Consider the following 228,734-nt stretch of genomic DNA (forward strand, 5'->3'; position numbering starts at 1 on the left):
TCGTCACGCGCTCGGCCGGTTGCTCCTCCGCGACGGATCGCCCTTCTTCCCTCGCCTTGTCCAGGATGTCGAGAGCCTCTTTCGCAGCCCGATAGAGAACAAGCCCGGCATCGGTGGGGCGCACGCCGCTCGGGCCTCGCTCAAGGATGCGGTAGCCGAGCTCAGCTTCGAGCGAGTTGATCCTTTGGGCGAACGAGGGCACGGAAAGGAACTGGCCTTTCGCCGCTTTGTTGAAGCTCCCCAGCTCCACTGCGGCTGTGAATGACCTCAGCTGGACATCGTTCATGGCGCCTCCCCGTTTCTTCCCCCTGTATAAGGCATTGCCTTATACCCAGATTACCATACTTGAAATATGCAGGGTATTGCACGGCCTGTATGATTGGTGATGCTCCGATTGAATCGGAGCCGTTCGAAGACGCGTCGGATGGGGAGCTTCCTGCAATGGTTTCACCGTTGATTGCATGTCGGGTTTCGACTCGACGGTTCAAATTATTGAAAGGAACAAAGGGATGGAGCGTATAGAAGGGGATCTCTCTCGCCGGGGGTTCGTCGGTGCCGCTTTCGCCGGCGCGATGGGCATTGCTGCCGCATCGGTGCTTTCGGGATGCAGTGCGGGCGGTTCGTCGGCTGCTGACGGCGATTGGACGGAAACGTTCGACGTGGTGGTGGTCGGCTCGGGCGCAGGCGGGCATGCGGCAGCCATCGAAGCTGCCAAGGCAGGCGCGAAGGTCGTCCTTCTGGAGAAGGAGAACGGTCTCGGCGGCGATTCCGCGGTATGCGACGGCATCGTTTCCGGATGGGGCACCCGTTTGGCGAAGGCCCAGGGCATCGATGTTTCACCGGACGAGATCTACGACTGGTTCATGGCGCATTCCGAGTGGTTCGGTGCGATCGATCCTGAGGTGGCCCGTTTGAACGCCGACAAGTGCGGCGAGACCATCGACTGGCTCGAAGAGCTGGGCGTTCCGTTCGAGGAAGAGGTCGGCCCCCGCATGAGCTACACCGATCTGCCTGTTGTTCACCAGGTGGTGGGCAAGGGCGGCGCGATGGTGAGTGCCATGACCGCGGCTGCCGAAAGCGCCGGCGTCTCCATCGAGACGAAAACCGCCGTCACCAAGCTCGTGAAGGACGCTGACGGCCGCGTTGTGGGCGTCGAGGCTATGAAGGGCCGCGAGCGTGTTCGCATCAAGGCCGAGAAGGGCGTGGTGCTGGCTACGGGCGGCTATTCGGGCAGCACCGACATGCTGGTTGCCCTGTGCCCTGCGAACAAGAACCTGAAGGCTTCGGGTGCCGCGGGACTGACCGGCGATGGCTTGACGATGGCGTCTGACGCCGGCGTGTTCACCACACGCACCTCATGGCAACCGCTGATGAGCCCGGTGGCCGGCGCGGCCACGAAGTCGCCCGTGCTCATCGACTACTCCGAGCGCCTGAACGGGCTTCTGCTCGACGAGAACGGCGAGCGCTTCTGCAACGAGGGCCGTCAGTATTTCGGCAGGGCTCTTGCGATCGACGTGCTGGCGAAGCAGAACGAGCAGGATGGCAAGGAAGTTGTTCTCATGATTCCCACGACGCCCGAGCTGGAGAAGCTGCTGAGCGTGCGCGAAATCGTGTGGCCTTGCGGCGACACCGTCGAGGAGGTCGCCGAGCAGGTGGGCCTCGATCCGGCGAAGGTGAAGGCGACGGTGGAGCGCTACAACGGGTTCGTCGAGGCGGGTCTCGACGAGGATTTCGGTCGAAGCGGCGAGCACCTCGTTCCCATGACCGGCCCGTTCTATGCGGCTCCGGTGACCGTGAGCACGTCGATGACCATCGGCGGCGTCAAGATCAACACGAACGGCGAGGCCCTCAAGCTGGCAAGCTCCGGCAAGGGAGACGTGACCTTGGAGCCGGTACCCGGTCTGTACGCCACGGGCGAAGTGTGCGAATGGAACTGCGCGAGCGGTTGGACTGTGCTTAGCGCCGTGACCATCGGCAGGATCGCCGGGCAGAACGCTGCGGCGGAAGGTTCTGCTTCGTAAAACGATCCGTTTCGCAAGAGCGCCGGTCGGCACTCGACCGTGCGGGTTTCGAGAAAAGGGCGCCCACCCCCCTCCGGGCGCCCTTTTCGCGCCATCGTCGGGACGCTACCGCGAAAAGCACCATGTCCCCGACTTATGTGCGCTTTCGGAACCGCTCGTGGTCGCGAAGTGAACTTCGGTGAACTTCTGACCTGGGATTATGTTGCGCGACATGTCCCGAACGCGTCCGCGAAGGCCGAATCGGCGTGGCGGAGGTGCGCATAAGTCGGGAACATGGTCGTTTTCTTCCGATTTCGCTGACGGAGTGCGATTCGCGAGCCCCCGCTCCAGCCGCCACTCCACTTGCAGCCGCCAGGGCGGCTTGCGACGCCCTCGGCAAGAGGACCCTTCCTCGAAATATCTTACTGAAAAGATCATGTTCGTGCTTCCGGTTTGCTAGAATGAAGCGTCGGATAAGGCGGGTGACGCGCGTTTTCGCAGGACAATGCCGTCATTCGAGGGAGGCGCGACCCTTTTGCGGTGCCGCTTGGGGGAAACGCGCCCGTTGGAGGGAAGGATGGGAACCATGGGGGATGAGCCGATCGAGCGTCCTGAGCGCGAAGAAGCGCGTTCGGGTGAGGCGGAGCGTGCCGTCAAGGAGGTGGGATCCGCGAAGTCGGCCCGCGATGCGGATGCCGCCGGCAAAGAAGGCGCGGAGCCGTACAAGCCCGGCTCGTTCGAAGGGGGCATCGTCGAGTTTCCCTCCGGGGACGAGCCCGCCGTACCGCCGCGCAAGCGCTTGCCGCTTGTGCTGGCGATCATCGGCCTGGTCCTGTGCTTCACGGGATCGCTCGCGCTCGTGGGCGCGGCGTGCGGCGCCGTGTCGCTCGGGCTGTTCGTGCGCGACAGGAAGGCTACGGAGGGCTCGCCGGCCCTCGCCGCCCCGAAGGCGACGCTCGGGTTGGCGGCGTGCTCGTTGCTGCTGGGTATCACGATCATGGCGGGCATGGCCTCCGGCGACGATGCGCAGGTGCAGCAGCCCGACCAGCCGGCTTCGCAGCAACAAGAGGCGCTTCTGGAAGCGGCCGAGGAGCACGAGCTGAGCTTCGTCGTCGAGGCCGCCGGCGAGGAGGACGTCCCCGCTTCCGTGACGGTGCTGGTGACCGGCACGCAGGCCGACGGCACAAAAGTGAGCGATTCGCACAGGGCAGCCCTCGGAAAGACGTACGTGCTGGCGTATCCGGCGGGCTCGTACACGTTCGAGGTGTCCGCGTCCTCGCTCGAGGCGGGCGACGTGCTGTTCAAAGCCGAGCGCGTCGAATGCGCGTTCGACGGATCCGCGGACCGCACGGTGCGCATCAAGGTGTCGCAAGACGCCGCCGCCATGCAGAAGGCGCAGGAGGAGAAGGCTGCTCAGGAGAAAGCCGCGCAGGAGGAGGCCGAGCGCCAGAGGGCCGAGGAAGCGGCGGCTGCCGAAGCTGCTGCGGCAGCGGCAGCCGAGCAAGAAGCAGCAGCGGCCGCCGCTGCCGAACAAGAAGCAGCGGCCGCAGCAGCCGCGGCTGCTGCGGCGAGCGGCGGAGGCGGAGATACCGTGTACATCACGAACACGGGCGAGAAATACCACCGTGACGGATGCCGGTACCTGAAGAAGAGCCAGATCGCGATATCGCGTTCCGATGCCATCGCTCAAGGCTACGGCGCCTGTTCCGTGTGCAATCCGTAGGGCTCGCCCAGGGACGGGGCGTGCGTCAAGGGGACGGGTGATTTGACACACCCTTGGCGCCCTTTCCCCATGAGGCCCTGAGAAAAGCGAACGCCCGGCAGGCACGGGGCTTGCCGGGCGTTCGCGAGCAAACGGTCGCCGACCTCTTACGCCGGCCTGATCACCAGCTCCCTGATCAGGCTGTCGTCGAGGCTGCACGAGCCGTCGGTGCAGTTCTCGATCTGGGCGAGGGCGTGGATGATGGTGCCGTTGTAATCGGCGTAGAAGTTCACCGTGCGCTCGTTCACCACGCGCGGGTCCAGCATGCCGAAGCCTCCGAACATGAACTTGTTGTGGTAGTACATCTCGATGGCGTTGCGGCCGAACAGAAACGAGTTCTGGCGCTTCACCACGGAGGGGCAGTAGTCGAACAGACGGCACTCCTCGGCGAAGCAGGCGGCCAGCGCCTCGTGATCTTTGCTCTGCATCGCGGAAACGAAATCGTTGATGACCATGGTCGCCTCCTAGTAGACTTTCTCGGAATTGAGCAGGGCGTCGGTGCCGCCGTCCACGAACAGGACCACGCCGTTGATACCGCTGGCTTCGGGGCTGGCGATGAACGCCATGGCGTTCGCGATCTCGACGGGATCCATGAGCGGTTCCTCGCCGAAATGGGTGGGCACGGGGATGGCCTCCATGGCCGCGCGCTGCTCGGGCAGCATGTTGGCCGTCATGGCCGTGCGCACGTTGCCGGGAGCGATGGCGTTCAGGCGCACGCCGCGCGAACCCCAGTCGGGGCTCATGCGGCGAACCCAACGCGCCAGGGCGTACTTGGTGGATGCGTAGTATACGTGACCGATGGCCGGGTCGACGTCCTTCACCAGCTCGAGGATGCGATCCTCGTCGGCGTGGTTGTTCAGCATGCCGGCCACGTCCATGCGCGCCGCGCCCTGGGCGATGGAGTTGGACGACGTTACCACGCAGCTGCCGCCCTTCTTCTCCAAAAGGTCGAACACGCCGCGCGCCATCTCGGTGGCGCCGAAGTAGTTGAGCGAGATGATCAGCGAGATGGGCACCTTGCCGCCCGACACGCCCGCGTTGCAGATCATGGCGTCGATGCCTTCGGGGAAGCGCTCGTGCAGCTCGGCGATAGCCCCCGCGCGCCCTTCCTTCGTGGCCAGGTTGGCGTTGATGTCGCCGCCGTTGAGGTCGATGTTCACCACTTCATGGCCGCGTTCGCGCAGGATTTCGGCCGTCTTGGCGCCGATGCCGCTGGTGGCGCCGGTGATGACGTAGATGCCCATGAGCCGTCCTTTCATGCAGATCTTACCGATGCTCATTCATTAGTACAGCGGCAATCATAGCATCCGGTGCGCGGTGCTCGGCGATTTCGAGGTTAGCGGTAGACGAGCCGTCATGCATGGCGCGGTCCTTCGGTGGGCGGTGCACAAGGGGCCGAAGCGGTCAGGCGCGAACGCGCTTTCCGCGGTCGGCCGTCGCATGCGCGTGCGGAATCCGGTCGAGCACCGCTTGCGCGGCGGTGCCGGTGGCGAACCCCGCCGCGATGCCCGCCACCAGCAGAACGGGGAGGTAGAACGCGATCTCGGGCGTGCCGGTGACCGCGACGGCCACGGCGATCTGCCCGATGTTGTGCGCGACCGCCGCCGCCATGGCGGCGAGGCGCACGCGATTCGGCGACGAGAAGCGGACGAACGCCAACGTCACCGCCAGCGCGCAGGCGCCGCCCACGATGCTGAACGGCAGCGTCGCCAGCTGGCCTGTCAAGAAGGCCGCCAGCACGATGCGCACGCCCAGAACCACGGCCGCATCGACGGGGCCCAGCCAGAACGCGGCCGCCACGGTCACGACGTTCGCGATGCCCAGCTTCATGCCCGGCACGGGCATCGGGACGGGGATGAGCGATTCGAGCGCAGTCAGTGCCAAAGCGAGCGCCGCCATCAGGGCGCAGCGGCAGACGCGCAGGGTGGAAGGGGCGGCGATGCTAGCGCGCCACGGCGTCGAGGCCATCGCCATCGCCTCCTTCCCGCGCGACGGTGACGGTCAGCCCGTGGGGCACGCAGGCTATGGGCGTGGCAGGACCGTCGATCCAACCCGTGTGCACGCACACCTCGTCGGGGCAGTCGGCTTCGGCCACGCGGATGCGGCCCGGCTCCACGGCCACCACGTTCACGCCGCGCTCGTCTTCGAGGCGCAGCGTGTAAGGGTTCTTCACGGCATCGAGGTCGATGGTCTCGATCGCGACGCCGTCGCGGGCGATGGTAGCGACGGCATGGCCGCTCGGGTTGGCGGCACCCGCGGCGTGCGCGACGGCGAACCCGCCCACGGCCACGGCCACGACGACGGCTGCGAACAGCAGCTCCGCTTTGCTCGCGCGGCGTTTCATGAGCGCACCACCTGGGCGTTGGTTCCGGCGGCCGGAGTGTACGCATCGGCGATGCTGTCGGTGACGAACGTGCGACCGTCGGAGGCGATCAGCACGAGGTCGAACGCCGCATCGCCGTCCGCCGCGGCCGCGCGCCACAGGTCGAGGGCGCCGTCGAGCCCCAGCACGAAGCAGGCGGTGGACAGCGCGTCGCATTGCGCGCCGTCCGCGCCGACGACGCTTGCGGAGGCCAGGTCGGACGCGGCAGGATAGCCGGTGGAGGGGTCGAGCAAGTGGTGGTAGCGCGTTCCGTCTTTGCCTTCGAAGTATCGCTGGTAGGCGCCCGAGGTAGACACCGTGGCGTCGCGCACCTCGAGCAGGCCTGCCAGCTTCCCGGGGTCGTCCGGGTCGGCGACGCCCACCTTCCAGGGCGAGCCGTCGGGCTTGGAGCCGAGGGCCGTCACGTTGCCGCCGAGGTCGAACAGCGCCGAGGTTATGTCGCGCTCGCGCAGCAGGGCGCGCAGCTCGTCGGCTGCGAAGCCCTTCGCCACGCCGCCCACGTCGATCTGCGCGCCGCCTTCCAGCGTGACGGTGCCGGCGGTTTCGTCCACCTGCACGGCGGCGTATCCCACCCGCGGCAGCAGCGCGGCCAGCTCGTCGGTGGAGGGTACCCGATGGTCGCCGGTCGTGAAGCCCCAGGCGCTCGTCAGCGGGTACACCGTGGGGTCGAAGGCGCCGCCCGTCTGGCTCGCCGCGTCGAGCGACGCGGCGACGAGCGCGGCCGTCGCCGGCGAGACGGCCGTCGGCGCGCCGCCTGCGGCATTCGCCCGGGCTATCTCGCTGGCCGCGTTCTCGGGGGCCAGCAGCTCGTCCAGCTCGAGGACGCGCTGTCGGCAGGCGTTTGCCGCGTCGTCAGCGACGGCTTGGCTGGCGGCGTGCACGGTGAGGGTCATGCCGGTGTCCATAGCCGTGAAGGAGCTGGTGGCCGTTGTGGTCGGGACGTCCGCCCCGTCGGGCTCGCCGCCCGCGCATCCGACGGGGCCGACGGCCAGCGCAGCGCCCAGCGCGCATGCGAGCAGCGCAGCAAACGCTCGTCCGGTCCAAGAACGACGGGACGAGCGGGTGGTTCGGTTCTGTCGCGCGAAACGCTTCACCATGGCATCACTGGAACACCAGTTTGCTGATGGCATGGGTCGGGCACACTTCGATGCACGTTCCGCAGCCGATGCACGTGTCCGTGTCGATGCGCGCGAGGTTGTTCTCCACGGTGATCGACTGGGTGGGGCAGGTTTTCGCGCACTTCTGGCAGCCGATGCAGCCCACGCTGCACACCTTGCGCGTTTTGGCGCCCGCCATGGTGTTCTTGCACGTCACCACGGAGGCGGTTGGCGACGAGGCCTGGTCGACCATCGAGATGATGCCGCGCGGGCATATCTTCGCGCACGTGCCGCAGCCGGTGCAGGCTGCCGTGTCGATGCGCGCCACGCCGTTCTCCACGACTATGGCGTCGAACGGGCACGCTTCGGCGCAGTCGCCGTAGCCGAGGCAGCCGAACGGGCACGACAAGCTGCTGTACGACAGCGTGCTGAACACGCGGCAGCTGGGAACGCCCTTGAACACGAGCTGCGGGTCGATATGGTCGAGCGAGCCTTGGCAGGCCACGAACGCTTCGCGCTGCACCACGCCCGTGGACTCCACGCCCAGGTACGCGGCCAGCGCCTGCGCGACGCGGTCGCCGCCGGTGGTACAGGCGTTGGGCGGCGCGCCGTTCATCATGGCCTTCGCGTACTGCTCGCAACCGGGGTGGCCGCAGGCGCCGCAGTTGACGCCCGGCAGGATGCTCATGAGGTAGGTGAGGCGCTCGTCCTCGCCGATGGCCAGCTTGCGCGAGACGATCAGCAGCAGCACCGACCCTACGAGGCCGACGGCGGCCATGAGCGCAACGGTCCAAACGACAGTGTCCATTCGTCCCCCTTCCTACAGCACGCCGAACAGGTTGTCCGCCACGCCCGCGAAGCACATGAAGCTCAAGGACACCAGCGCCGCGGAGATCAGCGTGATGGGCATGCCCTTGAACGCCTTGGGCGGCTCGGCCTCGTCCACGCGCCGGCGCACGCCGCTGAACAGCACCATCGCCAGCAGGAAGCCCAGGCCTGCGCCCAGCGCGGCCACGAGCGCTTCCGGATAGTTGTAGCCTTCGTCCACGGCGAGGATGGTCACGCCCAGCACCGCGCAGTTCGTGGTGATCAGCGGCAGGTACACGCCCAGCGCTTCGTGCAGCGCGGGAAGAAAGTAGCGGATGACGATTTCCAGCATCTGCACGAGCACGGCGATGACCAGGATGAACGCGATAGTTTGAAGGTAGCCCAGCCCCAGCGCGTTCAGCAGCTGCTGCAAGGGCCACGTGACGGCGGTGGCAAGCACCATGACCACGGTCACCGCGCAGCCCATGCCCGCGGCCGAGTCAAGCTTTTTCGACACGCCGAGAAACGGGCAAATGCCCAGGAACTTCACCAGCACGTAGTTGTTGACCAGGATCATGCTGAAGAGGATTGCTGCGTACTCGGCCATTATGCCTCACGCTCCTTCAGGTCGCACATCTGACACGACGCGCACACGTCTTCCTGCGATGCGATGGCCTCGTCTTCCGGCTCTCCCGCGCGCCGCTTGCGGCGCATCTCGAAGACCACCGAGATGGCGATCAGCACGCCCAGCACGGCGAAGCCGCCCGGGGGCATGATGAACACGGTCATGGGCTCGACGATGCCGAGGAGGATAGGGAAGCCCAGCAGGGTGCCCGCGCCCAAGAGCTCGCGGATGGCCGACATGAGGACGAGCGTGAGGGTGAAGCCTGCGCCCATGCCGAGGCCGTCGAGCGCCGCGTCCTTCACCGGGTGCTTCGAGGCGAACACCTCGGCGCGGCCCAGCACGATGCAGTTCACCACGATAAGCGGCAGGTAGATGCCCAGCGCCTGATTGAGGTCGGGCAGGTACGCCTCGACGACCATCATGACGATGGTCACGAACCCGGCGATGACCGTGATGAAGGCGGGCAGGCGCATGGTGGTGGGAATGATGTTGCGCAGAAGCGACACCACGATGCCGGAGCAGACGAGCACGAACGTGGTGGCCACGCCCATGCCGATGCCGTTCGTGACGGCCGTGGTCACGGCGAGAGTGGGGCACAGGCCCAGCATCTGGCGCAGCGTGGGGTTCTCGATGAGCAGGCCCTTGCTGAACACGGAAAGCGCCGAGGGCTTTTGGTCGATGGCTGCCATTATGCTGCTCCCTTCTCCGTCGAGGTTGCGGCGGCGGCAGGCGCCTCGCCGGCAGCGGATCGATAGGCTTCGATGGCCTCGTTCACGGCGGCCAAGGCTGCTTTGGACGAGATGGTGGCGCCCGTGACGGCATCGATGTCGTCGATGGTCAGGGGCTCGGCGGCGCGGCCGAGGAACTGGTCGGTGAAATCGGGCAGCTGCACCTTCGTGCCCAGCCCGGGCGTCTCGGTGTTGTCCATGCCGATGACGTTCGCGATGGTGCCCTCGTCGTCGAAGGCCACGGCCATGGGAACCTGGCTGGAGTATCCCTTCGACTGCGCGATGACGGCGTAGCCCAAATCGTCGTCGGCTTCCATGAGCGCGGTCACGCCGGGCACGTCGCAGGACAGCGCCTCGAAGTCGGTCGCCTCGGGGATGAGCGCGTTGTAGGTCGCCCAGGCGCGCGCCTCGCGGTTCGCCGTGATGGTGGGCAACGTGAGGTTGTCGACCGAGCCCAGCAGGAATCCTACGATGGCGCAGATCAGCACGAGGACGACGGCTGGCTTCACCAGGCTGTTCCAGAGGGTTGGAGCGGGCGCGGCGGGAGTGTCGGGTGCGTTCGCCATCATTCGCCTCCTTCTTTCTTCGCGCGGGCAAAGCGGCGCTTCTTCTCGCCGCCCAACGGCGTGGTTGCCGTGAGCGAGTCGATGTACGGCACCACGAGGTTCATGAGCAGGATGGAGTACGCCGCGCCCTCGTTCATGTTCCCCCAGAAGCGGATGAGGCACGTGATAAGCCCAAGGCCCACGGCGAAGATCACCTGGCCTTTGAACGTGGTGGGCGAGGTCGTGTAGTCGGTCGCCATGAATACGGCGCACAGCAGCAGTCCGCCTGAGAACACCTGGGTGGCCACGTCGTGGCCGGTGAGCAGGCTGCACACGATGACGGTGCCCACGTACACGCCCGGGATGGTGAACGTGACGGTGCGCGTGACCAGAAGCCAGGCGAAGCCCAGCAGGATGGCGATGCCGCACGTCTCGCCCAGCACGCCGGGGTGCACGCCGAACAGGAGGTCCATGAACGGCAGCTGCGCGGCGCCCGGGGCCAGCGGCGTGGCGGAGCTCACGGCATCGACGCCGGTTGCGCCGGGGAGGAAACCCTGGGGCGCGGCGTAGTTCGTCATGGCCGCGGTGAACGACACCGACAGCACGATGCGGGCCACGATGGCCGGGTTCGCGAAGTTGCGCCCGATGCCGCCGAACAGTTCCTTCACCACGACGATGGCCACGAACGAGCCGATCACCGCCATGTACAGCGGGATGGTGGAGGGTAGGTTGAAGGCCAGCAGCAAGCCCGTGACCACGGCGGACAGGTCGCCTGCCGTCTGGGGGGTCTTGCGCAGCAGGCACCATAGGTACTCGAACAGCACGCAGGCCGCCGTGGTCACGGCGGTAACCAGCAGCGCCCGCCAGCCGAATATCACGAACGAGGCGATCAGCGTGGGCACGAGCGCTATCACCACGTTCAGCATGACCTTCTGCGTGGTGATGCCGTCGAACACGTGCGGCGGCGTCGAGAGGACAAGCGGTCGTTTCGTCGTATGTTCCATCTAGCCCCTCCTTGCCATCTCGGCGCGCATGAAGTCGCGCGCAAGTTTGCTTGTCTGGGCGAGCGGCTGTTTGGCTGGACAGACGAACGAGCAGGTGCCGCAGCCCATGCACAGATCCGCCATGAGGTCGTCGAGCTTCTTCGCGTCCTGGACCGTGTACGCCTTCTTGATAGCGATGGGCGACAGCTGCATGGGACACGAGTTCGTGCAGCGACCGCAGCGGATGCATGCGGTGGTGGCGGGCTGTTCCATGGCGTCTTTGCTGAACACGAGCACGCCGTTGTTCTGGCGGATGACCGGGTAGTCCATATCGATCTGGGCGTTGCCCATCATGGGTCCTCCCAGCACCACCTTGTGCGGCTCCTTCGTCAGCCCGGCGAATTCCATGACGTCGCGCAGGCGCGTGCCGATGATGATGTTCGCGTTGCAAGGGCGAGCGATGGCGTCGCCTGAAACGGTGAAGCGTCTTTTGACGAGGGGCATCCCTGTTTTCAGGAAGCGTCCGATGGAGGCCATGGTGGTCACGTTGTTCAACATGACGCCCACGTCGGTCTGGCGCTTTCCGCGCGGGACGACGCGTCCCGTGGCATTGTGCACGAGCACGTTCTCGGCTCCCTGCGGGTAGCGGCTGGGCAGCGCCTTCACCTGGATGGACGAATCGTCCTTCGTGAGCTCGCGCATGAGCTCGATGGCCTTGGGCTTGTTGCTCTCGATGCAGATCATCGCGTTCGGAATGCCGAGGTGCCTGCATGTCTCGCGAATGCCGAACAGCACGTCGTCGGGGCTCTCCATCATCTCGCGGTAGTCGGTGGACAGGTACGGCTCGCATTCCGTGGCGTTCACCACGTAGAGGTCGATCTCCTCGAGGTTGGGCGGCGCCAGCTTGATATCGGTGGGGAAGCCCGCGCCGCCCAGGCCCACCAGACCGCTTTTCTTTATTGCCGCGAGGAACGACGCCTGGTCGGTCACCTCGGGGGGTGCCACCGTGTCCGCGACGGTCTGGGCTCCGTCGGATTCGATGATCACCGTCGTGTCGGTTTTGCCGGTCGAATAGAAGACGGGCTGTATGGCCTTCACGGTGCCCGACACGCCGCTGAAGATGTCGGCGGACAGACCCCGCGGCGCGTGCCCGACGAGGCTGCCCACGTCCACGTGGTCCCCTTTCTTCACGACGGGTTCGCACAGCGCTCCGATATGCTGCTGCATGGGCAGCACGATTTCGCTTGGGACGGGCATATCGATGGTTTCCAGTTCCGCCGTGTCCTTGCGATGGGGCACGACGGCGCCTCGCGTGCGTCGGAATCGCGACAATAGGGCGGTGGCGTTCATGGGCGTTCACTCCCCTCGAAGGGCGTTGGCTGGCGCGGTTGGCCGGTGCGCGGATAGGACTGAGCCTCACCTGGCCGTTTGCGGGCAAGGCGAAGCGCTCAACTCGTTGCGTTATGAGATGCTGGTCATCCTACGTGAGCCGCACGTCCGATTCCAGGAATCGTCGGTGAAGGGAAACCACGTCGCTCGCCAAAGGCGCGTGCGCCGATTCTCGCGTGCGCAATTCGCCGGTGGACGGTGCCGCTCACGATGGCGCGGCATGCGTCCGGGGACCGATGCCTTCCATGCTGCGCCGGTCGCCCGCCCCTCTTTGGCCGCTCTCTCTAAAAATAGAGAACATAAGTTCTTAAATTCCCGATCAAAGCATTCTGCAGTGTGATATACTGCGTCTATTCGCCCCTGAAGCTAGGAGGATGCCCATGGCGGCTTGGCACGAGCTGTTTCCCCTCGATCGCGAGCCGACGATGGAAGACATCGCCGGCTATATCGACCATCCCCTGTGGGACGCGTTCACCGCGTTCGTCGACGAAAGCTACGGCGCGAAACCGCGCATCGAGTACAGCCGATGCGGCGGCGCTCCGGGTTGGAACGTGAAGTACAAGGCGCGCGGCCGCGCGCTGTGCACGGTATATCCGCGCGACGGCTTCTTCATCTGCATGGTGTCGGTGGGCTCGAAGGAGAAGGATGAGGCCGAGGCGCTGCTCGCGACGGCCGACCCGTACGTGCGCGCCCTGTACGAGCGCTCGGCCGACAGCAGCATGGGCCGCTGGCTCATGATCGAAATAACCAGCGAGGGCATATTGCGCGACGCCGAGGCGCTCATGCTCTTGCGCGCCGCGCCAAAAGGAGCGCGCTCATGATGCGAGACCCCGAACAGACCATCGGCAACCTCATCGACCGCCAGAACACCTCGTTCGTCGGCTCGGTGGACGAGGACGGCTACCCCGAGGTCAAGGCCATGCTGCCGCCGCGCAAGCGCGAGGGCATCCGCACGTTCTACTTCACGTCGAACACCTCGTCCATGCGGGCCGCGCATTACCGCGCTCATCCGCAGGCGTGCATCTACTTCGTCGACCGGCGGTTCTTCCGCGGCGTCATGCTCAAGGGCACGATGGAAGTGCTCGAAGACGCGTGGGCCAAGGAGCTGATATGGCTCGACGGCGACGAAACGTACTATCCGCTGGGGGTGACCGATCCCGACTACTGCGTGCTGCGCTTCACGGCCGAGCGAGGCCGCTACTACCAGAACTTCAGCTCCGAGGATTTCGCCGTGCCGGCCGTTTGACCCACCAGGCGGCCGCGATGCTGAACAGCAGCGTCTGCGCGAGTATCTCCAACATGCCGCCGACGCTCGTGTTCAGCGGCTCGCCTGCGCGGTATCAGCGGCGGTTCTGCTCGCGGTAGCGCGCGAGCGCCTCGTCGTAGCCGCCGGCGGTCTTCTTGTAGTACACGGTGTAGCCTGCGGTCATGCCCGCGAGGATGAACAGGTAGATCACGACGAAGCTCGCCCACGCCCCGGGATCCTCTGCTGGGAGCCACTGGCCCAACCACGCGCACAGCGCGAGCACCGGCAGCAGGCACGCGCCGAAGCCCGCGATGCGCGCCGGGTAGGGAAGCTTCTTGATCAGCGCGCCCGTGAACCAGATCGCTTGGAGTGCCGCCATGCCGAAGGCGGCGCCGTACAGGCTTGCCGTGAGGTTGAGGCCGTAGCTGGGCCCGGCGAACAGGTAGCCCATGGCGAGGAACCAGGCCATCATCACGGTGAAGACGATGCAGACGGCGGTTGCGGTTTGTGCGATGATCTTTTTCATGAGGTGCTCCTTTGCATGGAGAATTGAGTTGCGGAAGGGTTGCGATGCGGCAGCGGGGCGGATCGGCTCACAGCCCCAGCTTGCGCTTGATGGCGGGCGCGTACTGGCGCGAGACCATCACCGATTCTCCGTTGTCCAGCAGCAGCTGCAGTCGCGCGTTGATGGCCGGGCGGATGGCAACCACGTGGTCGAAGTTCGCCAGCAGCTGCTTGGATGCGCGTACGAATTCGGTGCCGGCCAGCTTGTCCTCCAGCTCATACAGCCGAAGCGGCGTGCGGTACACCGCGTCCTCGGTGTAGAGGAACGTGCGTCCGTCGACCGTCTCGACATAGCATATCCCGTCGATGTCGAGGCGGTACGTGGCTCCGTCGCGCTCGCCGGTCAGCTTGCGCTCGAAAGCGTTCAGCCCGGCGACGATGCGTTGCACGCGCTCGTCGATGCGCGGGCACGATACGGCCACTTCGATATCGGCGAGCCGAGGGTCCTCGGTGATGGTGACGTTCATGGGCGTGCCTTCCCTTGGTGAGCGGGTGGTTGGCCAACGTCGTCAGTATGCCGAATGCGTTCGGTGCGCACAAGGCGACAGCGACCGAGTTGCATTCCGACGCGCTCCAGTTGCACCGGCGCGCGCTCTCTTGGTATGATGCCCGTGCGAAGGTGAAAACACGGTCCGGTCGGTAGTCCGGACGCGAACCCTATGCCGCGCTCGACGCGTCAACGGCTTCGTCAGTAACCTGCCTCCTTGGTTGTCCGTCCTTCGCGCAGCAACCACATACAAGGAGGAGCAACCATGCAGGTCACCACTTCGATCACGCTGACCGTGCTTCATGACGGTCAATTCTGGATCGGCATATTCGAGCATGCGGACGAAGGCCGCTACGGCGCATGCCGCGTCGTGTTCGGCGCCGCCGAACCCACCGATGTAGAGCTGGTAGCGTTTATCGTGCGGCGATGGACGACGCTTGCATTCGATATGGCGGCCGATCCGTCTGCGACAGCGGATGCCATGCTGTCCCACGCGAACCCGAAGCGTCGTCAGCGCGAGGCGCGCAAGCTCGTGGAGCGAGCCGGCGTCGGCACAAAAGCCCAGCAGGCCATGAGCGTCAGTTACGAGGCGCGCAAAATCGAATCCAGAGCCTTGGCCCGCGAGGCTCGCCAAGCGCAAGCCGAGCGTCGATTCGCTCTCAGGCGGCAGAAACGAAAGCAGAAGCATCGCGGAAGGTAGAGGCCCGGAATCCTCATTCTCCCTTGATGCTCTGCGTGGCGTGCCGCTTCCCGCGCTGCGACGCGAGAGGTCATGCGAAGGGACGCGCGCTGGCGGTCGTTTTGCGTCCTTACCCGTATATATCAGGGGAAATATCTTTCATGCACGGTATACTCAAAGCAAACGCCCCAAGAGGGCGCGGCAAAAAGGAGGATGACATGCAGCCACCCTCGACACTGCTTCTCTCCACCGGGGAGTTTGCTCGGATGTGCAACGTCAGCAAGGAACTGCTCATCCATTACGACAAGGTCGGTTTGTTGAAGCCGAAGGTAATCGGCAAGAACGGTTACCGCTACTATTCGCTCAAGCAGCTGTACCTTATGGACGCCATTCGGTTCTTCCTCGATACGGGCATGTCCATGAAAGAGGTGAAGACCTATCTCGACAACCGTACCACCGACCTCTTCCTCGAGGCCACGCAGGCGGGCATCGAGAAGATGAAGAAGCAGCGCGATGTGTTGGACGCGCGCATCGGGATGATCGAGAAGATGCGCTACATCACCCAGCGCGCTTTGCTGTTCCCGAAGGATAAGCCGAGACTGTCGTTCTGGGATGAAACGTGGCTCATCACGACCGACGTAAAGCCTGAGCGCACGCAGCAGGCGTTCGCCCAGGCCGTGAGCGAGCATGCCGAGTTTTGCAAATCGTCTGCCGGCGTGACGAAGTTTCCCCTGGGTCGTATCGTGCACTTTCCTTGTTCCGATCACCCTGAAGACTTCGTCTACACGAAGCTCATCACCTGGATCTCGCCCCCTTCCCACCCCGCGCTTCTGGAGGGTCGTCTGGCGTGCAAACCGCGGGGCAATTACGCGGTCATTCTTCATAGGGGCGGCACGAGCACGGTTGCGCGATCCTATGCCAAGCTGCTGGACTACGTCAAAGAAGAGGGTCTCGATCTCGTGGGGCCGGTGTACGAGTTAGATATGAACTCGTATCTCATGTCCGACTCTGCGGACGACTACCTGTTGCATATCTCGGTGCTTGTCGATATGTAAGCCGCCCGACGCGAAACCGCCCGCGATCCGTTCGACGGATCGCGGGCGGTCCTTCGTGCGCGAGCGGGCCTTCTAGGCGCTCATGCGCTTCGTCTCTTGGATGAGTTCGTGCACCACGGAAGGCTCGGACAGCGTGGAGATGTCGCACAGATCCTCCGTCTCCTGCGCGGCGATTTTCCGCAGGATGCGTCTCATGATTTTACCGCTGCGCGTTTTCGGCAGCGCGTTGGCGAAATGGATGACATCGGGCGTGGCGATGGGCCCGATGATCTCCCGTACGTGCACGAACAGGCGGTCGCGCAGGTCGGCGTCGATGACCGTTCCCTCTTTGACGGTGATGTAGGCATAGATGCCCTCGCCCTTCACCGGATGCGGGTACCCTACGACGGCTGCTTCTGCGACCTGCGAGTACGAGACGAGCGCGCTTTCGACTTCGGCCGTGCCGATGCGGTGGCCCGACACGTTCATCACGTCGTCGATGCGACCCGTGATCCAGAAGTAGCCATCCTCGTCTCGATAGGCGCCATCGCCCGTGAGGTAGTAGCCGGGGGTGGGGAAGTACACGTCTTTGTGAGCCTTCGCGTTGCCGTACACGCCCAGCATCATGCCCGGCCATGGCCTCGTCAGCACGAGGCTCCCGCGCTCGCCGGCATCGGCCTCGGCTCCGTCCGCTCCGATGACCCTCGGTTCTATGCCGAAGAACGGTAGCGCCGCCGATCCTGGCTTCATGTCCACTGCGCCGGGTATCGAGGTGATCATGATGCCGCCCGTCTCGGTTTGCCACCACGTGTCGACGATGGGGCACATGCTGTGACCGACGGTGGAGTAGTACCACATCCAAGCCTTCGAGGTGATGGGCTCGCCTACCGAGCCGAGCAGCCGCAAGGTCGAGATGTCGTGCTCGTTCACCCAGCGGTCGCCGTCTTTCATCATGGAGCGCACTGCGGTCGGGGCCGTGTACAGGATGTTGACGCCGAACTTCTCAACGATCTCCCAGAAACGGTCGGGCTTGGGGAAGTTGGGCACGCCTTCGAACATGAGCGACGTCGTTCCGTTCGACAACGGCCCGTACACGAGGTAGGAATGACCGGTGATCCAGCCGGCGTCGGCCGTGCACCAGAAAATGTCATGCTCTTTGAGGTCGAACACGTACTTCGAGGTGAGGGTGGCGTAAAGCAGATAGCCGCCGGTGCCATGCAGGATGCCCTTCGGTTTCGCCGTGCTGCCGCTCGTGTAGAGGATGAACAGGGGATCGTTCGCTTCCATCCGCTCCGGCTCGCATTGGGGCGCCTCGGGAGCAAGCACGTCGTCCCACCAGAAATCGCGCCCCGCCTTCATGGCTGTGCGTTTCTCGATGCGGCGTACGACGACGCAGCTCTCGACCTGGGGGCACATGTCAAGGGCTTTATCGCAGATTTCCTTGAGTCTCAGGATCTTGCCCGAACGGTATCCGTAGTTTGACGTGATGACCACCGTGGCACCCGAGTCGACGATGCGATCCTTCAGCGATTCGGCGCTCAGGCCGCTGAACACCACGCAGTGGATAGCGCCGATGCGAGCGCACGCCAGCATGCTGATCGCGAGTTGGGGGACCATGGGCATGTACAGCACCACGCGATCGCCCTTTCGCACGCCGAGGCGGCGGAGCATGTTCGCCGCCTTGCACACCTCGCGATGCAGACGCTGGTAAGTGTAGACGTCCACTTCTTCGGTGGGCTCGCCCTGCCAGATGAGCGCGGCTTTGTTCCTGCGCGGCCCGTTCAGGTGGCGATCGATGCAGTTGCAAGATGCGTTAAGCTCCCCGCCGCGGAAGTAGCGCACGAACGGCTCATCCGAATCGAAATCGTATTCCTCGACGGCGTCCCACGGTTTGAACCAGTCAAGGTGCTCGGTGGCCATATCGGCCCAAAAAGCCTCAGGATCGGCGATGGAACGGCTGTACATGGCGTCGTAGTCCTGCCGGCTTTTGATGAGGGCGTTGTAGCTGAATTCGGGCGAGGGCTCGATGGACGTTTCGTTTTGGAGCATTTGTCTGACGAAGGCGTTGCGGGTGTTGCGGTTCATTGAGGACTCCCTTCTGCGCGGACGCGAGAAATCGAAAAGGATCAGGCCACCATCGGGTAGTGGTCGGGGGCGCAGGCGCCGATGCTCGACAGCAGGTCGGGACGGCGATGCGCGAGGTGGGCGCAAGCGTCTTCGAGCAATACGGTCTCGTGGATGCTCGTGCAGGAGTACAGAGCCTCGCACAGCGCGCCTACCGAGGTGACGTCGCAGTGGGAAGGCCAATCGTAATCGCTCATGTCCATGAGCGCGACTGCGAAGGCGATGAGGCTCTTCTCGCTCAAACAGGCGACGAGGCGCTGCGCGTCGCGAACGTCGAGGGGCGTGCGATCGCATAGCTCGTCGATGCGGTGCAGCGCGTTTCTCCTGACGAAGCTGGGACCATTGCCGGCGGCGATGGCAAGCAGGAGGTCGATGTCGTCGATGGAAGATACGGCTACGATCTTGGCTACGCGGCTCACGTCGACGTTCGAGAGAAAGGCCATAAGCTCGGGGTCGCGCATCTCGCTCAGCGCCGCGCGCAGAGCCTCGCCGCGGAGTTTCCCGATGGAAACGGCCTTCCGGGCGCTGACTGCGTCGAGCAGTTCGTTCGAGGTCCAGAGTTTCCGTACGCTCATCTCTTTGTTCGCTACCTTCATTGTCGTCCTCCTCTTCGTTCGATGGGAATGGGGATCGGATTCGCGCGGTGACGTACAGCCATCATGGGGGCTGTAACGATTACAGGGTCAACGAGCGCGCGGCGACTATGCCCGCGATTGGCGGGTTCTCGGCTGCGAACGGCGATTTACATGCTTAGAACAGGCTCGTCTGCGCTCCCATAGGTTGGGAGGGCTTGTAGGTGGCGACGATGTCGGACATGCGCCAAAGCAGGCCGTGCTGCTTGCACAGCGAGCGGAAGAGGGCGCGGTTCTCGGTTGCGCGGGGGCTGTTGCAGAAGTATCGGTCGCCGAATGCCGCGCGATAGCGCTCGGGTAGCGTGGGATCCGCGGCTGCGATGCGGTCGAGGAAGTGGTCGCGCTGGCGGTCGCGCATGGTGACGCCCGTCATATGGTAGACGAACCGCGCGCCGGCCGCTGCCGCGCCTTCCACCACGCCGCGCACCGTGGCATCGTCGTCCGTCACAAACGGCAGCGTCGGCGTGAATAGCACGCCGCAGAACACCCCGGCGTCCGCCAGCTCGGCCAGCGCGGCGAAGCGCTCGCTAGGCGAGGGCGCGTGCGGTTCGATGATGCGCGCCAGCTGGTCGTCGGCCGTGGTGACGGTGATCTTCGCGATGGCCCCGCCCGCCGCTCCGATGGCGCTCAGCACGTCGATGTCGCGCGTGATAAGCGTGCTCTTCGTGTCCACCGACACGCCGAAGCCGAATTCCTCGATCAGCTCCAACGCACCGCGCGTTACGCGCAGAGTGCGCTCGAACGGGTTGTACGTGTCGGACATGGCGCCGACGCCCACGATGCCTCGCACGCGGCGGCTGCGCAGTTCGCGCCGCAGGATGGCCAATGCGTCGAACTTGACGCTCACCTGGTTGAAGTCGTCGATGCGGTAGCATTCGCTTCGGCTGTCGCAGTAGATGCAGCCGTGGCAGCAGCCGCGGTACAAGTTCATGTTGTAGTCGATGCCGAACCATTCGTTGCCGCCCGCGCGCACTTTCTGGAGGATCGAGCGCGCGCGGACGACGGGGCAGGGCGCGGCGGCAGAGGCCGCGTCGCTCATGCGGACGCGGGCTTCACGGGATGGCGGATCACCGTCTTGAGGTTCTCCGGCTTGGTGCGGCGCGGATCGCCCAGGTAGATCTCGTGGTGCAGGCGCACTGCGGGCACGCCTCCGTGCGCATCGAGCGCGTCCAGCATGGCCTCGCTGCTCGCTGGGTTCGCGATGTCGTCGACCATCCTGGACGCGGCGACGAACTCCTCCATCTGCGCGATGGTGGCGGGCTCGTCGTCGTACGGTCCCTTGTGCATGATCTGCGCGCACGGTCCTTCGGCGAACCGCACGAGGCGGGCTCGCCGCAGATCGAGCTCGGGCTTCTTCGCCGCGACCTGCTCGGCGGCCCAGGCGAACACTTCGGGCGTGACGAAGTCGGGCTGGCGGATGAGCGAGATCCAAGAGAGCGCGTCCTTGTCCAAAATGCGCTGCCCGTCGAACGCTTCGTCGCTTGTCCACCACAGGCCTTCGAGCGGAGGCACCGTGTAGTCGAAGTAGCCGTCGGGCTGCCAGGCACCCATCTTCGACATCTTGACGGTGTACGAGAAGGCGTACAGCAGGCCCATCGCACCGGCGTACGAGCCGTTTTCCTCGTTCGGGTTGCCCGTGCCGGCCACGGCGATGAAGCTCATGGGCGGCACGTCGATGAGCTCGGGCTTGGTCTTCGGCAGGTAGAGGTCCTTGTACTCTTTCTTGAAATCGAACGCCATGCTTCCTCCTTCAGTTCCCGTCGGCTTACTCGGCGATCTCGCGCTGCAGCTTCTTCGTGAGCTTGCCGAACACGAGGCTGTACGAGTGATCGCACAGGTCGCGTAGCAGCTCGTCGGGCACATCGCCGATCCAGTCGTGTCCCATCGGGGCTCCTCGTCGGTTTAAGGTCTCGAGCCAGTATGACAGGTGCGGCGGTCCCGCGCACGCGAGACCGCCTCCGCGACGGGCGCGTTTACCTGAGCGCTACGAACACGTCGATGTCGGCGCAGGACATGTCCTCGCCGGGCAGGTACGCCTCGAAGTCCACGGTGAACGCGCGCTGCGCCCCCAGCTCCTCGTCGGCCCAGATCTCCTCCCAGGCTTTCTGGACGCTGGTCACGCAGTCGCCGCCGCGGATAGCGATCTTCGCGTAGCGGCCTGCGGCGATGGTCTGCGCCTCCATGCCCTCGGGCGCCTCGGCGGGCGTCTCGCAGCCCACGAGCAGCTCGTAGCTCATGTCGCTCATGTCGTAGCCGTAGTACAGCGCGAAGCAGCCGTAGGGCACGACGCGCACCTCGGAGATGGTGCGATCAAGGCCCTCGCCCATGAAGCGCTGCCACAGCTGGCCGATGACGGTCGTTTCCTCGGGCGAGTTGTTGGACGTGCGGACGGTGGGACCGACGATGGTGCGTGCGGGAAGCTCGACGATTTCGTAGTGCATGGTTTCGTGTCCTTTCGTTGGATATGCTGACTAGGACACGATACCGAACAGAACCGGACAGGGCATGTCCGGTTTTACGAGAAAGATGCCGTGCGCGCTCGTCGGGTAGGAGCGTTGCCAAACCGGGCGTTTTCTGCCATCTTGTCGCAAGCCTATGACCAGGTGAAACAGTATGTTTCTCCTGGTCAGAAGCGTGGTAAAAAACGACCGTATTGGTAATGTGGCTGCCCCGACTGCCCCTCGCGGCGCGGTTCGCGTTGCAAGTTGATGGCGTTTTCCGAGGCGGCGCCCACTTGTGCTATCCTGTTCCGCTGCGAAGCAACCGATCGAGCGAAATGCGGGCCCATGGAATTCAGAACGCTGCACTTGGAAGATAAAGCCGCCGTCAACGACGTGCTCCTGCCCCTCGGCCGCAACGATTCCGCGCTCGGGTTCGCCAACCTCTACTCGCTTACCGAGAAGTACGGAACGCAGATCGCGCTCGAGGACGGCGTGCTCTACGTGCGCCAGCTCGATCGCATCCCCGGCGCCGTCGCGTACTATCCGCCGCTGGGCACGCTCGACATCGCCGACGACGTGCGCACGCTCATGCGCGAGGCGCAAGCCGAAGGTCGCAGGCTGCACCTCGTGGGCCTGTCGCCGAAGGAGAAGGAGCAGCTCGAGGCCGACCTGCCGGGTGCCTTCGAATTCTCTTCCGACCGCAACTTCGCCGACTACCTCTACCTTACGAAGACTATCGCGGCTTACGAGGGCCCGGGCCTGGCGAAGAAGCGCCGAGAGACGAACAAGTTCTTCCAGCTGTACGGCAGCGAGGCGTCCTTCGAGCCCATCGCCCTCGACCATATGGACGAGCTGCGCGCCTACCAGCAGGTTTGGTTCGAGACGAGCCGCCGTCGCGGCACCGACGAGCACCCCCTCGAGCTGGAGCATCGAAAGATCCTGCTCGACATGAACCACTTCGAGGAGCTCGACCTCGACGGCATCCTCTTGCGCATCGGCGGCACCGTCGAAGGCTACGCGTACGGCAGCGTGCTGCCCGGCGGCGCGTTCGACGTTATGGTGCTCAAGGGCAACCTCGACTTCCGTTTCGTGTGGCGAGCCCTTCTGCGCGAGCTCGCGCGCTACTGCGTCGACAAGGCGACCTACCTCAACCTGGAAGAGGATCTCGGCCTGCCCGGCCTGCGCGAGAACAAGCTGAGCTACCAGCCCTGCGCCCTCATGGAAAAGTACCAAGGCCGCTTGCTCTAGCGCTACCACAGCAGAAGAATTGCGCAAGGTCGGTGAATCGTCGCGCGACCGTCGAGTCGCCGTGAGGGCGTCGTCGCCCGATGCTGATTCCTCGCCGGCTTTCGGACGGGCTCGTTGTCGGAACTTTTTCGTCGAGGCAGTTCGCTAGAGGGGGAGGGGGGATATTCCGCCTGACGTCGCATGGCGTCCCTACAGTCGAGCGCCCCGGTTTCGGCCGGGGCGCTCGACTGTAGCAGGAACGAGGGGAGCTATTTGAGGATGCGTCGTGTGGCGAGCGCGGCGCCTGCGATCGCGGCGATGCCGGCTGCTCCAAGCGCCACGCCGAGCGGCGCGTTCGTGGTGCCGTCGCCCGTCTGGCTGAGCTTCGAGGTTTTTGCGGCTGTTTCGTTGCCGTTCTTCTCGTCTCCGTCGGCCTTGGGCAGGTTGACAGGCTCCTGCGCAGGGGCGGTTGGCTCTTCAAGGGAGGGCTTGCTGCTGTTCGCCACTTCTTTCGTCGGCTCTTGCAGACCTGATCCCGGCGTCGTTTCCGGGCTTTCGGGCGGCGTCGTGCTCTCCGGAGGCTTTGTTTCCTCGGGCGGCGTCGTTTCGGATCCAGCGGGAGGCGTCGTGTTTTCGGGGTTCGACGGCGATGCAGGCGGAGTTGGAGCCGCGCTGTCTTCGTCCGGCTTCGGGGTTTCGTCGGGATCGGCCTGTCCGGCGCCGTCGTTCGCGGGCGGGGCGGGTTCGTTCGGAGCGCTCGGCGGGTTCCCTTCGGGCGCTGCCGGCGGGTTCACCTCGGGCGGCAGGACGCTCTCGGGCGGTTTCGTCTCGCCCGAAGGCGCATCTCCGCTGCCTTCCTCGGGAGGGGTGTTCCCGACCGGCGGAACCGCAGGGGAATCCGCCGCAGGGGGCTCTTCCTCGACAGGAGGCACGGTGGGCTTCTCGGGAAGCAGGCTCAGGCACAGCTCCTTTTCCTGTTTGTACCTGTTCGTCCAGCCTTCGTGGTACTGCGGCTGGCCGTGGTAGAACTCGGCCACGTGCGCTATCACGTAATCGCACAGCGTGGTGACGAACTGTTCGTCGGTCATGTCGTTCGTCAGCCCGGCGCCGGGGTAGTTATAGCTGTTGTAATATGTTCCGTTCACGTAGCCGTCGGACCAACCGCCCACGAATTTGTGCCATCCCGACGTGCCGAACAGGTTCGCCAGGCCCCAGCAAAGGCCTTTGACGCTGTCGGCGCGATTCGAGATGTCGATGCCGCGGCTTGCGAGGTACGTTTCAGCGGGGACGTAGTAGTTGTCGTATGCGAAGGTGTCCTGCAGTGCCGAGAACTCCGCGGGGTCGGCGGCGTATGCCGCATGCCAGGATTCGTTCAATTGCTGGCCGATGTCGGTCAGCCGATCCGCGTTTCCGTCGTACAGGTCTCCCGAAATGTTCGCGCTGGGAACCCAGGAGAACATCCGGTACTTGACCGGGTCGAAATTGTAGCAATAGGAAATAAAGCTTTTGAGCGAGTATCGGTTGTCGAATTGATAGTAGCCCATTGCATGGTAGCCATCGCCCCATGAGAGCCCCTGGTCATAGTTCTGGTTGCTCTCGAATCGGGCGAAGTACTTCATCTCGTTCGAGAGGCTGCGCAGCTGCGTGTTGGCTGCCAGCGGGACGGCCAGCGTCCGTGCGATTGGCGCGACGGGGTTGTCGGAGTAGAAGTCGGCTTTATCGTAGCCATCGGGCTTGGCGGCCGCGCCCGAAGGGGCGGAGTCGGCGCCGCCGGCCGTTCCTCTAGCGGAATCGGCGGCGTTGGCGGACTCATCGTCTTCTGGGGCTTCGTCCGCAAAGGCCGCGCCCGGCAGCAGGCCGCACGCGAGGGAGAGCGAAACACCCAAGGCGAGCGCCTTCGGCGTAGTGGATTGTCCCATGAGGACCTCCTAGTTCTGCAAGTATGCTGCGTTTCAAGTGCGTTCGTAGTGTGTTTGCGCGCCCGCGGGCGCGTTGAAACTTAAGTTTCGCACGCGATTGCGGGCGGAGCCAAGTCCCGATAGCCCGTTTCCACAGCTCCCTGACAAACAAAACAAACTTCAGCAGGGAGGTGAGCCTGATGATGAAGATCATCGTTTCGCCAAGTCAGCGACTTTTTTTGCGGGGCTTTCCAGCTCGGAATTCGTCGAAGGGGTCTTGAACCGGCAAAGCTATCCAGCTCGCATAGCGTCGGCGGAGCCTCGAATCGACCGAAGATGCCGTCCCGATGTCGGGATCGGCCTGAAACCATACTTGCATTCTCCCAGATAAAAGGGCAAATCAACAAAGAATTTCCACAGTTCGTAAAAATATTTCTTGACTAGCCTTGACGTGCGACGTATCTTAGGCAATTGCGACTTTTTCGCAGAAATGCGGGTGCACATGAAGGAGGAAAAGCCTCGTGGCTCAAGGAAAAACGACTGATCAGACCAGCCTTTACAGGGATCGGCGCAGCTTTGCGAAGATTCCGGACGTCATGGACGTCCCCAACCTCATCGCTATCCAGACGGACAGCTTTGAGTTTTTCAAGGGCGAGGGCCTGGCGCAAGCGTTCCAGGATATCAGCCCGATCGAGAACAACACCAAGGACATGTGCGTGGAGTTCGGCCGCCACGAGTTCGGCGAGCCGAAGTACACCGTGGACGAGTGCAAGGAGAAGGACGTCTCCTATCAGGCGCCGCTGTTCGTGGAAATCCGCTTCATCAACCGCGAGACCGGCGAGATCAAGGAGCAGGACGTCTTCATGGGCGACTTCCCGCTCATGACGCCGCGCGGCACGTTCATCATCAACGGCACGGAGCGCGTCGTCGTCTCCCAGCTGGTGCGCTCCCCGGGCGTGTACTTCGCCTCCGAGCGCGATAAGGCGTCCGACAAGACGCTGTTCAACGCGAAGGTCATCCCCAGCCGCGGCGCGTGGCTGGAGTTCGAAACCGACAAGCGCGACATCCTGTCCGTGCGCATCGACCGCAAGCGCAAGCAGCCCGCTACGCTGCTCGTCCGCGCCCTCGGCCTCGCCGAGACGCGCGAGGAGATCATCGAGCTCCTCGGCAACGACGAGATGGTGCTGCGCACGCTCGACCGCGACCCGGCTACCACGAAGGAAGAGTCGCTGATCGAGCTGTACAAGCGCTTCCGTCCCGGCGAGCCGCCCACCATCGACTCCGCCCGCACGCTGCTGGAGGGCCTGTTCTTCAACCCGCAGCGCTACGACCTGGCGAAGGTCGGCCGCTACAAGATCAACAAGAAGCTGGGCTTCGACCCCGACTACGAAGCCTCCACGCTCACCGACGACGACATCGTGCGTACGATGCAGTACATCGTGGCGCTGCATGCCGGCGACGAAGGCGTGCAGACCGACGACATCGACCACTTCGGCAACCGCCGCATCCGCACGGTGGGCGAGCTGATCCAGAACCAGTTCCGCATCGGCCTGTCCCGCATGGAGCGCGTCGTGCGCGAGCGCATGAGCATGCAGGAGCCCGACGAGATCACGCCGCAGAGCCTCGTGAACATCCGCCCCATCGTGGCGGCCATCAAGGAGTTCTTCGGCTCCTCGCAGCTGTCCCAGTTCATGGACCAGACGAACCCCGCCGCCGGCATCACGCACAAGCGCCGTCTGTCGGCCCTCGGCCCGGGCGGCCTGTCCCGCGAGCGCGCCGGCTTCGAGGTGCGCGACGTCCACACGTCCCACTACGGCCGCATGTGCCCCATCGAGACGCCTGAAGGCCCGAACATCGGCCTCATCGGCTCGCTGGCCACCTACGCCCGCATCAACCCCTACGGCTTCATCGAGACGCCGTACCGCCGCGTCGTCGACGGCAAGGTCACCGACGAGGTGGACTACCTCACGGCCGACGAGGAGGAGAACTACACCATCGCGCAGGCCAACGACCTGTTCGACCCCGAGACGCGCAAGTTCGGCACGTTCGACGACCAGGGCGTGTTCCACGAGGCCGTCCGCGTGCTCTGCCGTACGAAGGACGCCGCCGGCGTGTTCGGCGAGCCCGACGAGGTGGCGCCCGAGCTGGTGAACTACATGGACGTGTCCCCGCGCCAGATGGTTTCGGTGGCCACCTCCCTCATCCCGTTCCTCGAGCACGACGACGCGAACCGTGCCCTCATGGGCTCGAACATGCAGCGCCAGGCCGTGCCGCTGCTGCGCCCCGACGCGCCGCTGGTGGGCACCGGCATCGAGCACCGCATCGCGGTCGACTCCGGCGAGATCCTGGTCGCCCAGAACCCGGGCGTCGTCGACTACGTGGACGGCCAGACCATCATCGTGCTGAACAACGACGGCGAGTACGACGAGTACCTCGTGCCGAAGTTCCAGCGCTCCAACCAGTCGGGCTGCATCAACCACCGCCCCATCGTCCGCAAGGGCGACGAGGTGCAGGCGGGCGACGTGCTGGCCGACGGCCCCAGCTGCGACGGCGGCGAGCTCGCGCTCGGCCAGAACCTCATGGTGGCCTACATGCCGTGGGAAGGCTACAACTACGAGGACGCCATCATCGTGTCCGAGCGCGTGGTTGCCGAAGACCTGCTCACGTCCATCCACATCTCCGAGTACGAGGTCGACGCGCGCGACACGAAGCTGGGTCCCGAGGAGATCACCCGCGAGATCCCGAACATCTCCGACGACATGATCAGCGACCTCGATGCCGACGGCATCATCCGCGTGGGCGCCGAGGTGTTCCCGGGCGACGTGCTGGTGGGCAAGGTCACGCCGAAGGGCGAGACGGAGCTCACGGCCGAGGAGCGCCTGCTGCGCGCCATCTTCGGCGAGAAGGCCCGCGAGGTGCGCGACACGTCCCTCAAGGTGCCCCACGGCTCCGGCGGCCGCGTCATCGGCATGAGCCGCTTCAGCCGCGACGCCGGCGACGAGCTGGCTCCGGGCGTCAACGAGCTCGTGCGCATCTACGTGGCCCAGAAGCGCAAGGTGCAGCAGGGCGACAAGCTGTCCGGCCGCCACGGCAACAAGGGCGTCATCTCCCGCGTGCTGCCGGTGGAGGACATGCCCTACCTCGCCGACGGCACCCCCATCGATGTCATCCTCAACCCCCTGGGCGTTCCTTCCCGAATGAACGTGGGCCAGCTGCTGGAGAACCACCTCGGCTGGGCCGCGAAGTGGGGCTGGGACGACGCTGAGGAAACCGACGCCGTGGTGGAGGGCCCGATGCACGTGGCCACGCCGGTGTTCGACGGCGCCACGGAGAAGGAGATCTCCGATGCCATCGAGAAGGCGAACCGCAACCTCATCAACAAGAACCATGCCACGTACGGCGACCTGGCGCGCGACGAGTTCGTGCCGCAGCTGTCCCGCACGGGCAAGACGTGGCTGTACGACGGCCGCACGGGCGAGAAGTTCCGCGAGCCCATCACCGTGGGCCAGAGCTACATCCTGAAGCTCGGCCACATGGTGGACGACAAGATCCACGCGCGTTCGACCGGCCCCTACAGCTTGATCACCCAGCAGCCGCTGGGCGGCAAGGCGCAGTTCGGCGGCCAGCGTTTCGGCGAGATGGAAGTGTGGGCGCTGTACGCGTACGGCGCATCGAACGTGCTGCAGGAGATCCTCACGGTGAAGTCCGACGACACCGCCGGCCGCGTGAAGTCCTACGAAGCCATCGTCAAGGGCGAGAACATCCCCGCCCCCGAGGTGCCCGAGAGCTTCAAGGTTCTCGTGAAGGAAATGAAGTCGCTGTGCCTGAACGTCGAGCTGGAGGGCCACGATCATCGCACGATCGACGTGACCCAGGACATCGACGGCCAGGAAGACGGCGATCGCGCGCTGTACGAGGCCATCGCGGCCGACGCGCGCAAGACCGAAGAAGACGACGCGGCCAATGCGCTCGACAGCATTGCCGCCGAGCTGGGAGAGCTGATGGGCGATAGCAACAACGATACGAACGACCTGATCGGTGAGGGAGAGGAGCGATAAATGACGACGGAATTCGACGTGAGCAATTTCGACGCCCTGCGCATCTCGCTCGCCAACGCCGAGGATGTGCGCAGCTGGTCGCGCGGCGAGGTGAAGAAGCCCGAGACGATCAACTACCGTACCCTCAAGCCCGAGAAGGACGGCCTGTTCTGCGAGAAGATCTTCGGCCCGACGAAGGACTGGGAGTGCGCCTGCGGCAAGTACAAGCGCGTGCGCTTCAAGGGCATCGTCTGCGAGCGCTGCGGCGTCGAGGTGACGCGCAGCAAGGTTCGCCGCGAGCGCATGGGCCACATCGAGCTGGCCGCCCCGGTCAGCCACATATGGTACTTCAAGGGCTCGCCCTCGCGTCTGGGCTACCTCTTGGACATCGCACCGAAAGAGCTGGAGAAGGTGCTGTACTTCGCATCCTCCATCATCACCTCGGTGGATAAAGAGGCCCGCGAGGAGGACGCCGACGAGCTGCGCGACGAGCTGGCCGCCGACCTCGAGGAGCTGGACGCCGAGCGCGACCGCCTCGTGGAGGCCACGCGTAAGCTGTCCGTGGACTACGTGCCCGAGGACGACGACTTCGTCGACGACGTGGACGAGGACGAGCGCATGACGGCCGAGGAGGTCGACGAGGAGATCGCCGACATCTACGAGGAGTTCAACGAGCGCAAGGCGCTGCGCCAGGACGCTTTCGACGCCTTCATGAAGATCGAGCCGAAGCAGCTGGTGCCGGACGAGGCCCTCTACCGCGAGATGCGCCTCAACTACCGCGACTACTTCACGGGCGGCATGGGCGCCGAGTCCGTGCGCGACCTGCTGGACGCCATGGACCTGGCAGCGACGGCCGACGAGCTGCGCGACGTCATCGCCAACGGCAAGGGCCAGAAGCGCGCCAAGGCCATCAAGCGCCTCAAGGTGGTTGACGCGTTCCTCAAGTCCGAGAACAAGCCGACGGACATGATTCTCGACGTCATCCCGGTGATCCCGCCCGACCTGCGCCCCATGGTGCAGCTGGACGGCGGCCGCTTCGCGACGTCGGACCTGAACGACTTGTACCGTCGCGTCATCAACCGCAACAACCGCCTCAAGCGCCTGCTGGACCTCGGCGCGCCTGAGATCATCGTCAACAACGAGAAGCGCATGCTGCAGGAGGCCGTCGACAGCCTGTTCGACAACGGCCGCCGCGGCCGTCCTGTCACGGGCCCGGGCAACCGCCCGCTGAAGTCGCTGTCCGACATGCTCAAGGGCAAGCAGGGCCGCTTCCGCCAGAACCTGCTGGGCAAGCGCGTCGACTACTCCGGCCGTTCGGTCATCGTCGTCGGCCCGCAGCTCAAGCTGCACCAGTGCGGCCTGCCGTCGCAGATGGCGCTGGAGCTGTTCAAGCCCTTCGTCATGAAGCGCCTGGTGGAGCTGGAGTACGCCGCCAACATCAAGGCCGCCAAGCGCGCCGTCGACCGCGGCGCCAGCTACGTGTGGGACGTGCTGGAAGAGGTCATCACCGAGCATCCCGTGCTGCTGAACCGCGCACCTACCCTGCACCGTCTGGGCATCCAGGCCTTCGAGCCGGTGCTGGTCGAGGGCAAGGCCATCAAGCTGCACCCGCTGGTCTGCACCGCCTTCAACGCCGACTTCGACGGCGACCAGATGGCCGTGCACGTGCCGCTGGGCGCCGAGGCGCAGGCCGAGGCCCGCGTGCTCATGCTGTCCGCCAACAACATCAAGTCGCCGGCTCATGGCCGTCCGCTGACCGTGCCCACCCAGGACATGATCATCGGCCTGTACTACCTCACGGCCGCCCGCGACGGCTTCGAGGGCGAGGGCCGCTCGTTCATCGACTTCGACGACGCCATGAACGCCTACGACGCGCGCGCCGAGCTTGACCTGCAGGCCAAGATCTGGGTGCGTCTGACCAAGGACACGCAGGTGGCCACGGCCTTCGGCGTGTTCGAGGAGCACAAGGCGGGCGAGCGCATCGAGACCACCATCGGCCGCATCACGTTCAACAACGTGCTGCCCGAGGACTACCCGTACCTCAACTACGAGATGAACAAGAAGGAGATCAGCCGCCTCGTCGAGGACGTGTGCAACCGCTACGAGCTGTCCAGCGTGCCGGCGATTCTCGACGGCCTCAAGGACGCGGGCTTCCACTACGCCACGCGTGCCGGCGTCACCGTTTCGGTGTACGACGCCACCGTGCCGCCGAACAAGGCCGAGATCCTGGCTGCCGCCGACGAGAAGGTCGCGGCCATCGACGAGGACTACGAGATGGGCCTCATGAGCCCCGACGAGCGCCACAAGCAGGTCGTCGACATCTGGAACGCCGCGAACGAAGAAGTCGGCGAGGCCATGGCCGAGAACTTCGACAAGTTCAACCCCATCTACATGATGGCGTTCTCCGGCGCTCGAGGCAACATCAAGCAGATCCGCCAGCTGGCCGGTATGCGAGGCCTCATGTCCGACCCGAAGGGCGAGATCATCGACCGCCCGATCAAGGCGAACTTCCGCGAGGGCCTGTCCGTTCTGGAGTACTTCATCTCCACGCACGGCGCCCGTAAGGGTCTGGCCGACACCGCGCTGCGTACCGCCGACTCGGGCTACCTGACCCGCCGTCTGGTGGACGTGGCCCAGGACGTCATCATCCGCGAGATCGACTGCGGCACCGCCGACGGCGTGCCGTACCCGCTGCACAACGAGAAGGGCGACGTCGACGAGAACCTCATCGGCCGCTGCCTGCTCAACGACGTGGCGGGCGTCGACGGCGAGGTGCTGCTGGCCGCGGGCGAGTACATCACCCATATGGACCAGCTCAAGGCCATGGACGCGGCGGGCGTCGAGACGCTCGTCATTCGCACGGTCATGACCTGCCATGCCGAGCACGGCGTGTGCCAGAAGTGCTACGGTTGGGATCTCGCCACGTCGCGTCCGGTGAACATCGGCACGGCGGTGGGCATCATCGCCGCCCAGTCCATCGGCGAGCCCGGCACCCAGCTGACCATGCGCACGTTCCACACCGGCGGCGTCGCCGGCGAGGACATCACCCACGGTCTGCCTCGTGTCCAGGAGCTGTTCGAGGCGCGCAAGCCCAAGGGCCTCGCCGTCCTCGCGGAGATCTCCGGCACGCTGCAGATCTCGGGCGACAAGCAGTCCAAGACCATCACGATCCACGACCAGCAGGGCAACTTCCGCGAGTACGTCGTGTCGGCGCGCGCCCAGATGCTGCCCGGCGTGACGGACGGCTGCGAAGTGAAGGTGGGCCAGCAGCTCACCAAGGGCTCGGTGAACCCGCACGACCTGCTGCGCCTCACCGATCCCAACACGACGCTGCGCTACATCGTCAGCCAGGTCCAGGGCGTGTACGTGTCCCAGGGCGTGGACATCAACGACAAGCACATCGAGGTCATCGCGCGCCAGATGCTGCGCAAGGTGGCCGTCATGGACGCCGGCGAGTCCGACTTCCTGCCGGGTCGCCAGGTGAACCGCTTCGAGTTCGAGGATGCCGCCAACGCGCTCATCGCCGAAGGCAAGGAGCCGCCCGTGGGCCAGCCGCTGCTGCTGGGCATCACGAAGGCGTCGCTGGCCACGGATTCGTTCCTGTCGGCCGCCTCGTTCCAGGAGACGACGAAGGTGCTCACCGACGCCGCGATCGAGGGCAAGATCGACCACTTGGCCGGCCTCAAGGAGAACGTCATCATCGGCAAGCCGATCCCGGCGGGTACGGGTCTGTCGCGTTACCGCGAAGTGGGCCTCACCTACAAGGGTCGTCCGGTTTCGCCGGTGGTGGGCGAGACGCTGCCCGACTTCGCGCCGGAGGCTCTGCGCGATATCGAGGAGCTGCTGCCCCAGCCGCAGGATTGGTCGCTCGACGGCGACGGCTACCTCAACATGGGCACGAACTACGGCAGCTACTACAGCGGGCTTTCGCTGGGCCATCGCGGCCCGCAGCTGTCCGACGAGGACGCGCGCCTGTACATCTACGACGACCTGGGCGTGTCGCAGCGCTGGGCCAACAAGTTCTCCGAGGCGGGCATCGAGACGGTGGCCGACCTCGTGGGCCACACCGAGGAGGACCTGCTGCGCATCGAGGGCATCGGCGTGAAGGCCATCGAGGAGCTGAAGGAAGGCCTCGAGGCCCACGATCTGACGCACGTGATCGAGGACGACCTCGCGGCTACGAGCGACGACATGTCGCAGCTGCTGGACATGGTGTTCTCGCCCGATGACACCATCCTCATCGGCGGCGACGAGCCCCCGACCTTCAACACCGAGGGCGAGGACATGCTGGGCGAAGCTTTGCCGCCGCGCTCCTACCAGCGCAACCTGGAAGAGCTCGACGCTCTGCTGGGCTCAGTAGGGTCGCTCGGCTTCGGCCTGACCACCAAGGAGTCCGAGGAGGCTTCCAACGCCGACGACGACGTCGAGGAATAAGTTCGACCTGAGGGGCGCGCTCGGCGCGCCCCTTTCTTGTTGCGGCTTTCTTGGCGGGAGGTACGGGGCGGCACCCAGTCGCTCAGACAGTCCTCGCTTCGCTGCGGAACTCGCTTGGTGGGTGCCGCCCCGCACCTCCCTTCATGCGGTTTTCGCAGTAGGTTGTCATCCTGAGCGAGCGCGCAGCGCGGAGTCGAAGGATCCCGCGCGGTGCCGGCGGGTGCGGATCGCAACCTGCGATAGGGCGGTCAGACCGGGACTCGCTGGAGAAGGGTTCTACCTGCGGGGTTTGCTTAGTTGTAGGAGGAGCATCATGTCTCAGAAAACCTATATCCCTTCCGGCGAAATGCCGCCTTCGTCGCAGATCGGGGCGACGTTCGAGGCGCTTGCCGCAACTATCGCAGCCCGGCGCGAGGCGGGGGAGGAGAGCTACACCTATCGTCTGCTCACCGGCTCTCTCGACGGGGTGCTGAAGAAGGTCATGGAGGAGGCGGGCGAGACGGCGCTTGCGGCGAAGGACGTGGAGTCGTGGGCGTGCTCGTCGCTGGCGGCATCGATCGCGGCAAGCGGCGCTGTCGACGAGACCGACGAGCTGGCCGTCGATCTGCCGCCCGAGTACGACGCGGCCATCGATCATCTGCGCTACGAGGCGGCCGATGTGGTGTACCACCTGCTCGTGGTGCTCGAGCGCTACGGCATCGGTCTCGACGAGTTCGCCGCCGAGCTGAACAACCGCATGACCGACGCGGAACGCCCCGAGGGCGGCGTCCGCTTGCATGAAGACCATGTGAAACGGGGGAAGTAGATCTTCCGGCGGTTATCCGCCGCCTCGAAAGCCCCGCTTACTTTGTTGAACCTGCTGGAAAGGAAAGAGCATGGCACGTTTATTTGGAACGGATGGGGTTCGCGGCGTCGCGAACAAGGAGCTGACGTGCGAGACGGCCTTCAAGCTGGGTCAGGCCGCCGTGGCCTTCCAGGGCAAGACCATCCTCATCGGCAAGGACACGCGCCTGTCCGGCGACATGCTGGAGTCGGCCGTGGCGTCCGGCATCATGTCGATGGGCGGCACGGCGCTCCTGGCCGGCATCATCCCGACGCCCGCCATCGCGCTTCTGGTGCGCGAGCTGCACTGCGACGGCGGCATCGTCATCTCGGCGTCGCACAACCCACCCGAGTACAACGGCATCAAGCTGTTTGACGGCCAGGGCTTCAAGCTGCCGGATGCGGTTGAGGACGAGATCGAGGCTTATCTGGCGGCGGGCGGCCCGTCGGCGGACGAGCTGCCGAACGGCGACGAGGTGGGCGTGGCGCTGCCGGTGGACGATGCCTGCGAGCTGTACATCGCGCACGCCGTGTCCACGGTGGCCGGCGAGGGCATCGACTTCGCGGGCCTCAAGGTGGCGCTCGACGCAGGCCATGGCGCATCCTGCATGACCAGCGCCGAGGCGCTGCGCCGTCTGGGCGCCGAGGTGGTTTCGATCAACGAGGACTTCGACGGCACCGACATCAACGTGCAGTGCGGCTCCACCCATCTCGAGCCGTTGCGCGCGCTCGTGGCCGAGACGGGCGCCGACGTGGGCATCGCGCACGACGGCGACGCCGACCGCGTCATGCTTGTGGACGCGAACGGCAACGAGATCGACGGCGACGTGGTGGAGGCCGTGTGCGCTATCGACCTGCACAAGCGCGGGCTGCTTGCCGGCGGCACCGCCGTGTCCACCGTCATGTGCAACCTCGGGCTCTCGCATGCTCTGCGCGATGCGGGCATCGAGCTCGTCCAGACGAAGGTGGGCGACCGTTACGTGCTGGAGGCCATGCGCGAGGGCGGCTTCGTCCTGGGCGGCGAGCAGAGCGGCCATATGATCTTCCTCGAGCACAACTCCACAGGCGACGGCTTGGTGACCGCCCTGCAGTTCCTGGCCGCTTGCCGGCGTGCCGGTTCCTCCATCGAGGATGTCGCCAGCGTCATGACGCGTTTCCCGCAGACGCTGATCAACGTGCGCGTGAACGACAAGCACGCCGTGGACGGCAATGCGGCTGTGCAGGCCGCCGTCGAAGCTGCCGAAGCGGAGCTGGGCGATTCGGGTCGCGTGCTGCTGCGTCCTTCCGGCACCGAGCCGGTGGTGCGCGTCATGGTGGAGGCCGCCAGCGCCGAGGAGGCCGACCGCCACGCGCAGGCCATCGCCGCCGTGGTCGAGCGCGAGGCGTGATTCCGCTGTCATCCTGAGCGAGCGCAAGCATTCGACAGTCCAGCGGACTGTAGAATTCCCGAGCACGCGAAGCGAGCGCAGGGAGGCCCCGCGAAGCGGGGACGCGAAGGATCCCGTGCGGCGTCAGCAGGAAGTCTTTCTGCCGGTGCCGTATTCGGGATCCTTCTATTGCGTAGTGCGCGCTTCGGGGCGAAAAGCAAGCAGGGTTGCCCCCCCCCTGCGTGCGGGCAAGTTCCCGACTTATGCGTACCTCTGCCATCGAAAACGCCCAAAAAGCACCATGTACGCGACTTATGTGCACCTCGGAAGCGGCCTGCGCGATCGAAGTATTTCATAGCTAACTTTTGACCAGGCCTTTTATTGGGCGACGCTTTGCCGCGTCGTCTGAAAAGGCCGTTTCGGCGTGGCAGAGGTGCGCATAAGTCATGGACAGAGGAGATTTCTCCGGTTTTCGTTGCAGGCGCCCCGTTTGACGGGGTGCCGCCACGTTCGCGTTCGGCCGATCATCGCAGGCAGGATCAAGCAATGGCGCTTCGTCTTCGAAAGCGCCGGCTACCGCTTCGACGCCGAGTCGGGTCGCGTGCTGTGCTTCTGCTGCGATCCGGAACGCTTCTGGAAATACGTCGGGCCGATGAGGAAAGGCGAGTAGCGGGAGGGTGGCAAGGCGGCAACGCTCAGCTGCGGCCTCTTGCGCACTCGCGCGCTTCATGGGATCGTGGTCGTTGCGACAGGGACGCGGCCGCGATATGCGCGCCGGTCGACCGCGGCATCCTCGGACTGCGCTCCTGCCGCATCATCCGAAAGCAACGCCCTCGGCTCCGAAGAGCCGAGGGCGTTTTCATGCGAGAGGGAGCGTGCTCTTATCGCACGAACAGGCTGAGGAAGCGCACGAGCAGGCTCGGCTTCTTCGCACCGCGCGTTGCGGGCGGGGCTGCCACCATGCCCTGCTCGGCGCACGGGCGCTCGCCGACAGGAGGTTCGATGGCGTCGGCTTCGAGTGCCGGGGCGGTGGCAGGGCCGACCGGAATAGCGGGCGCGGTTGCGGGCGCGATCCGGGACGATGCGGCCACGGATGCCTGAACGGCGGCTTCCGCAGCCGCTTCCGCCTCGCGCGCGGCCGCAGCCGCGGCGCGTTCCTCCGCGCGGATGCTCGCCTCGTCCTCGGTCATCTCGTGTGCCGCCATCAGCTGGGCCGAACGTCGCCGAGCAGCATCGCGCGCCGCTTCGTCCTCGGCTGCTTCCAGGCGGCGCTGCTGCGCGCGCTTGATGAAGAACTCCTGCGATTCGAACAGCACGGTCTCGCCGTCGGCGTCTTCTTTCGCGAACGCGCCGAGCGGCGTGTAGCTGCCATCGGGCATGAGCTCACGCAGTTTGGCGGTGTCGCTCAGGCTCACGTCGAGGTATCCGAGGATCTGCTCGCGCAGTTCGCTGTCGAGGACGGGCCAGGCTATCTCGATGCGCTTGTCCATGTTGCGCGTCATGAGGTCGGCGCTGGACAGGTACACCTTCATATTGTCGCGCGGGCCGAAGCCGTAGATGCGGCTGTGCTCCAGCAGGCGCCCCACGATGGACACGACGCGCACGTGCTCGGTGTAGCCTTCCAGCCCCGGCACGATGCACGAGATGCCGCGCACGAACAGCGTCACGTTCACGCCGGCCTGCGACGCCTCCACGATCTTCTCGATCACGTCCTTGTCGGTGATGGAGTTCGTTTTGAAGAACAGCCCGCACGGCTCGCCGGCTTTCTTGCGTTCGATCTGCGCGTCGATCCCAGCGAGGATCATCGGCTTGATCTGCAACGGCGCCACCCACATGATGTCGTAGTTGTCGGAGGTGTTCTCAAGCCCCATGTTGCGGAAGAACTCGGTTGCGTCTCGCCCGAACGTCTCGTCGGTGGTGATGAACGACAGATCGGTGTACAGCTTCGCCGTCTTCTCGTTGTAGTTGCCGGTGCCCAGCTGGGTGATGTGCTGCAGCCCCTGGTCGGTTTGACGCGTGATGCAGCATATCTTCGAGTGCACCTTGAAGTCGCGGAAGCCGTAGATGACGTTGCATCCCGCCTGTTCGAAGCGCTGCGACCATTCGATGTTGTTGCTCTCGTCGAAGCGGGCGCGCAGCTCGAACAGCGCGGTCACCTCCTTGCCGTTCTCGGCTGCCGCGATGAGCGCCTCGGCTAGATGCGATTGGCTGGCCAGGCGGTACAGCGTGATCTTGATGGAGATGACGGTGGGGTCGTTCGCAGCCTCGCGCAGAAGCTGCACGAAGGCGTCCATGCTCTCGTACGGGTACGATAGCAGCACTTCCTTCTCGGCCACCTGGTCGATGATGCGACGGTTGCGGTCGAGGCAGCCGGGCCACTGCGGCGTGAACGGTACGTTCGTCAGCTCCGCGCGCGCGGTTTCAGGCAGATGGCCGGCCAGCCCCCACGTATAGCTCATGTCGAGCGGCACCTTCGTGACGTAAGCTTGGTGCGGCTTGAGGTTCAGGCGCTTGAGCAGCAGCTTCTCCAAGGTGGGCGACAGCGGCCGTTCGCTTTCGAGGCGTACCGGCGCCAGGCGCGAGCGCTTCTTCAAGATGCGCTTCATGTGCTCGCGATAGTCCTCGTCGCTCTCGTCGGTGCCTTCGGTGGCGTCGAGGTCGGCGTTGCGGGTGACGCAGATGACGTTCGTGTGCTTGATGGCGTACATGGAGAATATCTCGCTCGCCACCATCTCGATGACGTGCTCCAGCAGGATGAACTGCAGTCCTTCGCCCGGCAGCGCGATCACGCGCTGGCATTGGCGCGGCATGGGGACGAGGCCCAGCGTCACGCCCTCGGCTCCGAGGTTCTTCCCCTTCTCCTCCTTGGGCGCCTTTTCGCCGTCCTTGGTCTTCGCCGCCTTCTTCTTCGCGCCCGGCTCCTCGTTGAGGCGCAGTACCACGTACAGCGCGCCGTTCTCCAGGTGAGGGAAGGGATGGCGCGAGTTGATGATCTGCGGCGACAGGAACGGCATCACGTTCTTGTGCACGTAATCGGACAGGAAGGCGCGCTGCTCGTCGTCGAGGTCTTCGGGGCGCAGGCTGCACACGCCGCGCGCGCACAGCTGTTTCCGCACGCTTTCGTAGGTGCGTTCCTGGATGGGGTACAGCTCGTGGCAGCGCGCGTAGATGGCGTCGAGCTGCTCGGCGGGCGTCATGCCGGACTTCGAGTCGATGATGTGCTTCTTCACTAACGACAGGTCGGTCAGGCTGCCGACGCGCACCATGAAGAACTCCTGGAGGTTGCTCCAGAAGATGGAGATGAAGTTCAGGCGCTCGAGCAGCGGCACCGTCTCGTCGGCTCCCTGGTCGAGTACGCGCTCGTTGAACGTGAGCCATGACAGCTCTCGGTTCTGCAAGTAGGATTCTTTGCTCGGTTCGCCCTCGACGGAGGGGTTTGCGCCCTCGACTTTGTCGATTGACGCGCGCATCTCGTCCGCGCTCGTTTCCGCGAGAGCGTCCGGCGCTTGGCCGGCAGGAGTCTCGGCGGTGCTGGTCGTGGATTTCTTGGCTGTGTCCATGAACGTCCCCTTCCCGTAAACGTTCGCTTCCTGCGCGCCGCTACCGCAGCATGCGGTCGATCAGGTACCCTTCGCGCACGCCGTACTTGCACACGTCCAGACGCTCGGCTCCGCATGCGTCGAACAGCTCGCCGAGGATGATGCAGCCCGGTACCAGCGTGTGCACGCGCTCGGCCGAAGCCTTGAGCGCGGCGTGCGCGAACGTGTCGGGATCGGTGCGGCACCATGCAAGTATCGCATGAATTTGCTGTTTCGTCATGGTTTTCGGACGTACGGCCGCGCCGGTGGCTTGAGCATGCATCTTGGCGGCCGCGCGCACGCTTCCGCCGATGCCGTACAGCGCTTCCGAGCGGTACGCGTCGGGGTCGGGCAGACCGGCGAAGCGCTTGCGGAACGCTTCGGCTATGGCGTCCATCTCGCCGGGGGTCGGCAGGATAGCGCGTACGTGCTGGGCGAACGATGACAACGACCCTTGCCCGATGCTCGCGTTGTCGAAATCGAGGCTGCTTTCGATGCGTGTGAGCTCGGTCGAGCCGCCGCCTATGTCGACGAGCGTGCCCCGCTCTACTGCGCGGTCGCAGGTGGCGCCGACGAAGCCCAGGTGCGCCTCGTCGGTAGCCGACAGCAGCGAGATGGGCAGCTCGGCTGCCTCCTCGATGGCCGCGACGGCTTCCTCGCAGTTCAAGGCGTTGCGGATGACCGCGGTGGCGAACACCTCCATCTTCTCGCAATCGAAGTACCGTGCGCGCTTCGCATGTCCGCGCAGCACGCTGACGGCTCGGTCGATGCCGTCCTGGGTGAACACCCCGTCCACGACGTAGGCCGACAAGCCCGCCATCACCTTGTCGTTTATGAGACTCTTGAAATCCTTGTTCGTGCACGTGCGCTTATGCGCGTCTTTCACGTCGTAGACGACGAGGCGTATCGAGTTCGACCCGAGGTCGACCACCGCGTAGTTGGGCATGGCATAGTCCGTCCGAAATCAAGCGGCTCGCCCGGGGCGATCCGCGATGTGCTCCATCGCTTCATTGTAGTGAACCGCGCCGGTCGCGGCCAGGCCGAGCGCGAACTGAAAGCTGGATTTTACTTTTTATCGCCTGCGCTCGGGACGACGGTCTGGTTCGCTCGTTCGGGTGGCGATGGGCCGGCCCTTGCAGGATGGCGGTCCGGTTCTTCGCGATCCTTGTGGTACCATGAGCTTCTCGAAGGAAAGGAAGCGCCATGCTGGAAACCGTCGATTTCTCACGCGAACCGCTCTCGAAGGACGCCTACAAGGCGCGTCGGGACGAGCTGATGGAGCGATTGGTGGTGCTGCAGCAGCAGGCGCGCGTGCAGGGCGTCGGCCTGGTGGTGCTGTTCGAAGGATGGAACGGCGCCGGCAAGGGCAGCCGCATCTCCGATCTCATGTACCACCTCGACGCGCGCGCCACCAGCGTGTACGTCACTGAAAACCTCGACGTGAAAGCCGCGCGCGCGTTCGCGGGCGCGAAGAGCGGCGTAACGGGCTTCTATCCCGTGATGCAGGAGTTCTGGAAGAGCCTGGGCCAGCGCGGCACCATCTCGTTCTTCGACCGCGGCTGGTACACCGCCGCCGTTCAGCACATGCTGTACACCGAGTTCGGCAAGCTCTCCCTGAAAGCCTCCAAGCGCAAGGGCCAGAAAGCCGTCGCGGCCGCCATGGCCGAGGCGCGCGACGAACGCCACATCGACGTGCTGCGCCGCTACCTCACCTCTGCGTCCGATTTCGAGCGGCAGCTAGCCGACGACGGTTACCTTGTGGTCAAGTTCTTCGTGCACGTCACGAAGGAGGCGCAGAAGAAGCGCCTCACGCGCCTGCATGACGATCCGGCCACGCGCTGGCGCGTGGGCGAGGACAAGCTGGCCACCATCGGCAACTACGAGGAGGCGTACCGCCTGTACGACAACCTGCTGAAGGGCAGCGACTTCTCGTTCGCCCCATGGCATCTCGTGAACGGCGAGGACAAGCGCCGCGCCAACCTGCAGATCGCCGAGACGCTGGTGAACGCGCTTACGAGCGCGTTCGAGGCAGCGCCCGACGCCGAAGCCGCCGTAGCGGCGGCCAAGGCGCAGGCCAACTCCGCCGGCGCTCTCGATGAAGCGCCCCTGTTCGGCCGTTCTCCCGAAGAGGAGGCGCGCGTGCGCGAGGAGGCGGAAGCCGCCGCAGCCGCTGCTTCCGCCCGCGCTCCGCGCGTTTCGAGGTTCCGTCAGGTGGACGACCCGCCGTGCCTCGAGAGCGTCGACCACGCGCTCGCGCTCGACCCCGAGACGTACAAGGTCGAGCTCAAGGCCCAGCAGGAGCGCCTCAACAGGCTGGAGATGGAGATGTACCAGAAGCGCATCCCGCTCATGATCATGTACGAAGGCTGGGACGCCGCGGGCAAGGGCGGCAACATCAAGCGCGTGGCCCAAGCGCTCGACGCCCGCGCCTATACCATTTTTCCCAGTCCCGCCCCCACGAAGCCCGAGCTGCTGCATCCGCACCTGTGGCGCTATTGGACGCGTCTGCCGAAGGCGGGCCACGTGGGCATCTACGACCGCAGCTGGTACGGTCGCGTGCTCGTGGAGCGCGTCGAAGGTTTCGCTTCGGTGTCGGAATGGACGCGGGCGTACGACGAGATCAACGAATTCGAGCGCGATCTGGTGCGGTGGGGCGCCATCCTGCTGAAGTTCTGGGTTGACGTGAGTCCCGAAGAGCAGTTGCGACGCTTTCGCGACCGCGAGCAAGATCCTGCGAAACAGTGGAAGATCACCGATGAGGATTGGCGCAACCGCGACAAGTATCCCCAGTACAAAGCCGCGGTCGAGGATATCTTCCGCTTGACCAGCACGCCGTTCGCCCCCTGGATAATCCTCGAGAGCGACGACAAGCGCTACGCGCGCGTCAAGGCGCTCAAAATTATCAACGACGCCCTGGAAGCGCGCTTGCGCGAAAACTGAGATCGCGTTACTATGGGCAGCAGTACTCGAAACGACCGTGCGCATTCGCGCGCTTGAACGAAAAAAAGGGGTAAACAGTCATGACTCTGTTCGGAATCACCGTGCCCATGGAGGCTATCTGGGTCATCGTCGCGATCATCGTCCTCGTCATCGTCGGCTTCATCGCGAAAGGCTTCATCGACGAGATGAAGAAGTAGCCGCTTCGGCGAACAGCGGTCCCTATCGTGAAAATTGCGTTTTTGCGAACATCGCGCCCCCATCATGGGGGCGTTTGTTTATTATGGTAACGGTCTGGCGACGGCGGGGTTCCGCCGTTTGAAGATCATCCCGAAAGGTGAACATGTCCGAGTACCGACAGCATCCCGGCCCTGCTCCAAGCGGGCGACCTGCGCAGCAGCGCGTGCCGAGGGGCGCCGCGCCCGACGTGCGGGCAGGGGCGCAACCGGGCGCCTACCGGCCGGCCACCGCGCAGCATGCCGCCTACCGCTCCGCTCAGCCTGCCCAGCGCAGATCGGCTGGAGGCGGAGGCTACCCGTATCGACAGCAACCGACCTATCAGCAGCCCGGTTCCGGACGGCCTCGGAAGAAGAGCGGGCCGTGGCGCGTGGTGTTCTGGATCGCGCTCGTGGTGTTCGTCGTGGCGCTGGCCGCGCTCGGTGCCATCGGCTTCAGTTACTGGCAGGGTCAGCAAACCTATAACGATGTCGCGCGGGAGGGTTTCACGCCGCCCGACGATCTGTCGGCCACGTCGCTCGCCGACTTCACGGTGGACTGGGATGCGCTCAAGGCCATCAATCCCGACACGGTGGGGTGGATCTACATTCCCGGCACCGTGGTGAACTACCCCATCGTGCAAGCGGCCGACGACGAGAAGTACCTTACGCACGACTTCAAGGGATCGGAAGGCTGGATCGCCACGTTCGGCGCCATCTTCCTGGCGGCCGAGAACAGCTCCGACTTCTCCGACCCGAACAACATCATCTACGGCCATCATCTGAACGACGGCTCGATGTTCGCCTGCGTCGCCGATTTCAGCGATGCCGCCCAGTTCAACGACCATCGCACGGTGTACATCCTCACGCCTGAGGGCAACTACGAGCTGAGCACGTTCGCGCTCGTGCATGTGGCGGCCGACGATCCGTTGGCACAGATGCGGTTCGCCGATGAGGACGAACGCGTGGCCTACGTGCAGGACAAGATCGACCGATCGGTGGTGCCCGCTTCCGACATACCTGCTGCTTCCGATATCAAACACACCTTCGCCCTTGCCACGTGCGACAATCTGCCGTCGGACGGGCGTTACGTGCTGTATTCGTACGTGAAGGCCAGCACGGTGGGCGAGGGCGACGGCGACGTCATCGACCCCGATGCCGTCGCGGCCATCGATTCCGCAGAACAGGAGATCGCTTCATGAGCACGTCCATCCTGCCGGGCGAGCGCCCCGACCGCCTCGAAGAGGAGTGCGCCGTGTTCGGCGTGTTCGCTCCCGGCGAAGACGTGGCGCGCATGACGTGCTTCGGCTTGCAAGCGCTGCAGCATCGCGGTCAGGAGAGCGCCGGCATCGCCGTGGGCGACGGTGCGACGGTCATGGTGTCGAAAGACCTCGGCCTTGTGACCCAGGTGTTCGACGAAGCAAGCCTGGCCGCGCTCGAGGGCTTCGTGGCCGTGGGCCACGCGCGCTACTCCACGAGCGGCGGCGCCGCGTCGTGGGAGGCTGCGCAGCCGCACATCTCGGCCATCGACGACGTGCTGATCGCGCTCGCGCACAACGGCACGCTCGTCAACACGAACGCCTTGCGCGCCCATCTCGTCGACGAGGGCGTGCAGTTCCGTTCCGGCACCGACAGCGAGGTGGCGGCGAAGGCAATCGGCCGGGTGACCCAGGAAACGCACCACTTGCGCAACGGCATCCGCCGCGCTATGGAGGAGCTGTCGGGCGCCTACGCCATGGTGCTGGCCAGCCCCGATTCGCTGTACGCGTTCCGCGACCCCAACGGTATCCGCCCGCTGTGCATCGGCGAGCTGCCCGACGGCCGCGGCTGGGCAGTGTCCAGCGAGACGTGCGGGCTCGACATCGTGGGCGCGCAGTACGTGCGCGACGTCGAACCGGGCGAGATCGTGCGCTTCAACCGCGACGGCATGCACGCCGAGCAGGGCGTCGCCGCCCGCAAGTCGGCGGCGTGCATCTTCGAGTACGTGTACTTCGCGCGCCCCGACAGCGTGATCGACGGCCAGAGCGTGTACCAGGCGCGGCGCAACATGGGGCGCATCCTGGCGCAGGAGGCGCCCGTGGAGGCCGACCTCGTGCTGGGCGTGCCCGACTCGGGCGTGCCGTCGGCCATGGGCTACGCGTTTGAGAGCGGCATCCCGTACGCCGACGGCATCGTGAAGAACCGCTACGTGGGACGCACGTTCATCGAGCCCACCCAGGCCATGCGCCAGCTGGGCATCCGTTTGAAGCTGAACCCGCTGCGCTCGGTGATCGAGGGCAAGCGCCTCGTGGTCATCGACGACAGCATCGTGCGCGGCAACACCAGCAAGAAGCTCGTGCAGATGCTGCGCGATGCGGGCGCGGCCGAGGTGCACCTGCGCATCGTGAGCCCCGAGGTGCTGTGGCCGTGCTTTTACGGCATCGACACCGACACGCGCGACCAGCTGATCGCCGCGAACATGGATCTGGACGAGATGAACGCGTGGATCGGCTCGGACTCGCTGGCCTTCATCTCGCTCGAGGGCCTGCGCGCCTCCGTGCCCGATGCGCGCCGCCAGGGGTTCTGCGACGCATGCTTCACCGGCGACTACCCGGTGGCCATCCCCGATTCGGTGGCCAAGAAGAGCTTACTCACGAAGAAGGATTTCGAAGAGACTTACGGCGAAGGCGCGGCCGACGAGGCGCGCCCTCGCACGCGATAGCAGCATGACAGGGGGAACCGCCCCGACATGGACGATACGGCACAAGGAGCAGAGATGACCGAGAGAGTAACCGTGAACGCAGCGCAGACCGACGACGGCCCGCACATGCCCAGCTGGATGGACGAGGACGCGGTGACCTACGCGCAGGCGGGCGTGGACACGGCCGAGGGCGCGCGCGCCGTCGAAGCCATCAAGGGCGTCGTGCACGACACGTACCGTCCCGAGGTGGTGGGCGACATCGGCGGCTTCGGCGGCCTGTTCTCCATCGCGGCGGCCAAGGACATGGACGATCCGCTGCTGGTCAGCGGCACCGACGGCGTGGGCACGAAGCTCAAGGTGGCCCAGATGGCCGGCAAGCACGACACGGTGGGCATCGATCTGGTGGCCATGTGCGCCAACGACATTCTGGCCACCGGCGCCGAGCCGCTGTTCTTCCTCGACTACGTGGCCATCGGCAAGCTGAAGGCCGAGAACGTGGCCGAGATCGTGGCGGGCATCGGCGAGGGCTGCAAGCAGGCCGGTTGCGCGCTCATCGGCGGCGAGATGGCCGAGCACCCCGGCGTCATGGATCCGGACGACTACGACCTGTCCGGTTTCTGCGTGGGCGTGGTCGACCGCTCGAAGATGCTCGATCCCGCGTCCGTGCGCGAGGGCGACGTGCTGATCGGCTTGGCGTCCAGCGGCCTGCACTCCAACGGCTACTCGCTGGCGCGCAAGGTGTGCGTGGAGGGCAAGACCCACTACGAGCTGCGCATCGAGCGCGAGGAGCTGGGCGGGCGCAGCCTGCAGGATGCGCTTTTGGAGCCCACGCGCATCTACGTGAAGCCGGTGCGCGCCGTGCTGGAGGCTTGCGAGGGCGCCGTGCACGCGCTCGCGCACATCACGGGCGGCGGCATCTCCGAGAACCTCGACCGTGCGCTGCCGAAGAGCTGCGCCGCCGAGGTCGACCTGGGCACGTGGCCGGTGCCGGCCATCGCGTCGTTCGTGTGCGACGCGGCGCACCTCGACGAAGCCGAGGCGCTCAAGACGTTCAACATGGGCCTCGGCATGGTGCTCATCGTGGACGCGGCGCGCGCCGACGAGGTGGAGGCCGCGCTGACGCAGGCCGGCGAGACCACGTACCGCGTCGGCCGCATCGTGGCGGGCGAGGGCGAGGTCCGCTACGCGAACGACGGCAAGCTGTACGGCTTCGGTGCGGAGGCGTAAGGGCATGACCGAACCGCTGAAAATCGGCGTGCTGCTGAGCGGCAGCGGCACGAATTTGCAAGCCATCATCGATGCGGCGGCCGAGGGGCTGCCCGTGGAGATCGTGCACGTGGTGTCGTCGCGCCCCGATGCGTTCGGCATCGAGCGCGCGCATCGGGCGGGCATCCCGGTCACGGTGCTCAACCGCGACGTGTACGCCGACCCCGTCGAAGCCGACAGGCGCATCGCCGAGACGCTGCGCTACGCGCACGCCGAGTACGTGGTGATGGCAGGGTACATGCGCAAGGTGACGCCCGTGCTGCTGGACGCGTTCCCCGACCGCGTGCTGAACTTGCATCCGGCGCTGCTGCCCTCGTTCAAGGGCGCGCACGCCATCCAAGACGCGTTCGACGCGGGCGTGAAAGTGACGGGCATCACCGTCCACTTCGCGAACGAGGACTACGACAAAGGCCCCATCGTGGCGCAACGCGCCGTGGAGGTGCGCGAGGACGATACCCACGACGACCTCGAAGCCCGCATCCACGAGGTCGAGCACGTCCTGTATCCCGAAGTGCTGCGCCTCGTGGCCGAAGGCCGCGTGACCGTGGGCGAGGACCGTAAGGTCCATATCGCCCCCGCCCGATGAACCCGCGGGGAAACCCGCAGGTCAACCGTCCGTTCCGCGCGTAAGCTTGTCGTCCGCCCAGGCAAATGCCCGCCAGCTCGAACCTCGAAGGAGCCCTCATGAACAAGGAAGCCCTCCAGTCCGTCATCGCCGCCCTCCGCGAGGGCCGCACGCCGTCCTTGAGCGTGGAGGATTTCCCGTGCTTCTCGCACGAGGCGACCGAAGGCAACCAGCACGTGGATCCGACGTATCTCGACGTGGTGGCGAAAAGCCTCACGGCCGACGACGCGCCCACGTTCGAGCGCGCCCTGCGCGCGATGGAGGAGGGCGACCTCGCCTGGCTCGGTTTCAAGATCGTCTACGATGCGGACGCGGCTCAGCGCAACACCGACAACGAGGTGACGAAGAAGTACGGCGACGAGGGCTCGGCCGACGGCGAGCCGCTCGTGTTCTTCTGCAACGACGCGAAGGAGATCGTGGCGTCGCGGCCGTACTCGCCCCGCGACACGTTCCAGATGAAGGACGTCACGCGCGGCCCCTCGATGCACAACGAGCAGTTCGAGGGCCTCACCTGGGCGAGCGTCCCTCTGTTCGACCAGGTGCATGTTTGGCTGCTGGGCGCGTCCGACGCGGCCAGCGAAGTGGCGGCGCTCGCCGACCACGTGGGTTTCGCCGTGACGGTGGTCGACTACGATCCGGCCTACGTGAGCGAAGCGCGCTTCCCTACGGCGAAGCGCATCGTGCTCGAGGGCGGCAACTTCGATGCGCTCGAGCAGTTGGACGCCGCGCCCGAGGACTACGTGTGCGTGCTCACCCGTGGTCACATGTTCGACCCCGAGGGCTGCGTCTGGGCGACGAGGCATCACGTGCATTACGTCGGCATGATGGGCTGCGCCGGCAAGAACGACCGCGTGCGCGAGCTGGTGCTGGCCTCCGGCGCCACCGAGGAGGACTGGGAGCGCGTCAAGCGCCCCATCGGCCTGAAGTTCGGGGCGAAGACGCCCGCCGAGCTGGCCATCGCCATCGTCGCCGAGCTCGTGGACGTGCGCTACCGCCAACGCTACAGCGCCGAAGCGCGCGAACGCCACGAGAAGAGCCTGGGCCGCTGAGGGCGTGCGCCTTGCGGCGGGGCTCGCTGACCTTTTCGTCGTGCGCGTTTGCGGGATATGCGCGCGCTTCCTCGTTGACCTCGCGGTTCGGGTGGTACCATGCGTCGCAGGAGATTGGACGCAAGGGGCCGTTCAGTCGCAGACAAGAGGAAAGGATGTAAGGCCATATGAGCAATCCTAAGGTCAAGCGCGTGCTCGTGTCCGTTACGGACAAGAGCGGCGTTGCGGACTTCGCCCGCGCGCTCGTCGACGAGTTCGGGGCGGAAATCATCTCGACGGGCGGCACCGCCCGCGCGCTCAAGGACGCCGGCGTGCCGGTTACGCCCATCGACGACGTGACGCAGTTCCCCGAGATGATGGACGGTCGCGTGAAGACGCTGCACCCGCGCGTGCACGGCGGTCTGCTGGCCAAGCGCGACAACGAGGCCCACATGGCCCAAGCGGCCGAGCACGGCATCGAGATGATCGACATGGTGGTGGTGAACCTCTACGCCTTCGAGAAGACGGTGGAAAGCGGCGCCGATTTCGGCACCTGCATCGAGAACATCGACATCGGCGGCCCGTCCATGCTGCGCTCCGCGGCCAAGAACTTCGAGAGCGTGGCCGTGGTCACGCGCCCGGCGAGCTACGACGCTATCCTGGCCGAGATGCGCGCCAACGACGGCGCCACCCTGCGCGACACGCGCGCCAAGCTGGCGCTCGACGTGTTCGAGACCACGGCGGCTTACGACGGCGCCATCGCCGCGTGGATGGGCGCCCAGCTCAAGGACGAGGGCGACGTGAAGTTCCCCGCCGACCGCACGCTGCATCTCTCGAAGGTGCAAGACCTGCGCTACGGCGAGAACCCGCACCAGTCCGCCGCGTTCTACCGTCGCGACGACTACGCCGACGCCCCGCACAGCCTGGCCCATGCCAAGCAGCATCAGGGCAAGGAGCTGTCGTACAACAACTACCTCGACCTCGACGCGGCTTGGACGGCCGTTCGCGAGTTCGACGAGCCGGCCTGCGTCATCGTCAAGCACCTCACGCCCTGCGGCGTGTGCCAGAACGACGACCTCGTCGAGGCCTACCAGCGCGCGCACGCGTGCGACCCGGTGAGCGCCTACGGCGGCGTCATGGCGTTCAACCGCCCCGTCACCTCCGACGTGGTGGTGGCCATCTTCGACAACAAGCAGTTCGTCGAGGCCATCATCGCTCCCGAGTTCGCGGGCGACGCGCTTGACATGTACAGCGCGAAGAAGAACGCGCGCCTGCTGTCCACGGGCGGCGTGAACCCGGCCGGCGGGGAAGTGGAGTACCGCTCGGTCGAGGGCGGCCTGCTGGCCCAGGATTCCGACGCCGTGGCCGAGGATCCCGCGACGTTCACGGTTCCCACGAAGCGCCAGCCCAGCGAGGAAGAGCTCGCCGAGCTGCTGTTCGCGTGGAAGGTGTGCAAGTCCATCAAGTCCAACGCCATCGCCATCACGAAGGGCCACGCGACCATCGGCGTGGGCGGCGGCCAGCCGAACCGCGTGAACTCCGCGCGCATTGCCGTGGAGCAGGCGGGCGAGGAGGCCAAGGGCGCCGTGGCCGCCTCCGACGCGTTCTTCCCGTTCCGCGACGGCCTCGACGCGCTGGCCGAGGCCGGCGTGACGGCCATCATCGAGCCGGGCGGCTCCATCCGTGACGAAGAGGTGATCGCCGCCGCCGACGAGCACGGCATCGCGCTCGTCTTCACCGGCCACCGCCACTTCAGGCACTAGATCCGGCGGCATACCATGTTGCAAGCGGCAGCTTCGGAAACGAAGCTGCCGTTTTTTTGCGGGCGCCCCGTAGCGGGATCCGACTTCCTCGGTTCGCTCGGCGCGTCAAGTTGTAGCCTTCTCGTCCGACGTGGACGCAAAACGGCAGCTGTGGCAAAGTTAGCCTTGGTTTCAAGTGGATTTCGCACTTTGGATTTCACGCGATCTGGGGTTTCGTGGATGCTCACGACGCTTATAACGTTCGTCGCGACCCGATGATTGCCATGGGGGACCCCGGACGTTTTTCTGGACTGAATTTCGATGAGGAAAGAGGTCCGTGAATGGCTTACGGCAAAGAATACAAGGAGGAGGTCCTGAGCAGGTTCCACGCGAGCGGCATGTCGATGCGCGCGGCGTGCTCGAGCCTCGAGGGGTTCCCGTGCGCGGCGACGCTCTCGGCCTTCGCGCGCGAGGAGGGGGCCGGCCTCCTGCGCCCGCCCGCGCTCGCGGTGCCGGGCAGGTGCGAGGGCCGCCGGGCATGGGAGCCCTACCCCCTCGGGACGAAGCGGGAGGCGATGCGGCTCCTCGCGGGCGGCATGGAGCCGCGCTTCGTCGCCGGGCGCCTCGGGATCGCGAGCGCCGCCCCCGTCCGCCTGTGGGCCTCCAGGCTGGGGCGCCTCGACGGGCTCGACGGCCGGTCCCGTCCCGACGGCGAGCGCGAGCGCGGGGAAGCTGTTACGATGTTCGCGCGAGGGTCGTCCGTCTCCGAGATAGCCGGACGGATCGGCGCGGACAGGAGGACCGTGCGCCGCTGGCTGGACAAGGCCGGCGTCGAGCGGAAGCGCGCGACGAAGGGGAAGGGCGGCGAGGGCGTGGCGAAGGAAGAAGGCGGCGAGCGGGGCGAATGGTCCCGCGCATGGGGCGACCTCCCCGAAGGCGACCCCGTCGAGCGGGCGCGGCTGGCCGAGGTCAGGCTCGCGGAGGCGCTGGCGGTGTTGGACGTCCTAAAAGCACCAGGCCCGGGCTCTTTGAGCAATTCGGAGAAGCGCCGGGCGGGCGAGAGGGCGAGGGCGATGGCGGCGAGGGCGAGGGTCGATGACGTCCTGAGGGATTTCCGCATCGCCAGGAGCACGTACTTCTCGCAGGCGGCGATGGCGGCCAGGCCCGACAGGCACGCGGCCCTGCGGGCGCGCGTGCGCGCGGCCTTCGAGGGCTCGAAGGGCCGCTACGGGTCGCTGAGCGTGTGGGCGGCCCTGCGGCGGGGCGAGGGCGCGCCCGTGCGCGCCCGCGACCTCGCGCCCGGGGACATGGAGGCCCCCGTCGTCGTCTCCGAGAAGGTCGTGCGCCGGATCATGCGCGAGGAGGGGCTCGTCCCGGTCCAGGTCAAGGAGCGCCGGCGCCACAGCTCCTACGCGGGCGAGACCGACGAGCGCCCCGCGAACCTGCCGCTTCGAGAGGACGGGACGCACGGCTTCCGCGCCGACGCGCCGGGCAGGCTCGTCGTGACCGACGTGACCGAGTTCGACCTCGGCGGCCTCAAGGTCTACCTCTCCCCGATCATAGACTGCTTCGACGGCTGCCCGGTGGCGTGGCGGACGTCGACGCGCCCGGACGACGAGCTGACGGCGGGCTCGCTGGAGGACGCGCTCGGGCGCCTGGAGGAGGGCTGCGCCGTCCACACCGACGGCGGCGGCAACTACCGCTCCGCCAGATGGAAGGGCGTCTGCGAGGCCAACGGCCTCGTCAGGTCGATGTCGCGCAAGGCCAAGAGCCCCGACAACGCGAGGGCGGAGGGCTTCTTCGGGACGCTCAAGCAGGAGTTCTTCTACGCGAGGGACTGGAAGGGGACGACGAAGGGGAGCTTCGTGCGGGCCCTCGACGAGTACATCGTGTGGTATCGTGACGAGAAGATCAAGAGATCGCTCGGATGGAAGACGATAGCGGCCCATAGGGCGGCGCTCGCCGCAGCCGCGTAGGAGTCCAGAAAAACGTCCGTGCCCCCTGGGAACCGTTTTTCGCCCAACTTCCACGCCGGACGACGATGTTTCCGCGGCTTGTCGGGGCTTGTGGATGTTCTCTGACGGGATGATGGCGGGGGAGGGGCGGCGCGTATAGTGGGAACATGAAGAAATCCGAAGCGCTCAACATCCTGGGGCTCTCAGACGGCGCGACCGACGATGCGGTCAAACAGGCCCACCGCAAGCTGGTGATCGAGCACCATCCTGACAAGTTCGCGCTAGGATCGAAGGAGCGCGAGGAGGCGGAAGAGTTCACGAAGCGCATCAACGAAGCGCGTGACGTGCTGCTCAACCGTTCATGGACGCCCGAGTTCGATCCGCGCCGCGATCCTCGCCCCTACGCGAACAACCCGTACGCCCACCCCACGCAGAACCCTTACGGCGGCGCGGGTCAGGGTGGCGATCCTTTCGCGGGCTGGCCGTTCGGCCAGGCCCCTGGCCAAGGCCAGGGGCAGACCACCTACGTATGGACGTCGTGGGACGCGCCGCGCTCCGGCGGCTCCGGCGTGGGCAGCCAGCCGTTCGACCCTTTCGACCCGTTCGCGCCCTTCCGCGCAACGGCCGAGCCGCGCAAGACCCCGCAGGAAGCTCTCGACGAAGTCAAGCGCGACCTCGGGCGCGAAGGGCTCGTCATTGCGGGCAAGGTGGCGCTGTTGGCGGTGGCGGCGCTCGCGGGCACCGCGGCCACCGGGCTGTTCCTGTACGTGATGATCTCCATCGTATACGGCCTGTGGAAGCGCTTCGGCTCGTGCCTCATCGGTCTCATCGTGCCGCTCATGCTGCTGGGCGCGCCCTTTGTGTTCATCATCGCGCCCCGGCAGGGGGCCGTCACCGCAGGGCTGGCCGTGGCGTTCTTGTTCGCGGTGCTGTTCGACGTGGTGAACGTGCGCAACCTCCTGCGCGCCCTGCGCGTCGCGCGCCGGGCGACGTCCTAGCGGAGCCTCTGTGGCGGGACCGCCGCGTCCCGCTTGCAGCGCGCACCCTCATGCTATACTGAATCATTCCGTCATGGTTCGTCGAAAGGGGACGCTGGTTGAAGAAAGCGCTGCTGCTCGTCATCGGCATCGTCGCAGTGTGCTTTCTCATCGCGAACGCCGATTACCTGGCGAGCTTCCTCGCGACGCTCAAGACCGGCGCGCTCGTGCCGCTGGTCGTGGCTTGCGTGCTCATGCTGGCGCGCCACCTCGTGCAGGCGGCGTCCTACGACGCGGCCTTCGAGGCGGTCGGCCATAAGACGGGCTTCTGGCACAACGTCGTGCTCATCTTCTCGCTGGTGTTCATCAACACGTTCTGCCTGTTCTCGGGGGCGACGGGCGTGGCGTTCATCATCGACGACGCGCACCGCACGGGCGCGGACGCGGGCACGTCCACCAGCGGCGCTATCCTCTCGCAGATCGGCTACTTCGCCGCCATCCTCGTGATCTCCGTCATCGGCTTTCTCACCATGCTGCTGTCCGGCAGCATGAACACGCTGTTCCTCGTCGGGGGGCTGGCGTTGGCTGCGGTGCTGGCGGCGCTGTCCAGCATGTTCGTGGTGGGCTACCGCAAACCGCGCGTGCTGTTCCGCCTGTTCATCGGCATCGAGTCGCTCATCAACAAGGCGCTGGGGCTGCTGAAGAAGCATCTCAAGCCGGCCTGGGGGCGCAAGATGGCCAGCTCCTTCATCTCGTCGGCGGGCATCCTCGCGAAGAACCCGCAGGGCACCATGGTCACCGTGTCCTACGCGTCGTTCTCGGCCATCCTCAACATGGCGTGCCTCGTGGCCATCGGCTACGCGTTCGGCTTCGAGAACGTAGCCGCGCTCGTGGCGGCGTTCGCGGTGGCGGCCATCTCGGTCATCCTGAGCCCCACGCCTCAGGGCGTGGGCGTGGTGGAGGCGGCCATCGCCGCCATCCTCACGGCGCACGGATGCTCGCTGGCCACAGCCACGGCCATCGCGCTGGTGTACCGCGGTATCATGTTCTGGATCCCTTTCTGCATCGGCGCGCTGCTGCTGTCGCAGTCGGGGTTCTTCGCCGACAAGAAGAGCCCTACCGAGGAGAAGCGCGCGAAGGACACGGCTTGGGTTTCGGGCACCATCGTGCTCATCGTGGGACTCGTGAACATCGGCATGGCGTTGATTCCGCAGACGTTCAGGCCGTTCACCGCGCTCACGGATTGGATCAACATGGGCGGCCTGCTCATCGGTCCGTTCCTTATCGTGGGGAGCATCGTGCTCGTGGTGCTGGCCGTGGGACTCATCCTGCGCTTCCGTACGGCGTGGGCGCTCACGTTGGGCGTGCTCGTGCTGGTGGCTGGCGCGGAGTTCCTCTACGTGAACACCGTGCAGGTTGCCGTGGCGGCTCTGCTGCTGGTGATGTGGCTGTTCTGGAAGCGCGACGCGTTCGACCGTCCTATCGCTCCGCAAGACGACGCGCCGCGCCTCGTGCGCGAGTTCCGCGAGAACGTCGAGCGGTTCCGCGCTTGGCGCGCCAGGCGGGCTGCGGCGAAGGCAGCGGGTGAGCAGCCGCTCGCCGGCATCGGCAGCGCCATAGCCTCGCGCCGAGAAGAGGGCGGCGCGCGCTCACCTGCGAAAAGGAAAACGGGTTGGGAACAACGTGCCGAAAAAGGCGCGGAGATCATCCGCGAGGCTGGACATGAGGGTATACTGCCCTTTGGCGATGATGCCGAGCCAGCGCCCGCGGGGGCGGCAACGGCAGGCGTCGCCGATTCTGCAGCAATGAAGGAGGAGTCAAACCATGATCGTGCTCGATGAGCCCTACGTGTCCGAACCTCTGATCGCCTGGCTCGAGGAGTCCCAGCATCCCGTGCTGGACAACGCTTTCGCGCGTTCGATCGCCGACGGACGCGCTCTGAACCTCGTATCGTCCGACGAGGCGGTTCGCCGTATCGACGCAGGGGAGCGCGTGTACACGAACTCCGAGAACGCCCTGGCCTGGATCGTCGAGAGCGCCCACAACGAAAGCCTATCGCGCGCCATCGGCCTGTTCAAGGACAAGGCCGCCATGCGAGCTGCGCTGGCCGGCCTCGACCCCGACCTGTTCTTCAAATCCTGTTCGGTGGACGAGTTGTTCAAGCTCGATTTCTCCCAGCTTCCGGCACCTTTCGTGCTGAAGCCGTCGGTGGGTTTCTGCAGCATGGGCGTCTACGCCATCCAGAACCGCGAGGACTGGGAGCGCGCTCTGGCCGACATCCAGCAGAACGCCTCGTCGTGGCACGACATGTACCCCGAAAGCGTCATCGGCGCCGGGTCGTTCATTCTCGAAGGCTATCTTGAGGGCACCGAGTACGCGCTGGACGCGTACTTCGACGAGACGGGTCGCGCGCACATCCTCAATGTGCTGCGCCACGACTTCACCTCGCCTGAAGATACCTCCGATCGCATGTACGTGACCAGCGCCTCCATCGTGCGCGACACCTCCACGATGTTCGCCTCTTGGCTCGACCGCGTGAACGCGCTCATCGGCGCGCGGAACTTCCCCGTGCACGTGGAGGTGCGCGTGTCGGACGGGCATGTGAGCCCCATCGAGTTCAATCCGCTGCGGTTTGCGGGCCTTGGCGGCACCGACGTCAGCTGGTACGGCTACGGCTACCGCACCTACCAGGCGTTCCTCGAAGACGACGAGCCCGACTTCGATGCGGCGTTCGACGGCAAGACCGACAAGGTGTACTCCATGTCGCTGCTGAACGCGCCGGCCGATGCCTCGGGCGACGAAGACTTCGACTACGACGCGTTCCTCGGTCGATTCTCCCACGTGTTGGAGATGCGCCCCTTCGACGTGAAGCGCGTGGGCAACTACGGCTTCCTGTTCTTGGAGACGGATCCGTCCACGTCCGACGAGCTGGATTTCCTCATGCGCTCCGATCTTAAGGAGTTCCTCCGCTAAGGCGGAGGAGCGCACGGCGCACGGGCTGATCGGTGAAGAAACTCAACATTCGAAACCTGCTCATCGGACTGGTCATCGTCATCGTGCTGGCCGTGGTGCTGCTGCGCGGCGACCAGCTGGTCGAGCTCGTCGAGACCATCAAAAAAGGTGCCGTCATTCCGCTTATCGCGGCGGTGTGCACCCAGTTGGGCAAGTACTTCGCGCAAAGCTTCTCGTACTCGTACGCCTTCGAGGCCGTCGACGAGCACATGAATCCGCGCGAGACGCTGCCGCTCGTGTTCGGTACGTTCTTCGTGAACACTATCGCGCCCTCTCTCAACCTGGCAGGCACCACGCTCGTGGTGGACGATGCGCGCCGTCGCGGCATCGCGCCCGGCAAGGCTACGAGCGCTGCGTTGCTCATGCAGATCACCGTGGACTCGGGCTTCGCCACCATCATGCTCATCGCGTTCGGCATCTTGGCGGCCACGGTGGGTTTGTCGCCCTTGTGGTTTCTGTTGGGGCTGCTGGTTATAGCGCTGGTCAGCGCGATGGTGCTTATCCTCGTGCTGGGACGCAAGCGTCCGGCTCTCGTCCTGCGCGCCCTGCGTCCCATCGAACGGCTTGTCGACCGCGTCCTCGTGCGCTTCAAGAAAAAGCCCCTCGACCCCTGGGTCGAGCGCATCGTGGGCTCGTTTTCCGACGCTGCCGGCCTTATCGCGCATAACCCCAAGACAACGGCGAAGGCGTTCGGCTGCTCCATTGCGGCCAGCGCTTGCGAGCTGGCCTGTTTCAGCTTGGTGGGCGTGGCGTTCGGCGTGCATCAGCCCGAACCTCTCATCTGCGGCTACGTAGTCGCCACGTTGTTCGCCATGATCTCTATCACGCCGCAGGGCGTAGGCGTGGTGGAGGCTGCCGTGGTGGTGGCGTTCACGTCGTTCGGCGTGTCGGGCGCGGCGGGCCTGTCTATCGCGCTCGTGTACCGCGGCATCGTGTTCTGGATGCCGTTCCTCATCGGCGCCATCCTCATTCAAACCACCAAGACGTTCAAGCACGATGCGAAGCGGGCCGTGCGCGACCAGAAAGGCAAGGGCTTGCGCCGTTAAGCCCGAAGCCCGTCATCCGTTCGGCGCATTCAGCCTTCCTCCGCGGCCTCAATGGTAAATTGACGACGTTTCGGTGTGCTCCATGTTCTAGAATGGCAGGATGCATGCAGCGCGGCTCCGGCTGCCGTACGGAACGAGGGGACTATGAAAAAGAATGTCATAGGGCGCGCGGGCACGGCTTTCGCGCTTGTCGGCGCTTTGGCGCTTGCGGGTTGCTCGGGTTCTTCGGCGCCCTCGGAGGATGCGGTTTCGTCCGTGCTCGACCCGTCCGATCCGGTGCAGGTGGAGCTGTGGACCTATTACAACGGCACGCAGCAGCAGGCTTTCGAAGACCTCGTCAAGGACTTCAATGCGACGAAAGGCAAGGATCTCGGCATCGTGGTGACCAGCTCCAGCCAAGGCGGCGTCAACGACCTGGCCTCCGCCGTCACCGATTCCGCGCAGGAGCTTGTGGGTTCGGAGGCGATGCCCGACGCGTTCCTGTCGTATTCCGATACGGCGTCGGTCATAGACGGGTTCGGCATGGTGGCCGATCTGTCGGGCTACCTTACTGAAGAGGAGAAGGCCGGATTCGTGGAGGGCTTTCTGGAAGAGGGCGATCTGAACGGCAACGGCAGCCTCAAAGTGTTCCCGGTGGGCAAGTCCACCGAGACGCTGCAGATCAACATGACCGATTTCCAGACGTTCGCCGATGCCACCGGCACTTCGCTCGACGAGATGAGCACCATTGAGGGCATCGTGAGAGTCGCGGAGCGCTACTACGAGTGGACCGACGCGCAGACGCCGGGCGTCATGGGTGACGGCCGTCCGTTCTTCGGACGCGATGCTATGGCGAACTACCTGATCACAGGTTCAAAACAGCTGGGTCACGAGATTTTTGAAATTGAGAACGGCGTGTGCGCGCTGAACTTCGACCGCGCTACGATGAAGACGCTCTGGGACAACTACTACGTGCCCATGGTGCAGGGCTGGTTCTCGGCGGAGGGCAAGTTCCGTTCGGATGCGGTGAAGACGGGCGATCTCATCTGCTATGTGGGCTCATCGTCCTCGGTGGTGTACTTCCCGCAAACAGTGACGGTGGACGATGCCACGAGCTATCCTATCCAGTTGGACGCGTTGCCCAACCCGTCTTTCGAGCACGGCAAGCCGTGCTCGCCGCAGCAGGGCGCCGGGTTCGTGGTGACGAAGTCCGACGAGAAAAAGGAAACTGCGTGCGTCGAGTTCCTCAAGTGGTTCACCGCTAAAGAGCAGAACACCGACTTCTCGGTGAGCGCCGGCTACGTGCCGGTCACCAAGGATGCGCTGACGCTTGAGAACCTCCAGGCGGCGGCCGAGTCGATCGACGGCGCTTCGGGCAACTATCTGGTGAACCTGCCTGCCACGCTGGATACCATCGAGGCCGGTGTGTACGCGAACCCGCCGTTCAAAGGCGGCGTTGAGGCGCGCGCCGTCCTTGACCGCGCGCTGTCGGACAGGGCGGTGGCCGATCGTGCGGCGGTGGTCGAAGCAATGGCGGCGGGAGCATCGTCCGAAGAGGCTGTGGCTTCGTATCTCGACGACGCAGGGTTCGACGCTTGGCTCGCCGACCTGGAGACCCAGCTCAGGGAAGCGATCGCTTAATATTGAGGATGCGTTCCGGACAGAAGCGCACGGCTAGACGGCGAGGAGTGACGTTTCGAGCTCTCGTCGTTTTGCCGTTCTGCGTCGCGTTGGGAATCCAGGGCGTCGTCTGCGCTACCGTGCTCGCGCGCAGCGAGATACTCAAACAGATGGAGATCGACGCGTACGATCTGTTCTCGGAGCGCGTGGCGAGCCGTGCGGGTTATCTGGAAAACGATATGATATTCCGCTGGTCGGACTTCGATCCCGTGGTGGAAAGCGCGACCGCCAGCATTGACAAGGCGCTGGCCGCGGCTCAGGCAACGTCGGCGGATATCGAAACCGGGTCCGATCTGGCCATCTCCATAATCGAGGCGACTTCCCAAGACCTTCTGGCCTATTCTCATCGCGCCGAAGTCGACGGCGTGTTCCTCGTGCTGGCTGACGGCGCAGAAGGACAATCGGACAATCGGACGGCGCTGTACATCCGCGACTCGAACCCCAAGGTGGAGGTTGCCAACGGTTCCGATCTCATGTTGGCCGCCTGCCCCATCAGCATCGGGCGACAGCTGGGCGTCACCCTCGACAGCATGTGGTCCGCCACGTTCCCCTTGGCAGCCGAGGGTGAAAGCCGGAGCGCATTCTATTACGAGCCCGTGCGCGCTGCCGAGCGCTACCCTGAGGCCAGCACGAACGATCTGGGTTACTGGGGCCGTCCGGTCGACTTCGGATGGGCGGGAACCCCTTCCATTACGTACAGCAAGCCTATCAGGGATGCGCAGGGGGGCATCGTGGGCGTCATAGGCGTGGAAGTGCGCCTCGACCGCGTTGCATCCTTCTTCCCGTATCGCGATCTCGCCAGCAGCGGCAACGGTTCGTACGTGCTGGCCATCACGAACGAGGACGGCGGCTTCGTCCGAGACGGCGGCGTGGCGCCGCTGCCGGACAAGGAGCGGGTGTACGAGGCGCTTACCACCACCGGCGCATCGCAGAGCCTGTACCTGAAGGAGTCTGCGTTCTCCGCGTCGATCGACGGCGCCGGACGCATGGTGGTAGATCCGGCGGACGACGCTTCCTCCGACGCGCGAGCCGTCGCCAGTGCAGCCGAGATCCAGCTCTACGACAGCACGTCCCCGTTCGCGTACGAGCATTGGGCGCTCGTCGGGCTTGAGCGCGAAGGCGAGATGTTCTCCGCATCGAAGACGCTGTCCGACAACCTCACCGCCGTGTTCGCCGCATCGCTCGTGGTGGGCTTGCTGATTGCCGTCGTCGCTGCGTGGCTGTCGTCCTCACGTTTGCGGCATCTCATGTCCGAGGTGCGCGCGGCGCAGCCCGAGCAGCCTATTGCGTTCACTCCCACGGGCATCGTGGAGGTCGACGAGCTGTCCGAGGCCATCGAGTCGATGGGGGAGGAAGTGGCCATGACCGCATCGCGCCTATCGCGCATCCTGCGCCTGTCCGACCGCGGCATCGGCGCCTTCGAGTACAGCTACGAAACAGATGCCATCACCTTTACCGACGGGTTCTTCGCCACGTTGTCGACGCTGGAACCTCCTGATCCCTCGTACTTCGATCCGCAGCGCATTGCGACGGGGTCGTTGAGCGCGAGCGAGTTCGAGAGCCTTATGAAATGGTACGTTCCCTACATCGAGGTGGAGGAAGAGGGCCGCTACCTCTTCACGGGCCCGCATCGAACCTCGTGGGTTCGTCTCGTGGTGGTGGAAAGCGGCGAGCACAACCGCGTGCTCGGCCTCGTGGAGGACGTGACGCATGAGATCGAGACGCGTCGCCGCATCGAGCATGAGCGCGACCATGACATCCTCACCGGGCTGTTCAACCGCCGTGCATTCGAGCAGGAGGTTACCGACCTGCTCGCGCAACGCCCGCCTGCGCTGGGAGCGATGCTGATGCTCGACCTCGACAACCTCAAGTTCATCAACGATATCTACGGGCACGATTGGGGCGATCAGTACATCAAGGCGGCGGGCCGCGTGGTGGACGAGGCGTTCAGGGACAAGGGATTCTACTCGCGCATCTCCGGTGACGAGTTCCTCGTGTTCGTCGACGTATGCCCCGATCGCGCATCGGTGGAAGACCTTTTCGCCACGTTCCGCGCCATGCTCGATGCCAGCTCCATCGTGGCGCCCGACGGAAAGACGCTCAAGGTGCGCGCGTCCATGGGCGCAGCGTTCTATCCGGAGGATGCGACGGACTTCGCTCACCTGCGCGAATACGCCGACTTCGCCATGTACCTGGCGAAGAGCAGCCGCAAGGGGGATCTGTTCTCGTTCGATCGGCAAAGCTACGAAGAGAAGTCGTTCATCGTCAACAACAAGGAGGACTTGAACCGCTTGCTGGAGGAGGGTCTCGTCGAGTATCACTTCCAACCCATCGTCGACCTGCGTGCGGGCGAGCCGGTGGCGTACGAAGCGCTCATGCGCTCGCAGTTGGACACCATTCCGACGCCCGACCAGGTTCTGGCGCTGGCGCGCTCGCAGTCGAAGCTCTACCGTGTGGAACACCTCACGTTTTTCGGCGCGCTCGAGGCGTTCTCCCGTTATCCCGAGGCGCATGGGGCCACTCTGTTCGTGAACAGCATCGCTACGCAGCGCTTGTCGTCCGACGACGAGCTCGTACTGAACGAGCGCTATCCGGACCTGCTCAAGCGCCTCGTCATCGAGATCACCGAGAGCGACTACAGCCGCGAGATGGCGTTGTACAAAGAGGCGCTGGCGCGGCGCTTCGGCGCGCGTCTCGCCATCGACGACTTCGGCAGCGGCAACAACGGCGAGACGTCGCTTTTGGACTACCACGTGGACTTCGTGAAGATCGACATGGAGATCGTCCGCGACATCGACGTGGCGAAAGACCATCAAGACATCGCCCGCAACCTGATCGGGTACGCGCATGATCGCAGCATCCGCGTGATCGCGGAAGGAGTGGAGACCGAGGCCGAGCTGCGAGCGTTGCGCGAATTGGGCGCCGATTACGTGCAGGGCTACCTCACCGGGCGGCCTGCTCCTGAGCCGCGCGATGTCGACGACGAGGTCAAGCGCCTCATCCGCAGCCTGAACGACGCGCGATAGGGGAGGGACGGCAGCGCGGGTCTGTCCGGTGCCGCGATGGCGCGCTGCGGGTATACTTGACGAAAAACCGCACGGAGGCCGCGACGATGCGGCCTCGTTAACGAAGGAGGCTTCCATGGCGTTGACCGATACGCTGCGCATCGAGACCGTTTCCGCCGACAAGCGCCACGTCGAGGCGACGATGCCCATCGTGCCCGAGGTTTTCCAGCCGCACGGCTACCTGCACGGCGGCGCCACCATCGCGCTGCTGGAAACGGTGGCAAGCATCGGCACCGAGCAGAACACGGATTTCGACAAGGAGCGTCCCTTCGGCATCGACGTGCAGGTTCGCCATCGTAAAAGCGGCAAGGAGGGCACGCTGCGCGGCGTGGCCGACCTCGACCGCGAGGAGGTGTCGGAGCGCACGGGGGCCGTCAAGCAGTACTGGAACGTGGCGGCGTACGACGATGCGGGCGACGTGGTGTCGGACGGCGTGATCATGACGAAGATCGTATCGCTCGCCCGCCTCGCCCAGAAGGAGCAGGAGCGGACGTCTTAGAGCGAATCGACTCTTTTAGACGCGTTTGCGGGCAGCGTGACGACGACCGTGCCGCGCGGTTCGTTGGGTTCGAGGGCGATGGAGCCGCCGTGTGCTTCCACGATGTGTTGCGCGAGCGAGAGCCCCAGCCCGTAGCCGCCCGTCTCGCGCGAGCGGGCCTTGTCGGCGCGATAGAACCGCTCGAATACGTGCGCGCGGTCTTCGGGGTCTATGCCGCAGCCCGTGTCGGCCACCTCGACGACGCACTGTTTCGGTCCCGATGCGCGCGTGCGCACGGTTATCTCGTCGCCGGGCGCGGTGTACTTGAGCGCGTTGTCCAGCACGATGCCCAGCAGCTGCCGCAACTTGTCGGCATCGGCCTCTATCGTTTCGCGCGAGCCCGTTTCCACTTCGAGGCGCTTATCTTGGAGCGTGGCGAAGTCTTCGTAAGCTGCGCACGCTTCGCGTACGAGCGCGTCGAGGTTCACCGCGCTCGCATCGAGCGACGAGCGCCCGGCATCGCCCAGCGACAGCTCCATGAGGTTGTCCACCAGCCGCGCGAGACGCTTCGTCTCCGAGGTGATGGCGTTCACGTCCTCGAAGCGGTCGACGATGCGGCTATTGGGGCTGTCCAGCAGCAGCTCGCCGGTGGTCTGGATCACGGCGAGCGGCGTGCGCAGCTCGTGCGAGGCGTTCTGCACGAATTCCGTCTGCGCGCGCATGTTCGCCACGATGGGCTTGAGCGTGCGCCGCGAAAGCAAGTAGCTTGCGCCCGCTGCCACGACGACGGCTGCCGCCAAGTAGACGATCAACGTGCGCGTGAAGCCGTCTAGAATGGCGATCTCCGAGTCGACGTTCACCAGCGTCTGAAGATACGTGGTCTCGCCTTCGTCGCTTGCCGCATACGTGATGCCGCGGTACTCGTGACCCCCCGCGGCAATCTGGTAGACGCGTTCGAGGTCGTTCTTGTCGAAGGGGATATGGCGCAGGAAGGAAGGATAGGAGGCGTACAGCCCCACGGTCTCGAGAAGGTCGCCCTGCTCGTTTCGTATGAGCGTGATGAACTGCGGATCGGCGTCCACGATGCTCTGCTGAAGCGTGAGGGAGAGGTCGTCGATCGCCGTGGCGTCGGAGGGGGCGGCGCCGTCGGGCTCTTCTACCACGACGTCGTCGACGATCGCGGATCCGCTGCCGGCGGCATCGAGGGTTATGTAATCCGATTCCATGCCAATGGCCTGCAGGTTTTCGTCGGCGTTTCGGTAGATATTCGAGCTCACCATGGAGTAGACGCCTGCGCCCAGTAGCGCGAACAGCAAAGCGAACACGAAGAACAGCAGCGCCGTCTGCCGAACCAGCTCTCGGTGGATCAGCGCGCGCTCAGTCATGATCGTCCTCCGTGAACAGGTAGCCTGCTCCGCGGATGGTCTTGATGTAGCGATCGTAGCCGGTCGGAGCCAGCGCTTTGCGCAGCGCGCTCACGTACACCTCCACGACGTTCGAGGACGTGTCCGACATGAATCCCCATATCTTGTCGAACAACCGCTCTTTCGAGATGAGACTGCCCTGGTGGCTGACCAGGTATTCGAGAATGTCGTACTGCTTGCCTTTCAGAGCGAGGGGCTCGTCTGCGATGAAGGCCTGCCGGGTTCGCGTGTGCAGCGCAAGCTCCTTGAACGCAACGATGCCCACGTCGCGCCGGCCCGTCGTGCGGCGCAGGATGGCCTCGATGCGGGCGAGCAGCTCGTCCCGGTCGAAGGGCTTTGCGAGATAGTCGTCGGCTCCCGAGCGCAGTCCGCGAAGCTTGTCGGCGGTCGCGCTCCGAGCCGTCAGCATGAGCACGGGCGTGTCCACGCCTTGTGCGCGCAAGGCTTCCAGCACCGAGAAGCCGTCGCGTTCGGGCAGCATCACGTCGAGCACGACGAGGTCGTACACGTCCTGAGCGGCGTAGAACAGGCCTTCTTCGCCGTCGAACGCCTGGTCGACGGCGTAAGCGTCCCGCAGGCTGCGGGCTAGGGCGTTTGAGAGGAGTCGGTCGTCCTCCACGATCAGCAGTTTCATGCGGTCATTCTAGCACGCGCAACCTGAAACGATCCTGAAACCGACCCCCTCGGCAAGCTTCGGCGGGGAGACGCGAAAAACATCGCCGCGGTTCAGGAAGTTTTAAGGCGGCTTTCGTTAGACTGGCCGCCGGAAGATATCGAGACGACGCGCAGAAGTGCGCAGTGAGGAGTCGACGATGGGGTCGAAAGGGTTCAAGGTGCTCGTCGGAGTGCTGGTTGCGGTTATCGTCGTGCTGGGAGGTTTGCTGGTTGCCAAGAACCTGCTTCCCGAAGCGGGAGGAACCGATGCGCCGGAGACTGTGAAAACCCGAAACGAAGCCACGGCTCAGGACGTCATAGCGGAGCCGACGCCCTCGGTCGAGGGCGAGACGTACGTTCCCTGATCGACATCGGCAATCCTGGCATCGCGAACTATAGAAAGGAACGCAATTGTGAAAAGCATAGTAGGCAAGTCCGTGACCGTCGTGCTTCTGCTGGCCGTTGCGAGCGGGCTGGCCGCTTGGCTCGTGTTCGGCGACAAGATATCGGCGGCGCTTTCCGGTGAGCCTCAGACCGTTTCGCCGCTGACCGCTCCCGTGGAGCGAGGATCCGTGCAGCAGACCGTCACCGGCGTTGGCGAGGTGAAGCCGCTGGAAACCGTGAAGCTCAGGCCTGCGGACAGCTGGCATTGGCTGCAATCGTTCGACGCGCCGCTTAACAAGCGCGTTGCTGCAGACGAGACGCTGGTGACCTACGCCAACGGCGAGAAGTGGGCGGCTCCGTACGACCTCGTGGTCACCTCGCGCGAGCTTCCGGAGAAAAACAAAGGCGCCGTGACGAAGGACGACCACTATATCGAGGTGCAGCGCATCGACACGGTGTCGGTCACCATGGAGGTTTCCGAGAAGGATCTGGGGCTTTTGTCCGAAGGGCAAAGCGTGAAGGTGAAGCTGGGATCCGATAACGGCCGCGAGTACGACGGAACCATCTCCAACATCAACGAGGTGGGTACGTACGGCGCGACGGGCTCCAAGTTCACGGTCACGGTCAAAGTGCCCAACGACGGCAGCATCAAGCTGGGGATGTCGGCCAACCTGTCCATCACCGTTGCGGAAGCCTCCGACGTGCTCACGGTGCCGGTGAGCGCCGTGATCGGCGCGGGCGACGACAAGTTCGTCCAGGTGTACGATCTCGCATCCGGCGAGCAGCGTGCGGAGCCGGTGACCACGGGCATATCCAACGGCACCATGGTCGAGGTGTCGGGCGAGGGTCTGAAGGAAGGCGATCTCGTGGTTCTCAACGAGGCAGAGCCTGCGGGCGGCGGCTTCTCGGAAGGCGATGCCGAAGAGGGGCCTATAACCGTGACTCCGGTGTTAGAGTAGGCGGTCGGCGATGATCCTCTTGGAGAGCGTTTCCAAAACCTACGAGATGGGCGAAGGGGTCGTTCGCGCCCTCGATCATGTGGATCTTCAAGTCGACCAAGGCGATTTCCTCGCTATCGTGGGGCCGTCCGGATCTGGCAAGTCGACGCTGATGAACATCCTCGGGCTGCTCGACGTGCCCGACGAGGGTCGCTACCTGCTCGACGGCATGGATGTCGGGGCTTTGTCCGACAATCGGCTAGCCTCCATCCGCAACGAAAAGATAGGGTTCGTGTTCCAAAGCTTTAATCTGCTGGGCAAGCTCACGGCGCTCGAGAACGTGAAGCTGCCGCTGAGCTATGCCGGGGTACGCCTGAAAGAGGCCGACGCCCGTGCCCGCAAGCAGCTCGCGCTCGTGGGTCTCGAAGGGCGCGAGCACCACCTGCCGAACCAGCTGTCCGGAGGCCAGCAGCAGCGCGTGGCCATCGCCCGTGCGTTGGTGTGCGAGCCGGAGATCATCCTGGCCGACGAGCCCACCGGCGCGCTCGATTCGCGCACCGGCGTGGAGATCATGGAGCTGTTCAAGAGCCTGCACGCCGAGGGCCAGACGGTTATCCTCATCACGCACAACCAGGAGCTCGCCGACGAGGCGCAGCGTGTTGTGCGCATTGCTGACGGCTTGATACAGGAAATGGAAAGGGGTTCGCATGCGGTATAGTCAATTGGCGCGAACTGCCGTTCAGGCTGTGTTCGGCAACGGGTTGCGCTCGGCTCTGACCATGCTGGGTCTCGTCATCGGCATTTCGTCGGTCATCATCCTCGTGGGCATCGGCGACGGGACGAACCGGCAGGTGAGCGAAAAGATGAAAGCTCTCGGCGGAGACGCGCTGTCGGCTTACCTGTTCGACGGCGACATGGGCTACAACGACCTTTCGGGCATGAACGACCTCGGTGCCGTGGATGGCGTGGCGCCCTCGAAGTCCCTGATGAATAAGCTTTCGGTGGGCACGACGGTTGCTAACAAGGCGTTCGTGGAGGCCACCGACGAGCACTACCTGCACGTGCGCAACCTCAAATTGCAGGAAGGCCGCAACTTGAGCGCTGTCGACCGGGAGAATCGTAGCAAGGTCATCGTGCTGGGCTCCGATGTGGCGAGGACGCTGCTTGGCTCGGCCGACGGCGCGGTCGGCCGTACCGTCAAGCTCGACGGCGATGAGTTCACCGTGGTCGGCGTGCTGCAGAACCAGGGCCAGTCGATGGGGCTCAATACGGGCAACGTTGCTCTCGTTCCCTTCTCTACTGCCGTGAGCATGGGGGAGAGCGGCACGATCACTTCTTTCTACGCGAAAGCGCGCGGCGAGGACGCCATCGAGGCGGCGAAAGGGGAGATAGGCTCGTACCTCACGGGCACGGCGCATATTCCCCCCGGACGTTTCGACATCATCTCCCAGGACGAGATGCTGCGGGCCGGCAACGAGATCGACGGCACCATGACTTTGCTGTTGGCGGGCATCGCGGGCATATCGCTTGTGGTTGCGGGCATCGGCGTGATGAACGTGATGCTGGTGTCGGTGACCGAGCGCACCCGCGAAATCGGCATCAAGAAAGCTCTGGGCGCGCGCCGCTTCGACATCCTCGTGCAGTTTCTGCTCGAAGCCCTCGTGCTCAGCATCATCGGAGGCGTTCTGGGCATCGCGGCGGGCATCGCGCTGGGACTGCTCATGGGCACCGTGGGGCTGGCGTTCGTGGTGTCGTGGGGCGTGGTGGCGGTTGCCGTTGCAGCAGCCACGGCCATCGGCCTGGTGTTCGGCATCTTCCCCGCCTACCGGGCGTCCCGCAAGAACCCCATCGAGGCTTTGCGCACCGAATAAGCTGCGCCGCCCGATCGCTTACAAGTCGCCGCGCCTCGCAAGAACGGTCCTGCCGCAGCATGCTGCAGGACCGTTCGCGTTTAGGAATTCGAACATGCGAAAATTTTGCAGCGGTTAATCGAGCCGGTACGTATCCCTTATCAGCTCGATGATGTCCTCGTAGGATGCGGAGATCCCCAACTGCCTCATGTTCGCATCGTCGTCGGAGATCTTGTCGCAGAACTCCGACATGTCTGCCCTGATCGTCGGAGCTAGTTCTACGTGCTGGCCGGGCTTCAGGATCTGAGCCAACCTGAGCACGTCGTTCTTATGTTTTCTAAGATCTCGAGAGTCCACATGCTCTCCGATCGCCTTTCTTTGGGAGAGGTCGAGGAACGCTTTCGCCTTGAACGGTATGAGGCCGGTTTCGCCGAGCACGGCGATGCCGTCCACGATCTCGCATCTTCCCTTCATGAACCTGTAATAGTCTTCGTCGAGGAGGATGGCCGAAAGGCTCGATACCTCGTCATCGAGGGGCATCGGGGCCACGACGATTCCAGCGTCCTCGTCGATGAAGTCGGGCGCGGCGCTGAAGAGCTCTATCATGACGGGGAATCCAGGATCGGTCGGCTCGGTGAAGCGGTAGAAGTGGGCACGCGCCGACCCTTTCCATCCACAGCTGTAGCCTCCCGCCCTCACGAGCCTCCATACCGCTGCGGCAGCCTCCGGAAGGCGTCCTTCGACCAGGAGGACCATGTCGATGTCCTTGGTGGCGCGGAACTCGAGATCGGCATCCTCCAGCAAGACCTCGCATGCAGTGCCGCCGATGACCGCGTAGCTGTCCTCGAGCCCCACCATGTGCTCTTTGAACCGATCCAGTCCTCTGACTCCGCGTGCTACCATAAATCCTCCTCGTCGAACAGGCTGTTCAGCTCCTTCTCGACCCGCTCGTCTCCGCTGTCGGCAAGCGAGAGGGCCAGCGACACGTCGTCGATGTCCTTTCCGCCGGTGACGAGCGGCTCGTACGTCCATACTTGGAGCTCGATCGTGTCATTATCGTCGATCTCGCCTATGAGCACCTCCGAGAAGGACAGGTCTTTGAGTCTCTTTCTAGATACCGCCTTGCGTCTGATCGGCGGCACGGCGAGCATTGACCGCACCGCCAGGGCGGTCTCGCCGGCATCGGGCAGCGCGTTTAGCGCCGCGTTGCGCTCGACATGAAGGATGCCGCTCACAGGGGAGGACAGCAACGGCTTCGCCGCCCTCAGCAGTTTGCCCGAGTCGCGTTCGCGTTCGAGCAGCATCGACCTTCCACTTTTCGAGCGGACGACGAGCCCCTGCTCGTCGAGCTCGGCCAGAGCTCTCGAAGCGTCGCTCGGCGTGAGACCGGCGACCTCCCTCAGCTCCGCAGCGCTTTCGACCTCGGGATGCGCGACGAGGGTGACGAAGGCCGCTTGCGCCCTGGAGGATAGGCGGCCCCCCCGGCGGTACCTCCGGGGCTCTCTCGATGTCGCTGCAAAGGCCAAGAAGGGGAGGAAGGCCTGCACGCCAGGAACGACGAAAGGCACGCCTTGCACGACGAGCGCTTTTCTCTGCCTCGCGTCTAGGGTTTCGCTGACAATGACAACGGGCAGGTCGGTGTATCTGCCCAGCTGATTGTGCACCCTCTTGATGTCCGGGAGGCCGTCCTCGTTCTCCATCTTCGCAGCTACGAACGCGATGCCTTCGAACACGCATCGAGCGTACGATGCCGAGCGCGAAAGAAAGAGCGGCAAGTTGGCATCGGGAAGCCACTCACCGTATTCGATCTTCAAGCCAAGCGTTTCGTTCAGGTATTTTCTTAGCTCATCCATATAGTTTCACCAAAATTGAATAGTTTTGAATAAAGTGCAATTATACATTATTATTGAAAATTAGAGTGATAGACCGAAGTTCAAGTGATTTGACGCTGTTTTCTCATTCGTCGTACGCTATAACTTTTGAAACGTCCGCACCGCATTCGTGGAGTGTTTTGATGTCCTTCTTCAGCACCTTCGCCTTGTCGAGGATCGCGTTTTCGAGATTGCATCCCTTGAGTTCGGCATACCGAAGATCAGCCTCGCGGAGGATGGCCCCTCCCATATTTGAGCCCCTCATTTTCGCCCATCCAAATTCTGCCTCTATGAGCTTTGCGAACCGCAAATCCGCATCTTCGAGGTGGGCGTGCTGGAATTTCGCCCCCTCCAACTCTGCTCCTAGCAAGTGGGCGTTCTCGAGGTGGGCGTGATCGAAGTGCGCTCCATGAAGAGTGGCTTTTTCCAGGGACGCGTGTTCGAAATGGGCATATGAGCATTTCGCGTCAACGAGTCGGGCGTCATTGAAATTCGCATGCTTCATATCCGCGTTGACTACGATGGTGTTATCAAGCATTGCTCCGGTGAATATTGCGTGTTCCATGAACGAATTGGACATATCCGACGAACTGAGTTGCGCGAAAGGCAGCGTCAGAATGTATTCATCTTCCCCGCTCTCTATGATCGGCTCAAGACCATTGAAGAAAGAAGAAACGTTGCTTTCCCATGCAAACACACCGATCCCTCCCAACCATTGTAACAATAGGTTGAAAGATACGCCCATCCTCTCGCCAGTCACTTTGGCAGCGCAGCTGTGTAGCGCCAGAATGTTCCCCTGGACGTTGCGAATGGATGATAACTTTGTCGAAAACAGTGTTCCGTTTCTTTCCTTATCAAAAAACGTCTCATCGAAGCTGTATTCCAATAGGGATTCCATGAATAACGACATCATGTATTTTTGAAGCGAGGCGGCTTTCTTTTTGGTGAACAGAGAGAGTTCGGCCCTTATGAACGATAGCGTGTTGTCCGTGAGTTCCGAACAGCCCAGCATGTCGTAAAGCTTTGGCATCGATGTGATGGGGCAAACTTTCCTGTCGAGCATTTTGGTCAACTCGCCGACGATGCGGCGCGATACGAGGTACTCCATGAAACTGTAATGAACGAACTCGTAACTCTCCTCGCCGTTTTTGTTTCTTAGGTGAAAGTAACCAGCGATTATATTATCCTTGATGCGCGCCTCGCTTTTGAAGCAATCAAAGGCTTCTTTAGCGCGTTCGCTCCCGCATTCGTTTTTCAAGGGCTTTAAATCCGTGATAGATCCGCCGTTGTGCCATGCCATAATAGCAGCGGCCTCCATGAACTCGAGATACCCCGCCACGTCCGCTGCGCGTGTTCTGCTATGTATTTTCGCCTTTCCTTGCGCGTGATCGTAATTCCGGTTTATCACGCCCTTAAGCAAAGTTCCGTACACCTCGGCGCGGTTGGGTGCAGCCGTCTCGAGAATATTCTTTGCGAACACGGCTATCAGATGGTTGAGGATAGGCTGGGCCGATAACTTCACTTCGTCGTCCCACTTGAAAATCTTTTCCATCGTCGAGCTCATATCCCTACCAAGTCTCTCTCCGTAGTTCGTCCACCAAGTAATCCTTTTATCTTCACAAAGGAGGAAGTCTGGGTCGCAAATGTCGCCTAACTCACTTTCGGAGCAAACGTAGGGAAGCAGCTCGAGTCGAATCGGCTTGCACTCTTTTGGAGATACTTCTTTTTTCATATCTCGAAGCAGTGTGGTCCTTGAAGTGACGAGGACTCTGGTTGGGAAGGAGGCTTCGCTGCAACGCTGTCCGTATCGAAGTATGGATCCCAGGAGACCCCATGCTGCCTTTTTGCTCTTAGGTCCTCGCGCTGCATATTCATCGAGTCCATCGAATATGAGAACCAGAGGCTTGCTCGTTGGAAGCTTCGAAACAACGAAGTCGCGACCGGGCAACGATAGGATGTATTTCACGACGAGGGCCTCGATATCGTCGATTTGCGAATCCGTCGCCACGTCTTTGAGGCTGATGTAAGCAACGTTGACCTCTTCGGTTTTGGCCAGTGTTTTAGAAAGGCGCCTGGCAACGGTGGATTTTCCGCTTCCGGGATCTCCGGAAAGAACAAGGACAGGGTTGTGGTCGTCCCTAAAATCGGGCGTTTCCAGCCACTGCGCGATACGCTCATCTACTGAAACGACTAAGCTTACTGTATCGGTGAAAGTTGAGGTATGGCTATGCTCGATAGGCCAATGGGCAACGGATGCCTCTGCAACGGTTTCGGGAAACAACTGGATTTCTAAACGATTATTACTCTCGATGAGATCGAAGAGGCGGCCATGGGAATCTTGGTGTGGAGGATAAAACGTGGCCTCCGCAGTCTCGATGGCGTTGAGCGGTATGTAGAGCTCGTCGACGGTGAATTTGGTGCCTATCGCCGTCATGGATTGGGAAGCAAGGAAATCCTGGTACTTCAGCCACTCACGATCGGTCGCGAGTGTTGGATCTAGGGCGTAGATTATCTCAGTCGTTTGCCGGTCGACCGTCTCTTCTCCGTATGTTACCGTCATGTTGACGACGGTTCTGTCGTCGTCGTTTAGATGCCCAAATCTCAGTTTGAGACAGTAATCGAATGCGATGCTTATCGCTTCGGCTATGGATTCCGCCTTGTCCTCGCCGCCTTTGAAACCGAATTTTCTTTGACCTTCAAGGAGGAGCGCTTCGATTCGCGAATCCCTTTCCTCTTTCGTCTCCAGTGCCGAGTCGTAGATATACTCGGTCTCTTCGCCGAGCCAGTCGCAAAACGACAAGCCGTTTTCATCGAGGCCTACATCGGCTGCTTGCTCAAGCGCTGACCTCAGATCTGAGGTCAGGTTGTCGAGCGCACCTGAAAGCGATTCCTTTGTTTTGGCCTTTTTGCGTCCTTGTTCAGCCCATTGCGTTGTCTTGGCGACGAACTCAGAGATGAATGCAGAAACAACCGAAGAAACGGTAACCGCTTCACCAAACATTGCGAAACCCCTTTAGCGCAGGATCAAATAACTAACCTAGCAAGTTATGTTATCACGTTGAAGAGGTTCTGTCTGATACGCGGATGCCGATCTCGCTTACTGTGCCGAAAAACGGGTTGTCGTGAGAAAAAATCTGGCGTCGGTGGCCGAAGCGTAGAGGATCGCACTTGTGTTTCCGGATGCCGAAAGAGCATGTAGCGAATGCCCAGTGCGATCTTGTGCTCGGCGCTTCTCGGAGCGCACTTGTCGCTCATGAATCAGCGTATTCGAGAATACCATCACGTTTTTTGGGGCCACACAGCAAATTGAAGGAAGTCGCTTCAACGCCTTGTCGTTGGGGATGAATCAAATCGAGAGCGGCAGTGCACTGTCCGCCTTCTCGTTGTACATCGGCGCTCTTCATGATCCCCTCCGAAGCTGGTTCTTGATACTGATTTTTGTAGTCCCTATCTGTAAGCATCTAGCAAAGTTTATCTGCAGGCCATTATGTGGCAAAATATTGTTTGGGCAATTTTTCAATTCAAAATATAACATTTGATACAGAGGTTAGAGCTATCATGACTTTCGGCGAAATGGTCAAATACGCACGCAAACAACTGAGTATGACTCAAACTGAACTAGCAAAAGCGCTCGGCGTCAGCTTTGCGACGGTTAATCGATGGGAGAATGGGCAAGTGAATCCAAGTTCACTTGCCCAGAAAGCCTTTGAGGACTTTTGTGAGAGCAGTTTTATTAGCTTTCCTCGGGAATGATACGTTTAGGGGGTGAGGCAGGTGGCTCGAGCAGACCTGTTGTGTGATCTAATTAAGTATGGACTTGCTCACGATGACAAACGATTTATACAATCAGCCGAAGCGGTATGTGCTGAAGAGCGGGAAAAGCAGCACACAGTGCTTGCTAATCGCATTGAGAAAATCGTTCTGACCGCTGCTAATACTAAGCAAAAGTCGGTTCGGAACCATACGATTGTCAAATCAAGCGGTCTCGCGGCGCAAACCCTTTTCATCGAAAAAACTCCTGAGCGTAGGATGGGCGATCTCGTTCTTCCGGAGTTCGTCCGTAGGCTTTGCGATGACCTGGTAGAGGAGCAGCTTCGGGCTGATTTGCTCCGATCTTACGGCCTTGAGCCGCGCCACAAAATCCTTCTTGTTGGAGCCCCGGGCAATGGAAAGACTTCTCTTGCGGAGGCAGTCGCTGAATCTCTCATGGTTCCTTTTCTCACTATTCGTTACGAGCAACTTATTGGATCGTATTTAGGCGAAACAGCAAGCAGGCTGGGGCAACTCTTTGATTACGCGAGAACCCGTCCTTGCGTGCTTTTCTTTGATGAGTTCGAAACGCTCGGTAAGGAGCGCGGAGATACCCATGAGACAGGGGAAATCAAGCGTGTCGTTAGCTCGCTTTTGCTGCAAATAGACTCGCTTCCTAGCTATGTGGTTGTGATTGCCGCCACGAATCACGATGATCTGCTCGACAAAGCCGCATGGCGCAGATTTCAAATTCGCGTTGAGCTTCCTCCACCAACGCGAGCAAATCTATCAACGTGGCTATCTTTATTCGAGCGCAGAAACGACTTTGACTTCGGCATTGAGCCCGAAACGATAGCGAAGAAGGTTTATGGATGCAGTTTCGCAGAAGTGGAAGAGCTCGCTATAGAGATATATAGACGATACGTATTGTTACTCCCTTCTAGCGTCACAAAAAAGATTACAAACGAAGTGCTGCAGCTTTGGAGCAAGCAGCGCAAGCAAAGCACTCCTGACGATGGAGGCGATAAGTGATGGCCGCTGAGTACCCTCTGCTGATGCTTCCAGAGCCAAGTGAGCAGGTCAAGGGCGACCGTAATGGCGGTCCTACTAGACTGCATCGTCCCGACATTGCTGCCCAAGGAAGACGTCTTGAGCCCATGTACAAACGCCTTTGTGGCGCTTTCGATAGGGAACGCGTGAAAGTGCAGCGTTCTCCCGATAGAATTGAGCCGGAACTCGCCTTGGTATTCGAGGTCGCAGGTTCCCTTAACTCGTTTTATGGGGCTGTCAAAAGGATAGAAGGACTCGAATGGCTATTCGACCTCGAAAACGAAGACATGGCTCCAGACAACTACTTCTACGACGAGGAAAACGCCGAAGCGTCCTTCTCGGGTCGCGTCTACTGCATCATGAGCGATAGAGCGGCACTTGATCAGCTTATAAGCACCTGGAAACACTATCAAATGGACGAAACCTTTCAATTCCCACACGGTTTTACTTCGTTACGAGATTTGTTTGGGTTGCTGCGTGAAGTGCACGTCTGGGGGCCGGAAGATCGTTTCGAAGACACTGGGATTTTGGAAGACTGGCATGAAACCATCCAGGTGAAGGGCTCGTCCCCCTCGACATTTGAGGCGGAACTTTTTTACCGCAGCGACCCAACTAAACGGTGTGCCGCCGCAGCGAGCGTGCGCAGAGCAGTTGAAGCAATGAATGGCAGGGTTACAAGTGAGTGCGCAATCGAGGAGATCAGATACCACGGAATGTTGCTTGAACTTCCAATTGATCAAATCGAAAACCTTCTCGGCGCCGAGAGAGAAAATCTTTCTTTGGCGACGTGCAATGAAATCATGTACTTCCGCCCAACAGGTCAAATGGCGGTCGGTCTCCTAGGTGAGATATTCGAAGAGGACATTGACGACAAGGTCGGTGCAGAGCTTCCCTCGGGCGTCCCCATCGTTGGGATGCTTGACGGGTTGCCTCTCGAGAATCATGCTGCACTGCGCAATAGAATCATTGTTGACGACCCGGATGAGTTCGGAAACGATTACCCTGCAAGCCTTCGTATGCATGGAACTGCGATGGCATCTATGCTCGTGCATGGTGATCTGGCAGCACCAGAACCCTCGACCGCCTCAAGACCCGTTTATGTGCGACCAGTGATGCGCCCAGACGCGGTATTCGGTATGAAGGAGACATATCCGGAGAATGTTCTCATTGTCGATCTCATTCACAGAGCGGTCAGGAGAATGTTCGACGGCGACGGCGACGAAGCGCCGGCTGCTCCAACTCTCCATGTTATCAATCTTTCCATCGGCGATGAGGTTCGGCAGTTTTTTGGCGCTCCCAGCCCCCTTGCGAAACTGCTTGATTGGCTGAGCTACAAATATCGTGTTCTCTTCGTGATAAGCGCCGGAAATCAGCACATAAACTTAATTCCAGTTGAAGGGGGTTTCGAGAAGCTGAAGGACGAAGACCTCGAGAGGCGAAGCAAGCATATTAGCGAGGCACTTATGGAAAACAGGAGGAATCTCAAGCTCCTTTCTCCTGCCGAAAGCATAAATTCTATCACTGTGGGTGCGACATTTGAAGATAATACTGCTATCGAAGAAAACGCTCTTGCCGTTCAGCCTGTTGAGGAAGGTTGCGTAAGCCCGCTCACGTCTTTTGGCGGAGGAATTGGACGTTCTATCAAGCCCGAAATTCTCTATCCTGGTGGTAAGTTCCTTGTCTCAGCGAAAGACGATAACTGCGTCGAATACGCTCTATCGCAGACTCGCGAGCCTGGAATCATTGCAGCCGCTCCAACCGCAGGGGCAATCGCAAAAAGTTATGTCGCGCAGGCGGGAACGAGCTACTCAGCGGCAGCGGTCTCTCATGAATGCGCGGCCAACTTCGATGTCCTAGAGGAGATCTTTCTAGACTCAGGCTTTGCCGGCGTCCCGGACGAATATGGGGCGCTGCTCCTCAAAGCAATGGCTGTGCACGGATGCGCTTACGAAAATTTGGGAGATATCGCATTCAGGCAGTTTGGCGCGAAGAACAAAGAGAGCACCCGGTGGGTTGGTTTCGGCCGGCCGGATTATCTCCGCGTTCGAGAGTGCGCGCTCAACAGGGTAACGGCGTTCGGATTTGGAGATATTGGCAAGGACGAGGGGCAACTGTTCCATGTCCCGCTTCCGCTCGATTTCTCATCAAGGGTTGTTGATCGACGCTTGACGGTGACGCTGGCGTATTTTACGCCAATTGCTTTCGGACGCCAAGAATATCGACATGCGCAACTGTGGTTCGACCGTGTGGGCCTGACAAAAGAGCGTTTGGTGCCTACCCGCGAATATACTGATTGGAATGCAATCCGAAGGGGAACTCTTCAGCACCAGTCTTTCATAGGAGAGGGCGGTCTTCCGTGGGCTGAAGAATCTGATGGTATTGACATTCTTGTTAGCTGCGCAGGTGCAAACGGGCTTAAGTCACTTGGGAAAGAGAAGATCCCGTATTCCCTTGTCGTCACTTTCGAAACAAAGCAGCCAATAAACGTTTATCATCCCGTTGCTGATAGGCTTCGCGCCCCGGTAGGCGTCAGGGCGAATGCAGTTTAATGAGCTGCTTGCCTACATCTTTGAGGTATAGCAGAAAAAGCAGAGGAGTGAACCCGGTTGGCACGTCTGGTCAAAGCATAAGTCTTCAGGTTTTGCGCGAACGATACCGTGCTAAATTGATCCTACCTGTTGATTTGGAAAACTGTATCCCCTCTACGGGTAAGCAAATTTCGGGTTGCTCTCCGTCGGCGTCGAGCGGGTCGGGCGTATGGGCTCTAGGCGCAAAGCCCTCCCTCGTTCTCGATCCGGCGGGCGAGGTTCTACGCAAGCGCCGGATCGTCTCTGTTGCGCAGCCAGTAGCTCTCGGCGGGGGCGGCGTAGGCGTTGACGATCTGCTCCGGTGAGAAACCCTCGGCCACTAGACGCTCCCAGGCGGCGAGGCGATTCCACTTGAAACGCTCCACCGATGACGTCATAACTCCGAAAGAACTGAGTTCGAGTACGCTCTCATGTTTGAGGAGCGTTATGCACCGGTGCCGACGTAATACTAAGACGTTTGATAACATGTAAGCCGGTGTCCGTCGCCCGGGGATGTGGTCAACACCCGCATGCGTGATTTCTGCGATTCGCATAAGCTGAAGAAGTCGAAAACAGATACCATTGACGAAGTGGTCTTGTGCCGTGCGTTCTCCTATACCCGTGCGAGAGGCATACGTCTTCCGATTCGATCGATCTCGTTTTGAGGAAATCGGTCGAATCGCAACGATGGAAAAACGTTGGAGCAGCCATGCGGTAAGGTTCTAAAAGGCGTCGGGTCTTGCTTGGCTGATCGTGCTCGATGCTGTAGAGAGACTTTACGGCGATAAAAACGTGATTGGTTCGGTTGGTAGGGAAAGCAAACCGGATGGAGCGCGATGAAGATATATTTTGACGAATCGGGCAATACCGGCTGCCTGACCCGCGAGGGACATGAAACGTACTGCGGCAAGGATGGCCAGTCTCTCTATGCCTTAGGGGCCGTATTGTCTCCCGAGAGCGAGGATGGAGCCTTGGCTGCATCGTATGAGGCGTTCAAGGAGCGCTGCGGAGCTGCTGGACGAGAAGTTAAGGGAAGTGACCTTCTGACTCGCAAGTGCAACGATCAGCTTTCCGACTTCTTTGAAACCTTTCTTGTATGTGGACGATTCAAGTTATGCCTGTATTCGAAAGACTTCTATCTTGCTACGGCTCTCATGCAGACGATCCTTGGCCCGGATGCAAAGGTTACGTTCCCTCAGGCATATTATTCAGAGGCGTCGAACCTGGCTTTGTTCGGATCCGAGTCCCTTAAAGCGTATGCGGAGTTTTCCGCGATGCCAGATGCATCTGGTGCTAGGCTTCTAACTGAGAGACTGCTTGTCAACTCCGATGGAGTTATTACAGAGGGGAGCTTCCTGCATGCAGGGCTTCGCCGCATCGTGGAGACAGGGCGGTACGATATGCTTCTCGGAACCGGCATCGCGTCAGGTGACTATGAAAAGTCTTCTTATCAAAACCTTGTCAACTTAACGGCTTTTGGAGAACTTCTCGCCATGATCAAGGAAGATGAGAGAATTACGAACGCAGGGTTGGAATTAGTGCATGACCGGATCCCTGAGTTCGAAGGGGAATACTGCAGTGCTTTGGAAGCGTTGGGGGTTGGTGATATCTTGAGGTTTGAGGAGAGCGTCGACTGTTTAGGCGTTCAGCTTGCGGACAATGTTGCGAGTGTAGTTGGTAGTACCGCGAAGAAGGTAACCGCTGCTTGCAAGGCTAACACTCAGTGGGATCCTGAAAGCGAATGGATCATGTCTTTGTGGTCGAAGTTGCTAGATGTCATCGGCCTAGATAATTTCAAGCTCGTCGTATCATTGCAGGATCAGGCCATGCTTCTCTCGGTTGGACGGATGTTCTGTGCCGATTTTCCCATTGAATATCGAAACAACTCAGTATTCAATGAGCTGTTTCACAGCAATCTCAGCTGGGTTCTATCCGAGACCGATTGGGTTCGAAGTCATGACGATGCAAAGATGGATGAGCTTTTGCGAATGTAGGGAGAGCATGGTGACGGGTAATTCCCTTTCACTCTAAGAATTGGCTCGCGCATGCTTAGCTACTTTTCTGGAGCGACGGGAGGGGCAGGAATGCAGTTCGATGTTTTTATCTCCTACGCATGGGGAGGTCCGGAGAACACCGCGCACCGCGAGTGGGTGAGACTGCTCGCGGCGCATCTGAAGCAAATTGGCTTCCATGTCGGCATTGACTCCGAGGTTGACTACGGGGAAGACCTCACGGGTTTCATGCGAGAGATCGAGGACGCGAAACGCGTGTTGATGATCGTCGATGAAGGCTATGTCGAGAGGGCGGACAATTATCCCGACTCGGGTGTTGGGCGCGAGACGAAGACGATCCAGGATGTTGTTGACGATCGGCCGAACAACTGGCTATCCGTCTTGTTCGTGCGCAACGAGAAAAGGCTTCTTCCGAAATGGATGGAAGGGCGTGATCCGAAATACTTCGATTTCTCGTATCGCGATCGAGACGGCTCTTTTCCCGGTTCCGAGCAGATTGATGATCTATGGCGATGGCTAGCGGGACTTCCTGCGGACAAGGGAAGGGGTATCAGCCCGGCGACGATACGGGAGAGAATGTACCGCGTGGAACGAATCGATAATCTCATGGAACCGGGAAACTGGTCATGTCCCGAACTCGAGTCCAAGGGGGTGGCGATGGCCTACGGCGACGCGCCTTCGGAGACGATAACATTGGGGTATGGCGACTATGAATTCAAGGTTCGTTTTGGAAAGCGCGGCGGCGATTCGGTGTATATCCTGAACGACTACATCAAGGCCGTCGGGATGATACCGGACGCTGCGCCAAATGAAGACCTCGATGCCAATGTTGTTGCATCCTATACCCGCTCGTGTAGGTGCGCCACGCCAAGCGTGGGCCAGCGAGTTGCCCTTCTTAACAACCATGGTTGTGCATGCGTACTGAAAGTGACCGGGGTCACAAACGAATCCCATGATGACGAATTCGTTCCATCGCAAGTTGTGTTCGACTACACGATATTCGCTGAAGACTGATTTGCATCGCGGTTGGATAATGCTTGACTTTTGGCTGAATTAGGGTTGAACGACAGTTGTAAGTGAAGTATGCCGAAACAGCACCTCCGCAAGAGGTTGGTGGCGCCGTTGTGGTAGCGTCCCGAAAGTTGGTGTATCAATCCGTTTCTGGAGGGCGGGCGAAGCCTGCCCGAGAAAAACGGACATCGTCTAGAATCGTCAATCACCACAAAAGACAGATTCGAAGGAAGGCGATGCCCGCTATGGACACTCTACTATTCAACGACCCCGAAGTGAAGGGGCTCGCGTTCGCGATCCTCGAGGAATGCACCGACCTGCAGGCCTTCGGGCGCAGGATGCTCGAGCTCCTGGCGAACGCCGCGATGTCGGCGAAGGCCGACGAGGCGTGCAACGCCCCCTACGGGGAGCGCGACGAGGGGCGCGTCAACTCGCGCAACGGCTACCGGGAGCGGGGGCTCTCGACCGCCGCGGGCGACGTCACCCTCAAGATTCCGAAGCTGCGCCGAGGCTCGTTCTTCCCCGAGGACCTGATCGAGCGCTACTGCAGGGTGGACCGGGCGCTCGTCGCGGCGGTGGCCGAGATGTACGTCATGGGGATATCGACGCGCAAGGTGGAGGCCGTCGCGGGCGAGCTCGGCGTGAGGTCGATGTCGAAGTCGCAGGTGTCGCGCCTGTGCGAGTGCCTGGACGCCGAGGTGGACGCGTTCAGGAGGCAGCGCTTCGACGGGGTGCGCTTCGCCTACCTGTGGCTCGACGCCACCTACGTGAAGTGCCGCGTGGAGGGGCGCTCGGCGTCCCAGGCCGTCGTGACCGCGATCGGGCTCGACGACACGGGCCACAAGCGCTTCGTCGGCGTGGACTGCGTGGACACGGAGAGCCACGCCGGGTGGAAGGCGTTCCTCTCCGGCCTGAGGGCGCGCGGCGTCGACGGCGTGCGCCTCGTCGTCTCGGACGCCCACGAAGGGCTCGCGAAGGCGATAGCCGAGACGTTCCAAGGAGCGGCCTGGCAGCGCTGCGTCACGCACCTCATGCGCAACGTGGCGGGCCGCATCCACAGGAAGGACGACCAGAGAAAGGCGCGCGAGGCCATGAAGGCCGTCTTCGCGCAGAAGAGCCCCGTCCTCGTGCGGGCGTGCTACCAAGAGGCGACCGAGGAGGTGCTGAAGATCTCGAGGGCGGCCGGAAACGTGCTCTTGGAGGCCGAGGAGGCGGCGCTCGCCTACCTGGCGTTCCCGGCCACGCACCGCACCAAGATCCGCACCAACAACGTCCAGGAGAGGGCCAACCGCGAGATCAAGCGCAGGACGCGCGTCGTGCAGGGGTTCCCCTCGCGCGAGTCGCTCATCCGCCTGGTGGGAGCGGCGCTCATCGAGGCCGACGAGGAGTGGTCGGCGCGCTGCGTCATCTCCAGGCCCTCGCTCGCGCACGCCTGGAAGGCCCAGGAGCGCGAGGCCCCCGGCGAGGCCGAGGTGCTCGCCGCCCGCGAGGCGGCGCGCAAGATCATAGGGAGCGCCATTGACCCGAAGGAGGACGAAGGCTAAGATTCACCTCGCAAGGGTGCCGGCGATTCTCCGGCGATGGCCCTGATACACCACGATTCGGGACGCGGCCGATCTGCTGGTGCGGAGTCACAAAATTCACCGCTGTGAAGGGGATTTTGGGGTTCAGAGCGCTCGGAAGCGGCTTTTGGTGCCCGAACGAGCGAGTTGTCCGAGCGTTTGCCCTGGTCGTTGATCGTCTCGATGATGATAGACCCTGCATCGGACTTCACAGCGGTGAATTTTGTGACTCCGCGTTTCGTTCCGCCGTTGGTGTTGGTGCGTATGAACCCAGTTGCATGCGCCAGCCGTGAAAAGCTGGCAAGATCGCTTCCCGTCTCGCAGCTGCTGGCACCTCTCCCTGCGCCCCTCCTTCTTTTCGTTTCCAAAAGATTTCAACGCCGTGGGGCTTTGTTGGAGTTGATCTGCGCACGTTGACGATGCGGGTTGCGTCCGTGCATCATTGACGAGTACTTTTCGGAACATCACGGTGAGGAGCGCACATGACGAAAACGCGCGTCGGCATATTCGGATACGGCAACCTGGGGCGCGGTGTGGAGCTGGCCTGCAGGCAGAACGACGATTTGGAATTGGTGGCGCTGTTCACGCGTCGCGACCCGGCGACGGTGAAGCCGCTGACCGAGGGCGTGCCGGTGTTCGCCGCCGCCGATATGGAGGCCCATCAGGCCGACGTGGACGTGCTCGTCCTGTGCGGCGGCAGCGCGAACGACCTGCCCGAGCAGACGCCCGCATGCGCGAGCATGTTCAACGTGGTCGACTCGTTCGACACCCACGCGAACATCCCCGCCCATTTTGCCGACGTGGACGCCGCCGCGAAGGTGGGCGGCAAGGTGGCCGTCATCTCGGCAGGCTGGGATCCTGGCATGTTCTCCATCGCGCGCCTGTACGCATCCAGCGTGCTGCCCGAGGGCGAGGACTACACGTTCTGGGGCCGCGGCGTCTCGCAGGGTCACAGCGACGCCATTCGCCGCATCGAAGGCGTGGCCGACGCGCGCCAGTACACCGTGCCCGTCGCCTCGGCGCTCGAAGCCGTGCGCAACGGCGAGAAGCCGCAGCTGACCACGCGTCAGAAGCACACGCGCGAGTGCTTCGTCGTGGCCGAGGAGGGCGCCGACCTGGCGGCCATCGAGAAGGCCATCGTCGAGATGCCGAACTACTTCGCCGACTACGACACCACGGTGACGTTCATCTCGCAGGAGGAGCTGAACCGCGACCATGCCGGCATCCCACACGGCGGCTCCGTGTTCCGCTCGGGTGTGACCGGTCAGAACGGCGAGCATACCCACGTGGTGGAGTACTCGCTCAAGCTGGATTCAAATCCCGAGTTCACCGGCAGCGTGCTGGCGGCCTGCGCCCGTGCCGCGCACCGCTTGAGCCGCGAGGGCGCCGTCGGGTGCAAGACGATGTTCGACATCGCCCCTGCCTACCTCTCCGCGAAAAGTGACGAGCAGCTGCGCGCCGAGATGCTGTAGCGATTCGCTCATCCGATATGTCGAAGGCCCCGTCGTTTGCAGCGACGGGGCCTTTTCGATGCCTTAGATCAAAACGCCGTTGCAGTGGTCGATCTCGTGTTGGATGATCTGGGCGGTGAAGCCGGTGAAGGTTTTGACTCGCGGCTTCATGGCGAGATCCTGGTAGCTCACCTTGATGGTGCGATAGCGCGTCGCGGAGCGCGTGCCCGAAAGCGACAGGCAGCCTTCTTCCGCCTCGTAGGTGCCGGCGCACGAGATGATCTCGGGATTCAGCATGGCCACGTGCGAGCCGCCGTCGTCGAAGACGATGATGCGTTTGAGCTCGCCGATCATGTTCGCCGCCATGCCGACGCAGGAATGACGATGCGCCTCCAGCGTGTCCAGCAGGTCCTGCGCGATGGGCAGGTCGGCCTCGGTTGCCGGTGCCGACGCGCGCTGCAGAACCAACTCGTTTCTCATGATGGGACGAATCATCGCCAAAAACCTCTCCACGTGACGAGCCTTTGCCGTTTGGTGCGACAAGGCTCGCTTTCCTACACTCTCTTGGTATAGTGTACGTGAACTTGACAGACGGGAGGCGCAGATCGTGGACGCAGTCGCATTCATGCGTGGCAATAGAGCGTATTTCGAGGATTTTATAACGAGGAGCACCTATCATTCGAATGCCATCGAAGGCAGCACGCTTTCGTACGCTGAAACGTATGCGATTCTCTGGAATGACAACTCGTTGCAAGTGACCGCTACTGCACGAGAGTTGTACGAGGCCATCAACCACAAATATGCGTTGAGCCTTGCGCTCGAAGATATGCAGGCACCCTTGAGCGAGAGGCTCGTCAAGGAGATCGCGCGGGCTATCAACAAGAACATCAATGAAATCGGGGGTTACAGAACGGTTTCGGTGCTTATCCGCGGTGCAGAGCACATTCCGCCGAAGCCGAACCAGGTGAACCAGCTCATGATGCAGCTGGTATACGAGTACAACCATGACGACGACGTCGATCCGTACCTGCGCGAGGCGCGTTTCCATATCCGGTTCGAGCGCATCCATCCCTTCGAAGACGGCAATGGGCGTACGGGCAGGATACTTGTCAATCGCGGGCTCTTGCAGGCGGGACTGGCTCCCGTTGTCGTTCCGTTCGAGCGTCGTGCCGAGTACCTTGCGATGCTTGCCGGCGGCGACCCGGACGGGCTTGCCGAGATGTTCCGGTCGCTGTCCCATGACGAGGAGGAACGCATCGCGCTGTTCGCGGAAGCTGCTCAAAAGTAGATCGCAGTCGCGAAGGCGGCAAGGGCGAACAGGATTCCGAATGCCGCCGCGACGGCGCGCTCCTTGCCGGCGAGGCCGAAGCCGATGCCGCGCATGCCTTCGAGCAAGCTGGCCTTTCTGCGGGTCGGGCGCGGTTCCTCGCGCAGCCGACCGCCGGGGATGACTTCGATCTCCACCGTGCGGGTCGGGCGCGCGTGGGCTCCGTGCTGCTGTCGGGGCTGGGGGAGCGGTGCGAGGGCTGCGTTGCTCATAAGGTCTCCTTCGTCGACATCTCGTTCGTATGCTGTGAAGGATACAGGAAACGCGCGCCTCGCTTGTCCTATTATAGGGACATCGGTGCAAGCGTGAAAAAAGCCCGACGGCGAATCCGTCGGGCTTGAACGATCGAAGCTGGCTGGTGCAAGCGATCCGGCTTGCTACTCCTTGCCGGTCCAGCAGTACGTGCACACCTTCTCGGGATCGATGCCGATGGCTTCCAGCATGCCGTCGAGCGACTGGTAGCCCAGCGAGTCGAAGCCCATCTGCTCGCAGATGGATTTCAGCATGCACTTGCCGCGCTCGGTGGAGCCGTCGGCGTACTCGTCGAGGTGCTGCACGCCCTCCTCGCCTTCCAGCTGGTCCACCATGCGGCGCGCGAGCAGCTCCATGTCGGAGCGGCTGCTGGAGAAGCTCAGGTACTTGCAGCTGAACATGATGGGCGGGCAGGCCGAGCGCATGTGCACTTCCTCGGCGCCGCACTTGTACAGGAAGTCCACCGTCTCGTTCAGCTGCGTGCCGCGCACGATGGAGTCGTCCACGAACAGCAGCTTCTTCTCGTTGATGAGCTCGGGGATGTGGATCTGCTTCATCTTCGCCACGCGGTTGCGCACTTCCTGGTTGCTCGGCATGAACGAGCGCGCCCATGTGGGCGTGTACTTGATGAAGGGGCGGGCGAAGGGGGTCTTGCACTCCGTCGCGTAGCCGACGGCGTGCGGCACGCCCGAGTCGGGCACGCCGGCCACGTAGTCGAGCTCGGGCACGCCGCCCGTCGCGGCTTCGTCGCGGGCCATGATGGCGCCGTTGCGATAGCGCATGACCTCGACGTTCACGCCCTCGTAGTTCGAGTTCGGGTAGCCGTAGTACACCCACAGGAAGGCGCAGATCTTCATCTTGTCGCCTGCGGGGGAGATGGTGCGGTACTCGTCGGGGTTCACCAGCACGATCTCGCCGGGGCCAAGCTCGTATTCGTCGCGATAACCCAGCTTGTGGTAGGCGAACGACTCGAACGAGATGCAGAACCCGTCATCGCTCTTGCCGATGAGCACCGGCAAGCGGCCCATCTTGTCGCGCGCGGCGATGATCTGGCCGTCCTGCGTGATGATGAGCAGCGTGAGCGATCCGTCGATGGATTCCTGCGCGTGCTTGATGCCCGAGACGAAGTCGTCCTTCTGGTTGATGAGCGCGGCGACGAGCTCCGTGGTGTTCACCTTGCCCGAGCTCATGGCCATGAACTGGCGGCCGCCGCTGGCGAAGTTGCGCTCCACCAGCTCCTCGGCGTTGTTGATGGCGCCCACCGTGGTGATGCCGAACGTGCCCAGGTGCGAGCGCACCAACAAAGGCTGCGGGTCGGTGTCGCTGATGCAGCCGATGCCGCTGCAACCGTGGAAGCCCTGCAGGTCGTCTTCGAAGCGCGTGCGGAACGGCGTGTTCTCGATCGAGTGGATCTCGCGTTGGAAGCATCCTTCCTCCGCGTCGTGGAAAATCATGCCCGCGCACTTCGTTCCCAGGTGGGAGTGGTAGTCCACGCCGAAGAACACGTCCAGCACCACGTCGTGATGCGCCGCCGCCCCAAAGAATCCGCCCATTGCTTGCCTTTCGTTGTGCCTGCCGCTAATCCGTGCCAACAAAAATATCAGTATACGGCTACCGCCGGTCCGAAGGAACGCTGAGCGGCCACGATCCGCGTTTTCTGCACGAGTTCGCGCCTCGTGGCGAAGCGTTTTCCCTCTTCGGTTAGCTCTTCTTGTCCGGAACGATGAAGATGAACACGAGCGAGCTGATCAGCAGCAGGAACGGGTAGAACAGAAACGGGATGATCTGGAACGCCGACACCGCGAAACCCAGCTCCGTGGCGGCCGAGATGGCCACGAGCATCTGCGCGCCGTAAGGCAGGATGCCCTGGAACACACACGAGAACGTGTCGAGCAGCGATGCCGTCTTGCGCTTCGAGATGCCGTACGTCTTCGCCATATCGGCGGCGATGGGGTTCGAGATGACGATGGCCACGGTGTTGTTCGCGGTGGCGATGTCCATGGCACCCACCAGCAAGCCCATGCCCAGCTGACCGCCTTTCTTGCTTTTGAACAGGCTTTTGATGCCGTTCAACAGCGCCACGAACCCGCCGTACTCGCGGATGAGCGCGCAGATGGCCGACACCAGAAGCGCCACCATCGTGGTCTCGAACATGCCTGCGGCACCCGAGCCCATGTTGGCCAGCAGGTCGGTGGCGGCAGTGGCGCCCGTGGCCACCATGATGATAGAGCCCGACAGAATGCCCAGCAACAGCACGACGAACACGTTCACGCCGATGATGCCGCCGACGAGCACGATGAGGTAGGGGATGAGCTGGATCAGGTCGTACTCGTGAACGACGCTGCCGCCGAGGTCGGCGCCGAACGACAGTGCGAGGATGATGACGAGCGATACGATGGCCGCGGGTAGGGCGATCTTGAAGTTCTCGCGGAACTTGTCCTTCATCTGGCAGCCTTGGCCTTGGCAGGCTGCGATGGTGGTGTCGGAGATGAACGAGAGGTTGTCGCCGAACATGGCGCCGCCCATGACGCTGGCCACGCACAGCGGCAGGCTGAAGCCGGACGCAGACGACACCGCCACGGCGATGGGCGTGATCAACGTGATGGTGCCCACCGACGTGCCCATCGACAGCGACACGAAGCAGCTCACCACGAACAGCACCGCCACGGCGAACTGCACGGGAACGACGGAAAGCAGCAGGTAGGCCACGCTTTCGGCACTGTCGCGACCCACGGTGCCCACGAAGATGCCGGCCACCATGAAGATGAGCACCATGGTGACGATGGTCTTGTCTCCCATGCCGCGGCCCATGATGGTAAGCTTGTCATCGAAGGGCAGCTTTCGGTTTTGGAAGCACGCCACCAGAAGCGCGACGAGGAAAATCACCACGACGGGGATGTTGTAGAAGCCCATGGGAATGCCCATGCCGTACTCGAACAAGATGCCCAGTCCCAGATACAGCACCAAAAACACCCCGATCGGAAGCAGCGCCTTGACGTTGCCCTTCTTGACGGTCTCGGTGGTTTTCTCCTCCATATTCGTCCCTTCTTGCCTTCGTCTTCGTTGCGGTGTTCCATCATACCGTAAGGTGCGGGCAATAGAGGGCAAGGCGCGCGTTTTGAGTGCTACACTGTGGCGAGAGCGGTCGAATGGAGGAAAGCGACGGTATGAAGAAGATACTGCTGGTGGCGACGGGCGGCACCATCGCATCGGTCGAGGACGGACGCGGCTTGGCGCCGGCGCTGAGCGGCGAGGAGCTGGCGCGCTACGTGCCCGAGATCGCGGATGTGTGCGACTTCGACGTGGTGCAGCCCATGAACATCGACAGCACGAACATGCGCCCGGCCGACTGGATGCGCATCCGCGACGAGATCGTGGACGCCTACGACGCCTACGACGGGTTCGTGGTGCTGCACGGCACCGACACGATGGCCTACACGGCCGCCGCGCTGTCCTACCTGGTGCAGGGCAGCCCGAAGCCCATCGTGCTGACCGGCTCGCAGCAGCCTATGGCCAGTCCCTTCACCGACGCGAAGCTCAACCTGTACCAGAGCCTGCTGTTCGCGGCCGACGATCGCTCGTGCGACGTGTCGGTGGTGTTCGGCGGCGCGGTGATAGCCGGCACGCGGGCGCGCAAGCAGCGCACGATGAGCTTCAACGCGTTCACCAGCGTGAACTTCCCCGAGATCGCGCTCGTGCGCGGCGAGCGCATCGTGAGGGCGGGGTCGCCTGCGACGTGCGCGGGCATCGGGGGAGCGCCGCGCGCGTACGATAGCCTCAACGAGCGCGTGTTCGTGCTCAAGCTGACGCCCGAGATGAATCCGAGCATCTTCAACCTGCTCAAGCGCGACTACGATGCCGTCATCCTGGAGACGTTCGGCATCGGGGGCATCCCCGACTACGGCGACTACCGCCGCGCCATCTTCGGATGGGTGGACTCGGGGCGCACGCTGGTCGTGACCACGCAGGTGCCCGAAGAGGGCTGCGACCTGGGCGTGTACGAGGTCGGGCGCGCTTATGCGGGACATCGCGGCATCCTCAAGGGCGGCGACATGACCACCGAGGCGCTTGTGGCGAAGACTATGTGGGCGCTCGGGCAGACGAGCGACCCCGACGAGATCCGCGACCTGTTCTACCGCACGGTGAACCACGACCGGCTGGCGGAAGAGGGCTAAACGCGCTCGGCTGCGATGGTTCCGAGGCACACGGTGTGCAGCGGCTTGTAGACGGCGCCCGCGCGGTCGAGCGTGCTCTTGTAGAGGGTGACGTCGGTCGCCTCGTCGTTTTGGGGAAACGCCAGGTGCGGCAGGCCGACGTGCGGGATGCGAGCGCGGCGCGCGAGGGTGAAGTGCGCTTTGAAGGGCTTGGCATCGAAGGGCACGTCGCGGGCGCGCAGCTCGTCGCGCAGACGCGCCGCCAGTTGCTCGAGCTCGGGTGCGGCGGCGATGCCCAGCCACAACGTCGCGTCGGTTGCGCGGCCGAACTTCCCCAGGCCGTCGCTGCGCAGCGGGACGGGGGACGCGCCGGCGCAGGCGGCTTCCAGCGCGTCGGTCGCGGCAGCGAGCTGCGCTTCGTCGACGTCGCCGAGGAAGGCGAGCGTGAGGTGGTAGGTGTCGCGCTTCAGGAAGCGCCCCTCCATCGACGCGCTCAGCCGGCGGGCGAGCGCGGCCGCGTCGTCAGCGAAGTCGGGCGGCAGGTCGAGCGCGATGAACGTCCTCATGGGGAGCTCCTTATTCCATGTCGAGCGGCATCTTGCGCGCGGGCGCGGGAAAGATGCGGTCGAGCAGCGCGAGATCGTCGCTTCTATACTGCGTGCATAACGCGGACCGTTATCCCCGTTTGGAGCCTTGACGGCTGATACCGCCTTTGTGGCCCGATGCCTTGTTCGGACCCAAGCCGCCGCGCAGGGCGCGGTTGAGCTTGGGCGCGGGCGGCAAAGGGCGTTCGATGGCGTGCGGCTTCTTGCCCATGAGGCTAGACCAGCTTGCCCTTGCAGTGGTCGATGCCGTGCTGGATGATCTGCGCCGTCCAGCCGTTGAAATCCTTCTTGCGCGGCTTGAGCTCGCCGTCGACCAGTTCGCTGTAGCCCACCTTGATGCGGTCGAAGCGCGTGACTTTGGAGTCGGCTTCAAGCGAGAGGCAGCCTTCGACGGCCTTGAACGCGCCGAGCGCCTGCAACAGGCGCGGGTTGTACATGACGTGTGGCTGATCGTCGTCGTCCAGGTACGCGATGATGCAGGTCGTAGCGCCGATCTGGTTCGCCGCCAAGCAAGCGGCACCGTCCATCGACGTCAGCGTTTCCACAAGGTCATCCGCCACCTGCGCGTCCTCGGCCGTGGCAGGGGTGCATACCTGCGAGAGGGTGGCCTCGTCCTTTACCAGTTCTTTGATCATGATGCTCCGTTCAAGGATGGTTCGTCATTCGATGCTTGTCCGAGGATTTTATCATGAAGGAGGACGAGGTTTTCAGCTTTCGCCGTTTTTGCGCTTGGGCTTGTTGGTGCGGGATGTTGTTGACGATGCATTCAAGCGCTCGTCAATCAAGGGCGGTTCTAATTCAGGTAGTTCTCGGGGATAGCCCGTGCGGCGGTTTTCTGCTCGAAGCTGTAGGCGATGTTGAGCAGCTTCTCGTCCTCGTTTCTCCCTGCGACGAAGGTGGCCCCTCTTGGGGCGCCTTCGTCCGAGACGCCGGCGGGCACCGTCAGCTCGGGGTATCCCGCCGTGGCTGGCACGAGTACGCCTTCGTTGTCGTAGAACACGAGGGCGTCGAGCTTCTCGTCGCGAAGCAGGTCATCGATCCTGCTTTGCGCGGTTTTGACCATCGCCTCGACCTTCGCTTTGTCGAATTCGGTCACTTCGTTCGCGTCTTCAAGGAGATCCTGGCCATATTTCGCCCGCCTGCTCGGGTCTTTCTGGTTGAAGGCGATCAGATCGGAAAGGCTTTTCACCGGCGCTACTGCGGAGAAGTTGGCGGCAGCGGCCGCGCCGCTTCCGAAGCTGGATCCTTCCGGCGAAAGGTTGAGGGGATCGAAGGGATTGTGGGTTTGGCCGGCCTTGGAGCTGTAGCCGCTCGGCATCTTCGTGTCCATGAAGTTTGCGAGTTCGGACAGGTTCGATTTGCCCAATATGATCGCACCGCTGTTCGTCAGGGCCGTTACTACGTCAGCGTCGTCTTTTGGCGTGAAGTCCTTGAGCGCGTAGGTGCCGCCGCTGGTGGGCATGGTGTTCGTGTTGACGTTGTCTTTGACGAGGACGGGGATTCCCCTCATCCCCGCCGGAGTTGCGGAGCTCGCGTCGAGGGCGCGGGCTTCCTCTATCGCCTTCGGATTGATCGCCGCTACTGCGTTGATGCCCTTTTCACCGGCATCGTATGTTTTGATGCGATTCAGGTAGAACGCCGTCAGTTCTTCGTAGGTCAAGTCGCCCCTGGAGATCGCCGCGTGCAGGTCCTCGATGGACTTCTCCATGATCAGGTCTTTTTTCGCACGGACTTTTTCGAGGTCTATCCCGGCAAGCTGCGAGTCGATGAGCGCAACCTGTTGGTCTTTGTCGTAGGAGATGCGCTCTTCCTGTTCGGGCGCGAGCGATCTTGGAAGCGCTAGCGCCGCTATGGCAACGCCGACCAGGGCGATCAATATGATCGATGCGGGCAGTATGATTTTCAGGCGGGTCTTCATCGCGGTCTCCTCGCTTCGGTTGGTGATGCGGTGTCTGCCTCTGTGTTTTCGGTTGCGCCGTGGTGCTGCGGGGTTTCGCCCGGGAGGTGGGTTCGTCCAACGGCATTTTGTTGCTGCGGTCTTTTATGCCACGTCAAACGAGATTTCAGGTGTTTTTAAGGTTAGGCGATGCGCGACGAGGAGCCGGTTGGTGTGGGGTGTGGGCATGTGGGTGGAAACCGAGAAAAGTGTTTTTTGTCCAATATTCGGTACACGGTAGGCGTGTCGATTGTTGTATGCTGAGTTTTGCAGGTAGCAATTAGTTGAAGGGGAAGGTATGAAAAAGTCGGGATGCCTCGGAGCTCTTCTCGCGTTGCTTCTTGCTCCTTTTGTCATCATAGGGAAGGTGCTAGCGTACCTGGTCAAAAAGGTCTGATCCCTGCAGAGGAGCCTTCGCGCTGTCGTCATTTTCGGAACGGCTGTCTCTTCGGGATGTTTCGTCTTTTAATCGCGAGACTACGAAGGGGGATCGGCGGTCTGCATACGAGGGGTGAATGTGGCTATTTGCAATCTAGATCAACTCAACAGAATCGACCTGCGTAAGGTGTGGCCGAACGAGGCGCGCGACTTCACTAAGTGGCTTTCCGTGGAGAGCAACCTCAACATGCTCGGCAATGCGATCGGCATCGAGCTCGAGCTCGTCGAGACCGAGTCATCCGTCGGCTCGTTCAACGTCGACATCTACGCGCAGGAGTCTGGAACCGGGCGCAAGGTTGTCATCGAAAACCAGCTCGAGGATACGAACCATGACCATTTGGGCAAAGTCATCACGTACGCTGCCGGCAAGGGCGCCGAAGTTGTGATCTGGGTTGTTGCCCGCGCGCGCGACGAGCACAGGCAGGCGATCGAGTGGCTCAACCAGCACACCGACAGCAGCTTCGGTTTCTTCTTGGTGGAGATAGAGCTGTGGTCTATCGGCGACTCGTTGCCCGCGCCGCGCTTCAACGTCGTTGAACAGCCAAACGAGTGGACGAAGACCATCAAACTTAGCGAGTGCCTTTCCGAGACCGAACGCACCAAGCTGTCGTATTGGACGAAGTATCGTGAGGTCGCGCAGGCATCGTTTGAGTTTCTGAAGGTTTTCAACCCGCAGAAGCCTTCGAAGGATCATTGGACGACGCTGCGCTGCGGAACATCGTCCTATCATATCGCGTTGCTCGTCGATACGCAGCGCGGCTGCATCGGCATTGAGTTCTACGTGCCGGACAATAAAGAGATCGGTCGCAAGGCTATCGAGAACGCGTCATTGTTCGAGGAGCGGCTAGGGCTTGTAGAGAAGCCCTTCGATGCCAAGAAAGCATCCGGGCTGCGATTCTACAAGGAAGGCTGCAGGATCAAGGGCAACCAAGATGCCTGGCCGGGTTTCATTGCCCAGCAGCTGAGATGGGCTCTTGTGATGAAGAAGATTGTCGACGAATTGGAGCTGTAGGCGATGATGGACCTGACCTTGCTTCGAGCCCTTTTGAGCTCGGGATCAATTTGCTGAGCGATTGCCAGGCGAGGGGAGTGGGATCCGAGGCGATGCGGGCTTTCCTGCTTGGGTTCGAGGAGGTCGTCGGGCCAACGGGGTTTGTCGCGAAGATCGAGGCCGCCAACGGCAACAGCCGGCGCATGTCCAGAAGGCTAGGGTTCAGGCTCACTGGCATCGAGGCCTTCCTTACTGAGGATCCGCAGGTGCTAAGAAGTCTTGAGGAATCGAGGCTTTCATGCATTGATGAAGCCATCTGCGCCCTTGCCGAAGAGCTCGGTGTCGAGCCTAGGACGCTCTTGAGCCATGTTCTCGTGTTCGAAAAGGATCCGACTCGCGAAGAGGAATTGGGGTAATGTCGCATTTGTCCAATGTCTGGTTGTAGGGGTGCCATAGAGACAGATTGAGTCGGCTGCTGTTGGTTGCGAGGTGACGCATGAGATGGCATGAGGCACCAAAGCGCGCCATATAAGAACCACCGGGAGAGACGGAAAAAGCACCCAGCCCGGTGGGTGCGAGAGCGCGCGGGGCTGGGTGCTAACAGATGTCAAGGTATTCCAAAGCGTACAGAAATATTAGAACAAGTGTTCCCTTGCCTCATTCAGGGATTCGTTTTCTCCAGTGAACTCTAATTGTTTGGAGTTCATGTAGTTTGTCGGATTGTCCCTAGCTTTTATGAGTTTGGGAACCAAATGGGAATCGGCGATCTTGGATGTTGAGCTCTTTCTTGAACATAAAAGCATTTGCTGTTTCGCCATTTGCAAACCCTAACTTCTTGTGATGGAGCTTCATGGTGCTATGCATGTGGAAATCAGCTCTAATTAGGGCGGTTCTCCGCTTTGCGACAAGTGTTTCGCTTTCGAATGCGCTTCGGAAAGAATCGACAGCTTCTTGTCTTGCTTTGCTTGTATTGCTTATCTGGGTTCGCTTGTCCTTTAGCTTGTCTTCAAGGGCTTTATGGATGAAACTATCGTTAAGATGGGAAAGACGGGCTTCACGAGCTGCTTCAAGAACGGCTTTCTTGTAAGCACGGAAAGCTTCGGTAACATCTCTATTTTCCTTAACCGCCTCAGGAACGTCTCGCCTAAAAGATGTGTCGATTTTTGCCAAAGCAGTTGCATAATCAATCGACGTATATTTTTTACTGCTGAAGCCGTAGGAGCTTTTTCGAACTTGATTGATAACTTCTCGTCATGATCAACGCCGTATCTGCCGATGAAGTCAATTAGATTCTCTTGTCGTTCTGCTTCAGGTTCAAGAAGCTGCTCGTTAAATTGAACACTATATTCACTTTCGATTGACCTGGTTTTGATCTCTTCGACTTGATCAAACGCTGAGCCGAAGTAGAGCTTCAATTTCTTATTGAAAGCTTCACCTTTGTTTTGAAACAGCGAAGAGACATAGCTCTGATCGAAATAGTCAAAGCGGAAGGAGCCGTCAGACAGGCTCGTACCCGATAATGAAGTAACGGCGGGGATTTCGGTCCTCAGAAACTCAATCCTTTCTTCATCAACCGGATCCTCAAATCTGGCGTTGTCCAGCGAGAGTGCAATCCTGTCAAGTAGAGCGGATTTGCCGCTGCCACGCCCGCCGATAATTGCGTTGAGTTTTGGGGATAACCCGATTGACTGTTCGCCGATTATTGCTGTTCCAAGATACTTTCCCTTTTCGTTTTCAGGTATGAAAAATTGTGCTGGACGAATTCGGGATAGCTCAGATCCAACCATCTGAATGCCTGAAAAATAGGCAAGTTGGCTACTTGTGTTGCTAATTCGACTAACGATTGTTTAGATAGTGAATCCAGCAAGTAGCCCTTGGCGTCGGACAAGCCCGGTTTAACGGGCCGTCTTTCGCCGCAACTTGCCGCGCTGATGCAGGCTATGCGGGGGATCTCCCGCGCCCCTAATAACCGGGCTTAACGTCCCTTGGCAACAAGCTAATGCGTTTACATGGAATTCTATGTAAAATATGACCATGCATAAAATGGCTGAAAGGTGCACATCATGGCCATAATTCGTCCCGTAACAGAGCTTCAGCGTAAGGTCGGCGAGCTCTCCAGGCTTGCCAAGGAAACCAAGGAGCCGATCTACCTCACCAAGAACGGTGCCGAGCATCTTGTGCTCATCGACTCCGATACCTTCGCCGCGCTTCAGAAGCGCGCGGAAGAAATGCATCAAAACCAGAAATAGCGAAAGCTCGCTAAAATCCACCAGAACAGGGGCTGTTATGAACAGCGATGAATTGATTAAGAAAGTCGGCGTAAACATTCAGGAAAAGGCGGCGCTCATCTGGAACGGGTCGCGTCCCGAATCATGGTGTATCAAGGGTCGTCGCCTGGAATCGCCGGCACCCTTGCTCGGTGAATCTTAGCCTTCGTCCCCCTTCGGGTCAATCGCGCTTCCGATGATCCTGCGGGCCGCCTCCCGGGCGGCGCGCACCTCCTCCTCCGTCGGGGCGGGGCGCTCGGGCGCCTTCCAGGCGTGGGCGAGCGAGGGCCTGGAGATGACGCAGCGCACCGACCACTCCTCGTCGGCCTCGATCAGCGCCGCGCCCACCAGGCGTATCAGCGACTCGCGCGAGGGGAACCCCTGCACGACGTTGGCGCGGCGCTTGATCTCGCGGTTGGCCCTCTCCTGGACGTTGTTGGTGCGGATCCTGATCCTGTGCGACGCCGGGAACGCCAGGTAGGCCAGCGCCGACTCCTCGGCCTCCAGCAGGGCCTCGCCGGCGCCCTTGGAGAGCTTCAGGATCTCCTCGGTCGCCTGCTGGTAGCACGCCCTCACCAGGATCGGGCTCTTCTGGGCGAAGACGGCCTTCATGGCCTCGCGGGCGCGGCGCTGGTCCTCCCTCTTGCAGATGCGCCCCGCCACGTTGCGCATGAGGTGCGTCACGCAGCGCTGCCAGGCGGCGCCCTGGAAGGTCTCGGCCGCCGCCGCCCTGAGCCCCTCGTGCGCGTCCGAGACGACGAGCCTCACGCCCTCGACGCCGCGTGCGCGCAGGTCGGACAGGAACGCCCTCCAGCCCGCGCGGCTCTCCGTGTCGACGCAGTCCACGCCCAGGAAGCGCTTGTGGCCCGTGTCGTCGAGCCCGATGGCGGTCACGACCGCCTGGGACACCGAGCGGCCCTCCACGCGGCACTTCACGTAGGTTGCGTCGAGCCAGAGGTACGCGAAGCGCACGCCGTCGAAGCGCTGGCGGCGGAACGCGGCGACCTCGGCGTCGAGGACCTCGCACAAGCGCGACACCTGCGACTTCGACATCGACGACACGCCGAGCTCGCCGGCGACGGCCTCCACCTTGCGCGTGGACACCCCCCATGACGTGCATCTCGGCCACCGCCGCGACCAGAGCGCGGTCCACGCGGCAGTAGCGTTCGATGAGGTCGTCGGGGAAGAACGAGCCGGAGCGCAGCTTCGGGATCCTGAGCGTCACGTCGCCGACGGAGGTGGCCAGGCCCCGCTCGCGGTAGCCGTTGCGGGAGTTCGTCCGCTCGGGGCTGCGCTCGCCGTAGGCCGCCCCGCATTCCTCGTCGGCCCTCGCCGACATCGCGGCGTTCGCCACGAGCTCGAGCATCCTGCGCCCGAACTCGCGCAGGTCGACGCACTCCTCCAGGATCGCGAGCGCGAGCCCCTTCACTTCGGGGTCGTTGAATAGTACAGTGTCCATAGCGGGCATCGCCTTCCTTCGAATCGGATTTTGTGGTGATTGACGATTCTAGACGATGCCCGTTTTCCTCGGGCGGGCTTCGCCCGCCCTCCAGAAACGGGTTGATACACCAACTTTCGGGACGCTACCCTGGAACGTTGCGGACACGTTGCGCGGTCCCTACAAGCCCCACGAGTACGGCCTCGTCATCTTGCCCATGACGGTCATTAAACGTTTTCACGACTGCCTGCTGCCAACGCACGGGAAGGTCGTGGAAGCCGCAGAGGAGTACAAGAACTTTGCCGTCAAGGACGGTTTCCTCCGAGAGGCATCCGGTTACCCCTTCTACAACACATCCAAGTTCACCTTCGAGACGCTCAAGGCCGACCCCGCCAACATCGAGGACAACTTCAAGGACTACCTCAACGGTTTTTCCGAAAACGTGCAAGACATTTTGGCGCGCATGGATTTCTTCCGCCAGATTGAGCGCCTGAGCGATCCTGATGCACCTTTGCTGTACCAGGTGGTGAGCGACTTCTGCGCGGAGCGCGCCGACATGTCTCCTGAGAAGATCAAGCCCGTTGACATGGGCTACATCTTCGAAAATCTTATCCAGCGGTTCTCCGAATCCTATGACGAGGATGCCGGAGCCCACTTCACAAGCCGCGACATCGTCTATCTCATGACCGATTTGCTGATTGCCGCCGACCCCCATGTCTTCGACGGCGATCGCATCTCCAAGACCGTATACGATCAGACCATGGGCACTTCCCAGATGCTCAGCTGCACCGAGGAGCGTTTGCGCCAGCTTGACGATGACGCTCGTGTGACTTGCTTCGGCCAGGAGTTCAATCCTTTCACCTTTGGCATCGCCAAGGCATCCGCGCTAATTCGTGGAGAAGACGATGCGAATATGCGGTTTGGAGACACCCTATCATCAGACAAATTCGCGGATTATAAATTTGACTACTGTATTTCGAATCCGCCTTTTGGAGGCGACTGGAAGCTTGAAGAAACCGCCGTCAGAAAAGAAGCCAAGCTTACTGGAAGCCGATTCCATGTCGGACTTCCCGCTCGTGGCGATGGCCAGATGCTCTTTATGCTTAACGGAATCGCAAAGCTAAAGGACGAAGGCGTAATGGTGATTGTCCAAGACGCATCGCCTCTTTATAAAGGAAAACCTGAAAGTGGCGAAGACAAGATTCGTTCCTATATTCTTGAAAACGATTGGCTCGATGCGATTATTCGTTTGAGTGGAGACGCTTTCTACAACACAGGGTTAGTAACATTTTTATGGGTCATCAATAAAGGCAAGCCTGAAAAACGAGCAGGAAAAGTGCAGTTGATTGATGCCTCGGGTTGTTGCGTGCCAAGAAATAGACCCATTGGTAAAAAGAGGAATGACATAACCAAATTCTGTCGTGATTTGGTTCTTGAGGCGTTCTCGGATTTTGAGACGAAAGACTACTCGTCTTCTTCAGAAAGCGGCAATGCCATTCATGTACGTTCTCTGGTTTGCGATGCTGCTGATTTTGGCTACAACAGGGTTGGCGTCTGCGAACCCCTGTTTAACCCTGATGGGTCAATTGTGGTCGATAAGAAAGGGAGCCCGGTTGCTGATGCCGAGAGGGAAGATACCGAAGATATTCCGCTTAGTTACGATATTGACGAATACATGGAAAAGAAAGTTCTGCCTTTCAATGAGCATGCGTGGCTAAACAGAAAGAAGCAAAAAACAGGTTACACTATCCCATTCACCAGGTTCTTCTATGAATTTATGGATCTTGAAACCGTCAATGACGCGGCTCAGGAACTTTCTTGCTCGATGAATAGGAGTGCTGCAGAAGTTGGTAGGCGTTTCGCCATGCTTCCTGATCCGGAGATTTGCTATGAAGCAAGCGAAACATGGCTAGGTGACATCCCTGAATCTTGGAGTGCTCTTCGTATTGGAGACCTGTTCGAATTAAGGTCAACAAAAGTGAGTGATGAAGATTACCGACCGCTTTCCGTAACCAAGAAGGGCATAGTCCCTCAACTTGATTCTGTTGCTAAAAGCGATAACCATGCGAATCGAAAGCTTGTAAAAGAAGGCGACTTTGCCATCAACAGCCGATCCGACCGTAGGAATTCTTGCGGCTTTTCTCCATACGATGGATCTGTTTCAACTATTACTACAGTCCTTTTTCCGAGGCAGCCAATTGTTTCGAGATACTTTGACCTGCTGTTCGACACCCCAAGGTTTGCAGAGGAATTCTACCGATGGGGGCATGGAATTGATAGCGATATCTGGACGACCAATTGGTCGGACATGAAAAAGATCGTTATCCCATGTCCTCCAATCAGTGAACAGAAAAGGATAGTGGATTATCTGTCTGACGAATTGAAGCAAATTCGTTCTGCCAGGGCGTCTGTTCAGGCCGAGATCGAGAATATTTCGTTTGATGTGGTTGACGGAGAGACTCTGTGCTATCGATGACGCTGTAAGTGATATGACGGACGGCAACAAACAGAATGTACTTGCCGAATTAAAGCTTGGTCGCTTGAGTGAGTCCCTTGAATCGCTCAACAAGCTTCAGGAGACATTTGTGTACGAAATCGTTACTGGTAAACGGAGGGCTATGTAATGATTGTCACAAAAGAGAAAAATTTAGAGGAAGACATCGAGTCCTTCCTCTGTTCAGAAGCGGGTGGGTATTATAAATCTAAAGACAGCCAATCCCTCCTATACGTCGAAGACGGAACCTATCAGGTTGTAGACGGGCACGGCTACCGAGATATGCCTGGAAAAGGTATTGATATCGCAACATTGGTCAATTTTGTCCAGACCACGCAGCCAAAAGCTTGGGAGCGTTTTGAGAAGCAGTGCAATTCCGATCCTGAGAAGAAGTTCTTTAAGGTTTTTCAAGATGCCGTAAGTCTTTACGGCATCGTTCATGTACTAAAACATGGTTTCAAACATCGAGGCATAGCCTTCAAAGTTGTGTATTTCAAGCCAGAGTCGAGCCTGAATGATGCTGCTAACAAGCGATATGGCCAAAATGTTTGCCGTTGTATCCGCCAATTTCATTATGAGACGATTCCTAGCCATTCTGTCGATATGGTTTTGGATGTAAACGGAATTCCTGTTGTCGCAATTGAGCTAAAGGATCAGTTCACTGGCCAGAACGTCGAAGATGCCATGCGTCAGTGGCGAGAGGACAGAGACCCTCGCGAAGAATCGTTCAAATTCGATAATCGTGTCGTTGCCTTTTTTGCCGTTGATCTTTGCAACGTGATGATGACAACAAAGATTGAAGGTTTGACCACTTCCTTCTTGCCGTTCGACCAAGGTTCGAACGGAGCTGGAAATGATGGTGGTTCTGGAAATCCTAATAATCCACATGGTTATGCAACTTCGCATCTTTGGAAAGAGGCTCTGCAGAAAGATAGCTTGCTTGATATTCTCCAGAAGTTTATTCACCTTGAAGTAAAGGAAGAAACGAAACTTGACTCCAAAGGTATCGAGGTTAAACAGAAGAAGAACCGCATAATATTCCCTCGCTATCATCAGCTTGACGTTGTCAGAAAGATTGTTGGGGATGTCATCGAATCAGGATCGAGCAGCAGCTACTTGATTCAGCATTCTGCGGGATCGGGGAAGTCGAACAGTATTGCTTGGACAGCGTATCGATTTGCCTCGCTGTTTAGGGGTGACAAGCCCTTGTTCGATTCTGTTGTTGTCGTCACCGACCGCAGGGTTCTTGACGATCAGCTGCAAGAAACAATCAGCGGATTCGACCATGCTGTTGGCAGCGTTTGTATTATTGACAAAAAAAAGATTCTGGCGACTTGCGCGATGCTCTAAACGATGGAAAGCGCCTTATCGTATCGACCTTACAAAAGTTCCCTGTAATCTTTGAGGAGGTCGAAAGCAGCGGAAAACGTTTCGCTGTGATTGTTGATGAGGCCCATTCGAGCCAGACTGGTACCAGTGCGCTCAAGCTTAAGGCAGCCCTCGCTGATACCGAGCAGGCCTTGCGGGAGTACGCCGAAATCGAGGTCGAGGCTGAAGGTGAGGTCGAAGACTGGGAGGATGAGCTCGCTAAGGCCTTGTCCGTGCATGGTCGACATGAGAACCTGACATTCTGCGCGTTTACCGCAACGCCAAAGGAGCAGACGCTTGAGATATTCGGAGTGGAACATCCGGACGGATCTTATCGCCCGTTCCACATCTACTCGATGCGCCAGGCGATTGAGGAGGGCTTTATCATGGATCCTCTCGCCCATTACGTCTCCTACAGTGAGGCGCTTGAAATTGCCAGGACGATTCCTGACAATCCAGATGTCCCATCCAGTCCGACACTGAAATTATTGCGCAGATACAAGGAGTTGCATCCTTACGCTTTGGGCCAGAAGGCGGAGATCATCGTTGAGACTTTCTGCTCTGTTACCCGGAAGAAGATAAAGGGCAAGGGCAAGATGATGGTCGTCACAGCATCGCGCCTTGCGGCTGTGCGCTATTACCACGAAGTAAAACGGTATATGCAGAAGAAGGGATATGACGACCTTGAGGTTCTGGTCGCTTTCAGCGGAACGATAGTTGATCCCGCCGATCCGGGTGGTAAGGAATACACGGAGCCAGGAATGAATGTAGGCCATGACGGCCAGAGGGTTGCCGAGAGCCAGACTAAGGCAGAGTTCCATGATTATGGCGACATGCTCATCGTTGCCGAGAAGTACCAGACTGGATTCGACGAGCCGCTGCTTCACACCCTTGTGATAGATAAGAAGCTTCGTGACGTTAAAGCCGTCCAGACGATTTGCCGCGTAAACCGCATCCATCCCGACAAAGAGGACACTTACGTACTTGACTTCGTGAACGATCCTGCAAATATACAGGAAGCCTTCAGCCGTTTCTATACGGAGACCTCTCTTACTGAGCAAATTAATACTGACCTGTTGTACAAGGTTCAGAGGGAGATCGGGGAGTTCGGGCTTTACGACCAATCGGATATCGAGGCCGCTGCAGATATCGCCTTTACCGAGGGCGGCAAAGACCGCGCGAACCTGCAAGGGAAACTTGCCGGTGTTTTGAAGCCCGCTATTATCCAGTACGATTTGCTGGATGAGGAGCGCCAATATCAGGTCCGAAGGAAGGTGCGCAGTTTCTGCAAGTGGTATTCGTACATCACCCAGATTGTTCGCATGTTTGACAAGGATCTCCACAAGGAGTATGTCTACCTGAACTACCTGAGGCACTTTCTGAAGGCCGAACCAATCCCTGTTGAGGGCATCGACGATAAAGTTGAGATGCGCTTTTACAAGCTCAAGAAGGAATTTGAGGGCAGTATCACCTTAGAGGAGGGTGGCGGCGTGCTCGAGCCCTCTTCGGGGTCTGGTAGCAGTAGCCTAGACAAGAAGAAAGATCCCCTGCAGGCCCTCATTGATAAATTCAATGAACAGTGGCTTGGCGAGTTTACCGAGGGCGACCGTGTGGTCATCACGACTCTCTGGCAGAGGATGTCCGCAATGCCTGAAATTGAAGACACCATCCGCCGTGATGGCCGTGTTGTCTTTGAGAACAGCGTCCTACCGAAGGCTTTTGATGAAGTTGCAAGAAAAGCTTACGTGGAGAACACAGAATCGTTCACCTCGCTTTTTGAGGACAGCGCAAAGTACAAGGCAATGATGTCTGCCATCGGCGAACTGCTAGTAAGCCATTTCGTTGGTAAGTAAGGGAATCTTAAGAAGGAACGATAACTTTCTGATAAGTGATAGACGCTGGTTCCCAATAATCCCCCTGGTTCCCAAATGGTTCCTTTTCAGCAGAAATCACGTGCGGCCATTCTGGGTCATTGTTGGCCATCTGGTAAAACCAGGAGACAACAAAGGTTAGGTAGACAAACAAATCTACCCAACCCTTTTCGGTGCTGTACTGCGGTTTTCCTTTGGATTGCACCTTCTCCCGACAAACTACGGAGAGTAAACCACGCTCCAGAAAGCCTCTTATCAACTGGTAAAACTAATACACTTTTTACTGTACATTACTCCCACTCAGTGACTAATCCAGTACGGGTGCTGCCGATCCGTGCCGCGTCATACCGCCTAAGGGCTGATTCGTGCGCAATTTAGGCGAATCAGCCCCTTGATTCGCGATTTCGGGAATGACTCAACTGATTCGCGAAATCGCAGGTCGCTCCTTTAATCATTCCCGGGTTTCCGCCAGGATTCGTAGCGGATGGCTTAAAACAGAGTGATTCGGAGACCAACCCGCACATATCGCTATCGCTTCATCTTCTTCAAGTTAGCAAGCTTCCATTGCGCTTCCGGGCTCGCGACAGCGGCTTGGGCGATGGCGCACTCACCGAAGAGGAGCTCGGGGCGGTATTCCCCTTTGGCGAACAAGTCCAAATAGAGTCTCTCGCCGTCCTTTCTAGGCAGGATGTAGGCCGACGTGAGCTCCTCCGCGTCGAGCATCAAGCCTGCTGGCGTCGGCTCTTTATCCCTCGAATGCAGCATCGGTAGCAGCTGGTCTTCGCGCAAATACCTTTGAGCTCCAGCATGGACTGGGCTACAGACTGGGAATTTCATCCGGCAGCGGAGCCTGCATGAACGATTTAGGTGCCCTCTACTATATGGGAGACCTTGTTGAACAGGACTACGCCAAAGCCGCGGAACTCTACGAAATGGCAGCTGACGCAGGTTGTTTCCAGAGCATCATCAACCTCGGTTATATCTACGAGTACGGAAGGACCGGCAAGCCCGACCACACCAAGGCCTATCAGTGGTATTCGCTCGCCGCAGCGCTTGCGCCCTCCAGCGAAGCGGTATACAAACTCGGCGACATGTTCGGCCGCGGTCGCGCTGTGCCGCAAGACAAGTCAAAAGCATACCGTCTGTACGAACGCAGTCTTGAGCTTGTCCGCGACGATGTTGAGTTTGTCCAGCCCGCCATTCGCATAGCCGCTATGCTCATTGACCCCGATGCCCCCTCCTGCGGCATCGACCGTAATCCCCTACGCGCTGACGCTCTATCAGCGCACCGAGATTGGCCTGCGCATCGACATCGCCAACGGCATGACGTATTACACCAAGCGCCTCCGCGAGGCGATCGAAGGCCAAGAGAAGGCCCGCAAGCTCGTCGAAATGGACGATTTTGTGATTGACCGCTAACAACCGCTCACGCGCGTCTTGCCAACATTGGTAATCCGCTCCCGCTCTGAAACCCTTCATGGCAGGAGCGGATTCGCATCTCGAAGAATCGAAAACAAAGAGGCCCCGGGATTCCCGAGACCTCCTCAATATACATAGTTCAGCTTGTTTACTGTTCGCTCTTCGCAATCGCCTGGTCGATAAGCTTGTCAAGCGCCGCGCGCTGCTCGGCGGAGCTGATGGCGCCCATGATGGGCTCCCCTACGATGTTGCCGTTCTGGTCGATAACGTAGGTTGTCGGGAACGAGAACAGATTTGACGTAAACTTGCCGGCCTCGCTATCCGACTTGAACCAGATGTTCTTATATGTCACGCCCTTCTTGCTCAGCACGTCCTTGGCATCTGCAATCTCGTCCTTGTTGCCATCGAGCGTAAAGGAATTGACACCCACGACCTGGCCACCCTTCTCGGCAAGCTCCTTGTTCAGGTTCTCAAGATCGCCCAGCTCGCCCACGCACGGCTTGCAAGTGGTAAACCAAAAGTTCATGACGGTGACCTTGTTCTTAGAGAACAGCTCGTCGCTGCTCACGTCGTTGCCGTCCAAGTCCTTGCCCGTAAAGCTGGGGAACTTCGTCGCCTCGCTCGAAGCATCGGCGCCAGCCGTCATGCCAGCGGCCGAAGCGTCGACGCTCTCGCCTGCGCTCGGCGTGCTTCCACAGCCAGGAAACTCCTTTTCCAGGCTCTCGAGCTTGTCCTCGATCTCCTTGATCTGCTGCGCACCGGCCTTGAGCGTCTTCAACTCATCCGCTGCAAACTCATCCTTGGCGCCGTCGATGGTCTTGAGCAGGAAATCGCCATAATTGCTGCCGTCCTCGATCATCGGCGTATCTTTATTGGCGGCAAGAAACACCTTTTCCCACAGCGCATTATCGCTCGAGAGGATATCGTTCTGCTTCTGCATGAGCTTCGCATAGAGCTCGGCGGCCTCGTCGGCGTTGGCCGGCTCTTGCGCAATGAGCTCCGCGATCTTAGGATCGGAGCCCGTAGATTCGCTCGCGTTGCCACCGGGCGCCGAACACGCCACAAGACACAGGGCCAGCACCGGCACCATAAACAGGGCCGCAATCTTAGATAGTTTCATGGTCATTCCTCCGTTTTGTCGAAACTTGCTTACTTTTTATCGGCGGTCAGAGGGAGCTTTTCTTCCGACACATCCAGGCCATAGCGATAGCTGATGGCATCGACGGGACAGGCCCCGATGCACTTTCCGCACCGGATACATTCGGCATGATTGGGTGCGCGGACCACATCGACGTCCATCTGGCAAACCTTTGAACACGTGCCGCACGAGACGCATTTGCATGCATCGACCCGGATCCCCAGTAAGGACACCTTATTCATGAGCGCATAGAATGCGCCGAGCGGGCAAATCCATTTGCAGAAGGGGCGATAGAACAAAACGCTCAGCACCACCACGGCAATGAGAACGAAAAGTTTCCAGGTAAAGAGCTGCCCCAGCGCAGATCGGATTCCAGCATTGACAGCCGCCAGCGGAATGGCGCCCTCGAGCACACCCTGCGGACAGATGTACTTGCAAAAGAACGGGTCGCCCATCCCCACATCGTTGACCACCAGCACGGGCAGCAATACCACGGCAAGCAGCAGCACGCCGTATTTGATATACGTGAGAGGTTTGAGCCTTTTCGTTGAGAGCTTTTTGCAAGGAATCTTGTGGAGCAGCTCCTGCAGCCATCCAAACGGACACAGGAACCCACACACAAAGCGCCCCAGCAACACGCCGAGCAAGATGAGCGTGCCCGTGACGTAATAGGAAAAGCTGAACTTGGACGAGCCCACCACCGACTGAAATGCACCGATAGGACATGCGCCCGCAGCCGCAGGGCACGAATAGCAATTAAGCCCCGGCACGCAAACCGTTTTTTCCGCGCCTTGGTAGATGCCGCCTTTGGCGAAGTTTGGCAGATGGATATTCGTAATGAGCGTTGCTACCGCCTGAATGAATCCGCGAAATCGGGCCAAAATATGCGACGCAGTGTTTTCTCTTTTATCCAATTCCGATACACTCCAAGCACAGCCTAATTGCTTTGGCCAGCACGGCATCCGCCTCGCCACGCATAACGCCAAAGCACACCATGGCAATTCCGACGATCAACAAAGCGACCTGTACCATGGGTTTTACCGCCTTGAACAACCTGACCACTCCTTTCGTTACGCAACCATTGAACCATATCGACCATAAAATCCGTGTTAAGCGCGATTTGAAATGTGCAAGGAGATTGTTATGCGTATTTTAATCGTCGAGGACGAGCGAGCTCTATGTGACGCAATCGCGCGCAGCTTGCGAAACTTGGCATACAGCGTCGACTGCTGCCATGATGGGCAGGAGGCGCTCGACCTACTAGGCGTTGAAGTCTTTGACCTCGTGGTACTCGACCTCAACCTTCCCCGTATCGACGGCATGACCGTGCTCAAGGCACTTCGGAAAACCGACCGCGAGACCAAAGTGCTGATTCTGTCCGCACGTGGCAAAGTATTCGATAAAGTCACCGGACTCGATGCCGGCGCCAACGATTACCTCACCAAGCCGTTTCATCTGGACGAGCTCGCGGCGAGAATTCGCAGCCTCACGCTCAGGCGCTTCGCACAAGACAACATAGTTTTAACCTGCGGAAAGCTCAGCTTTGACACCAAGGCGCGCATCGCTTCCGTAGGCGGCGAAGCGCTGTCTCTCACGCGCAAAGAAACGGGAATCTTGGAATACCTGATGCTTAACCAGGGGCGCCCGGTAAGCCAAGAGGAGCTTATCGAGCACGTTTGGGATAGCAGTGTGAACAGCTTTAGCAACGCAACCCGTGTTCATATCTCGTCGCTCAGGAAAAAGCTGCGCAGCGCTTTGGGATACGACCCGATTCGCAATCGGATTGGAGAGGGCTACGTCATGGAGGATAGCGAATGAAAAGGCTTTCGCTGCAATGGCGCATAACGATCATGACGGCACTTCTGACGTGCGCGGCGTGCATGCTGACAAACTGCCTGGTCGGCTATACGGGCATGCGCTACATGGACGCAATTGGCAGTGGCATCTCGGCTCTTAGCACAGCCGACGAAGATACGCCCCAGGCGTTTGACCCAACGAACGTGGCCCTCGATGACGAGGTCACGGTCGTCGTGAATAACGCACAAGAGTCTTTTGGCGCGACCGCCTGGTGCATCACAGCTGGAGTCACGCTGCTTGGTGGCGTGCTGGCATACTTTGTGAGCGGTCGTGCGCTCAAGCCGCTACGGGCTTTTGCCGCTCAAGTAGAGCGCGTGCAGCCTGACAACCTAAGCGAAATCAACCTCAGCGAAGATGTGCCCACCGAACTGCAACGATGCAGCGCCTCATTCAACGATATGATCGGTCGGCTCGACGAAGGGTTCTCCGCACAGCGTCAGTTTACCGGCAACGCCGCACACGAGCTGCGCACCCCGCTCGCCCTTATGCAGGCGCAGATTGAACTGTTCGCCTCCGAGCATCCCACATCGCAACCCCAAACAGCCGAGCTGCTCGGCCTGCTGCAAGAACAAACCGAGCGGATGTCGCGAATGACCAAGGTGCTGCTTGAGATGAGTGAGCTCCACAGCGTTCCCTGCGAGGACGATATTGAGCTTGGCCCCCTGTCCGAAGAAGTCCTCACCGACCTTGCTCCGCTTGCCGAGCATAAAGACATCGTCCTCAATTGCAGTGGAGGCGCTCTGATAATCGGAAGCGACACGCTCCTCTATCGGCTGGTGTTTAACCTGGTCGAAAATGCCATCCGTTACAGCCGCCCCGGCTCCACTGTCAACGTCTCCATCTGCGACAACGACAGTCACGTGTTCCTGCGAGTCGAAGATCAGGGCCCGGGAATACCCAAGCAGTACCGTGAGAGCATCTTCCAGCCGTTCTTTCGCCTGGATAAATCCCGCAGCAGGGCATACGGCGGCGCAGGACTCGGGCTAGCGCTTGTTTGGGAGATTGCAGCGCTGCACGGCGGCACGGTTGAGGTCGAAGCAAGTTCCGAGAACGGGGCCACCATGCTCACGACCCTTCCAAAACGGACCGCAGCGTAAACCAGCCATTAAAAGGAAAGGGTCCCGTGCACGTTTGAACTGCCTCCCATTTCTTGAACACGAGAAATGGGAGGTTTTTGGACTGGTCAAGGTTTCTTGGACGGAAAAATAAGCTTCTTCAGGCAACATCTCGCTCTAGGTCGCACGGGGCGTTATAGCCGATCGATGAGCGCATCCTCTGCCTGCTGTAGTAGAGCTCGATGTATTTGAACGCGTCCTGCTTCGCCTCCCCCTCGTCTTGTGGCCTTCCGCATAGGGTGATGCCGAGACGTAAGAGGACCAGATGCCCCGCATCATATCGGATCTTCTGACCTCGCCGAGCACGGCCTCGTAGTCGCCCATCGTGCCGAGTGAACCGCGCCTGGAGGCGGTGGCGACAACGGCTTCGTGCAGGGAATCCCGATTTATTTCGCCCGCCTTCAAACGGAGCAAAGTGTGGATGTCGTAGTAGTCGCGGCCACGCGTGTTGGCGATTCCCCGGGAAACGACAGTCTCGAGCTTTTCGGCCAGCACGGTTTCGAGCGGGTACGAGAGCACCCTGACCGAGCCCTCCTCGAACATCAGCGGGTAGCGGTACTCGATGCGCCCGGGCACTATCTCGTCTTCGGTCGTGATGTCGATCTTCACGGGAGCGTCTATCTTGCCGTACCTCGCGCGCAGGTGCGCGCGCCAGTTCGCGTACTCGTCGCCCTCGCGGATGGGCTCGATCCGCTCGAAGGAGTATTCCATGCCGTCGGCGACGTCCACGGCGCAGATGGCGGCGACGGCCTCGCTCACCGTGCCTTCGTCCATATCCATGCCTATCACCGTCGTGTCCATGTCCATGGTGGTCCTCTGGGCGACGCCGGTCATCGAGGAGATGAGGAGGCCGCCCTTCAGAACGAACGCCTCGGCGTAGCCGCTCTTTCCGAGCCGCACCAAAAGATGCTCGAACAGGTACATTTGCAGGAGCTCCTGGGGCTTCAGGTTGCTTTTTTGGCCAGGGCCTTAATTTTGCCCTTGAGGCTTGCATCGCTCCTCATCATGTGAGCACCTCCAAATACATCCTGAACTCTTTCTCGACGCCGAGCGCGTTGCACATCCGTGCGAGCTTAGGCAGGTCGGCGCCTTTCCTTTTGAAGTAACCCGCGACCGCGTCGCGGACGAGCTGGGGGTCCGCTCCTTCGGAGACTCTCTGCGAAATGAGATCGGCTACGGCCCGTTCGGCGCAATAGGCTTTCACAGTGCCCCCTCCTGGGGACTTTGCCTTAACGATGCCGAGCTCGTAGAGCTCGGGAGAGAGACGGTGAATCTTCGTATCGGGATATTCTTGGGTAAGGCCACGCGGGTTGTAGCCGCGCGGGACGGTGACATCGATTGCGGCGGGAACCTTGTCGGAAAGGCCGGCGAGGTACAGCGCGCTTCCATGCGATAGCACGCATTTGCTCCACCTGTAGGATATCGCTGCGAACTCGTCATCGAAGACTTCGGGCAGACAGTACACGCCCCGGGTAAGCTTGTCTATAGCGCCCGATTCAAGGGCGTAGGAGATCGAGCCCGGCAGAAAGCCCGCTTTCGCGATTTGCGCCGCGCTCGCGATGCCGCCCGAGTCTTCTACGAATTCGGCTATCTCCTCGCTTCTGTCCATAACCCTCCTTTTGATTATTGGACACGAATTGTAGCTTAAATGTGTCTATTAATCAAAAAAGAAGATCATGGCCATCAGGCAAAGACGCCTGGCAAGACGCTATTCCTGTAAAAACAAATTTAGGCCCGGTGACTTGAATCAGCGGTCATCCCGGGGCTAACCAGTACGCATGGTAACATGCTTCTGCGTTTGCTGGGATTCGATGGCGGCCTTCCAGCGGTTCGTTGAGCATTCTGTAAAAGCAAAGCTCTTTCTGATTGGCCGCTGCAAACAATGCTTCTAGCTTTTCGGAGGAGAATGGCTAACGATTTTCGTAAGACAAATCTCGACACTTGGAAGCAGTGGCGATAAATCCCCCTCAAGACCCATGCCATGAGTCGCCTTTGCGTACAAGGCGGAAAGACCACAGATAAATGCGAGCTGATGACGGTTTTCAATGAAAAGGGGTACATTTTGTCCACCTTTCCATTGATTTTCCTCAGCAAGCGTAACTAACTTAACTATGGCGCTTCGCCATGAAACCGTTGCTCGTTCGGCGCGGAGAGAAAGAAAGCACCATTTCCTCGCGATGTTGCGACCAAGCATGGCAAATTCTTATTAGCAGGCACGTTGATCCCGGATGCGAGGCGTTAATGCTTGTGCGCCTTACGGGTGCATTCGCCAGGGCAGCGCTTCTGATTCGACCGCGTTCTCATGTAAGGCTTGCCGCAGTAATCGCAAATGGCGACGTGTTTCTTGTCCATGTAAGTGGCGAATGCGAACCACATGTAGCGTAGCCTGTCTTCGAAGTAGTAGGTGAAATTGTGCCCAATCCATTCGTGTCTCACATATTTTGTGTGTGCGCTGACCAGGAGTTCCATCAGGCTTCGGCATAGCTTTGCCCCCATCTCCTTTCTGAAAGAGGCATTGAATTCCTCGAGCGGGCAAACGAGGGATGGCAGACGACCTTGACCTATCATCTCTGCATGGCGTCTCGGGTTCAGCATTATCGCCACATCGAACCCAGCCCTCGCCTCGATCATAGCCATCTTCCCTTTGAGGATGTCCATCTGCATCAGATTAGGAATGGCCTTCACGAATGGATGCCAGTGCTTCATCTCGGCTCCGGGTTCATCCCACCGGCCTGAGCAATAGACCCTTTTTTGAATCTCTTCTTCGGTCATGGTGAAGCGGGCGTAATCGGGGTTGATGGCGCAAGGCAGCACCACCGAAGCCGAGAAAATAGCCTCTTCCGTTTCCTTGTGAGTCAGACGCTGCTTCTTCGCAACCTCTCGAACCTGCTCTTTGTCTAAGAAAATCAAAGAGCCGAATATAACTTCCTTCCCATCCCAATAGACGCTTCCGTTCCATGAGTCTTCGTCGATGACCGCCTTGAGCCTGAATGCGAGCTCGAAGAACGATGCGGCTAGCTTCCACATGGACAGAGGCTCTTCGATTATTCCGTTTTCCCTCAGGTAAGTCCCACCGAAGAGAGGCCCGTGCTCCGAAGCGTATTCAGCGAAATCGCTTTTCGTCTGAAGTCGAGAGAAGCGAATTAAATCATCCTCTATCGAAGCGAGGCTGGCCTTACTCAGGATGTCCTCGCAAACCTCCCTGATTCGCTCTTCACGTCCGTCAATGGAAAACAAAAGGACGTCGTCCTTCCTTATTCCCAGAAAAGACGCGTTTCCGAATTCGCAATTCTTCGGATTCAGGAAAACGCCGTACGGGCAGTTTGCCTCCGGGATTGCTTCACCTATTCGATCGTGCATCTTATCGCCTCCTTGCAAATGAGAGCTTTAGAAGAACATTATCGACTTTTCTATCCTGCTTTGATGTACATGCTATTGGACACCCAAGCGGGATAGTTTTCTTTATGCGCATGGGCAACGCTCTCCTCCAGGATAAATGCGCAAACGGGCGTGGTCGGGGGTATTCAGATAACAGGAGTTTTAGGCAAGAATGAACCTCGTAAAGGTGAACGGTGCCGTTCACGGCAGCTTCGAAAAGAAAGGCCGTGAACATCATGTCCAACGGAACAAAGAAGAACATCGAGATCATCATCCCGTCCTCGCTCGACGACGAAGGCGCGCGCATGCTCGTCATCCCGCTGCTGCGCGAGCCGGTGCTCATGCAGGACGTGTACCAGCCCGATCAGGTGATGAAACTGCTGCGAATCAGCAAGCCTCGTTTCTACGAGCTCACCGATCTTAAGCAGCGCAACCCGCTGCCTACGCACAACTACGGCCCGGGCAAGCGCGGCACGATCATCTTGCGCGAGGAACTCGTCGAATGGATCGCGTCGCTGCCCAAGGGCATCGGCAACGGCAAGCCAGGCGAGCCGCATGAAGATTAGCCTTCACCCACAAAACCCCAGAGAACCCGAACGACGGCTCGCCGCGCCATCACGGCATCCCTTGCTGTTTCAATGCGTCCCAGTGATATCGCCCGTTGGCCAAGCAGCTGCAACAGCGGTCAACCAGAACGAAAGGAAAGCAATGGAAAGCAAGAACGCCGAACGGCTGCAGCAGGCAGGGCGTCCGGGCGCGGCGGAGCCCTCGGGCCCCATGCCGCCCCTGTACACCGTGACAGAGGTCGCGGACTACCTGCACGTGAGCCGCTCGACAGTGTACCGCCTCATCGAGGACGGGAGCCTGCGCGGCACCCGCATCGGGCAGGCGCTGCGTTTCACTCCGGACAACATCCGCGAGCTCATCGCGCTCGGCTCCGTCGACCGGGGCGCCTAACGCATGGGTGCAGCCCGCGGCATCGAGGGCTCGTTCGTCGTCGTCCATGAGTTCATGGCGAAAGGGCTCGGCCTGAAGGGCAACGACCTCATCGTCTACGCGAGGATCTTCGGCTTCGCCAACGCCGGAAAGCCCTACTTCGAGAGCAAAGCCGGCTCGGCTGGCTTCTGCGGCATCAGCAAGCGAGCGGCGTTCTCCGTCGTCTCGCGGCTGAAGGCGCGCGGGCTCATCGAGGAGGTCGAGCCGTGCGACGAGGCGAAAAGAATAGGCAGCCGGTGCTATGTCCCGGCGAGAGAGCCCCTCTCCGCCCTCGGCATCATCTTCGCGACCGATGAAGAACCTGCATATGCGCAAGACGCCGCCGATGAAGAACCTGCACTACTGCCTTCTGCAACCAGTGAAGGTTCTTCATCCCAGAGAGCATCCCGCGATGAAGAACCTTCATCGGGATTCCTGCAGAAGCTGCACCCGATAGCAAAGACAGACAACAGCTATTACGAATAGAAAGAAGACACGATATGGACGAGGAGAGCACTTTCAGGCTCTACACGAAGGAAGAGGCCGATGCGAGGGGCATAGGCTACGACTCCCAAGTTGAGATCCGCTGCCCGCACTGCGGCGAGCCGTACGAGCAGCAGGGCTTCATCGGGCGCGCGGGCCGAATCGCCTGGGTCACCCACAGGGAATGCCAATGCGAGGGCGCAGTCGCCGAGCGCGAGCAGGCCCGACAGGCCGAAGCGGAGGCGAAGCGGATGGAATCCCAGCGCCGACTCAAGCGCTGCGGGGTCCCGCGACGCTACATGTCCGCCCAGATCAGCGTGCCGGAGGCGGCAAGGTACGTCGTCGGGTTCGGCAGCGCCGGGGACAAGGGCCTCTACATCGTCGGCGGCGTGGGGACTGGAAAGACCTACGAGGCCTGCGCGCTCGCGAAGTCGTTCATCGAAGCGGGCTACACCGTGCGCGTGACGACGTCGCTCGCAATGCTGGACTCGGTGAGCCGAAGCTACGACGACCCGTCGATAGCCGGCATCTCAATTTTCACCGGGGTCGACGTCCTCGTGATCGACGACCTCGGCAAGGAGAACGCCAACGCGTGGGCGCTCACGACCCTGTTCCAGATCATCAACTCACGCTACGAGGACGGCAAGCCGACCATCTACACGTCGCAGTACGACCTGCAATCGCTCCAACGCCGCATGTCGCGCCAGCACGAATCCGAGAGCGCCGAGGCCATCGTGTCCCGCATCTGCGAGACAAGCACGATCGTCCAGCTCGGCGGGAAGGACCGCCGCCGGAGCGCGAAGGCGAAATAAGCCTTCACCCGCAATACCCGAGCGAACCCTAAAACGGCCTTCCCGCAGACAAAGCAAAAGCAATCAGTGTTATCTGGGCGAGCGGGCGGGGTTGGCTGGGCCAAACCAACCACCAGAAGAGCCGGGCCCGTGCCCCGCCCGCGCAACCGAGTCCCACCGCGAGAGAAAGGCAGGCATATGGGCGCCACGATTCAGGATTTCGAGCCAAGATCCAAGCCCCTCGACGAGGAGACGCGCGAGCAGCTCGTCTCCAAATGCCAGGAGAACGGCTGGCTCAAGGTCGGCGGCTACGACTGGCAGGACGACCCGTTTCTCGAGGAATATCCCTACGAGTTCATGCGCATCGACGACATCGACGCGCTTCGCGAGCACTTCGGGCGCGGCAACTGGGCGATCCGCCAGGGCGTTGTGTTCGACGACCTGGCGTTCATCAACCAAGTGAACGGAGGCGACGAGTGGTGGACCCTCAAGCGCGACGGCGAAGAATGGGTGGATTTCGAGTCGACTAGCTTCGCCTACATCATCGAGGCGAAGGGCCGCGCCGCGTTCGAGACGCTCGTGCGCTCGATGCAGCTCGCAACGCCGGCGCGATGCAAGACCCTCGACTACTACGACAAGGACGCTTCGGCCAAATGGGCCGCGGAGCACAATCCGCGCATCCCCGAGCTCGAACGCCCCCTCGCACAGCGCGCCTCAGATGCCCGCGAAGCCGCATCCGCCCGAAATGGCCGCGGCCACGTACCGCGCCGCGAGGCCCAGGCCATCGACTAACGAAAACAACCAACAAATCAATCGCTGGGACAGCTTGTCCCAGCGAGGAATCCAGAGAAAGGAACCAACCCATGGCAACGGATTTCGGAGACGAGAGCGGCGAGAAGCTGTTCGACTGGATGCTCAGGGTCGGCCAAGAGGCCGGCCAGGAAGCCCTCGCCAAAAGCGCCAAGGGCCTCGCCGAGGCCATCAGGAGCACGTGCGCCGGCATCGAGAAGAGCGAAGGATCGGGAGGCGCCGCCGCGAAGACCACCGAATGGGCGAAGCTCAGCATGCGCGAGTTCGAAGACCTTCCCGAATACGAAACCCTGGCCGACATGATTTCCTCGCAGCTCAAGAAAGAGGGCGTCGAGCACGCCTTCGCGAACGAGGGCGGAAAGCGCTTCCTCGTGTTCAAGGCGAAAGAGACGCCGTCGGTGGCCCGGGCGTTCAGGCGAATCGAGGAATCCATCCCAGAGGCGTGCGAGCGCGCGAAGGGCGTCTTGGCCAAAGGCGAGCCCCTTAAGGAGCGCGCCGCAAGGGCGCGCGCCGCCGCCGAGCAGATCGCCCAAAAGGCCGACAAGCCCCGCGAGATCGAGATCGCCCAAGCGAGGGCCAAATAATGGACGCCGCGCTCGTGGCTGCAATAGTGGCAACGCCTGCGGCAACTGCCACCGCGAACCTCTACGCCGCCAACCTCACGTCGCTTCCAGGAACGCCCATCGAGAACCTGGCGGAAGCGGCGGCGACCCTGCCCTCGTACTTTTTGGCCGGAGGTGGCTTCTCCGCAGACCCCATCGCCCTCTGCGCTGCGGCCTTGGGCGCCTGCGCGGTGTGGGTCGCCTATGCCAACCATCTCATGGGCAGCGCCGGCACGCGCAAGGGCGAGGAGCATGGAAGCTCGCGTTGGGCGACTAAAGCCGAGATGCGTGCGTTCGCTGACGCCAAGGACTCCGACAACAACATCATCCTGACGCAGAACTGTGCCCTCGCCCTCGTGCCGAGGAGGTTCGACCAGAAAACGGACCGCAACAAGAACGTCATGGTGGTCGGTGGATCGGGGTCTGGCAAGACCCGCTATTTTGTCAAGCCTAACCTCCTTCAGATGAACTGCAGCTACTTCGTCACCGACCCGAAGGCCACGCTCGCGGCCGAGCTGCGTGAGGCTTTGGAATCCGCGGGATACCGGGTCGTCGAGTTCAGCACCATCGACATGAATGGCTCGGCGCACTACAACCCGATCGCGTACGTGAAAAACGAGGCCGACGTGCTCACCTTTGTGGAATGCCTGATAAGGAACACCTCGGGCGACGGCGAGCACTCCGGCGACCCCTTCTGGGAAGAGGCCGAGCGGCTTCTGTACGTCGCACTCGTCTCCTACCTGGTGTTTCATTGCCCAGAGGCGGACCGCAACGTGCCGGGTCTGCTCACCCTTTTGGGCTTGGCCGAGGCGCGTGAGGAGGACGAGGACTTCAAAAGCCCGCTCGACATCGTCTTCGAGGAGCTCGAACGTGGGGCGTGCTTCACCCAAGTCGGCGCTCGCAATGCGTTCGACGCGGAGAGCCGCGGCTTCGATGACGCCGCCGGCGCTTGGCGCTGGATCGGGGTCGCGAACCCCGTGAGCGCGCAAGAAGACTTCGCGCTGTCCAACTACAAGGCTTTCAAGACGGCCGCCGGCAAGACCCTCAAGAGCATCATCATCTCATGCAACGTGCGGCTGAAGCCGCTGTCGGTCAAGGAAGTTTCCGCGCTGCTGAGCCGCGACGAGATGAGCCTCGGATCAATGGGAGACGCCGGGCAGAAGACATGCGTCTTCGCATCCATGAGCGACACCAACCCGACCTTCAACTTCCTGTTCACGCTGCTCATGTGGCAGACGGTCGACGCCCTTTGCAATACGGCGCTTGAGCGCCACGGCGGAAGCCTGCCGACCCACGTGCACTTCGTCTTCGACGAGTTCGCGAACATCGGCGAGCTCCCGAACTTCGAGCAGACTATATCGACTGTGCGAAGCAGGAACATCTCCTGCTCGGTGATAGTTCAGTCGTTCGCGCAGCTTGAGAAGCGCTACCGCGAGGGCGCCGAGATCATCAAGGACAACTGCGACACGACGCTGTTCCTTGGCGGCAAGGCGGTGAAGACGAACAAGGAGATCTCCGAGGCGATCGGCAAGGAGACCGTTTCGGCCATGACCGTGAACGACTCGCGCGGCCAAGGCTCGTCCACCACGCGCAACCGGCAGATCATCGAGCGCGACCTCATGCAGGCAAGCGAGGTTGGCCGCCTGCCAAGGGACGAGGCGATCGTGCTCATCGCGGGCGCCAACCCCATCCGCGACAAGAAGTACAGGCTCGAAGGGCACCCGCGCTACGGGATGCTGGCGAAAGGCAGGTGACGATGCCCGGAGAAGGCAAAAGCAGCAGGGCCGGCCCCGAAAGCCGAACCGGGAACGCGAGCTTCCACCCTCGCGCTCCCAGACCCCACTGCCTCATGCAAAGGAGCGATCCCGCTCCGAACGAAGATTCTACCAGGCGCCGCCCGCCTTCCACAACTGGTGCGGCGCCCAACATGCAAAGGAGCAACAAACCATGCTATCCCAGATCATCAGCCTGGTATCGGGCTGCGTAACGTTCCTCGGCGGCTTTCTGGTCGTATGGGGCGCGGTCTCGCTCGGCCTCGCCATCCGCGAGCAGCAGGGCGGCAGCCAGATCGCGAGCGCGATCTCCACCATCGCCGGCGGCGCCATCATCATCGCGGCAGCCGTCTACTTCGGCATGCTCGACACCAGCTGGCTCCCCGCCTAGGCCGGGGGCGAAGAGCATGTCGCTTCAAATTCCCATCCAAAAAGACATCGGCGAGTACGACGAGAAGATCGTCGGAAAGCTCACCCTAAGGACGCTTTGCTGCCTGGCGCTCGGCTTCTCCGCCGCGGTGGCGGTTGCCGCGGTCCTTCACTTGGGACTCAAGGTCGATGTCTCGGCCATGACGCTCCCGATCATGGCGGCAGCCCTGCCGTTCTGGCTCGCGGGGTTCTGCAAGCCCTACGGCTTGCCCTTCGAGAGGTTCGTCCCGCTGCTGGCGTCCCATGCCCTGAACAATCAGTCACTCACGTATCGCAGCTGCGCGGCAATCGAAAAGGCCGCTCTCATGCCTGAGAGAAAGCCGCGCAAGAGGACGCGCCGCGAAAAACGCGCGTTCAGGAAGAAAGGAAGTGAAAACTATGAGCCGACAAAGCAAGCAGCGCAGCTCCAAGCGCGAGGATAGCACCAATAATGTGCGCGTACAGGGCGCGGCGTCGCGCCTGCTCGCCGCGCTGGCCAGCAGGAGGTCGAAGGAAAAGGACCCCGGCCGCGACGAGGCCCGCGCCCGCAGCAGCAAAAAGCGCTGCTCAAGCGCAGACGCGGCGAGCTTCATCGCCTACGACGCGCTGTACAAAGACGGCATCGCCGAGGTCGAGCCCGGCCTATTCAGCCAGACCGTCGAATTCTCCGACATCAGCTACCAATCCGCCCGAAAGGAAACCCAAGAGCAGATCTTCACCACGCTGAGCTCGCTCTACAACTACTTTCCGGCGGAATCGAGCGTGCAGCTGACCATCGTGAACACCCCGATCCCGCGAGAGCTCATCGGGAAGAAGGTGTTCTTCGAGCCGAACGACGAGCGTACCCTGGGCTACGTCGACGAGTACAACCGAATCCTCAACGACAAGATGTGCGAGGGCGTGTCGAATCTCGTCCGCAGGCGCTTCCTCACGTACTCGGTGCCTGCCGAGAGCGTGGAGGCTGCTGTGCCCAAGCTCTCGCACATCAGGTCGGACATCGCGTCGACCTTGGCACGCATCCGTTGCGATGCGGCGCCGCTTGGCGGTCAGGAAAGGCTTGAAGCAATCTCGACGCTCGTTCGCCCGGGGCACACGCCGTCGTGCGACTGGGACAAGCTGTCCCAGCACCCGCGGCTGCGAACGAAGGACCTTATCGCGCCGAACCTCATGGACTTCGCCCCCGCCGGGCGCGCCGACGCCGTCGAGATAGACGGCATGTACGCCAGCGTGCTCACGCTGCGCGATTTCGGAAGCGTGCTCGAAGACCACTACCTGGCTTCGATCATCGATCTGCCGATACCGCTAGCCGTGTCGGTGCACATCGCGCCGATCGTGCAGTCGGAGGCGATCGCGCTCGTCAAGCGCCAGATCGACTGGATGGACAAGGAGATAATCGACGAGCAGACGACGGCGGCGAAGAAGGGCTTCAGCCAATCGATCCTCACGCCAGAGATCCGCTACGCCAAGGAGGAGGCCGAAGAGCTCCTCGACTTCCTCCGCAACAAGAACGAGCACCTCTTCGAGTACACGGGGCTCATCTACACCTACGCCGACTCGCTTGAGGCCCTCGACCGCCAGGTCGCGCAGGTGAAGTCCATCGCACAGGGCAACTCCATCGCCGTGGCAAGCCTCGATTTCCGCCAGCGCCCCGCGCTCAACTCGGTCCTTCCGCTCGGACGAAACCACCTTGAGTTCACGCGCTACCTGACCACGGGACAGATAGCCATGCAGATGCCGTTCGCATCGCTCGAGCTGAACCAGGAAGGCGGCGGCTACTACGGGCAGTCGAAGCAGTCCGGCAACCTCGTGATCTGCAACAGGAAGCTCCTGGCATCCCCAATGGGGTTCGTCTGCGGCAAGCCGGGCTCGGGCAAATCGTTCAGCGTCAAGCGAGAGATAACCAACACCGTGCTCGCGCATCCCGAGGACCAGATCATCGTGTTCGACCCGGCCGGCGAGTACCCGACCCTCATCGAGGCGCTCGGCGGATCGAACATCGCGTTCTCCCCAGATTCGCCCACGCGCTTGAGCCCGTTCGACCGCTCGGACGTCGCCAACATGGCCACGACCAGCCAGATGGCGTTCAAGATCGACGCCTTCCTGGCCCTTTCGTCGGCGATGATGGCAGAGGGCGACGAGGGTTTGCCGGAGGCCGACAAGTCGATAATCACGCGCTGCGTCGAGGCGGCCTACGCTAAGCGCGGCGGCGACGGCACCCCGACGCTTTCCGACTTCTATGAAATCTTGAAAGCCCAGCCCGAGCGGGAGTCCCGCGACATCGCGCTTCGCTACGAGCGCTATGTGAGCGGGCCGCTCTCGTTCTTCAACTGCCAGAGCAACGTCACCTTCGACGAGCGCATCGTCAACGTCGACCTCCACGAGCTGTCGAGCAGCATGCGCGTGTTCGGCATGCTCACCGCGCTGGAGGCCGTGCGAAACCGCATGTACGCGAACTACGAGCGCGGCGTGACTACGTGGCTCTACATCGACGAGGTGCAGTCCCTCTTCGGGCACCCAGCGATCATCGAGTACTTCACGAAGTTCTGGGCGGAGGGCCGCAAGTTCAACCTCATCGCAACCGGCATCACCCAGAACTCGACCTACATGCTGGCGCACGAGGACGCGCGCAACATGGTGCTGAACTCCGATTTCGTGCTGCTGCACAAGCAGTCGGCGCTCGACAGGAAGAGCTGGGTCGACCTGCTGTCGCTTTCCGCCACCGAGGCGGGCTACATCGACGACACCGTCAAGGCCGGCGAAGGGCTGCTCGTGGCCGGCGGGGTGCGGGTCCCCATCCGCGACGACTTCCCGAAGGGCGCGCTCTACGACCTGTTCAACACGAAAGCCACCGAGATCGCCGAGCTGAAGCGAAAGGCGCGCCGCGAGGGAGCCGGCCTATGAGCGCCGGCATCCGCGAGGTGGTCACGTCGGAAAAGGCCGACCTGCTGAACACCGGCACGGTGAAGGACGCGGAAGGGCAATCCGCGTCGACCTTGGCGCAAAGGGAAAGCGCCGCCACGCAACGGCAGGCGGCGGCGCGGCCCGATCCAGGCTGCGCCAAGCCCGCGGAGGGCAAGCGCGGCAAGTCTAAATGCGGCAAGGATCCCATCGACGCAGATCGGCACGCCGCAGACGTCGCCCGAAAGCCCGCCAAGCTCGAACGGGCGAAGGTCGAGGCGAAATCGGCGGCCATGTCGGCGCTCGTCGGAGAATTGGACGATTCGGAGGAGCTTTCCGACACGCAGCGCGTATACGACGCGGCTCGTGCGGGAAAGAGGATCGCGGCGCGCGCGAAAGCCCGAAAGAGCTTAGGGCAAGAGGGCGGCAAGTCGAACGGCGCCGCAGCCCGAAGCCGTGTGCCGGGCGTGGGCGCGAAGACGGGCAACGCCATATCCGCGGGAGCTTCGGCGCAGGGCGCGCCCGCCGCGATGGCGGCCCGGCCCGACGCCCAAATCCGGCTTGCCGCAGGAGCCGCGAAATCCTCGACCGCAGCCACCGGCGCTGCCGGCGCCACAACGGCCGCGCCCGCAGCGGGGATCGTCGCCGGAATGCTCATGTTCGTCGTGACGATGCTCGCCGTCAGCCAGATCGCCGGCGCGCTCTTCGGGTTCTGGGACAACGAGTCGAAGAAGCAGAGCCTCGCCGGCCTGCCGCCCTACATCACCTACGAGATGGTCGAGGCGGCGCTTGAGGCGCAAGAGGACTACGGACATCCCGCCGGGTGCACGATAGCCCAGATCATCGTCGAATCGGGGCAAGGCGACCACATGAGCAGGCTCGCCACGCGCGACCACAACCTGTTCGGGATGAAATGGGCCCCTTCGTTCGCCGCGGCGCCCGAAGTCGCCGGCAAGGCGAACTGGGTCACCGGCGAGGAGGTCGACGGTGCGCACGTGACCATAACCGACTCGTTCACGGTGTTCAAATCGGACGCGGACAGCATCAAGTTCAGGAGCCGCGTGTTCCTGGCTAGCTCGACCTATTCGGGAAACGCCCTGATCGGGGAAGCTGTTTCCGAGCGGTCCTCCGACAAGATGGCGGAAGGCCTGAAAGACGCTGGCTGGGCGACCGACTCGGCCTACGTCGAGAAGCTCAAGGCCGTGATGGACCAATACGGGCTGCGCGCTTTCGACGCCATGGCGCCCGGGGATCTGGCCAACCCCTCCGCCGGAGGCGCCTCCGTCATCGCGGCTGCGTTCTCGCAGCTCGGCGTGCCCTACGTATGGGGCGGCACCACGCCGGGCGTGGGCCTCGACTGCTCGGGGCTCACGCAATGGTGCTATCGCCAGGCTGGCATATCGATACCCCGCAATTCCGAGGACCAGGCGGCCGCGGGAACAAAGATCCCGCTTTCGATGGCGGAGCCGGGCGACGTGCTCTGGCGGCCCGGGCACGTGGCAATCTATATAGGAGACGACTCCTACATCCACGAGCCCCAGACGGGCGACGTGTGCAAGGTGTCGCAAGGAATCAGCTACTTCACCTGCGCTCTCAGGTTCAAATAAGGAGGATGGAGACATGAACGGAAAAACAAAGATCGTGGCCGCCGTGGCGGCGGGCGCCGTCGCCTTGACGATCGGGGCAGGCGCTGCCCGCTGCGCGATGGACGCGCCCGATGCTCAAAACGGGCAGCAGGCGCCGCAAGAGCAGGCGCAGGGAAAGCAAGACGACGCGAAGGCGAGCCAATCTTCGCAGCAGGCGCCCGATGAGCGGCTGCTAAGCGAAAGCGAGTTCTCGTCGCTGGCGAACACCTCATGGACGAGCCGCGACGGAGCCTCGAAGCTCTCGATCGCCAAGGATGCGCTCATCGAGCGCACGGCCGACTCTACAAGCGTGGTCTACTACACGGTAAGCGACGAGAAGACCGACGCTGCGGGCCTGAGCGTAACCCTGAGCGCCTCCGAAGATATCGCCGCGCCGGGCGCTGATACGGTCGTGCGCATCGAGAACGAGGGCGCATCGACGAGGCTGACGTGCGATTTGCTCAAAGCGACCTACATCCAAGACGGCAAGGCGCAGGCCGAGCTGTCGATCGCCGGCGACATACGGGACCTCTGCGCGCTCACCGGCAAGAACGAGGCCGACTTCGAGTCGATCCTGGAATCTTTCGCGAAGGCGCATTCGCCTTACGCAACGTCGGCTGCGTGGGACAAAGAGGTCTGGATCGACTACGGCGCGCACAGTACTTTGACCACGTTCACGCTCGACGACGCCGCTTCGACCATCGTGACGGTGAGCGTGTCCCAAGACGGGGCCATGGAGGCGGTGTAGCCATGGGCGCGCACGTCGAAAGGAAGGCCATCCGAAAAGCGGCCATCTTCGCCGCGCTCTCGTTCGCGGTCTGCTGCGCGGTGTTCGTGCCGACGCAGCCCGCATGGGCGGGCATCGCCGAGGACATCAACGGTTGGCTGTGCGACATGCTGCGGGGCGTGTGCAACTGGGTGTTCGCGGCACAAGTGGACGTCCTGAAATCCATCGGCTACGACGGTATCCTCGGGGCTGGCTTCCAGAGCATGCTCGGCACGTCCGGCGACGTGTCGGTGTACGACGTGGTACGCGGCATATGGTCGGTAGCCGTGCTGCCGATCGGCTGCGGGGTGCTCTCCCTCGTGTTCACCATCAAGCTCATCCAGATATCCCAGCGCATGGACGGAAGCGCCAGCATGCCCGGCGTCAAGGAAGTGGTCTTCCTCCTCGTCTTCTTCGCGGTGTTCCTCTTCCTCATACAGAACAGCTTCGACCTCATGACATCGCTCTACGAGGTGGTCGGGCTCGCGATACGCAGGGCGGCGGACCTCTTCGGCACCGGCAGCCCGATGGACCTGGCGAAGGTCTCGATCGTGACCACCGACGATGACGTCGCCGCCCTCGTGGCGATGCTCGTGGTCTCCCTCGTTAGCTGGCTCGTGGTGCTCGTCGCCTACATAGTGAGCCTCGTCGTCTGCTGGGCACGAGCCATACAGCTCTACGTGCTGGCGATGCTCGCGCCGATCCCGCTGTCGCTCATGGCGCTCGACGAGACGCGCCAGGTGGGCGTCGGATATATCAAGAACTTCGTCTCGGTGTGCCTTGCGGGCCTTGTGATACTCGTGCTGCTCATAGCGTTCCCCCTCGTCTTGGGAGGCCTGGTGGCGGCAAACCCCGGAACCGGCACGCCGATCGACGGGATGGCCAACGGGCTCACCTACGCGCTGCAGTACCTGGCCATGTGCGTCCTGCTGGTGCTCTCGCTCGTGAAGAGCGGCTCGTGGGCAAGGGATGCCATGAGCGGCTTCTAGCGAAACCGGGCGGACCGAAAGGAGGTGGTCGCGATGGGATGACCTGCGCCGGGCGGCCGCGGCGCTAAAAGCGGCCGCGCAATGCAAGGCCCTTCCACACCCGGCCTTGAGCCAAAAATCCAAGAACATGCAAAGGAGACAGCAATGAGCGAAGACAGGAAGAACGTCTACGTCACGCTCCACAAGGACTTCGTGCGCACCGACATCGAGTACGCCGACCGCGCCACGGGCGAGACGAGGACGTTCAACTCGGTGACGCTGCCCAAAGGGACCGTCATCGACGGAACCGACGTGGGCTACTACCAGTTCAGCCCGCTTTTCGTGAACCCCTCGCGCTTCAAGGGGGAAGGCTACCGGGACATCCCGCTGCTCGCAAACCGCGAGGTGCGGCTTTCGAAAACGGTGCTCGATAACCAAGGGAAACCCGTGATGGGCGAAGATGGAAAGCCTATGCGCGACACCGTCTACGCGATGCCGGCGCAGATCAAGGGCGCCCTCGACGAGGCGCGAAGCCGCTACCTGCAGGCGCAGGCCAAGACGCGCGACGAGCGCACCCTGGCGCAGCGCGCGAGCGACGCCCGAAGCGGAGCATCGGAGCTCGCCAACGAACATGCCCCTTTCGACTCCCGTAACCGTTAGGAGGTGCATCATGGATGAAAGCAAGGAAACAGCCCGAGGGGCGAGCCTCGAAGATGTGCGCGGGAAGCTCGCTCGCTGCCTGCTCGCCCTCTTGCTCGCAGCGTCGAGCGTTGCTGGTGCGCTATCATCGCTCGGCGCGAAGGAGGCGCACGCGGCGGAAACCGCTTACCTGAGCGTGGGCGGCAACATCCCCTATGCGGGGTTCTTCACCACGTGGATGTGGGCAGACGACCAGATGGCCTACTGCGCCCAGCCCTCCAAGGCGACGCCTTCCGAGGGCGGCTACGAGAAGGCGCCTTTGAGCACCGCGTCCGGCCGCGACGCCGAAGCCGCCGCCGACCTGTGGTTCGGATGGGGCGGCCCGGGCTTCGACTACTCCATGTGGCCCGGCGCCTGGTACGACGGCACGCCGATGAACGACGCGCGCTACGCAGCGCTCACGCACATCATCCTGTCCGACACGTACAGCTCGAGCGGCGACCAGGCCATGCATGGGTGCACCCAGGCGTTTCGCTCGTGGTGCCAGCAGAACGTGCTCGGCTTCGACGACGGCGGCTCGGTGATCAACGGCGACGCCACGGGACGCCTCATGCACTCGCGCATGGGCGAGGTCAAGCAGTCCTTCAAGGCGTTCCAGCTCTACACGGGAAGCTTCTCGCAGATGATCGTCTCGTTCAGCTACACTCCCTACGGCAGCGTCGAGCTTGAGAAGCAGTCGGGCAACGATGCCATGAGCAACGGCAACGACGCGTACTCCCTTGCGGCCGAGTACACGCTCTATTCGGACGAGGCCTGCACGCAGGCGGTGTCCGTCATGGCTTTAGACGACTCCGGCCGCGGCAGGATCGACGAGGTTGAGCCCGGCGACTACTGGCTCAAGGAGTCTAAGGCCGCACCTGGGTTCGCCATCGACGAGGCCGCCTACGCGGTGACGGTCGAGCCCGACAAAACCGCCACCGTTGCGGCCGGGCACGTTCAGGACACGCCGCAGTCGAACGCCGTCGACGTCGTCGTGGCCAAGGCAGACGCCACCACTGAAAAGGCACAGCCCCAGGGCGATTCCGCTCTCAGCGGCGCCGAGTTCACCGTCGAGTACTACAAGGGGATCTACTCCTCGGCCGACGAGGCCCGCGCATCGGGCTCGCCTGAGCGCACCTGGGTCCTTGCGACCGACGACGAGGGCAAGGCCCACCTGAGCAGCGATTCCAAGGTGTCCGGCGATGCGTTCTACTACGCATCCGACGGGGCGACGCCGGTCATCCCGCTCGGCACCGTCCTCGTGACCGAAACGAAGGTGCCCTGCGGCTACAACCTCGACGACGGCCGGGGCAACGCGCCCGAAACGCATCTTGCGAAGGTTGAGTCGGACAACGATCGCATCGAAGCCGTTTCGACCTACAACTCGCCTGTGGCGAAGGACACCGTGAAACGCGGCGACTACCGCCTCGTCAAGGAGGTGCCGGTATCGATCTACTCCGAGGGCGCAGGCGACATGCCGCAAGACGCCAAGCGCGTGCTCGTCCCCGGCGTCGAGTTCCAGCTGATCAACGACTCGACCAACCCGGTCACATCCCCTGAAACCGGCGAGGAGGTCGCGCCCGGCGGCGTCGTGTGCACCATAACGACCGACGAGAACGGGCTAGCCACCACCAAGGACGAGAACGCCGCCGCCAACGGATGGTCGAAGCCCGAGGGCTGGAGCGCCGCGCTGGCGTACGGCACCTACACCGTGCACGAGGTCATCCCTGCAGACGTCGCCGCGAAGTTCAAGACGGAATACGGCAAGGCCCTTCTTCCCGTCGAGGACTTCAAGATCACGATTTCCGACGAAGGACAGTACGACCCGCCGGTTCTGGTGAGCAACAAGATCCCGCAAACGCCGCTCAAGGTGGTCAAGGCCGACGCCGAAACCGGCAAGCGGATCCCGCTTGCGGCGAGCTTCGAACTGTACGACGCCTACGGTGGTCTCGTCACCTATACCCTCCACTACCCGGACGAGGAGGTCGTGAGCACGTGGACCACCAACGAGCGCGGCGAGCTCACCTTGCCGATGGCTTTGGGGGAGGGGTGTTACTTTTTGAAGGAGGTCGCAGCGCCCGAGGGCTACGTCCTTGATTCCGAGCCGGCAGCCTTTGCGGTTTCCGCCGACTACCGCGGATGGGACGACCCGATCGTCCTGACTTTCGAGGACGCGCCCCAGAAAGGCACCGTAACCGTGTCGAAGACCAACTCCGAGACGGGGTCGCCCGTCGACGGCTCCACCTATATCGTGAAGGCCGAAGGCGATGTCTCCACCCCCGACGGGATCCTGCGCTACGCAGACGGGCAGATCGTAGCGACGCTCACCACCGACGCTGAGGGACACGCGACTAGCGAACCGCTCTACCTGGGCACCTACACCGTCTACGAGGCGAAGGCCAAAGACGGCTACGCCCTCGACGTGGCCGAGAATACCGTTGCCTTGACCTACCAGGGCCAGGAGGCCTCGGTGTTCGACGAGCGAATCGACGTGGCAGACGCCCCGACCGAGTTGCGCCTGGTCAAGGTGGATTCGCTCGACGGTGAAACGCCTATCGAGGGCGCCGTTTTCCGCATCTGGAACGACGCGGGCGATTTCGATGAGACCTTGACAACCGACGAAAGCGGCGTCATCGACCTCAAGTACCTGAAGCACGGCAGCTACCACCTGCAGGAGGTAGCCGCGGCGGAGGGCTACGTGATCAGCGACGTCGACGAAGACGGCAACGCCAAAACCCACGATTTCGAGGTGAACGACCAGGGCATGGCCACGCTCGACGGCGATTCCATGCAAGCCAAGCTCGCCATCGTGGTCGAGAACATGCCCAAGACCATGGGCACCACCGCGGCCGACGGCGACGGCGGCACCCATGAGGGCCAGGCGCGCAGCGACATGTCGATTATCGACAGCGTCGCCTACACGGGATGCATCCCCGGCGAAGCCTACAAAGTAACTGGCAAGCTCATGGACAAATCCACCGGCCAGCCCGCGCTCGACGCCGAGGGCAACGAGATCACGGCCGAGAAGGATTTCGTAGCGGAGGGTTTCGAGGGGTCGATTGACATCGAGTTCAGATTCGACGGATCCGGCCTCGCAGGCGCCTCGCTCGTTGCGTTCGAGGCGATGTACGACGCCGAAGGCAGCATCTATATGAATCATGAGGATATCGACGATGAGGGCCAGACCGTCAACGTCGTCGACATCGCAACAAAGGCCCACGATGCGGAAACCGGCACAAACCAGGGCACCGTGAGCGAATCCGCGACGCTCGTGGACGTGGTGAGCTTCGAGGGGCTGACCCCCGGCAACCGCTACAAGCTGTTCACCATGCTGGTGGACAAGGCGACCGGCGAGCCCGTTGAGGATGCCGCCGGCAACCCGATGGTGATCGAGACGGATTTCGCGCCCGAGGCGCCCGACGGCACCGTTGAAGTCGTGTTCGAGCTCGACACCGCTGACTTGGCCGGCAAGTCCCTCGTGTTCTTCGAGAAGCTCGCCGACGACGGCGACAACGTCATCGCGAAGCACGAGGACATCGGGGACGAGGGCCAGACCATCGAGCTTCCGGAGCCTGATGCTCCCCAAAACCCCGTAGGCAAGGGATACCCCAAGACGGGCGCCGATGCGGCCAAGGCGGCCGTTGCGGCAAGCGCGGCGGTGATCGTGGGCTGCGGTGCGGCCGGCGCGGCCTATGCCGCGGCGAAGCGCCGCAAGAAGGCCGGCGAAGGGGTTGAGGAACCGACCGCCGAACCTGTCGAGTAGTAACAGCAAATCGCTGCAAGTTCAGGCGGGCTTCGATCGAGGCCCGCCTTCTTTATTGGAAAGAGCGAGAATGAAGAAACTGAAGATAGTTGCCGAAGGCCTCGGCCTGGTGCTCGCCGCAGTCGCCGTCGCCGCGCTATGCACCTGGATCGCCGCGGACGACAACGACAAGGCCGGTATCGCACAGTCGCTCGAAGGCGCCGTATCAGAGGAAAGCGAGCATGAGGAGCCCCTGGGAATCGACTGGGACAGCTTGTCCCAGGAAATCGTCGCCTGGGTGGAGGCGCCCAACACGAGCATAAGCCAGCCTGTAGCCAAGGCCGACAAGCAGAACCCGAACGCTTATCTCTTTCTCGATGCGCTCGACCAAGGCGGCTACGGCACCCCATACATCGACGCCGACTGCACGGGAGGGTCGCTCCTCGTCCCGATCTACGGGCACAACATGTCGGACGGCGGCGTGTTCTCGGATTTTGCGAAGTACAGCGACGAATCGTTTGCCAGGGGTCATTCGAGAATCGACCTGTACACACGTGATGGCCGCTCGTACAATCTTTCGGTCATCGCCGTCGACGTGGTGGATGCGAGATACGAAACCATGTGCCCGAGTTTCGGCGATGCGGAAGCGGTTGCGAAACAGGTCGCGAAGAGCGACGTTGTCCTGCGCAAATACGACGGCGAAAGCAAGGTATTCGCGTTCACGACCTGCTCCTATCAGGCGGCCAATTCCCGAGCCATCGTGTATGCGGTGCCGAATCGATGAGATAGCGGAACGCTCATCTGCGAATACTCGCCCTTGAATGCTTCTTCCGGCAATTTTTATGATATCGGGCGGTATAATACTCAGAAACGCATTTGTATTGCATTTTGAGCGATAGGGGCACAGATGCCGACGACGTACAAGCAACTCATAGACGCTAATCCAAGCCAAACCGAAATTCGCAGTTACCTTGTGGATGGTGACCAGGTGTCCGTTACTCTGCGCATCCCCGATACCCTGCGCGACGCGGCGAAAGAGGAGGCGGCCCTGCGGGGCATGAGCTTCTCCGCCTTCGTGCGCACCTGTATGATCGAAGAGCTTGCGAAGAAGGGGGCATAGAGGCGTGCAACCCGACTTCTTCGACAACAGGGCGCGCATCGTCAAGGACGACCTTGTCGCCAATATAGCCGACGGCGATCGCGTGGCGATAGCCGCGTCGGTGTTCTCCATGTACGCCTATCAGGAACTCGCAACCCAGCTTGAAGGCATCGACGAGCTGCGCTTCGTCTTCACGTCGCAGGCGTTCACCAAGCAGCGCCCCCCGCGCGAGAAGCGCGAATTCTACATCCCGCGGCTTTCCCGAGAGCAGGGCCTTTGCGGCACCGACTTCGAGATCAAGCTGCGCAACGAGCTCACGCAGAAGGCCGTCGCGACCGAGTGCGCCGACTGGATCCGCCGCAAGGCGCGTTTCCGTTCCTTCGAGGGCGAGGGGCGTATGAGCGGCTTTCTGAACGTGGAAAAGACCGACGACAACGTGGCCTACATGCCCTTCGACGGCTTCACCACGCGCAAGCTCGGCTGCGACAACTCCGCGGAAGCTCCCGATGTGACCATGCGCCTGGACGCCTCCCAGTCGCGCGCCCTGCTCAAGCAGTTCGACGACGCCTGGGACTCGGGCGAGCTCCACGACGTCACCGACGCCGTCATCGACGGCATCACGGCAATGTATCAAGAAAACGCGCCAGAGCTCATCTACTACATGGCGCTCTACCGCATATTCAGCGAGTTCCTGGACGACGTCTCCGAGGACGTGCTGCCCAACGAGGGGCTGGGCTTCCGCGACAGCCTCATCTGGAACAAGCTCTACGACTTCCAGAAGGACGCGGCGCTCGCCATCATCAACAAGCTCGAGACCTACAACGGCTGCATCCTGGCAGACTCCGTGGGCCTTGGCAAGACGTTCACCGCGCTCGCCGTGATCAAGTACTACGAGAGCCGCAACAAGGACGTGCTCGTGCTGTGCCCCAAGAAGCTGCGCGACAACTGGATAACCTACAACTCGAACGTCGTGAACAACCCCATCGCGGGCGACCGCCTGCAGTACGACGTGCTCTACCACACCGACCTCTCGCGCACGCGAGGCACGTCGGAGACTGGGCTGCCCCTCGACCGCCTGAACTGGGGCGCGTACGGGCTTGTCGTCATCGACGAGAGCCACAACTTCCGAAACGGCGGCGACTCGGCGTCGGAAGACAAGATGAACCGCTACCAGCTGCTTATGGAGAAGGTCATCAAGCAGGGCGTGAAGACCAAGGTGCTGATGCTCTCGGCCACGCCCGTGAACAACCGCTTCCGCGACCTGCGCAACCAGCTCGCCCTGGCATACTGGGGCGACCCCACGGGCTGGTCGGAGAAGCTGCGCCTGGAGAACGACATCGAGACGGTGTTCCGCAACGCGCAGACCGTTTACGCCCGCTGGTCGAAGCTGCCCGGCGAGCAGCGGACGACCCGCGCCCTCACCGACATGCTCGACTACGACTTCTTCGAGGTGCTCGACCAGGTGACCGTGGCGCGCAGCCGCAAGCACATCCAGCGCTACTACGACATGAGCGCCATCGGGCCCTTCCCGAAGCGCCTGCCGCCGATATCGAAGCGGCCCAAGCTCTCGACGCTGGCGAACGCGATCAACTACCGCGAGATATACGAGGAGCTGGACTCCCTCGCGCTCGCCGTGTACATGCCTAGCTCGTACGTGCACCCCAGCAAGATGGAGAAGTACGCGAAGATGGGCGGCGGCGGAAACCTCACGCTGGGCGGTCGCGAGACGGGCGTGCGCCGCCTCATGACGACGAACCTGCTCAAGCGCCTGGAGAGCTCGGTGTGCTCGTTCCGCCTGACGCTCGAACGCGTACTGGCGGCGATGAGCGCCGCCCTCGAGACCATAGACGACTACCGCAGGGGCCTCGCCTCGGGCGCCAGCGTGGCCGACGGCGACCTGCCGGGCGGGTTCGACTTCGACCCCGACGACGAGAGCGGCTTCGAGGTGGGCGGCGCCACGAAGATCCTCGTCGAGGACATGGACTGGATGAGCTGGGAGCGCGACATCGAGGCGGACGTCGCCGTCATCGAGGTCCTGATCTCGATGGTGCGCGACATCGACCCCGCCCACGACGCCAAGCTCATCGAGCTGTGCGAGCAGATCCGCGAGAAGTCGCAAGGCCCCATCAACCCGGGCAACCGCAAGGTGCTCGTGTTCACCGCGTTCTCAGACACGGCGGACTACCTCTACGAGAACGTCTCGGCCTTCGCGAAGCGCGAGCTCGGCCTCGAGTGCGCCAAGGTCACGGGCGACGGCTGCGCCTGCACGATAAAGGCAGTGCCCCCGCACATGCAGGAGGTGCTCGCCTGCTTCTCGCCCGCGTCGAAGGAGCGCGACGTGGTGGCGCCTCAGCTTTCCGGCTGCGACGTGAACATCGTTATCGCCACCGATTGCATCTCGGAGGGCCAGAACCTCCAGGACTGCGACTACCTGGTGAACTACGACATCCACTGGAACCCCGTGCGCATCGTGCAGCGCTTCGGCCGCGTTGACCGCATCGGCTCTAAGAATGACCGCATCCAGCTGGTGAACTACTGGCCGGACGTCGAGCTTGACGAGTACATCAAGCTCAAGGCGCGCGTCGAGGAGCGCATGCGCATCACCGTGATGACGTCCACCGGCGACGACGACTACATCAACGCCGACGAGACGGGGGACCTGGAGTACCGCCGCCAGCAGCTCGAGCAGATGCGCGACGAGGTCGTGGACCTGGAGGACGTCTCGGGCGGCGTGTCCATCACCGACCTGGGGCTCAACGAGTTCCGCATGGACCTGGTAGGCTATTACCGCGACAACCCCGACATCGACCGCCTTCCGAGCGGCATCAACGCCGTGGTGGAGGGCGACGAGCCAGGCGTCATCTTCGTGCTGCGCAACGTCAACAGCAGGATCGACCGCGACGGCGCGAACCACCTGCACCCGTTCTACGTGGTTCGCATGGGGTCCGACGGCTCCGTAATTCACGGGCACCTGGAGCCCAAGGCGGTGCTCGACGACATGCGCCTTTTGTGCCGCGGCAATTCCGAGCCCGACATGGCGCTGTGCCGTGCCTACAACCGCGAGACCAAGAACGGCCGTGACATGCGCCGCGAGGCGGGGCTCTTGCGCGACGCGGTGGCTTCGATCGTAGACTCCAAGGAGGCGTCCGACATCGACAGCTTCTTCGGCGGCGGCACGACGAGCTTCTTGGAGAACGACATCGAGGGGCTCGACGACTTCGAGCTGGTGTGCTTCCTGGTGGTGAAGCCCAGATGCTAGGGCTTCCGAGCACGACCGAGGTGGGCCGCCGCATACCCAAGGAGGCCTTCTACGGCCGCCTGAAGGTGAGCGCCGCGCTGCGCCAGTCCTTCATCGACGACGTCGAGCGCTTCGTGATCGCGAACTCGATAAAGACCTCCACGACCGGTATCCCCGACGGCGAGCGCGTGCACGAGGTGCTCGTGGTGGAAGTGGCGCTCAAGAGCCGCTGTGTCCCCAAAGAAGTGCTGGCGCTTGTGGCTCAGGCGAACCCCCATAAGCTGCTGTTCGCGTGTACCTTCAACGATGAGGTTCGCCTCGCGGTGATGCTCAAGAGACTCGTCGTGGGACCCTGGCGCCCGTTTGACTGCCTCACGCTCGACATGAATGTAAGCGACGTTGACGCGGTGTGGGATTCGCTTGCATCTCAAGTGGTCTACAACGACGCAGGCGGCGGTCCTGAAACCATAGAGGAGCGCTTCGAAGCAGACGCGAGGATTAAAACGCTGCACGAAGAACTTGCGCGCGTGGAGGCGCGCGGACGTAAGGAACGACAGGTTGCGCGAAAGAACGCGCTGTTCGATAAGGCGAAGGAACTCAAACGGCAGATTGCTGATACCGAGAGTGACAGGCGTGGACAATGAAGATAGATAAACTGACAATTAAAAACTATAGGAGCGTCCGTGATTTGGAACTCAGCCTGTCGCCGCGCATCAATGTCTTCATTGGGGCAAATAACGTTGGCAAGAGCAATATCCTCTCTGCAATGGAATATCTGCTGGGTCCGTCCTATCCAACAGCCAATCGGCTTGAGCGGTGGGACTTCTACCAGGGCGATGAGGAGCTTCCCCTCAAAATAGCCCTTGATTTCGATGACGGGGCTCACCTTTCATTCGATTCAACCTGGCACGATGGTTATGGAAGAGAAAAACACGGCTTAAATTACAACGGTAGCTACATTTCGGATGAAGTGCGTAGTCGCTATATTTCAGCTTCGATTGGGCCCGACAGGCGCGTTCTCGACAATCCGGCGTCCAGCCAATGGAGCCTGTTGGGCAGGATGCTCAAGGAATTCAACGAACGTCTTAGCGAGGAGACGATCTCGTCTGCCGATGGGCATACGGTCACCAAAGCCGAAGCGTTTAAACAGAGCATGCAGGAGATTCGTGATCAAATACTCTTCTCCATTACCGACCAAGACGGTACGAACCTTATGGGCGAGCTTAGCCGCATTATGCAGCAGGAAACTGCGAATCAGCTCAATTGCTCGCCTAACGATTTGACTGTCGACTTGAATGCCTACGACCCGTGGAACCTGTACAAAACACTGCAGATTTTCGTGACCGAGCAGGAGACCGGTGTTCAGATGCGGGCATCTGACATGGGCATGGGGGTGCAGGCAAGCCTCACTATAGCTATCCTCCGTGCCTATTCGAAGCTCAAGTTGAAGAACCAAACGCCGCTGTTTATCGACGAGCCAGAACTGTATTTACATCCTCAGGCAAGGCGAAAGTTTTATCGCGTGATTGAAGAGCTCGCAGATTCGGGAACCCAGATATTCCTTACGACTCATTCCACTGAGTTCATTGATCTGGGCAACTTTGATCAGATATACCTTGTGCGCAAGAACGCCGAGCGAGGGACCTATGTTAGAAAAGCAGATCCCCAGAGTTTTGTAGATGACCTACAAAACAGGCTCAATATAAGAACGGACGCAAACAGATTGATGCTCGAATACCGCAATGCTTTCGAGAACACGGGCGACTCTCAAAAAGCTGCCGAAGGCCTTTTCGCTTCGAAGGTGTTACTAGTCGAGGGAGAGAGTGAGTCGCTTATCCTGCCGTTTTGCTTCGATAGGATAGGCTTCGACTACGATGGAAAAGGCATCTCCATAGTACGCTGCGGCGGCAAAAATGAGCTTGACCGTTTCTATCGCTTATACAGCGAATTCGGCATCCCTTGCTTCATCCTTTTCGACGGGGACTTTCAGAATTTCCAAACCGAAGATCAAGCACACACCATTAAAGCCAATAAGAGCATCCTTTCGCTCTTCGGTTGCTTGGACGATTTCCCTGACGGAAATGTGCATGAGTCATATTTTGGTTTCCGGACGCTACTCGAGGATAATCTGGGGCTCAACGGTATTGGCTCAAAAACGAAAGGCCTTCGGCTGTTCGTTAGGTTCAAGAATGCCGTTTCCCGCGAGGAAGCAGCTGTTCCGTTCTGGGTTAAAGAGATTGCCGACAAGCTTGACGGTTTGCCTAACGAGGCGCGCTCCGTCCTAACTTGCAAATGTGAACCCCTTGCATGGGATGATGACTACATCCCTTTTTAGAGAGGAAATAATAATGAAAAAGATCAAGCTGGGAACCAGCGACGGAGCCACCGAAAATGCAAAGAGAATCACTGAACTGTTCCCACAGGTTGTTACTGAGATAAAAAGCGCCGACGGTGAAATCGAACGTACTATTGACTTTGACGCCCTACGAGACCTTCTTGGTGATGTGGTCGAAGGTCAGCGTGAGCGTTATCAGTTCACTTGGCCTGGTAAGCGTGAAGCTAAAGCAGAGGCGCGTCGCCCCATCTATAAGACGATGATTCCCGAGCCCGGCAAGTCTAAGGATTGGGACACCACCGAGAACCTCTATATCGAGGGCGACAACCTTGACGCGCTAAAGATCCTTAAGGAGACCTACGCCGGCAAGGTGAAACTCATTTTTATTGACCCACCCTATAATACTGGTCACGATTTTGTTTATAAAGACGACTACTCTTTAAGCGGGGCAGAATACAAGAATATCGACGCTGATGTGTCGGAAATGGGCATGTTGGTTGCAAACCATGATACGGAAGGCAGATTCCACTCTAATTGGTGCACTATGCTCTATCCCAGGCTGCTACTTGCTAGAGACCTGCTTGCCGCTGATGGAGTTTTATTCGTTTGCATCGACGACAACGAGTTTGCAAATCTCGAGAAGATGCTAGATGAGATCTTTGGAAGCTCGAATCGTGTTGCAAACGTAATTTGGCAACATAGCGTTCAGCCAAAAGGATATTTAAGTGGCTTTTCGATTCATCACAATGAGGTTCTTATATATCAAAAATCAAGCGAATTTGAACTTGCGCCTTTGCCGAGAACGGCGGAAGACAATAAGGCGTATTCAAACCCGGACGACGATCCTAATGGCCCATGGCGTTCTGGCGATGTTAGGAATGCTCTCTATCGACCTAATCTTATCTACGATATTGTTTCTCCGTCAGGGAAAGTCATCAAACCTTGCCCTAATGGTTGGCGTTGGAGTAAGGAGACTGTTCAGGAGAAAATAGCTTCTGGCGAGATTATATTTTCCGAAGATGAAACCCGTATCATTCGAAAAATTTACTTAAAGAATCTCGAAGGAAGAGCTCCAGAAACTATTTGGTTCGGTAAAGATGTCGGGACAACTCGCGACGCTGCATCCGAGATTAAATCACTTTTTGAAACTTCGGTTTTCGATACCCCAAAGCCTGTCGGTGTTGTAGAGCGTGCTTTGAGCCTTGTTAAGGGGAACAACTATCTTGTCTTTGATTTTTTTGCGGGCTCCTCAACAACTGCAGAAGCCGTTATGCGAAAAAACGCAAAAGATGGCGGCAGTAGAATGTGCATTTCTGTTCAGCTTGATGCCGAATGCGAGTTGAATTCGGTAGCTTCCCGATCCGGTTTTAAAACCATCTGCAATCTTGGCGAAGAACGTATCCGCCGCGCGGGCGACAAGATCGCCGCAGACATCGACAAGGAAAACATGCAGCTCGAGCTCGGTGCTGAACCAAAGCCTTATCCCGATCTGGGCTTCCGCGTGTTGCGCATCGACTACTCGAACTTCAAGGACTTCTACCTTACGCCTGGCGAGACCGCCCAGGAGAGCCTCTTCGATTTCGCCGACAACGTGAAGGAGGGGCGCTCCGACCTGGATTTGCTCTTCGAGGTGCTGCCCAAACTTGGCATCCCGTACTCCGCGAAGATCGAGGAGCGCATGCTCGCCGGCAGGAGTTTCCTGCTGTTCGATGGCTGCAATTATCGCTCCCTCCTATTTACAAACCCCCTGTTCAGGGGGTTTTTTCATTTCTAGGGTGTGGAAACCTCCCGGCACCATGGCTCAAGATTCGACCCAAAGCCGACTATTCCCATGGGCGATTGCCGAAAATGCCCCCAATCGAGTTGTGTTTTTCTCTCCATATGGACCGTTTATGGAGAAAAGCGCCTTCGTTTGCCGTTAATCGCGCAACCCGCGCGTTGAAACTCCCCCTCAGTGGGCATAAAGACCCCCAGGCCGCCGCTGCCGGCGGCTTACCCTCCGAGACGGATGGCTTGGAAAGGAAGGAGCCGGGGTTTGGAAACGGTCAACAGGGTCGTGGTATCGGGGCTCGTGTTCGGGCCCGTGGAGTTCACGGAGCCGGACAGGGGGCCCGCGCATGCGCGCTTCTGCCTGTCCCAGGAGAAGCCGGCGGGCTCGCGCCGCGTGGAGCATAGGTTCCACTGCGTCGCGTTCGGCCCGGTGGCGATGGCTGTGGCAGCTTCCCTTGCACCTGGCGTCGCCGTGGTGCTCGAGGGGGAGCTTGCCGAGGCGAGGGCGGCGTCCTTTCTCGACGGCCGGCCGCGCAGGGCCGAGACCGGCGGGAAGAGCGAGATCAAGGTATCGACTTTCCTCAAGGTCGACGCGCGCTGATTCCGGTACGGGCCCCATGGCCCGTACCTTTTTCATCCCGCGCATCTGCATAAATACGCATGCACGCATATGCGCATATGCGCATATGCGTAACCGCACATTTCCGTTTTTACGTGTTTGCGCGTTTACGCATCTGCACATCTGGGTAGATACAGCACAGGATGCGGGCGCGGGCCCGCGATGGATGACCATGGAGGGATGGCATATGGGAAGGAAAGAGTCCGCCGGGAATCAGGCCGGCACGGCGAGGATGACGGTCGGCGATAGGTTCTGGGCGCGGCGCATCCGCCCGATCTTCGACGACGGCGACCTCACGCTCGAGCAGAAGTCGGTCTTCTGCTGCATCGTGGCGCGCGACCCCATGTCGGTGGCGATCGAGTGCCCGGCGCGCGACATCGCGGCGGCCGAGGCCGGCCTGCCGCGCCGCGACTACGACGAGGCCCTGGACGCGCTCGAGCGCGGCGGCTACATCGTCGACATCGTGACGCCCTACGGCGAGGATCGGGACGGGGAACTCTGCATGGTCCCGATCCCCGCCGATATCGTGAAGGAGGGGGTGCAGTGCCGTGGGTAGCGCCAAGAGACACGACGCATCGGTGCAGTCCGCCGACCCCACCCGCGACGAGCTCGACGAGACCTTCGAGATCCTGGACCGCGACGGCGCGGTCGTCGTCTTCGGCGGCGACCTCATGGAGTGCGGCTTCGGCATCGTCTCGGCCAAGGCGACCGAGGACACCCGCCTGTCGTCGTCGGCCAAGGGCGTATACGCCTACTTCTGCGCCCATGCCGGCGCGGGCACCCATTCGCTGTTCCCGTCCGTGGACACGATCTGCACCCACCTCGCGATGTCGCGCAACACCTACTACCGCCACCGCCGCACCCTGGTCGAGTGCGGCTACATCAGCGTGCACCAGGGTCGCGCTCAGGGCCGCGGGCGCTATCTCTCGAACCGCTACGTCGTCAATGCCGAGATCCCCGAGGAGCGCCGTTTCGTGCCTGTCGATAACTCGAAATCGGCCGATGCCGCCGCTGTTGAAAACTCGCTTGGGGAAGACGCCGAAAACGAAGTTATCAACAACCCGCAGGATTCGCCGTGTACCAAAAATTGGTACACGGGCGACCAAACTAACGTTAGTTTGCAACTAGATTCACCGTGTACCAATTTTTGGTACACGGGCCCAACTGGGAAAACGATTTCACCGTGTACCAATTTTTGCGACACTAACAAGGATGTTGTTATTGATGTTAGTGAGAGAGGGCGCGCGGGCGCGCTGCCGTCTGTCGAAAACTCGGCGGTGTCGAAGGCCGCGGGCGACTCGGTCACGGTCGTGAAGGTCGCGTCGGAGGCCGGCCTTGGGCTCGAGACGGAGGTCTCGGTCTCCAACGCCGAGGTGCTTGCCCTCATGCGCATGTCCATCGGCAAGGCGGAGGTCTTCGCCGACGTCGCCGAGGCTTATGCCCGTGTGCTGGCGGACGGCTGGACGCTTCCGCGCATCGGCCGCGCCTACGACACATACCGCCGCGAGTACGCGGCATCGCACACCGACGGCCGCTACATCATGTCGCTGCCCAAGTTCCTCGCCGCCGGAAACGGCCTGAGGTTCTACGACCTGAGGGCCGATCTTGTCGATTCCGGCGCCGTGGCCGCGGCCGAGGGGAAGGCCGCCCCGTCGAAGGCGCCGACCCGCGAGCAGGTCCGAAATTACGTGCACGAGAAGGGCTATGACGCCCCCGACCCGGACAATCCCGCCTACCGCGTGATCGACCCCGATGAGTTCTTCGACTACTACGAGGCGACCGGCTGGGTCCGGGCGGGCGGCGTGCCGATCGTCCGATGGAAGAACGTCGTGAACACCTGGCGCCGCAAGCCCGCGCCGCGCTCCGCCCGTAAGTTCGGCCCGTCCGGGCCGAAGAGGGCCATGAGCGTCGCCGAGCGCGTGGCCGCCGATAGCGATTTCAGCGAATTCAACGACGACTAGCTCAGACGGAGGGAGAACCGAGATGAACGACACGCAAGCGCAGGCGAGGCCGGTGAGGCCCACGCTCGAGGAAGTCGAGGCCTACGTCCATGGGAAGGGCTACGACGTGCCCGGCGCCGCCAACGCCTTCTACGGCAACTTCTTCTACGCCTACCACGACGCCCGCGTCTGGCGGCGCGCGGACGGCACGCCGGTGGCCGACTGGAGGGCGGAGGCGGACACGTGGCATGAGAGGGGGCCGCACTACCTCGAACCGGAGCCACGCGCCGCTGCCCCGGCACCCGCGGCGTCCGCTCCGGTCTCGGCGCCGGCACCCGAGGCCCCGGTCGCCTCGCCCGAGGCGCTTTCCGTCGGCGGTGCCCTGCCGCCGCTCGAGGTCGCCGACGTCGCGACCTTGGCCGCGACCGACCGCGCGTTCCATGAGGCGGTGGTCCGCAAGACCGGCATCCCGCCGCGCTTCGCACGCCGCATCGCCGAGGGCGAGGCCGCCCCGGAGCATGCCTATGACGCGCGACTCGCGCGCGGCGGCGGGCTGTACATCTACGGCCCGCGCGGCGTGGGCAAGACCGAGCTGGCGTGCCGTATCGCCTACGACTACGCCGGCGCGCGGCTCGATCCCCGCTTCGGCAACTGGGCGTACCGTCCCGTCCCGAAGGGCAGGCCCAAGCACGGCGTCAGGTTCGTCGTCTCGGCCGACCTCATGACCGAGCTCCGCTCGACCTTCGACAAGGGAGGGGACAGCGAGGCCGACGTCATCCGCAGGTACGTGAACGTCCCGGTCCTGATCATCGACGACCTGGGCAAGGACTCCTCGACCCAGTGGGTGCTCGCGAAGCTGTTCCAGATCGTCAACGGCCGCTACGAGGCCGAGCGCGCCACGATCGTGACCAGCCAGTACACCCAGGCCGGCCTCGCCGCGGTGCTGTCGGAGTACGGCCGCAAGGAGGACGCCCTGGCGATCGTCTCGCGCCTGGCCGAGATGACCGAGCGCGTCAAGGTCGACGGCCCGGACCGCCGCATGGCGCCCTGCGACGCCGAGGGGGCCGGGCGATGAGCCGCCGGGCCCCGCAGGAGGGGCGCAGCTATGAGCAGGCCCTCTACTCCGTCGTCCTGCTGGTTCCGCGCCTCCCGAGGCCCGAGCGCACCCGGACGGTGAGGGTCCTGCTCGACTTCATCGCCGGCCTCTGGGAGCTGGACCGCTCGCGCGTCGATGCGGATTTCGCATCGCTCGTGCGCGGGCTTCCCCGCTGATGTCCGCATAGGTATGTGCATGAGCGTCCGCATATCTGCGCGTTTGCGCATGCACATACCCGCACAGAAGCACAGATGCGAGGGCGCGTATCCGCGCGCCCTTCTTGATGGATTGAGGTTTCCCATGGAGAGGATCGAGGAGATGTCCGCCGAGCGGGCGGAGGGCATATCGCCGGGCTCTACGGCGACGAGCTGTACGGCCTCGAGCTCGACGGCGAGGTTTCGGGCGAGGGGGCCATGCGGTGCCGGTACGCACCGGTCCATGATGAGGTGAGGGGCATCTGCGATGCGCTGGGGCTGGACTACGACCGCATCGCGACCGATCGTGCCGGGATGCTCTGGGCGGGCGAGGGGATGCCTCACCGCTTCGACGCATGCTGCGAGATCAGCGACATCGCGAGGCGCCTGCGCGCCCAGTGCCGCGATGTCGCTTCCCGTTCGGAAAGCCCCGGGCCGCGGCGCCGGCCCCATCGCTAGCAGGCGCTAGCATCTTGCGGAAGGACACGCATGGGCCGAATGTGCCCGGACAACGGAATGGAGCTTCAAGATGGACAGACGAGAGCTCGAGATCATGTTGAACGATGCCTTCGACCGCGGCATCGTCACGGCAAGGGCGGTAGAGGGAATCTATCCCCCCGCCGTCACGGTGGGAATCCTCGACGACCTCGGGCGCGAGATCGACTTCGGGCATGAAGGTAGCGGGTTGACGGTGTTTCTCCCTGGCATCGAGGACGATGCCCGTTTTGCCGGCTCGTGCAAGGCCCTCGGCGGCAAGGTGCCGCAGAACACCTATCGCATGGAACTTGTCTCGGCGATCGCCGGCGAGCTCATGGGCGCCGAGTCCGCCACCGCGCTCAGCGCCCTGGAATCCGCCCTGGACCGCGCGAGGCGAAGGGGCTACTGCGTGTTCGACCGCGGCATCCATGACGACGTCCCGGATCCCGGGCTGGTCTACCTGTGCTCGACCTACCCGGCGGCCGTCCGCCTGAAGGACTCCCTGGACTTCGTCCGGGCTCAGGGCAACGAGCCGGACCGTCACGCGCTCGGCACATACCGCATGGTGGACGGGTACTGCATCATGGGAGGGTTGGACGAGGTGCCGCTGGCGGACGCATACGCCGTGGATGCGGCCCTTATCGAGGACTGGGGTGTCGGCGATGCCGTCTTCCGCATCACCGACCTCAAGGCGAAGACGTTTTCGTATGCCGTCGACGCCGACGGCGGGCAGAAGGCGTCGACGCTCGTCTACTACACCGATGAGGGCTCCGACCCGGTCCTCTTCCAGCAGACCGGCGGCGGCTGGCGCCTGGCGAGCGACAACTTCCTCGCCGAGAACTCGATCGTCGAAGACTTGGAGCGCGTCTATACCGGCGAAGTCTCGCCGGTATACCTCGATTCGCGAATCGTCGACATGGAGGAGATGGCCGAGGCCTACGGCTGGGTGAGGCCGGGGAGGACCCCGGCCTCCATCGCCGCCGGCGCCCGGAAGGCCGCCGCGTCCTCGGCGGCCGAGGAATCCTCCCCCGGCAAGGTCGCCGCCGCGGCCCGCGAGGCCTCGAAGGACTCGGCTCCCCGACACTGATACCATGGTGGGTGCGGATGCGCCCGCAGGCGCTTTGGCATACACACACAAACGCTCAACCGCGCATCCGCACATATCCACACATCCGCATCCGCATATATGCGTAAAAGGGGACGTGCCATGATTGGAAACGTCTTGAAGCCCGACGGCACGGTGCATATCGAGCAGCAGGTCGGCAACATGCGGTACGACCTCACGACGGGACAGGTGGAGACGGTGGTCCCCGCGGCGGGCGCCACGAACCTCGTCTTCGGTGCCGACGGCCACTAGCGCATCGAGCTCACGGCCGGCAACATTCGTCAGAATCTCGGTAGGCCGGGTTTCGATACGCTCCTGTAGGTTCCGCAATCGCACATACGCATACACGTACACATACGCAGTTGCGCATACGTACACTCGCACAATGGAACACATGCACGTCGGCATATCTACGCACATGCACATAGCCGCACACGCGCCCATCGGGCTCTAGCCCCGGTGGACGCCTTGTTTCCGGCCGTTTTCCGTATCCGGTGTTTAAGCCGCCGGATACAGGGGATAACCACCTGAGGGGAAACGGACAGCGCCGAGGGAGGGCGCGCCCCGAAAAGGAATGGAGAACGGAAATGAGGATACCCGCAAGGGCGGCAGGGCCGCTCGTCGCCATGGCCATAGCCGCAGCATCGTTCGGCTGCATCGCGCCCGCGGCTTACGCCGAGAACGCGACCGCCGCCGTGATCTCCGACGACGGTGATCATGTCGTCGTCGACGTCGACCTGAACGGAAGTGCGCCTGTCGGCGACGCGACCGAACAAGCCGATATGAAAAGCAGTCAGGGCGAATCGGTTTCCGATGCGGAACCAGACGAGGCCTTGAAAGCATTCGAGGCTCTGATGACGGCCAACGGCATCATTATAAGATCAGCGTTTTACTACATCTTACTGCCGTCTCTCTTCGCGATGGCCTTGCCTCTCCTCTTATACGAATTGCTGGAGCTACATGATCGCCGCCGCCTTTGAGTCCCGACGGTTGGACTGAACCGGTGTCGTGCCGATCGTGAGCCCGGTCCGCCCCCGACGAAGTTATCTATAACCGGGCGGCTCTGCCCGAGCCGTCCTTGAAGGGAAGGAAACCCTATGATGCTTTTCGAATCTTTGATCTTCAACCTGCTCCCCGCAGCCGTCGGCATCATGGCCGTCGTGCTGGTGTTCGAGAGCTGCTGGCGCAAATGCCCGCCGGATAAGCTCATGATCGTCTCCGGCGCCGGCAAGATGCGCTCCGTCTCCGGCAAGGGAACCTTCGTAATCCCGCTCCTCCAGCGCGTGGACACCCTCTCGCTCGGTGCCGTGCAGGTGCAGCTGACCACCGAGAACGATATCCCGACGCAGGACGCAATCCTCATCCACGCCTGCGCCGTGGCGAACTTCCAGATCGGCCAGACCCCCGAGCTGATCGAGACCGCGTCCAAGAACTACCTGAATTTGGACAAAGAGGAGATGACCCGCCAGGTCACCGAGGTCATGCTGGGCAAGATGCGCGAGGTCATCGGCCAGATGGACCTCAAGGAGCTCATGCGCGACCGTGAGAGCTTCAACGCGAAGGTCTTCGGCGGCTCCAAGGATGACCTCGCCAACCTCGGCCTCGAGCTGCGCACCTTCAATGTGCAGGACTTCTCCGACTCCCAGGGCATCATCCGCTCCATGGGCGCCGATCAAGCGGCCGAGATTAAAAAGGAAGCCGAGCTGGCGCAGATCAAGGCGGCCGAGGAGGTCGCCATCCGCCAGAACCAGCTCGACTTGAAGCAGGCCGACCTCAAGAAGCAGGCCGACAAGGCGAAGGCCGAGGCCGATATGGTGAAGGCCACCGTGACGGCCGAGAAGCAGCGCGAGCTCTACATCGCCCAGCAGGAGGCCGAGATCGCTGCGGAGACCAAGAAGGTCGAGCTCGCCGAGCGCCAGGCGGACGTGAGGGAGCGCGAGCTGAACGCGACCGTGAAGAAGCAGGCAGAGGCCGACCGCTACGCCGCAGAGCAGGCGGCCGAAGCCGACCTCTACAAGCGCACGAAGCAGGCCGAGGCCGCCCGCATCGAGCGTCAGAACCAATCCGACGCCGAGCTGTATTCCGTCCAGAAGGACGCCGAGGGCATCCAGGCCCGCGCGAAGGCCGAGGCCGAGGCCACGCGCTTGAAGGGCGAGTCCGAGGGTGTGGCCGAGAAGGCCCACGGCGAGGGCGTCGCGGCGGGAATCAAGGCCCAGGCCGAGGCGTACAACGGCATGGACAACCCCTACCTGCTCGCCAACCGCTACATCGACATCATGCCCAAGGTAGCCGAGCAGGTTGCGAAGCCCCTCACTGCCGTCGATTCCATCAAGATGTACGGATCGGGCAACGCGCAAAAACTCGTAAAGGAGACCACATCGATTGTCGACCAGGTCGCATCCGGCCTGAAGGACAGCACGGGAATCGACCTGCCGTCCCTGCTGAACGGTCTGATCTCGAACCCCGATATCGATGCCGACTCCGCCGAGAACTCGGTGGAGTGATGGTCGTCCAGCTGATCGCCTCGGCCTTGCTGCTCGATTTCTTCGGCTGCATGATGCCCCTGGCATTGGTCGAGGACACCAAGGCATTTAAGGTCGGCGTGTTCCTGATTTGGGCGGCGCTGGTGGCGGATTCCGTCCTGATGGGCTTGTTCTATCCGAGGGAGCTGGCGGGGGTGAATCCCCTGTTGGCGGCAGGTCTCGAATCGATATGCCTCATCTGTGCCATGTATCCCCTGCATGGGTTCGCATCGAACTTGGCCCCCTGTGGCATCCGGGTCGATACTGCCGCGGCCCTCGCCTTCATAGACTTCCTCGTGACCGCTGTGGGATATGTCTCCCTGCTCTTGGGTACGATCTGGCTTATATTCTTCTAGGCTCGCAGGCATATGGACCTGTCGACCATCAAGCCGGAGGGTTCCGAGGAGTAGTACCGGCGCGGGCCGCCCGCACGTCGCGCAGACCGTCGGGCGGCCTTTTACATCGAAGGGGAGTGTGTCCCATGGAGGGGAAACGAAACCGCGGCGAGGTGACCGCCGAGCTTTCCGAGAAGGTATGGGCGAGGCTGTGCCGCGAGAACGCCCTGGTCGCGAGCGAGGTCTGGGTCGATGACGCCAGCCGGGTCGATTTCGTGGCCTACAGGCCGCATCGTCCGCGCGACCGATCGTCGAACCATGCGACCGCCGCCGAGCTCGAGTCCGGCACCTTCACGTTCGTCGAGGTCAAGTCGTGTATGGACGATTTCACGAGCGGCCACGGCAGGACGTTCGAGGGCGATGAGAACTGGCTGGTGTGCCCTCTCGAGCTCGCCGACTCGCTGGCTTCCAAAGGGATGCTGCCCAAGGGGGCGGCCGTGTACTCGCCCGACGCCCGCGGCGCCCTGCGGAAGCGCTACGACACTTCCGAGTTCCGGCAGGTGCGCGTCGCCCCGGCAATCGAGCTGATATGGGCGATGCTGAGGCGGAAGAGCTCATGCGAGACCGGCGCCGGTTTTCCCGTATAGATCGCCGGCACATCTGTCCGGATGCATATCCGCACATCGGCATACATACGCCGAGGCACATACGCGCACATACATATATACACACCGGCGCTATCGTACCCGTTTGCGCATCGGGGTATACGGGCGCGCGGGGAAATGCGCGGAAGCATATCCGCCCCGCCTTCCAAAACTTCCTATAGTTTCTGCGAAACCCCCGTTCAGCGTATATTTTTTCGCTTGCGCGGGTATCAATTCCCCGTTACTGGTCGAACGGATGACGGGATATGGAAATGGCAGACGGTGACCGCCTTACACCGGAACAGGCCGAGGCGCTGAGCGCGCTGAGGGACGGGAGGAACGTGTTTCTCTCGGGCAACGCCGGCACGGGTAAGAGCTACGTGCTCAACGCCTTCATATCGGACCTGAAGGCGCGCAATGTCGATTTCCTCGCCCTGGCGCCCACCGGCATCGCCGCGCTGAACCTCACGGACGGCTCGACGATCCACCGCACGCTGAAAATCGCGCCGGGGGTCTGCGCCCCCGATGGCCCCAAGGGGTCCCGCAAGGTGCTCGACGCCGCGAAGGTAATCATCATCGACGAGATCTCGATGTGCCGCATCGACCTGTTCGACCACGTGATGGGGATGATCTCCCAGTCCATGACGCGCAACGGCGCGAAGCAGGTGGTCCTCGTCGGCGATTTCTTCCAGCTGCCGCCGGTCGTGACCGAACGCGACTCCGCGCTGCTGATGAAGTTCTATCCCGGAAACCTCCAGGGCTGGTGCTTCAAGTCGAGGTACTGGACCGGCTTCGATTTCGAGCCGCACGTCCTCAAGACGGTCGTGCGCCAATCCGCCCCCGATTTCATCGACAACCTGAACCGCGCCCGCGTCGGCGACGCGTCGTGCCTCGATTACTTCAACGCGCACTCCAGGAGTTCCCGCGCCTACCTGCCGAAGGACACGCTCGTGCTGTGCGCCAACAACCGCATCGCCGACTCGATCAACCGCGAGAACGTCGACGCGCTCGACGCCCCGAAAGTCGAGTTCACCGCGGCGGTCACGGGTATGGTCAACAGCGGCGATAAGATGGCGCCGGAGAGGATCGTCCTGTGCCGCGGCGCCCGCGTGATGTCGCTCGTGAACAGCCCTCAGGAGGGTTACGTCAACGGCACGCAGGGCACCGTCACCGACGCGTCCGCCGACGCCGTGACGGTCAAGTTCGACGGGGCGGACGAGAAGGTCCGCATCGAGCGGCACAGATGGGAGATCAACAAGTCCGAGGCCATCGTCGAGATGGACGAGGAGGGCAGGCCTGTCAACAGGGTCAAGACTGCCGTCGTGGGTGCCTATACCCAGATCCCGCTCAAGCTCGCCTACGCCATCACCATCCACAAGTCGCAGGGCCTGACGTTCGATGCCTGCTGCGTCCACACGAAAGTCTTCGCCGAGGGCCAGCTGTACGTCGGCCTGTCCCGCGTGCGCTCCGCCGCCGGCCTCACCGTGTTCCCCAAGATTGAGCCGAACCGCCTGATCGCCAGCCGCGAGGTCGTGGAGTTCTACGATTCCCTCGAGCACAGGATGGAGGAGCCGGTCCAAATCGAGTGCCCGCGCCGCTACGAGTCGCGGGTCCGCGCCTACATCCGAGACCTCATGGACGGCAGGGACCCCGACGCCCCCACGCCTCCCGCCCTGGAAGGCGCCCTGGAGAACAGCAAGGGAGGTACCCCGGAACCGGGGACCGAAAGACCGGCTCGAACCCTCGAAGAGAAGATTGGGGCGGATATAGTTGCCCGTGCCACCTTCGCCCTCAAATTTGCAGTTTCGAGTGCCATGTCCAAGGACCATCTTGAGGCCAAGATGCTCCTAGCCGGGTACGTACTTGATTGGGGACGCGCTCCGCATGAGCTCTATGTCGTCTGCAAGGAGGGCGGTTATCGCGTCAGCGCATCGGAACTGGGCATCCGGCGCTCCGAGATTGAGGCGAGGATTGCGAAAAACTCCGGCTTCGACTTGGGCTCCGCTCGTCGTCAGCCGAGCCCGTCCGACTCTCGTCCTGGGAGGCGGAAGGGCTCGGCGAAAGAGTCCGCCGGTCGCACCCGAAATACACGCAAGGCGAATAAGCGGTAGCGACAACGGAAATGGGAAGGCCGAATCTCCCGGCCTCCCCATTTCATTTTCGCGGGCGGATCGCTACCGTCTGCCGGTGAGCTCCCAGTCCCAGATATACTCCTCGACCTGCTCGGCGAGATGGAGCGGGGCGGGAAGGTTCACCCTCATATCGTTCTTGTAGAGCTGCACCATGCAGCCGCGCAGGGCCTCGGCGTATTTGACGCTGGCAAGCGCCTCGGCCTCGCCACCGGGCGACAGAAGGCAGTACTCGTTGATCGTCTTCTCGCAGAACGCCGCGGTGGGCGAATCGTACTTCGATCCGCGTGCGGACCATTTGTACTGGGCGTCGCCCGGTCGCGGGGCCAACGCGAGGAAGTAGCCGTCCATCTTGAAGAGTCCCTGCTTGTCGCGCCTGTTCGGCACGGTGCCGTCGTCTGCGCCGCCCGCGGCCACCTCATCCGTGAACCAGTCGGGGATCTCGCCGTTGAGACCGGAGCGTATACGCAGGATGCGCAGCTTGCTGCCCGCGAGGCCAAGCGGCTCCTCATAACCGGTCGGTCCGTAGCTCAAGGGTCCCGACTCGAGGCCGGAGTCGCTGATGCCGGGCCACCAGTCTCTCTGCCGGATGCGGCCGTAGGAGTTGATGAGGAGGAGTTCCGGCCTGTCGCCGGTGGCGCGGACTATGCCGTGGAGCATCCTCTTCAGGGCCATTCCGTTCGCCCGCTTGCAGGAGTCCGGAAAGCCCTCGGAACCGCTCAGCCGGGCGAACTCGATGAGGGCGCGCCAGTACGGTAGGCTTCCGTCAGGTAGGAGGGGGCAGTACACGGTGACGGCACCGCTTCTCATGTCCTGTCGGACGCAATAGGGGAAGCTCGCCCGCGCCTTGCCGTTGCCGGAGTTGTAGACCTTCAACCCTATCGCCGGGATCGAGGTGTCGATGCCGCGCGAATTGCGTGCCGGTTCGGGTACGAAACCGAGCTGGCGCATGAGGTCGCGGACGGCGACGCGCGCGCGGATCTCGGGACTGTCCTTCGAGTCCTCGGGTTCGATGAATTGGGTCAGGCGCCCGGTTTTCGCGAACGCGATGCGCAGGGCGCGCTTGGGGTCTCCGCCGTCGTCTTTGCCCTTGGGCTTGTAGCTCTCGGCGCCCGGCAGGACCACTATGCACGCGGTCGGGTCGGTCGCCTCGGGAAGCGCGGCGGCGACTTTGCGCCAGCGGATCTTCGCCTGGCTGTCGCCGGTATTCTCCATGCGGTTCAGGAGGTCGTTTGCCGGGATGTTATCGATCTCGACCTCGAAGTCGTCGACGGCCCCCTCCCCGCCGAGAAAGCGGGAGATCTCGGCCCTTGCCATATCGAGGAGCCGGGCATCGTCCTGGTTGCCGATCAGCTGGAATACGGCCCTGTCCCTGCCGGTGCAGCGGGCGAGTCTGGCGCGGTTGGCCCGGCCCCAGGCCTCCTGTCTCGCCCGTGCGCTGACGGGGTCCTTGTCCCAATCCGCCTGCCTGGGTTCCTCTATGGACGCCTTGAGATGGGTCAGTTGAAGCGAGTCGAGCGCACCGACGGGCTCCGCGATATCTTTGAGCCGAGCCGCGACGGCCTCGAAGAACATGGCCTTGTCGATGACGGATGCCCCGCTTGCGACCGAGGGCTTCGATGCCCAGGAGGCGGTCATCGCGTAGGGGGATAGGATCTGCGGCTGCGAGCCGTCGCGGGCGTACCTGCCCATGTCCTCAAGATACTCGCGGACTGCGGGCAATCCGGTCCCGCTGGCGAACTCGTAGTTCGCCAGGGCCGCGGGGTCCCAGGCCAAGTCGCGCTTCTGTTTGTCGTAGCCGTAGGGGACGACGCGGAGCGTGCCGCCTTCCGTGCGGACGTAGGCGTTGACATCGTGTTTGAGGAACGGGTCGTCCTGCCATGGCTTGCCGATGAAGCGGCGGACGGCGACATCCATGTTGAGCCTTGCCTTGCGGCCGACCGGCAGCGTCTCGACGTGGAATCTGAGGGCGAACGCCCACGGGTCCTCCTTGTGCCAGTGGATATCGGAAATCAGCTCGTAGACGTTTCCGTTTCCGCGTGAGACTCTGCTGAAGTTCTCGACCATGCCGTTGGCGAGTTCGAGGGGGATGCCGGCGATGACGTCGGCGACTTGCGCGGAGAATGCGGGGAAGGTGAGCCCGCCCGCGGGACGGCCGTCGCCGCTGAACAGGCAGATCTCTTCGCCACGCACGGCCTCTTCGAACGTCTCGGGGTGCAGCATCCCCATCACCTTGCGGTAGGCGGGGGATTGGGTATCGATGTCCTTGCGGGAGGAGATCCAGACCGCGATGACGTTGCATAGCTTCGCGAGATCAATGGGGGCGAGGGCGATAAGCCAGCTGTCGGTATGCACGTTGGGGCGTACGGGGTTCAGCTCGACGGCCCGGTCGAGCCAGCAGCGCAGGTCGTCCTTGAGGACTTTGGTGTTGAGGTAGCCGCCCTCTTTCCTCGGGGGCATGAGCGTGAAGAGGGCGTCGCGCAGGCTGTCGGGCAAGCCGACGACGTGCACGGTCGTCTTGGTGTCGGGGACGGGTGCGAATGACATGAGGTGCAGCTTAGAGTCCGACATTTCCGATTCCTTTCCTGAACGACTCGTAGAACGGCCCGTAGAGGGCTTTGGCGACCTCCGGCTGGTCGCTATCGTGCATGAGGCGTTCCATGTAGGCGCCGAGCTCTTCCAGGGTCCTGAACGAGAGCTTCCCGTCGCCGCCGCGGAAGGCCGCATCGGCGAAATAGACATGCGGCGCGGGCCTCTCCTTATCGGCAAGCCTCGCCAGACGCCCGAATATCTGGATGATCGTGACCATGAGCGTGGAGATCGCGTCGTCTACGAGGAATTGCCTGCCCATGGTCCTCCATGCGCCCATGGGAAGGTTCTCGTCCCGCTCCATGGTCTTCCATGTGCGCCAGGCGGAGGCCCTGACCTCGGTCGCGAACTCCCCGGGATTGGCCGGGTAGTCGCCGACCTCCCTTTCGATGAGGCCGTTGAGCTTGCGGTATCGCCCGCCGAGGTCGTGCGGTGTGCCCATCGGGCGCACCGAGAAGATGAGGCTCGTGAAAACGGCATGGCCGCCGCGGTCGACGATATTGAAGCCGCGCTCGATGGCCATGGCCGGCGCCACGAGCACTTTGGCCGGATGGTCGCAGAACTTGTAGACTTCGCTCCGGGGCACGAAGTGCTCCCTGTGGTCGTGGTTGTTGCGCACCAGGGCCGCGACCTTGATTGCCTGGCCCTTGCGTCGGAACTCTTGCTCGATGCGGTCGCGTGCGTCCTCGGCCTCCCGGTAGCTGTTCACGATGACCAGGGCCTTTCCCGCGCCCTCCGCGTCGAGTTCGTCCCTCAACGTGGCCATGGTCTGCGATAGGACGATGCCGAGGTTGCCGGAACGCATCTCGGCGGCGCTGCCGGACACGTTCTGCTCGATGCCGAGGTCCCTCACGGTCGAGGTGGAGAGCTTGGCCGCCTTCCACGGCTCCGCCTCGAGGAGGTAGTCGACCGGCCTGTTCACGTGGTATTGCAGGCAGCCGGGCTCCCAGCTCGAACCGGAGAGCAGGAGCACGTGCGGCCCCAGCGCCGCCCCGGCGGGGTCGGTATCGAGCCAGGGCAGCGAGCACATGAAGGCCCGCCCGAAGGCGAACTGCCGGAAAAGCCTGAGGTCGTTGCCGTCGAGCTTCATCCCGAAGATGTTGCCGATCAGCGAGTTGGGGAGATAGTGCTGCTGGCGCGTGTAGCTGAACTTGAGGAAGTTGTACAGCTCGTCGACGGAATCGTCCTTGAAGCTGAGGAGGTCCTGCGCGGAGGCGAGTTCGCGCAGATACGAGTCGAACCGGATGACCTTGAGGGCGAAGGAGAACCTGGTCCGCAGCTCGTCGGGAAGCTCCGAGCATCCGCATGCAGCGAGGTATTCGTTCAGCGAGTAGCTGTGGGTGTCGTCGTCGATGCCCTCGCAGGAGGTCGCGACCGCCTGCGAGAGCTTGTTGAGGGCCGCGCCGCCGCCATCGAGGCTCTTCTTGGCAATCTCGAATCTATAGGGGTTGATGAGTTTGTCGGCATCCTCGTAAACCTGTTTGGGAAGGCCCTGCTCCAGGAGGTCGTTCAGAAGCGAGAGCGACGTGAACGCCTCGTCCTTGACGATGCGCCATTTCGCCACGCGGTCGTCCCTGACGGATTTGAGCAGCGCCTTCGCGACGGGCTCGGATTTCTGGCGCAGGTCGTAGAAAAGCTCCTCGTTGAAGTCCCTCATCTTGTCGTCCGGGCGCCGCTTCACGGCCACGGCTGTCGGGTCGGCGGCGTTGCGGATGAGCTCCTGGAAGCTCATGCTCGGGGCGAAGCAGCCGTCGAGCTGCGCCTGCACGCGGTCCGCCTCATCGAACAGGACGACGTCGAACTGCTGAAGGGCCTCCTCGAAGAATGCCTTGCGCTCCCTTCCGACGATCATGGTGGCGAAGCCGGTGGGAGTCGTGACCACGACGTCGGATGTCAGGGACTCGCGGGCCATGGCCTGCGATGGGCACACGTCCCAGTACGGGCATGAGTTCGCGCCGCCCTTCTTGGACCGGAGGCCGCGGCATGGCGTGTTGCCGTATCCGCAGGCCTCGGGATCGGAAGAGGAGAGCCCGTCCATGATGCAGGCGGTCTCCAGGTATTTGGATGCGGAATGGTCGAGGAGCATGGAGTCATCGTGGTCGAAGAACTCGTCGAGCCGTTCGATGCGCCTGCCGCGCGACACCAGGGGCGAGGCGCTGATTCCCGCCTCGCGAAGCAGGACGACGCTTTCCATCACGTCCGATACCGAGTTGAGCAGGGATACCGCGCGCAGGCCGCGCTTCGCGAGGCAGACGATGAGCATGTTGGCGAGGACGGACTTGCCGGCGCCGACGAGGCCGACGAGGCTCACGACCTCATCGAGGCGCAGGCCGTCGGCGACGGATGTGCTGCCGCCGCGTGCCCGCTTGAGGAGCCCCTGGTCCTTGACCCTTCTGAGCACGGCGGCGTAGTGGGTCTTCCCGGTCTTCTCCCCGACTTCGTCCGCGGTCGAGATGAGCTCGTCGAGGGTGATATCGATGGGCGGGCGCCTGCTCTTGCGGGGGATATCGTCAATCTTGCCCGTTTGGGGCGGCACGGCATCGGGTATGGTCACCCAACGGATCGATCCGGTTACCGTGGTATCGCCGGTCGCCTCGGGCTTGCATGTGTAGGAATACCGTCCTTTGGGTCTCGCGACCACGTTTTTATGGGAGAGTTTGACATCGCCGAGGAGGCGGTCTATATAGATCGGCATGCGGTCGATCCCGGTAAGGGGGTGCTCGCGCAGGGCCATTCCGCCGTTGGCGATATCGAAGAACCGGTACCGCTCATATTCCGCGCGCTCGTAGAGGCCCAGCAGTCGCCGCCAGGCCGTGGATGAAGCCAGCGAGAACAGGTGTCGGCGCGCCATCTGCATGAGGTGGCCGTCCGCGCCGATGGTCTCGGGCCTGATGAGCTGGTAGTTCGATAGGAGCCTGTCGGCCTTTCGGGGATCGGCGCCGGGACCGCATACGCGTACCGCGAGCGCGAGCAGCGACTCCACATTCAGGAACTCGTCGAGGGATAGGTCGCTGTCCTCGGGATAGCGCACCTCGAGATTGCGCTTCAGCTGGTCGAAGCCTTCCTGGGCTGTATCATTCGGCTCGCTCATCGCGTGCCTCCCTTCGCGGCGGCATCGAGTCGTTTCGAGAAGTTGCGCAGCGTTTCGCATGAATAGCCGGTCTTGCCGCGCAGGACGGCATTGCATAGCGCGCGATATCCGGGATGGTCCCGTTCGACTTGGTCCGGCACGACATAGGCCACCTCGTCCGCGCACATCTGGGCGATGCCGGTGTCGTCCTCTATCTCGCGGGCAAGCCGCTCGGCGCGGCCGTATGCCTTGGCGTCGACGGCAAGCTGCCGGCCGTCCGGCAGATGGATCAGGATGTCGCAGGTGTCCTTGAGGGGCCACATTTCGTATTTCAGACCGAGGCCCGCTGCGGCCTCGGCGATCGCCAGCTCGAGCTTTCCGGGGGAAGAGATGTAGTGCATGACGCCGCGGGATAGGCGGAAGGCGTCGTGCGCGACGCTGTCCAGCTTGTCGAAATCGCCTGTGACGGCCTTGGCGCACGTCGCCGATGAGCAGTGGGGCTGCTTGCCTCGCATGGTCATCGTCCAGCCGCAATTCGGGCATACTTTTGCGGCGCCCGGGACGGGTTCGTAGGCCATGGAGACGAATTCCTGCAACCACACCGGGTCGATGGTGTCGGCTTCGCCCTGGTCGAGGGGGTCGGGGTCGCCCAGGGCGAGCCCCGTCTTGATCCTGACGTATTCGTTCCAGGTGAGCAGCGGGTGGCGGATGAGCATCCTGCGTCCGTACACGTATTGCTCCTGGGTGCCGGCTCGGAGGAATTCATACACCCTGCGTTCCTGATGGCCGCCCAAGAGGTCGTTTTCCGCAAAGCGCAGTACCTCGTAGCATTCCGACGTCGCGGCGAAGTAGTCGCCGTCTACTGACGCCAGGGGCCCGATCTCGATGGACCGGCACCCTTCGACGGCTTCCCTGCACTCGTCGCGCCACCGGGCCGTCCACTCGCGCACGTCTGACGCTGCGCTGTTCCTGATGAAATCGGACTCATTGAACGTCGGCAGCAGCTCTTCCGCATCGTCGGAGCACTCAGCGCACAGCGCGGCGAGGATATTCATGCCGTGTCTGAATGCCTGGCTGTAGGGATACCTATGCGGGTCGGCCTCGTAGAGGCCGTCCTTCTCGGCGATGCCGTATGCGATGAGGAATACGGCGGTCTCGAAGCGGTTGGCGATATCGCGGGCTTTGCCGGCGGCTTCGGCCGCGGCGATCGGGTCGGACATGGACCACCTCTTTATTGGAATTGGCATACACAGCAGCTTTGATACCCGCCCCCGCCGCGCTTTACACGCCCCTACCGAAACTCGACGGATAAAAATGCCCCCGCACCGGCTCGAATCGAGTGAAAGACTTCCCGCGCACGGGGTAGAAACAGCTGGGACGGTACACATCCGCGCGAAAGGTCGGACATGTCTAGGGTGGCCTATGGGCAAAAGGGATACAGCGGCGCCTCCATGAGCGTGAACGCGCGGGCGGCCTACGAGGCGGGGGAGATGCTCCGCTCGAAATGGACCAAGACGGCGATCCTCGGCGCCTTGAGGGGCTACTGCGATGAGATGGACCTGCTCTACGACCCTGCGGTCGAGTCCGAGACCAAGGCCGCGCTCTTCGACCGGTTCATCGCCTCCTCGTCCTGGCACCACACCGGCGCCTACGCCCGCGAGACGGAGTTCTTCGCCCTGGACGAGGCCGCCGTGGTCGGGGCGTTCCGCGAGCTCGGGCCCGAGGAGACGGCCGAGCGCGACCGGATCCGGGCGCAGGCTGCGGCCCGGGTGCGGGAGGCGGAACGGCATCGGAGGGAAGCGGAATGCCTATTCGAGTACCGCTTCTCCTGCTCCCCATATAGCGCCATGGCGTACGAGGCGTTCCATCCCGAGCTGTGCGAGCGCCGTGTGAGCAAACACAGGAAGCAGGAGCTCGTCGTGTACCGGCTGCCGGACGGCAGCGAGCCGTCGGGCTATGCGGAGATGTCCGTCCCGGCGGACTATGCGGACAGCAGCCATGTGGTGCCGTCGGTTTTCATATCCGGCACGGGCGGGGATCGCGCGTGGCGCGATATCGACTTCGACGAGGCCGAGCGGAAATTCGCAGCGGCGGCGAGAAGGGCCGCGGCCTTTCGCGAGGGGAGACCGAAGCTCATGCAGGACGAGGCCAGGCGCGCTGCGATACGTGAGACTCGGCACCGCGTCTGCACCGCCCCCATTTTGAAGAGCATAAAGGAGATTCACAGGTGACGGGGAAGAATGTCTATACGATGACGGCGATGACGAGGCGAGCGTTCGTGGGCCTCGCGGTCATGGCGGCGCAGGCCGGACTCGCGGGCTGCGTGAGGAACGGGGCGCCGGACGCCGGCTCCTCCGACGGCGGCGCCGGGAAGTCGGGCGATGCCGGCACCTCGTCGCCGTTCGCGCCGCAGCAGTCCGCCCAGGCGTCCGTGGACGGCATCTCGATCGACCGCGTGACGATCGAGGAAGGCACGGGGCCGGACGGCAAGCCGTTCCGCTACATCCGGGTTGCCTATACCTTCGAGAACGTCACGGACTCGGACGCTGTCGCACCCTATACCGACATCAACGCATACCAGGACGGGATCAAGCTCGACAGGTCCTACAAGGTGCAGGACCAGCGGGCGCAGAAGCAGATCGAGCCGGGCGGGAAATTGAAGTCGTTCACGGCGTTCGCCCCCGATTCTGAGACGGTTCCGGTCACGGTCAAGGTGATGGCGCCCGGCGAGAAGGAGCCGAGGTCGGAGCGATGCTACTGCATCGTGAACCCGGGCCTGCAATAGGCCGCCCCGCTCGCACGTCCACACATATATGTATATGCGCGTCTATGCGTTTACGTACATGCGCATATGGGTAGACTCACATCGAGTAGAGACGAAACGGGAGGGGATGGTCCGCATGGCGCCGTTCATCAGTGAAAATATCGACCTGGTTCCTTGCATGGCCATGGCATTCAACGCGGCGATTGCGACCATGGGTTTTCTGAAAATGGTTGCATGGACCGAGCACGGCATGTCGTCGAGGATGTCCAGATACATCGACAGGTTCGGCAAGATGGGCATCGACCGCGAGATTTTGGAGGTCTATGCGCGATCGTATCTCGACGAGTCGCGCAACGCGCTCATCTGCTGGATCGTTGGCCTCGCCATCACTATGGCTGTGGGGATTGTCATCTGGGCCCACGACGTCGGCGCGGTAGTCCTCCTGACATCCGTGGTCGCGGCGGCGGTATCGATCAGGTGCATCGTCATGGCAGTGAGGGATGTGGCGGATATCCGCGACGTCCTGGCCGAAATCGACCTAGGCACCCCGACCGCGTGATTTGCCCTGGCATCCAATCAATAGGGACAAGCAGATATTCAGAAGGGACTCGATATGGGTATGCAAAGCTATATGGCGACGGTATTTGTCGGCGAGCGTGAGATTGGCGGGCCTTTTGTAAACGGTGATTTTCGTTCAAGCCTGAACTTCGCGAGGCGAGAGCTTCGCGGATACCTGCGCCTGGCTGAGAGTATCTGACGGCAGGAAGTCATGGGTGGTCGCCGTCATGGCCTTCGTTGCGTAACCGCCCCGGCGCTTGATTTTGGCATCCTTACCGAGACGAAGGATAGCGAGACCGCCACCGTGGAGTCCAGCTTTACCGTGACGTCGGCCTACACGGCCGAGGATTTCGTATCGGATACGCGAAGCGAGTTTCTTGCCTGCGTCACGGAAGATTTCGGCGAGCAGGTCGCATCGGAGGCTGCAAGTCTCGTCGATGGTCAAATCGCGTCGATGTCGTGGTATAGGCGCTTCGAGATATGGAACGACCTCGCATCCTACGACATATGCGGCGTTGCGAACGCCGATCATCTCATCGACGGGCTCGAGGAGCTTTCCGTCGCGCTCGCCGATGGCCGCGCGTTCGACGCAAACGGTGGAAACCCCGTCTTCCATGCTTTTCACCGGGCCGAGCGGCAAAGTGGCGACAGAGAGTTACCTGTGCCTGCCAGACGTACTCATCGACATCATTGAGACAGGGGCTTCGGGCAACCGGAGCTCTTTTCTAATATGAGCCGGCACCTCCACGGTACCGGCCCAATAACGACTGCCTACATATCCCAGATCTCGCTCAGCCGCTCATCGTCCGCGGCCTCCTCCTCGAAGCGGAACTCGTAGGGGATGGCCAACCTGGTGAGCTCAAAGGCCACCTTTCTGGTCATGGCGTTCGAGATTCGCGCCGCGCGCGCATCCTCCGCGGCTAAGTCCTGCTCGCGGAAGTAGGGGAGCGGGTAGGGGTTGCCATCCGTCTCATCGACAATCTTCTCCACCAGGCACCCGACCTCGCGCTCTTGGATTTCCGCCAGATTCTCGAGGTACTTCCATGCCACGGCAGTGGCGCGGGCTCGCGGCAGGCGCGGTCTTTCCCAGTTCTTGACGGTCTTCACGTCGACGCCCGCTGCCTCCGCGACATCGGACTGGTAGAGCCCCAGGCTCTCGCGCAGCACCTTGAAGCCCGCCTTGGTGTGGATGGTCTGCATATCCGTTCCTTTCATCTAGATTCTCTTCTCGAAGAGCCCGTGATAGACCTCATCGATCTCGTCCTGGTATTCGCACAGGAATTCGCAGCGTCCGACCACGAGTGCGACGAAAAGCTCGTCGACGGTGGCAATGCCGTAATCGTGGAACCCCGCGGGAAGGTAGAGCGTCCCGTTGTAGGGCGCATGTCCGACCCGGTAGCAAGAGAAGTCCCCGAAGGCCGATCCCTCCACGCGGTACAGGCTGTAGTAGTCCCCGGCACGCTTCGCAGTGTCGATCGCCTCCGTGTGGCCGGCGATATGGCGGATGATCTTCCCGTCCGCACGGTTCGCGGCCGCCTCGCGCGCGAGCGTGCGCAGCTCGGGCATGCGGTCGAGCGGGTCGACGGTGTGGACCGTATCCATGTGTTCCGTGAACCCCTCGCCGTTGCGCGTGATTTCGCTCACTGTGGCGACGAACCGGGCGAAACCGCGCTGGCAGACCCCGACCCTGGAGGCCGCCGAGACCTTATGCGCCGCACGCAGTGCCTCCTCCCGGCTGTCCCCCTCGTAATGCAGCTCCGACGAATGGAGCGGCCGCACGTCGATATCCTCGGTTCCCGTGAACAGCATCTCGCGCGATTCCGTCACGAAGATCGTTTCCATATAGTCCTCCCATATGCGCACCGGGCGGCCCCATACCGCCTGCTCTACCTCTCTTGTACCCCCTGAGGGGAAACGTAAACGCACGCCGCGGAAAAATCGCCGGACCGGGTTCGGGAAAAGGACGGGGCCGAAAACGGCCCCTGTCTTGAAATCTGGATATGGAATCAATCAATCATCGCCATGTCGAACGCTTATATGCGAACTCGGAATCGATCATCGCTGCGCAGTCCTTCCGAGGGCGGGGCCGTCGTGCTATCTGGCGGAACTAGCCTTATTTACCCGCCGTCGGGCGTAGCGCCAACAGGTCATTCCTGATCTCATCGAGCAGCTTCCTGCACTTGAGCTCCGCGGCCTCCATCGGGCTGACGTATCCATCCTCATGCGGGTCGAAAATCATATCCGGGTCTGGCAGCCATTTGCCGTCGTCCTCGCCGAAGGCGGTCTCGGTCATGATGTCGCAGAGGCCCAGGAGCCTGACGAAGATATCGCTCTCCCCGACATATGGGGTCGCGCGTCGGCACGCGCGGAGGTACACGTCGAGCGTCTGGAGGAACAGGTCCTCGGTGCCGATCTCCCAGGGAGGACGGGACTTATCGTCTTCCGGGTTCACCTTGATGTCGTGCAGAATCGAGTCCGGCACGCAGCGCAGGTCTGTAGTCGGCCAGACGAAATGATCGGTCTCCTCGCACAGGTCGAGGAAGTCGTAGGCCTGGTTCCATAGCACGCAGAGCACATCCAGCTGGTTTTCGGTGAGTTTTTCGTCCATGGTCCTATCTCCTGATTCTATGAGGAGGTCGGCGACGTCGATGTGCGCCCAGCAGGCGATATCCTCGACCTTCTCGAAGTCGCTCGGAGCGTGCGTCCCGCGCCGCCAGTCCTTAATCGATGAGATCGAGACGTGCATCGCGCCCGCGAGCTCCCGCATCCTGGCGGCGCCTTTGGCGCCGTGTCCTAGCAACGAATCGAACACGGCGGGGGAGAACGCGAACGTCCCGTCGCCAATCCTGTAGGTGTCTTTCCGCATTGCGGCATCTCTCTTTCTCAATCCTTGCCGACAATGTTATCTGTGGCGCGGCCGTCTACGGAGACGAACCTGGACGGACCTCTACCCGTCCGGCTTCACGGAGAACCACAGACCGTCGTCGCAGATCAGCCCGCGCGCGACACATCGACCGCCGACGTCCACTAGGACGCCGGTCACGGTGGCGTCCGCCTTGCCGAACATGCTGGGGCAGGGCAGCGTCGCGCCGACCCTGGCGATCTCGAAGCGCCGCCCGTCGCACACGATTGCCCTCGGGGTGTTGAGCCCGCACTTTCGGTCGGTCTCGACCGCTATGGGGACGACCTTGGCGTCGAACCTGCTGCATCCGCCCACGTGCCGGACCTCCCTCCCGCTCGGTATCGCGCGCCACGCGCGCGATACCCCCGCCGTCTCCCACCCTGGATACCGCCCTGCGATCCCAACGGGAAGGGCATCCGGGGCGGTACCGCCCGCGCTGCGGTCTCACCGCGCAGCAGGCGGCCTATGGCCATGCCTATTCGGCCGACCCGATGCGGTTGCCGTTCGTGTAGTCGGAATAGGCCCGCTCCCAAGCGTCCTGCACGCGGCGGGAGTCGCATATCTTGCAGAAGATACCCGTCTTGGGCGAGCCGTCGCGCAGCATGAACGTGATGAAGCAGAAGTCTCCGATATCGGGATCCTCGTTCATCATCATGGCGCCGCAGGTGTCCAGCACCTCGCGGTTGTCCTCCTGCGACCCGCCGAGGATATCGATCGTGCAGGTGGCCGTATCCGACGGTCCGACGAGGCCATCCGGCACCGCCGGCAGTGCATCCGGGTCGGTTCCGTCGATCTCCCCAAGGATGCGCGTCTCGAACGTCGAGTTTGCTGCGCGCAGGCGTCCGAGTGCGTCCGCGTATGCGATCGACGAGACGAGGCGTTCGAGCTCCCTGGCGGCAGCCTCGGCGCTGTCCGCATATCCCCGCGGGTCCTTTTCCATGAGCGCGTCGGCGAGCATGGCGACGGCCGCCTCGGCAACCCTGCCGGACTTGCCCATGTCGTCGGCGCACTCGCCGGCGAGTGCCGACAGCGCGCTCGAGTAGAAGGGGATGTCGCTGCGGCGTCCGAACCTCTCGGCCACGCGCCCGCAGGACTCCCTCCATCGTTCCATCAGCGCGAGCCTCAGGTTCGCCGTCTCATCGTGCTCGATGGGCGACACCGTGTCGTGATCCGTAGCCATGTCCATATCCTTCCGTTTCCGTTCCATCCCGCTCCCACGGCTTCCCTAGAGAGCCGTTTACCCCGAATCGCCCCCGCTCATGCCCGCTAAATTGAGATCGGGGAGGAAGGCCGCCTGTCCGTATCTTCCCGTCCGCATCGGAATCGGCTGTTTCCGATGCGCCCGAACGGGGTATCAACTGGTAATACCGAATGAACGACTTGGGCAAGGAGCAGCCATGTATACGGACGATGACGAGATCGGGCGCGCCGTCGCTGCCGATCTGGAGGAATGCTGGCAGGGCGAGGGCTGGTACCGAATCTGCTTCACCGACGGGATGGGATCGTATCCGGCCACATGGTATGGAACCGAAGCGGACCTTGCCGACGACCTTCGCGGTGCCTACGGGGATGCCGGCGAGATCCATCTGCCCTACGCCGAAATCTCTGTGATCGATCAGGCGGTCGAGAAGGTCTGGCAGGGCGAGGGATGGTATCGGGTGACGGGCGGCGACGGCGAGAAATGGGAGCCGGACTTCTACGTTACACGCGAATGCCTAGTCGCCGCACTGCGCGACGCCTACGACGAGGCATCCTTCAGCGGCGCCATATGCGTCCCACGTGTAGAGCCGGCCCCGGACCCTAACCGGCGCCGAACGCACGCCTTCTGAACCGCCCCGTGATTCAAACTGGGCGAGAACCGAACCGGAGGAATCGCTACGCGTTTCCCACAACCGGCTGCCTACGGGACGTATGGGGTCCCTCCGGTCATCCGGCCATGGAAAACGCCGGGCTCCGGTGCCAGCCCAATACATAGCCGCACAAACGCACATCTATGCGCTTACGCATCTGAGCATCTGGGTACATACATGGCGACGAAGGCGGGGGGATCGGCCCCTCGTCGGAACCGAAAGGATAGAAGCCAATGAGCATCAACCGAGTCAACATCACCGGAAACCTCACCCGCGATCCCGAGCTCCGCGCCACCGCGGCCGGCACCCAGGTGCTCTCGTTCGGCATCGCCGTCAACGATCGCCGAAAGAACCCGCAGACCGGCGAGTGGGAGGACTATCCCAATTACATCGACTGTACCATGTTCGGCACCCGCGCCGAGGCTGTCGGCCGCTATATCTCCAAGGGGAGCAAGGTCGCGATCGAGGGCAAGCTGCGCTATAGCTCCTGGGAGCGCGACGGCCAGAAGCGCAGCAAGCTCGAGGTCATCGTCGACGAGATCGAGTTCATGAACTCCCGCCCTGCCGCGTCTCCTGCTGCCGCGGTTGATGGTGGACAGCAGTATGCGGTCCCCGAGGCTCCCGCCGTCGAGGTTGCGGACGAGGACATCCCGTTCTAGCCGACCCGTACAACCCCATACTCAAGTGATCGCCCCACCGGAGACGGCGGGGCTTTTTCATGCCGTAGCCCGTCTCCACACGTTTCCCACACCCGGCTGCCTATGGGACGGATGGGGTCCCGCCGGTCATCCGGCCATGGAAATCGCAGGCCAGGGGCCTGCCGACCGGTGTCCGGGCGGCCCGCTGGGCAAATTATCGAATTACGCAGACGCATACGTGCGCATTTACGTGTTTGTGCGTTTACGCATGTGCGCAGCTGGGTACATACATACCAGCGGCAAGGGAGGCCGCGACCGCGTCGGCGCGGGATCGCCGAATATCGGAAGGAGGCCGTCATGGCCGGTTGCAAGAGGGAAGTAATGGAGCCGAGCGGAAGGGAGAAGGTCGCCGCCGCCGCCGCGCTGGTCGCGGGGCTCGTCGGGATGTGGTTCATGCTCGCATACAGCTATGTCTACATCAACTGCGCCGTGTTCCCGGTGGCGGGCGCGCTCATCGCGTACGCCTACGACGTGGCGGAGAGGACGGTGGCGGCACGGAAGGAGTGCTGCCGCAAGGTCGAAACGCGCCGCGCGTATCGCGCCGCGAGGGCGTCGGAATACGGCGCATAGCGGCGCCGGCGGGCAAGAATAAGTAAACGCGCATCCGCACAAGTATGCAGATGTGCGTTTACGCATCCGCATAACTGGGTACATATATGGCAGCGGCAGGGCCCTAGCGCCCTGCCGTCGGCGGATGCGGGACCGGTAGCGACTCGCCGGCCCCGTGCCCGCCGCCGGCAGGCGGCAGATATCCGAGAAGGCCGCCCGGAAATCGGGCGGCACCCGTAGAAGGGAAACACATGAAGACAATCGTTTTGGTCAACCAAAAGGGCGGCGTCGGCAAGACGACGTTCGCCGACGAGATCGCCTGGGGCCTCGAGCGCCGCGGGCGTGAGGTCGGCTTCATCAACCTCGACCCGCAGGGCGGCGCGAGTCACGAGCAGAAGACCGTCGAGGGCGAGAAGGCCGTCACCGTCGTCGACACCCCGGGCTATCTGAACGACAAGCTCGGCGGCTGCGTGGAGGTCGCCGACATCGCGATCGTCCCCGTCGAGCCCAGCCAGCGCGGCCTTCGCGCGATGAAGCGCACGATCCAGCTCATCACGGGCGTCAACCCCGAGCTCGAGATCGGCCTGATCGTGAACCGCTATTCCGACAAGCGAATCATCGACCGCAGCTTTACCGACTTCCTCACCGCCGACGACCTGCCCATCCTGGGCTGCGTGCCGACCGCCGAGGCGTTCAAGCGCGGCGCGTCGTTCAACCGACCGGTGTCCGAGGTGCAGCCGGGCGGCCGCGCGGCGGACGCGATCGAGGGGATTCTGGACAAGGTGGAGGCGATGCTGTAATGGCGAGGACTAAGAAGGCGGACTCCGCCATCAACAGCTTTTTCACTGACACCTCCAAGGAGATGGTCGAGCGCCAGGAGACGATCGTCGAGAAGGTCGTGAACCCCGACTCCGAGCCGGCAGCTGAGAAAAAGGCGGCGGCCTCTGAGGGTCCGACGCACCGCCTGAGCGTGATCGTCCCCGACGACCTCTACTGGCAGCTCAAGGAGTACCTGGTGGAGCACCGCCGCGAGGGCTACCGCAGTGCGAGCGACCTCATGCGCTCGCTGCTCGAGGAGCATCTGCGCAAGGACCGCTAGGCCGGTCGGAACGTCATCGAATAGAAGGGAAAACGGAAATGACAGCATTCGAGTACAGCGCCCAGGGCTACCGCGTCGCGCCCTATATCGCGGATCTCGGCAAGAAGGAGGCCTAGATGGATGCCGATGCCGGGCGCGTCCGCACCGCCCTGCGACTCCAGGCCGTCGCGGCCCGCGTCCACCACATGGACTGTGCGGGTTTCGCCGAGGAGGTGTGCGATGCCGTGGACGTCGCCGGACGTCTGGGCTATCTGGGTTGCTTGCACGCGGTTGTGAGGCTCGCGGCGGCCCGCGAGGCGATGCCGGACGCCGACGGGATGACGTGCGGCGAGCTAGGCTGTCTCGCCGGCCTCCGCCGCCAGGCGCGCGCCACCGACACGCTGGATGCCGACAGCTTCACCGCCCGCATCCTCGCTGCCCTGGATATCAAGGGGTGGTCGGATCGATCTTCCTACCAAATCGCGGCGATGCGCCTGGCCGACCTGATTGCCCCGGTCTCGCTGATGGCGTCCCCGGAGCGCACGGAGCGCGGAGACCGCGCCCTGTATTCCTACACCTGCGGGCGATGCGGCGCACGCGTGACCGTATCGGTGTGCACGCGTTGCCCGTCCTGCGGCGCCCCCATGGTCGCCGCAGGACATGGCGCTCCGGTGATGAAAGGGGCGATCCATGTCGACTCGTAAGCTGATAAAGGGCGACCGCTACCGCGCCGGGCTGTGGAAGCTGGAGGAGCGCTGCTATGAGGCGCACGTCCGCATGCCGAACGCCAAGTTCATGATCAGAACGTACCGCTGTACGCAAGGCGAGGCGGTCGCGAAGTTCGATTCGTGGGTGGAGGCGGAAGGCCTCGACCTCGCTGAGGATGGGGCCAGGGAAGCCTGCGAGGGCAGCATCGACGACGGTATGGGGACTGCGAGGCGCCCGTTAAACCGCGAGGAGCGCCGTGCGATGGAACGCCGCGACCGAAAGATAAAGAAGCGCCAGGCGCGAAAGGCGGCATCGGAGGCCGATGCCGCGCGACAGTCACAGGATATGGGGAAGGAAGAGACGGAAATGCAGAAGGTATCGAAAACGGACGGGCAGAAGACGGCGGCCGCGGGGACAAAGGCTCCGGAGACGGAGCCGGCCAGGTGCTACACGCTCATGTGCACGGGCGATCTGGGGACGGCCCCGGTGATGGTATTCCGCAACGAGGGCGACGCGAACGACATGATGCGCGCCCTGGAGCAGGTCGCGAAGGTGACGTCGCCCGATACCGTCTACGACGTTATGGAGGCCCCGTTCAAGGAGGCCATTTGAAGGGTGCTGAGGGGCCGGGGAGTGCAGGCCACACAGCTGCCCGAACCTGCCGCCGTCCCAGTCCAGCGCCCCGCGTCTCCCGCCCTGGCTCCCGCACTGAGGACCATATCGGGAGAGACACCGCACTACCGCGCGCGCTTCGAGGTCGCAGCGGCCGACGGCGCGGACGCGGCCGAGGCCGTGAAGGAGATCGTCATGGGCTGGCTGCACGCCAAGGGCCTGGACGTACCGGAGGGCGCCGCGGACATCGCGGTGCCCGCGGGCTGGACGGCCGCCGACGAGCCCGACGCCGCCAAGGCCGTCCGCTTTCTCGGCCTATCCGGCGCGCAAGGCGCGGCATGGGCGGTCGAGGCCGATGAGCTCGACGGCGAGTTCTCGCGCCGCCGCTGGCACACGAGGATCGGCCTCGCACCCGCCGGAGACGGCGGGTGCATCCTCAACGTGCAGGTATCGCACTACGCCGTCAACGGCTTTTTCGGATACCAGCGCAACCCGCTGCCGTCCGTGCCGCGCGTCGTGCGCGATATCCTTGCGAACGGAAAGCTAGACGTGAGGATCGGCGCGTCGCGTGTGAGCGTCGAGGAGATATACCTTGACGCGGACACGCTAAAGCGCGATTTCATGTCGAGCCTGACCGATCGCGCGCGCTGCCTGCCGATCGTCCTCATGACGACCGACGACGACGGCAAGACCCCCGTATGGGATGCGACCGAGCTCGCATCGAAGCTCGTGGGCATGGCCACCGTGTACGTCATCGACATGCGCGACGGCGCGTTGGTGCAGGCGTTCCGCGACCTGCTGCCCGACCGGACACCGGCCGGGCGCTACAGGATCGGGCGCAGCGCGGTCATGGTATACCGTCCGGGTATCGACCTGTCGGGCGAGGAATCTCTATCGGCCTGCACGCTCTTCACGCGCCACAGGATCGAGCGCTATGCCGCGGGCGGGCGCGACGGTTTCATCAACGTGCTCATGCAGGGCCTCGGCCGCGGCATCGACGCCCGACCGGGCGACGTCGCCGGAATCGGCGACGTGCTGTGGCTGCGCAGCCGAGTCGAGAGCGAGCGGCAGGGCGAGCGCATCGAGCGCCTGCGCTCGCGCGCGAAGGCGGCAGCCGAGCCGGTCGCCGATATCGACGGGCTGCGCGCGGAGAACGCGCGCCTGCGTGCCGATGCCGAGGCCTGGGAGGAGATCGCGACGGACCAGGAGCGGAGCTATTCCGACGCCACGGCAAAGGTGGACGAGCTCACGAGGACCGTCCAGCGCCTCGAAGGCGAGAAGCGCGCGCTCGAACGCAAGGCGGCGCAGTGCGCGGCACCGTCGGACGACGGCGGTGCCGCGAGGGTGGCCGAATGCCTCCAGTCGATCCCGCGCGACCTGACGGACCTCCTGAAGCTCGCGCGATCCATCTGGCCCGAACGTATCGTCGTCCTGCCCGAGGCAATGGACTCCGCGAAGTCCTACGACGGCAACCTCGCCGAGGAATGGGATATCGTCCGCAGCACCGCGACGGCGCTCTACGGCCTCCTGTTCGAGGACGACGGTTGCGAGGGGCAGGTCGCAGACGAGTTCCAGCGCCGTACGGGCTACGAGCTCACCTTCAGCGAGAGCAGCGCCACCAGGGCGCGCGCCGATCTGATGAAGATGCGCGAGAGGAGCTACGGCGGCCGAACCGTCGACATCTCCGCCCACATCAAGGGGAGGAGCCAGAAGAACACCTTCCGCCTTCACTTCTACATCGATCGGGAAAACGAGCTGATAGTCATAGGGCATGCCGGATGCCACATGAAGACCGCCGGCTCGCACCGTCGCGGTTTCAAGTAGCACAGATCCCCGCCATCGGAACCGATGGCGGGGATCCTTTTTGAGCAACGCGCGAAACAGGCGGCGGAAACGGCCCGCGCAATTGCAGGACTGCGGATACGGCGGCCGGCGTTTGGGACCGGGCGCTTTTGGGTAGCATCGAATGGTAATGCCGGCGACGTGACCAGAGGGGAGGGAGAATATGTTCGATACCGATAGCGATGTCCCGTACGACATCGAGCCGACCGCGACCGAGAAGCCGAAGGCCTCGACTGCGGACAGCGCAGCCGAGGCTGCCAAGAAGACGGCCGAGGCCGAGAAGCGCGAGAAGCGCCGCGCCCGCCAGAAGCGCCAAGCGTTCACCGAGCAGATGCAGAACTTGACGATGGACGACATCAGACGCCTGATGGAGTCCAGCGTCGACCTCGGCGGCGTCAGCGACCCGCAGGCCGAGATTGAGCGCCGCATCGAGCGCAACGGCATGGCGTACCTGATGAAGGGCGGCGCCGTGTATGCCGTGGTGCTCTCGAGCGACGACTACGAACGTCTCGCGGACAAGAAGGCGTAGACCTCGCATTGGCGAGGGTCGCCGGGCGAGAGGCCGCCACCGGAACACGGTGGCGGCCTTTTTCATGTCGCGACGCAACGCCCGGAACACTGACCGGACAACGATGGAAAGCGAGCGGAAACGCTCGCGGCGGACACAGACGGCCAGGCCCCGCCCCGCCTCGATGCGCGCCCGCCGGAGCCGGGAGGTATCGGATCGGCGCGCACCGAGACGTTGGACACGCGCCCGCGCGCAAGACTCCTGCCGCGATCGGGCACGCAGGCTACCGCACCCCGTCATAACTTCGAGTGCCACGCGGACATGCCGACATCTCTCCGCAAGCAGCTCGTAGATCGGCGCCGGGTCGTCCACGGCATCGCCATCGGCCGCGAGCAGATCGAGCACGGCGGCCACCCCCTCGATGATACGGGCGCAATCGTCAGCATCCATATGACCCTCCTTCTCATCGCTGAAAACAACTTATACGGCCGTGACGGTATCCGAGCCGTATCGGACTTGCAACAGATGAGCAGCGTCCCGTTCGTCGCGAAAGAGACGAGGGACAGCCGAAACGCGGACGGTATAACGGCATCGGATGACCGGTGTAAACCGGTTTAAACCCAGGCAAATAGGGGTAGGATACTGAAAACTTCGCAAGAGACGCATACTTGTACCTCCATCGTAGATGTATGTACAAGTATGCCACCGAAGTCGGTCAGATTTCCGCCACCGGGCACAGCCCGCCGACGGAAATCTGACCGCCTCCGGCGCTTGCCAGGGCTCCGCCCTTGGACCGGGGTCGCGCACAGGTGCGCGAAGAATTGGAGGAAGCGTGGCAGAAAAAGCCACCTCGCAGACAAGAATGGTCAGCATCAGGTTGACCGAGGAGGAAATCAGCACCCTCAAGGCTAAAGCGAGTCTTGCGGGCACGACCGTCACAGACTTCGTCCGCGAGACGGCGATCTACGGCAAGCAGGAGTTCACGCTGGCGAAGCTGCCCGGCGGCGAGCGCGTGGACGTGAAGGAGGCGCTGGAAGGGTTACTCGACACCGAGCACCGCACGGTGCAGAAGCATTTCAACGTGACGCCTTACGAGGACACCTTCATCCGTGACGCCGCGAGGAAGGCCGGCATGACGCAATCGCGCTTCATGGTCGACCGCATCCTCCACACGCCCATGTACTACATCGGCGACCCCGACTTCTTCCAGAAGTTCTTCTACGAGCTCAACAAGCAGGGCGTGAACCTGAACCAGCTGGCCGCCGCGGCGAACACGCTGATCCTCCTCCAGGACATGCCCGACATGGCCAGGGAGCGCCGCTGCGAGCTCGCGGCGCAGATCGAGCACTTCGTAGCGACCCTGAAAGACCCATACTGCAAGGCGCTCGCGGAGACGCGCGGCCTCATGATGCAGCTCAGGCGGCAGTCCGAGGTGGAGCGATAGCATGGCCATGCTCAAGACGCTCGCCCGGAAGTTCGGCGGCTGCAAGCAGATAAAGGACTACCTCGCGCGCAACGGCCGCGCCGTGACGTTCCGCTCAAGCTCAATCGATCTCGATAGCGCCGGCTGGGACGGGCAGATGGACGCGACGCGCCAGGTGTTCGGCAAGGACACCGGGCGAAAGTACTACCATTTCGTAATCTCACCCGATCCCGAGGACGGCCTGGATGCCAAGGCGGTAGACGCATTGGCATGCGATTGGGTGCGCGAGCGCTACAGCGGATACCAGTGGGTGATCGAGACTCATATAGATAACGGCATTCCGCATGCACATATCGTCGTCAACTCCGTCAACCCCGTTGACGGGAGGAAGATACACCTCGACGACGATGACGTGCAGGCCGACGCGATGGAGTTGCAGAGAATCTGCCGCGACTACGGCTACACCGCCTTCGACAACTTCAAGTTCACGAGGGACGAGGACGGTTCCTGGTACGCACGCACGCCGCGCCCCGACCGCCGGCGCGAGGTCGTCTTGCAGGAGGCGCGCCCGGCGCGCCGTCATGTGACGGACGCCCAGCGCCGCGCCAGGTACAGCGGCAAGAAACTCTGGACCGATGCGATGCACGACGATATCGAGTCGGCTTTGCAGGGGTGCCGGACATGGCCCGCGCTCGAGAGGCGTTTGGCGGAGAAGGGCTACCGCATCAATATCAACCGCCGCGGAGTGCTGACCTTCTACCCGCCCGAGGGCAAGGGCCATCCCGTGAAGGGTTACAAGCTGGACGACTCCTATACGGTCGAGGGATTGCGCGAGCGCCTTGCCGTGCGACTCGAGGGACAGCGCCCGAACGTCAGGATGTGCACCGAGGACCTTGTCCCGGACGTCGTCCTGCCGCCCATGACTTTCGAGGCGGTCGCATCCAACAATCTCGAGCGGTCTAAGAGGATCGAGCGCTCCGCCGCCCGCCTTGCCGCCGCGGCCGACGCCGTGAACATTATCCGCGAGCGCGGCTACCGCTGCTATGCGGACATGGCGGCCGATGCCAGGCGCCTCGCCGCCGAGGTCGACGCGCTCGACGCGAGGGTCGACGCGCTCAAGCTGGAGGCCGAGCAGACCGCCGAGGCCATCCGCCAGGTCGAGGTCTACACGTCTTGCGTCGCGCAGTTGACCGCGCGCCCGGAAGGAGCCGAAGCGCTCGCGGCATGGCGCGAGGACAATGCAGACGAGCTTCGCGAGATGGAATCGATCCGCAAGTGGATGGCCGAGCGCGGAATCGTGCTCACCGATATGACATACACGGACCTCCTCGCACGCCGCGACGGCGTCAGGGCCGACGTGGCGAACCTCGCTTCCATGGCAGTCGATATCCGCAACCGCTCGCGCCGACTTTCCGCCGCTGTCGATGTCCTGGACTCATCGCAGATGCCGATTGGCCCCACAGATGTACGGGGCCGCGGCGAGAGGCAGAAGGGCGCCGGTCACGGCCTGCGCGACGCCAAGGTCATCACCGCGAACCAGACCGCCGAGCTGACGCGCGAGTACACGCGCTATCGCAAGGCCTATTCGGGGGCCATCGCGGCGGGCGCCCTCACGCCGGATAAGATCAAGCAGATTGAGCGCGACCACGAGCGGGCCAAGGCGAAGATCATCGGCGAGCAGCGCGAGGAGGACCTGCGCGCGGAACGCTCGGCGTACGGGATGGCCGGAAGCGAATGGGCGCAGGATGCTCCCGTGACGGTCGCCGCACCCGGCGGGACGGACAAGAGGTCGAAGCCCGGATGGAAGCCGTACCTCCAACGCCCCGCGACCGAGAAGCAGATGAAATATCTCGAAGACCTCGTAGAGTCCGGCATCATCGCGCAGGCCGACATCGACAGCCTCGGCGGCGAGCCGACCATCGCGGACGTCAACGCGCTCCTGAACTCGCATCCCAAGGTCAAGAACCTGGAGCTTGAGAAGATGGACGGCGACGGCGCGGACGGCACACGGACGTACACGCAGACCCGAGACGATATCGAGGACGACGGCTATACGCCGGCGAACTACACGAGGAGGAGATAGACGGTGAATATCATCGTGAAGATGCACGACAGGGCCCGCGTGATCGAGACGACGCGCATGGACCTGCACAGCGGCATCATGCTCGAGGACGACTTCCTCGACATTTCCGATTACCTGAACCAGGGCGTGCTTCTTGAACGCAGCGTGTTCATCACCACGAGCGACGACATGCAGCTCCTCAAGCGCGCCGTGACACTCATCGAGCCGGACGAGCTGGATGCCATCGACGGCGTCTATGCCGACGGCAAGCCGATTCTCGTGAGGACCGAGGACGGTTCGCGTTTGGCCCCGGCGGTGTTCGAGGTGCTGTTCGACGACAGCGGCAACTACATGGGCGACCACGGGCAGGGCCTCTGCATCTACTATGAGTCCGGGAGCTACGAGACGATCGTGCCGACTGTGCTCTCGTTCGGCGACGGCATGCTTATGGCCGACGACCTGATCGATTGGAGCGACCTGGACTCGGGTATCACCTGGACCCGCGGAGCCTGGACGCGCGGCGACCGCAACCTCATGGAGCTCCGCCCCGAGCCCACGGTCGTGGTCGATCCGGAGCAGTATGCGCACATGGAGCTCATGACCTTCGGCGGCGCGCTCGTCGCCATGAAGACCGCGGGCGGCATGGTGAGCGGCGGCGGAACCGTCTCGGACGATCCCGATGCCGACGATACCGCGACCGAAAGCGAACCGCGGCCGTCCCAGGATGCGGAAGCAGACGACGCGGAGACCGAGAGCGGTCCAGAACCCGGCGGCTCGGAAACCGAATCCGCCGAGGCCGATGACGGCTCGGGTTCCGATGGGGGCCCGGACGGAGATGACGGGGATCCCGACGAGGACCCCGGCGAAGATGACGACAGTGACGACTACGAGGAGGACGATTCGATGTTCGCCGATCTCTTCTAAAAATGACCGCGACGATATCCGCGGCGGCAATGTGCCCGCCGCGGGCGTTTCGCCTGCCCGTTTGCGGCGATGTCTCGTGTATATTGCTTAAAGTGTAAAAACGGACGACAGGACGGCGAGAGAGCGGCATGGACGCCGCGACCCGCCGACACGCTATGGAGATACCGGACGGCGCGAAGCCGACGACGAAAGGACAAATGTCCGGAGGGAGGGCATGGAGGTTCCAAGGTCATGGCCCCGGCCTCGCGCTTCGGCGCCAGGGCCGCGGCGCGCGACGACAAGCGCCATCGCGTGACCGACTGCCTGAGCGACTACTACCGGAAGTCACGCAGTCTCACCGCCCACTATCCCATCTTGGAAGACGATCTGTAACCCGCCCAGTCATCCAAGGCCCCGCCGGACCCCGGCGGGGCTCGCAACGCCCATGCGAAGGCACCCGGACAACGGGTGCCTTTTTCGCTATTTGCCCTGTTCAATGAATAGATTTTTTCATCAGGGGTAAAAGTCTCGCGATACTGGAAAGCAGAACCGAGAAGGGACACTCTTATGACCGTTATTGAGTATTGCCGAAACGAGACCGACGTCCGCGAGCTCGTCATCATCCGCGCAGGGGGCTACACGTCCTGCGCTGCCTACATCGACTATGAGGACCTGTTTCGCCTTCCGCCCAATATCGCCCATGCGGACGTTATCGAATCCTCCTACGACCACATCAAGGTTTTGGACCACCAGGGCACTTACGTGAGCGTCCCGTGCACCTACCTGGACATCGATTAGAGAAGTCGAAGATGCCGCAACCCGAAACCCGTCATGAAATCGCCGTGATCATCCCGTGCTACAACGAGGCGCCGACGATAGCCAAGGTCGTCGATGACTTCCGCCGCGAACTTCCCGACGCGGCCATCTACGTCTACGACAACAACTCGACCGATGGCACCGCCGAGATCGCACGCGCCCGCGGCGCTATCGTCAGGCACGAGCCGCGTCAGGGCAAGGGAAACGTCTGCCGGCAGATGTTCCGCGACATCGACGCCGACTGCTACCTCATGGTCGACGGCGACGATACCTACCCCGCGGAATCGGCGCGATCCCTCTGCGCTCCCGTCCTCGCGGGCGAGGCAGATATGGTAGTGGGCGACCGCCTTTCCAACGGCGCCTACGCCGAGGAGAACAAGCGCACCTTCCACGGATTCGGCAACGACCTCGTGCGCGCCATGATCAGGTGGATATACGGCTACGGTTTCGAGGACGTCATGACCGGCTACCGGGCGATGTCCAGGCCGTTCGTGAAGACCTTTCCGGTCCTATCCGAGGGCTTCCAGATCGAGACGGAGCTGTCGATTCACGCCGTCGATCGCCGCTGGCGGATCGCCGATGTCCCCGTGGAATACCGGGACCGCCCCGAGGGCTCGGTCTCGAAATTGAACACCGTGAGGGACGGGCTGAAGGTGATCGCCATGATCGGCACCCTGTTCAAGGACTACCGCCCGTTGAAGTTCTTTTCGCTGGTCGCCCTGCTGCTCTGCATCGGCGGCCTGTGTGCCGGCATGCCGGTGGTGACCGAATACCTCGCTACCGGCCTCGTGCCCCGGTTCCCGACCGCCATCCTTGCCGCGGCGCTCATGTTCATGGCAGCGCTCTCGCTTACCACAGGCTTCATCCTGGACGCCGTTGCGAAAGTCGAGCGCAAGCAGTGGGAGCTCCGAGTATACCGCCAGACCGAGAAGGACTGACGCCACCCGATGATCACGCGTCCCCCGCCGGAAACCGGCGGGAGCCAGATCGGCCCCCAGCAGGCGCCCGGGCACCGGGCGCAATCCGCGAATACCCACCGCCAAAAAGAAAGAGGAAACCCAAATGGACGCAATGGTGGAAGCCCTAAAGCCTATTATAATTTTCGCTATGGTTCTCTGGGGCATTGAAACTGTCGTTACGATGCTTATTAAAGATCACAAGCAGGCGAAACGAAAGCGGGCACGTGAGAAGCGGCGTTTGGAGTATCAGGACCGCCGCATGGCAAACGACGCCGAGCACGCAAAGGTCACAAGGGCAATGCGCTACAACGTACTTCGCCGCGATGATTTCCATTGCGTCCGCTGTGGACGAGGCCGCGAGGACGGCGTGAAGCTCCACGTCGATCATATCGTCCCCGTATCGCGCGGCGGCAAGTCGGTGATGTCCAACCTCCAGACCCTATGCGAGGACTGCAATTGCGGCAAGGGAAACCGCTATCTGGAATAGCAACGATGTAAGCATCACAAATAAAGGAACCGATGGCAATGTATACAGCTATCTACATATCGTTAATACTGCTGCCTATTGTAGTAATCGTAATTACAGCCTGGTGGAATGTAAATCCATTCCAATATCCCTACTATCGCAAGCAGTTCAATGTGACTGGAAAGAGACTACCGAAGATCGAGGACTATATCGACCTGTATATATGCAGCTATGGAAACGATTTCGAGAACCTGATCGACAACCATGCCCTAGTCGTTCAAAAATGGAAGGCCGCTTCAAAAGGCAAGGTCCGGCAATCGTTTTTTAGGAAACATCGGGAGAAACAGTTCCGGGTCGCTATAGACGACGAACATGAATTTCAGTTTGAATTGTATCGCGATAGCACTAGATACACTCAAAAGAATTACGTCAGGACGTCTTATCAAGTCAGCATGACCGAAAGGGCAATTGGGGTAGATGTGGACTGGTTGCTGGAAAGATATCGGCAGCTTCGGGCAATAGGTTTTGAAACCGACTTGAATAGCTACCACAGCAAGAATCAACGCAAGCAGATGACGAAAAAACTTAGGCTGAAGATCATGGAAAGGGACAACTGCACTTGCCAGAACTGTGGTAAATACATGCCTGATAGGGTAGGCCTGCAAATCGACCATATAGTTCCCGTAGCTAGGGGCGGAAAGACGGTTGAGTCAAATTTGCAAGTGCTATGTTCGCGATGCAATGGATCAAAGGGCGCAAAAGAACCGGATGCCTTCTACTGAGGGCGATTGAATCGGTAACCATAGGATGAGCCCTGAAACATCCGACCGATAACCCGCTGCCCCGCAATTGAGCGCCCCCTGATCAAGGTATAGACTGGTTTTGATTACCCAATTTAAGAAAGGTCTAAAGTCCTTTTCGGTAGGGCGGCGGCCGAAATCGATCCCGAAGATATCTCGATTGCGAGTTTGCGTCTGGAATGCTCGACCTCATCTGAGATGCCGAGGGAGGCGGCGACGCGGTCGAAGCACTTTTCGACGATTGTATTGAGGGCATCGCAGTGATTATCGAAATCGTGCGTGCGGTTCAAGACAGCGGGAGATAGGAAACGCTGCATCTGTCCGGTAAATGACCCGTCGACATAGCAGACGCGTGCACGTTGCGTCCCGGTGGCGATCATGCTGGCAAGGGAGGCGGGACAGCGGTAGTCATCGTGCTTTGCCGCGACAAATGCGGCTACGGCAGGGAAATCGATCTCCTGTGCACGGACGATCCAGGGAATGTCCCAGAGGTCGCGATGCCTGATATGCGAATCGGTGGCGGAGAACGAGATGAGCTTGTCGGCCAAGATTTCCTCGAGTGTCTGGCACCGGATCGTGAGGTCGTCATACATTCCGGCAAGTTCGGGATAATTGACCGCGACACGTCGAATCGTGGATGTATGTGCTGGCACAGACGCGATCTCGAGCTTGATTCGCTGTTTCGGCAAATCGGGGCGCGCGATGTTGGTATTTACGGAAACCGTCCATCTACGCATCCCGACGCCATCGAAATCATTGACGACCTTGGGTTCCCTGACGCTAACCTCGGTATCGTAGGATTTCAGCAAATCGGAGCGCAAAGTCTTGGAAAAATCATCCAAGGGGAGCGAATCGAAGCTGTCGCCGGCGACAAAATCGAGGTCTTCGCTATATCGTTGCGATCCATAGCAGAGACGCAGCGAGGTCCCGCCTTGAAAGGTGATATCTCGAAGCAGGCCGTTCCTCCCGAGTGACCGGATAATCTCGTAATGGATGATTTCCTTTTCAATGACGGGCGTGAGCCGGACGCCATCGACCTTGCTGGCGATATCGCTGGCAACCTCTTCAAGGTCAATCAACATCCACTTCATCCCAATCGATAAGCTCCAGGCTGCGCTTCCTCGAGACGAGGTCGTGCAGGCAGCGCTCCTCGGTCGCGATCGGCAGCCGATTCCTCGGCATACGGTCGATTATTCCCCGTTTGACGGCATCCAAATCATCATCAGTATGTACAAATTCGATGGCGCCGAACCGGGTATCGACGAGGCCTTCCGCGCCCGTCGTCACGCACGAGATGCGCCCGAGCGGGATTTGCGAGATAAAGCCCCACTGCGATGCCGCGGACTCGAGACTTTCATAGGTGGCGCCGCCGGGGCGTAGAAACGCCGCGATGTGGCCGAGCAGGTCGCAGCCGTTGGGATGGGAAAGCAGGTAGAGGTACGCGTCGTGGGCGACGCGCTCGAGGATGCCGTCTGCGGTGAGCCTCTTGATGGTCGAGCGGAGCGTATCGCCGTGCTCATCGAAAAGAGCCCCCAGCTCGCGACTCCGGAAGAGGATCCGGCCCTCCAGGTCGCACCCATGCAGGATCTTGATCGCCTCGACGCTTTTCACGGAAATCCTCCCATCTTCCTCTCATCAATTATAACAGTATGGTCTATATTTAAACCACTTACCCTAGGAACACTGGCTAATCAACCAGACCTCCCAAAGTCTCCCTGGAACCCGAAAAGCCATCCGCCATTAGAGAAACCCTACGCATGCAAATCGAAACAGCCCCCCAATAGACGCAAGAAGGCGCCCTCGGAAACCGAGGGCGCCTTACCGACTGCGACCATTATACCGAGTGCCGATTCCGCTGCATACCGTCCGGGACGCTCGCGCAACCATTCCCCGCGGCGGCCTTTGCCGCGGCCGCCATCGCCGCAGGGCTCTTGCCGCCTTTGACCTTCGTCGGCTTGAAGAACTCCGGCGCCGGCTTCGGCTCGTCCCCATGGTAGAAATGGAGCCCGTTGACGGGCGATCCGCAGCGGACGGCCTGGCTGATCGCGGCGGGCGATACATGCAGGGGACGGGCTGTGCCCGAGTTGCCCATGAAGGTCTCGCCGGTTTCCAGGCAGACGATGGGTCTGATTTTCGAATGGCGCTCCTTAAAGAACTCGGGAGCCGGCTTCGGCTCATCGCCGTAGTAGAAATGGAGTCCGTTGCGCTCGACGCCCGTGCTTGCCGATGTGCGCACGCCTCCGGCAGCGATGCCGAACGCGCGGCCCGCCTGGAACGCCGACTCGAACATCTCGCCGGTATCGAGGCATACCACGGGACGCGGCGGCCTGTTGGGCGGGATGAAGAACTCCGGCGCGGGCTTCGGCTCATCGGCATAGTAGAAGTGCAGCCCTTGGGTGCAGGTACCGCGCTGGATGGAACGGAAGATGTTGCGCGAGTCGGCGAAACCGAGCTCCTTGGCAGCCCGGTAGGCGGAGTCGTAGGTCGCCCCGGACTCCAGGCACGTGACGGGCCTCTTGCGCTTTGCGTCTTGGCTATCCATGGTGGTCCCTCTACTGCTTGATTCCGGCGCGGCTGGCGCAATCGCCGGCGGTCGAGCTGGCCGCGGCGGTTGCGCGGCGTCCCAGCTCGGCGGGATCGGGCTTTACCGCGACGGCGATCTCGGGCTTCTTCTCGTTATACTCGATGCGCCCTCTGAAGGGATCAGAGAAGCCGAAGCAGTCCTGGGGTGTGTACAGGTCGATGCGGTCGGACTTCCACTCACCGCGCACGGGTTCCATCATCGTGTACGAGATGTCGTGCGGGTCGATCTCGAAATCACAGTCGAGCACGGTACCCATGGTGCCGCCGCAGCCGCCAACGGGGTCGTAGATGCCCAGGATGGGCTCATACCCTCCAGGCTTGACCGTGAAGGTGCCGGCGTTTTCGCAGTCGCCGCGGCAGATTATCGAGAGGCCGGCGTCAACGAACGCGTCGAGAGGCAGCGTCGCGAGGACCGCAAGCCCGACAGGACGATTCTGCGGCATGTTGAAGATGTCCTCGCGGAAGCTGCGCTCGAAAGGCGTCACGGGGTCGTTGACGACCTTCTCGATGGTTGTTCCCTGCGAGGCGCACAGCTTGTCGAAGATGCTTTCGGGGATGTCGGCGGGACGCGTGAAGGATCGGTAGTCCTCGGTGGGCTCGTACTCCCACCTGTCGTTCTCGCCCTGGCCGCCCCTATGGCAGACGCACGGCAGGTAGTCTTCCTGCCAACCACGCGCTGCATCGATGACGTCGCCCTCAGAATACAGGCCGTTGACGGACAGTATGAGCGAGGTCTTGAAGGAAAGCCCGCTGAAATCGATGTCGTAGAAGAACCCGAACTTATCGGTCAGGTCGCCGCGGAGGCGTTCACTGTCGACGTAGGACTCACGCCCGAGGCACCCCGAGCCGAGCCGCGATTCGATTGCCTGGGCGAACTCATCGGCGATATTCTTGCAATCCGCAAGTCTCGCCTCATCGAGCCCGTCGTTGAACCTGTCCGTGAGCACGCAGGTGACGGCATGCGACAGGTCGCCGGCGGTTAGCCCCTTGTGCGTCTTGATCTTATCCGGGTCGATGAGGCCATCGGCCCACGCAAGCGAGGTGTCCGCGAGCAGTTCGCCGCAGATGCGCGCGGCATAGCCGTACTCCCCGTATTCGGGCCAGTAGTCGAGGTGGATATCCCCTCCGCTCCGGATGGCCTTCAAGATTTCCTGCCGGTTGAAACGGTTGCCGACGACATCCGCGAGCATCGCGGCGGCCTCGTCGGCGCCGAACAGGTTCACGACGTCATCGTAGCTGTCGATCTCGAGGTCATCGGTAAGGGTCGCGCTGTCATTAGGGTTGATATCGGCCATGTCGGCACCTCCAGTGAAACGGTTGTCCCCATCGATGCTACCCGCCGCGAACCCGCACGGAAACGCCCCTTCCCGAACGGGAAGGGGCGCCCCTCCACCACCGCGCCGAGGGTATCCTTTTGCAAAAGACCCGTCAGTTCGGAGAGGACATGACCGTAGAGCGAAAGTTCGATGCGAAGTCGATGCTGGGGATGCTGAGGAGATACGAGGCCACGGTCGGCGACCTTTTCGCCGTCGTGCCTCCCCTGATGCCCCGGGACAGCGTGAAGGCCGCCGACATCGACGGGGTGACCCTTAGGCGCATCTCAGTGAAAGACCTGACGGAAGGCATCCTGATGCCGGAGGAAAAGGTGGAGGGGGACGAGCTCATCCGGGTCGATGCGGCCAAGGCGGACCGTTACTGCCTGCGTGCGGGCGATATCCTGATGCCGAGGATGCTGCCCAGGCACAAGTACGCGGACTACATGGTGGTGAGCGCGGGGTATGCGGAGCAGGACCTTGCCACGTCCCACAACATGATAACCATACGCCCGCGGGCCGCGGATATGGCCGAAGGGGAGCGCATAGCGTATTCCGAGATGATGGCGACATGGCGCTTATAGGCCCAAGGCCTGAACGCCCGGCTTTTTGCGCCGAGTTCGAGAAGCGCATTCACGGCTGGAACTATCGCGCTCTAGTGAAGCCAGGGCTCAGCGACCTCGCGCAGGTGAGGGGCGGCTATGACCTTTTGCCGAAGGAGAAAGTTGCACTCGACTTGTGGCGCGTGGGGTATCCCAGCCTGCGCATCGCGCGTGTCACCGACCCGCCGCACTCCTCGATCATATCGACGGCCCTGCGCTTCTGCTCGTCCGTGCAGCTCGGCTGGACCGATTCGGTCCAACAATTTGTCCGCATCCCCATTTGTCTCGAATGCAACGACGCGATGTCCAACTATGGCTCAGCCTTCGCAACCTGCTGGACTGCTCAGTAGCGCCCAGTAACTACTTAGTAGATACACGGTAGCTGCGGTGTGGCGAAAGTAGGCGGCGATGAAAGACGCGGGGTGCGCCTTGCGGCCCGTCCTAGATGACGCCGCACGGTAGCGCTATCGGACAGCTGCGCTACCGCAGGTAGACGCTCTTGAGCACCTCGACGACCTGCTGCGCCCCGACGCCCTTGATCTTGAGGGCCTTGGGGTCGACGGGGTCCGACTCGTAGGCCTCCAGGAAGCGTCGCATGTCGGCGCGGACCCCCTCGCTCATGGCGGGGTGCTCGCCGCCCGCGAGCAGCGTGGCGAGGCGGCAAACGTCGTTTCGGTGCTTCTTCACGCTCTTCTCGTCAACGGCCTGGTCGCCCGCCCGCCTGGCGGAAAGGTCGAGCCACGCCTTGGCCTTGAAGGGGATCAGCCCCTCGACCGACAGGACGGCGACGCCGCCGGCCGACGTCCTGTTTTCGACGAGCAGCCGGTAGTACTCCTCGTCGAGCAGGATCGCCGAAAGGCTCGACACCTCGTCGTCGATGTGGATCGGCATGAGGCCGGACTCCGCGTCGCGCAGGTCGACGTCGGTGCGCGCGAACAGCTCCAGCATGGCGGGGAAGGCCGGGTCCTCCGGCTTGGAGAACCGGTAGAACTGCGGCTTTCCGCCGCTCTTCTGCCTGTTCTCGTACCCGCCCTCCTTGACGAAATCCCAGAAGACGCGGCCGAACTCGGGCGTCAGCGCCTCCACCAAAAGGACCAGGTCGAGGTCCTTGGTGGCCCTGAAGTCCTGCCCGGCCTCGCCGAACAGCAGGTCGCAGGCGCCGCCGCCGATCAGGACGTACTCGCCATCGTGGCCCGCAAAGCGCTCCTTGAACTTATCGATTCCCCTCATGATCGCCTCCAAGCACTCGGTTCAAGACGTTCTCGATCTCGCCCGCGACGCGCGGGTCGTCCCTCTCGTCGGCGGGAAGGGACAGGATGGCCGAAAGCGGGTCGACCGCGCATCCCGGCGCCGGCACGGGCTCGTAGCGCAGCACCTGCACCACGCACGCGGGATCCTCTGGCTCGTCGAGGCCAGTGTCGCGCGCGTCGGCCGCCAGCCCCAGGGTGCGCTCCTGCGCTTTGGTTGCGGCGAAAGTCGGCCAGGGGTCGTCCTGCAGCATCGAGAGTCCGCACAGCGCCGAGAGCCCGCCAAGGGGAAGCTCCGCATCGGGCACGCGGCCCAGGCGATGCTCCCTCGCGACCGGGCTCGACATGCGCGGCTCCAAGTGACGCCACATCGCCATCTTGTCCCTGCCGGGGCGCAGCACCCGCCGCCGCCCCTCGGCGGCGACAATCGAGGGGTCGGCGGCCGCGAGCTCGTCGAATGCGCGAGAGGCGGTCATCTTCGCCGCGCCGAGGAGGCCTGCCGCCTGGGTGACGCTGGCGCCGTCGAGGTCGCCGTAGAGCGCCATGAGCGCGAGGCGCTGCGCCTGGGGCGAGAACGTGCCAACGTCTGTCTGCCGCCTGTCGCGCGCGTGGCTCCTTCTGCTGCTCAGCGCGATTCCCAGGAACGGCAGGTATACCTGTCCGCTCGGCTCGATGAAGGGCAGGCCCGCCTCGAGCATCCGCCCGACCCTGTAGGCCGTGGCGCCCTCGAGGGCGAAGGCCACGGGGGTCCCCAGGGCCGCCTCCAGGGCGTCGCGGTGCTTCGCCATGGTCTTCGCCGTCGGGCTTTCGACGGGGGAGGCCACGGCGAACGGCACGCCGAAGGCGGTCCACCGCTCCAGGGAGTACAGCCCCCTCAGGTAGAGGGGGAGCCCCGAGGCGTCGACGGGCTCGCAATCGACTCTCGTGTGCAGCGTCTTCTCGACGTACTCCCTCATGCCCTGCCTCCTCATGTAACTAAACAATTATCAATGTACCATTATGAATGGTACATAGCAAATCAATTAGTTACACTTAATGACGCCTTGCGAGCCCTCGTGGTCTTTCGGAATCGCGATGCGTCTAGCAGGGCGCTCCGCTCGGTTTTCCCTGTGTTTTCGTCTTGGCAAAAGGGATATCTCACCAGGGGCCGAGATGATCGCGAGGTTCCTGGACGTCCTGGAGGATACCGTGAAGAACCTGACATGGCGCCCGGCGGAGCTCCAGGCGATCGACGCGCCGTCGGCACTGGACTACCGGACGCCAGACTATACGGCAAATGCAGCGAAGTACATGGATCTGTACGGCGCCAAGCGCCGCGCGGAGGCCAAGTATGCGGAGGCCCTGGAGAGGGCCGAGCAGGCCCGCAGGAATGTCGCCGTCGTCCTCGAGAAGACATCTCCCGCCACCCTCGCGGCCGCGGCAAAGAAATCGGCGGCCGCCGGCATAGCCGACAGCCGCCGAGACGATCCCGCAAAGACGATCCGTTAGCCGGTAGGCATCGACGCCCTAGTGCTTGATGCCGCCGGCCTCGTCCGCATGCGAACCGGCAGTTCGGTTTGCCGCCGCGCTCGCGGCCTTGGCGAGATCTGCGGGACGACTATCACCGTCATGCGCTTGCGCGCCGTTATGCGCCGGCGTGCCCTTCACGGGATCGAGCGTCATGGCGTCCCCGTCGAGGTGAACATCGGTCCGGTGCACCGGTTCCGAATCGCGCCCGTCGTAGGTGAAGACATGCACCGGCGTCGGGTAGTCATCCTGAAGCTCAGCCGGCGCCGCCTCGATGAAGGCGAGCTGCCCGCTGCCCTTCCCATCGGGCAGGTTGATATCGACGCTGATGCCGCCTGCGAACGGCGTGGCAATCAGCTCGCCGAAATCGGTCATTACAGAAATATGCTCGTTCATAACATACGCTCCTTGATACCCAAATTGCCATCAGATTCGTTCACGCTCCGTGCCGCCGCCCAGGCGGCCACGGTGGCGTCGGGGAAGCGTTCCCGGGCGCGGCTGAAATCGGGCGCGACGGTCTCGCACCAGCAGAAGTCGTAGCCGCAGGTCCACACCTTCTCGCCGCCCACCTCGACGGGCACCGACATGTGTACGGGCGTGCCGTCGAAGGCCTCGATCACGCGCTCGCCGTCGAACAGGACGGGGAAATCGTCCCCATCGTCGATCAGCTGCGCGACGATCTGCTCGATGGACTCGCGCGGGAAGTAGTAGATCGGGCCGTAGTTCCAGCCGACCCCCATGGGGTCGCAGTAGGCGCGGAGTCCGTCCGGGTCCCCGGTGCGCTCCGCGTAGATGCCGTCGATATCGACATGGCATGCGAAGAGGCAGTCGGCGCCGCAGGTCTCCCCGACGGGAGCCCGCTCGGCGACCTCGGTGAAATACGAGTCCAGCCACCTGGCCGCGGCGGAGCGCATCCCCGCGTTTTCCCTCAATGCCCCGACGATGCCGTCGCAGGCAAGGCAGCCCCGGATGATATCGCCCCGGGTTGCGCCCCGGGGGAGCATGAAGGCGGGGTCGTCTGGACCGAAGCGGCAGGCGACCTCGTCGCCACGGCGCTCGAGCTCGATGGCACCCTGCGCGCGGGCGATATAGATATCCTCGAAGGTGGGGAAATCGGGTTTACGGGAGAAGTAGTCCATGCAGATCGCCCTTCTAGATATGGAGCCCGGTGCCGCCATCGGCCCCGCCTGCGGTATTTGCCGCCGCGGTCCTCGCGCCCTCGAACAGGCGCTCTGGGATACGCCCGGGGATTACCTTCCTATCTACCCTTTTGGCGTTTGCCCGATACGCCTTCACGGCCTGGACCACATCGTCGATGCCTCTGGCGGCCTTCTCGCTGTACGAGGGGGCGCACTCGATCCAGGCGGGACAGTTCACGACGAGCGCCTTGACGGATTCGATGTCATTCGCCACAAGGCCGGCGGAGAGCCCGTCTGGGTCCATGCCCACGGCGTCCTCGAACCAGTCGAGGCGGTTGAGGCACGAGCCGTCCCAGCCGTCGTCGAACCCGAAGGAGGGCACGTCGTTCAGCGTGACCCCGCCGAAGAGCTCGAAGAATTTGCCTGGGAGCCCGTCGCCGCCGAAGGCGGCGAACACGTTCAGCAGGTAGCCGTTACAGGACGGGTCGGGGTCGACGGCGTCGGGGCACCAGTAGTACCCGACCGGTAGGCTCTCGATATCCTCGATGGGCCCGCGCACCAAGTACGAAGGGCTCTCGAAGCGCCTGAGCGCCGCCGTGATCTCCTTCACGCTGCACGTCTCGGCATCGGGGCCGCAATAGCGATTGAAGCATCGAGCCCATGCGGCGCCGGTGGCGGTCGTCTCGCTAGCGATCCAGTCTTTGAGTGCCATGTCGTCCGGGAAGGTGACATCCACGGTGGAGTCCACGGCCATGTCCATCCAGGACCAATCGGGGTCCCCGGCCGCGTAGCGCTCGGGGCTGTCGAGCCCGGTCCCGAGCCTCACGTCATAGCTTCCGTCATCGAGGCGGCTGATAAGGATGCCCGGTTCGTTCTGGCGCCCGGAATACCCGAACGGGCACCAGAGGAAGCCGTTCTCCGCGTCCAGGTCGTGCAGCGTCGGCGTCCCCTCGATAATCTGATAGGTCTCTTCCATGGCTATGCCTCCCTCCTAGTGCTTGATGCCGCCGGCTCCGTCGGAGTCGGGCTTGACGCTCTTGGCGGCAGCCTCCTTGGCGGCCGCGGCGATATCGGCGGGTAGATGCGAGGGGATCTCGGCAGCCATCTGTCCCTCGAGGACCATGTCGCCGTCGAGATGCACGTCGGTGCGGTGGTCCGGTTCCTCGTCGCGGCCGTTGTAGGTGAAGGCGCGAACGGGTGTCGGATAGAGGTCGTTGGCATCCGGGTTCGCATCGACGAAGGCGATATCCGCGCACTTGCCGCCGGGGATGTTGATGCCGACGCTGATGCCGTCCTCCTTGGCGTTGGCGATGAGCTCGCCCGCCTCGGTCTGGACGGAGAGTCCGCCGGCACCGACCCCCATGCGCTCCTCGAGCGCGGTGATGACGTCGCTGTATCGCCCGATGTGCTCATCGTCGATAAGGCCGCATGACAGATCGTAGCTCGCCATCGCGGCGGCCATCAACGCGCCGGTCATGCTGGTGCTGCCCTCTGCGATTCGGATATCCGCCGGATCGGTATGCTCGGCGATATAGCGCATCTCGTCGTATATGGCCGCCTTCTCTTCCAGCTTTCCGACCTGGCTCTCGATTTGTTCCACCTTCTTGTGGAGCGGTTCGTTGTAGAGGCGCTTGAGGTCGCGGTTGAAGGTCGCGATGCGTTCGTCCAGCTCTTCACTCGGCCCATCGATCTTCTTGGCGATCTCGGCGAAAACGATGCCCTGCATGAGCATCAACGCGATCCCGGAGCTTCGCACCTCGTCCATGGGAGTCTCGTTGACCTCCATGAGCGAATCGAACGTCTCGGCCTTGCGATGCTCTTCGGCTGCAAGCATCTCGTCATAGCGCACTTGCTCGGAAGGTGAGACCACCTCATCGAACTGTTCCCGCCAGTCGCGATCTACGGCGCAGTCCGGATGGTCGCCGAGGAAGACCAGTCTGCTGGACTCGTCCTCGTCATGATGAGACCAAAGGTCATATACGGCATCGTAATCCACGCCCGTGATGGCGGCGATCTTGGAAAATACGTTCTCACGCACCAGGGAGTCCCCGACGCCGAGATACTTATAGATATCGCCGCCGTCCGCCATGCATTTCACGGCGCCGGCAAAGGTGGCGAGCGGGTTGATCCTGTAACCGAGCTCATCGGATGGAAAGGCCCGGATATACCAATCGCGGATACTAGACTTGAAATTGAAATGCTTCTTGCTCATTTCGCCAGCTCCAAAAAAGAGGGTCGGCCAGATACACCGAAGATGCTACCCACATCGCCCATCAACGAGAACGGCCCTTCCCGAACGGGAAGGGCCGCCATCTGACCGCGGCGAAACTAAGAAGGCGCTAGATATGCTTGCCGCTGCCGGCCCCATCGGCCGACACGTTGGCACTGGCCGCTTTCTTGGCCGCCGCAACTATGTTAGTTGGGCTGTTCTTGGCATTGCTCCGCTTCTCGATATCGGCAACGGCCTCTCTGGCGACGGCAAAACGAGGGTGAGTAAATGCACCAAGGCAACAAGCCAAGATATAACGACGTGAAAACGGATGAGAGGTATAGACGGATTCGAAATGCATCTTATCCGTCGTCGGCTTCGCGCAGTCAAGCGCTTGAAGAACGAAGTCCGCCTGTATGAACGCCAACTGGACCTGGCAGGCCGCGAACAGCTCGGTGGCATGGCTCCGAACGGCCTCGAGGTTGTAGTGCTCGGCGTGGCGATCGCAATAGACCGTATTGATGGCATCGATAGCGATAGAATCGGTGCGCCACTCGAGATTGGGCAGGACTCGCTCCGCAATACCGTAGAGAACAGGGTCGTCAAGGGATGACATAACCTCGTTCAGCATAGCGTGATTTGCGATGGCGAAGGCCTTGCCGAAATCGATATCGACAGTGGAAATTCGCCTAGATCTGGGCTCGATCACGAGCTTGGCGGCCTCAATGAGGCGCAGTTCGTCCTCGTCGATGAAATCGCTATTCATCGGCCCCTCGTGACAGACATTTGAAACGGTCTCGTAACTCTCCCCGGTGATCTCAGCCAGTTTCGCGAGCACGATGTTGCCGAAAATCTCGCTATTGGAACCGATAAGGTCATTCAAATCGACACCGTTCGCCATGCCCACGACGACGTCTGCGAACGTGATATCGGGACGAGTCCACACCTGGAAGCTATTCCTCGGGCAGAAGTCCCTATACCAATCGAGGACGCTCGAATCGAGTTCGTATTGTTTTGCCGCCATAAACCATCAGCTCCAAAAACAAGTCAGCCAGATACATAGAAGATGCTACCCGCACCGTCCGACAACGAGAACGACCCTTTCCGAATGGGAAAGGCCGCCATCAATCGACAATGAGAACGGTCCGCACTAGATACGCTTCCCGCCGCCACAGCCGTCACCCGATAGCTTCGCCGCGGCCGTCTTCTTGGCCGCGGCGGCCATATCGGCAGGGTTGTAGGCCTTCTGAACGGGACGCACGTAGGTGGCCTTCATCTTTTCCGGTTCCTCGACGCCCACGATAGTGAAGTCCCCGTTGACCGTCTTGCCGACCATGCCGCACAGCTCCTCCGCGGTATAGCCGGAGAAGAAGATCTGTTCGTCGATATCGAGCGGTTCCGTGTCCTGCTCGCAGAAGAGTCGATATTGGGCGGTACCGGGCTCGTCCGGGAAACTGACCCACACGGGGATGACCGTGACCTCGGTCACGGCATTCTTGGCCGCCTCCGCCTGAACGCTGGGTTCGGGTACGACATCGGTGGCCTTGGGGATCGGGAGCGCTTCGCGGCTCTTGAGCCCCGGTGCCTCGATGCCGAGCCTGACGCACGCGCGCGCCGCCAGGCGGTCGAGCCCGATATTCTCTGCGAACTCGCGGGCCTCCTTGCCGTCGAGGGTCCAGAAGTCCGGTCCGATGGTGGCGCCGGACCAGGAATCGGCGTTGAGGTCATACCCGATGGTCGTCTCATGGCAGAAGAGCTTCCTGCCGCCCACATCGGGGGCATGCGTGATGGGGGAGAAGTTCAGGATGATGTTATGCTCACCCGACGGGAAATCGATGCCGATGGCGTCGACGGAAAGCGAGTCGGGATAGCCCGTTCCCCAACCGTAGCCGAGGCCGGAGAAATCGACCCTACCGAGCCCGTGGACCGCCTGCTCTTTTTTCATGGGGACGACCTTCGACGTTGTCTCCGACTTCTTTGTCTTGCCGACCACGGCCGTGTCACCGAGCCCGAGTTCGCGGCGGCGCGGGACCATCCTCTCGTTGAAGGCGAGCACCGCCGCGCGGCACTCATCGGCTCCCGCGGACGGGATGATCGGGCGCCCGTCCAGCTTCGCGATCTCCTCGGAGTCCATGAGCGTGAGGTTTTGGAAGAATGTCCTCGCCTCGACCTCGGAAAAGTCCGCCATCGTGCTCTCGCAGAGCCAGTCGCGGGCGGTGTCGTGGTCGGTGAACTGGTCAGCGTCCTCGATGATGGCGAAACAGCGCGAACGCACCTCGTTGTTGCCGAGCTCGTGGTCCCAGTCGTCGGCTAGGATGCGCGCTCCCACCGTGAACGCGTCGGGGAAGTACGCCTCATGGTCGCGGCGCTCCGCGGGCGTGTCGTCGTCCCAGTCGAGCAGCATGCCGTCAAAAAGCCCGCAGGTCCCGGTGGGGTCGAGCTCCATTTCTGTATAGTCCCAGCCCAACTCCTCGACGTTGCCGGAAGACATCACGTTGACGGCGGTGAAGCCGTTGCAGACGACCGCCGCCCACCTGTCGAGCTCGTATTTCTCGGCCATGGCCATATCCTTTCAAACGCGCTTTTACAGCTTGATCGCGCCGGCATCCCCGGTGCCGTCGCCGGCGGAACACCCGGCGGCTTTCTTCGCGGCCGAGGCGACCTTGCCCGGGACGGGCTTCTTCTCCTCGTCGGCGAGCTCGCGCATGGAGTACCGATAGCACCACGCTTTCGCCTCTTCGGCGGAGGCGAAACGGGTTCCCGCATCCTTGCCGACAGTCTCTCCCGCCGAGACCATGACCTTATAGGGCTTGTCCGTGCCGCTGGTTTCACAGTAGATATCGAACACCGTCTCCCCGAAGCGGTAAGACTTCTGCGCCGCGCCGTAGGCACGCTCCGCGAAATGCGGCAGCGAGCACGGCCCGACATCGGACACATCGTAGAGGTTGCCGAGGAGGATATGGAAATCATCTAGGTCCATCTTGCCGGGCGCGTAGCGCTCGCCTCCGAGCCTGAACCCCTTGCCGTCGAACGATACCCCGGAGATGAGCCGCACGTCCAGGTAGGCGGTGCCGTCATGGTGGGACGCCTCGATACTGAACGTGCCGTTCGTGTCGACGATGCGGTCGATTTGGCAATCCACGAGGGCATCCGCGCTGCCCTTCCCGTCGATGAGGTCGCGCAGCGAGTTGGCCGCGACGAGGCCGCGGGAGGGAACGTCCCAGCGCCCGACCGACCCCATGGCGACCACGGAGATCTCAGCCGGGTGCTCCGGGTCGTCGCCGCACTTCAACTCGCGGAGCATGGAATCGAAGTTGGCGATCTCGTCGTCGAGATAGAGGTCGATGTCCCTGTCGAGCGCATTGCGGACCTCCTTCATGAGCTCGTCGGAGTACAGCACTTCGCCCACGTCGACTCCGTGCTCCTCGGCGACCTCGAAGGCGTAGTCTTTCTCCGCCTCATCGGAGAGGTAGTAGGCCCGGTCGTAGAGGACGCGTTCCGCGGGCATGAAGAGATTCATGGCGAAGTCCTTTCGGTTGGAAACGAAGGCACGGGACCGGTCCGGTCACCGCTATAGACCGATAGTACCCGCCCGAATCGCCAACAGTCATGGCCACGCACCCTCTTTCCCGAACGGGAAGTCGACAGGCCTGCTGGGGTCTTGAACGCAAAAGGCCCCGGACCCGAAAAGGGCCCCGGGTCAAATATCACGCCGACGCAAGCCAATTCGCTAGAGACGGCACCCGGCCTCGACCGCGTTACCCCGCCCGCTGAGGCGATCATTCATCGCGAGCGCCCCCGCGGCGAGCTTCGCCGCCGCGGCGTTGCCGAGCGAGGCGCGGTAGGTGAGCGTGTCGACGCCGTAGGCCTGGACCCTGCATCCCGTGATCGCGCCGAGCATCGCCATGGCCTCGTCCCGGTTGCCGAAGTGTCTGACCACATCGGACATCCCAGCATCGACACGGCGCACGGCGATATCGCACAGCGGCTCAAGCCCGCGGGGGGATTCCTCGAGATAGGCGAGGACGCAGTCGATGCCGTTGGAGGCCGCCGCCGCGGAGACCTCGTCGAAACCGATTTTCGAGCAGTCGAGCTTGACGCCGCCGACCTCGAAGCCTTGCTCCCCGTCGCGCATGCAGTACCACAGGCAGGGGACGCCCGCGCCCGCATCGGCATCAAGGGTGCGCGACAGGAACGCCACCCCGTCCTCGTCCTCCCAGGGCGTGAGCGGCGTGACGTCGCGCGGGGCATCCTGCGCCACATAGAGGGGCGACATGAACGTGTCGTCAGCATAGGCGCCGAGCACGGTGCCCGCGCGGCTGTACTCGGTCTCGCCGAACGCTCCGTCGATCGCGCGCAGCACATCGTCCGCATCGGTGCCGGCGGCAAAGCCGCGCCAGTCGCGGAAGAGCATGCCAAAGCGGTCGACGTTGTCCGCGAGCTCCTTATAGAGTCCGTGGACGGTTCCGGGCAGGTCGTAAGCGTCCTCCGGGGCGATGGGCCGCCCGGCGAGCATGAAGGCCTCGCCGTCGCGGATGTCCTGGTCGACAAGCGTCTCGGGGTGAAGTCCCGCTTCGGGCTCGCCCGCCGCGGTCCTGTCGACGAGCATGGCCGCGTAGCGGGCGTCTCCGCCGGCAATCTCGAGGAAGTCGCCCCAGCGGTAGGTCTTCTCGTCGGGCGCATTGCCGTCCGGTACGTACTCACAATCGAGGTAGGCCTTTACCGCCGCGAGGCAGTCGGGGCATTCATCAGGAAGGTGCCGGGCGATTTCGAGGATATCGCTGTCGGCGAACCCGTATCTGCACGACAGCTCCTTGGCGTAATACGAGAAGTCGAGGAGGCTCTTCTTCGTATAGGGACCGACGCGCATATCCGCCTCGCCGGGCACGCCGAGCCAGAAACCGTCGAACAGTTCGAGATCGCATCCGATGGCGTCTTCAATGGAATCGACCGCCTCGCGCGGGTCGAGCCCGCGGCTCACGCCGGGCGTGTACTTGAACGACCTTCCGCTGAAATACTCCAGGAGATCGACCCCGAACTCGGAACGCGGGAGGTCGGCGGCGGGCAAGTCGAACGACCCCGCCTCAAATCGCTCGGTATACGCCCCGGTGGCGTCGTCGACATCGTTGCGCAGAAACGCGATCTGGATCAGGTCCGCCCCGTCGTGGGACACCGGGCGGAACAGCGCGACTCCGTCGCTAAGACCGCAGCACCCGACGATTTCGCAGGCATAGGCATGCTCTGGCTCATCCCCCTCGTACTGGCCGCCGGTCGATACCATATCGATGGTATCCATGGCGCTGTAGACGTGGCCGCCCGCGATCCCGAGGAAATCGTCCCAGCGGTACGCGTCCGTATGGCCCTCGGGCGTGTACTCCACATCGGTATATCTGAAAATACCCGTATCGTTCCGTCTGTCTGCGTCCATATCGATGCACTCCAATTCGCAAAAGCCGGCACTCTGATACCCGAGATGGTAGGGCCGCCGTCCCGCGATGCGGCCCGGCGGCCCGTAAGGTTCCCGAACGGGAAACCCGGTCACTTCCTCTGCCGCTTGGTCGGCGTCAGCTTGCCCGAGCCGGTCTTCTTGAGGATCGACTTGGCGGCATGGGCCATCTGCGGCGGCGTCTTCTCGTAGAGCTTCCCGGCCTCGACGTCGTCGACGAGCCGTTCGGCCTCGCCAGGCGTGAGCGTCTGGGCGCAGACCTGCCTACAGCTCAGGTCCTCGGACTCCACGGCATCCACGACCTCGATTCCCTCGCGGCGGCACGGCGCCCCGACCAAGTCGAGCGGAGCGCGGACGCGTCCCGCCTCGATGAGCGCGGCGACCTTCTCGCGGGCAGCCTCGGCGTCCGTGGCGAGCGCGGGATAGCTGAAGGTGACGGACTCGGAGACCGTCACCATATAGTATTCGGCGCCGGTCTCGGCCGCGGTCTCGAGTCTTTCAACCATATAGACCAATCTCCTTACGACGATCCCTTGCCCGTCGGCGGTTTCTTCTTCTTGCCGCGGTCCTTCGCGGTCCTGGCGGCGGCGCTCTTCGCGTGTCCCGCCGTCTCCCGCGGCGGCCTGCCGTGGGGGTAGTACTTCTCGGGCGGCGCCACGGGCTCGGGCTTGGCCTCAGGTGAGCGCCGGCGCCGCATCGCATGGCGCTCGGGGCCGCCGGCTTCGCCGTCGCCCTCTTCGCGGCGGTAGCGCCGCCCGCGGGGACGCAGGACGTCGACCTCCCCGCCGTCGTCCGCTCCGCGCTCCATCGGCCGCCCGTGGCGTCCCAGTCGCTCCCGTCGGCGCTCATGGGCCTCTGCGCGCGACTCCGCGAGCCGCCCGCCCTCTCCGGCCGGTACGGCCCCTCCTGTATCGCCAGCTGTGCCCCGATCTGTTTTCGCATCAGGGCTTCTATCGCCGGCCCCTGCGGCCCGCATCGGCACGGGAGGGGTCACGGGGCAGGGTTCCGCCCCCGTATGCGCCACCTCAAGGCTCCCGCCCTGGGGACCCGCCCCGAGAGGGCTTGCGATGCCGTCCTTCCGCGCGAAGTGCCGCCCGGTGGCGCCGGCATCCCCGACGCTTTCCATAGAAGAGGGGACCGCGGTCTCGATACCCGCCCCATCGCCATCCGCCCTGGAATGCCTGCCGATAGCCCTCATTGCCTTCTCGATGGGCTCGCGCGCGAGCTCTCCCACATCGACATGCAGCCCGGCGCCGTTTTTGGAGACCTCTAGCGGCAGTGTTTCCATCGGTGTAGGGCGGTCACCGCTTTCCAATAAGCGGGATTCCTCCACGCCCCCCGCCTTCCCCGCGATGCCGCTCTCGGCGGCGCCGCGCACGCTCTCCCTCGAGGGATCGCTTTCGGGGATGACGTACCGGCGGTGCCTCTCGAAGGCGGCGCGGTAGCCGTTGCGCATCTGCCTGATGAGGGGCGCAGCGGTCTTCACGATCTCGTTGACGTACCTCTTGAGCGAGGAGGCCTTGGCCCTCACGTCGTCGGGAGGCAGCACGGGGCTGGCGCACCCGGGGCCCTGGGCACGGAAGTGCGCCTCGATGACGAAGCGCGTGTTCTCGTCGAGGTCGTCCCATGCGACGGGCACGCGCTCGGCCTCCGGCGCCGCGTCGGCGTCGCCGTCCATGTCGGCTATGTTGACCAGGCGGTGCAGCCCGGCCTTGGCGTCATTCCACGACGCGGAGGCGATATCGACCGACAGGTCGAGCACGCGGGCCGCGCCCCTGAGCCTCGTGGGCGGCAGCCCCACGAGGAGCGCCGGCGGGAACAGTTCGTCCACGTAGAACAGCCCGCCGCCCGACCCGCGCGGCCTGGACTTGACGCCGTAGACGCCGCGGCACCCGTCGGCTGCCTTGATGTCCGCCCCGGGGAAGAGCGATCTCCATGTGGCGATCGGCAGGATCTCGCGGGACTCGTGCCAGTCGGATGCGGCGAGCCCGGCGCAGTTCATCGCCGACAGGTTGTAGAAGGCGTTGGCGCAACCCGTGTGCCGGGAAAGCGTCTCGAGATAGCGCCGCCATCCCGCTTCATTTGAGGCGGCAAAGACCAGATAGTTTTGGTTTTGCGCGTTTACCGTTCGGACGGTCGGGGCGGCCATGGCGCGCTAGAGCTTCTTGCCGCCGGCATCGCCCTCGGCCGTGGCCGATTTTGCCGCGGCCGCCTGGGCCTTGGCGCAAATGAGCTGCGGATCGCGATTCTTGCTTGCACCGATGCAGTAGGTACGCACCTCGCGCAGGGCCGGGGCGATGTCCTCCTCATCCGCATCCTCGACGGCGAGGGATTTGCCCAGGCTGGAGCCGAAAAGGTACACGTCGGCATCCGTGCGCAGGAAGAAGCGCACCTCCTCGGGCTTCTCCGCGAAGTCGTCGACATGGACCTCACGGGCGCCAACGTCGTCGAGGTCGCGGATCGTGATGGGTCCATCGCCGATCTTGCCGGCATCGACCTTGTAGACGGCCAGGTCTCGCTCCCCGAAAGTGACGGGGCAGACGGAGACATGCACACTGCCGCCGTCGACCGCGGGCCAGACGTTGACGGTGGGATAGAAGTCGCCGTCGCAGTCGAAGACCTGCTCGTAAAACTCAATGACCTGCTTGCTGTGTCCGACCTCCAAATCGAACGAGCTGGGGTCGAGACAGTCATGGATGACGCCCCAGCCTTGGCTGTAGATGGTGTCGTCGATATGGTTCCCGAGCTGGTCGATGGCGAAATCTACATTCTCCTCGGTTGCGGGGATGGGGAAGCCGAAGTTGCCCCAATCGCTCTCAAGCGAGTCGGCGATGTCCTTGCGGCGCCAACGGAGCGTGATGAACTCGTCATCGTAGAGCTTGCCGCCGGTCGGCGCGTAATCGCGGCCGCGGCCCTTCTCGAAGCGCAGCTTGGCGCGCGTCACGTCGTCGAAGCGCTCGATCGACTCCCAGGTGCGCGAGTCCGCTTCGTAGCCGCTGGCCACGGCATACGGGAGGCCTGCGCCGTCGGCGACGCGTCCGCCGTCGGCCTCGGTCATCGCCAGCAGGGCGAGACCGCTCTCGTCGTCATACTCGAGGACGAAATGGTCCAGCTTGTCGTTCATGTTGGGTCTCCTAACGGATAGGGCGGTGGAAGCAGGCGTCCGCCGCTGGTTACTGGTTCTTATGTCCTCGATATACCGGCCACGCCGCCGCGCCGCCGAACGTGGCGTGGCGGCGTGGCCGTCTCGGGCGGGTCGATCGGGTGCGAGATGTGCTGGCAGCGCTGCGCGGTTTGGCGCAGGTAGGGCGAGATGTCGCGTTCTTGCTCCCTGACCGAATCGCTAGGTGCCGGGATATAGGCGCAAAGGGGGTCGACGAAGGCGCGGACGACGGGCGATGAGCTGGCGAAGGCACGGACTTTACCGATATCCGCATCGATACCGTCCACGCAAAGCTCGATTTTCCCACCCAGTCGGTCGATCTTCTCGAAGGTGACGGGTTCGTTGACGATTGCCGCGGCCGGAATCGTGCGGACGATGAGCCCGAACGAGGGGCCGTCTCCCAAGCGGCAATGGGACACATGAACCGCATTGCCGTCGCCCGACGGCCAGAACATCGAATTGTGGTGCGCGGTCACGTCGTATACGCCCCTGTAGAAGTTATCCGCCTGGGAGCTGCCGAGACCGAGGTCGAGACGTTCCACGCGGATGGAATCGACCATCTCCCTCCATCCATGCTCGATGAGACGGTCCCGGACATGCGCGATTTGCCTGATCGCGGTATCGATGTTCTCCTTCGTCGCGGGGATAGGGTAGTCAAGCGACTCCTCCAGGATCCCGGCGATATCGCCGCGGCGCCAGCGGCAGGCGATGATCTCGTCGTCGTGGAGCCTGCCTTCGTTGGGTGTGTAGTCGCGGCCGACGCGGTGCTCGAAGACGACCTTGGCGCGCGTGATGTCGCCGAACGGCGTTGCCCTGGCCCAGGTGCGCGATCCGCGGTGGTAGCCGCTCGTGACGAGATAGGGCATGTCGGTGCCGCCTCGGACGGCCGAGCGGGCGTCGTCGGTCAACGCGACCAGCGCGCAATCGCTCCACTTGTCATACTCGAGGACGACATGCGGGACGGTCTCCATTTCGATACTCCAATCATATTGCCGCGGACGGTGTGGCGGCCCTATTGTTTCTTGCCGCTTCGTCCGAGCTCGGCTCCATCGCGATTCAGCGCGGCCTTGGCGGCCGCTGCGGCCATGGCTTGCGGCTCGCGTGGACTTTCCTTCCGTCAGGGATCTATCGATGCGCGGAGCCTGCGGTCCTTCTCGAGCCTCAGGTCCGCGTACCTTTTTCGGGCGGCGTAGTATGCGGCGCTGTCGCTCTCGCTGCCGTCGAGGCCGTGGACATGCGCCATATGGGCATCAACGTGCTCGACCATTGCGGCGCCCGCCTTCTCGATTTCGTTTGCGAGCTCCGCATCGGTGAACCCGCGGATATCCGACGTGGCGGAACCGCCCCGGCGCATGACCCCGTCAAGCGAGTATTCCCGCCCGCGCAATCCCTCGTAGGCGAGCTTCGCCTTCACGATGTCGTCGAATAGCGTGCAGTCCTCCCACTCGCGGGTCGGATGGTCGTATCCCGTGGCGACGACGTAGGGCGTGTTGTACCCGTCGATGGCCGGCACGACCCCGTCGACGGCACCGGCGATGAGGGCGCACCCGGCAACGTCGTCGTGCTCGAGGATGATGAAATCGATAGTTCCATCCATGTTGAAACTCCCAAACGAAAAAACGCCGCGGCAGGAACCGCCTGCCGCGGCAAAGTGAACTCAGCGCTTGTTGCCGACGAGCTCGACGGCGCCCTTCGCGCCGCCCTCGGCGGCCGACAGCGCCGCGGCGGCGATGGCCTGCGGGTCGAGGGGCTTCTGCGCGGCCGTGCGGGCATCCTCGGTCACCTTGCGCAGCGTCGGCGCGAGGTCGGGCAGCTCGCCGTACAGGTTGTTGACCCCGAAGCGCTCATCGAACCTATCGACCGCGACGCGGTTGGCGAAGGCTCGGATGGCCTCGATGCCGTCGAGGCCGTGCTTGTACACGCACAGCTCGCGTTTGCCGCCCAGGCGCTCGATATCGTCGACGGTGATCTCGTCGTCCCCGATGAGGCCGGCATCGATCTTGTAGACTGCCAGGTCGCCGTCCTCGCCGTCCACGGCGGAAGTCATGACGAACGCGGCGTCCCTATCGCTGCTCGGCCAGACGACGGCCTCGGTGAAGCTCGAGAGCCCGAAGGCGTCCCTGTAGAAGTCCGCGCCCTGTTTGGTCGAGATGCCAAGGTCGAGCGCATCCTCGTCGATGATGGCGCTGATGGTCTCCCAGCCGTCCTCGATGGAGCGGTCCTGGAAGCCGTCATGCGCCATGAGCTGTCCGATCGCGGCATCGATGTTCTTCTCGGTGGCGGGGACGGGGTAGGAGAGGAAGTCGGAAAACGCTTCCGCGACGTCATCGCGGCACCAGCGGATCGTGCAGAACTCGTCGCCGCGCAGCTTGCCCTCGGCGAGCGGGTAGGGATGGCGGCACGAGCGCTCGTAGTCGATCTTCGCTTGGGCGATGTCGGTGAAGTAGTGCCCGGCGCCCCAGGAACGGGACTCGAAATCGTATCCGTCGGCGACGATGTAGGGCGATGCGTGCCCGCTCAGGACAGGCTCGTGGCCGCCCGAAGTGGCGACGACGAGCGCGGTGCGCGTGTTCTCGTCATATTCGAGGACGATATGCTCCATGGCGCAGCTCCTTAAAGGGATCCGCCGCGGAAAAGCGGCGGCGATGTGGATATTGCCCTGATGATATGGTCGGGGCGCGGCCGTGTGAACGCATGTTCCCGAACGGGAAGCGCCGTCCCTAGAGCGCGGGCCTGCGCCCGTCGGCCGTCCCGTCCTGTTTGCTCGAACCAGCTGCCCTCTTGGCGCCGCGGGCCTGCGTGCACGGGTCGGTGAGCGAGCGGGAGCGCTCTCGCGACTCGGCGGCGAGGCGCGCCACGAGGCAGGGGTCGGCCGTGTTGGGCGACAGCGTGGCGCACGATGCGGCCAGGGCCGCGTCGGCGAGCCTCTTGACGCCGTCGGCGCCGTCCGGGACCTCGCGCATGTAGTCTCTCGAGTCCTCTGCGGTGTCCACGAACCCGAAGAACGCGCGCTCCCTCCCGCCGTCCGCGATGGGATAGGCGGCGCCCTCGATCAGGACGCCTCCGTCACTGCGCGCGTCGACGCAGTTGACTCCGATCTCGGCGGTATCGGTCCCGCCGAGGCCGATCGTGACGGAGAACAGCCCTTCGGAGGTGCCGATCGCTTCAGGGACCTTAACGCCGAACTGCCGGGCCGTCGATATCGCCGTCTCGGCGGCCATGAGCGCGGTGGCGTACAGCTCCGGGCTCGACAGCCCGCGCACGAGCGCGGCGCGGCAGCACCCGGCGAGCGTGTAGGAGTTCGCGGCGGGGGCGATGCCTCTCGGGAACACGGGGATGCCGGGCGTGTTGGCCTTGAGGAGGGGCGAGGCGGCGGCGAGCTGTTCGAGCTCGAAGCGCGAGGGCGTCTCGTCGAGCAGGTCGGCGAGCGCGTCGGCGACGGCGTCGAGCGGGTCTCCGGCGATGCGGCACCAGGTCGGGACGTCGACGGCGATGCAGGCGGCGTGCCCGGTCAGCCGCCCGGCCTCGCGGTCGATGTCGCGCACCTCGACCCTGTTGAGCGTGTACCCGCCCGCCCCGCTCCCGACGGGGCAGGTCAGGATGCTGGAGTTCTCCCGGGAGATGATCGTGTAGTGCGCGCCGTCGCAGAATACGGCGGAGTCGATTTCGAGCGGCTGCATGGCTTGTCCTTTCGGTTTCAAGGGGACAGGGGGCCGGAGACCGGCCCCCTGTCGGACGTGTCCTTCATGGCATATACCCTAAAAGCGCCCCGGCTTACATGCCGGCTTTGCGCTTCTCGCCCTCGGCGTGCCCATCGTGCGCGGATGCGGCCGCCGAGCATCGCGCGGCCTCGGCGATGTCGCCCGGGACACCGAGCGCGACGCCGTTGGGCACGGCGGTCGCCGCATTGTGCGCGGCGGAGTCCTCGCAGATGAGCCCCTGGCGGCGCAGCTCCGCCATGCGTGCGGCCTCGCGGGCCTCGTCGTCGGCCGCGGCGGCGCGCTCGTGCTCGCGCTCGGTCTCGCGCTCCTCCTCGACGCCCACCTCGATCGCGGCGGCCTCGGCCTCGTCGCGCTGCGCCTGCTCGCGCTGGCACTGCAGCTCGGCCTCGATGCGCTCCTGCTCGAGGACGGCCAGGCGTTGCTCGAGCTCGTCGAGCTCGGCCTGCTTGGGGAACGGCTCCTTGGCCGCCTTCTGGGCGTCGGCGAGCGCGTGCTGCGCTTCGCGCAGCTTCAGCTCGATCTCGGCGGGGCCCTTCGCGTCTCGGGCGATGATGCGGTCCATCTGGGTGAGCACGGTGAATGCTCCTTTCTCTCCGGAAGGGAAGACCCTGTCCGACATGTGAACGTGTTTGGCGGCATCGACCGCGAGGCCGATATAGGGCAGCCAGTCGTCGTCGAGGACGTGCTGGCGGCGGCACACGACCGACAGGCCGCGGTAGATCCCGATGGTCTCCTGGCAGCCGGGTCGGACGTCGTAGGCGGCGCGGCGCAGGGCCCGGATGGCCTCCTCCTTGTCGGCGATGTGCGTGCCGCCGACGGTGAGGAAGCTGTCCTTGGAGCCGAGCGTCTGCTGGCGGACCAGGTCCGCCTCCGCGAACGGAATCTCGTCGTCGGCGAGCATGTCGCGCTGGGAGGTAAGCGCCTCGACGAGCGGGCGGTACTGCGTCTCGATCTTGTGCTGGACGTCGGCCAGGCCCTCCAGGTGCGATGCCATCATGAGCTTGAGCTGGCCGATCTTGTTCTCGACGTCCATGCGCTCGGCCACGGTGGGGTCGCCCTCGGCGATCTGCTTCATCTGCGCGAGCGACAGCACGGTCTCGTCCAGGTCGTCCATCGTTCGCACGGGCGACTTGTTCGTGAACACCTGGCTGATGAAGCGCTGCTTGCGCTCGACGATGGAGTAGAGGTAGCTGTCGAACGTGCCGGTCGAGACGTAGCGGAGATCGTGGACGTGGTCGAAGCCGTTGCCCTGGCGCACGATGCGCCCCAATCGCTGCTCGAGGTCGGACGGTCGCCACGGGCAGTCGAGGTCGTGGATCGCGGCGAGTCGCGTCTGCACGTTCGTTCCGGTGCCGAGCGTCGTGGTCGACCCCAGCAGGATGCGGATATCGCCGTCGCGCACCTTCTCGTACAGCGCCTCCTTCTGCTTCGACTTGCCCTTGGCGTCGGTCACGCAGGCGATCTCGGACTCGGGGACGCCGGCCTCGATGAGGCGGCGGCGCACGTCGTCCTGGATGTTCCAGCGCCCGGAGGCGGGCGTGGAGGAGTCTACGAACACGAGCTGGGCGCCGCGCTCGGCCTCGGTGTGCTCGCGGATGTCGAGGATGTTCTGCACGCATGCGTCGACCTTGCCGCCGGAAAGCGGCTCCATGTCGGGGTCGTCCTCGAGGTAGAGCAGCTTCGGGTCGAGCGCGACCTTCCTGCCGTCGCCGGTGATCTTGAGCATGTTGTCCACGCTCGGGTCGCAACCGGCATGGACCTTCTCGCCGCGCTTCACCAGCGCCTCGACCTCGGCGAGCTGTTCGGGCGTCGCGGGCACCGCGACCGCGTGGCTCTCGAGCTCGGGGAGGTCGAGGTCGAGGTCGTCTGCGGTCATGATGTCGCTGTAGCAGTGGAACGAGCTCATGAGCTCGGGGAGGTTCTGGAACCTGGCGAAGCGGCGTTTGATGTCCAGGCCGCCGCCCTCGGGCTTCGGCTCCAGTGTCTCGGTGACCTCGCCGAAGGTCTTGGCCCACGCGCTGAAGTTCGAGACCCCCTGGCTGGCCAGCAGGCTCGGCGAGAGATAGCGCTGCATGTTGTAGAGCTCGGCCATCGTGTTCGTGACGGGCGTGCCCGTGGCGAACACGATATTGCTGCCGCGCCCGTTGCCGCGCAGGTATTCGCACTTCATCAGGAGATCTTCGCACTTGGCGGCGTCGCTGGTCTGCATGCCCGGCACCGAGCCGCCCGACACCGCGAGGTTCTTGAAGTAGTGGGCCTCGTCGACGAATATCGCGTCGCAGCCGACCTCCTCGAACGTCGCGCCCTCGAGCGTCTTTGATGCGTTTCGCTTCTCGAGCGACTGGAGCTTGCTCTTGAACTTGTCGCGCACGCCCTCGATCTGCTTGACCGAGAAGTCCTTCTCCCCGGCGCCGTCCTCCAGCTCCATGAGTCTGGATTCCTCGAGCTCGTCGATGCGCGCCGTGAGCGCCGCCTTCTGCGCCCCGTAGGACATCTGCAGCTTCTCGAAGCGGCTGAATCCGACGATGACGGCGTCCCAGTCGCCCGATGCCGCCTGGCCCCAGAACCGGCGCACCGAGTCCGGGCTTTTCGCCGCGGCGTCGGTGAGGACGAGCAGCTTCGCGTCGGGGTAGAGCTTGAGGTAGTCGGCGGCCCACTGCTCGGTGAGGTTGTTCGGCACGACGATCATCGGCTTGCGGGCTCGCCCCAGGCGCTTGAGCTCGTGCATGGCGGCGATGCCGGTGAATGTCTTGCCGGCGCCGACCGTGTGCGCGATCAGTGTGCCCTCGCCGTCCTGGATGATGCGCGCCACCGCGTCGCGCTGGTGCTTCCTGAGCTGGATGTCGGGCGACATCCCCGGCAGCGAGAGGTAGTCGCCGCTGTACGCGCGCGGGGCGACGCGGTTGAGCTTTCGGTTGTAGATGTCGGCGAGCATGGCCGCGCGGCCCTCGTCCTTCCAGACCCACTCGCGGAAGGCCTCCTCGAGCTCTCGGCGCTTGGCGTTGGCGGCGGCCGTGGCCACCGGGTCGGGGATCTTCTTCTTGGACTTTTCCGCGACCGGGTTGTAGTCGGGGTTGTCCTTCTCGATCTGGATGAGGCCGCCGTTGAGTGCGGCGGTGAGGATCATGAAGCAGTTGTAGGAGCCCACGCCCCACTTTTTCGCGACCGACTCGTCCATGCCGCCGCTGGCGGACGTGACGCCCCACCTGCCGGAGACCTCGGAGTAGCGGACCTCGAGGCCGCGCGCCTGGGCGGCGGTCTGGTAGCTGCCGCGCACCCGGCTCTCGTGCCCGTAGCCGATTTTGAAGGTCTCGAGCGCGAAGTCGCGGATCACCGACGCGGGGACCCAGGAGCTTCCGAGCTGGCAGGCGATCTGCCCGGGGACGAGCTTGACCGGCTGGACGGCCTCGAGGCGCGATTCCAGGCGCTCGAGGGCCGCGACGCGGTCCGGATCTACGGGCGGGACGGCGAGCTTGGCGGCCTCCATGAAGTGCGCCTTGTACTCGCGGAAGCGCTCCAGCCCCTCCTCGGTGGCGAGGTCGGACAGCTTTGCCGGCTCGCCGGAATAGTAGTCGACCAGGTAGGAGGGGCGGCCGTCGCGGCGGAGCAGATCGGCTTTCGTGACACGGTCCTCGGAGCGCTGCTTCCGCTCGATGCGGTACAGGTACTCGACGGCATCGGGTGCCGCCCTGAGGGCGCGGGCCAGGCGCATGCCGTTCTCGATACGCGCCTCCCTCACGGAGACCTCCCCGTAGGACGAGCGGACGGGCGGCTCGATCTCGACGCCGGCGACCGCGCGGAAGGTCTCGAAATACTCCGACCTGTTGAGGATGCCTGAGCCGCCCGCGGCGAAGAAGGCGCCCAGCTCCTCATCGGAAAGGCCGCTGTCGCAGACTAGGTACTTGATCGCGTGCGCGGGCGTCTTCGCGACGTCCTTGTCGATCTGGCCCGAATAGAAGTCGCCGAGGCCGCGGGCCAGCAGGTCGATCAGCGGGTTGCCGGTGGACACCGACGCGCGGTCGTCGCCGTCTTGCACGGCGATCGGGCGCGGACCGTCGTATGCCTCGAGCGCGAGGGGGATGAGCGCCGGCCAGCAGTCCCAGTTGATCCGGCGGGCGCCGCGGTCGAGGCCTTCGGAGTGCGCGAAACCGTCTACCGCGAAGCGCGATGTCGTCGGGTTCAGGCTGCTCTCCCATAGGTGCGTCTTGCGCAGCTGCGCGAGCGCGTCGCGGGCGTCGTCGGGCAGGCCGTCGGCATCGACGGAGAACCCGAGGTGTTCGTTCCAGGCCTGACGGGTCTGGCGCTCCGCGCGCCCGCGCTCGGCGTCCAGCAGCGCGCGGACGTGCTCGAGCTTGCCGCCCACGTCGCCGGAAAGGTACTCGTCGGCGGTCATTACGTGCGTCGCGTCGTCGGGGTCGGAGACCACGAGGTCGCCCAGGCGCTCGAGCGCGGTCCGCACGTCGGTCTCCATGAGGTCGGCGAGGAAGTCCATATCGACCCCGCCGCGCGCATCGATCGTGACGGCGAGGGCGTCCGAGGGGTTGCCGACGTGCTCGGGCGTGGGCGCCTCGGGGGTGACGAGGCGCTTCTTGAGGATGTCCGCCTTGCCGGTCACCTCGCCGTTGGAATCAACCTTCTCGAGGCTCAGGAGGTTGAGGGCCAGCGAGTGGTCCGTGAACCCCTTGGAGGGGAACACGGCGAGGTTCTTCTTGGAGTTGATGCGGCCGTAGCGCTCGAGGAAGGAGTCGTATTCGGCGGAGAGCCCGGCGATGGCCTCCTCGACCTCGTCGTCGTCCGCGCCGGGGTCGCGCTCGAGGGCGAGCAGCGCGCGGGCGCCGTCGCGAAGCAGGAGCATGGCGCGGGCGCGCTCGGGGCCGGTCTTGCCGCCGCCGGGCGTGAAGGGCTCCACGGCGTCTTCCGTGCCGTACCAGATCGTGCCGTCCGCGGCGACGGAGAACTCGAACTTCGTGGGCGCGGTCGGGACCGCCGAGACCCCGGCGGCCTCCTCGGCTGCGGCCATCTCGACGACGTCGGCGCGGTCGACGCTGTCGCGCAGCAGGTCGGAGACGCGGTCGCCGAGGGCGGTGGCCCCGCCCTTGAAGCTGACGCCGAGCGTCGGGCCCATGGGACCGCTGACGATCGACATGTCGCCGATGGCGCGGCCGGGATGCTCGTTGAAGTATCGGTTGATGTTGACGGTGTCCTCGAAGGGCGAGGTCTCGACCCACTCGGGAAGCTCGTCGTCGGACAGGGCGATGGGCTCGGGGCGGCGGCGGAGCAGCAGGATGTCGCTCAGCGCCTCGGTTCCCGCCTGGCGCCTGAACGTCTCGGCCGGCAGGCGTACCGCGCCCAGGAGCTCGGCCTTCTCGGCCATGGCGCGGCGGGTCGCGGTCGAGTTCTTGTCGAGCGTGTATCGGCTGGTGAGCACCGCGACGATGCCGCCGGGGCGCACGGACTCGATGCTCTTCCTGATGAAGTAGTCGTGGATCGGCATGCCGTCGATCTTGATGTCGCCGCTGTAGGGGACGTTGCCGATCGCGGCGTCGAAGGAGGCGGGGGAGACCCGGCACTCCTCGAGGCCGGCGGCGGTGATGTGCGCCTTGGGGCAGAGCGCCTGCGCGATGCGCGCGGAGATCGGGTCCAGCTCCACGCCGTGGAAGTCCAGGGCGAGGTCGGCCGGCGCCAGGCGCATGAAGTTACCGGTGCCGCAGCCCGGCTCGAGGATGGCGGCGGGATTGTCGCCCCGGCCGATGCCGGCCTCGCGCAGCGCGTCGTAGATGGCGCCGATGACGGGCGCCGGCGTGTAGAAGGCGGTGAGGACGGTATGGCGCTGGGACGCGAACTCGTCCTCGCTCAGCAGCTCCCTGAGCCTGTCGCGGATCTCGCCCCACTCGCCCTCGGCCTTCTCGGAGAAGGCCTTCTGCGCGCCGCCCCAGCCCGAATAGGCCTCCATGGCGACAATCTCGGCGGCGGTGGCGCTGCCTCGCTCCTCGGCGGCGGCAAGCGCCTCCAGGGCGGCCAGGTTCTTCCTGGCGCGGGCGATGGGGCTGCCGGCGCACTGCGAGTCCACGCCGGCGACCGCGTCGATGGTCGCCGCGTCGTCGGCAGGCTCGTCGATAGGCGTCGGGGTCTCGGCCTCGGCGGCCCCTACATGGCCTCGATGATCTCCTTGATCGCGATCTCGGTCGCCATCGCCTCGGCGGAGTTCGCCTTTTTGATGAAGCTCGGAAGGTCGCTCGAGCGAAGTTCCGGCGTCGCCCCGCACGACTTCATGCAGCCCGGCGTGAGCTCGCTGATCCGGTTGCGGTACGCCGTCTCGATCTGCTCGAGATACGATTCCGTCTCCCCGGATGCCTTCAGCTCGGCTACCTTCTCCGGCAGGTTGTCCAGCATGAACTGGTACCTCATGCCGCGTACTCCCGTATACGGTTGCTTCAGGACGGCCATCTTCGTCTCCCTTCCGAGATGCGTCGGCGGGCGGCTCGCCCGCGATTTGGTTTACATAAGACCGCGACTCGGCGGCTTTGTCAACGGCATTCTCCGTGTTTTCAGTGACGGCGAACAGGAAGTCGTCGGTCATGGCGAAAAGGGAGAGCTGTCCTTCTGCCTGAAGCGTCTTGCGGGAGCGGCGCGCCATCGGTGCCTCGCCTTCATGGTCTGGTTTGCGTTATCTCGGATACCGTATCCCCATGGGACGCCAGCGCCAACGCGCCTTCCCGAACGGGAAGCGACGGCCCGGGGGAGCCTCGACCGAGGCATGGCGTCAGATGTCGTTTCCTCTATCCCGGGTATTCAGATAATGACGGTTGACGTTGGGAAGAATTAACCACGGACCTGAAATTAACTTTATGCCGTGGGTACGATTGCGATTATGGGCAGCAGTTATCTAGGTTGGTGTTGTTTGGCAAATGATCAGAAGCGTATTCATCGCAAGGAACCGAAACACTGGCTTCCATTCGCTGTTCGAGGTAATCGGGTCCGACAATCCGGTACCGGCGACAGCGCCTATGGACTTCGATCTGGCCGAGCACTTGCTTCGGTGGGGCACGCTCGACGAGCTCGTCGCGGCAATCTCGGAATCGGGCCCGCTCATCGATCGCAGTATCTATAAAGAGGAGAATAGGCGGTTGTCTATCAACGAGGCCATCGAGGTCGTGGAGGAGTCCGTCGGCGGCGAGCGTGGTTTCACGCGTTGCGACGAAGACTTCCTCTATCTCCAACTGTGCCTTGAGGGGGTGTCTGCGACGGGCAGCGCCTCGTCTCTTTATCCGTCTCGGGCCTCCGTCTCGCGCGATATCGAAAGGCACGGCCTTATCGAATCCGATGGCCTTGCCGAGCTGAGAAGGTGGCGGGAGGCCGATCCTGGATGCACTGTCGTGGTCGAGCCTCTGGAGGATATCGTACTGTGCCGAAACCTCGGGTCGTTGGTACTGAGGCTGACGGCGAACATCAGGTCCGGATGCGGCGACGTACTCGAGAGAAGCGGTTTCAGGCACTTCGACAAAATACACCGATCCCGCATCGCCGGGGAGCTCGAGGACTCCTATTACGTCTTGCCGTTTAAGCATAACTCGTCTTTTGACAGAACTCTCAACTACTCGTCGAAGTGGTTCGAGAACGTCTTCGGCTATATGGTCATCAACCCGTTGGAGACGCGGATTCTCGACCTGAGTCCGAAGAAGGACAAGGTTCTTTTCGGATCAGTCCCCAACGCGGTTCTGATAACCGCGCAGATAAAGACCGGCGAGGGCGCGCCGTTCTTCGACGTCTGCTGGAAGCCGGAAATCGAGAAGACCCAGCTGTATCTCAGCATCGATGATGGAGGCAATCAGAGAGACGAAGCGGTCGCTTTCGTGGAATCTACCGTCGAGATGCTGCGCGGGCTGACTACGAAAGACGGCGAACCCCTCGGATGGTCCGTAAGCGAGCCATCGATTTTCGATAACGAGCCTTTGCCCAGGTATCTATTCCACTCCGCGGCTGCATCGATGTTCGGCTCGATTATCTACCGTTACGGATATGTCCCCGCGACGTGTAAGAATTGCGGGAACGGCATTTTGGTTAAAACCAGGGGGAAGAGACGCGAGTTCTGTTCCCCGTCGTGCAGGACGCAGTATTCGAACCGAAAGGCGGGACTCTAGGGGAATCCGCCTTTCGCTCTGGCGATGCGCTCTCCGCCCTAGTGGCGCCGGCCCGGGCCTCCCCGGTCGGTTTCTTTACTGCATGCAGGAACATTCGGACCTCCGGAAATCAGTGACGCGCGAGATGCGTGGCGGCATCTTCCATCTGGACACGGCTGCGCCGTGCGGCAGCCGCCGCCCTATGCGCTAGGTCGACCGGACTTTCCGCCGGAGCTTCCGGGTGCTGCTCCGCGCCTGCTTTCCCATTGGGGGTATTCGCGCCCACATCGCCCTTCTTTTCCATATCCAAGGCCTCCTTCTCACTGAGTCCGCTGAGGACCGTGCAGGTGCCGCCGAACCTCGCGAAGCCCCAGCGGACGTCGGCGAGGGCTTCCGATGGAGTATGGTCGTCATCCGCGAACGTCTCGAATCTCTTGAAGATCTTGCCGGCCAGGTCGCGCGGGGTCTCGAAGACGAGATCGGACATGTAATCGACTCCGTCGAGCCACTTCCCCTCACGTAAGAGATCGTCCTTTCCGACCTCGAACAGGAACGTGAGCCGGGTCGAATCGGGTTCCTCCAGATCGAACTGCGACGTCGCCGCCATGGTCTCGAGCCTTTGCGAGAAGACTGCGACGTCGTCTTCCCCGATGAGCGCGGCGGCTCGGTCCGCCGGCATCTGCCTTACATTGAAAGCCATCACACATACCTCTTTCTATCTGTGAACCTTGATGTCTGCGCTTCCGGTCTCACCGGCATGCGCTGCCGCCTTGGCGGCTGCCGCTATGGCCGCGGGGCTCATGCCCTTCGCAGGCGCCTGCGCGAGGGCATCGACGGCCGCGCCGACCTTCGCCTCGATCTCGTCGCAGCGCGCGGAAACCCTCTCGCACTCCTCCTTGACGTACTTGAGTGCCGCCGGGACGGGGACGCCGAGCTCGCGCATGGCGCTCTCCGCCTCGGCGGAGAGCGCCGCGAGGTCGAAGTCGCGGGCAAGCCTCGCGCTCGGCATGTCGTGTCGGATGGAGACCGTGGAGCCCCCGAACGAGAGGGGGGAGGACTGGAAGCCGTGCCAGCCGAGGCGCCTCGAGCTGAAGGTGAGGATGGTGCCGGTCTGCGGTCGCACGGTCGCGCAGAACCCGTCGGCGAGCGTGCAGGAGATCTCGATGTCGCGCCCGTGGACCGTGACCGTGCCGAGCTCGCGGGACCTGTCGCGGCCGAGCGTGCGGACGACGTTGAAGTCATCGGTCATCAGCCGGTCGAAAAGCTCGACATCGACAGACGATGCGCGAAGCTCCTCCATGCTGTCCAGAAACGCCAGGATGCTCTCGCGCGCCTGCATGCCCAGGCCCTCGATGAGGGGGCGGGAGCGGTCGAGTCTGGCGATATCTACGAGCGTGAGGTCCTGCATGAGGCGGCGCGCGTCCACCTCGCTGATCGAGGTCCTGAAGTTCTTGCCGATCCACTGCGACGCTGCGAACGGGTGTCCCGCGAAATCGATCATCGAGGCGCCGGCACCGCCGAGCTCGATGCAGTTGCGGCGTACCGATTCCGCTACCGACTTCGCCGCGGCGTCGATCGCGTGCGCGTCCCGGCCGTCGGCGTAACCCTCGGCGACGCGGTCGAGCGCGAGCAGGCGGGCGCCGGCGAAGATCTCGGCGGTGGGGTAGATCGCCGCGTCGGCGACGCCCTCGCCCAGGCCCTCCAACGTGCCGTCGTGGCAGATGAGTGCGCCCGAGATGCGGTCGATGGAGGCCTCGCTGCAATCGAAGCCGCCGTGCTCTGATTGGAAGGCGAGGCAGATGCCCTCGCCGTCCGTCATGGTTGCGTGTTTTCTGGTCATGGTAGCTCCGGGAGTCTAGTGCTTGGGCCCGCGTGCCTGCGCGGGCTCCTCTTCGGCGGGCTTGGCCGCGGGAACGGCCTCGATGATTTCCTTGGCGACGGTCCACAAATTGATGCCCTCCGTGGCGCGCATGCGGAAGTCTTCGTCGAAGTACTCGGCGTCCGCACGCGCATGCTCAAGTGCGGCTTCGGCGAGCATGGTGCCGATTGCCGCGAAGGGGTTCTCGTAGATGCCGGACTCGTCGACGTAGCCGTATTCGATCATCTCGTCGATGCCTTCCAGGAGGGGACGGCCGATCTCGTCGGCCATGTCGTGGTAGTCATCGAGGTAGGATGAGGCGGTGTCGTGATAATACATGCCGTCGCCGTGGCCGCCCTCCTTCCACTCCAGGAGCTTCCCCTTGGCCTCGGCGAAGGCGGCCTCCATGGGATTGATGGCATCCGGCAGCTCGGGCATGTCCTCGAATTTCCTGTCCGCGAGCAGGCGTCCGATCGCGCGCTGGTTCTGCTCGGTGGCGACGGCGAGCGCCCCGAGGAGCACCGGCATGTCCCGGTCCTTGAGCTTTTCGTAGAACGCGAGCTTGTCGAGCGCGATAGAGCTGTCCTCGGCGCGGCGGCACGCCTCCAGCGCCTCGCGGTACGGGTCGAGGTCTGCCAGCTCCTCGCGCACGCGGTCGCGGACCACCCCCAGGGCGAGCTCGGATGCCTTGCAGATGGGGGAGGTGATCAGGAAGAAGCCCGTTTCGTCGGAGAGCTGGAAGGACAGCGACTTGCGCCCGTCCCTGTATTCCTGGATCCCGGCGGTCCATCGACCGCCGGACATGTTGGCGACAAGCGTGGCCATGCGTTTGACTGACTGGGTGAGCTGATCGTCCAGCTCATTACACTCGTCCAGGTAAAGGGACCCGGAAAGCCAGAGCTCGGCCGCCTCGCGATTCGAGAAGGTTTCGCACGTCCGGGTGTCCGGGTCGAAGTCGTACGCCTCCCAGGTGGCGACGCCGAGTTCGTTGCCGCAGCGTCGGACGAGGTTGCGGCCGGTCTCGACTTCCATTCCGGGCTCGACGGCACGCGTGAAGTCCTCGCCGTAGAGCGAGGCCATGCGCTCCGCTTCTTCTTTGTCGCTGACGTCGTAGTTCCACAACATGGCGGTCGGTCCTTTCATCGGGCGCCGTCCGGCGGCGCGGGTATATTCGCCATCGATGCTATCCGCGCTGGACCCCGACCGCCCCCGCGCCCGTCCATGTTTCCCGAACGGGAAGCACTCACCCGCACCCCAGACGCCCTGGAACGCGAAAGGGAAGAGCCGCCGCCCGATGGGCGACGGCTCCGGGGCCTCGCATATGGTTCCTCATTGCCCGTTGGGGCAACGCAGCGTGCGCATCTACCCGAAAAGCTCGATGAGCTTTTCGGCCTGGCGCTGCCCGATGCCCGCGACGCGGCGGGACTCCGCGATGCCGATTGCGGTCATGGCGCTTTGCGTCTTCGCCGAGCCGATACCCGGCAGGGCCATGAGCAGACGCTTCGCCTTGATGCGCCCGACGACGGGATTATCCTTGCCCTCGGCCAGGGCGGTCGCGATGGTCACTTCGCCCGATTTGACGCGGGCAAGGTACTCGGCGCGCGCGGCGCGCATCTCGGCGGCGCGCTTCAGTGCGGCGGCCCGCTGTTCGGGGCTGAAGTTGTTCCCGAAGGCGGCCTTCTTCTCGGTCATGGTCGTTTCCTTTCAGTCCTGCGGAATCGCGGTCGCGACCCGCCTAGAGCCATTCGACTACGGTATCGCCGGAATGGACCGAGGCGAAATCGACGCACAGGGTCCGGCGGCGTCCCGGCTGCGTGTGCCTGCCGTCGTTCACGGTGAAGATAGCGAAGCTGTCGAACACTTGCGCGAGCGTGCAGCGCACCTTCGCGAGGTTCGCCGCGGTGCCGCGTTTCGAGCCCATGTGCCCCGAGATGGTCGCCCGATGGCCCACCTTGCCCAAAAACTGTTCGCGGTATTCGGCGATCGTGAGCCGCCCGTCCCTCGCGGGATCGCACTCCCAACCGAACAACTATACCGCCGCCATGCAGAGCATATGGGCGCCGTGTTCGCCGGCAGGGTCGATGATCGACTTCATAGATACTCACGCCTTCAAGAGATCTTTCAGATTCGGCAGGAGGTATACCCCGCAACTGCCTAAAAGATGCGCTCAGACCGCATAAACCTTACATCCTCGACCGGATATGGAGAAATGGGGCCGCCAGATGGAACGCCGCGCCACAAGGTAGAATCGATAGCAAGCGGAACCCGTTCCTTATGCTGTCACACCTTGGGAACGCGGGCAACGCAGGTGCGCGCCCCGGGGCCGGGCGAAAACGGCCCCTCTCCCTTCCCTCAAAACATATCTCCGATTGCAAGCGGCGCCCTGCCGAAACCGACAGGGCGTTCGCCCTGTTCATCCGCAGGAGACCCAAGGGCGATATGTACCCGGACGCCATGCCCACGGGCTACCGTCAATCGTCCCAACGGATCATCGTCAATCGTCCCAACGCAGCAGGTAGACGCCCATATTAGATTGGCTGGAATTGAAGGGCGACGCACCCCGCGAGCAGGCGGGCGGCGGGGTTGTCGCAGAAAAAGGCCGGGAGTGCAGCCCGGCCTTTAAACCTGAAATCCGCATCGCCCGCGTAACTGGCTAGCAACCTGCGCAGGGTCCGCTTCGTTCACCTGTGATTCTACCCGGTGGACCGGAGTTGATACGCAGATGCCCGGGGTGGAGCCCGGGCATCTAACCAAAGCTGAAAACTAGGCCGCCCGCGCTCCTTGTTGCTCACACGGGGACGCATCGTCTTCTACGGCCATCTTACCCAACTCCGGCAAGGTATAGACGCGCCCTCAGATTCTATATTTGAGCATATCGACCTCGGCCGTCCGCCGATCTCCCTAGCGCTTCGCAAGTGCGGCGATAAGCTCGGCGCGCTGCGCTTCCGTGAGACTGTCCGCATTGCGGGCTACGTGGTGCACGGCGTCATCCAGCTCCTGATCGCAGGAGGTTCCGATGATGTCCGACGGTTCGACCCCGAGGGCGCGCGACATCGCGGCGATCGTGGCAGGCCACGGCAGCCGCTCGCCGTTGACGTACCTGCTCACCGAGGCCGGTGTGAGGCCTGCCGCCTCGGCAAGCTCCTTTTGACTCATACCCCGTTCCGCCGAAGCCGGCCGCGAGGCGTTTCCCACATCCGGCGGCCCTACGGGACGGATGGGGTCCCTCCATGCCGCCACCCATGGAAAACGCGAAGGCAAACCGGGCGCGATACCCAAAAGCCGTCTGCCTACACAGGCAGACGGCGGCATTGCGGCCGAAATCGCCTATTTCCTCTTCTTCGGGCGCGCGATCTCGGCCGGTCTGTCCGCGGGGTCGAACGACCCGGCGCGGAACTCAACGCAGCCGGTGGCGCCGCGCGGCGCGGCGAAGAACCGCCAGGGCTTGAGCGCGACATCGAGCGATACCGCATCGAGCTCGCCGGGCTCGCCCTCGCGCACCCAGACGACGTCGATGGGCACCCGCATCATGCAGGTGTGGATCGACCGGCAGCCGGGGAAGTACAGGCCGCACGCCTCGGGCACCTCGCGTTTGAGCATGAGCCCGCAGAAGCGCTCGAGAAAGCCCCGGCAGGTATGGGTGAGGATCGGGACCCTCTTGCCCGAGGCCGTGACGGCCACGGCCTCGTCGAGATATCTGTCGTTCATATCGGATGGCTCCTTGATCGGAAGGTTAGAAGAACTGACCGAGCTGTAGGATCATCGGCGCGAGCATGAGCATGATGATCGAGGGCAGCATGAGCAGAAGCATGGGGAAGAGCATCTTGGTGGACAGCTTGTTGGTCATGTCGTCGACCCTCAGGCGGCGCTCGGTGCGGACGGACTGCGCCTGCATGCGGATGATGTCGACCAGAGAAGATCCCGCGCGCTCCGCCTGCACGAGCGATGCCGTGAAGAAGGTGATCGAGTTCACCTGGGCGCGGTCGGCCAGTCCCAGCAGGGCCTCGGAACGGCTCGAGTAGGCGGCCTCCTTGGCGACGCGGGCGAAGGCCTCGGCGATCGCCCCGTCCATGCGGGTGCCGACCGATGCCAGCGCGCCCTCGAACGACGACCCGGCCGAGATGCAGATGGCCATGAGGTCGAGCGCGTCGGGCAGCTGGCGGTCGAGCTCGTCGCGCCATTCGGCGCGGCGGGCGAGCAGCCACGCCTGCGGCGCGGCGAGCCCGGCGACGGCGAGCGCGCCCGCCGCTGCGAGCCCCTGCACGCCTCCGACGAGCGGCATGGCGATCAGCCCCGCGGCGGCGCCGGCCGAGAACGACGCCACGCGGATGGCCCAGAACGACGCGGCGGGCATGGTGACGCCGGATCGCGAGAGCATGTCGCGCGTGGCGTCGGCGACCTTCTCGCTCATGGGGACGTAGCGCGTGACGCTGTAGGTGAGCGTGTCCAGGCGCGTCTCGCCGCGCCGGCGCCGGCTCGGCCGCTTGACCGGGCCCGACTCGATGCCGCCGAGCCGCCTGAGCCCCAGGAAGGACAGCAGGCCGGCGACCGTGGCGGCGCAGAGCGACAGCGCGACGCCGCGCAGGATTTCGATGTTCACGGTGCTTCCAATCTATCCGGCGCCGCCTAGTCGAGCTTGACGTCGCCCATCTTCCTCATCATGAGGTAGGCGAGCGTGTCCAGCACGACGGCCAGCGCGATAAGTGCCCAGCCGGAGGGCTGGCTGTAGAACTCGCGGTGGGAGGGCGAGATCGCGAGCAGCGCCGCCATCATGAAGACGGGCAGGCCGACCATGATCTGCGACTCGATGCGGTTCAGCGAGGTCTTCGACCTGATGGCCTTGCGGGCCTCGACGCGGGCGCGGACGGTCTGGCCGACGTTCTCGGTGATGTCGGCGAGCGAGCCGCCGGTCTGCTGCGAGATGTCGACGGCCGTGGCGAACAGGCGCAGGTCGCGGCTTCCGGTGCGGTCGGCGACCTTGTCCAGCGCCTCGGGTACCGGGGTTCCGGCGCGGATATCCGAGGTCAGGCGCCTGAACTCGGACTTGATCGGGTCGCTCATGTTCTCGGCGACCGGCCCGATGGCCTGTGCGACCGACGACCCCGCGCGCAGGTTCGACGCGATCAGCGGCATCGCCTGGCCCAGCTGCTCCTCGAACTTCTTCTTGCCGGAGTCGCGGCGGACCTTGAGGTAGAGGGGGAACCCGGCCGCGCAGACGGGGAGCAGCAGCAGCGACAGGGGTCCGACGCCGAGCGCGAGCGCAGTGAGCGCCGGCAGCGTCGCGGTCGCCGCCCACACGATTTCGGCCTCCTGGACCGACAGCTGCGGGGACGCCTGCTCGCAGACGGAGACGAGCGCCGCGGCGACCTTGCCGCTCGGCCGCTCGTCTGCGGACTCAACGCCGGCCTGCTCGCGGGCGATGCGCCCGCGGCGCGCGATGACGAGCATCGCGACGCCGAGCGCAAGACCTGGCAGGGCCGGCAGCAGGTTGACGATGTTGGAAAGCGACCCGCCCATGCTAGAACACCGCCTGGGGGTTGAACCAGTCGTCATCGACGAAGACGCCCTCGTTCGCCATCTTCTCGATATGGCGGCGCATGAAGCGCTCGCCGGTCGGGACGAACCAGCCGGAGTGCTCGGGGTCGTTCGGGTCGTGCTCGAAGCGGACGATCGGGGCGATCGTGACGACGTCGCCCTGCATGCCCTGGACCTCCGCGATCTCGGTCACGCGGCGCACGCCGTGGGAGCGCTCCGTGTAGATGATGAAGTCGATGGCCTGGCTGATGTACTCAAGGATCTCGCGCGAGGACATGCCGGTGTTAGCCTGCTGGACGAGCGTGCGCAGGCGCGTGGGCACCTCGCGGCAGTTGTCGGCGTGGATCGTGGTGAGCGAGCCGTCGTGGCCGGTGGTCATGGCCTGGAGCATGTCGAAGGCCGCCGCGTCGCGGCACTCGCCGACGATGATTCGGTCGGGGCGCTGGCGCAGCGCGTTGGTCACGAGGTCGCGGTAGTCGATCCGGCCCTTGCCCTCCACGTTGGCGTCGCGCGTCTCCATGCGGGCGACGTGCGGCTGGTTCAGGCGCAGCTCGGGCGTGTCCTCGATGGTGATGATGCGCTCCTCGGGCGGGATGTAGAGCGAGATGGCGTTGAGCAGCGTCGTCTTGCCCGATCCGGTGCCGCCGGCCACGATGGTGGACATGCGGCCCTGCACGATGGCGCGCATGATCTCGAGCATGCGGCCGTCGAACGACCCGTTGGCCATCAGGGCCTCGGGGGTGAGCGCGTCCTTGCGGAACTTGCGGATGTTGATGAGGTGGTGGTCGACCGCGACGCCCTTGAGCACCGCGTTGACGCGCGAGCCGTTGAAGGGCGTGCCGGGCCGGACGATGGTGCAGTCGCACAGCGGCGAGGCCTCGTCGCAGCGGCGGTTCATGCCGGCGGCGATCCGGTCGATGGTGAACTTCACGTGGTCGTCGTCCTCGAAGCAGACGTCGGTGAGCATGAGCCTGCCGGAGCGCTCGACCCACACCGACTCGGGCCCGTTGACCATGATCTCGGAAAGCGACTCGTCGTACAGCAGGTCCTCGAGCGGCCCGAAGTAGTACAGGTCGTTGATTGCCGCGCGCAGCACCTCCTGGTAGGCGTCGTCGGCGATGCGGCCGGTCTGGTCGATGAAGCGCTCGGGCACGAGGTGGTAGAAAGCCGGGTCGTCGATGATGGGGCCGATGACCGAGGCCGCGTCGCGGTCGCGACTGCGCACGTCGGCGTCGGGCTGCTCGGTCTGGTTGTCGGATGAGAGCTGTTCACGCGCGGCGCGGTATACGGCGCGCTCGAGCGCGATGAGGTCCCTATTCAGCATCGCTGGCCCCCTCGGCGGTCTGCGGGATGGCCGTGAGCGTCACGTTCGGGTTCGCCACGATGGCCGCGGCCTGGTCCTCGGTGACGTCGAGCGTCACGAGCGAGTACCCGGCGTCCGGCGAGCCGGACAGGGCGGAATCGAGGGCGATGATCTTGACGTTGGCGCACACCGTCTCGGCGCTCGACGTCGCGCCGTCGGAGACGACGGCCATGACGTTGACGCGGTCGCCGACGCGCAGCAGCGGCGACAGGCTCTTGGAGGAGTCGAGCGACAGGGCGATGGCCACATGGCCGTCCTCGATGGCCGACGTGATGTGCGCCGGCGAGCTCGATGCCTGGAGGGAGGACAGCGAGATGGAGGTCCCGGCGGTCTGCGTGGTGAGCGAGGTGTGGCCGGCGACATCCGAGACCTTGGTCGCGGCGTCGGTCGGGCAGTACGCCTTGGGGACGGCCTGCGTCTCGAGGTCGGCTTCGGTGATGGTCTCGCCGGCGGCGACGTCGCGGTTGGTCACGACGACGTTAACGGAATTCGCCTCGTTCTTGGCGATGATCGCCGAGGACTCCGCGACCCGCATGCCGGAGAACACGGTGGCTCCCACCGACACGGCGATGGCCGCGGCGGCCACCACCGTGAGCGCGCGCGTGCCCTTCGAGGGGCCGGCGGGGGCGGGCTTGGGCGCCGCGCGCCGCGGCGCGGTCGAGGGATCGCGCCCCTCGGCGGGCTTGGCATCCTTCTTGCCCTCGGCCTTGCCGAAGCGCCCGCGGCGCTTCTCCTCGCGGCTACCGCCGCGCTCCTCGGCAGCGGCCTCGGTTTTCGCACCGCGGTCATCGCCGGCGTAGGCCGGGCGGCTCGGCTCGGGGCGGTATGCGCTCTCCTGCGCGGGCTCGTGGCGGTATGTATTCTCCTGCTGGTGGACGTCGGCCTCCATGCGGCGGGCGTCGCGCGCCTCGCGGCGGGGTGCAGGGGCTCCCTGCGGCGCGGACGGGGACGCGGGCTGCGGGGCCGGGGCCGATTGGCGCGGCGCGGGGCCGTGCTGGTCCTCGTAGGCGGGACGGCCCTGCGCGGGTCGCTCGTCGCGGCGCTGCGGGAAGGGCGCCCCCTGCGGTGCGGACGGGACGCTTGCCGATGCCGCGGGCATGCCCGTGATGGGGTCGATGGTACCGCCCGCGGCGGACTCGAGGCGCGCGAGGTCGGCGCCGATCGCGTCGGCGCGGCCGAAGTCGCCGCGGTTGATGGCCTCGGCCCTCATGGCGCGAAGTCGCTGGATCTCGTCTCGGTTATCGTTCATGTAGCTTGGTTCCTTTCTCGGGGACGGCCGCCGGCCGTCTCAGTCTCCGCTTTCCCCGCTGCCTGGGTTTCCCTTGGCCGCCGCCGCGCCGCGCACGGCGTCGAGCAGCGCGCCCGGGGCGTCGGCGAGCCGGGTTGCCGTCTCCTTGCGGCCGGTCACGGTGCCGTCCTCGAACGTGGCCTCGAGACTCCCGTTGCCGACGGCCGCCGGCCGGTACACGTTGCCGGTCGAGTAGGGATGGATGGTCCAGACGGCCGTGGACCTTGCGGTCAGCTTGTCGCGGCCGGCGAGTTTGAGGAAGGTGGTCTCCGTATCGTTGGAAAGCCTCACGTAGACGCCCGCGTAGCGGTCGTTGGAGCCCGACTCGGACTCGGGCAGCTCCGCATACCAGATCTCGGCGGTGCCGGTGTATCCGTTGTCCGAAAGCAGCTCGACGACCTCCTCGCGCGCCTCGCGCCCGGGGTTCTCCGAGTACTTGACGGCGTTCGACATCCCGAGCGACGACTGCCGGACGGCCTCGAGCACGGCTTCCTGGCCGGTCTTGGCCGAATAGGCCGTGCTGACGTCCACGCCGAGGCCCACCGCGATGAGCAGGCAGCTGATGGCCACGACGAAGATGACGGCGACCTGGCCGGGAAGGCCGCGGGTACGCAGCGGTTTTCGCGATGCCATCACAGCACCTCCCAGTCCGTATAGGTCGTATAGCTGTGCGAGACGTGGCGCGTGAGGGTCGTCTTGCGCCCGAGCGAGAGCGGGTCGTTGTACTCGTAGGCGATATCGGCCTCGACGGCGACGCGGCGCGTCTCGGTCCTGAGCGTCGAGGCCCCCAGATCGCTCGCGATGGAGTCGCCGTCGTTGACGGCACCGCTTGTATCGGCCTTGACGCGCGCGTTGGTCACGGTGAGCCTGCTCTTGTCGAGGTCAGTGCCGTCGCAGACGAGGTCGCGGACGAGCTCGTTTCGGTCCTGCTCCTGCCATCCGGCGGGAAGCGCGTCGGCGAGCGTCGCCAGCGAGTGCTGGATCACGGTGTTCTGGTAGGAGAGCATCGCGAACGACCCGATGGCGAAGAGGAACGTGAGCAGCACCGGCATGATCAGGATGAACTCGACCGAGCCCTGGCCGGGAAGGTGCGCATGCGCGCGTGCCGTTGGAAAGGCTGCCATGTCACGACCTCTCTATCTCTGACCTGATGGACGACGTCTCGGAATGGACCTGCCAGCCGTCATCGGTGGCGCCCTTCACGCCGAGCGACTTGAGCGGGAAGATGCAGCCGACATCCTCGACGACCTTGACGGTGACCTTCTCTCGCGCATAGCGCGCGGTGACCGACTTGTCGCCGCTCTTGAGCGTCACCGGCTTCGACGGCGCCTCCGCCGATGTGACGGTGACGGTCGCGCCGTCGCCCAGGGCGCACGCCTCGCGCACGTAGGCGGCGATCGCGTCGTTCGACAGGGTGGGGTTCGCCGCGGCGTAGCGCGCGCCCTCGGAGCTCGCGGCCTGCACGTTCGCGGTCTCGCGCGCGACGTGCGCGTAGTCGGCGACGGCGACGAGCATGAGGACCAGCAGCGGCAGGATGAGGACGAATTCGACGGTCGCCTGACCGCGCCGCCCGCGCGCCCTGGCCGCGCTCATGACAGCGCTCCCGCCGCGAGGGCCGCGATGAGGGCGAGCGAGATGACGGGGGCGAGCGGCATGGCGTCGGTCTTGACGCCGATGCGCCGCGAGCATGCGATGAACAGCAGCGCGGCCGCGCCGAGCGCGGGCACGAGGCCGACGATCAGCGGCGTCGCGGCGGTCGACCCCAGCACGCAGCCGAGCATGAGCGAGTCGCCGTCGCCCCACTCGCCGCCGGCCCGGCGCACGGCGGCGCCGAGCGCCCAGGTGACCCCCATGCCCGCGGCGGTGAGCGCGGCACCGGCAAGGGTGGGGCAGAAGGCCGCGATAGACGAGGCGGCGAGCACCGCGAGATGCGGGAGCGGTACGATGCGGAAGCGGATATCGCTTGCGGCGATGGCGAGCGAGCTCACGGCCGCCACGGCGGCCGCCGGCGAGTATGCCGCGCCGGCGAGCGCGGCGGCGAGATATGCGGGGACCCAGTAGGCCTCGCCCGCGAGCGTGGGGTTGTAGCGGCGCGCGTAGGCGCCCGACTCGCCGTCCGCCAGCAGGTCCGCGTCGATGTCGCCGGAAGCGGCGAGCGCTGCGATCGTGGAGGGCGCGACGGCCTGGATGGCGACCTGGGCGCCGATAGCGGCCAGCCAGTCGCGTCGCTCGGCGGGATCGGCGCCGTCCGCGAGCATGGCCGCGTCCTCACGCTCGTAGAAGGAGTAGCGCAGGGATTGGTAGGCATGTTGCGCGAGCCAGCCGGCGGCGGCCGTCCCGGCTGCGAGCGTGAGTGTTCCGAGCATGCGGCTCCCTCCGGTGCTGTGGTTATCTGGAAAGCGCGCCCTGTCGGCGCGCGGGAAGGTTCGGGATGCCCGGGGGCGGGGGTGTCTGCCCCCGGACGGATGGCTCCGGGATGCGCTAGTGGCCGCCCTGGCCGGGGACGGCGCCGGAGATGCCGGTTTTGGACAGCGTGTCGGAGACCGTGTTGATCTTGACGTTCATCTGGTTGGACAGGTAGATCAGCGCGGCGATCAGCGCGACGGCGATGCAGACGACGATGACGACCCACTCGATGGAGCCCTGGGCGGACAGGGCCTCCTTGGCGCGGCGCTTCATGTTGAAAAGGCCGCAGGTGGCGATGGCCGCCGGCTTGGCGAGGATATCGTTCATTGGACCTCCTCCTCTCTTGGATGTCTGCGCGGGCACATGCCCGCGCGAAGCCTGTGCCCCATCCGGGGCGATACGGCATAAACTATGCCCCCGGCGGGAGGACGGGTCAGCACCCTGCCCAGAAATGGGAAAGGTTCGGGATTGTCCCAGCTCAGGACCTATTTCCGCTTGTGGAGGAATTATGGAGCCGCCTTGCGGGCATACACCTCGAAGGTCCCGTCGTCATGCACCCGTGAGAACCCGAGTTCGGCAAGCCCGTCCTCGAGAGCGGGGTAGGCCCCCGAGGGGACGACTGCGAAATCGGCGCCGGTGCCCTCGATGGCCTCGGTATCGCCCGCCAGCATGGCCCGGGCGGCGCCCCAGGCATCCGTGCCCCCGTTGAGCTCGGGGCAGTAGAGCTCCGCCCGCGTGTCGAGCAGAGGCCGGTACCCCGCGAGTTCGAGTTCGCTCCCCACGTCGATATCGCAGATGACGGCCTCGCCCCCGTCTGCCTCGGCATCCTCGAGGGCGGCGATCGCCGCCTCCGCGGACTGCTCGAGCGCGGTCTTGGCCGACACGGTCGCGGCGAGGCACCCGACGGCGGCGACGAGCGCAGCCGTGCAGCATGCGGCGAGGGCAAGGGGTCTCCGCGCACGCGGCCCCGCCACCTCGCCCTGGATATCGGAAAGGGAGAGCGCCATGGAGGCGAACAGGAAGAGCTCGTTTCTCACGTTGGCGAGTGCGAGCGCGAGCGTGCCGAGCACGAGGACGTCACCGGCCTCTAGAAGCACCCGGCCGCCGCTTCGCCCGCGAACCCGGCACCGGAACAGCAGGAGCGCCGCGGCGAGGGTGCAGCCGCAGGCGGCTTGCACGGGCGCGGCCTGCGTCCACGGCGCGAGCTCGCCGATCCCCACCGATTTCAGCGACTCGGCGCCCATGGTGAGGAAGGGCAGCATGAGCAGCCCGGCGCCGTAGGGGTTGAGCATGCAGGCGGCCACGGTCGACATCGCCGCCGTGAGCGCCTTGAGCCTGCCGTACCGGTCGAGCCTGCCGTCGAGGACCAGGCAGCACGGGACCATGGCGGCCACGGTCCACAGCGCCCCGTGGAGCTGGGCCATGGCGAGGCCAGCGGCGGGGAAGACGGCAAGCAGGGAGTCCCGCCCGCCGCGCGCCCACTTCCCGCCCGCCGCGTAGCAGATGCACAGGGCAATCACGTCGATGCCGCGGGGCGTCGAGTTGCAGAGCGCCGCTATGACCGCGGCGAGCGCCGCCGAGGCCGCCGCATGGACGGCCCCGGTCCTGCCGCGGTCGAGCGTGCATGCCCAGACTGTCGCCGCCGCGGCCATGTCGAGCATCGCCGCAGCGCACTTGATCCCAGCCTCCCCGAACGTATCGAAGACGGCCGCAGCCGCGAGGCACAGCGGCCACTGCTGGCAGGTGTAGGCAAGGCCCCCGGTGAGCGTCAGGGGGTCGGTCGTCGGCAGCGCGCCGTTCTCGATGATCCAGCGGCCGATGGCGACCATGTAGCGGGTGTCGGGTTGGAAAAGCGACCATCCCGTGAGCGAGACCGCCGCGAGCGCCGCCGCGCATGCGGCGAGCGTGGCCGCGAGCGACGCCCACAGCAGGATGCGTCCGCGGCGCATATCTTCCCCGCGCTCCACGCTATTCACAGCCTTCCGTCGGCCTGAAGAGGGTGTATCCGCCGCCGGCCGCCACCTGCTCGACGGCGCCTCCGGACCGCAGCGCGTCGGCCTCCTCGTCCCTCACGAGGAACAGGTCCCAGCCCCATTCCGCGGTGCTCTCCTTCAGCGAGGTCGAGCCCTGGAGGACGTCGACGACCTCCCGGTAGGCCGACCTCGACCCGGCCCCGGCGATGCGCTCGCCCCAAATCTCGGGGCGCATGTCGCACGGCACCTTGAACCCCTCCCATTCGAGTTGGTTGTACACCGACACGTCGCTCGAGAAGACCAACGTGTCCGCGCCGGCCTCGTAGATGGCCGAGAAGATGGGAGACATCTCCGATTCCGTGACGGCGAGCACGCCGCTGGCCCCGCTGGATTGCGGCACCAGCGATACCCAGAGTCCCGAGAGCGCGGTGATCAGGCCGAGCGCGGCGCCTGCCGCCGCAGCGGCCCGCCGCGGGCGGGCGATGGACTCCCCGAGGGCCGCGGCGACGCCGTAGGCGAGGCACAGCCCGCAGAACAGCCCGGCGATCCACATGCAGCGCGAGTGCAGGGTGCCCGCGACAAGCCCGGCGAGAAGCATGGCCCACGCGCCGGCCGGGACCTTGGCGCCGCTGCGCAGGCATAGGGCCGCCGGCCCCAGCGCCATCGCCGCGACGGGTACCGCGAACAGGGGGCCGAGCGAGACCCAGAGCGGCTGCATCTCGATGATGGCGCCGCCGTAGCCGGCCTCGCCGAGCGATTTCAGCACGTAGAGCGAGCCGTCGGTCCCGTAGGGGTTGAGAAGCGACGCCGCACACATCCCGACGACCGCCGCGCAGATCGTCAGCGCCCGCGCGGACCACGCGCGGCAGGCCCCGGCGTCGGCGAGCTCATGCGGGTACGGTAGGGCGAAGGCCGCGGCGCACGCGGCGAGCAGCGGCCATTGCGCCGCCTGGAGGTTGACGCCCGCCACCGCCACGGCAAAAAGCCACAACAGCACCCGGCGCCCACCGCCCCGGAGGTATCTGAGCATGATCCTCGCCGTCACGGTGCACAGGAGCGCGGTCCAGACCGTCGGTCTGACAGATATGTACATGCAGATGCACACAGACGGCACCGCAAGGCAGAAGGCCAGGGCCGCTGGCGAGAGCTTCCCGTCGGCGGCGTCGAGCATGAGGCGGGACAGCTGCCAGAAGAGGAGCCCGGCGGGCACGCAGACGGACACGGCCACTGCGGTATAGCCGCCGCGCGTGTACCACGCCCAGAGCCAGACATCATGGAGCCACTGCTGCGCGACCATGCCCCGGCCGGGCCAGATGGAGAACGGGTTGATGCGGGGTATGCCGTTGCGGGCGATCTCGCGGCCGGTCGCGAGGAGGAACCAGACGTCGGAATCGAGCGTTCCCGTTCCCGCCAGGGCGCGGGCGAGAATCGGGCCCGCGATGAGGAGGGCGCATAGGGCGGATATGGCGAGGCGCGTGCGGCCGGCCTGAATGGTTGCTTTCAAGATGGCTCCAAGGGGTAGATATTCGACCGGGAGCATACGCCGTCGCGGCGAAAAGAAGAACCCCGCTCCCAAAAGTGGGAACGGGGCACCGAAAAGGCAGATTGCCGCGGTCGTGATATCGGCAAAAGGATGGCGGCCGGTGAGGGCCGGCCGCCGATGGGGGAATGGCGGCATATTGGGGAGTCCGCCATTGCATATGGGGCCGACTGGATCGGATGGTGGGTCGGCCGGGTCGCCGTGACATGGTTTATCGGAAGGAGTGACGGCGTTGCCTTGACTATACCCTTTCGCGATATACGCTAATCACGTCATTGGCGGAAATGTGTTCCCATCGTGTACGGGTCCGGTCCGTACGGCACGGTCCGCGCTCAGCCCTTGCTGCTCGCGACGCCCTCGGCCTTCGCCTCGGTCCATTTGATGTAGAGCGTGACGTCGCGCTTGGCGGTGACCGAGGAGACCTTCTCGGTGCCGCTAGCCGAGGTCAGCCAGCATTCCGGGACGTATCTGCGCCATGTCTCGTCGGCGATCATGGCGAACACCTCGCCGGGTTTCACCGGCGTGACGCTCTCGCCCCAATAGAGCGCCTTGTGCCCCTGCCCGTCGTCGCCGATGGTCGCGAGCGCCAGGCCGTCGAGCCTGTGCTTCTCCGTGGACAGGGAGAAATCGGGGAGCTCGAAGGAGGAGCGCGCATCGGGTTTGTACATGAGCGGCGCGGTGCGGTAGATGCCGGCGTCCTCGGGCTTGAGTGACCCCTCGGCGTACTCGACGCGCACGGTGCAGCGGTTGCGGCCGTAGAGTTTGAGCGTCTGGTCCTTGACGATGGTGACATTCGCGGCGGGCTGGGTGAGCTCGGGATCGAGGAACCAGCCCGAGAACCCCGTCGAGGGGTTCTGCCCGTATTGCTCGTCGAGGTTGCAGGTGTCCTTCAGGGCCTTCTGCGTCGCGATGGCGGCGGGGTTGTAGATATCGCCGCCTTCGACGTCGAGGTCGCGATACACCATGTCCTTCTGCTCGATGCCGTCGGCATAGTACTCGACGCACGTCGTGACGACTCGCACGCCGCGGGAGACGAGCGTGCCCAGATAGCGGTCGGTCCATACGTAGCGGTCGGTCTTGCTGACGGTGCGGATGCCGAGCATCGCGGCGGCGTAGAGAAATCCCGGTCCCCAGGAGGCGTCGGCAGCCAGGTTTTCGCTGTCGGAGAACTCTCTGACGACGCGACCGCCCTGCGGCTTGCGCACGAGGTGGATGTTCATGCCGCAGATCTTGTTGCCGTCGCCGCCGTCCGGCTCGATGCCGGCTGCGGGTGCGGTGTTGACGTCGAGCGGCGCCGAGGCGGAACAGTTGACATAGACCGGGCCGGACCACTCGCCGCTCCCGTTGAGCAGCTTGGTCCTGATCTCGAGGTCGTAGTGGTCCGCTATCTCGCCGGTGAGCCAGACCTTCACCCTGCCGAGGATATCCGACTCGGCATCGAGGATGTGCACGCCGTCGGAGCCTTCGACCCACTCGCCCCCGCTGTAGCGCTGCGCGGCGTAGTGGATCGATCCGGGGAACGCGGAACCCTCGAGCCTGAGGCCGAGGCCGTAGATAGAGTGGCCTCCATGGGGGTAGCCGATATGTCGGTGCGCGAGCGATTCCTGCTGCCACCCCCATGTGGCCACGCCGCACTGGGCGAAGATGGAGGCGTTGTCCTCGGGGAGGTCGTCGTCGATGTCGGACATGTAGAGCCTGAAGATCGGCCTGACCGGCAGGTCCGATTCGTTCTTGCATCCCAGGGCCCAGCCGGAGGGCCTGATTCCGACATCCGGGTCGTCCGGGTCTGCATTATGCCATCCGCAGATCTTCGCCTTGTCGCCGATCTTGAGCGCGTCCTCGTCGCAATGGACCGAGACCTTGCCCTCGATGCGGGCCTCGACGAGGTTCCACTGGGCGTTCTTCTGGATGGCCCAGCGCCCGGGGCATGCCGCGGACTGGACGGATACGCTTGCGACGGAGTTCGACGTGACCCCGTTAGTGTCGAGGCGCAGGCCGTCGGCATCCGAGGTGATGAAGTAGCAGGAGTGGTCGGTCTCGTTCGAGTCGTCGGGCTCGTGGTGGATCCACCATGCCTTGCTCCGGCCGTCGGAGTTGTTGATGTCCCAGATGTCGGCATGGCTGTTCTGGACGACTCCGTGGTCGACCACGGGCGCCGCATGGCCGCTGTTGTTCAGCATGTGCGTCAGGTTCGGGCCGACCATGTTGGCTAAGGCGAACGTGAAGGTGTCGACGCCGTCGTTGGTATAAGGCTTGAGCATCCAGGTCTGGTTGACGCCGTGATAGTTCTCGTAGAGGCACACGCCGCGCCCGTTATCGTACATGGCTTTGGGTTTACCGTCGCTATATGTGCCCTGCACCAAGTCGAGCTGGATGTCCGGCGCGGAGACGGGCCTGATGTAGAAGATGCCGCCGTAGAGCGTGACATCGTTGCGGATGTAGATCTTCTCGACCCTGAAATCGCGGGAAGGGGTGGTCTGGCTCAGGAACCAGTAGTTCGGGGCGTCGTTTTCCTTGATGACGTTCTCGTGCATCCCGAAGTGATTGTAGTCCACGTTGTAGACCTGCAGCTTGCTGGACACGCTGTGGCGCGCCTCGCCCTTCTGCCTCTTGACCCAGAAGGACGGGCGGGTCGATCCCCAGTACGTGCTCCCCTGGAAGTCGTTGAAGTCGTAGAAGCCGTAGGAGATCCAGTCGTAGTACCTGTAGCCGATCTGGTTCCTGAAGTCGCCGGCGAAACGGGAATCGGCGAACTCGGCGCCGTCGAGGTAAACGTACCCCTTGTTGTCGCCGCCATCGGAGATGGTATCGACCCAAAGGCCGTTGCCATGCTGCAGGTCCTTGCTGGAGCACCATGCGAACGGCCTGACGACTACGAGGGTGTAGAGCTCGTTGGCGTAATTGCACTCGAAGACGCAGGCGAAGGCGTACCTCAGCCATTGTCCGTAATGGTTTATATAGTAGCTGGTGTTGGCGGGGGCGGCGCAGAGCCATTCATGGTAGCCGTTCGCGAAGCCGAAGAACATGTCCCCCTCGCCCTGACGAGGGTCCGAATGGACGAGCAGCGAGTCGTCGGCGGCTCCGAACCAGCCCTGGCCGAGGTTGAAGTTCATGCCTGCGAGCGCTTCCGCCTTCCGGACGGGTCCGAGCAGGGCCAGTCCCGCCGCGCAGGCGAGCGCGGCGAAGGCTCCTCGACGGGAGATCGGAAGCTCGAGCAGCCCCGTCTTCTCGCTGTCCCCGTCCCGTACCGGGACCATATCGGTTTCTGGCGAGGTGTTCAAAGCGATCTACTCCTCCTTGAGGCCGGAGACGGCGAAACAGGTGAAAGCGGTGGCGAGATAGCCGATGGAATACGGGTCCAGGCGGATGGCGCTGCGGACCGTGAGGGCGAAAAGGACCGCGGCGATGCCGAGGTCGAGGGCGCGGCTCCGTACCTTGCAGGCGATGCCGGCGACGATGAGCAGGATGACCGGGACCCACACGGCGCCCAGGCAGCCCCTGGTCAGAAACCACGCTGCCGACGCTGGAGAGTAGTAGTCTGTCGGGCAGGACAGGATGACCGACGCGGCGCTCTGCAGCTGGAAGATGGCGGGCGGCAGCGCGGTCAGGATGGCGGCCAGCGCGATGCGCCTCAGCTCATGCGGTTCGATATTTGAGTGCTTGACCAAATCGATGGGATTCAATTGTCCTCCTACAGTCCAAGGAACCAGGACACGCTCGTGTCCTCGAAATACCTCGCGGTCTCGATCAACGTGGAGGTGGACATGAGCGTCTGCCTGTTGAGGATGCGCGAGAGCGTCGAGCTCGAGATGCCGACGGCGCGGCAGTAGTCCTCTTTCGAGGTGCCGGTCCTCGACAGCGTGAAGGCAAGGCGCGATGCGCACAGCTCCTTGGCGTAGTCACGGTCGCGCTGCCGCTGCATCTCGGTCCTGTCGTTCCGTTCGTTGTCGGAGCCCCGCTGCATGCTGTCCCCCTGCGATGTCCTGGCCTCTACACTGATGTCACCCGCACCAGCATATGCCGGCATCGGATGCCCTTTCTGGCGGATGCGGCGGCGGGGCGGTCGAAACTCGGGCCTGCGGTTCGGATTCTGCCGCCGCGCGCTCCCGCGCACCAGGCCGCGGCGATGCGTTTGGGTGACGATTGGGTAGCTGGCTGCGGCCTGATTGCAAAATTGATACCCGTGCAAGCCCGAATATATACATCGCCGCCGCGCCGGGCCCGATTTTTTTCAGATGTGCTTCCCGTCCGGCCCGCCGTCCCCTCCCGGCTTCGCGGCGAGCTGCGACACCAGCGCGGCGATGTCGGAGGGCGTCCGCCCCGCCCGCTCGATCTGCTCGCCGAGGGTGCGGCGCACCTCCCTCGCGAGCTCGGCGGTTGCCCGGAAGGGGCCCGACGAGGGGTCGGCGAAGCGCTCCTTGGCGCTCTCGATCGCCCACCCGGGCAGGTCGACGAGCCCGCCGTCCCGGCCCGTCGCGACGACGAGGAAGCCGCCGCGGATGATTTCGGTCTCGCCGTCGCGGCACAGGGTCCGGTTCGGTTTGAGCGCGGACCCTTCCTCGTCGCCTGCGCGCAGCAGCTTCACGGTGACGCCCCCATACTCGGCCAGGGTCTCGGTCTCGGGGCGGTCGAGCCCGATGGAGGCCAGGGCGCGGTCCATGTCGGGAAAGACCGTCGTCTCTCGCGGCAGGTCGCCCACGGGCACGTAGACAGCGGCGACCTTGGCGCCGCCGCGGTATCCGCCGCTTGCGATGCAGCGCGCGATGTCGGCATCGGCGGCATCGATCTCGAAATCGCATCCGGCGGCGTAGGCCCTCGCGGTCTCGGCGAGCGCATCCTGGACGTCGAGCACGGTATCGGCCGGAAGGCCCAGGTGCGGCGTGTCCTGGAGCAGGATACCGAATCCCCGGTGGTCGGCCAGCAGCGTCTTCATGTAGTAGCGGCCGATGAGATACGGCAGGGGCTCTATATCCTTGATGTTGCGCGCCGCATCGGGGCGGTCGTCGCCGCGATGCAGGTAGAACTCGACCATGGGCAGCCCGCCGGAACAGGACAGGGAGCGTTCGAGGTGGGTTTCGTACGGGTCGTATGTGACCATGTCGTCCTTGCCGTAGCGCGCCCCGGGAAGGACCAGGTGCATCCAGACCGACTCGCCCTCCTTCGCGCCGTCGCACTCGATCTGTACGTCGTCGACGAGCGCCGAGACGGAATCGGGCGCGACGCCCTCGCGCAGGTGTGCCAGCAGGTTCTCGATATCCTGCTCTTTATAGGTGCTCATGGTGGCTCCAATGGATCGGAATCGTTATTCGTGTGGGACCGCCCCGCGCGGCCCGTTGTCCAGACCGGTCACAACCGGTTACCGGCCGCGGTGGTCGCCCCGCGGGCCGTGGCCAGTGCCGCCGCCTGGGCCCGCTCGACGAGCGCCGGGAAGCTGATATTGACACCTCCGGGTCTGGACGCGCGCATCGCGGCGCCTTCGGGACCGCGCTCGGTCTTGCAGGTCGGCTCGCCGCCGGCGACGTCGCAGCGCTTCATCGAGGGGATGAAGTTGTCGATCAGCCGGTCCGGCACCGTGCCGGGGTGCCGGAAGGCGATGTTCCCGTTGGCATCCTGCTCTAGCAGGATCGGGCATCTTGAGACGACTTCCCGGCCATGGGGGTCGTAAGTCGCGCGTTCCGGATGGAACCTGGCGACCGCATACGCCCCGCGCTCCTTCCTGTCGAAGCTCAGGCCCCACACGCCGCCCTGATCGCCGGCGCATCTGGCCTCCATGTAGAAGCCCTTCTCGCACCGGTAGGTGAGCGCGGCGGCGAGCGCCGCGGCGACCTTCGGGCAGGCGTCGAACTGCCACGCGCGCATGCGTGTTTCGGCGCCGTCCCTAAACGAGAACTCGAGCCCCCGGAAGCCGCTCACGCCGAAGTGCCAGGCCTTCACGGGCTCCAGGCTGGTGCAGCCCCACACGGTCTCGACGAAGTCGGCTACCGACGTTGCGCCGTAAAGCCTGGCGTTCTCCTCGGCGAGCTCGCCTGCGTCCGCGAACGCGTCGAGGTCGCGGCAGACGAGCCTATCGTCGCGGGGTCCGTCCCCGACCGGGAAGGCGTTCGCATCGAAGGGGTGCTCGGGGCTCCACCCGCTATGGCCCCTCAGGACCTTGACGAGTCCCGAGAGCCCGTCATTCAGGTGCTCGGTCCAACCGGGCCCGGCGATGCCGTCCTCGCGCGCCGCGCGTCTGGCTGATGCGAACTCCATCATGACGTCCGCGACGACTCCCCAGCTGAGCGGGTGGAACTCGTCTGGCAGGACGGTGAGTTCCCTGGGGTCGATGGAGTTCTTGCCGTCTGGCGTACAGCGCCGCGTCGTAGGGGATGCCGTCCTCGCCCTCATCGACCAGGGTGGCGAGCGGGGTTTCCGTACAGTAGAACCCGTATAGCTTGCCCTCGCAATTTGAGTCGAGGATGAAAGTTTCGCCGGTGCGGACGTTGTAGATCGATTCCCACTCAGGCAGGACGGGGACCATGAGCTCGCGGACCGCCCGCTCGCGGAAGCGCTTATGCTCGGCGATCTCGCGGGTTGCGTCGTCTCCCATGACGGCGATCACCTCGTCGGGGGTCTTGAGGACCTTGTCGCCATCGGGTCCGTGCAGCACGGCATCCTCGTCGTTGTTGTAGCTGTAGGAGAGATCCCCGAACGGCTCGCAGAATACGCGAAGCACATCCAGCGCATCCGCGGCGCTCATCGGCTCGATATAGCTCTTCATATGCCATCACATCCAAGATAACAGGGAAGGGCGCCCGCGGGACAGTGCGCGGGCGCCCTTCTGGTGCGGGTTGCGGAGGTCGCGGGCGCGCTGCTAGAGCTTGGCGGCCTGCGTGGCCTCGGTGCCCTGCTCGGCGGTACCGTGGGCCGCGGCGACTGCCGCGGCGGCCTGGGACTGCGGGTTGGGCGCCTCGGCGCTCATCTTGGCCTTGTAGGCCTCGCGCGCGGCCTTGACGGCCTTGGTCAGCTCGAACGGGTCGACGTCGAGGGTCTTGAGCTGGTCGTTCTCGTCATACTTGAACAGATGGACGGGCATGTCCTTCTTGACGGTGACGGTGGTGCCCTTGCCGTTGGCGATATCGGACTCGGTCCAGGGCTTGCGGAAGGTCTTGAACTTGTAGCCGGAGATGTCGATGCCGTTCATGTCCGTCCCCGTGGGGATGGTGCAGAGGACGGCAGGCCAGGTCTCGGTCTTCGTGCCGTTCGTGATCACGATGTCCTCGCCCTGCGCGTTGGTGACGCTGCACCACTTTGCGGGAAACTTGATGCTGACCTCGTTGTCGTACTTTTCCTGGTCCATGGCGGTACCTTTCTTCCTGCCCGTCGCGCGGTGGGCGGCGGGGCGTTGATTTGCTACGAATGTACCCTCGGGAACGGTGTGCGTATAGATAGTTTCCCGAACGGGAAGCGGCTCGAGGCCTCCGCGGCGGCGCAGCTCATCCGCTACCTCGCGCAGCCTGGAGATATCGCCGATGACGGGCGCGGCGAGCTGTTCTTTGGGAATGAACCCGTCGAGTGCGAGGATCGCCACCGCGCCGGGCAGGGCGAGCACCCCGGTGAGCTCCGCGCTCGCGTCCGAGTAGTAGAAGTGGATCGGGTATTTCAGCACGACGGCCGCCTCCGGCACGTTGATGCCGAGCTCGTCTACCGCGCGGCGGATGGCGGTCCTGACCTGATAGGAGAGCTCGGAGGGCAGGCCGTCGGTGGCGATGGAGGGCTTGCCCGCGTCGTACTTGGTCGCGAACAGGCTGAAATCGGTGAGCTCGCCGTTGCCGTCGGGGTAGGCCGAGCGAGCCATCGTGGAGGACTGGTTGATATCCCTGAACATCATGGCGGCCGCCCCCTACAGTTTCGCGGCGCGTGCGGTGCCGCCGGCACCGTCGTCGGCGCTGAGCGCCGCAAGGGCGCTGGCGGCATAGGCGATCTCGGACGGTGCTGCGGGCTTCTCCTGGGCGACACGCCCGCGCCACTCGGCCACGGTCTCGCCCCCGATCTCCTCGAACGAGTACTCGTCGAGCAGCGGCCAGTCGCCGCCCTTGTTGACATAGCAGGTCTCGCACAGGTCGACATAGCCGTTGTTCACGGCGATCTCGCCGTAGCGGTTGAAGTCGAAGCAGGAGAGGAGTTCGCCGTCTCCTCGGTTCATGAGGTTCCAGAACTCGGAATCGTCGTTGAGGACGGTGTACGCATAGTTCTCCTGCGGCGTCGAACGCTCGAGGCAGGTCTTATGCCACTGGTCCTCGACATACATATCGTCATAGAGGTAGTCGAATACGGGCAGCTCGTCTGCCTGCGCCACGAGGTTCATGAGCTCGTCGAGATGGTCCAGGGGCTCGCCGTAATCGATAGCGGCCTGGATAT

General features: G+C 63.0%; 208 protein-coding genes and 1 pseudogene (2 of these 209 cut by a window edge). 107 read left to right on the forward strand and 102 right to left on the reverse strand.

What is annotated here, in order from left to right:
* Window positions 1-286: the 5' portion of a LysR family transcriptional regulator gene (locus tag ELEN_RS03440; RefSeq protein ID WP_015760095.1), read on the reverse strand. The gene continues 590 nt to the left of window position 1, outside the view; the window shows 286 of its 876 coding nt (coding positions 1-286); the start codon lies at window positions 284-286; its stop codon lies beyond the left edge, outside the window.
* A gap of 223 nt (window positions 287-509) precedes the next feature.
* On the opposite strand from ELEN_RS03440, the gene ELEN_RS03445 reads away from it, so the two are divergent.
* Both ELEN_RS03445 and ELEN_RS03450 read left to right on the forward strand, forming a co-directional pair.
* Window positions 510-2,021: an FAD-dependent oxidoreductase gene (locus ELEN_RS03445; protein ID WP_015760096.1), complete on the forward strand. Its 1,512-nt coding sequence runs from the start codon at window positions 510-512 to the stop codon at window positions 2,019-2,021.
* A gap of 565 nt (window positions 2,022-2,586) precedes the next feature.
* The gene (locus tag ELEN_RS03450; protein WP_114522553.1) at window positions 2,587-3,723 is read left to right on the forward strand and encodes a hypothetical protein; all 1,137 of its coding nucleotides are present in this window, start codon (window positions 2,587-2,589) and stop codon (window positions 3,721-3,723) included.
* A 146-nt stretch (window positions 3,724-3,869) separates the two neighbouring features.
* Here the strand turns inward: ELEN_RS03450 and ELEN_RS03455 are convergent, their stop codons facing one another.
* The 11 genes from ELEN_RS03455 to rsxC all read right to left on the reverse strand — a co-directional run bounded on the left by ELEN_RS03455 (window position 3,870) and on the right by rsxC (window position 12,229).
* A complete protein-coding gene (locus ELEN_RS03455) occupies window positions 3,870-4,217 on the reverse strand; it encodes a Cif family virulence factor (RefSeq protein WP_009306475.1) in 348 nt (115 codons plus the stop codon).
* 9 nt (window positions 4,218-4,226) lie between these two features.
* Window positions 4,227-5,006, reverse strand: a complete 780-nt coding sequence (locus ELEN_RS03460) for an SDR family oxidoreductase (protein WP_009306474.1) — start codon at window positions 5,004-5,006, stop codon at window positions 4,227-4,229.
* A 160-nt stretch (window positions 5,007-5,166) separates the two neighbouring features.
* Window positions 5,167-5,730 (reverse strand): Gx transporter family protein, encoded by a 564-nt coding sequence (locus ELEN_RS03465; RefSeq protein WP_015760098.1) that lies wholly within the window; start codon window positions 5,728-5,730, stop codon window positions 5,167-5,169.
* Window positions 5,705-6,106 (reverse strand): NusG domain II-containing protein, encoded by a 402-nt coding sequence (locus tag ELEN_RS03470; protein WP_015760099.1) that lies wholly within the window; start codon window positions 6,104-6,106, stop codon window positions 5,705-5,707. Before ELEN_RS03470 ends, ELEN_RS03465 begins: the two co-directional genes overlap by 26 nt.
* Window positions 6,103-7,275, reverse strand: a complete 1,173-nt coding sequence (locus tag ELEN_RS03475) for an FAD:protein FMN transferase (protein ID WP_229087808.1) — start codon at window positions 7,273-7,275, stop codon at window positions 6,103-6,105. Before ELEN_RS03475 ends, ELEN_RS03470 begins: the two co-directional genes overlap by 4 nt.
* Complete coding sequence (locus ELEN_RS03480; protein ID WP_015760101.1) at window positions 7,247-8,050, reverse strand: RnfABCDGE type electron transport complex subunit B; 804 nt, start codon at window positions 8,048-8,050, stop codon at window positions 7,247-7,249. Before ELEN_RS03480 ends, ELEN_RS03475 begins: the two co-directional genes overlap by 29 nt.
* A gap of 12 nt (window positions 8,051-8,062) precedes the next feature.
* Complete coding sequence (locus ELEN_RS03485; RefSeq protein ID WP_009306469.1) at window positions 8,063-8,656, reverse strand: electron transport complex protein RnfA; 594 nt, start codon at window positions 8,654-8,656, stop codon at window positions 8,063-8,065.
* The gene (gene rsxE / locus ELEN_RS03490; protein WP_009306468.1) at window positions 8,656-9,363 is read right to left on the reverse strand and encodes an electron transport complex subunit RsxE; all 708 of its coding nucleotides are present in this window, start codon (window positions 9,361-9,363) and stop codon (window positions 8,656-8,658) included. The genes ELEN_RS03485 and rsxE overlap by 1 nt, the downstream gene beginning before the upstream one ends.
* Window positions 9,363-9,971: an RnfABCDGE type electron transport complex subunit G gene (locus tag ELEN_RS03495; protein ID WP_009607890.1), complete on the reverse strand. Its 609-nt coding sequence runs from the start codon at window positions 9,969-9,971 to the stop codon at window positions 9,363-9,365. The genes rsxE and ELEN_RS03495 overlap by 1 nt, the downstream gene beginning before the upstream one ends.
* A complete protein-coding gene (locus ELEN_RS03500) occupies window positions 9,968-10,951 on the reverse strand; it encodes an RnfABCDGE type electron transport complex subunit D (RefSeq protein ID WP_009306466.1) in 984 nt (327 codons plus the stop codon). The genes ELEN_RS03495 and ELEN_RS03500 overlap by 4 nt, the downstream gene beginning before the upstream one ends.
* Window positions 10,952-12,229, reverse strand: a complete 1,278-nt coding sequence (gene rsxC / locus ELEN_RS03505) for an electron transport complex subunit RsxC (protein WP_231566125.1) — start codon at window positions 12,227-12,229, stop codon at window positions 10,952-10,954.
* 470 nt (window positions 12,230-12,699) lie between these two features.
* Between rsxC and ELEN_RS03510 the strand changes: the two genes are divergently transcribed.
* Together ELEN_RS03510 and ELEN_RS03515 are read left to right on the forward strand one after the other, a co-directional pair.
* Window positions 12,700-13,140, forward strand: a complete 441-nt coding sequence (locus ELEN_RS03510; protein WP_015760103.1) for a DUF3788 domain-containing protein — start codon at window positions 12,700-12,702, stop codon at window positions 13,138-13,140.
* Window positions 13,137-13,565, forward strand: coding sequence for a pyridoxamine 5'-phosphate oxidase family protein (locus ELEN_RS03515; protein ID WP_015760104.1), 429 nt, complete (start codon window positions 13,137-13,139; stop codon window positions 13,563-13,565). The genes ELEN_RS03510 and ELEN_RS03515 overlap by 4 nt, the downstream gene beginning before the upstream one ends.
* Before the next feature lie 94 nt (window positions 13,566-13,659).
* On the opposite strand, the gene ELEN_RS03520 is transcribed toward ELEN_RS03515, so the two are convergent.
* Window positions 13,660-14,091 (reverse strand): hypothetical protein, encoded by a 432-nt coding sequence (locus tag ELEN_RS03520; RefSeq protein WP_009607911.1) that lies wholly within the window; start codon window positions 14,089-14,091, stop codon window positions 13,660-13,662.
* Between the two features lie 67 nt (window positions 14,092-14,158).
* On the reverse strand, window positions 14,159-14,596 hold the full coding sequence (locus ELEN_RS03525; protein WP_009607806.1) for a LytTR family DNA-binding domain-containing protein: 438 nt from the start codon (window positions 14,594-14,596) through the stop codon (window positions 14,159-14,161).
* A 285-nt stretch (window positions 14,597-14,881) separates the two neighbouring features.
* On the opposite strand from ELEN_RS03525, the gene ELEN_RS03530 reads away from it, so the two are divergent.
* Together ELEN_RS03530 and ELEN_RS03535 are read left to right on the forward strand one after the other, a co-directional pair.
* Window positions 14,882-15,316 carry a YjdF family protein gene (locus ELEN_RS03530; RefSeq protein ID WP_015760105.1) on the forward strand — a complete coding sequence of 145 codons (435 nt, stop codon included), beginning with the start codon at window positions 14,882-14,884 and terminating at the stop codon, window positions 15,314-15,316.
* A 197-nt stretch (window positions 15,317-15,513) separates the two neighbouring features.
* Window positions 15,514-16,350, forward strand: a complete 837-nt coding sequence (locus tag ELEN_RS03535; protein ID WP_015760106.1) for a MerR family transcriptional regulator — start codon at window positions 15,514-15,516, stop codon at window positions 16,348-16,350.
* Between the two features lie 72 nt (window positions 16,351-16,422).
* Here the strand turns inward: ELEN_RS03535 and acs are convergent, their stop codons facing one another.
* From acs to ELEN_RS03560, 5 genes are all read right to left on the reverse strand, one after another.
* Window positions 16,423-18,414, reverse strand: a complete 1,992-nt coding sequence (gene acs, locus ELEN_RS03540) for an acetate--CoA ligase (RefSeq protein WP_015760107.1) — start codon at window positions 18,412-18,414, stop codon at window positions 16,423-16,425.
* Between the two features lie 41 nt (window positions 18,415-18,455).
* Window positions 18,456-19,049, reverse strand: a complete 594-nt coding sequence (locus ELEN_RS03545) for a hypothetical protein (RefSeq protein ID WP_009306457.1) — start codon at window positions 19,047-19,049, stop codon at window positions 18,456-18,458.
* Between the two features lie 154 nt (window positions 19,050-19,203).
* On the reverse strand, window positions 19,204-20,124 hold the full coding sequence (locus tag ELEN_RS03550; RefSeq protein ID WP_015760108.1) for an SPL family radical SAM protein: 921 nt from the start codon (window positions 20,122-20,124) through the stop codon (window positions 19,204-19,206).
* Window positions 20,121-20,825: a GyrI-like domain-containing protein gene (locus tag ELEN_RS03555; RefSeq protein ID WP_015760109.1), complete on the reverse strand. Its 705-nt coding sequence runs from the start codon at window positions 20,823-20,825 to the stop codon at window positions 20,121-20,123. Before ELEN_RS03555 ends, ELEN_RS03550 begins: the two co-directional genes overlap by 4 nt.
* A 233-nt stretch (window positions 20,826-21,058) precedes the next feature.
* A complete protein-coding gene (locus ELEN_RS03560; RefSeq protein WP_009607894.1) occupies window positions 21,059-21,526 on the reverse strand; it encodes a GyrI-like domain-containing protein in 468 nt (155 codons plus the stop codon).
* A 345-nt stretch (window positions 21,527-21,871) separates the two neighbouring features.
* Between ELEN_RS03560 and ELEN_RS03565 the strand changes: the two genes are divergently transcribed.
* Window positions 21,872-22,774, forward strand: coding sequence for a DUF2156 domain-containing protein (locus tag ELEN_RS03565; RefSeq protein ID WP_015760110.1), 903 nt, complete (start codon window positions 21,872-21,874; stop codon window positions 22,772-22,774).
* Between the two features lie 248 nt (window positions 22,775-23,022).
* Here the strand turns inward: ELEN_RS03565 and ELEN_RS03570 are convergent, their stop codons facing one another.
* Complete coding sequence (locus tag ELEN_RS03570; protein WP_015760111.1) at window positions 23,023-24,672, reverse strand: VgrG-related protein; 1,650 nt, start codon at window positions 24,670-24,672, stop codon at window positions 23,023-23,025.
* 500 nt (window positions 24,673-25,172) lie between these two features.
* On the opposite strand from ELEN_RS03570, the gene rpoB reads away from it, so the two are divergent.
* The 4 genes from rpoB to glmM all read left to right on the forward strand — a co-directional run bounded on the left by rpoB (window position 25,173) and on the right by glmM (window position 35,332).
* A complete protein-coding gene (rpoB, locus tag ELEN_RS03575; protein ID WP_009306451.1) occupies window positions 25,173-28,709 on the forward strand; it encodes a DNA-directed RNA polymerase subunit beta in 3,537 nt (1,178 codons plus the stop codon).
* Window positions 28,710-33,122 carry a DNA-directed RNA polymerase subunit beta' gene (locus tag ELEN_RS03580; protein WP_009306450.1) on the forward strand — a complete coding sequence of 1,471 codons (4,413 nt, stop codon included), beginning with the start codon at window positions 28,710-28,712 and terminating at the stop codon, window positions 33,120-33,122.
* 313 nt (window positions 33,123-33,435) lie between these two features.
* On the forward strand, window positions 33,436-33,927 hold the full coding sequence (locus ELEN_RS03585; protein ID WP_009306449.1) for a phosphoribosyl-ATP pyrophosphatase: 492 nt from the start codon (window positions 33,436-33,438) through the stop codon (window positions 33,925-33,927).
* A gap of 70 nt (window positions 33,928-33,997) precedes the next feature.
* Window positions 33,998-35,332 carry a phosphoglucosamine mutase gene (gene glmM, locus ELEN_RS03590; RefSeq protein ID WP_009306448.1) on the forward strand — a complete coding sequence of 445 codons (1,335 nt, stop codon included), beginning with the start codon at window positions 33,998-34,000 and terminating at the stop codon, window positions 35,330-35,332.
* A gap of 860 nt (window positions 35,333-36,192) precedes the next feature.
* On the opposite strand, the gene ppk1 is transcribed toward glmM, so the two are convergent.
* On the reverse strand, window positions 36,193-38,871 hold the full coding sequence (gene ppk1, locus ELEN_RS03600) for a polyphosphate kinase 1 (protein WP_041691604.1): 2,679 nt from the start codon (window positions 38,869-38,871) through the stop codon (window positions 36,193-36,195).
* Window positions 38,872-38,911: 40 nt separating this feature from the next.
* The gene (locus tag ELEN_RS03605; RefSeq protein WP_015760113.1) at window positions 38,912-39,835 is read right to left on the reverse strand and encodes a Ppx/GppA phosphatase family protein; all 924 of its coding nucleotides are present in this window, start codon (window positions 39,833-39,835) and stop codon (window positions 38,912-38,914) included.
* Window positions 39,836-40,092: 257 nt separating this feature from the next.
* Between ELEN_RS03605 and ELEN_RS03610 the strand changes: the two genes are divergently transcribed.
* The 15 genes from ELEN_RS03610 (at window position 40,093) to ELEN_RS03680 (ending at window position 61,595) form a co-directional block, all read left to right on the forward strand.
* Window positions 40,093-41,829: a polyphosphate--AMP phosphotransferase gene (locus ELEN_RS03610; RefSeq protein ID WP_015760114.1), complete on the forward strand. Its 1,737-nt coding sequence runs from the start codon at window positions 40,093-40,095 to the stop codon at window positions 41,827-41,829.
* 340 nt (window positions 41,830-42,169) lie between these two features.
* Window positions 42,170-43,243: a class B sortase gene (srtB, locus tag ELEN_RS03615; protein WP_015760115.1), complete on the forward strand. Its 1,074-nt coding sequence runs from the start codon at window positions 42,170-42,172 to the stop codon at window positions 43,241-43,243.
* On the forward strand, window positions 43,240-44,742 hold the full coding sequence (gene purF, locus ELEN_RS03620; RefSeq protein ID WP_015760116.1) for an amidophosphoribosyltransferase: 1,503 nt from the start codon (window positions 43,240-43,242) through the stop codon (window positions 44,740-44,742). Before srtB ends, purF begins: the two co-directional genes overlap by 4 nt.
* A 54-nt stretch (window positions 44,743-44,796) precedes the next feature.
* Window positions 44,797-45,948, forward strand: coding sequence for a phosphoribosylformylglycinamidine cyclo-ligase (purM, locus tag ELEN_RS03625; RefSeq protein ID WP_009306441.1), 1,152 nt, complete (start codon window positions 44,797-44,799; stop codon window positions 45,946-45,948).
* 4 nt (window positions 45,949-45,952) lie between these two features.
* Window positions 45,953-46,573 (forward strand): phosphoribosylglycinamide formyltransferase, encoded by a 621-nt coding sequence (gene purN / locus ELEN_RS03630; protein WP_009306440.1) that lies wholly within the window; start codon window positions 45,953-45,955, stop codon window positions 46,571-46,573.
* A 98-nt stretch (window positions 46,574-46,671) separates the two neighbouring features.
* A complete protein-coding gene (locus ELEN_RS03635) occupies window positions 46,672-47,661 on the forward strand; it encodes an XdhC family protein (protein WP_009306439.1) in 990 nt (329 codons plus the stop codon).
* A gap of 167 nt (window positions 47,662-47,828) precedes the next feature.
* A complete protein-coding gene (purH, locus tag ELEN_RS03640; protein WP_009306438.1) occupies window positions 47,829-49,403 on the forward strand; it encodes a bifunctional phosphoribosylaminoimidazolecarboxamide formyltransferase/IMP cyclohydrolase in 1,575 nt (524 codons plus the stop codon).
* A 320-nt stretch (window positions 49,404-49,723) separates the two neighbouring features.
* Window positions 49,724-51,358, forward strand: coding sequence for an IS3 family transposase (locus ELEN_RS03645; protein ID WP_009607906.1), 1,635 nt, complete (start codon window positions 49,724-49,726; stop codon window positions 51,356-51,358).
* A gap of 146 nt (window positions 51,359-51,504) precedes the next feature.
* A complete protein-coding gene (locus ELEN_RS03650) occupies window positions 51,505-52,335 on the forward strand; it encodes a J domain-containing protein (RefSeq protein WP_009306436.1) in 831 nt (276 codons plus the stop codon).
* A gap of 98 nt (window positions 52,336-52,433) precedes the next feature.
* A complete protein-coding gene (locus tag ELEN_RS03655) occupies window positions 52,434-54,155 on the forward strand; it encodes a lysylphosphatidylglycerol synthase transmembrane domain-containing protein (protein ID WP_009607832.1) in 1,722 nt (573 codons plus the stop codon).
* The gene (locus ELEN_RS03660) at window positions 54,139-55,287 is read left to right on the forward strand and encodes an ATP-grasp domain-containing protein (RefSeq protein WP_009306434.1); all 1,149 of its coding nucleotides are present in this window, start codon (window positions 54,139-54,141) and stop codon (window positions 55,285-55,287) included. The genes ELEN_RS03655 and ELEN_RS03660 overlap by 17 nt, the downstream gene beginning before the upstream one ends.
* Before the next feature lie 32 nt (window positions 55,288-55,319).
* Window positions 55,320-56,372, forward strand: coding sequence for a lysylphosphatidylglycerol synthase transmembrane domain-containing protein (locus ELEN_RS03665; protein WP_009306433.1), 1,053 nt, complete (start codon window positions 55,320-55,322; stop codon window positions 56,370-56,372).
* A gap of 144 nt (window positions 56,373-56,516) precedes the next feature.
* Window positions 56,517-57,992: an extracellular solute-binding protein gene (locus tag ELEN_RS03670; RefSeq protein WP_009306432.1), complete on the forward strand. Its 1,476-nt coding sequence runs from the start codon at window positions 56,517-56,519 to the stop codon at window positions 57,990-57,992.
* A gap of 47 nt (window positions 57,993-58,039) precedes the next feature.
* Window positions 58,040-61,057 carry a bifunctional diguanylate cyclase/phosphodiesterase gene (locus ELEN_RS03675; protein ID WP_233946913.1) on the forward strand — a complete coding sequence of 1,006 codons (3,018 nt, stop codon included), beginning with the start codon at window positions 58,040-58,042 and terminating at the stop codon, window positions 61,055-61,057.
* 115 nt (window positions 61,058-61,172) lie between these two features.
* Window positions 61,173-61,595 carry a PaaI family thioesterase gene (locus tag ELEN_RS03680; RefSeq protein ID WP_009607786.1) on the forward strand — a complete coding sequence of 141 codons (423 nt, stop codon included), beginning with the start codon at window positions 61,173-61,175 and terminating at the stop codon, window positions 61,593-61,595.
* Here ELEN_RS03680 and ELEN_RS03685 read toward each other — a convergent pair.
* Window positions 61,592-62,959, reverse strand: coding sequence for a sensor histidine kinase (locus ELEN_RS03685; RefSeq protein WP_015760119.1), 1,368 nt, complete (start codon window positions 62,957-62,959; stop codon window positions 61,592-61,594). The genes ELEN_RS03680 and ELEN_RS03685 overlap by 4 nt on opposite strands.
* Complete coding sequence (locus tag ELEN_RS03690; RefSeq protein ID WP_009607858.1) at window positions 62,952-63,632, reverse strand: response regulator transcription factor; 681 nt, start codon at window positions 63,630-63,632, stop codon at window positions 62,952-62,954. The genes ELEN_RS03685 and ELEN_RS03690 overlap by 8 nt, the downstream gene beginning before the upstream one ends.
* A 178-nt stretch (window positions 63,633-63,810) precedes the next feature.
* Here ELEN_RS03690 and ELEN_RS03695 point away from each other — a divergent pair, with 178 nt between their 5' ends.
* The 4 genes from ELEN_RS03695 to ELEN_RS03710 are packed head-to-tail and all read left to right on the forward strand — an operon-like array spanning window position 63,811 to window position 66,845.
* Window positions 63,811-64,017 (forward strand): hypothetical protein, encoded by a 207-nt coding sequence (locus ELEN_RS03695; RefSeq protein WP_009607783.1) that lies wholly within the window; start codon window positions 63,811-63,813, stop codon window positions 64,015-64,017.
* A 48-nt stretch (window positions 64,018-64,065) separates the two neighbouring features.
* Window positions 64,066-64,995, forward strand: coding sequence for an efflux RND transporter periplasmic adaptor subunit (locus tag ELEN_RS03700; RefSeq protein ID WP_015760120.1), 930 nt, complete (start codon window positions 64,066-64,068; stop codon window positions 64,993-64,995).
* Between the two features lie 10 nt (window positions 64,996-65,005).
* Window positions 65,006-65,692: an ABC transporter ATP-binding protein gene (locus tag ELEN_RS03705; RefSeq protein ID WP_009607838.1), complete on the forward strand. Its 687-nt coding sequence runs from the start codon at window positions 65,006-65,008 to the stop codon at window positions 65,690-65,692.
* Window positions 65,682-66,845 (forward strand): ABC transporter permease, encoded by a 1,164-nt coding sequence (locus ELEN_RS03710; protein WP_015760121.1) that lies wholly within the window; start codon window positions 65,682-65,684, stop codon window positions 66,843-66,845. Before ELEN_RS03705 ends, ELEN_RS03710 begins: the two co-directional genes overlap by 11 nt.
* A gap of 114 nt (window positions 66,846-66,959) precedes the next feature.
* Here the strand turns inward: ELEN_RS03710 and ELEN_RS03715 are convergent, their stop codons facing one another.
* The 3 genes from ELEN_RS03715 to ELEN_RS15670 all read right to left on the reverse strand — a co-directional run bounded on the left by ELEN_RS03715 (window position 66,960) and on the right by ELEN_RS15670 (window position 71,696).
* On the reverse strand, window positions 66,960-67,727 hold the full coding sequence (locus tag ELEN_RS03715) for a hypothetical protein (RefSeq protein ID WP_015760122.1): 768 nt from the start codon (window positions 67,725-67,727) through the stop codon (window positions 66,960-66,962).
* Complete coding sequence (locus tag ELEN_RS03720) at window positions 67,721-68,677, reverse strand: MarR family transcriptional regulator (protein WP_015760123.1); 957 nt, start codon at window positions 68,675-68,677, stop codon at window positions 67,721-67,723. Before ELEN_RS03720 ends, ELEN_RS03715 begins: the two co-directional genes overlap by 7 nt.
* A 103-nt stretch (window positions 68,678-68,780) precedes the next feature.
* Window positions 68,781-71,696 (reverse strand): pentapeptide repeat-containing protein, encoded by a 2,916-nt coding sequence (locus tag ELEN_RS15670; protein ID WP_015760124.1) that lies wholly within the window; start codon window positions 71,694-71,696, stop codon window positions 68,781-68,783.
* Between the two features lie 572 nt (window positions 71,697-72,268).
* Here ELEN_RS15670 and ELEN_RS15880 point away from each other — a divergent pair.
* From ELEN_RS15880 to ELEN_RS03740, 3 genes are read left to right on the forward strand one after another with little or no spacing between them, the layout of a single operon-like run.
* A complete protein-coding gene (locus ELEN_RS15880) occupies window positions 72,269-72,448 on the forward strand; it encodes a helix-turn-helix domain-containing protein (protein ID WP_227110657.1) in 180 nt (59 codons plus the stop codon).
* A gap of 21 nt (window positions 72,449-72,469) precedes the next feature.
* Window positions 72,470-73,477, forward strand: coding sequence for an AAA family ATPase (locus ELEN_RS03735; RefSeq protein WP_015760126.1), 1,008 nt, complete (start codon window positions 72,470-72,472; stop codon window positions 73,475-73,477).
* The gene (locus ELEN_RS03740; protein ID WP_015760127.1) at window positions 73,477-76,044 is read left to right on the forward strand and encodes a S8 family peptidase; all 2,568 of its coding nucleotides are present in this window, start codon (window positions 73,477-73,479) and stop codon (window positions 76,042-76,044) included. The genes ELEN_RS03735 and ELEN_RS03740 overlap by 1 nt, the downstream gene beginning before the upstream one ends.
* Before the next feature lie 260 nt (window positions 76,045-76,304).
* On the opposite strand, the gene ELEN_RS16270 is transcribed toward ELEN_RS03740, so the two are convergent.
* On the reverse strand, window positions 76,305-76,460 hold the full coding sequence (locus tag ELEN_RS16270; protein ID WP_156115167.1) for a hypothetical protein: 156 nt from the start codon (window positions 76,458-76,460) through the stop codon (window positions 76,305-76,307).
* Window positions 76,461-76,898: 438 nt separating this feature from the next.
* Here ELEN_RS16270 and ELEN_RS03750 point away from each other — a divergent pair, with 438 nt between their 5' ends.
* The 4 genes from ELEN_RS03750 (at window position 76,899) to ELEN_RS03765 (ending at window position 82,119) form a co-directional block, all read left to right on the forward strand.
* Entirely contained in the window at window positions 76,899-78,056 is a 1,158-nt protein-coding gene (locus tag ELEN_RS03750; RefSeq protein WP_015760129.1) for a DUF3800 domain-containing protein, read from the forward strand.
* Window positions 78,057-78,146: 90 nt separating this feature from the next.
* Window positions 78,147-79,088 carry a toll/interleukin-1 receptor domain-containing protein gene (locus tag ELEN_RS03755; RefSeq protein ID WP_015760130.1) on the forward strand — a complete coding sequence of 314 codons (942 nt, stop codon included), beginning with the start codon at window positions 78,147-78,149 and terminating at the stop codon, window positions 79,086-79,088.
* A gap of 242 nt (window positions 79,089-79,330) precedes the next feature.
* Window positions 79,331-80,629 (forward strand): IS256 family transposase, encoded by a 1,299-nt coding sequence (locus ELEN_RS03760; protein ID WP_227101377.1) that lies wholly within the window; start codon window positions 79,331-79,333, stop codon window positions 80,627-80,629.
* A gap of 500 nt (window positions 80,630-81,129) precedes the next feature.
* The gene (locus ELEN_RS03765) at window positions 81,130-82,119 is read left to right on the forward strand and encodes a diaminopimelate dehydrogenase (RefSeq protein ID WP_015760131.1); all 990 of its coding nucleotides are present in this window, start codon (window positions 81,130-81,132) and stop codon (window positions 82,117-82,119) included.
* A 63-nt stretch (window positions 82,120-82,182) separates the two neighbouring features.
* Here the strand turns inward: ELEN_RS03765 and ELEN_RS03770 are convergent, their stop codons facing one another.
* Window positions 82,183-82,593 carry a peptide deformylase gene (locus ELEN_RS03770; RefSeq protein ID WP_015760132.1) on the reverse strand — a complete coding sequence of 137 codons (411 nt, stop codon included), beginning with the start codon at window positions 82,591-82,593 and terminating at the stop codon, window positions 82,183-82,185.
* Between the two features lie 343 nt (window positions 82,594-82,936).
* Here ELEN_RS03770 and ELEN_RS03775 point away from each other — a divergent pair, with 343 nt between their 5' ends.
* A complete protein-coding gene (locus ELEN_RS03775) occupies window positions 82,937-83,386 on the forward strand; it encodes a Fic family protein (RefSeq protein WP_229087905.1) in 450 nt (149 codons plus the stop codon).
* Here ELEN_RS03775 and ELEN_RS03780 read toward each other — a convergent pair.
* The 3 genes from ELEN_RS03780 to ELEN_RS03790 form a co-directional block, all read right to left on the reverse strand.
* Complete coding sequence (locus tag ELEN_RS03780) at window positions 83,377-83,637, reverse strand: hypothetical protein (RefSeq protein ID WP_015760134.1); 261 nt, start codon at window positions 83,635-83,637, stop codon at window positions 83,377-83,379. The genes ELEN_RS03775 and ELEN_RS03780 overlap by 10 nt on opposite strands.
* Before the next feature lie 165 nt (window positions 83,638-83,802).
* On the reverse strand, window positions 83,803-85,230 hold the full coding sequence (locus ELEN_RS03785) for an amidophosphoribosyltransferase (RefSeq protein ID WP_015760135.1): 1,428 nt from the start codon (window positions 85,228-85,230) through the stop codon (window positions 83,803-83,805).
* Window positions 85,231-85,378: 148 nt separating this feature from the next.
* Window positions 85,379-86,713 carry a Na+/H+ antiporter NhaC family protein gene (locus tag ELEN_RS03790; protein ID WP_009304963.1) on the reverse strand — a complete coding sequence of 445 codons (1,335 nt, stop codon included), beginning with the start codon at window positions 86,711-86,713 and terminating at the stop codon, window positions 85,379-85,381.
* Window positions 86,714-86,844: 131 nt separating this feature from the next.
* Here ELEN_RS03790 and ELEN_RS03795 point away from each other — a divergent pair, with 131 nt between their 5' ends.
* Window positions 86,845-87,852: an asparaginase gene (locus tag ELEN_RS03795; protein ID WP_015760136.1), complete on the forward strand. Its 1,008-nt coding sequence runs from the start codon at window positions 86,845-86,847 to the stop codon at window positions 87,850-87,852.
* On the opposite strand, the gene thpR is transcribed toward ELEN_RS03795, so the two are convergent.
* The 3 genes from thpR to ELEN_RS03810 all read right to left on the reverse strand — a co-directional run bounded on the left by thpR (window position 87,849) and on the right by ELEN_RS03810 (window position 90,354).
* Entirely contained in the window at window positions 87,849-88,397 is a 549-nt protein-coding gene (gene thpR / locus ELEN_RS03800; RefSeq protein WP_015760137.1) for an RNA 2',3'-cyclic phosphodiesterase, read from the reverse strand. The genes ELEN_RS03795 and thpR overlap by 4 nt on opposite strands.
* 254 nt (window positions 88,398-88,651) lie before the next feature.
* Window positions 88,652-89,071 carry a peptide deformylase gene (locus tag ELEN_RS03805; RefSeq protein ID WP_015760138.1) on the reverse strand — a complete coding sequence of 140 codons (420 nt, stop codon included), beginning with the start codon at window positions 89,069-89,071 and terminating at the stop codon, window positions 88,652-88,654.
* Window positions 89,072-89,229: 158 nt separating this feature from the next.
* Window positions 89,230-90,354, reverse strand: coding sequence for an amidase family protein (locus ELEN_RS03810; protein WP_015760139.1), 1,125 nt, complete (start codon window positions 90,352-90,354; stop codon window positions 89,230-89,232).
* Window positions 90,355-90,889: 535 nt separating this feature from the next.
* Between ELEN_RS03810 and ELEN_RS03815 the strand changes: the two genes are divergently transcribed.
* Window positions 90,890-91,822 carry a DUF4268 domain-containing protein gene (locus tag ELEN_RS03815; RefSeq protein WP_015760140.1) on the forward strand — a complete coding sequence of 311 codons (933 nt, stop codon included), beginning with the start codon at window positions 90,890-90,892 and terminating at the stop codon, window positions 91,820-91,822.
* On the forward strand, window positions 91,777-92,217 hold the full coding sequence (locus ELEN_RS03820) for a GNAT family N-acetyltransferase (protein ID WP_081434185.1): 441 nt from the start codon (window positions 91,777-91,779) through the stop codon (window positions 92,215-92,217). Before ELEN_RS03815 ends, ELEN_RS03820 begins: the two co-directional genes overlap by 46 nt.
* Window positions 92,218-92,796: 579 nt before the next feature.
* On the opposite strand, the gene ELEN_RS03825 is transcribed toward ELEN_RS03820, so the two are convergent.
* Window positions 92,797-93,588: an AAA family ATPase gene (locus tag ELEN_RS03825; RefSeq protein ID WP_015760142.1), complete on the reverse strand. Its 792-nt coding sequence runs from the start codon at window positions 93,586-93,588 to the stop codon at window positions 92,797-92,799.
* A gap of 276 nt (window positions 93,589-93,864) precedes the next feature.
* Between ELEN_RS03825 and ELEN_RS03830 the strand changes: the two genes are divergently transcribed.
* Window positions 93,865-94,050 (forward strand): type II toxin-antitoxin system prevent-host-death family antitoxin, encoded by a 186-nt coding sequence (locus ELEN_RS03830; protein ID WP_015760143.1) that lies wholly within the window; start codon window positions 93,865-93,867, stop codon window positions 94,048-94,050.
* A gap of 177 nt (window positions 94,051-94,227) precedes the next feature.
* On the opposite strand, the pseudogene ELEN_RS03835 reads toward ELEN_RS03830, so the two are convergent.
* A pseudogene (locus ELEN_RS03835) lies at window positions 94,228-95,536 on the reverse strand (IS256 family transposase).
* 46 nt (window positions 95,537-95,582) lie between these two features.
* Between ELEN_RS03835 and ELEN_RS03840 the strand changes: the two are divergent.
* The 3 genes from ELEN_RS03840 (at window position 95,583) to ELEN_RS16415 (ending at window position 101,221) form a co-directional block, all read left to right on the forward strand.
* Complete coding sequence (locus ELEN_RS03840) at window positions 95,583-97,982, forward strand: N-6 DNA methylase (protein ID WP_015760144.1); 2,400 nt, start codon at window positions 95,583-95,585, stop codon at window positions 97,980-97,982.
* A gap of 147 nt (window positions 97,983-98,129) precedes the next feature.
* Window positions 98,130-99,350 (forward strand): type I restriction endonuclease, encoded by a 1,221-nt coding sequence (locus ELEN_RS16410; protein ID WP_211307114.1) that lies wholly within the window; start codon window positions 98,130-98,132, stop codon window positions 99,348-99,350.
* Window positions 99,335-101,221: a type I restriction enzyme subunit R domain-containing protein gene (locus tag ELEN_RS16415; RefSeq protein ID WP_211307113.1), complete on the forward strand. Its 1,887-nt coding sequence runs from the start codon at window positions 99,335-99,337 to the stop codon at window positions 101,219-101,221. Before ELEN_RS16410 ends, ELEN_RS16415 begins: the two co-directional genes overlap by 16 nt.
* 546 nt (window positions 101,222-101,767) lie before the next feature.
* On the opposite strand, the gene ELEN_RS03850 is transcribed toward ELEN_RS16415, so the two are convergent.
* The gene (locus ELEN_RS03850; protein ID WP_143924732.1) at window positions 101,768-102,028 is read right to left on the reverse strand and encodes a hypothetical protein; all 261 of its coding nucleotides are present in this window, start codon (window positions 102,026-102,028) and stop codon (window positions 101,768-101,770) included.
* Window positions 102,029-102,093: 65 nt separating this feature from the next.
* Between ELEN_RS03850 and ELEN_RS16135 the strand changes: the two genes are divergently transcribed.
* Window positions 102,094-102,651, forward strand: coding sequence for a tetratricopeptide repeat protein (locus ELEN_RS16135; RefSeq protein ID WP_143924733.1), 558 nt, complete (start codon window positions 102,094-102,096; stop codon window positions 102,649-102,651).
* A gap of 155 nt (window positions 102,652-102,806) precedes the next feature.
* Here ELEN_RS16135 and ELEN_RS03860 read toward each other — a convergent pair whose 3' ends face one another.
* Genes ELEN_RS03860 through ELEN_RS16685 form a run of 3 tightly spaced genes read right to left on the reverse strand, consistent with a single transcriptional unit; the run spans window position 102,807 to window position 104,828 of the window.
* Window positions 102,807-103,778 carry a TlpA family protein disulfide reductase gene (locus ELEN_RS03860; RefSeq protein WP_015760146.1) on the reverse strand — a complete coding sequence of 324 codons (972 nt, stop codon included), beginning with the start codon at window positions 103,776-103,778 and terminating at the stop codon, window positions 102,807-102,809.
* A gap of 29 nt (window positions 103,779-103,807) precedes the next feature.
* Window positions 103,808-104,710 carry a 4Fe-4S binding protein gene (locus ELEN_RS03865; protein WP_015760147.1) on the reverse strand — a complete coding sequence of 301 codons (903 nt, stop codon included), beginning with the start codon at window positions 104,708-104,710 and terminating at the stop codon, window positions 103,808-103,810.
* The gene (locus tag ELEN_RS16685) at window positions 104,703-104,828 is read right to left on the reverse strand and encodes a CD1871A family CXXC motif-containing protein (protein WP_035586275.1); all 126 of its coding nucleotides are present in this window, start codon (window positions 104,826-104,828) and stop codon (window positions 104,703-104,705) included. The genes ELEN_RS03865 and ELEN_RS16685 overlap by 8 nt, the downstream gene beginning before the upstream one ends.
* 111 nt (window positions 104,829-104,939) lie before the next feature.
* On the opposite strand from ELEN_RS16685, the gene ELEN_RS03875 reads away from it, so the two are divergent.
* Both ELEN_RS03875 and ELEN_RS03880 read left to right on the forward strand, forming a co-directional pair.
* On the forward strand, window positions 104,940-105,614 hold the full coding sequence (locus ELEN_RS03875) for a response regulator transcription factor (RefSeq protein WP_015760149.1): 675 nt from the start codon (window positions 104,940-104,942) through the stop codon (window positions 105,612-105,614).
* Window positions 105,611-106,750 carry a HAMP domain-containing sensor histidine kinase gene (locus ELEN_RS03880; protein WP_015760150.1) on the forward strand — a complete coding sequence of 380 codons (1,140 nt, stop codon included), beginning with the start codon at window positions 105,611-105,613 and terminating at the stop codon, window positions 106,748-106,750. The genes ELEN_RS03875 and ELEN_RS03880 overlap by 4 nt, the downstream gene beginning before the upstream one ends.
* A 135-nt stretch (window positions 106,751-106,885) precedes the next feature.
* Here ELEN_RS03880 and ELEN_RS03885 read toward each other — a convergent pair whose 3' ends face one another.
* The 4 genes from ELEN_RS03885 to ELEN_RS03895 all read right to left on the reverse strand — a co-directional run bounded on the left by ELEN_RS03885 (window position 106,886) and on the right by ELEN_RS03895 (window position 110,128).
* A complete protein-coding gene (locus ELEN_RS03885; protein WP_015540582.1) occupies window positions 106,886-107,692 on the reverse strand; it encodes a nucleotidyl transferase AbiEii/AbiGii toxin family protein in 807 nt (268 codons plus the stop codon).
* A gap of 79 nt (window positions 107,693-107,771) precedes the next feature.
* Complete coding sequence (locus ELEN_RS03890) at window positions 107,772-108,377, reverse strand: type IV toxin-antitoxin system AbiEi family antitoxin domain-containing protein (RefSeq protein WP_015760151.1); 606 nt, start codon at window positions 108,375-108,377, stop codon at window positions 107,772-107,774.
* A 279-nt stretch (window positions 108,378-108,656) separates the two neighbouring features.
* The gene (locus ELEN_RS16275; RefSeq protein ID WP_147271656.1) at window positions 108,657-108,962 is read right to left on the reverse strand and encodes a hypothetical protein; all 306 of its coding nucleotides are present in this window, start codon (window positions 108,960-108,962) and stop codon (window positions 108,657-108,659) included.
* Between the two features lie 44 nt (window positions 108,963-109,006).
* Window positions 109,007-110,128 carry a hypothetical protein gene (locus ELEN_RS03895; RefSeq protein WP_015760152.1) on the reverse strand — a complete coding sequence of 374 codons (1,122 nt, stop codon included), beginning with the start codon at window positions 110,126-110,128 and terminating at the stop codon, window positions 109,007-109,009.
* A gap of 245 nt (window positions 110,129-110,373) precedes the next feature.
* Between ELEN_RS03895 and ELEN_RS03900 the strand changes: the two genes are divergently transcribed.
* The 33 genes from ELEN_RS03900 to ELEN_RS04060 all read left to right on the forward strand — a co-directional run bounded on the left by ELEN_RS03900 (window position 110,374) and on the right by ELEN_RS04060 (window position 146,149).
* Window positions 110,374-110,712 carry a helix-turn-helix domain-containing protein gene (locus ELEN_RS03900; RefSeq protein ID WP_041691605.1) on the forward strand — a complete coding sequence of 113 codons (339 nt, stop codon included), beginning with the start codon at window positions 110,374-110,376 and terminating at the stop codon, window positions 110,710-110,712.
* 142 nt (window positions 110,713-110,854) lie between these two features.
* A complete protein-coding gene (locus tag ELEN_RS03905; protein WP_015760154.1) occupies window positions 110,855-111,103 on the forward strand; it encodes a helix-turn-helix domain-containing protein in 249 nt (82 codons plus the stop codon).
* A gap of 3 nt (window positions 111,104-111,106) precedes the next feature.
* Complete coding sequence (locus tag ELEN_RS03910) at window positions 111,107-111,607, forward strand: hypothetical protein (protein ID WP_015760155.1); 501 nt, start codon at window positions 111,107-111,109, stop codon at window positions 111,605-111,607.
* A gap of 14 nt (window positions 111,608-111,621) precedes the next feature.
* Complete coding sequence (locus ELEN_RS03915; RefSeq protein ID WP_015760156.1) at window positions 111,622-112,416, forward strand: ATP-binding protein; 795 nt, start codon at window positions 111,622-111,624, stop codon at window positions 112,414-112,416.
* Between the two features lie 177 nt (window positions 112,417-112,593).
* Window positions 112,594-113,187, forward strand: coding sequence for a hypothetical protein (locus ELEN_RS03920; RefSeq protein WP_015760157.1), 594 nt, complete (start codon window positions 112,594-112,596; stop codon window positions 113,185-113,187).
* A 71-nt stretch (window positions 113,188-113,258) separates the two neighbouring features.
* A complete protein-coding gene (locus ELEN_RS03925; protein WP_015540575.1) occupies window positions 113,259-113,789 on the forward strand; it encodes a DUF3801 domain-containing protein in 531 nt (176 codons plus the stop codon).
* Window positions 113,789-115,561, forward strand: a complete 1,773-nt coding sequence (locus tag ELEN_RS03930; RefSeq protein ID WP_015760158.1) for a VirD4-like conjugal transfer protein, CD1115 family — start codon at window positions 113,789-113,791, stop codon at window positions 115,559-115,561. Before ELEN_RS03925 ends, ELEN_RS03930 begins: the two co-directional genes overlap by 1 nt.
* Window positions 115,562-115,754: 193 nt before the next feature.
* Window positions 115,755-115,970: a hypothetical protein gene (locus tag ELEN_RS03935; RefSeq protein WP_015540573.1), complete on the forward strand. Its 216-nt coding sequence runs from the start codon at window positions 115,755-115,757 to the stop codon at window positions 115,968-115,970.
* A gap of 16 nt (window positions 115,971-115,986) precedes the next feature.
* A complete protein-coding gene (locus ELEN_RS03940; RefSeq protein ID WP_015760159.1) occupies window positions 115,987-116,430 on the forward strand; it encodes a PrgI family protein in 444 nt (147 codons plus the stop codon).
* 10 nt (window positions 116,431-116,440) lie between these two features.
* Window positions 116,441-118,888: a VirB4-like conjugal transfer ATPase, CD1110 family gene (locus ELEN_RS03945; protein ID WP_015760160.1), complete on the forward strand. Its 2,448-nt coding sequence runs from the start codon at window positions 116,441-116,443 to the stop codon at window positions 118,886-118,888.
* On the forward strand, window positions 118,885-120,492 hold the full coding sequence (locus tag ELEN_RS03950) for a C40 family peptidase (RefSeq protein ID WP_015760161.1): 1,608 nt from the start codon (window positions 118,885-118,887) through the stop codon (window positions 120,490-120,492). Before ELEN_RS03945 ends, ELEN_RS03950 begins: the two co-directional genes overlap by 4 nt.
* Before the next feature lie 13 nt (window positions 120,493-120,505).
* On the forward strand, window positions 120,506-121,258 hold the full coding sequence (locus ELEN_RS03955) for a hypothetical protein (RefSeq protein WP_015760162.1): 753 nt from the start codon (window positions 120,506-120,508) through the stop codon (window positions 121,256-121,258).
* A 2-nt stretch (window positions 121,259-121,260) separates the two neighbouring features.
* Entirely contained in the window at window positions 121,261-122,265 is a 1,005-nt protein-coding gene (locus tag ELEN_RS03960; protein ID WP_015760163.1) for a VirB6/TrbL-like conjugal transfer protein, CD1112 family, read from the forward strand.
* A gap of 144 nt (window positions 122,266-122,409) precedes the next feature.
* Window positions 122,410-122,904 carry a hypothetical protein gene (locus tag ELEN_RS03965; protein WP_015760164.1) on the forward strand — a complete coding sequence of 165 codons (495 nt, stop codon included), beginning with the start codon at window positions 122,410-122,412 and terminating at the stop codon, window positions 122,902-122,904.
* A gap of 10 nt (window positions 122,905-122,914) precedes the next feature.
* A complete protein-coding gene (locus tag ELEN_RS03970) occupies window positions 122,915-126,685 on the forward strand; it encodes a VaFE repeat-containing surface-anchored protein (protein WP_015760165.1) in 3,771 nt (1,256 codons plus the stop codon).
* Between the two features lie 70 nt (window positions 126,686-126,755).
* On the forward strand, window positions 126,756-127,448 hold the full coding sequence (locus tag ELEN_RS03975) for a class B sortase (protein ID WP_015760166.1): 693 nt from the start codon (window positions 126,756-126,758) through the stop codon (window positions 127,446-127,448).
* 123 nt (window positions 127,449-127,571) lie between these two features.
* Window positions 127,572-127,784, forward strand: a complete 213-nt coding sequence (locus ELEN_RS03980) for a YlcI/YnfO family protein (RefSeq protein ID WP_015540564.1) — start codon at window positions 127,572-127,574, stop codon at window positions 127,782-127,784.
* 4 nt (window positions 127,785-127,788) lie between these two features.
* Window positions 127,789-131,022, forward strand: a complete 3,234-nt coding sequence (locus ELEN_RS03985) for a helicase-related protein (RefSeq protein ID WP_015760167.1) — start codon at window positions 127,789-127,791, stop codon at window positions 131,020-131,022.
* Window positions 131,023-131,042: 20 nt separating this feature from the next.
* Window positions 131,043-131,645: a DUF4391 domain-containing protein gene (locus ELEN_RS03990; RefSeq protein ID WP_233946790.1), complete on the forward strand. Its 603-nt coding sequence runs from the start codon at window positions 131,043-131,045 to the stop codon at window positions 131,643-131,645.
* Entirely contained in the window at window positions 131,642-133,336 is a 1,695-nt protein-coding gene (locus ELEN_RS03995) for an ATP-dependent nuclease (RefSeq protein WP_015760169.1), read from the forward strand. Before ELEN_RS03990 ends, ELEN_RS03995 begins: the two co-directional genes overlap by 4 nt.
* Before the next feature lie 13 nt (window positions 133,337-133,349).
* The gene (locus ELEN_RS04000) at window positions 133,350-135,110 is read left to right on the forward strand and encodes a site-specific DNA-methyltransferase (protein ID WP_015760170.1); all 1,761 of its coding nucleotides are present in this window, start codon (window positions 133,350-133,352) and stop codon (window positions 135,108-135,110) included.
* Between the two features lie 261 nt (window positions 135,111-135,371).
* A complete protein-coding gene (locus ELEN_RS04005) occupies window positions 135,372-135,707 on the forward strand; it encodes a single-stranded DNA-binding protein (protein ID WP_015760171.1) in 336 nt (111 codons plus the stop codon).
* Window positions 135,708-135,912: 205 nt separating this feature from the next.
* Window positions 135,913-136,281 (forward strand): hypothetical protein, encoded by a 369-nt coding sequence (locus ELEN_RS16280; protein WP_015760172.1) that lies wholly within the window; start codon window positions 135,913-135,915, stop codon window positions 136,279-136,281.
* Entirely contained in the window at window positions 136,274-137,686 is a 1,413-nt protein-coding gene (locus tag ELEN_RS04015; RefSeq protein WP_015760173.1) for a helix-turn-helix domain-containing protein, read from the forward strand. Before ELEN_RS16280 ends, ELEN_RS04015 begins: the two co-directional genes overlap by 8 nt.
* Window positions 137,687-137,708: 22 nt before the next feature.
* The gene (locus tag ELEN_RS04020) at window positions 137,709-138,740 is read left to right on the forward strand and encodes an ATP-binding protein (RefSeq protein ID WP_015760174.1); all 1,032 of its coding nucleotides are present in this window, start codon (window positions 137,709-137,711) and stop codon (window positions 138,738-138,740) included.
* On the forward strand, window positions 138,737-138,937 hold the full coding sequence (locus ELEN_RS04025) for a hypothetical protein (protein WP_015760175.1): 201 nt from the start codon (window positions 138,737-138,739) through the stop codon (window positions 138,935-138,937). The genes ELEN_RS04020 and ELEN_RS04025 overlap by 4 nt, the downstream gene beginning before the upstream one ends.
* A gap of 547 nt (window positions 138,938-139,484) precedes the next feature.
* Entirely contained in the window at window positions 139,485-140,519 is a 1,035-nt protein-coding gene (locus ELEN_RS04035; protein ID WP_015760177.1) for a hypothetical protein, read from the forward strand.
* A gap of 120 nt (window positions 140,520-140,639) precedes the next feature.
* Window positions 140,640-140,789 carry a hypothetical protein gene (locus ELEN_RS16285; RefSeq protein ID WP_015760178.1) on the forward strand — a complete coding sequence of 50 codons (150 nt, stop codon included), beginning with the start codon at window positions 140,640-140,642 and terminating at the stop codon, window positions 140,787-140,789.
* A 335-nt stretch (window positions 140,790-141,124) separates the two neighbouring features.
* On the forward strand, window positions 141,125-141,517 hold the full coding sequence (locus ELEN_RS04040; RefSeq protein ID WP_015760179.1) for a hypothetical protein: 393 nt from the start codon (window positions 141,125-141,127) through the stop codon (window positions 141,515-141,517).
* 117 nt (window positions 141,518-141,634) lie between these two features.
* A complete protein-coding gene (locus ELEN_RS04045) occupies window positions 141,635-143,041 on the forward strand; it encodes a flotillin family protein (protein ID WP_015760180.1) in 1,407 nt (468 codons plus the stop codon).
* Window positions 143,041-143,415 carry a hypothetical protein gene (locus ELEN_RS04050; RefSeq protein ID WP_015760181.1) on the forward strand — a complete coding sequence of 125 codons (375 nt, stop codon included), beginning with the start codon at window positions 143,041-143,043 and terminating at the stop codon, window positions 143,413-143,415. Before ELEN_RS04045 ends, ELEN_RS04050 begins: the two co-directional genes overlap by 1 nt.
* A 125-nt stretch (window positions 143,416-143,540) precedes the next feature.
* Window positions 143,541-144,041, forward strand: coding sequence for a hypothetical protein (locus tag ELEN_RS04055; protein WP_015760182.1), 501 nt, complete (start codon window positions 143,541-143,543; stop codon window positions 144,039-144,041).
* A gap of 269 nt (window positions 144,042-144,310) precedes the next feature.
* A complete protein-coding gene (locus tag ELEN_RS04060) occupies window positions 144,311-146,149 on the forward strand; it encodes an ATP-dependent DNA helicase (protein ID WP_233946791.1) in 1,839 nt (612 codons plus the stop codon).
* 63 nt (window positions 146,150-146,212) lie between these two features.
* Here the strand turns inward: ELEN_RS04060 and ELEN_RS04065 are convergent, their stop codons facing one another.
* Genes ELEN_RS04065 through ELEN_RS04075 form a run of 3 tightly spaced genes read right to left on the reverse strand, consistent with a single transcriptional unit; the run spans window position 146,213 to window position 153,046 of the window.
* A complete protein-coding gene (locus tag ELEN_RS04065) occupies window positions 146,213-148,738 on the reverse strand; it encodes a pPIWI_RE module domain-containing protein (RefSeq protein WP_015760184.1) in 2,526 nt (841 codons plus the stop codon).
* Window positions 148,725-151,847, reverse strand: a complete 3,123-nt coding sequence (locus ELEN_RS04070) for a pPIWI_RE_Z domain-containing protein (protein ID WP_015760185.1) — start codon at window positions 151,845-151,847, stop codon at window positions 148,725-148,727. Before ELEN_RS04070 ends, ELEN_RS04065 begins: the two co-directional genes overlap by 14 nt.
* Entirely contained in the window at window positions 151,844-153,046 is a 1,203-nt protein-coding gene (locus tag ELEN_RS04075; RefSeq protein WP_015760186.1) for a restriction endonuclease-related protein, read from the reverse strand. Before ELEN_RS04075 ends, ELEN_RS04070 begins: the two co-directional genes overlap by 4 nt.
* Before the next feature lie 186 nt (window positions 153,047-153,232).
* Between ELEN_RS04075 and ELEN_RS04080 the strand changes: the two genes are divergently transcribed.
* The 5 genes from ELEN_RS04080 to ELEN_RS04095 all read left to right on the forward strand — a co-directional run bounded on the left by ELEN_RS04080 (window position 153,233) and on the right by ELEN_RS04095 (window position 155,842).
* Window positions 153,233-154,057 carry a hypothetical protein gene (locus tag ELEN_RS04080; RefSeq protein ID WP_015760187.1) on the forward strand — a complete coding sequence of 275 codons (825 nt, stop codon included), beginning with the start codon at window positions 153,233-153,235 and terminating at the stop codon, window positions 154,055-154,057.
* The gene (locus ELEN_RS04085) at window positions 154,054-154,611 is read left to right on the forward strand and encodes a DUF5067 domain-containing protein (RefSeq protein WP_015760188.1); all 558 of its coding nucleotides are present in this window, start codon (window positions 154,054-154,056) and stop codon (window positions 154,609-154,611) included. The genes ELEN_RS04080 and ELEN_RS04085 overlap by 4 nt, the downstream gene beginning before the upstream one ends.
* A gap of 115 nt (window positions 154,612-154,726) precedes the next feature.
* Window positions 154,727-155,149, forward strand: coding sequence for a hypothetical protein (locus tag ELEN_RS04090; protein ID WP_015760189.1), 423 nt, complete (start codon window positions 154,727-154,729; stop codon window positions 155,147-155,149).
* A gap of 54 nt (window positions 155,150-155,203) precedes the next feature.
* A complete protein-coding gene (locus tag ELEN_RS16290) occupies window positions 155,204-155,347 on the forward strand; it encodes a hypothetical protein (RefSeq protein ID WP_015760190.1) in 144 nt (47 codons plus the stop codon).
* 12 nt (window positions 155,348-155,359) lie between these two features.
* Window positions 155,360-155,842 (forward strand): hypothetical protein, encoded by a 483-nt coding sequence (locus ELEN_RS04095; RefSeq protein WP_015760191.1) that lies wholly within the window; start codon window positions 155,360-155,362, stop codon window positions 155,840-155,842.
* Between the two features lie 77 nt (window positions 155,843-155,919).
* Here the strand turns inward: ELEN_RS04095 and ELEN_RS04100 are convergent, their stop codons facing one another.
* From ELEN_RS04100 to ELEN_RS04120, 5 genes are all read right to left on the reverse strand, one after another.
* Window positions 155,920-156,363, reverse strand: coding sequence for a transcriptional regulator (locus ELEN_RS04100; RefSeq protein ID WP_041691610.1), 444 nt, complete (start codon window positions 156,361-156,363; stop codon window positions 155,920-155,922).
* On the reverse strand, window positions 156,364-156,990 hold the full coding sequence (locus ELEN_RS04105; protein WP_015760193.1) for a hypothetical protein: 627 nt from the start codon (window positions 156,988-156,990) through the stop codon (window positions 156,364-156,366). It abuts the gene before it with no gap.
* A 271-nt stretch (window positions 156,991-157,261) separates the two neighbouring features.
* Complete coding sequence (locus ELEN_RS04110) at window positions 157,262-158,014, reverse strand: hypothetical protein (RefSeq protein ID WP_015760194.1); 753 nt, start codon at window positions 158,012-158,014, stop codon at window positions 157,262-157,264.
* Between the two features lie 81 nt (window positions 158,015-158,095).
* Entirely contained in the window at window positions 158,096-158,365 is a 270-nt protein-coding gene (locus ELEN_RS04115) for a hypothetical protein (RefSeq protein ID WP_015760195.1), read from the reverse strand.
* Window positions 158,366-158,525: 160 nt separating this feature from the next.
* A complete protein-coding gene (locus ELEN_RS04120) occupies window positions 158,526-159,230 on the reverse strand; it encodes a hypothetical protein (RefSeq protein ID WP_015760196.1) in 705 nt (234 codons plus the stop codon).
* 217 nt (window positions 159,231-159,447) lie between these two features.
* On the opposite strand from ELEN_RS04120, the gene ELEN_RS04125 reads away from it, so the two are divergent.
* From ELEN_RS04125 to ELEN_RS04205, 17 genes are all read left to right on the forward strand, one after another.
* On the forward strand, window positions 159,448-159,879 hold the full coding sequence (locus ELEN_RS04125; protein WP_015760197.1) for a hypothetical protein: 432 nt from the start codon (window positions 159,448-159,450) through the stop codon (window positions 159,877-159,879).
* 254 nt (window positions 159,880-160,133) lie between these two features.
* Window positions 160,134-160,559 carry a single-stranded DNA-binding protein gene (locus ELEN_RS04130; protein ID WP_015539410.1) on the forward strand — a complete coding sequence of 142 codons (426 nt, stop codon included), beginning with the start codon at window positions 160,134-160,136 and terminating at the stop codon, window positions 160,557-160,559.
* Between the two features lie 336 nt (window positions 160,560-160,895).
* Complete coding sequence (locus ELEN_RS04135) at window positions 160,896-161,168, forward strand: hypothetical protein (RefSeq protein WP_015760198.1); 273 nt, start codon at window positions 160,896-160,898, stop codon at window positions 161,166-161,168.
* A 230-nt stretch (window positions 161,169-161,398) separates the two neighbouring features.
* Window positions 161,399-161,947, forward strand: coding sequence for a ParA family protein (locus ELEN_RS04140; RefSeq protein WP_015539412.1), 549 nt, complete (start codon window positions 161,399-161,401; stop codon window positions 161,945-161,947).
* Window positions 161,947-162,246, forward strand: coding sequence for a hypothetical protein (locus ELEN_RS04145; protein ID WP_015760199.1), 300 nt, complete (start codon window positions 161,947-161,949; stop codon window positions 162,244-162,246). The genes ELEN_RS04140 and ELEN_RS04145 overlap by 1 nt, the downstream gene beginning before the upstream one ends.
* A gap of 116 nt (window positions 162,247-162,362) precedes the next feature.
* Entirely contained in the window at window positions 162,363-162,929 is a 567-nt protein-coding gene (locus ELEN_RS04150; protein WP_015760200.1) for a TFIIB-type zinc ribbon-containing protein, read from the forward strand.
* Entirely contained in the window at window positions 162,916-163,545 is a 630-nt protein-coding gene (locus ELEN_RS04155; protein WP_015760201.1) for a hypothetical protein, read from the forward strand. Before ELEN_RS04150 ends, ELEN_RS04155 begins: the two co-directional genes overlap by 14 nt.
* 21 nt (window positions 163,546-163,566) lie before the next feature.
* On the forward strand, window positions 163,567-165,369 hold the full coding sequence (locus ELEN_RS04160; RefSeq protein WP_015760202.1) for a hypothetical protein: 1,803 nt from the start codon (window positions 163,567-163,569) through the stop codon (window positions 165,367-165,369).
* Between the two features lie 181 nt (window positions 165,370-165,550).
* On the forward strand, window positions 165,551-165,916 hold the full coding sequence (locus tag ELEN_RS04165) for a hypothetical protein (RefSeq protein ID WP_015539417.1): 366 nt from the start codon (window positions 165,551-165,553) through the stop codon (window positions 165,914-165,916).
* 811 nt (window positions 165,917-166,727) lie between these two features.
* Entirely contained in the window at window positions 166,728-167,339 is a 612-nt protein-coding gene (locus tag ELEN_RS04175) for a plasmid mobilization protein (RefSeq protein ID WP_015760203.1), read from the forward strand.
* Window position 167,340: 1 nt separating this feature from the next.
* Window positions 167,341-169,401 carry a relaxase/mobilization nuclease domain-containing protein gene (locus ELEN_RS04180; protein WP_015760204.1) on the forward strand — a complete coding sequence of 687 codons (2,061 nt, stop codon included), beginning with the start codon at window positions 167,341-167,343 and terminating at the stop codon, window positions 169,399-169,401.
* A 3-nt stretch (window positions 169,402-169,404) separates the two neighbouring features.
* Window positions 169,405-170,304, forward strand: coding sequence for a hypothetical protein (locus ELEN_RS15675; protein ID WP_015760205.1), 900 nt, complete (start codon window positions 169,405-169,407; stop codon window positions 170,302-170,304).
* A gap of 231 nt (window positions 170,305-170,535) precedes the next feature.
* The gene (locus ELEN_RS16295) at window positions 170,536-170,676 is read left to right on the forward strand and encodes a hypothetical protein (RefSeq protein ID WP_015760206.1); all 141 of its coding nucleotides are present in this window, start codon (window positions 170,536-170,538) and stop codon (window positions 170,674-170,676) included.
* A 174-nt stretch (window positions 170,677-170,850) separates the two neighbouring features.
* Window positions 170,851-171,081: a hypothetical protein gene (locus ELEN_RS04190; RefSeq protein WP_015760207.1), complete on the forward strand. Its 231-nt coding sequence runs from the start codon at window positions 170,851-170,853 to the stop codon at window positions 171,079-171,081.
* An 11-nt stretch (window positions 171,082-171,092) separates the two neighbouring features.
* The gene (locus ELEN_RS04195; RefSeq protein WP_015760208.1) at window positions 171,093-172,037 is read left to right on the forward strand and encodes a glycosyltransferase family 2 protein; all 945 of its coding nucleotides are present in this window, start codon (window positions 171,093-171,095) and stop codon (window positions 172,035-172,037) included.
* Between the two features lie 124 nt (window positions 172,038-172,161).
* Window positions 172,162-172,545 carry an HNH endonuclease gene (locus ELEN_RS04200; protein ID WP_015760209.1) on the forward strand — a complete coding sequence of 128 codons (384 nt, stop codon included), beginning with the start codon at window positions 172,162-172,164 and terminating at the stop codon, window positions 172,543-172,545.
* Window positions 172,546-172,583: 38 nt separating this feature from the next.
* On the forward strand, window positions 172,584-173,306 hold the full coding sequence (locus tag ELEN_RS04205; protein ID WP_015760210.1) for an HNH endonuclease: 723 nt from the start codon (window positions 172,584-172,586) through the stop codon (window positions 173,304-173,306).
* Window positions 173,307-173,419: 113 nt separating this feature from the next.
* Here the strand turns inward: ELEN_RS04205 and ELEN_RS04210 are convergent, their stop codons facing one another.
* The 4 genes from ELEN_RS04210 to ELEN_RS04225 all read right to left on the reverse strand — a co-directional run bounded on the left by ELEN_RS04210 (window position 173,420) and on the right by ELEN_RS04225 (window position 177,202).
* Window positions 173,420-174,415: a nucleotidyl transferase AbiEii/AbiGii toxin family protein gene (locus ELEN_RS04210; protein WP_233789585.1), complete on the reverse strand. Its 996-nt coding sequence runs from the start codon at window positions 174,413-174,415 to the stop codon at window positions 173,420-173,422.
* Window positions 174,396-174,935 (reverse strand): type IV toxin-antitoxin system AbiEi family antitoxin, encoded by a 540-nt coding sequence (gene abiEi / locus ELEN_RS04215; protein ID WP_015760212.1) that lies wholly within the window; start codon window positions 174,933-174,935, stop codon window positions 174,396-174,398. Before abiEi ends, ELEN_RS04210 begins: the two co-directional genes overlap by 20 nt.
* 223 nt (window positions 174,936-175,158) lie before the next feature.
* Complete coding sequence (locus ELEN_RS04220; RefSeq protein ID WP_015760213.1) at window positions 175,159-175,866, reverse strand: hypothetical protein; 708 nt, start codon at window positions 175,864-175,866, stop codon at window positions 175,159-175,161.
* 10 nt (window positions 175,867-175,876) lie between these two features.
* A complete protein-coding gene (locus ELEN_RS04225; RefSeq protein WP_015760214.1) occupies window positions 175,877-177,202 on the reverse strand; it encodes a hypothetical protein in 1,326 nt (441 codons plus the stop codon).
* 149 nt (window positions 177,203-177,351) lie between these two features.
* Here ELEN_RS04225 and ELEN_RS04230 point away from each other — a divergent pair, with 149 nt between their 5' ends.
* Window positions 177,352-177,804: a hypothetical protein gene (locus ELEN_RS04230; RefSeq protein WP_015760215.1), complete on the forward strand. Its 453-nt coding sequence runs from the start codon at window positions 177,352-177,354 to the stop codon at window positions 177,802-177,804.
* A complete protein-coding gene (locus tag ELEN_RS04235) occupies window positions 177,792-178,172 on the forward strand; it encodes a sugar transferase (RefSeq protein ID WP_041691612.1) in 381 nt (126 codons plus the stop codon). The genes ELEN_RS04230 and ELEN_RS04235 overlap by 13 nt, the downstream gene beginning before the upstream one ends.
* 130 nt (window positions 178,173-178,302) lie before the next feature.
* Here ELEN_RS04235 and ELEN_RS04240 read toward each other — a convergent pair whose 3' ends face one another.
* The gene (locus ELEN_RS04240; protein ID WP_015760216.1) at window positions 178,303-179,052 is read right to left on the reverse strand and encodes a hypothetical protein; all 750 of its coding nucleotides are present in this window, start codon (window positions 179,050-179,052) and stop codon (window positions 178,303-178,305) included.
* Window positions 179,036-180,025: a hypothetical protein gene (locus ELEN_RS04245; RefSeq protein WP_015760217.1), complete on the reverse strand. Its 990-nt coding sequence runs from the start codon at window positions 180,023-180,025 to the stop codon at window positions 179,036-179,038. Before ELEN_RS04245 ends, ELEN_RS04240 begins: the two co-directional genes overlap by 17 nt.
* Before the next feature lie 196 nt (window positions 180,026-180,221).
* Between ELEN_RS04245 and ELEN_RS04250 the strand changes: the two genes are divergently transcribed.
* On the forward strand, window positions 180,222-180,557 hold the full coding sequence (locus tag ELEN_RS04250) for a hypothetical protein (RefSeq protein ID WP_015760218.1): 336 nt from the start codon (window positions 180,222-180,224) through the stop codon (window positions 180,555-180,557).
* A gap of 18 nt (window positions 180,558-180,575) precedes the next feature.
* Here ELEN_RS04250 and ELEN_RS04255 read toward each other — a convergent pair whose 3' ends face one another.
* From ELEN_RS04255 to ELEN_RS04335, 17 genes are all read right to left on the reverse strand, one after another.
* Window positions 180,576-180,971 carry a hypothetical protein gene (locus ELEN_RS04255; RefSeq protein ID WP_015760219.1) on the reverse strand — a complete coding sequence of 132 codons (396 nt, stop codon included), beginning with the start codon at window positions 180,969-180,971 and terminating at the stop codon, window positions 180,576-180,578.
* The gene (locus tag ELEN_RS04260; RefSeq protein ID WP_015760220.1) at window positions 180,968-181,714 is read right to left on the reverse strand and encodes a hypothetical protein; all 747 of its coding nucleotides are present in this window, start codon (window positions 181,712-181,714) and stop codon (window positions 180,968-180,970) included. The genes ELEN_RS04255 and ELEN_RS04260 overlap by 4 nt, the downstream gene beginning before the upstream one ends.
* 13 nt (window positions 181,715-181,727) lie before the next feature.
* Window positions 181,728-182,690 (reverse strand): hypothetical protein, encoded by a 963-nt coding sequence (locus tag ELEN_RS04265; RefSeq protein ID WP_015760221.1) that lies wholly within the window; start codon window positions 182,688-182,690, stop codon window positions 181,728-181,730.
* A gap of 15 nt (window positions 182,691-182,705) precedes the next feature.
* The gene (locus tag ELEN_RS04270; RefSeq protein ID WP_015760222.1) at window positions 182,706-183,926 is read right to left on the reverse strand and encodes a hypothetical protein; all 1,221 of its coding nucleotides are present in this window, start codon (window positions 183,924-183,926) and stop codon (window positions 182,706-182,708) included.
* A gap of 127 nt (window positions 183,927-184,053) precedes the next feature.
* Window positions 184,054-184,947, reverse strand: a complete 894-nt coding sequence (locus ELEN_RS04275; protein WP_015760223.1) for a hypothetical protein — start codon at window positions 184,945-184,947, stop codon at window positions 184,054-184,056.
* Between the two features lie 126 nt (window positions 184,948-185,073).
* Complete coding sequence (locus ELEN_RS04280) at window positions 185,074-186,483, reverse strand: hypothetical protein (RefSeq protein ID WP_015760224.1); 1,410 nt, start codon at window positions 186,481-186,483, stop codon at window positions 185,074-185,076.
* A 24-nt stretch (window positions 186,484-186,507) separates the two neighbouring features.
* Window positions 186,508-187,443: a hypothetical protein gene (locus tag ELEN_RS04285; protein ID WP_015760225.1), complete on the reverse strand. Its 936-nt coding sequence runs from the start codon at window positions 187,441-187,443 to the stop codon at window positions 186,508-186,510.
* A 210-nt stretch (window positions 187,444-187,653) separates the two neighbouring features.
* The gene (locus tag ELEN_RS04290) at window positions 187,654-189,351 is read right to left on the reverse strand and encodes a hypothetical protein (RefSeq protein ID WP_015760226.1); all 1,698 of its coding nucleotides are present in this window, start codon (window positions 189,349-189,351) and stop codon (window positions 187,654-187,656) included.
* A 110-nt stretch (window positions 189,352-189,461) separates the two neighbouring features.
* The gene (locus ELEN_RS04295; protein WP_015760227.1) at window positions 189,462-189,875 is read right to left on the reverse strand and encodes a hypothetical protein; all 414 of its coding nucleotides are present in this window, start codon (window positions 189,873-189,875) and stop codon (window positions 189,462-189,464) included.
* A 14-nt stretch (window positions 189,876-189,889) separates the two neighbouring features.
* Window positions 189,890-191,518, reverse strand: coding sequence for a TrbL/VirB6 family protein (locus tag ELEN_RS04300; protein ID WP_015760228.1), 1,629 nt, complete (start codon window positions 191,516-191,518; stop codon window positions 189,890-189,892).
* Between the two features lie 6 nt (window positions 191,519-191,524).
* On the reverse strand, window positions 191,525-192,493 hold the full coding sequence (locus ELEN_RS04305; RefSeq protein ID WP_015760229.1) for a hypothetical protein: 969 nt from the start codon (window positions 192,491-192,493) through the stop codon (window positions 191,525-191,527).
* 59 nt (window positions 192,494-192,552) lie between these two features.
* Window positions 192,553-193,503 carry a hypothetical protein gene (locus ELEN_RS04310; protein ID WP_015760230.1) on the reverse strand — a complete coding sequence of 317 codons (951 nt, stop codon included), beginning with the start codon at window positions 193,501-193,503 and terminating at the stop codon, window positions 192,553-192,555.
* Window positions 193,504-193,649: 146 nt separating this feature from the next.
* A complete protein-coding gene (locus tag ELEN_RS04315) occupies window positions 193,650-194,129 on the reverse strand; it encodes a hypothetical protein (protein ID WP_015760231.1) in 480 nt (159 codons plus the stop codon).
* Between the two features lie 60 nt (window positions 194,130-194,189).
* Window positions 194,190-195,134 carry a hypothetical protein gene (locus ELEN_RS04320; RefSeq protein ID WP_015760232.1) on the reverse strand — a complete coding sequence of 315 codons (945 nt, stop codon included), beginning with the start codon at window positions 195,132-195,134 and terminating at the stop codon, window positions 194,190-194,192.
* 118 nt (window positions 195,135-195,252) lie between these two features.
* The gene (locus ELEN_RS04325) at window positions 195,253-196,212 is read right to left on the reverse strand and encodes a hypothetical protein (RefSeq protein ID WP_015760233.1); all 960 of its coding nucleotides are present in this window, start codon (window positions 196,210-196,212) and stop codon (window positions 195,253-195,255) included.
* Between the two features lie 94 nt (window positions 196,213-196,306).
* Window positions 196,307-202,324: a DEAD/DEAH box helicase family protein gene (locus tag ELEN_RS15680; RefSeq protein ID WP_015760234.1), complete on the reverse strand. Its 6,018-nt coding sequence runs from the start codon at window positions 202,322-202,324 to the stop codon at window positions 196,307-196,309.
* A 77-nt stretch (window positions 202,325-202,401) separates the two neighbouring features.
* Complete coding sequence (locus ELEN_RS04335; protein ID WP_041691710.1) at window positions 202,402-202,662, reverse strand: TnpV protein; 261 nt, start codon at window positions 202,660-202,662, stop codon at window positions 202,402-202,404.
* A 599-nt stretch (window positions 202,663-203,261) separates the two neighbouring features.
* On the opposite strand from ELEN_RS04335, the gene ELEN_RS04340 reads away from it, so the two are divergent.
* Complete coding sequence (locus tag ELEN_RS04340; RefSeq protein ID WP_015760236.1) at window positions 203,262-204,395, forward strand: hypothetical protein; 1,134 nt, start codon at window positions 203,262-203,264, stop codon at window positions 204,393-204,395.
* A gap of 109 nt (window positions 204,396-204,504) precedes the next feature.
* Here the strand turns inward: ELEN_RS04340 and ELEN_RS04345 are convergent, their stop codons facing one another.
* The 26 genes from ELEN_RS04345 to ELEN_RS04470 all read right to left on the reverse strand — a co-directional run.
* Window positions 204,505-205,074, reverse strand: a complete 570-nt coding sequence (locus ELEN_RS04345) for a hypothetical protein (RefSeq protein WP_015540179.1) — start codon at window positions 205,072-205,074, stop codon at window positions 204,505-204,507.
* Window positions 205,075-205,089: 15 nt separating this feature from the next.
* Window positions 205,090-206,214, reverse strand: coding sequence for a hypothetical protein (locus tag ELEN_RS04350; RefSeq protein WP_015760237.1), 1,125 nt, complete (start codon window positions 206,212-206,214; stop codon window positions 205,090-205,092).
* 15 nt (window positions 206,215-206,229) lie between these two features.
* Window positions 206,230-207,312, reverse strand: coding sequence for a hypothetical protein (locus ELEN_RS04355; RefSeq protein WP_174262968.1), 1,083 nt, complete (start codon window positions 207,310-207,312; stop codon window positions 206,230-206,232).
* 282 nt (window positions 207,313-207,594) lie between these two features.
* A complete protein-coding gene (gene mihF, locus ELEN_RS04360; protein WP_015540176.1) occupies window positions 207,595-207,924 on the reverse strand; it encodes an integration host factor, actinobacterial type in 330 nt (109 codons plus the stop codon).
* A 43-nt stretch (window positions 207,925-207,967) separates the two neighbouring features.
* Window positions 207,968-208,261 carry a hypothetical protein gene (locus tag ELEN_RS04365; protein WP_015760239.1) on the reverse strand — a complete coding sequence of 98 codons (294 nt, stop codon included), beginning with the start codon at window positions 208,259-208,261 and terminating at the stop codon, window positions 207,968-207,970.
* A gap of 872 nt (window positions 208,262-209,133) precedes the next feature.
* Complete coding sequence (locus ELEN_RS16300) at window positions 209,134-209,388, reverse strand: helix-turn-helix domain-containing protein (RefSeq protein WP_015540174.1); 255 nt, start codon at window positions 209,386-209,388, stop codon at window positions 209,134-209,136.
* Between the two features lie 171 nt (window positions 209,389-209,559).
* Window positions 209,560-209,940: a DUF192 domain-containing protein gene (locus tag ELEN_RS04375; protein ID WP_015760241.1), complete on the reverse strand. Its 381-nt coding sequence runs from the start codon at window positions 209,938-209,940 to the stop codon at window positions 209,560-209,562.
* Between the two features lie 25 nt (window positions 209,941-209,965).
* Window positions 209,966-210,832: a type II secretion system F family protein gene (locus ELEN_RS04380; RefSeq protein WP_015760242.1), complete on the reverse strand. Its 867-nt coding sequence runs from the start codon at window positions 210,830-210,832 to the stop codon at window positions 209,966-209,968.
* Window positions 210,833-210,858: 26 nt separating this feature from the next.
* Window positions 210,859-211,749 carry a type II secretion system F family protein gene (locus ELEN_RS04385; RefSeq protein ID WP_015760243.1) on the reverse strand — a complete coding sequence of 297 codons (891 nt, stop codon included), beginning with the start codon at window positions 211,747-211,749 and terminating at the stop codon, window positions 210,859-210,861.
* A 1-nt stretch (window position 211,750) separates the two neighbouring features.
* On the reverse strand, window positions 211,751-213,091 hold the full coding sequence (locus ELEN_RS04390) for a TadA family conjugal transfer-associated ATPase (protein WP_015760244.1): 1,341 nt from the start codon (window positions 213,089-213,091) through the stop codon (window positions 211,751-211,753).
* The gene (gene cpaB / locus ELEN_RS04395) at window positions 213,081-214,379 is read right to left on the reverse strand and encodes a Flp pilus assembly protein CpaB (RefSeq protein ID WP_015760245.1); all 1,299 of its coding nucleotides are present in this window, start codon (window positions 214,377-214,379) and stop codon (window positions 213,081-213,083) included. Before cpaB ends, ELEN_RS04390 begins: the two co-directional genes overlap by 11 nt.
* Before the next feature lie 39 nt (window positions 214,380-214,418).
* Window positions 214,419-215,051, reverse strand: a complete 633-nt coding sequence (locus ELEN_RS04400) for a pilus assembly protein TadG-related protein (protein ID WP_015760246.1) — start codon at window positions 215,049-215,051, stop codon at window positions 214,419-214,421.
* Window positions 215,051-215,542, reverse strand: coding sequence for a TadE family protein (locus ELEN_RS04405; RefSeq protein ID WP_015540172.1), 492 nt, complete (start codon window positions 215,540-215,542; stop codon window positions 215,051-215,053). The genes ELEN_RS04400 and ELEN_RS04405 overlap by 1 nt, the downstream gene beginning before the upstream one ends.
* Before the next feature lies 1 nt (window position 215,543).
* On the reverse strand, window positions 215,544-216,011 hold the full coding sequence (locus tag ELEN_RS15685) for a TadE/TadG family type IV pilus assembly protein (protein WP_015760247.1): 468 nt from the start codon (window positions 216,009-216,011) through the stop codon (window positions 215,544-215,546).
* Window positions 216,008-216,784: a hypothetical protein gene (locus ELEN_RS04415; RefSeq protein WP_015760248.1), complete on the reverse strand. Its 777-nt coding sequence runs from the start codon at window positions 216,782-216,784 to the stop codon at window positions 216,008-216,010. Before ELEN_RS04415 ends, ELEN_RS15685 begins: the two co-directional genes overlap by 4 nt.
* A gap of 115 nt (window positions 216,785-216,899) precedes the next feature.
* On the reverse strand, window positions 216,900-217,151 hold the full coding sequence (locus ELEN_RS04420) for a hypothetical protein (RefSeq protein WP_015760249.1): 252 nt from the start codon (window positions 217,149-217,151) through the stop codon (window positions 216,900-216,902).
* Window positions 217,152-217,330: 179 nt separating this feature from the next.
* Window positions 217,331-218,800, reverse strand: coding sequence for a hypothetical protein (locus tag ELEN_RS04425; RefSeq protein WP_143924735.1), 1,470 nt, complete (start codon window positions 218,798-218,800; stop codon window positions 217,331-217,333).
* Complete coding sequence (locus ELEN_RS04430) at window positions 218,793-220,301, reverse strand: hypothetical protein (protein ID WP_015760251.1); 1,509 nt, start codon at window positions 220,299-220,301, stop codon at window positions 218,793-218,795. Before ELEN_RS04430 ends, ELEN_RS04425 begins: the two co-directional genes overlap by 8 nt.
* A gap of 368 nt (window positions 220,302-220,669) precedes the next feature.
* Window positions 220,670-223,594: a hypothetical protein gene (locus ELEN_RS04435; protein ID WP_041691615.1), complete on the reverse strand. Its 2,925-nt coding sequence runs from the start codon at window positions 223,592-223,594 to the stop codon at window positions 220,670-220,672.
* 30 nt (window positions 223,595-223,624) lie between these two features.
* Window positions 223,625-224,020, reverse strand: a complete 396-nt coding sequence (locus tag ELEN_RS04440) for a hypothetical protein (RefSeq protein ID WP_015760253.1) — start codon at window positions 224,018-224,020, stop codon at window positions 223,625-223,627.
* A gap of 8 nt (window positions 224,021-224,028) precedes the next feature.
* Window positions 224,029-224,301, reverse strand: a complete 273-nt coding sequence (locus ELEN_RS04445) for a helix-turn-helix domain-containing protein (protein WP_015760254.1) — start codon at window positions 224,299-224,301, stop codon at window positions 224,029-224,031.
* A 267-nt stretch (window positions 224,302-224,568) separates the two neighbouring features.
* Window positions 224,569-225,615, reverse strand: coding sequence for a hypothetical protein (locus ELEN_RS04450; RefSeq protein ID WP_015760255.1), 1,047 nt, complete (start codon window positions 225,613-225,615; stop codon window positions 224,569-224,571).
* 68 nt (window positions 225,616-225,683) lie between these two features.
* A complete protein-coding gene (locus ELEN_RS16305; protein ID WP_158539334.1) occupies window positions 225,684-226,589 on the reverse strand; it encodes a hypothetical protein in 906 nt (301 codons plus the stop codon).
* Window positions 226,510-227,094, reverse strand: a complete 585-nt coding sequence (locus tag ELEN_RS04460) for a hypothetical protein (protein ID WP_114522519.1) — start codon at window positions 227,092-227,094, stop codon at window positions 226,510-226,512. The genes ELEN_RS16305 and ELEN_RS04460 overlap by 80 nt, the downstream gene beginning before the upstream one ends.
* Window positions 227,095-227,187: 93 nt before the next feature.
* Window positions 227,188-228,204 (reverse strand): hypothetical protein, encoded by a 1,017-nt coding sequence (locus ELEN_RS04465; RefSeq protein WP_015760257.1) that lies wholly within the window; start codon window positions 228,202-228,204, stop codon window positions 227,188-227,190.
* A gap of 12 nt (window positions 228,205-228,216) precedes the next feature.
* A protein-coding gene (locus ELEN_RS04470; protein ID WP_015760258.1) for an antirestriction protein ArdA crosses the window boundary here: on the reverse strand, window positions 228,217-228,734 show its 3' portion. Its footprint extends 292 nt past the window's final position; only the last 518 of its 810 coding nucleotides appear in the window; its start codon lies beyond the right edge, outside the window; its stop codon occupies window positions 228,217-228,219.

The sequence above is a fragment of the Eggerthella lenta DSM 2243 genome, assembly GCF_000024265.1.
GTDB lineage: Bacteria > Actinomycetota > Coriobacteriia > Coriobacteriales > Eggerthellaceae > Eggerthella > Eggerthella lenta.

Excerpts from the sequence above, each read along its gene's own strand:
- ELEN_RS03755 (WP_015760130.1), top strand. The coding sequence starts at position 78,147 with ATGCAGTTCGATGTTTTTATCTCCTACGCATGGGGAGGTCCGGAGAAC.
- ELEN_RS16305 (WP_158539334.1), bottom strand. The coding sequence starts at position 226,589 with ATGATGGAGTTCGCATCAGCCAGACGCGCGGCGCGCGAGGACGGCATC.
- ELEN_RS04045 (WP_015760180.1), top strand. The coding sequence starts at position 141,635 with ATGATGCTTTTCGAATCTTTGATCTTCAACCTGCTCCCCGCAGCCGTC.
- ELEN_RS03475 (WP_229087808.1), bottom strand. The coding sequence starts at position 7,275 with ATGCCATCAGCAAACTGGTGTTCCAGTGATGCCATGGTGAAGCGTTTC.
- ELEN_RS03500 (WP_009306466.1), bottom strand. The coding sequence starts at position 10,951 with ATGGAACATACGACGAAACGACCGCTTGTCCTCTCGACGCCGCCGCAC.
- ELEN_RS04035 (WP_015760177.1), top strand. The coding sequence starts at position 139,485 with ATGGACAGACGAGAGCTCGAGATCATGTTGAACGATGCCTTCGACCGC.
- ELEN_RS03460 (WP_009306474.1), bottom strand. The coding sequence starts at position 5,006 with ATGGGCATCTACGTCATCACCGGCGCCACCAGCGGCATCGGCGCCAAG.
- mihF (WP_015540176.1), bottom strand. The coding sequence starts at position 207,924 with ATGACCGAGAAGAAGGCCGCCTTCGGGAACAACTTCAGCCCCGAACAG.
- ELEN_RS16290 (WP_015760190.1), top strand. The coding sequence starts at position 155,204 with ATGGGTATGCAAAGCTATATGGCGACGGTATTTGTCGGCGAGCGTGAG.
- ELEN_RS03450 (WP_114522553.1), top strand. The coding sequence starts at position 2,587 with ATGGGGGATGAGCCGATCGAGCGTCCTGAGCGCGAAGAAGCGCGTTCG.
- ELEN_RS03875 (WP_015760149.1), top strand. The coding sequence starts at position 104,940 with ATGCGTATTTTAATCGTCGAGGACGAGCGAGCTCTATGTGACGCAATC.
- ELEN_RS03920 (WP_015760157.1), top strand. The coding sequence starts at position 112,594 with ATGGGCGCCACGATTCAGGATTTCGAGCCAAGATCCAAGCCCCTCGAC.
- ELEN_RS03680 (WP_009607786.1), top strand. The coding sequence starts at position 61,173 with ATGGCGTTGACCGATACGCTGCGCATCGAGACCGTTTCCGCCGACAAG.
- ELEN_RS03660 (WP_009306434.1), top strand. The coding sequence starts at position 54,139 with ATGATCGTGCTCGATGAGCCCTACGTGTCCGAACCTCTGATCGCCTGG.
- ELEN_RS04300 (WP_015760228.1), bottom strand. The coding sequence starts at position 191,518 with ATGGCCGCCCCGACCGTCCGAACGGTAAACGCGCAAAACCAAAACTAT.
- ELEN_RS04325 (WP_015760233.1), bottom strand. The coding sequence starts at position 196,212 with ATGCAGCCGCTCGAAATCGACTCCGCCGTATTCTGCGACGGCGCGCAC.
- thpR (WP_015760137.1), bottom strand. The coding sequence starts at position 88,397 with ATGAGGACGTTCATCGCGCTCGACCTGCCGCCCGACTTCGCTGACGAC.
- ELEN_RS03560 (WP_009607894.1), bottom strand. The coding sequence starts at position 21,526 with ATGCACTACGAAATCGTCGAGCTTCCCGCACGCACCATCGTCGGTCCC.
- ELEN_RS04230 (WP_015760215.1), top strand. The coding sequence starts at position 177,352 with ATGACCGTAGAGCGAAAGTTCGATGCGAAGTCGATGCTGGGGATGCTG.
- ELEN_RS04270 (WP_015760222.1), bottom strand. The coding sequence starts at position 183,926 with ATGAGCAAGAAGCATTTCAATTTCAAGTCTAGTATCCGCGATTGGTAT.
- ppk1 (WP_041691604.1), bottom strand. The coding sequence starts at position 38,871 with ATGGACACAGCCAAGAAATCCACGACCAGCACCGCCGAGACTCCTGCC.
- ELEN_RS03760 (WP_227101377.1), top strand. The coding sequence starts at position 79,331 with ATGGACACTCTACTATTCAACGACCCCGAAGTGAAGGGGCTCGCGTTC.
- ELEN_RS04060 (WP_233946791.1), top strand. The coding sequence starts at position 144,311 with ATGGCAGACGGTGACCGCCTTACACCGGAACAGGCCGAGGCGCTGAGC.
- ELEN_RS04445 (WP_015760254.1), bottom strand. The coding sequence starts at position 224,301 with ATGCAGCGGGGCTCCGACAACGAACGGAACGACAGGACCGAGATGCAG.
- ELEN_RS04450 (WP_015760255.1), bottom strand. The coding sequence starts at position 225,615 with ATGAGCACCTATAAAGAGCAGGATATCGAGAACCTGCTGGCACACCTG.
- ELEN_RS03720 (WP_015760123.1), bottom strand. The coding sequence starts at position 68,677 with ATGGATGAGCTAAGAAAATACCTGAACGAAACGCTTGGCTTGAAGATC.
- ELEN_RS16685 (WP_035586275.1), bottom strand. The coding sequence starts at position 104,828 with ATGGTACAGGTCGCTTTGTTGATCGTCGGAATTGCCATGGTGTGCTTT.
- ELEN_RS04065 (WP_015760184.1), bottom strand. The coding sequence starts at position 148,738 with ATGTCGGACTCTAAGCTGCACCTCATGTCATTCGCACCCGTCCCCGAC.
- ELEN_RS03820 (WP_081434185.1), top strand. The coding sequence starts at position 91,777 with ATGGGCTCTTGTGATGAAGAAGATTGTCGACGAATTGGAGCTGTAGGC.
- ELEN_RS03925 (WP_015540575.1), top strand. The coding sequence starts at position 113,259 with ATGGCAACGGATTTCGGAGACGAGAGCGGCGAGAAGCTGTTCGACTGG.
- ELEN_RS04420 (WP_015760249.1), bottom strand. The coding sequence starts at position 217,151 with ATGAACGATATCCTCGCCAAGCCGGCGGCCATCGCCACCTGCGGCCTT.
- ELEN_RS04280 (WP_015760224.1), bottom strand. The coding sequence starts at position 186,483 with ATGGCCGAGAAATACGAGCTCGACAGGTGGGCGGCGGTCGTCTGCAAC.
- ELEN_RS03970 (WP_015760165.1), top strand. The coding sequence starts at position 122,915 with ATGGATGAAAGCAAGGAAACAGCCCGAGGGGCGAGCCTCGAAGATGTG.
- ELEN_RS04080 (WP_015760187.1), top strand. The coding sequence starts at position 153,233 with ATGTCTAGGGTGGCCTATGGGCAAAAGGGATACAGCGGCGCCTCCATG.
- ELEN_RS03740 (WP_015760127.1), top strand. The coding sequence starts at position 73,477 with ATGGCCGCTGAGTACCCTCTGCTGATGCTTCCAGAGCCAAGTGAGCAG.
- ELEN_RS04075 (WP_015760186.1), bottom strand. The coding sequence starts at position 153,046 with ATGTCCGACCCGATCGCCGCGGCCGAAGCCGCCGGCAAAGCCCGCGAT.
- ELEN_RS03645 (WP_009607906.1), top strand. The coding sequence starts at position 49,724 with ATGGCTTACGGCAAAGAATACAAGGAGGAGGTCCTGAGCAGGTTCCAC.
- ELEN_RS04400 (WP_015760246.1), bottom strand. The coding sequence starts at position 215,051 with ATGGCATCGCGAAAACCGCTGCGTACCCGCGGCCTTCCCGGCCAGGTC.
- ELEN_RS03580 (WP_009306450.1), top strand. The coding sequence starts at position 28,710 with ATGACGACGGAATTCGACGTGAGCAATTTCGACGCCCTGCGCATCTCG.
- ELEN_RS03510 (WP_015760103.1), top strand. The coding sequence starts at position 12,700 with ATGGCGGCTTGGCACGAGCTGTTTCCCCTCGATCGCGAGCCGACGATG.
- ELEN_RS04095 (WP_015760191.1), top strand. The coding sequence starts at position 155,360 with ATGGGTGGTCGCCGTCATGGCCTTCGTTGCGTAACCGCCCCGGCGCTT.
- ELEN_RS03465 (WP_015760098.1), bottom strand. The coding sequence starts at position 5,730 with ATGGCCTCGACGCCGTGGCGCGCTAGCATCGCCGCCCCTTCCACCCTG.
- ELEN_RS03805 (WP_015760138.1), bottom strand. The coding sequence starts at position 89,071 with ATGATCAAAGAACTGGTAAAGGACGAGGCCACCCTCTCGCAGGTATGC.
- ELEN_RS03515 (WP_015760104.1), top strand. The coding sequence starts at position 13,137 with ATGATGCGAGACCCCGAACAGACCATCGGCAACCTCATCGACCGCCAG.
- ELEN_RS04020 (WP_015760174.1), top strand. The coding sequence starts at position 137,709 with ATGAACGACACGCAAGCGCAGGCGAGGCCGGTGAGGCCCACGCTCGAG.
- ELEN_RS04145 (WP_015760199.1), top strand. The coding sequence starts at position 161,947 with ATGGCGAGGACTAAGAAGGCGGACTCCGCCATCAACAGCTTTTTCACT.
- ELEN_RS04120 (WP_015760196.1), bottom strand. The coding sequence starts at position 159,230 with ATGGCTACGGATCACGACACGGTGTCGCCCATCGAGCACGATGAGACG.
- ELEN_RS04335 (WP_041691710.1), bottom strand. The coding sequence starts at position 202,662 with ATGAGGTACCAGTTCATGCTGGACAACCTGCCGGAGAAGGTAGCCGAG.
- ELEN_RS04210 (WP_233789585.1), bottom strand. The coding sequence starts at position 174,415 with ATGAAGTGGATGTTGATTGACCTTGAAGAGGTTGCCAGCGATATCGCC.
- ELEN_RS04025 (WP_015760175.1), top strand. The coding sequence starts at position 138,737 with ATGAGCCGCCGGGCCCCGCAGGAGGGGCGCAGCTATGAGCAGGCCCTC.
- ELEN_RS03825 (WP_015760142.1), bottom strand. The coding sequence starts at position 93,588 with ATGGTTGGATCTGAGCTATCCCGAATTCGTCCAGCACAATTTTTCATA.
- ELEN_RS04250 (WP_015760218.1), top strand. The coding sequence starts at position 180,222 with ATGATCGCGAGGTTCCTGGACGTCCTGGAGGATACCGTGAAGAACCTG.
- purH (WP_009306438.1), top strand. The coding sequence starts at position 47,829 with ATGAGCAATCCTAAGGTCAAGCGCGTGCTCGTGTCCGTTACGGACAAG.
- ELEN_RS03830 (WP_015760143.1), top strand. The coding sequence starts at position 93,865 with ATGGCCATAATTCGTCCCGTAACAGAGCTTCAGCGTAAGGTCGGCGAG.
- ELEN_RS04405 (WP_015540172.1), bottom strand. The coding sequence starts at position 215,542 with ATGGCAGCCTTTCCAACGGCACGCGCGCATGCGCACCTTCCCGGCCAG.
- ELEN_RS03765 (WP_015760131.1), top strand. The coding sequence starts at position 81,130 with ATGACGAAAACGCGCGTCGGCATATTCGGATACGGCAACCTGGGGCGC.
- ELEN_RS04195 (WP_015760208.1), top strand. The coding sequence starts at position 171,093 with ATGCCGCAACCCGAAACCCGTCATGAAATCGCCGTGATCATCCCGTGC.
- purF (WP_015760116.1), top strand. The coding sequence starts at position 43,240 with ATGAGCACGTCCATCCTGCCGGGCGAGCGCCCCGACCGCCTCGAAGAG.
- ELEN_RS04315 (WP_015760231.1), bottom strand. The coding sequence starts at position 194,129 with ATGGATGGAACTATCGATTTCATCATCCTCGAGCACGACGACGTTGCC.
- ELEN_RS16275 (WP_147271656.1), bottom strand. The coding sequence starts at position 108,962 with ATGCTTGGTCGCAACATCGCGAGGAAATGGTGCTTTCTTTCTCTCCGC.
- ELEN_RS04070 (WP_015760185.1), bottom strand. The coding sequence starts at position 151,847 with ATGAGCGAGCCGAATGATACAGCCCAGGAAGGCTTCGACCAGCTGAAG.
- ELEN_RS04050 (WP_015760181.1), top strand. The coding sequence starts at position 143,041 with ATGGTCGTCCAGCTGATCGCCTCGGCCTTGCTGCTCGATTTCTTCGGC.
- ELEN_RS03550 (WP_015760108.1), bottom strand. The coding sequence starts at position 20,124 with ATGAGCGACGCGGCCTCTGCCGCCGCGCCCTGCCCCGTCGTCCGCGCG.
- ELEN_RS03885 (WP_015540582.1), bottom strand. The coding sequence starts at position 107,692 with ATGTACCTGTTCGAGCATCTTTTGGTGCGGCTCGGAAAGAGCGGCTAC.
- ELEN_RS04265 (WP_015760221.1), bottom strand. The coding sequence starts at position 182,690 with ATGGAAGAGACCTATCAGATTATCGAGGGGACGCCGACGCTGCACGAC.
- purN (WP_009306440.1), top strand. The coding sequence starts at position 45,953 with ATGACCGAACCGCTGAAAATCGGCGTGCTGCTGAGCGGCAGCGGCACG.
- ELEN_RS03880 (WP_015760150.1), top strand. The coding sequence starts at position 105,611 with ATGAAAAGGCTTTCGCTGCAATGGCGCATAACGATCATGACGGCACTT.
- ELEN_RS03795 (WP_015760136.1), top strand. The coding sequence starts at position 86,845 with ATGAAGAAGATACTGCTGGTGGCGACGGGCGGCACCATCGCATCGGTC.
- ELEN_RS04105 (WP_015760193.1), bottom strand. The coding sequence starts at position 156,990 with ATGGAAACGATCTTCGTGACGGAATCGCGCGAGATGCTGTTCACGGGA.
- ELEN_RS03780 (WP_015760134.1), bottom strand. The coding sequence starts at position 83,637 with ATGAGCAACGCAGCCCTCGCACCGCTCCCCCAGCCCCGACAGCAGCAC.
- ELEN_RS04355 (WP_174262968.1), bottom strand. The coding sequence starts at position 207,312 with ATGGCCTCGCTCTACGGCGAGGACTTCACGCGTGCCGTCGAGCCCGGA.
- ELEN_RS04275 (WP_015760223.1), bottom strand. The coding sequence starts at position 184,947 with ATGGCGGCAAAACAATACGAACTCGATTCGAGCGTCCTCGATTGGTAT.
- ELEN_RS04435 (WP_041691615.1), bottom strand. The coding sequence starts at position 223,594 with ATGGTCCCGGTACGGGACGGGGACAGCGAGAAGACGGGGCTGCTCGAG.
- ELEN_RS03690 (WP_009607858.1), bottom strand. The coding sequence starts at position 63,632 with ATGAAACTGCTGATCGTGGAGGACGACCGACTCCTCTCAAACGCCCTA.
- ELEN_RS03790 (WP_009304963.1), bottom strand. The coding sequence starts at position 86,713 with ATGGAGGAGAAAACCACCGAGACCGTCAAGAAGGGCAACGTCAAGGCG.
- ELEN_RS04290 (WP_015760226.1), bottom strand. The coding sequence starts at position 189,351 with ATGGACGCAGACAGACGGAACGATACGGGTATTTTCAGATATACCGAT.
- ELEN_RS04345 (WP_015540179.1), bottom strand. The coding sequence starts at position 205,074 with ATGGCTTTCAATGTAAGGCAGATGCCGGCGGACCGAGCCGCCGCGCTC.
- ELEN_RS15685 (WP_015760247.1), bottom strand. The coding sequence starts at position 216,011 with ATGAGCGCGGCCAGGGCGCGCGGGCGGCGCGGTCAGGCGACCGTCGAA.
- ELEN_RS04310 (WP_015760230.1), bottom strand. The coding sequence starts at position 193,503 with ATGGAGACCGTCCCGCATGTCGTCCTCGAGTATGACAAGTGGAGCGAT.
- ELEN_RS04055 (WP_015760182.1), top strand. The coding sequence starts at position 143,541 with ATGGAGGGGAAACGAAACCGCGGCGAGGTGACCGCCGAGCTTTCCGAG.
- ELEN_RS04465 (WP_015760257.1), bottom strand. The coding sequence starts at position 228,204 with ATGATGTTCAGGGATATCAACCAGTCCTCCACGATGGCTCGCTCGGCC.
- ELEN_RS04100 (WP_041691610.1), bottom strand. The coding sequence starts at position 156,363 with ATGAAAGGAACGGATATGCAGACCATCCACACCAAGGCGGGCTTCAAG.
- ELEN_RS03840 (WP_015760144.1), top strand. The coding sequence starts at position 95,583 with ATGCCCGTTTTCCTCGGGCGGGCTTCGCCCGCCCTCCAGAAACGGGTT.
- ELEN_RS16280 (WP_015760172.1), top strand. The coding sequence starts at position 135,913 with ATGGGAAGGAAAGAGTCCGCCGGGAATCAGGCCGGCACGGCGAGGATG.
- ELEN_RS04205 (WP_015760210.1), top strand. The coding sequence starts at position 172,584 with ATGTATACAGCTATCTACATATCGTTAATACTGCTGCCTATTGTAGTA.
- cpaB (WP_015760245.1), bottom strand. The coding sequence starts at position 214,379 with ATGAACGATAACCGAGACGAGATCCAGCGACTTCGCGCCATGAGGGCC.
- ELEN_RS04295 (WP_015760227.1), bottom strand. The coding sequence starts at position 189,875 with ATGGTTGAAAGACTCGAGACCGCGGCCGAGACCGGCGCCGAATACTAT.
- ELEN_RS03480 (WP_015760101.1), bottom strand. The coding sequence starts at position 8,050 with ATGGACACTGTCGTTTGGACCGTTGCGCTCATGGCCGCCGTCGGCCTC.
- ELEN_RS03905 (WP_015760154.1), top strand. The coding sequence starts at position 110,855 with ATGGAAAGCAAGAACGCCGAACGGCTGCAGCAGGCAGGGCGTCCGGGC.
- ELEN_RS03895 (WP_015760152.1), bottom strand. The coding sequence starts at position 110,128 with ATGCACGATCGAATAGGTGAAGCAATCCCGGAGGCAAACTGCCCGTAC.
- ELEN_RS03445 (WP_015760096.1), top strand. The coding sequence starts at position 510 with ATGGAGCGTATAGAAGGGGATCTCTCTCGCCGGGGGTTCGTCGGTGCC.
- ELEN_RS04135 (WP_015760198.1), top strand. The coding sequence starts at position 160,896 with ATGGCCGGTTGCAAGAGGGAAGTAATGGAGCCGAGCGGAAGGGAGAAG.
- ELEN_RS03605 (WP_015760113.1), bottom strand. The coding sequence starts at position 39,835 with ATGCCCAACTACGCGGTGGTCGACCTCGGGTCGAACTCGATACGCCTC.
- rsxE (WP_009306468.1), bottom strand. The coding sequence starts at position 9,363 with ATGGCAGCCATCGACCAAAAGCCCTCGGCGCTTTCCGTGTTCAGCAAG.
- ELEN_RS03770 (WP_015760132.1), bottom strand. The coding sequence starts at position 82,593 with ATGATTCGTCCCATCATGAGAAACGAGTTGGTTCTGCAGCGCGCGTCG.
- ELEN_RS03955 (WP_015760162.1), top strand. The coding sequence starts at position 120,506 with ATGAACGGAAAAACAAAGATCGTGGCCGCCGTGGCGGCGGGCGCCGTC.
- ELEN_RS16410 (WP_211307114.1), top strand. The coding sequence starts at position 98,130 with ATGATTGTCACAAAAGAGAAAAATTTAGAGGAAGACATCGAGTCCTTC.
- ELEN_RS03670 (WP_009306432.1), top strand. The coding sequence starts at position 56,517 with ATGAAAAAGAATGTCATAGGGCGCGCGGGCACGGCTTTCGCGCTTGTC.
- ELEN_RS04130 (WP_015539410.1), top strand. The coding sequence starts at position 160,134 with ATGAGCATCAACCGAGTCAACATCACCGGAAACCTCACCCGCGATCCC.
- ELEN_RS03890 (WP_015760151.1), bottom strand. The coding sequence starts at position 108,377 with ATGGACAGAAGCGAGGAGATAGCCGAATTCGTAGAAGACTCGGGCGGC.
- ELEN_RS04260 (WP_015760220.1), bottom strand. The coding sequence starts at position 181,714 with ATGGACTACTTCTCCCGTAAACCCGATTTCCCCACCTTCGAGGATATC.
- ELEN_RS03570 (WP_015760111.1), bottom strand. The coding sequence starts at position 24,672 with ATGGGACAATCCACTACGCCGAAGGCGCTCGCCTTGGGTGTTTCGCTC.
- ELEN_RS03935 (WP_015540573.1), top strand. The coding sequence starts at position 115,755 with ATGCTATCCCAGATCATCAGCCTGGTATCGGGCTGCGTAACGTTCCTC.
- ELEN_RS03975 (WP_015760166.1), top strand. The coding sequence starts at position 126,756 with ATGAAGAAACTGAAGATAGTTGCCGAAGGCCTCGGCCTGGTGCTCGCC.
- ELEN_RS03930 (WP_015760158.1), top strand. The coding sequence starts at position 113,789 with ATGGACGCCGCGCTCGTGGCTGCAATAGTGGCAACGCCTGCGGCAACT.
- ELEN_RS16285 (WP_015760178.1), top strand. The coding sequence starts at position 140,640 with ATGATTGGAAACGTCTTGAAGCCCGACGGCACGGTGCATATCGAGCAG.
- ELEN_RS03685 (WP_015760119.1), bottom strand. The coding sequence starts at position 62,959 with ATGACTGAGCGCGCGCTGATCCACCGAGAGCTGGTTCGGCAGACGGCG.
- ELEN_RS03520 (WP_009607911.1), bottom strand. The coding sequence starts at position 14,091 with ATGAAAAAGATCATCGCACAAACCGCAACCGCCGTCTGCATCGTCTTC.
- ELEN_RS03485 (WP_009306469.1), bottom strand. The coding sequence starts at position 8,656 with ATGGCCGAGTACGCAGCAATCCTCTTCAGCATGATCCTGGTCAACAAC.
- purM (WP_009306441.1), top strand. The coding sequence starts at position 44,797 with ATGACCGAGAGAGTAACCGTGAACGCAGCGCAGACCGACGACGGCCCG.
- srtB (WP_015760115.1), top strand. The coding sequence starts at position 42,170 with ATGTCCGAGTACCGACAGCATCCCGGCCCTGCTCCAAGCGGGCGACCT.
- ELEN_RS04385 (WP_015760243.1), bottom strand. The coding sequence starts at position 211,749 with ATGGGCGGGTCGCTTTCCAACATCGTCAACCTGCTGCCGGCCCTGCCA.
- ELEN_RS04340 (WP_015760236.1), top strand. The coding sequence starts at position 203,262 with ATGGACTTCGATCTGGCCGAGCACTTGCTTCGGTGGGGCACGCTCGAC.
- ELEN_RS04350 (WP_015760237.1), bottom strand. The coding sequence starts at position 206,214 with ATGACCAGAAAACACGCAACCATGACGGACGGCGAGGGCATCTGCCTC.
- ELEN_RS04125 (WP_015760197.1), top strand. The coding sequence starts at position 159,448 with ATGTATACGGACGATGACGAGATCGGGCGCGCCGTCGCTGCCGATCTG.
- ELEN_RS04245 (WP_015760217.1), bottom strand. The coding sequence starts at position 180,025 with ATGAGGGAGTACGTCGAGAAGACGCTGCACACGAGAGTCGATTGCGAG.
- ELEN_RS03695 (WP_009607783.1), top strand. The coding sequence starts at position 63,811 with ATGGGGTCGAAAGGGTTCAAGGTGCTCGTCGGAGTGCTGGTTGCGGTT.
- ELEN_RS03715 (WP_015760122.1), bottom strand. The coding sequence starts at position 67,727 with ATGGTAGCACGCGGAGTCAGAGGACTGGATCGGTTCAAAGAGCACATG.
- ELEN_RS03525 (WP_009607806.1), bottom strand. The coding sequence starts at position 14,596 with ATGAACGTCACCATCACCGAGGACCCTCGGCTCGCCGATATCGAAGTG.
- ELEN_RS03530 (WP_015760105.1), top strand. The coding sequence starts at position 14,882 with ATGCAGGTCACCACTTCGATCACGCTGACCGTGCTTCATGACGGTCAA.
- ELEN_RS03980 (WP_015540564.1), top strand. The coding sequence starts at position 127,572 with ATGCCGACGACGTACAAGCAACTCATAGACGCTAATCCAAGCCAAACC.
- ELEN_RS04415 (WP_015760248.1), bottom strand. The coding sequence starts at position 216,784 with ATGCTCGGAACACTCACGCTCGCAGCCGGGACGGCCGCCGCCGGCTGG.
- ELEN_RS03650 (WP_009306436.1), top strand. The coding sequence starts at position 51,505 with ATGAAGAAATCCGAAGCGCTCAACATCCTGGGGCTCTCAGACGGCGCG.
- ELEN_RS04155 (WP_015760201.1), top strand. The coding sequence starts at position 162,916 with ATGTCGACTCGTAAGCTGATAAAGGGCGACCGCTACCGCGCCGGGCTG.
- ELEN_RS04220 (WP_015760213.1), bottom strand. The coding sequence starts at position 175,866 with ATGGATAGCCAAGACGCAAAGCGCAAGAGGCCCGTCACGTGCCTGGAG.
- ELEN_RS03455 (WP_009306475.1), bottom strand. The coding sequence starts at position 4,217 with ATGGTCATCAACGATTTCGTTTCCGCGATGCAGAGCAAAGATCACGAG.
- ELEN_RS03555 (WP_015760109.1), bottom strand. The coding sequence starts at position 20,825 with ATGGCGTTCGATTTCAAGAAAGAGTACAAGGACCTCTACCTGCCGAAG.
- ELEN_RS04200 (WP_015760209.1), top strand. The coding sequence starts at position 172,162 with ATGGACGCAATGGTGGAAGCCCTAAAGCCTATTATAATTTTCGCTATG.
- ELEN_RS04140 (WP_015539412.1), top strand. The coding sequence starts at position 161,399 with ATGAAGACAATCGTTTTGGTCAACCAAAAGGGCGGCGTCGGCAAGACG.
- ELEN_RS03750 (WP_015760129.1), top strand. The coding sequence starts at position 76,899 with ATGAAGATATATTTTGACGAATCGGGCAATACCGGCTGCCTGACCCGC.
- ELEN_RS03915 (WP_015760156.1), top strand. The coding sequence starts at position 111,622 with ATGGACGAGGAGAGCACTTTCAGGCTCTACACGAAGGAAGAGGCCGAT.
- ELEN_RS04460 (WP_114522519.1), bottom strand. The coding sequence starts at position 227,094 with ATGAAGAGCTATATCGAGCCGATGAGCGCCGCGGATGCGCTGGATGTG.
- ELEN_RS16135 (WP_143924733.1), top strand. The coding sequence starts at position 102,094 with ATGAACGATTTAGGTGCCCTCTACTATATGGGAGACCTTGTTGAACAG.
- ELEN_RS03860 (WP_015760146.1), bottom strand. The coding sequence starts at position 103,778 with ATGAAACTATCTAAGATTGCGGCCCTGTTTATGGTGCCGGTGCTGGCC.
- ELEN_RS03995 (WP_015760169.1), top strand. The coding sequence starts at position 131,642 with ATGAAGATAGATAAACTGACAATTAAAAACTATAGGAGCGTCCGTGAT.
- ELEN_RS03705 (WP_009607838.1), top strand. The coding sequence starts at position 65,006 with ATGATCCTCTTGGAGAGCGTTTCCAAAACCTACGAGATGGGCGAAGGG.
- ELEN_RS03710 (WP_015760121.1), top strand. The coding sequence starts at position 65,682 with ATGCGGTATAGTCAATTGGCGCGAACTGCCGTTCAGGCTGTGTTCGGC.
- ELEN_RS04285 (WP_015760225.1), bottom strand. The coding sequence starts at position 187,443 with ATGAATCTCTTCATGCCCGCGGAACGCGTCCTCTACGACCGGGCCTAC.
- ELEN_RS03635 (WP_009306439.1), top strand. The coding sequence starts at position 46,672 with ATGAACAAGGAAGCCCTCCAGTCCGTCATCGCCGCCCTCCGCGAGGGC.
- ELEN_RS04305 (WP_015760229.1), bottom strand. The coding sequence starts at position 192,493 with ATGAACGACAAGCTGGACCATTTCGTCCTCGAGTATGACGACGAGAGC.
- ELEN_RS04180 (WP_015760204.1), top strand. The coding sequence starts at position 167,341 with ATGGCCATGCTCAAGACGCTCGCCCGGAAGTTCGGCGGCTGCAAGCAG.
- ELEN_RS03535 (WP_015760106.1), top strand. The coding sequence starts at position 15,514 with ATGCAGCCACCCTCGACACTGCTTCTCTCCACCGGGGAGTTTGCTCGG.
- ELEN_RS04235 (WP_041691612.1), top strand. The coding sequence starts at position 177,792 with ATGGCGCTTATAGGCCCAAGGCCTGAACGCCCGGCTTTTTGCGCCGAG.
- ELEN_RS04150 (WP_015760200.1), top strand. The coding sequence starts at position 162,363 with ATGGATGCCGATGCCGGGCGCGTCCGCACCGCCCTGCGACTCCAGGCC.
- ELEN_RS03910 (WP_015760155.1), top strand. The coding sequence starts at position 111,107 with ATGGGTGCAGCCCGCGGCATCGAGGGCTCGTTCGTCGTCGTCCATGAG.
- ELEN_RS04165 (WP_015539417.1), top strand. The coding sequence starts at position 165,551 with ATGTTCGATACCGATAGCGATGTCCCGTACGACATCGAGCCGACCGCG.
- ELEN_RS03950 (WP_015760161.1), top strand. The coding sequence starts at position 118,885 with ATGAGCGCCGGCATCCGCGAGGTGGTCACGTCGGAAAAGGCCGACCTG.
- ELEN_RS15880 (WP_227110657.1), top strand. The coding sequence starts at position 72,269 with ATGGTCAAATACGCACGCAAACAACTGAGTATGACTCAAACTGAACTA.
- ELEN_RS15670 (WP_015760124.1), bottom strand. The coding sequence starts at position 71,696 with ATGTTTGGTGAAGCGGTTACCGTTTCTTCGGTTGTTTCTGCATTCATC.
- ELEN_RS04240 (WP_015760216.1), bottom strand. The coding sequence starts at position 179,052 with ATGAGGGGAATCGATAAGTTCAAGGAGCGCTTTGCGGGCCACGATGGC.
- ELEN_RS04255 (WP_015760219.1), bottom strand. The coding sequence starts at position 180,971 with ATGAACGAGCATATTTCTGTAATGACCGATTTCGGCGAGCTGATTGCC.
- ELEN_RS03470 (WP_015760099.1), bottom strand. The coding sequence starts at position 6,106 with ATGAAACGCCGCGCGAGCAAAGCGGAGCTGCTGTTCGCAGCCGTCGTC.
- ELEN_RS03940 (WP_015760159.1), top strand. The coding sequence starts at position 115,987 with ATGTCGCTTCAAATTCCCATCCAAAAAGACATCGGCGAGTACGACGAG.
- ELEN_RS04375 (WP_015760241.1), bottom strand. The coding sequence starts at position 209,940 with ATGAACGACAGATATCTCGACGAGGCCGTGGCCGTCACGGCCTCGGGC.
- ELEN_RS03785 (WP_015760135.1), bottom strand. The coding sequence starts at position 85,230 with ATGGGCGGATTCTTTGGGGCGGCGGCGCATCACGACGTGGTGCTGGAC.
- ELEN_RS04000 (WP_015760170.1), top strand. The coding sequence starts at position 133,350 with ATGAAAAAGATCAAGCTGGGAACCAGCGACGGAGCCACCGAAAATGCA.
- ELEN_RS03495 (WP_009607890.1), bottom strand. The coding sequence starts at position 9,971 with ATGATGGCGAACGCACCCGACACTCCCGCCGCGCCCGCTCCAACCCTC.
- ELEN_RS03565 (WP_015760110.1), top strand. The coding sequence starts at position 21,872 with ATGGAATTCAGAACGCTGCACTTGGAAGATAAAGCCGCCGTCAACGAC.
- acs (WP_015760107.1), bottom strand. The coding sequence starts at position 18,414 with ATGAACCGCAACACCCGCAACGCCTTCGTCAGACAAATGCTCCAAAAC.
- ELEN_RS16270 (WP_156115167.1), bottom strand. The coding sequence starts at position 76,460 with ATGACGTCATCGGTGGAGCGTTTCAAGTGGAATCGCCTCGCCGCCTGG.
- ELEN_RS03965 (WP_015760164.1), top strand. The coding sequence starts at position 122,410 with ATGAGCGAAGACAGGAAGAACGTCTACGTCACGCTCCACAAGGACTTC.
- ELEN_RS16295 (WP_015760206.1), top strand. The coding sequence starts at position 170,536 with ATGGCCCCGGCCTCGCGCTTCGGCGCCAGGGCCGCGGCGCGCGACGAC.
- glmM (WP_009306448.1), top strand. The coding sequence starts at position 33,998 with ATGGCACGTTTATTTGGAACGGATGGGGTTCGCGGCGTCGCGAACAAG.
- ELEN_RS03545 (WP_009306457.1), bottom strand. The coding sequence starts at position 19,049 with ATGAAGGTAGCGAACAAAGAGATGAGCGTACGGAAACTCTGGACCTCG.
- ELEN_RS16300 (WP_015540174.1), bottom strand. The coding sequence starts at position 209,388 with ATGAGTCAAAAGGAGCTTGCCGAGGCGGCAGGCCTCACACCGGCCTCG.
- ELEN_RS03585 (WP_009306449.1), top strand. The coding sequence starts at position 33,436 with ATGTCTCAGAAAACCTATATCCCTTCCGGCGAAATGCCGCCTTCGTCG.
- ELEN_RS03960 (WP_015760163.1), top strand. The coding sequence starts at position 121,261 with ATGGGCGCGCACGTCGAAAGGAAGGCCATCCGAAAAGCGGCCATCTTC.
- ELEN_RS04225 (WP_015760214.1), bottom strand. The coding sequence starts at position 177,202 with ATGGCCGATATCAACCCTAATGACAGCGCGACCCTTACCGATGACCTC.
- ELEN_RS04190 (WP_015760207.1), top strand. The coding sequence starts at position 170,851 with ATGACCGTTATTGAGTATTGCCGAAACGAGACCGACGTCCGCGAGCTC.
- ELEN_RS04110 (WP_015760194.1), bottom strand. The coding sequence starts at position 158,014 with ATGCGGAAAGACACCTACAGGATTGGCGACGGGACGTTCGCGTTCTCC.
- ELEN_RS04390 (WP_015760244.1), bottom strand. The coding sequence starts at position 213,091 with ATGCTGAATAGGGACCTCATCGCGCTCGAGCGCGCCGTATACCGCGCC.
- ELEN_RS04090 (WP_015760189.1), top strand. The coding sequence starts at position 154,727 with ATGGCGCCGTTCATCAGTGAAAATATCGACCTGGTTCCTTGCATGGCC.
- ELEN_RS03810 (WP_015760139.1), bottom strand. The coding sequence starts at position 90,354 with ATGAAGACCCGCCTGAAAATCATACTGCCCGCATCGATCATATTGATC.
- ELEN_RS04320 (WP_015760232.1), bottom strand. The coding sequence starts at position 195,134 with ATGGAGCATATCGTCCTCGAATATGACGAGAACACGCGCACCGCGCTC.
- ELEN_RS03610 (WP_015760114.1), top strand. The coding sequence starts at position 40,093 with ATGCTGGAAACCGTCGATTTCTCACGCGAACCGCTCTCGAAGGACGCC.
- ELEN_RS04040 (WP_015760179.1), top strand. The coding sequence starts at position 141,125 with ATGAGGATACCCGCAAGGGCGGCAGGGCCGCTCGTCGCCATGGCCATA.